Origin of the sequence: Corynebacterium hiratae, from assembly GCF_009708045.1 — a bacterium.
Taxonomy (GTDB): Bacteria; Actinomycetota; Actinomycetes; order Mycobacteriales; family Mycobacteriaceae; genus Corynebacterium; species Corynebacterium hiratae.
The window spans coordinates 1-230686 of the sequence record NZ_VIOG01000003.1; the positions used below are offsets into that span (position 1 = coordinate 1).

The 230686-nt window shown below is 61.9% G+C and carries 204 protein-coding genes, 2 tRNA genes, 1 other RNA gene, 4 pseudogenes and 1 riboswitch (1 of these 212 cut by a window edge); of the genes and pseudogenes, 142 read left to right on the top strand and 69 right to left on the bottom strand.

All coding sequences use genetic code 11. From position 1 onward, the window contains the following. Window positions 1-143: pseudogene (locus FME68_RS13500) on the bottom strand (ISL3 family transposase); the annotation flags it as partial. 133 nt (window positions 144-276) lie between these two features. Between FME68_RS13500 and FME68_RS02980 the strand changes: the two are divergent. Next, a complete protein-coding gene (locus FME68_RS02980) occupies window positions 277-2046 on the top strand; it encodes a DUF262 domain-containing protein (protein ID WP_070545543.1) in 1770 nt (589 codons plus the stop codon). Between the two features lie 345 nt (window positions 2047-2391). Here FME68_RS02980 and FME68_RS02985 read toward each other — a convergent pair whose 3' ends face one another. The 5 genes from FME68_RS02985 to FME68_RS03005 form a co-directional block, all read right to left on the bottom strand. Next, window positions 2392-3528 carry a DUF3322 domain-containing protein gene (locus FME68_RS02985; protein WP_158395933.1) on the bottom strand — a complete coding sequence of 379 codons (1137 nt, stop codon included), beginning with the start codon at window positions 3526-3528 and terminating at the stop codon, window positions 2392-2394. Then, window positions 3515-6913 (bottom strand): ATP-binding protein, encoded by a 3399-nt coding sequence (locus FME68_RS02990; RefSeq protein WP_158395935.1) that lies wholly within the window; start codon window positions 6911-6913, stop codon window positions 3515-3517. Before FME68_RS02990 ends, FME68_RS02985 begins: the two co-directional genes overlap by 14 nt. After that, window positions 6906-7571: a DUF4194 domain-containing protein gene (locus FME68_RS02995; protein ID WP_328287693.1), complete on the bottom strand. Its 666-nt coding sequence runs from the start codon at window positions 7569-7571 to the stop codon at window positions 6906-6908. The genes FME68_RS02990 and FME68_RS02995 overlap by 8 nt, the downstream gene beginning before the upstream one ends. After that, window positions 7568-9040 (bottom strand): DUF3375 domain-containing protein, encoded by a 1473-nt coding sequence (locus FME68_RS03000; protein ID WP_158395937.1) that lies wholly within the window; start codon window positions 9038-9040, stop codon window positions 7568-7570. Before FME68_RS03000 ends, FME68_RS02995 begins: the two co-directional genes overlap by 4 nt. Window positions 9041-9158: 118 nt before the next feature. After that, window positions 9159-11423: a DEAD/DEAH box helicase gene (locus tag FME68_RS03005; protein ID WP_158395939.1), complete on the bottom strand. Its 2265-nt coding sequence runs from the start codon at window positions 11421-11423 to the stop codon at window positions 9159-9161. A gap of 444 nt (window positions 11424-11867) precedes the next feature. Between FME68_RS03005 and FME68_RS03010 the strand changes: the two genes are divergently transcribed. Both FME68_RS03010 and FME68_RS03015 read left to right on the top strand, forming a co-directional pair. After that, window positions 11868-12020, top strand: a complete 153-nt coding sequence (locus tag FME68_RS03010; protein WP_158395941.1) for a hypothetical protein — start codon at window positions 11868-11870, stop codon at window positions 12018-12020. After that, window positions 12017-12700 carry a type II toxin-antitoxin system death-on-curing family toxin gene (locus FME68_RS03015; RefSeq protein ID WP_158395943.1) on the top strand — a complete coding sequence of 228 codons (684 nt, stop codon included), beginning with the start codon at window positions 12017-12019 and terminating at the stop codon, window positions 12698-12700. The genes FME68_RS03010 and FME68_RS03015 overlap by 4 nt, the downstream gene beginning before the upstream one ends. 44 nt (window positions 12701-12744) lie before the next feature. Here FME68_RS03015 and FME68_RS03020 read toward each other — a convergent pair whose 3' ends face one another. Next, window positions 12745-14079 (bottom strand): AAA family ATPase, encoded by a 1335-nt coding sequence (locus FME68_RS03020; RefSeq protein WP_158395945.1) that lies wholly within the window; start codon window positions 14077-14079, stop codon window positions 12745-12747. Window positions 14080-14284: 205 nt separating this feature from the next. Between FME68_RS03020 and FME68_RS03025 the strand changes: the two genes are divergently transcribed. From FME68_RS03025 to FME68_RS03060, 8 genes are all read left to right on the top strand, one after another. After that, window positions 14285-14659 (top strand): hypothetical protein, encoded by a 375-nt coding sequence (locus FME68_RS03025; RefSeq protein ID WP_230308877.1) that lies wholly within the window; start codon window positions 14285-14287, stop codon window positions 14657-14659. A 106-nt stretch (window positions 14660-14765) separates the two neighbouring features. After that, window positions 14766-15305: a hypothetical protein gene (locus tag FME68_RS03030; RefSeq protein ID WP_158395947.1), complete on the top strand. Its 540-nt coding sequence runs from the start codon at window positions 14766-14768 to the stop codon at window positions 15303-15305. 107 nt (window positions 15306-15412) lie between these two features. Continuing rightward, window positions 15413-15486: transfer RNA gene (locus FME68_RS03035), tRNA-Ile, on the top strand. A gap of 117 nt (window positions 15487-15603) precedes the next feature. After that, the gene (locus FME68_RS03040) at window positions 15604-16053 is read left to right on the top strand and encodes a Panacea domain-containing protein (RefSeq protein ID WP_158395949.1); all 450 of its coding nucleotides are present in this window, start codon (window positions 15604-15606) and stop codon (window positions 16051-16053) included. A gap of 74 nt (window positions 16054-16127) precedes the next feature. Then, window positions 16128-16484: a hypothetical protein gene (locus tag FME68_RS03045; RefSeq protein ID WP_158395952.1), complete on the top strand. Its 357-nt coding sequence runs from the start codon at window positions 16128-16130 to the stop codon at window positions 16482-16484. A 100-nt stretch (window positions 16485-16584) separates the two neighbouring features. Next, window positions 16585-17658, top strand: coding sequence for a trimeric intracellular cation channel family protein (locus FME68_RS03050; RefSeq protein WP_046647250.1), 1074 nt, complete (start codon window positions 16585-16587; stop codon window positions 17656-17658). Window positions 17659-17706: 48 nt separating this feature from the next. Next, window positions 17707-19305, top strand: coding sequence for a peptide ABC transporter substrate-binding protein (locus FME68_RS03055; RefSeq protein WP_328287694.1), 1599 nt, complete (start codon window positions 17707-17709; stop codon window positions 19303-19305). Between the two features lie 43 nt (window positions 19306-19348). Continuing rightward, window positions 19349-20914, top strand: a complete 1566-nt coding sequence (locus tag FME68_RS03060; RefSeq protein WP_158395954.1) for a mechanosensitive ion channel family protein — start codon at window positions 19349-19351, stop codon at window positions 20912-20914. Between the two features lie 153 nt (window positions 20915-21067). Here the strand turns inward: FME68_RS03060 and FME68_RS03065 are convergent, their stop codons facing one another. After that, window positions 21068-22717 carry an alkaline phosphatase D family protein gene (locus FME68_RS03065; RefSeq protein WP_158395956.1) on the bottom strand — a complete coding sequence of 550 codons (1650 nt, stop codon included), beginning with the start codon at window positions 22715-22717 and terminating at the stop codon, window positions 21068-21070. Between the two features lie 154 nt (window positions 22718-22871). On the opposite strand from FME68_RS03065, the gene FME68_RS03070 reads away from it, so the two are divergent. The 3 genes from FME68_RS03070 to FME68_RS03080 all read left to right on the top strand — a co-directional run bounded on the left by FME68_RS03070 (window position 22872) and on the right by FME68_RS03080 (window position 25201). Beyond that, complete coding sequence (locus FME68_RS03070; protein ID WP_158395958.1) at window positions 22872-23555, top strand: excalibur calcium-binding domain-containing protein; 684 nt, start codon at window positions 22872-22874, stop codon at window positions 23553-23555. A gap of 10 nt (window positions 23556-23565) precedes the next feature. Beyond that, the gene (locus FME68_RS03075) at window positions 23566-24369 is read left to right on the top strand and encodes a serine hydrolase domain-containing protein (protein ID WP_158395960.1); all 804 of its coding nucleotides are present in this window, start codon (window positions 23566-23568) and stop codon (window positions 24367-24369) included. Between the two features lie 400 nt (window positions 24370-24769). Then, a complete protein-coding gene (locus tag FME68_RS03080) occupies window positions 24770-25201 on the top strand; it encodes a hypothetical protein (protein WP_144013795.1) in 432 nt (143 codons plus the stop codon). Between the two features lie 12 nt (window positions 25202-25213). On the opposite strand, the gene FME68_RS03085 is transcribed toward FME68_RS03080, so the two are convergent. After that, entirely contained in the window at window positions 25214-25972 is a 759-nt protein-coding gene (locus FME68_RS03085; RefSeq protein ID WP_158396164.1) for an HAD-IIA family hydrolase, read from the bottom strand. Between the two features lie 17 nt (window positions 25973-25989). Next, a complete protein-coding gene (locus FME68_RS03090; protein ID WP_158395962.1) occupies window positions 25990-26292 on the bottom strand; it encodes an acyl carrier protein in 303 nt (100 codons plus the stop codon). Window positions 26293-26318: 26 nt separating this feature from the next. Between FME68_RS03090 and FME68_RS03095 the strand changes: the two genes are divergently transcribed. Further along, complete coding sequence (locus tag FME68_RS03095) at window positions 26319-27335, top strand: alpha/beta fold hydrolase (protein ID WP_158395964.1); 1017 nt, start codon at window positions 26319-26321, stop codon at window positions 27333-27335. A gap of 257 nt (window positions 27336-27592) precedes the next feature. On the opposite strand, the gene aceE is transcribed toward FME68_RS03095, so the two are convergent. After that, window positions 27593-30349 (bottom strand): pyruvate dehydrogenase (acetyl-transferring), homodimeric type, encoded by a 2757-nt coding sequence (gene aceE, locus FME68_RS03100; protein ID WP_144013798.1) that lies wholly within the window; start codon window positions 30347-30349, stop codon window positions 27593-27595. A gap of 173 nt (window positions 30350-30522) precedes the next feature. Between aceE and FME68_RS03105 the strand changes: the two genes are divergently transcribed. Together FME68_RS03105 and FME68_RS03110 are read left to right on the top strand one after the other, a co-directional pair. Continuing rightward, entirely contained in the window at window positions 30523-30960 is a 438-nt protein-coding gene (locus tag FME68_RS03105) for a DUF3052 domain-containing protein (RefSeq protein ID WP_046647091.1), read from the top strand. 113 nt (window positions 30961-31073) lie between these two features. Beyond that, window positions 31074-31149, top strand: a tRNA-Val gene (locus FME68_RS03110). Window positions 31150-32215: 1066 nt separating this feature from the next. Here FME68_RS03110 and FME68_RS03115 read toward each other — a convergent pair. After that, complete coding sequence (locus tag FME68_RS03115) at window positions 32216-33199, bottom strand: SURF1 family cytochrome oxidase biogenesis protein (protein ID WP_158395966.1); 984 nt, start codon at window positions 33197-33199, stop codon at window positions 32216-32218. 31 nt (window positions 33200-33230) lie between these two features. Next, window positions 33231-33722: a low molecular weight protein-tyrosine-phosphatase gene (locus FME68_RS03120; RefSeq protein ID WP_046647730.1), complete on the bottom strand. Its 492-nt coding sequence runs from the start codon at window positions 33720-33722 to the stop codon at window positions 33231-33233. A 102-nt stretch (window positions 33723-33824) separates the two neighbouring features. On the opposite strand from FME68_RS03120, the gene FME68_RS03125 reads away from it, so the two are divergent. The 5 genes from FME68_RS03125 to FME68_RS03145 all read left to right on the top strand — a co-directional run bounded on the left by FME68_RS03125 (window position 33825) and on the right by FME68_RS03145 (window position 38456). Then, window positions 33825-34673 (top strand): Nif3-like dinuclear metal center hexameric protein, encoded by an 849-nt coding sequence (locus FME68_RS03125; protein WP_070700668.1) that lies wholly within the window; start codon window positions 33825-33827, stop codon window positions 34671-34673. After that, entirely contained in the window at window positions 34674-35390 is a 717-nt protein-coding gene (locus tag FME68_RS03130; RefSeq protein WP_158395968.1) for a zinc ribbon domain-containing protein, read from the top strand. Further along, window positions 35387-36568 carry a bifunctional RNase H/acid phosphatase gene (locus tag FME68_RS03135; RefSeq protein ID WP_158395970.1) on the top strand — a complete coding sequence of 394 codons (1182 nt, stop codon included), beginning with the start codon at window positions 35387-35389 and terminating at the stop codon, window positions 36566-36568. The genes FME68_RS03130 and FME68_RS03135 overlap by 4 nt, the downstream gene beginning before the upstream one ends. 15 nt (window positions 36569-36583) lie before the next feature. After that, an RNA gene (gene rnpB / locus FME68_RS03140) (RNase P RNA component class A) lies at window positions 36584-37016 on the top strand. A 36-nt stretch (window positions 37017-37052) separates the two neighbouring features. Next, window positions 37053-38456: an RNB domain-containing ribonuclease gene (locus tag FME68_RS03145; RefSeq protein WP_158395972.1), complete on the top strand. Its 1404-nt coding sequence runs from the start codon at window positions 37053-37055 to the stop codon at window positions 38454-38456. Here FME68_RS03145 and FME68_RS03150 read toward each other — a convergent pair. Then, window positions 38453-39724: a galactokinase family protein gene (locus FME68_RS03150; protein WP_158395974.1), complete on the bottom strand. Its 1272-nt coding sequence runs from the start codon at window positions 39722-39724 to the stop codon at window positions 38453-38455. The two genes, FME68_RS03145 and FME68_RS03150, sit on opposite strands and share 4 nt — an antisense overlap. Before the next feature lie 146 nt (window positions 39725-39870). Here FME68_RS03150 and FME68_RS03155 point away from each other — a divergent pair, with 146 nt between their 5' ends. Then, window positions 39871-40059, top strand: a complete 189-nt coding sequence (locus tag FME68_RS03155; RefSeq protein ID WP_158395976.1) for a hypothetical protein — start codon at window positions 39871-39873, stop codon at window positions 40057-40059. 147 nt (window positions 40060-40206) lie between these two features. Here FME68_RS03155 and FME68_RS03160 read toward each other — a convergent pair whose 3' ends face one another. Further along, window positions 40207-41934 (bottom strand): CYTH and CHAD domain-containing protein, encoded by a 1728-nt coding sequence (locus FME68_RS03160; RefSeq protein WP_158395978.1) that lies wholly within the window; start codon window positions 41932-41934, stop codon window positions 40207-40209. A gap of 110 nt (window positions 41935-42044) precedes the next feature. Beyond that, window positions 42045-43121: a DUF2786 domain-containing protein gene (locus FME68_RS03165; protein ID WP_158395980.1), complete on the bottom strand. Its 1077-nt coding sequence runs from the start codon at window positions 43119-43121 to the stop codon at window positions 42045-42047. A 199-nt stretch (window positions 43122-43320) separates the two neighbouring features. Here FME68_RS03165 and FME68_RS03170 point away from each other — a divergent pair, with 199 nt between their 5' ends. From FME68_RS03170 to FME68_RS03185, 4 genes are all read left to right on the top strand, one after another. Beyond that, on the top strand, window positions 43321-44658 hold the full coding sequence (locus FME68_RS03170; protein ID WP_046647739.1) for a glutamine synthetase family protein: 1338 nt from the start codon (window positions 43321-43323) through the stop codon (window positions 44656-44658). A 7-nt stretch (window positions 44659-44665) separates the two neighbouring features. Then, a complete protein-coding gene (locus tag FME68_RS03175; protein ID WP_158395982.1) occupies window positions 44666-47725 on the top strand; it encodes a bifunctional [glutamine synthetase] adenylyltransferase/[glutamine synthetase]-adenylyl-L-tyrosine phosphorylase in 3060 nt (1019 codons plus the stop codon). A 140-nt stretch (window positions 47726-47865) separates the two neighbouring features. Further along, window positions 47866-48183 carry a Cgl2226 family protein gene (locus FME68_RS03180; RefSeq protein WP_158395985.1) on the top strand — a complete coding sequence of 106 codons (318 nt, stop codon included), beginning with the start codon at window positions 47866-47868 and terminating at the stop codon, window positions 48181-48183. 29 nt (window positions 48184-48212) lie between these two features. After that, window positions 48213-48650 (top strand): hypothetical protein, encoded by a 438-nt coding sequence (locus tag FME68_RS03185; protein ID WP_046647742.1) that lies wholly within the window; start codon window positions 48213-48215, stop codon window positions 48648-48650. Window positions 48651-48950: 300 nt separating this feature from the next. Here the strand turns inward: FME68_RS03185 and FME68_RS03195 are convergent, their stop codons facing one another. Beyond that, complete coding sequence (locus tag FME68_RS03195) at window positions 48951-50252, bottom strand: MFS transporter (protein ID WP_158395989.1); 1302 nt, start codon at window positions 50250-50252, stop codon at window positions 48951-48953. Between the two features lie 38 nt (window positions 50253-50290). Between FME68_RS03195 and thrC the strand changes: the two genes are divergently transcribed. From thrC to FME68_RS03230, 8 genes are all read left to right on the top strand, one after another. Then, window positions 50291-51736, top strand: a complete 1446-nt coding sequence (thrC, locus tag FME68_RS03200) for a threonine synthase (RefSeq protein WP_328287695.1) — start codon at window positions 50291-50293, stop codon at window positions 51734-51736. 4 nt (window positions 51737-51740) lie between these two features. Then, complete coding sequence (locus tag FME68_RS13010; protein WP_168162647.1) at window positions 51741-51893, top strand: hypothetical protein; 153 nt, start codon at window positions 51741-51743, stop codon at window positions 51891-51893. A 61-nt stretch (window positions 51894-51954) separates the two neighbouring features. After that, complete coding sequence (locus FME68_RS03205; protein WP_230308873.1) at window positions 51955-52734, top strand: trypsin-like serine protease; 780 nt, start codon at window positions 51955-51957, stop codon at window positions 52732-52734. 16 nt (window positions 52735-52750) lie between these two features. Further along, window positions 52751-53284, top strand: coding sequence for an NUDIX hydrolase (locus FME68_RS03210; protein WP_158395993.1), 534 nt, complete (start codon window positions 52751-52753; stop codon window positions 53282-53284). 127 nt (window positions 53285-53411) lie between these two features. Then, window positions 53412-53780, top strand: a complete 369-nt coding sequence (locus FME68_RS03215) for a hypothetical protein (RefSeq protein WP_158395995.1) — start codon at window positions 53412-53414, stop codon at window positions 53778-53780. Between the two features lie 21 nt (window positions 53781-53801). Continuing rightward, complete coding sequence (locus tag FME68_RS03220; protein ID WP_195914084.1) at window positions 53802-54497, top strand: YhaZ family DNA alkylation repair protein; 696 nt, start codon at window positions 53802-53804, stop codon at window positions 54495-54497. A 275-nt stretch (window positions 54498-54772) separates the two neighbouring features. Next, a complete protein-coding gene (locus tag FME68_RS03225) occupies window positions 54773-55384 on the top strand; it encodes an META domain-containing protein (protein ID WP_046647746.1) in 612 nt (203 codons plus the stop codon). Window positions 55385-55552: 168 nt separating this feature from the next. Then, window positions 55553-56131: an META domain-containing protein gene (locus FME68_RS03230; RefSeq protein ID WP_230308874.1), complete on the top strand. Its 579-nt coding sequence runs from the start codon at window positions 55553-55555 to the stop codon at window positions 56129-56131. A 35-nt stretch (window positions 56132-56166) separates the two neighbouring features. Here FME68_RS03230 and FME68_RS03235 read toward each other — a convergent pair whose 3' ends face one another. Beyond that, the gene (locus FME68_RS03235) at window positions 56167-57126 is read right to left on the bottom strand and encodes a TDT family transporter (RefSeq protein ID WP_328287696.1); all 960 of its coding nucleotides are present in this window, start codon (window positions 57124-57126) and stop codon (window positions 56167-56169) included. A 210-nt stretch (window positions 57127-57336) separates the two neighbouring features. Continuing rightward, window positions 57337-58770, bottom strand: coding sequence for a type I glutamate--ammonia ligase (glnA, locus tag FME68_RS03240; protein WP_328287697.1), 1434 nt, complete (start codon window positions 58768-58770; stop codon window positions 57337-57339). A 129-nt stretch (window positions 58771-58899) separates the two neighbouring features. Here glnA and FME68_RS03245 point away from each other — a divergent pair, with 129 nt between their 5' ends. Then, the gene (locus tag FME68_RS03245; protein ID WP_046647925.1) at window positions 58900-59334 is read left to right on the top strand and encodes an RDD family protein; all 435 of its coding nucleotides are present in this window, start codon (window positions 58900-58902) and stop codon (window positions 59332-59334) included. Between the two features lie 266 nt (window positions 59335-59600). Here FME68_RS03245 and FME68_RS03250 read toward each other — a convergent pair whose 3' ends face one another. From FME68_RS03250 to sucB, 8 genes are all read right to left on the bottom strand, one after another. Continuing rightward, window positions 59601-60386: a DUF4191 domain-containing protein gene (locus FME68_RS03250; RefSeq protein ID WP_158395999.1), complete on the bottom strand. Its 786-nt coding sequence runs from the start codon at window positions 60384-60386 to the stop codon at window positions 59601-59603. 42 nt (window positions 60387-60428) lie between these two features. After that, complete coding sequence (gene lipA / locus FME68_RS03255; protein WP_046647927.1) at window positions 60429-61493, bottom strand: lipoyl synthase; 1065 nt, start codon at window positions 61491-61493, stop codon at window positions 60429-60431. A 108-nt stretch (window positions 61494-61601) separates the two neighbouring features. Further along, window positions 61602-62408, bottom strand: coding sequence for a lipoyl(octanoyl) transferase LipB (gene lipB, locus FME68_RS03260; RefSeq protein WP_158396002.1), 807 nt, complete (start codon window positions 62406-62408; stop codon window positions 61602-61604). Between the two features lie 69 nt (window positions 62409-62477). Continuing rightward, on the bottom strand, window positions 62478-62870 hold the full coding sequence (gcvH, locus tag FME68_RS03265) for a glycine cleavage system protein GcvH (RefSeq protein ID WP_158396004.1): 393 nt from the start codon (window positions 62868-62870) through the stop codon (window positions 62478-62480). Window positions 62871-62912: 42 nt separating this feature from the next. Continuing rightward, window positions 62913-64025: a glycine cleavage system aminomethyltransferase GcvT gene (gcvT, locus tag FME68_RS03270; protein ID WP_158396006.1), complete on the bottom strand. Its 1113-nt coding sequence runs from the start codon at window positions 64023-64025 to the stop codon at window positions 62913-62915. A 3-nt stretch (window positions 64026-64028) separates the two neighbouring features. Continuing rightward, complete coding sequence (gene gcvP / locus FME68_RS03275) at window positions 64029-66896, bottom strand: aminomethyl-transferring glycine dehydrogenase (protein WP_158396008.1); 2868 nt, start codon at window positions 66894-66896, stop codon at window positions 64029-64031. Between the two features lie 72 nt (window positions 66897-66968). Then, window positions 66969-68123, bottom strand: coding sequence for an MFS transporter (locus FME68_RS03280; protein ID WP_158396010.1), 1155 nt, complete (start codon window positions 68121-68123; stop codon window positions 66969-66971). A gap of 255 nt (window positions 68124-68378) precedes the next feature. Beyond that, a complete protein-coding gene (gene sucB / locus FME68_RS03285; protein ID WP_158396012.1) occupies window positions 68379-70430 on the bottom strand; it encodes a 2-oxoglutarate dehydrogenase, E2 component, dihydrolipoamide succinyltransferase in 2052 nt (683 codons plus the stop codon). Window positions 70431-70578: 148 nt separating this feature from the next. Between sucB and FME68_RS03290 the strand changes: the two genes are divergently transcribed. Beyond that, window positions 70579-70986 carry an oxidoreductase gene (locus tag FME68_RS03290; RefSeq protein ID WP_158396014.1) on the top strand — a complete coding sequence of 136 codons (408 nt, stop codon included), beginning with the start codon at window positions 70579-70581 and terminating at the stop codon, window positions 70984-70986. A gap of 11 nt (window positions 70987-70997) precedes the next feature. Here FME68_RS03290 and FME68_RS03295 read toward each other — a convergent pair whose 3' ends face one another. Then, window positions 70998-71540, bottom strand: a complete 543-nt coding sequence (locus tag FME68_RS03295; protein WP_071409951.1) for an isochorismatase family protein — start codon at window positions 71538-71540, stop codon at window positions 70998-71000. Between the two features lie 28 nt (window positions 71541-71568). Between FME68_RS03295 and FME68_RS03300 the strand changes: the two genes are divergently transcribed. Beyond that, entirely contained in the window at window positions 71569-72843 is a 1275-nt protein-coding gene (locus FME68_RS03300) for a glutaminase (RefSeq protein WP_158396016.1), read from the top strand. 48 nt (window positions 72844-72891) lie between these two features. On the opposite strand, the gene FME68_RS03305 is transcribed toward FME68_RS03300, so the two are convergent. After that, complete coding sequence (locus FME68_RS03305) at window positions 72892-74391, bottom strand: leucyl aminopeptidase (RefSeq protein WP_070682171.1); 1500 nt, start codon at window positions 74389-74391, stop codon at window positions 72892-72894. Window positions 74392-74603: 212 nt separating this feature from the next. On the opposite strand from FME68_RS03305, the gene FME68_RS03310 reads away from it, so the two are divergent. Then, window positions 74604-75707 (top strand): branched-chain amino acid aminotransferase, encoded by a 1104-nt coding sequence (locus FME68_RS03310; protein ID WP_158396018.1) that lies wholly within the window; start codon window positions 74604-74606, stop codon window positions 75705-75707. 9 nt (window positions 75708-75716) lie between these two features. On the opposite strand, the gene FME68_RS03315 is transcribed toward FME68_RS03310, so the two are convergent. Together FME68_RS03315 and FME68_RS03320 are read right to left on the bottom strand one after the other, a co-directional pair. After that, the gene (locus tag FME68_RS03315) at window positions 75717-76631 is read right to left on the bottom strand and encodes a nicotinate-nucleotide--dimethylbenzimidazole phosphoribosyltransferase (protein ID WP_102233645.1); all 915 of its coding nucleotides are present in this window, start codon (window positions 76629-76631) and stop codon (window positions 75717-75719) included. A gap of 12 nt (window positions 76632-76643) precedes the next feature. Continuing rightward, window positions 76644-77336 carry a DUF3043 domain-containing protein gene (locus tag FME68_RS03320; RefSeq protein ID WP_046647938.1) on the bottom strand — a complete coding sequence of 231 codons (693 nt, stop codon included), beginning with the start codon at window positions 77334-77336 and terminating at the stop codon, window positions 76644-76646. A gap of 179 nt (window positions 77337-77515) precedes the next feature. Between FME68_RS03320 and FME68_RS03325 the strand changes: the two genes are divergently transcribed. Next, a complete protein-coding gene (locus FME68_RS03325; RefSeq protein WP_046647939.1) occupies window positions 77516-77860 on the top strand; it encodes a HesB/IscA family protein in 345 nt (114 codons plus the stop codon). An 83-nt stretch (window positions 77861-77943) separates the two neighbouring features. Here FME68_RS03325 and asnB read toward each other — a convergent pair whose 3' ends face one another. Next, the gene (asnB, locus tag FME68_RS03330) at window positions 77944-79866 is read right to left on the bottom strand and encodes an asparagine synthase (glutamine-hydrolyzing) (RefSeq protein ID WP_158396023.1); all 1923 of its coding nucleotides are present in this window, start codon (window positions 79864-79866) and stop codon (window positions 77944-77946) included. Window positions 79867-80220: 354 nt separating this feature from the next. Between asnB and ctaC the strand changes: the two genes are divergently transcribed. The 12 genes from ctaC (at window position 80221) to FME68_RS03390 (ending at window position 94162) form a co-directional block, all read left to right on the top strand. After that, a complete protein-coding gene (gene ctaC, locus FME68_RS03335; RefSeq protein ID WP_070515787.1) occupies window positions 80221-81300 on the top strand; it encodes an aa3-type cytochrome oxidase subunit II in 1080 nt (359 codons plus the stop codon). A gap of 19 nt (window positions 81301-81319) precedes the next feature. Beyond that, window positions 81320-81751, top strand: coding sequence for an aa3-type cytochrome oxidase subunit IV (ctaF, locus tag FME68_RS03340; protein WP_046647941.1), 432 nt, complete (start codon window positions 81320-81322; stop codon window positions 81749-81751). A gap of 558 nt (window positions 81752-82309) precedes the next feature. After that, window positions 82310-82921, top strand: a complete 612-nt coding sequence (gene ctaE / locus FME68_RS03345; RefSeq protein ID WP_232745219.1) for an aa3-type cytochrome oxidase subunit III — start codon at window positions 82310-82312, stop codon at window positions 82919-82921. A gap of 67 nt (window positions 82922-82988) precedes the next feature. Continuing rightward, window positions 82989-83876, top strand: coding sequence for a cytochrome bc1 complex diheme cytochrome c subunit (qcrC, locus tag FME68_RS03350; RefSeq protein WP_029159009.1), 888 nt, complete (start codon window positions 82989-82991; stop codon window positions 83874-83876). After that, window positions 83873-85093 carry a cytochrome bc1 complex Rieske iron-sulfur subunit gene (gene qcrA / locus FME68_RS03355; protein ID WP_144013687.1) on the top strand — a complete coding sequence of 407 codons (1221 nt, stop codon included), beginning with the start codon at window positions 83873-83875 and terminating at the stop codon, window positions 85091-85093. The genes qcrC and qcrA overlap by 4 nt, the downstream gene beginning before the upstream one ends. Beyond that, a complete protein-coding gene (gene qcrB, locus FME68_RS03360; RefSeq protein ID WP_046647943.1) occupies window positions 85093-86715 on the top strand; it encodes a cytochrome bc1 complex cytochrome b subunit in 1623 nt (540 codons plus the stop codon). The genes qcrA and qcrB overlap by 1 nt, the downstream gene beginning before the upstream one ends. Before the next feature lie 1456 nt (window positions 86716-88171). Then, window positions 88172-88807, top strand: a complete 636-nt coding sequence (locus FME68_RS03365) for a C40 family peptidase (protein WP_046648126.1) — start codon at window positions 88172-88174, stop codon at window positions 88805-88807. A gap of 158 nt (window positions 88808-88965) precedes the next feature. Further along, window positions 88966-90036: a C40 family peptidase gene (locus FME68_RS03370; protein WP_046647944.1), complete on the top strand. Its 1071-nt coding sequence runs from the start codon at window positions 88966-88968 to the stop codon at window positions 90034-90036. Window positions 90037-90039: 3 nt separating this feature from the next. After that, complete coding sequence (locus FME68_RS03375; protein WP_158396027.1) at window positions 90040-91203, top strand: glycosyltransferase family 4 protein; 1164 nt, start codon at window positions 90040-90042, stop codon at window positions 91201-91203. Beyond that, window positions 91196-92152 (top strand): ROK family protein, encoded by a 957-nt coding sequence (locus FME68_RS03380; RefSeq protein ID WP_158396029.1) that lies wholly within the window; start codon window positions 91196-91198, stop codon window positions 92150-92152. Before FME68_RS03375 ends, FME68_RS03380 begins: the two co-directional genes overlap by 8 nt. Before the next feature lie 66 nt (window positions 92153-92218). Next, the gene (locus FME68_RS03385) at window positions 92219-92965 is read left to right on the top strand and encodes a lysophospholipid acyltransferase family protein (RefSeq protein ID WP_158396031.1); all 747 of its coding nucleotides are present in this window, start codon (window positions 92219-92221) and stop codon (window positions 92963-92965) included. A 3-nt stretch (window positions 92966-92968) separates the two neighbouring features. Further along, window positions 92969-94162: an acyltransferase family protein gene (locus tag FME68_RS03390; RefSeq protein ID WP_328287698.1), complete on the top strand. Its 1194-nt coding sequence runs from the start codon at window positions 92969-92971 to the stop codon at window positions 94160-94162. Between the two features lie 194 nt (window positions 94163-94356). Here FME68_RS03390 and FME68_RS13165 read toward each other — a convergent pair. Next, window positions 94357-95163, bottom strand: a pseudogene (locus tag FME68_RS13165) (glycosyltransferase family 87 protein); the annotation flags it as partial. Between the two features lie 148 nt (window positions 95164-95311). Between FME68_RS13165 and FME68_RS03400 the strand changes: the two are divergent. Further along, window positions 95312-95818 carry a polyadenylate-specific 3'-exoribonuclease AS gene (locus tag FME68_RS03400; protein WP_144013691.1) on the top strand — a complete coding sequence of 169 codons (507 nt, stop codon included), beginning with the start codon at window positions 95312-95314 and terminating at the stop codon, window positions 95816-95818. Window positions 95819-95891: 73 nt separating this feature from the next. Continuing rightward, on the top strand, window positions 95892-97280 hold the full coding sequence (locus tag FME68_RS03405; protein ID WP_328287699.1) for a class II 3-deoxy-7-phosphoheptulonate synthase: 1389 nt from the start codon (window positions 95892-95894) through the stop codon (window positions 97278-97280). 27 nt (window positions 97281-97307) lie between these two features. Here FME68_RS03405 and FME68_RS03410 read toward each other — a convergent pair whose 3' ends face one another. Beyond that, window positions 97308-98546 carry a protein kinase domain-containing protein gene (locus FME68_RS03410; RefSeq protein ID WP_158396039.1) on the bottom strand — a complete coding sequence of 413 codons (1239 nt, stop codon included), beginning with the start codon at window positions 98544-98546 and terminating at the stop codon, window positions 97308-97310. A 50-nt stretch (window positions 98547-98596) separates the two neighbouring features. Between FME68_RS03410 and FME68_RS03415 the strand changes: the two genes are divergently transcribed. Continuing rightward, window positions 98597-98995 carry an Rv2175c family DNA-binding protein gene (locus tag FME68_RS03415; protein ID WP_046647954.1) on the top strand — a complete coding sequence of 133 codons (399 nt, stop codon included), beginning with the start codon at window positions 98597-98599 and terminating at the stop codon, window positions 98993-98995. On the opposite strand, the gene FME68_RS03420 is transcribed toward FME68_RS03415, so the two are convergent. From FME68_RS03420 to FME68_RS03430, 3 genes are read right to left on the bottom strand one after another with little or no spacing between them, the layout of a single operon-like run. After that, window positions 98964-100511: an alpha-(1->6)-mannopyranosyltransferase A gene (locus tag FME68_RS03420; RefSeq protein ID WP_158396041.1), complete on the bottom strand. Its 1548-nt coding sequence runs from the start codon at window positions 100509-100511 to the stop codon at window positions 98964-98966. The two genes, FME68_RS03415 and FME68_RS03420, sit on opposite strands and share 32 nt — an antisense overlap. 1 nt (window position 100512) lies before the next feature. Further along, complete coding sequence (locus tag FME68_RS03425; RefSeq protein WP_070512446.1) at window positions 100513-101604, bottom strand: polyprenyl synthetase family protein; 1092 nt, start codon at window positions 101602-101604, stop codon at window positions 100513-100515. Window positions 101605-101647: 43 nt separating this feature from the next. Further along, entirely contained in the window at window positions 101648-102220 is a 573-nt protein-coding gene (locus FME68_RS03430; RefSeq protein WP_046647957.1) for a GNAT family N-acetyltransferase, read from the bottom strand. A gap of 268 nt (window positions 102221-102488) precedes the next feature. Between FME68_RS03430 and FME68_RS03435 the strand changes: the two genes are divergently transcribed. Continuing rightward, window positions 102489-102932 carry an SAV_6107 family HEPN domain-containing protein gene (locus tag FME68_RS03435; protein WP_046647958.1) on the top strand — a complete coding sequence of 148 codons (444 nt, stop codon included), beginning with the start codon at window positions 102489-102491 and terminating at the stop codon, window positions 102930-102932. A gap of 154 nt (window positions 102933-103086) precedes the next feature. Further along, window positions 103087-103494: a DUF3040 domain-containing protein gene (locus tag FME68_RS03440; protein WP_046647959.1), complete on the top strand. Its 408-nt coding sequence runs from the start codon at window positions 103087-103089 to the stop codon at window positions 103492-103494. 30 nt (window positions 103495-103524) lie between these two features. On the opposite strand, the gene FME68_RS03445 is transcribed toward FME68_RS03440, so the two are convergent. Genes FME68_RS03445 through FME68_RS03455 form a run of 3 tightly spaced genes read right to left on the bottom strand, consistent with a single transcriptional unit; the run spans window position 103525 to window position 105978 of the window. Next, window positions 103525-104109, bottom strand: coding sequence for a TetR/AcrR family transcriptional regulator (locus FME68_RS03445; protein ID WP_070754212.1), 585 nt, complete (start codon window positions 104107-104109; stop codon window positions 103525-103527). A 46-nt stretch (window positions 104110-104155) separates the two neighbouring features. Continuing rightward, window positions 104156-104833, bottom strand: a complete 678-nt coding sequence (locus tag FME68_RS03450; protein WP_158396047.1) for an ABC transporter ATP-binding protein — start codon at window positions 104831-104833, stop codon at window positions 104156-104158. Further along, complete coding sequence (locus tag FME68_RS03455) at window positions 104830-105978, bottom strand: ABC transporter permease (RefSeq protein WP_158396049.1); 1149 nt, start codon at window positions 105976-105978, stop codon at window positions 104830-104832. The genes FME68_RS03450 and FME68_RS03455 overlap by 4 nt, the downstream gene beginning before the upstream one ends. Window positions 105979-106518: 540 nt before the next feature. On the opposite strand from FME68_RS03455, the gene mraZ reads away from it, so the two are divergent. The 19 genes from mraZ to FME68_RS13015 all read left to right on the top strand — a co-directional run bounded on the left by mraZ (window position 106519) and on the right by FME68_RS13015 (window position 127254). Then, window positions 106519-106953 (top strand): division/cell wall cluster transcriptional repressor MraZ, encoded by a 435-nt coding sequence (gene mraZ, locus FME68_RS03460; RefSeq protein WP_046647963.1) that lies wholly within the window; start codon window positions 106519-106521, stop codon window positions 106951-106953. A 172-nt stretch (window positions 106954-107125) separates the two neighbouring features. Beyond that, the gene (gene rsmH / locus FME68_RS03465; RefSeq protein WP_328287700.1) at window positions 107126-108169 is read left to right on the top strand and encodes a 16S rRNA (cytosine(1402)-N(4))-methyltransferase RsmH; all 1044 of its coding nucleotides are present in this window, start codon (window positions 107126-107128) and stop codon (window positions 108167-108169) included. Next, a complete protein-coding gene (gene ftsL, locus FME68_RS03470; RefSeq protein WP_158396053.1) occupies window positions 108166-109020 on the top strand; it encodes a cell division protein FtsL in 855 nt (284 codons plus the stop codon). Before rsmH ends, ftsL begins: the two co-directional genes overlap by 4 nt. A 289-nt stretch (window positions 109021-109309) precedes the next feature. Further along, window positions 109310-111178, top strand: coding sequence for a peptidoglycan D,D-transpeptidase FtsI family protein (locus FME68_RS03475; RefSeq protein WP_046648127.1), 1869 nt, complete (start codon window positions 109310-109312; stop codon window positions 111176-111178). A 48-nt stretch (window positions 111179-111226) separates the two neighbouring features. Further along, the gene (locus FME68_RS03480) at window positions 111227-112780 is read left to right on the top strand and encodes a UDP-N-acetylmuramoyl-L-alanyl-D-glutamate--2,6-diaminopimelate ligase (RefSeq protein WP_328287701.1); all 1554 of its coding nucleotides are present in this window, start codon (window positions 111227-111229) and stop codon (window positions 112778-112780) included. Then, window positions 112777-114312 (top strand): UDP-N-acetylmuramoyl-tripeptide--D-alanyl-D-alanine ligase, encoded by a 1536-nt coding sequence (locus FME68_RS03485; protein WP_158396056.1) that lies wholly within the window; start codon window positions 112777-112779, stop codon window positions 114310-114312. Before FME68_RS03480 ends, FME68_RS03485 begins: the two co-directional genes overlap by 4 nt. Window positions 114313-114335: 23 nt before the next feature. Next, window positions 114336-115448, top strand: coding sequence for a phospho-N-acetylmuramoyl-pentapeptide-transferase (mraY, locus tag FME68_RS03490; protein WP_046647967.1), 1113 nt, complete (start codon window positions 114336-114338; stop codon window positions 115446-115448). Beyond that, window positions 115445-116836: a UDP-N-acetylmuramoyl-L-alanine--D-glutamate ligase gene (gene murD / locus FME68_RS03495; RefSeq protein WP_158396060.1), complete on the top strand. Its 1392-nt coding sequence runs from the start codon at window positions 115445-115447 to the stop codon at window positions 116834-116836. Before mraY ends, murD begins: the two co-directional genes overlap by 4 nt. Window positions 116837-116855: 19 nt before the next feature. Further along, window positions 116856-118325, top strand: coding sequence for an FtsW/RodA/SpoVE family cell cycle protein (locus tag FME68_RS03500; RefSeq protein WP_070515752.1), 1470 nt, complete (start codon window positions 116856-116858; stop codon window positions 118323-118325). A gap of 29 nt (window positions 118326-118354) precedes the next feature. Further along, window positions 118355-119440 (top strand): undecaprenyldiphospho-muramoylpentapeptide beta-N-acetylglucosaminyltransferase, encoded by a 1086-nt coding sequence (gene murG, locus FME68_RS03505; protein WP_158396062.1) that lies wholly within the window; start codon window positions 118355-118357, stop codon window positions 119438-119440. A 39-nt stretch (window positions 119441-119479) separates the two neighbouring features. Continuing rightward, the gene (gene murC / locus FME68_RS03510) at window positions 119480-120970 is read left to right on the top strand and encodes a UDP-N-acetylmuramate--L-alanine ligase (RefSeq protein WP_158396064.1); all 1491 of its coding nucleotides are present in this window, start codon (window positions 119480-119482) and stop codon (window positions 120968-120970) included. After that, window positions 120963-121622, top strand: a complete 660-nt coding sequence (locus tag FME68_RS03515; RefSeq protein ID WP_158396066.1) for a cell division protein FtsQ/DivIB — start codon at window positions 120963-120965, stop codon at window positions 121620-121622. The genes murC and FME68_RS03515 overlap by 8 nt, the downstream gene beginning before the upstream one ends. A gap of 206 nt (window positions 121623-121828) precedes the next feature. Further along, a complete protein-coding gene (ftsZ, locus tag FME68_RS03520; protein WP_046647972.1) occupies window positions 121829-123193 on the top strand; it encodes a cell division protein FtsZ in 1365 nt (454 codons plus the stop codon). 24 nt (window positions 123194-123217) lie between these two features. After that, on the top strand, window positions 123218-123958 hold the full coding sequence (pgeF, locus tag FME68_RS03525; protein WP_049155266.1) for a peptidoglycan editing factor PgeF: 741 nt from the start codon (window positions 123218-123220) through the stop codon (window positions 123956-123958). Further along, the gene (locus FME68_RS03530; protein ID WP_070546851.1) at window positions 123958-124668 is read left to right on the top strand and encodes a YggS family pyridoxal phosphate-dependent enzyme; all 711 of its coding nucleotides are present in this window, start codon (window positions 123958-123960) and stop codon (window positions 124666-124668) included. The genes pgeF and FME68_RS03530 overlap by 1 nt, the downstream gene beginning before the upstream one ends. A gap of 69 nt (window positions 124669-124737) precedes the next feature. Beyond that, window positions 124738-125160, top strand: a complete 423-nt coding sequence (locus FME68_RS03535) for a cell division protein SepF (RefSeq protein WP_158396068.1) — start codon at window positions 124738-124740, stop codon at window positions 125158-125160. 220 nt (window positions 125161-125380) lie between these two features. After that, window positions 125381-125692 carry a YggT family protein gene (locus tag FME68_RS03540; RefSeq protein ID WP_046647976.1) on the top strand — a complete coding sequence of 104 codons (312 nt, stop codon included), beginning with the start codon at window positions 125381-125383 and terminating at the stop codon, window positions 125690-125692. A 168-nt stretch (window positions 125693-125860) separates the two neighbouring features. Further along, window positions 125861-126961: a DivIVA domain-containing protein gene (locus FME68_RS03545; RefSeq protein ID WP_158396072.1), complete on the top strand. Its 1101-nt coding sequence runs from the start codon at window positions 125861-125863 to the stop codon at window positions 126959-126961. A gap of 122 nt (window positions 126962-127083) precedes the next feature. After that, a complete protein-coding gene (locus tag FME68_RS13015) occupies window positions 127084-127254 on the top strand; it encodes a hypothetical protein (RefSeq protein WP_046647978.1) in 171 nt (56 codons plus the stop codon). A 100-nt stretch (window positions 127255-127354) separates the two neighbouring features. On the opposite strand, the gene FME68_RS03550 is transcribed toward FME68_RS13015, so the two are convergent. Then, window positions 127355-128431: an HNH endonuclease signature motif containing protein gene (locus FME68_RS03550; protein WP_070512462.1), complete on the bottom strand. Its 1077-nt coding sequence runs from the start codon at window positions 128429-128431 to the stop codon at window positions 127355-127357. A gap of 363 nt (window positions 128432-128794) precedes the next feature. On the opposite strand from FME68_RS03550, the gene ileS reads away from it, so the two are divergent. Next, a complete protein-coding gene (ileS, locus tag FME68_RS03555) occupies window positions 128795-131992 on the top strand; it encodes an isoleucine--tRNA ligase (protein ID WP_158396074.1) in 3198 nt (1065 codons plus the stop codon). A gap of 130 nt (window positions 131993-132122) precedes the next feature. Here the strand turns inward: ileS and FME68_RS03560 are convergent. Further along, a pseudogene (locus FME68_RS03560) lies at window positions 132123-133471 on the bottom strand (MFS transporter). Then, complete coding sequence (locus tag FME68_RS03565; RefSeq protein WP_144013035.1) at window positions 133468-134109, bottom strand: GntR family transcriptional regulator; 642 nt, start codon at window positions 134107-134109, stop codon at window positions 133468-133470. Before FME68_RS03565 ends, FME68_RS03560 begins: the two are co-directional and overlap by 4 nt. A 150-nt stretch (window positions 134110-134259) precedes the next feature. Here FME68_RS03565 and FME68_RS03570 point away from each other — a divergent pair, with 150 nt between their 5' ends. Next, window positions 134260-135714 carry a DNA polymerase IV gene (locus FME68_RS03570; protein ID WP_158396076.1) on the top strand — a complete coding sequence of 485 codons (1455 nt, stop codon included), beginning with the start codon at window positions 134260-134262 and terminating at the stop codon, window positions 135712-135714. Here FME68_RS03570 and FME68_RS03575 read toward each other — a convergent pair. Further along, on the bottom strand, window positions 135711-136646 hold the full coding sequence (locus tag FME68_RS03575; RefSeq protein ID WP_158396078.1) for an asparaginase: 936 nt from the start codon (window positions 136644-136646) through the stop codon (window positions 135711-135713). The genes FME68_RS03570 and FME68_RS03575 overlap by 4 nt on opposite strands. Window positions 136647-136752: 106 nt before the next feature. Between FME68_RS03575 and FME68_RS03580 the strand changes: the two genes are divergently transcribed. Beyond that, window positions 136753-137382, top strand: a complete 630-nt coding sequence (locus FME68_RS03580; RefSeq protein WP_328287702.1) for a WKL family lipoprotein — start codon at window positions 136753-136755, stop codon at window positions 137380-137382. 125 nt (window positions 137383-137507) lie between these two features. Here the strand turns inward: FME68_RS03580 and FME68_RS03585 are convergent, their stop codons facing one another. After that, complete coding sequence (locus FME68_RS03585) at window positions 137508-138455, bottom strand: DUF6263 family protein (protein ID WP_328287703.1); 948 nt, start codon at window positions 138453-138455, stop codon at window positions 137508-137510. Between the two features lie 32 nt (window positions 138456-138487). On the opposite strand from FME68_RS03585, the gene lspA reads away from it, so the two are divergent. The 4 genes from lspA to FME68_RS03605 are packed head-to-tail and all read left to right on the top strand — an operon-like array spanning window position 138488 to window position 140810. Next, complete coding sequence (lspA, locus tag FME68_RS03590) at window positions 138488-139003, top strand: signal peptidase II (protein ID WP_070512491.1); 516 nt, start codon at window positions 138488-138490, stop codon at window positions 139001-139003. Beyond that, window positions 139003-139926, top strand: coding sequence for an RluA family pseudouridine synthase (locus FME68_RS03595; protein WP_070512496.1), 924 nt, complete (start codon window positions 139003-139005; stop codon window positions 139924-139926). The genes lspA and FME68_RS03595 overlap by 1 nt, the downstream gene beginning before the upstream one ends. Beyond that, the gene (locus tag FME68_RS03600) at window positions 139923-140522 is read left to right on the top strand and encodes a hypothetical protein (RefSeq protein WP_070512499.1); all 600 of its coding nucleotides are present in this window, start codon (window positions 139923-139925) and stop codon (window positions 140520-140522) included. Before FME68_RS03595 ends, FME68_RS03600 begins: the two co-directional genes overlap by 4 nt. Before the next feature lie 18 nt (window positions 140523-140540). Continuing rightward, window positions 140541-140810 carry a type II secretion system protein gene (locus FME68_RS03605; protein WP_070512502.1) on the top strand — a complete coding sequence of 90 codons (270 nt, stop codon included), beginning with the start codon at window positions 140541-140543 and terminating at the stop codon, window positions 140808-140810. Here FME68_RS03605 and rarD read toward each other — a convergent pair. Further along, window positions 140807-141709 carry an EamA family transporter RarD gene (gene rarD / locus FME68_RS03610; protein WP_158396082.1) on the bottom strand — a complete coding sequence of 301 codons (903 nt, stop codon included), beginning with the start codon at window positions 141707-141709 and terminating at the stop codon, window positions 140807-140809. The two genes, FME68_RS03605 and rarD, sit on opposite strands and share 4 nt — an antisense overlap. 65 nt (window positions 141710-141774) lie before the next feature. Between rarD and dnaE the strand changes: the two genes are divergently transcribed. Both dnaE and FME68_RS03620 read left to right on the top strand, forming a co-directional pair. Continuing rightward, window positions 141775-145350: a DNA polymerase III subunit alpha gene (dnaE, locus tag FME68_RS03615; protein WP_158396084.1), complete on the top strand. Its 3576-nt coding sequence runs from the start codon at window positions 141775-141777 to the stop codon at window positions 145348-145350. 111 nt (window positions 145351-145461) lie between these two features. Beyond that, complete coding sequence (locus FME68_RS03620) at window positions 145462-146658, top strand: cobalamin-independent methionine synthase II family protein (protein ID WP_070515726.1); 1197 nt, start codon at window positions 145462-145464, stop codon at window positions 146656-146658. Between the two features lie 114 nt (window positions 146659-146772). On the opposite strand, the gene FME68_RS03625 is transcribed toward FME68_RS03620, so the two are convergent. Next, window positions 146773-147387 (bottom strand): hypothetical protein, encoded by a 615-nt coding sequence (locus FME68_RS03625; protein ID WP_158396086.1) that lies wholly within the window; start codon window positions 147385-147387, stop codon window positions 146773-146775. 108 nt (window positions 147388-147495) lie between these two features. Continuing rightward, window positions 147496-149457 carry a choice-of-anchor I family protein gene (locus FME68_RS03630; RefSeq protein WP_158396088.1) on the bottom strand — a complete coding sequence of 654 codons (1962 nt, stop codon included), beginning with the start codon at window positions 149455-149457 and terminating at the stop codon, window positions 147496-147498. Between the two features lie 176 nt (window positions 149458-149633). Between FME68_RS03630 and ilvA the strand changes: the two genes are divergently transcribed. Genes ilvA through FME68_RS03650 form a run of 4 tightly spaced genes read left to right on the top strand, consistent with a single transcriptional unit; the run spans window position 149634 to window position 152219 of the window. After that, window positions 149634-150917, top strand: a complete 1284-nt coding sequence (ilvA, locus tag FME68_RS03635) for a threonine ammonia-lyase IlvA (protein WP_070515721.1) — start codon at window positions 149634-149636, stop codon at window positions 150915-150917. Then, window positions 150917-151564 (top strand): YigZ family protein, encoded by a 648-nt coding sequence (locus FME68_RS03640; protein WP_070515719.1) that lies wholly within the window; start codon window positions 150917-150919, stop codon window positions 151562-151564. The genes ilvA and FME68_RS03640 overlap by 1 nt, the downstream gene beginning before the upstream one ends. Window positions 151565-151589: 25 nt before the next feature. Continuing rightward, window positions 151590-151826, top strand: a complete 237-nt coding sequence (locus tag FME68_RS03645; RefSeq protein ID WP_046647994.1) for a hypothetical protein — start codon at window positions 151590-151592, stop codon at window positions 151824-151826. Window positions 151827-151832: 6 nt separating this feature from the next. Then, on the top strand, window positions 151833-152219 hold the full coding sequence (locus tag FME68_RS03650) for an RNA-binding S4 domain-containing protein (protein WP_010190494.1): 387 nt from the start codon (window positions 151833-151835) through the stop codon (window positions 152217-152219). Here FME68_RS03650 and FME68_RS03655 read toward each other — a convergent pair. The 5 genes from FME68_RS03655 to FME68_RS03675 all read right to left on the bottom strand — a co-directional run bounded on the left by FME68_RS03655 (window position 152216) and on the right by FME68_RS03675 (window position 158258). After that, window positions 152216-153220, bottom strand: a complete 1005-nt coding sequence (locus FME68_RS03655; RefSeq protein ID WP_070546801.1) for a GTP pyrophosphokinase — start codon at window positions 153218-153220, stop codon at window positions 152216-152218. The genes FME68_RS03650 and FME68_RS03655 overlap by 4 nt on opposite strands. Before the next feature lie 51 nt (window positions 153221-153271). Next, complete coding sequence (locus FME68_RS03660) at window positions 153272-153880, bottom strand: hypothetical protein (RefSeq protein ID WP_049155309.1); 609 nt, start codon at window positions 153878-153880, stop codon at window positions 153272-153274. Window positions 153881-154025: 145 nt separating this feature from the next. Then, window positions 154026-155411, bottom strand: coding sequence for a 3'-5' exonuclease (locus tag FME68_RS03665; RefSeq protein WP_049155310.1), 1386 nt, complete (start codon window positions 155409-155411; stop codon window positions 154026-154028). 49 nt (window positions 155412-155460) lie between these two features. After that, the gene (glgX, locus tag FME68_RS03670; RefSeq protein WP_049155312.1) at window positions 155461-157671 is read right to left on the bottom strand and encodes a glycogen debranching protein GlgX; all 2211 of its coding nucleotides are present in this window, start codon (window positions 157669-157671) and stop codon (window positions 155461-155463) included. A 38-nt stretch (window positions 157672-157709) separates the two neighbouring features. Further along, window positions 157710-158258 carry a TetR family transcriptional regulator gene (locus FME68_RS03675; protein ID WP_046647998.1) on the bottom strand — a complete coding sequence of 183 codons (549 nt, stop codon included), beginning with the start codon at window positions 158256-158258 and terminating at the stop codon, window positions 157710-157712. Between the two features lie 177 nt (window positions 158259-158435). Here FME68_RS03675 and FME68_RS03680 point away from each other — a divergent pair, with 177 nt between their 5' ends. Beyond that, window positions 158436-159191, top strand: coding sequence for a hypothetical protein (locus FME68_RS03680; RefSeq protein ID WP_158396090.1), 756 nt, complete (start codon window positions 158436-158438; stop codon window positions 159189-159191). Window positions 159192-159199: 8 nt separating this feature from the next. Next, window positions 159200-159742, top strand: a complete 543-nt coding sequence (locus FME68_RS03685) for a hypothetical protein (protein WP_232745218.1) — start codon at window positions 159200-159202, stop codon at window positions 159740-159742. Here the strand turns inward: FME68_RS03685 and FME68_RS03690 are convergent. Next, window positions 159739-160662 carry a YbjN domain-containing protein gene (locus FME68_RS03690; protein WP_158396092.1) on the bottom strand — a complete coding sequence of 308 codons (924 nt, stop codon included), beginning with the start codon at window positions 160660-160662 and terminating at the stop codon, window positions 159739-159741. The two genes, FME68_RS03685 and FME68_RS03690, sit on opposite strands and share 4 nt — an antisense overlap. 166 nt (window positions 160663-160828) lie before the next feature. Between FME68_RS03690 and hisD the strand changes: the two genes are divergently transcribed. The 14 genes from hisD to pyk all read left to right on the top strand — a co-directional run bounded on the left by hisD (window position 160829) and on the right by pyk (window position 173321). Further along, entirely contained in the window at window positions 160829-162178 is a 1350-nt protein-coding gene (hisD, locus tag FME68_RS03695; RefSeq protein WP_158396094.1) for a histidinol dehydrogenase, read from the top strand. A gap of 3 nt (window positions 162179-162181) precedes the next feature. Next, window positions 162182-163285 (top strand): histidinol-phosphate transaminase, encoded by a 1104-nt coding sequence (locus FME68_RS03700; RefSeq protein ID WP_158396096.1) that lies wholly within the window; start codon window positions 162182-162184, stop codon window positions 163283-163285. A gap of 43 nt (window positions 163286-163328) precedes the next feature. Further along, entirely contained in the window at window positions 163329-163961 is a 633-nt protein-coding gene (gene hisB / locus FME68_RS03705; protein WP_158396098.1) for an imidazoleglycerol-phosphate dehydratase HisB, read from the top strand. Window positions 163962-163967: 6 nt separating this feature from the next. Continuing rightward, window positions 163968-164150, top strand: a complete 183-nt coding sequence (locus FME68_RS03710; RefSeq protein WP_158396100.1) for a CG2302 family histidine operon protein — start codon at window positions 163968-163970, stop codon at window positions 164148-164150. Next, entirely contained in the window at window positions 164147-165421 is a 1275-nt protein-coding gene (locus FME68_RS03715; RefSeq protein WP_500683223.1) for an MFS transporter, read from the top strand. Before FME68_RS03710 ends, FME68_RS03715 begins: the two co-directional genes overlap by 4 nt. Then, window positions 165418-166053, top strand: coding sequence for an imidazole glycerol phosphate synthase subunit HisH (gene hisH / locus FME68_RS03720; RefSeq protein ID WP_158396102.1), 636 nt, complete (start codon window positions 165418-165420; stop codon window positions 166051-166053). Before FME68_RS03715 ends, hisH begins: the two co-directional genes overlap by 4 nt. 30 nt (window positions 166054-166083) lie before the next feature. After that, window positions 166084-166866, top strand: coding sequence for a bifunctional 1-(5-phosphoribosyl)-5-((5-phosphoribosylamino)methylideneamino)imidazole-4-carboxamide isomerase/phosphoribosylanthranilate isomerase PriA (priA, locus tag FME68_RS03725; protein ID WP_158396104.1), 783 nt, complete (start codon window positions 166084-166086; stop codon window positions 166864-166866). A gap of 4 nt (window positions 166867-166870) precedes the next feature. After that, complete coding sequence (locus tag FME68_RS03730) at window positions 166871-167674, top strand: inositol monophosphatase family protein (RefSeq protein ID WP_158396106.1); 804 nt, start codon at window positions 166871-166873, stop codon at window positions 167672-167674. Between the two features lie 161 nt (window positions 167675-167835). After that, window positions 167836-168600 (top strand): imidazole glycerol phosphate synthase subunit HisF, encoded by a 765-nt coding sequence (hisF, locus tag FME68_RS03735; RefSeq protein WP_046648005.1) that lies wholly within the window; start codon window positions 167836-167838, stop codon window positions 168598-168600. Continuing rightward, window positions 168597-168995: a phosphoribosyl-AMP cyclohydrolase gene (hisI, locus tag FME68_RS03740; RefSeq protein ID WP_158396108.1), complete on the top strand. Its 399-nt coding sequence runs from the start codon at window positions 168597-168599 to the stop codon at window positions 168993-168995. The genes hisF and hisI overlap by 4 nt, the downstream gene beginning before the upstream one ends. Next, a complete protein-coding gene (locus FME68_RS03745) occupies window positions 168988-169617 on the top strand; it encodes a TIGR02234 family membrane protein (RefSeq protein ID WP_158396110.1) in 630 nt (209 codons plus the stop codon). The genes hisI and FME68_RS03745 overlap by 8 nt, the downstream gene beginning before the upstream one ends. 192 nt (window positions 169618-169809) lie before the next feature. Next, complete coding sequence (locus tag FME68_RS03750) at window positions 169810-170637, top strand: indole-3-glycerol phosphate synthase TrpC (RefSeq protein WP_046648008.1); 828 nt, start codon at window positions 169810-169812, stop codon at window positions 170635-170637. Between the two features lie 41 nt (window positions 170638-170678). Beyond that, window positions 170679-171599 carry a prolipoprotein diacylglyceryl transferase gene (gene lgt / locus FME68_RS03755; protein WP_328287704.1) on the top strand — a complete coding sequence of 307 codons (921 nt, stop codon included), beginning with the start codon at window positions 170679-170681 and terminating at the stop codon, window positions 171597-171599. Window positions 171600-171899: 300 nt separating this feature from the next. After that, window positions 171900-173321 carry a pyruvate kinase gene (gene pyk, locus FME68_RS03760; RefSeq protein ID WP_070512713.1) on the top strand — a complete coding sequence of 474 codons (1422 nt, stop codon included), beginning with the start codon at window positions 171900-171902 and terminating at the stop codon, window positions 173319-173321. 153 nt (window positions 173322-173474) lie between these two features. Here the strand turns inward: pyk and FME68_RS03765 are convergent, their stop codons facing one another. Together FME68_RS03765 and FME68_RS03770 are read right to left on the bottom strand one after the other, a co-directional pair. After that, window positions 173475-175865 (bottom strand): glycogen/starch/alpha-glucan phosphorylase, encoded by a 2391-nt coding sequence (locus FME68_RS03765; RefSeq protein ID WP_070512562.1) that lies wholly within the window; start codon window positions 175863-175865, stop codon window positions 173475-173477. A gap of 99 nt (window positions 175866-175964) precedes the next feature. Next, on the bottom strand, window positions 175965-177173 hold the full coding sequence (locus tag FME68_RS03770; RefSeq protein ID WP_158396114.1) for an amidohydrolase: 1209 nt from the start codon (window positions 177171-177173) through the stop codon (window positions 175965-175967). Between the two features lie 36 nt (window positions 177174-177209). On the opposite strand from FME68_RS03770, the gene FME68_RS03775 reads away from it, so the two are divergent. Further along, the gene (locus FME68_RS03775; RefSeq protein WP_046648013.1) at window positions 177210-177608 is read left to right on the top strand and encodes a hypothetical protein; all 399 of its coding nucleotides are present in this window, start codon (window positions 177210-177212) and stop codon (window positions 177606-177608) included. Window positions 177609-177621: 13 nt separating this feature from the next. Here FME68_RS03775 and FME68_RS03780 read toward each other — a convergent pair whose 3' ends face one another. Beyond that, window positions 177622-178740 (bottom strand): glycerate kinase, encoded by a 1119-nt coding sequence (locus FME68_RS03780; protein WP_158396117.1) that lies wholly within the window; start codon window positions 178738-178740, stop codon window positions 177622-177624. A 171-nt stretch (window positions 178741-178911) separates the two neighbouring features. Here FME68_RS03780 and gdhA point away from each other — a divergent pair, with 171 nt between their 5' ends. Continuing rightward, window positions 178912-180258, top strand: a complete 1347-nt coding sequence (gene gdhA, locus FME68_RS03785; protein ID WP_070512568.1) for an NADP-specific glutamate dehydrogenase — start codon at window positions 178912-178914, stop codon at window positions 180256-180258. 114 nt (window positions 180259-180372) lie between these two features. After that, window positions 180373-181119 (top strand): DivIVA domain-containing protein, encoded by a 747-nt coding sequence (locus FME68_RS03790; RefSeq protein WP_046648014.1) that lies wholly within the window; start codon window positions 180373-180375, stop codon window positions 181117-181119. Here the strand turns inward: FME68_RS03790 and FME68_RS03795 are convergent. After that, window positions 181058-181699 carry a hypothetical protein gene (locus FME68_RS03795; protein WP_230308876.1) on the bottom strand — a complete coding sequence of 214 codons (642 nt, stop codon included), beginning with the start codon at window positions 181697-181699 and terminating at the stop codon, window positions 181058-181060. The genes FME68_RS03790 and FME68_RS03795 overlap by 62 nt on opposite strands. Before the next feature lie 133 nt (window positions 181700-181832). Between FME68_RS03795 and FME68_RS03800 the strand changes: the two genes are divergently transcribed. From FME68_RS03800 to ffh, 17 genes and pseudogenes are all read left to right on the top strand, one after another. After that, window positions 181833-182372, top strand: a complete 540-nt coding sequence (locus FME68_RS03800) for a YceD family protein (protein ID WP_158396119.1) — start codon at window positions 181833-181835, stop codon at window positions 182370-182372. Beyond that, a complete protein-coding gene (rnc, locus tag FME68_RS03805) occupies window positions 182369-183139 on the top strand; it encodes a ribonuclease III (protein WP_046648016.1) in 771 nt (256 codons plus the stop codon). The genes FME68_RS03800 and rnc overlap by 4 nt, the downstream gene beginning before the upstream one ends. Before the next feature lie 14 nt (window positions 183140-183153). After that, window positions 183154-184002 carry a bifunctional DNA-formamidopyrimidine glycosylase/DNA-(apurinic or apyrimidinic site) lyase gene (gene mutM, locus FME68_RS03810; protein WP_070545725.1) on the top strand — a complete coding sequence of 283 codons (849 nt, stop codon included), beginning with the start codon at window positions 183154-183156 and terminating at the stop codon, window positions 184000-184002. 34 nt (window positions 184003-184036) lie between these two features. Further along, the gene (locus FME68_RS03815) at window positions 184037-185563 is read left to right on the top strand and encodes an alanine/glycine:cation symporter family protein (RefSeq protein ID WP_046648018.1); all 1527 of its coding nucleotides are present in this window, start codon (window positions 184037-184039) and stop codon (window positions 185561-185563) included. Beyond that, a complete protein-coding gene (locus FME68_RS03820) occupies window positions 185564-185869 on the top strand; it encodes an acylphosphatase (protein WP_046648019.1) in 306 nt (101 codons plus the stop codon). Between the two features lie 10 nt (window positions 185870-185879). Further along, window positions 185880-189383, top strand: coding sequence for a chromosome segregation protein SMC (gene smc, locus FME68_RS03825; protein ID WP_046648020.1), 3504 nt, complete (start codon window positions 185880-185882; stop codon window positions 189381-189383). Window positions 189384-189457: 74 nt separating this feature from the next. Continuing rightward, window positions 189458-191308, top strand: a complete 1851-nt coding sequence (gene ftsY, locus FME68_RS03830; RefSeq protein ID WP_158396121.1) for a signal recognition particle-docking protein FtsY — start codon at window positions 189458-189460, stop codon at window positions 191306-191308. 188 nt (window positions 191309-191496) lie between these two features. Next, window positions 191497-194478: a DUF4040 family protein gene (locus FME68_RS03835; RefSeq protein WP_328287705.1), complete on the top strand. Its 2982-nt coding sequence runs from the start codon at window positions 191497-191499 to the stop codon at window positions 194476-194478. After that, window positions 194475-194912 (top strand): cation:proton antiporter subunit C, encoded by a 438-nt coding sequence (locus tag FME68_RS03840; RefSeq protein WP_010190439.1) that lies wholly within the window; start codon window positions 194475-194477, stop codon window positions 194910-194912. The genes FME68_RS03835 and FME68_RS03840 overlap by 4 nt, the downstream gene beginning before the upstream one ends. After that, the gene (locus FME68_RS03845; RefSeq protein ID WP_158396123.1) at window positions 194913-196454 is read left to right on the top strand and encodes a monovalent cation/H+ antiporter subunit D family protein; all 1542 of its coding nucleotides are present in this window, start codon (window positions 194913-194915) and stop codon (window positions 196452-196454) included. Then, entirely contained in the window at window positions 196455-197006 is a 552-nt protein-coding gene (locus FME68_RS03850; RefSeq protein ID WP_158396125.1) for a monovalent cation/H+ antiporter subunit E, read from the top strand. Next, window positions 197006-197296, top strand: a complete 291-nt coding sequence (locus FME68_RS03855) for a cation:proton antiporter (protein WP_070701742.1) — start codon at window positions 197006-197008, stop codon at window positions 197294-197296. Before FME68_RS03850 ends, FME68_RS03855 begins: the two co-directional genes overlap by 1 nt. A gap of 4 nt (window positions 197297-197300) precedes the next feature. After that, window positions 197301-197669, top strand: a complete 369-nt coding sequence (locus FME68_RS03860) for a Na+/H+ antiporter subunit G (protein WP_158396127.1) — start codon at window positions 197301-197303, stop codon at window positions 197667-197669. A 157-nt stretch (window positions 197670-197826) separates the two neighbouring features. Next, window positions 197827-199208 (top strand): annotated as a pseudogene (locus FME68_RS03865) (ammonium transporter). Window positions 199209-199211: 3 nt separating this feature from the next. Further along, complete coding sequence (locus FME68_RS03870) at window positions 199212-199550, top strand: P-II family nitrogen regulator (RefSeq protein WP_046648027.1); 339 nt, start codon at window positions 199212-199214, stop codon at window positions 199548-199550. Between the two features lie 3 nt (window positions 199551-199553). Next, a complete protein-coding gene (locus FME68_RS03875) occupies window positions 199554-201653 on the top strand; it encodes a [protein-PII] uridylyltransferase (RefSeq protein ID WP_328287706.1) in 2100 nt (699 codons plus the stop codon). A 49-nt stretch (window positions 201654-201702) separates the two neighbouring features. Beyond that, entirely contained in the window at window positions 201703-203298 is a 1596-nt protein-coding gene (gene ffh, locus FME68_RS03880) for a signal recognition particle protein (RefSeq protein WP_049155367.1), read from the top strand. Between the two features lie 67 nt (window positions 203299-203365). Here ffh and FME68_RS03885 read toward each other — a convergent pair whose 3' ends face one another. Further along, window positions 203366-205618: an acyltransferase family protein gene (locus tag FME68_RS03885; protein WP_158396131.1), complete on the bottom strand. Its 2253-nt coding sequence runs from the start codon at window positions 205616-205618 to the stop codon at window positions 203366-203368. Window positions 205619-205912: 294 nt separating this feature from the next. Between FME68_RS03885 and rpsP the strand changes: the two genes are divergently transcribed. Further along, entirely contained in the window at window positions 205913-206437 is a 525-nt protein-coding gene (rpsP, locus tag FME68_RS03890; protein WP_046648030.1) for a 30S ribosomal protein S16, read from the top strand. A gap of 53 nt (window positions 206438-206490) precedes the next feature. Here rpsP and FME68_RS03895 read toward each other — a convergent pair whose 3' ends face one another. Together FME68_RS03895 and FME68_RS03900 are read right to left on the bottom strand one after the other, a co-directional pair. Continuing rightward, entirely contained in the window at window positions 206491-207159 is a 669-nt protein-coding gene (locus tag FME68_RS03895; RefSeq protein WP_046648031.1) for a TetR/AcrR family transcriptional regulator, read from the bottom strand. Window positions 207160-207182: 23 nt separating this feature from the next. Continuing rightward, window positions 207183-207581, bottom strand: a complete 399-nt coding sequence (locus FME68_RS03900) for a cupin domain-containing protein (RefSeq protein ID WP_070821703.1) — start codon at window positions 207579-207581, stop codon at window positions 207183-207185. Window positions 207582-207614: 33 nt separating this feature from the next. Between FME68_RS03900 and rimM the strand changes: the two genes are divergently transcribed. Genes rimM through FME68_RS03920 form a run of 4 tightly spaced genes read left to right on the top strand, consistent with a single transcriptional unit; the run spans window position 207615 to window position 211656 of the window. After that, window positions 207615-208115 carry a ribosome maturation factor RimM gene (gene rimM, locus FME68_RS03905; protein WP_046648033.1) on the top strand — a complete coding sequence of 167 codons (501 nt, stop codon included), beginning with the start codon at window positions 207615-207617 and terminating at the stop codon, window positions 208113-208115. After that, on the top strand, window positions 208112-208954 hold the full coding sequence (gene trmD / locus FME68_RS03910; RefSeq protein ID WP_158396133.1) for a tRNA (guanosine(37)-N1)-methyltransferase TrmD: 843 nt from the start codon (window positions 208112-208114) through the stop codon (window positions 208952-208954). The genes rimM and trmD overlap by 4 nt, the downstream gene beginning before the upstream one ends. A 1-nt stretch (window position 208955) precedes the next feature. After that, window positions 208956-209324: a hypothetical protein gene (locus tag FME68_RS03915; protein WP_046648035.1), complete on the top strand. Its 369-nt coding sequence runs from the start codon at window positions 208956-208958 to the stop codon at window positions 209322-209324. 40 nt (window positions 209325-209364) lie between these two features. Continuing rightward, window positions 209365-211656: a Tex family protein gene (locus FME68_RS03920; protein ID WP_328287707.1), complete on the top strand. Its 2292-nt coding sequence runs from the start codon at window positions 209365-209367 to the stop codon at window positions 211654-211656. A gap of 216 nt (window positions 211657-211872) precedes the next feature. Here the strand turns inward: FME68_RS03920 and FME68_RS03925 are convergent, their stop codons facing one another. Then, a complete protein-coding gene (locus tag FME68_RS03925) occupies window positions 211873-213009 on the bottom strand; it encodes an HNH endonuclease signature motif containing protein (protein ID WP_158396135.1) in 1137 nt (378 codons plus the stop codon). 318 nt (window positions 213010-213327) lie between these two features. Between FME68_RS03925 and FME68_RS03930 the strand changes: the two genes are divergently transcribed. Next, entirely contained in the window at window positions 213328-215493 is a 2166-nt protein-coding gene (locus FME68_RS03930; protein WP_158396137.1) for a YhgE/Pip domain-containing protein, read from the top strand. Here the strand turns inward: FME68_RS03930 and FME68_RS03935 are convergent. From FME68_RS03935 to thiC, 6 genes are all read right to left on the bottom strand, one after another. After that, window positions 215490-216548 carry a ThiF family adenylyltransferase gene (locus tag FME68_RS03935; RefSeq protein ID WP_046648039.1) on the bottom strand — a complete coding sequence of 353 codons (1059 nt, stop codon included), beginning with the start codon at window positions 216546-216548 and terminating at the stop codon, window positions 215490-215492. The two genes, FME68_RS03930 and FME68_RS03935, sit on opposite strands and share 4 nt — an antisense overlap. 25 nt (window positions 216549-216573) lie before the next feature. Continuing rightward, the gene (locus tag FME68_RS03940; RefSeq protein ID WP_158396139.1) at window positions 216574-217353 is read right to left on the bottom strand and encodes a thiazole synthase; all 780 of its coding nucleotides are present in this window, start codon (window positions 217351-217353) and stop codon (window positions 216574-216576) included. A gap of 7 nt (window positions 217354-217360) precedes the next feature. Beyond that, on the bottom strand, window positions 217361-217558 hold the full coding sequence (gene thiS, locus FME68_RS03945) for a sulfur carrier protein ThiS (RefSeq protein ID WP_158396141.1): 198 nt from the start codon (window positions 217556-217558) through the stop codon (window positions 217361-217363). After that, entirely contained in the window at window positions 217555-218700 is a 1146-nt protein-coding gene (gene thiO / locus FME68_RS03950; protein ID WP_158396143.1) for a glycine oxidase ThiO, read from the bottom strand. The genes thiS and thiO overlap by 4 nt, the downstream gene beginning before the upstream one ends. Continuing rightward, a complete protein-coding gene (locus FME68_RS03955; RefSeq protein ID WP_158396145.1) occupies window positions 218697-219347 on the bottom strand; it encodes a thiamine phosphate synthase in 651 nt (216 codons plus the stop codon). The genes thiO and FME68_RS03955 overlap by 4 nt, the downstream gene beginning before the upstream one ends. Then, window positions 219340-221142 carry a phosphomethylpyrimidine synthase ThiC gene (gene thiC, locus FME68_RS03960; protein WP_158396147.1) on the bottom strand — a complete coding sequence of 601 codons (1803 nt, stop codon included), beginning with the start codon at window positions 221140-221142 and terminating at the stop codon, window positions 219340-219342. Before thiC ends, FME68_RS03955 begins: the two co-directional genes overlap by 8 nt. Continuing rightward, a riboswitch (TPP riboswitch) is annotated at window positions 221138-221252 on the bottom strand. It overlaps the preceding gene by 5 nt. Before the next feature lie 173 nt (window positions 221253-221425). Between thiC and rplS the strand changes: the two genes are divergently transcribed. The 9 genes from rplS (at window position 221426) to FME68_RS04005 (ending at window position 228677) form a co-directional block, all read left to right on the top strand. Next, complete coding sequence (rplS, locus tag FME68_RS03965) at window positions 221426-221770, top strand: 50S ribosomal protein L19 (RefSeq protein WP_046648044.1); 345 nt, start codon at window positions 221426-221428, stop codon at window positions 221768-221770. Window positions 221771-222005: 235 nt separating this feature from the next. Next, window positions 222006-222701, top strand: coding sequence for a signal peptidase I (gene lepB, locus FME68_RS03970; protein ID WP_158396197.1), 696 nt, complete (start codon window positions 222006-222008; stop codon window positions 222699-222701). Then, window positions 222679-223380 (top strand): signal peptidase I, encoded by a 702-nt coding sequence (gene lepB, locus FME68_RS03975; protein WP_158396149.1) that lies wholly within the window; start codon window positions 222679-222681, stop codon window positions 223378-223380. The genes lepB (FME68_RS03970) and lepB (FME68_RS03975) overlap by 23 nt, the downstream gene beginning before the upstream one ends. 5 nt (window positions 223381-223385) lie before the next feature. Then, complete coding sequence (locus FME68_RS03980) at window positions 223386-224027, top strand: ribonuclease HII (RefSeq protein WP_046648047.1); 642 nt, start codon at window positions 223386-223388, stop codon at window positions 224025-224027. A gap of 87 nt (window positions 224028-224114) precedes the next feature. Next, window positions 224115-224420 carry a DUF2469 domain-containing protein gene (locus FME68_RS03985; RefSeq protein ID WP_005528899.1) on the top strand — a complete coding sequence of 102 codons (306 nt, stop codon included), beginning with the start codon at window positions 224115-224117 and terminating at the stop codon, window positions 224418-224420. A 207-nt stretch (window positions 224421-224627) separates the two neighbouring features. Beyond that, window positions 224628-225065 carry a YraN family protein gene (locus tag FME68_RS03990; protein ID WP_049155384.1) on the top strand — a complete coding sequence of 146 codons (438 nt, stop codon included), beginning with the start codon at window positions 224628-224630 and terminating at the stop codon, window positions 225063-225065. Then, the gene (locus FME68_RS03995; RefSeq protein WP_070701708.1) at window positions 225052-226575 is read left to right on the top strand and encodes a YifB family Mg chelatase-like AAA ATPase; all 1524 of its coding nucleotides are present in this window, start codon (window positions 225052-225054) and stop codon (window positions 226573-226575) included. The genes FME68_RS03990 and FME68_RS03995 overlap by 14 nt, the downstream gene beginning before the upstream one ends. After that, the gene (gene dprA / locus FME68_RS04000; protein ID WP_158396151.1) at window positions 226572-227750 is read left to right on the top strand and encodes a DNA-processing protein DprA; all 1179 of its coding nucleotides are present in this window, start codon (window positions 226572-226574) and stop codon (window positions 227748-227750) included. Before FME68_RS03995 ends, dprA begins: the two co-directional genes overlap by 4 nt. 15 nt (window positions 227751-227765) lie before the next feature. Further along, window positions 227766-228677 (top strand): tyrosine recombinase XerC, encoded by a 912-nt coding sequence (locus FME68_RS04005; RefSeq protein ID WP_049155390.1) that lies wholly within the window; start codon window positions 227766-227768, stop codon window positions 228675-228677. Here FME68_RS04005 and FME68_RS04010 read toward each other — a convergent pair. Further along, on the bottom strand, window positions 228640-229146 hold the full coding sequence (locus FME68_RS04010; RefSeq protein ID WP_070515659.1) for a M23 family metallopeptidase: 507 nt from the start codon (window positions 229144-229146) through the stop codon (window positions 228640-228642). The two genes, FME68_RS04005 and FME68_RS04010, sit on opposite strands and share 38 nt — an antisense overlap. Before the next feature lie 394 nt (window positions 229147-229540). On the opposite strand from FME68_RS04010, the gene rpsB reads away from it, so the two are divergent. Both rpsB and tsf read left to right on the top strand, forming a co-directional pair. Continuing rightward, window positions 229541-230368 (top strand): 30S ribosomal protein S2, encoded by an 828-nt coding sequence (gene rpsB, locus FME68_RS04015; RefSeq protein WP_046648052.1) that lies wholly within the window; start codon window positions 229541-229543, stop codon window positions 230366-230368. A 247-nt stretch (window positions 230369-230615) separates the two neighbouring features. Continuing rightward, window positions 230616-230686: the 5' portion of a translation elongation factor Ts gene (tsf, locus tag FME68_RS04020; RefSeq protein WP_046648053.1), read on the top strand. Its footprint extends 742 nt past the window's final position; only the first 71 of its 813 coding nucleotides appear in the window; it begins with the start codon at window positions 230616-230618; its stop codon lies beyond the right edge, outside the window.

Sequence of the window (230686 nt, forward strand, 5' to 3'; positions counted from 1 at the left end):
TGGTCGCGCAGCTTGCCTGGCTGGCCGCAGTCCGGGCACGCGCCGCTAACGGCTACGGGCGTGGCCTCAATGATGGTCAGTGGTCCGGCATCAGCGGCACCGGTGATGGCAAGTCCGATTTCCGCGGCACGGCAGTTGAAAATAGGGGAGCAAACTTGTAAGCGCTAGCGTGCGGGTTTGCTAATATGACGTGGAGCACTTTTGTGCGGAAATGTCATCGCGCTTCTTTGGGGGCTATAGAACCACAAAGGGGCACACTAATCCTAAAGGATAGTTATGCAATTTGAAGCAGTTTCCAGACCTTTGCAAGAGATACTTATAGTGGGTCAGCATGTGATACCTCGTTATCAACGCCGATATGCTTGGGACGAGCTTAATATTGAAGAATTCTGGAATGACCTTAGGAGCAACCAGCAGGGCCACTTCCTCGGAAGTATGGTCGTATGTGGGCCGCGGTCAGGCGAGATGGAGATTATCGACGGGCAACAGCGAATTACGACAGCACTAATCTTGCTCTCTGTATTGCGCGACGAATATATCCGACTCGAGGAAACAGCGCTTGTTGGTGGTATCGAACCACTAATAAAGTACGTTGACCTTAATGGTAAAGAACGATTCCGCCTCGAAAATCGGGACAGTTCTGCGAACGATAGGTTGGTAGAGTCGGTTCTCACTCCCGAAAAGAAACGTCAGTACCCAAATGGACAGTACCTTGACTCGCTTGAAGTTGCGGCTAGGAATAAGTTTGAGGCGCTCATTCATGCTCAACAGGAGAGGACGGGCGACTCGGTTTCAGTACTAAACGAAATGCGAGACTCTTTGGTGAAGGCAGAGGCTGTTTATGTGTGGGCTGATAGTAGGCGTGATGCCTTTGGGGTATTTGAGACTCTAAACGATCGCGGGCAAAGTCTAACGGTTGTTGACTTGGTTAAGAACACAATTTTATCACGGCTAGCTGAGCGAGCCGATCGGGGGGATGACAAAATGTGGGCGAAAGCGATTGACCTTGTTGAGCAGTCGGAGCTTGACAATATTGACTTAAATCAATTCTTGTATTATCACTGGAATTCAATTGCGCAGAATGGCGCTGTAGCGGGCGAGCCTGTGGAAGAAAAGAAAATCCGACGTTCGGTTGAGGAATTCTTGGAAGGGGGAACATGCTCGGAAGAGTCTGCGAAATTCTTCCTTGAAGAGTTTTTGCGATCCGCCTACATTTTTGAAGCCTTAGGTAAGACTTTGACCACCGGTGGGGCAGCGGAACCGTGGAAAGAGCTATCGGAAGGGGTGGGTTGGCACCAACAAAAATTCGATAAAATAGCGTGGGCGCTTTATGGGGTTCTGGTTTCTGGAGCCGCTCAACCATTTATGTTACTTCTGGCACTAATGCGAAAGTACCTCGAGAAAGATGGTTGGATGAAAAGCGCTGATTTGATTGCTTTTCTCCAAGAGATTAAGAATTACCAATTCCGATGGTCGATTGCGGGTAAAGGATCAACTTCGACGCACAGGCGCTTGTATCGCAAAGCTGCTACCATGGTTTACCTTGCTGAAAATGCTGGAGATCTACGCGCCGCGATGCAGGAGTTTCAAATTGGCGCCTCGAAGAAAGGGGCGACAGACCACCAGTTCAAAGCAGGTCTAGGGAAGTTAGTTTACTCTAATTCTCGTAGAAAAGATGTTCATAAGATCCGGTACATTCTTCGAGAAATTGAAACAAATAAGTCGGTAAGAACTCTTGATTTTTCAAAGCTGCAGACGATTGAGCACATTGAACCTCAAGCTAACAAATCCGAGAATACTCCTCGAAATAGTTGGGTATTCAAACTTGGCAACCTGATGCTATTGCCTGGTGAGGTGAACAGTACGCTTCCTAATGGTTTTGCAGATAAAGCGCCAATTCTGGCGAAATATACTGGTGCTCATGACAATGTTCTTCTTCAAGCAGTATCGGATGGCGCGTGGGGAAATGAGTTAGCTGGAAAGCGGCAAGAAGCTATTGAGGACTATGCATGCGTAATTTGGCCGAAGGCAAAAGAGATTGATTGATAGAGTTGAAACAAGATCGTTTCGCTCGCCAGTTACTAGGTTTTGATACCCGTTGACTCGGCAATCATGCTTGCATGTAGCTCACTGTCCAGCAATGTAGGTTTTCTTTTGCCGTTCGACTGCAGCCGTAGGTTTGAGATCACCAGAGTCTGACGAAATCCCACTTAATGTTGAGTATCGCAGGCAACGTTGGAAGTGATAGCGATGGATCTCTTGATGGAATCGGGCAAAATGGGACATGATTTGGCGTAGGAGCAGCTCTACGATATATATCGTCGCTCGGCCCTCACCAAGGCTACGGGCAGGTGAGGGCCATTTTTCTAGCGAGTTTGGGAACTGGTGCCGCTATGTTGGCCCGAGTCGCTTTTTAATAGCATCACTCACATACGCAAACGGAATCCGCTCCTGCTCAATGCGCAGCCGGCCCTCGGTGAACAGAAGGCGGTAGGCGCGCTGCTCTTCGGTGGTGAGGTGGGTGAGGGTGGCAGAGCCGTCGCCGGGGTCGGGGACGGCGAGGTGTTGAAATGCGGTGACGGTGGCGGTGTCCATGAGCAGTGATTTCGTGTGGGGGAAGTGGGCGCGCACGGCGTTGAGGATGGCAAAGCCGGCGGCGTCAAGGTCGCCCCAGTAGGTGATGTCGGCGTGGTGCAGCCAGCTCAGTGCGTGGAGTTGGTGGGCGGCGGTGCCGGAACCGAGGAGGGCGATGGTGGGAGGGGAGGCGTCGGCAAGCGTGGGCAGGGCTAAGAAAGTCTGCTTGTTTTCAACGATGAGTACCCGGGGTGGGGTGTCGGGGAAGAGCTCGGCAGCGTTGGCGAGGGGGATTTCGATATCGGAGAGTGCTGGTGCGTGGTTGAGGTAGCGCAGGCGTAGGCGGGTATCGCTGCGGCGCAGGCCCAAGTCCGTGATACCGAAGGGGGCGAGGAGCGTCAGCAGCAGGCGGCGATGGTTGCCAATCCACTTGCCGTCCACGCCTTCGACCGGCACGGCGCGCTCCCACTCACCGGAATGGGGGTTTGCGCGTAGCCAGGTTAGGCACGGCCCGAGACAGCGCAGGTCATAGGAGCTTAAGTCCTTCCACTGGTTGTAGGAGCGGTGGACGGTGCGGGTGAAGTCCGGGGAGTTCGGGAAGATGGCAGCGATGTCCTGGGCGCGCTGCTGGGCTGTGGAATACTCGCGTTCCAGGCCCGCGGCGGTGGCGATGCGCGCAGCGCCGGTGAGTGCAACGCGGGTGGGCACATCGTTGGCGCCCAGGCCCGCGCGGGACCAATTGCGTGTTTCATAGATGACTTCGTCCTGGTGCGGCCAGCGCTGCCAGGCGCGGATGAAATTTTGGGTGGTGCCGATATCGCGGGCGGCGGCAGTGGCTGTTGGCGGGTGCAGGGGCCACGCCAGGTGCAGTGAATCCGGTTCGGCGAGCGCTTCGGCGAAGTGGTTGTGCAGGTACTTTGCCGCATGCGCCTGCAGGTCTTTAGGCATCCGCATCGGCGGGCTCCTCGGGGTGGGGCTGGTCGGGGTTGGGGGAGGAGAGGGTGGAGGCGTCGATAAGCGAATAGCCCGTGCGCGCCTGCGGGCGGCCGTTGATGAGGGGCTCGTCGTAGTTGACCACGATGGTGCCATCCACGTAGGGCGAGAGCGTCTGGATGAGCTTGAAGGGCGTGGCCAGAATCATGTGGAAACCAAAAGAGGTGAAGACGGACATGGCCGTGCGGGTAAAGGTGGGATCGGCACGGTCAAAGGCCTCGTCCAAGATGATGGAGCCATAGGTGGGCACGTCCTGGTCCGGCTCCGCCAGGCGGAAGCGCAGGGCCGCTGCCAGGCAGAAGAAGACGAGCTTTTGTGCTTGGCCGCCAGAGAGCGACGCGGAGTCCTGATAGGTATTGGCCGTGGTGCCGTCGGGGTAGCACTCGCGGCCGATGAAGCTGACGTGGCGGCGGGTATCCAAGACCACGTTGCGCCAGCGGATATCCTCCGGGTGGCTAGAGCCCAGGCGGCTCAAAATCTTGTCCAGGGCGTGGTAGCGCTGCAGGGCGGCATCGTGCTCATCCTCGCTGATTTCGGCCAGGCTGTGGGAGGTGGCGGCATCGAGGTCCCGCTGGAAGTCTTGGACCACTTGGCCGCGGGCATCCTTGACGTCAATGCGCAGGGTGCGCTCACCGTTGAAGGGCGAGCGCTCCAGGGACTTGTTGATGAACTCCATGCGCGTTTCAATATCGCTGCGGGCATGGCGCAGGGAGGAGGCAAGGTGGGAGAGGTTCTGGACGGTCTGGCCGTTGAGCAGCTCCAGGAAGCGGGCGCGGAAATCCGCCAGGCGGTCAGCTCGTAGGTACTTCAGCTTCTCTATGCCTTCGCCGGCGAAGCTGGCCTGCGGTTCCAGGTCGGCGGCTTCTGCTGGCCACTGGGACAGGTAAGCGTGGAGGACGGAGACGATCTTGCCGTTGGCGTCCTCGATGCGGCGCGCGGCGGTGCGGGCGGCGTCCTGCAGGTCGGCCTGGACTTCATCGCGCCGGGCATCGATGTTATCGATGGTCAGCGTGCGCTTGCCCTTGTGTAAGGCCTCCTCGACGGCTTTCGCTATGTCCTTGTCGGCGATTTCCGGAACGGTACCGATGGCGTGGCGGCGCTCGGTGGAGCGCTTCAGCTCGCCTTCGACGTCGCCGAGGTGCTTCTGTGCCTGGTTGAGCCGGGCGCGGGCGGCGTTCAGCTTTTCCTTCGCGTGCTGATGGGCGGCGGCCAAGGCCTGTGCCTCCGGGGAGGATGCCAGGGAATCGTATTGCGCTTGCAGGTCCTGCTTGCGAGCCTTCGCGGAGGCGGTGTCAATGTCCTGGAACTTCGTCTCCAGCACCTGCTGAGCCTTATCGCGCTGGGTGCGCAAGATGTCCATCTTCCGGTTGAGGTTATGGACCTGCCTGGCTGTGGCGCTGGCGGTTGCTTTGGCCTGCGTCAACTGGGAACGTAGTAGCTCAATCTTGGCGGTGTTGGTGGAACCCACTCGGTACCACGCTGTGCCGGCAAAGCGCGTGCGGTCATCCTTGATGAAACGCGTGGAGCCGTCCTTGTCCTTGGGGCGGCTTTCCAGGCCATCGCGGGTAACGGCCGGAGTTTGGGTGACCTTGTCCAGTTCGGTTACCGACTCCACGCATTCATAGTTGAAGCGGCGGGAAATGTGTTGGCGTACCCACGCCGTCATGGGGTGATCCGGGAATTCCAGCTTGTGGATGAGCTGCCGCGGGCTGCGCGCGGAGGCTGGCGCCGACGTGAACTCCGGGATGGTGCGGTACTCCAGTCGCGTGCCCACGTTGCGGGAGTTGACCCACTGGTTAATGGCTTTCCGCGCTTCCTCAGGCACGAGTAGCGTGGCGGCGAAGGCGTGCAGTAGCTTTTGGATGACCGGCTCCCAGTCCGCCTGCTGCGGGCTGATATCGATGAGCTCGCCGGCGAAGGGAAGCTCGGATTCGGCATAGCCGGTATCGCGGGCAAGTTGGGAGCGCAGCTCCACCAGGGCCTTGTCGATGTTGGTGCGCCGCGAGCTAAAAGAGCGCAGCTCGCTATCGAGCCGGGCGCAGGCGGTGGCCGCATCGCGGGCGGCCACGCCGGCTTCCTGCTGCTGGTTCGTCAGATCGGCGGAGTCGGTCTCGAAGTCGGAGAGGCGCAGCTTAGCGTTGGCCTGAAGCTCGGCGAAACCTTGCGGGCTGAGCTCATAGTGTTCAGTCCACTCGCCCACGGCAGCCGCAAGGCGCTGGAATTCTTTGGAGCGGTGTTCGATCTCTATGTCGGCGGTCTCCATTTTGGCGCGCAGGGCATCGAGCTCTCCGGCGCTGAGTTGGGAGACGGCCATCGCGGCGCGGCGCTCCGCTTCATCGAGGTGGGCGACGTCAGCCTCGAGGGATTCCACTTCCGACTGGGCTTCTACCTGCTGGGCGCTCAGCGCACGGATGCGGGAGTCCAGTTCTTCAGCCACCAGGCGGGCGCGCACGGCCGGCAGCGCTTCGCTCATGGCCTCGGCTTTGTGCTTATCTGCCTCCGCGGTTGCGCGCTGGGCATGCAGCTGGGGTAGGGGAGCGAGCGTATCAATTTGGGCCTTGACGTCTTCGACCCGCAGGTACGCCTGGCGCAGATCCTCAAATTGCTCCACGGCCTCCTCCGCTCTGGAGAAGGTCGAGGGCTTGTCCAGCATGTAGTCCCGGAAGAGCTGATCCAGGCTGGAGAGCGACTTCGCGGACTGCGTGCGGTGAAGCAGCAGCTGCCCCTCCACGTTCTTGATGCCGAGGCGTTTACGGAAGCGATCCGCAAACGTGGCATAGGTAGGTGTAAAGGACGCGCCGGGGCCCTTGTATAGGGCTTTGATCTTGCGGGTGTCCAGGCTGCGGGTGAGCAAAGGGCTGAGCTTATCGACGTCCTCATCACCCGGCACCAGCCCATACAACTTCTTGATCTGGCCGACTGAGTTCTCACCGCCGTTGAGGCGGAAGATAGCTATGAGCGTGTGCTGCTTGCCCGCGCCATTGTCGTAGGTCAGGGCAACCACCGAGTTGGTAGCGCCCTCCCGCAGGTACTCAGGGGCGATCTCACCGGTCTGCGCGTTTTCTTGCTGCCGCCAGGCACCGCGCACGTAGGAGACCAGGCTGCGCCCGTTGTGCCGGCCTAGGTCCTGCTGCGACGCCGCGTTGAACTTCAGGTGGCTCTGTGGAACCAAGACCGCCGACATCGCGTCCAGCAGCGTGGACTTGCCGGAGCCCGAACCGCCGGTGATGAGGAAACCTTTGCGCGCCACCGGGATGGAGAAGTAGCCGTGGAAGGTGCCCCAGTTGATCAGCTGAATGCGGCTGATGCGGAATTGGCCGGGGTACAGGCTGGTGTGGCTAGTCATCGGAAGCCTCCTCCTTTTCCTCGTCTACCTGCTCTTCATCGGCCTGTGCCAGGCGGGCGTATTCATCGCGGATGGCGGTGACGGTGGAGGCGTCGAAAAGCTGGCGGAGCACCGGTGAGACCTCGAAGCGCCCTTCGGTCTCGGTAGCACTCAGCAGGGAGTAGTCGTTGTGAATGCGGTTGATGGCGGCGTTGAAGCGGCGGTTGAAACCGGCCTCATCGCGGTTGTCCACCGCACGGACGTAGCCGATTCCCTCCCGGAGATCCTCCACGTCCACGATGACCCGCTCGCCGGGCAGCGCAAGCCCCAGCTCCTGGCGCAGGTTCAGCAGGATGGCGGTGTCGATGTGCTTGAGCTTGTCCGTGCGCAGCACCTGCGGGATGCTCAAGGTTTCCTCCTCCACCATCCGGGTAAACGCGAAGCCCTCGGTCTCGTCCACGACGAGTTCCAGAAACACCTCATGCAGCCGGGCGCGGAGGTTCTCCTCATCCGAGATGATGGCGGCCCACAGCACCGGTTCCTTCTGCGCGCGAATGAGCGGGCCCTGTAGAAGCTGCACTAACGCGCGCCGCGAATGGTAGGTCAGCGAGCCTTTATCGTGCTCCCACAGCGGTGGCTCGTGGGCGGAATCGACGCGGGGAGTGTGTGCGGCGGTCACTGTAGCTCCTTAACGGTGGTGTGATCGAAATACAGGGTAGGGATGTTGGCGGAGCGAACGGTGCCGTCCTCCTCGGTCCACGTGACTTTCTCACGCGACGGGCGCAGCACGGGCACCGGGTGCTGGTCGGCGATGTGCACTAAGCCCACCACGCTGGCAAGGCCCTGGGTCGGTGGATGGGCTTGCAGCACCTGGCCTACCGTGCAGGGGCCGGACTGGGCGACGGCCGAGCGTACCGCCTCGTGCAATTCTTCGAAGTCAATCTCCGATTCGCGCACCAGCTCATACAAGGTTTGCGGGTCTTCTGCGTCCGGTTGGTATGCCACCGGGGTTTCCTCCACGACTTCCCGTCCCGGGTTGGCCAGGCGAATGCGGGAGACGGAGTGAATCGACATACCGATGCGCTGCAGCGGTGTCTCCATCCGGTGAAAGGCCTTGAGCTCGGAGTTCTGTGCGGCATCGATAGCCATGCCGCGGGCTTCCCGCAGCAGCTCAATCATGCGCCGGTCCTCCGCGAACTGCTCGGAGGAGACATAGTTGCGCAGGCTGCGTGCCAGCCCCGTCATGGTCTGGTTGACCTCGAAGCTGGTGTCTTCCATATCGCGGAAGAGCCTGCGTAGCTGCTGCCGCCTGTCCGGGGGCAGTGCCTGTCCGGCTTCGCTGTCGAGGACCTCCGTGATCCACTGGTCCAACCAGGCGCTGCGCTCCCTATCCATCAAGAGGGAATAGAAGCCGCGGAAACTGCGCCCAGCGTCGGACTCCGCGATGTGGTCCACGCCGTTGAAGATCTCCTCCAGCACCTCGCCGCGGTAGCCCTCTGGATCCAAAAGCTGGCGGCGCAGTTGGTGGTTGAGGGCTTCAAGCTCGTGGCGTACCCGGGCGAAATCGCTCGGCACGGCCATGGCCATGTTCAGCACGTCTTGGACGCGTTCTTCTGCCTCCGCAGCGGTGAGCCTTTCGAACTGCCCGCGGCGGGCTTTCTCGATCTCACGGTCGATGCGGTCGCGCTCTTCCTCCAAGCTGGCCACGCGGCTGGCGATGTCTTCGTTCGTATCCCGCGCTAGCCTTTGCAGCGCGGAGCTGATTGATTCCACGCGTGACGCCGTCACCGTGGTCACCGGTGCCTCCCAGCGCTCAATGGCTTCGAGCGCGGACAGGGCCTCCTCGCTGGGCTCGAGTGTTTCGCCGTGGGAGCTCTTTCCGGACTTTCTGATGAGCCACCCGGCCTTGACCCAGTCATTGCAGTAATTCTGTGGTGTGCGCGGCATGGAAAACTCACTGGCCAACACCTCGAAATCGGTGACCATGAGCTCGTATACCTCCGCCGCCGGGCGTGCCCTAGTGCCGCGCGGGAAGTACTCCGCAATCAACGCCAGAATCACGGGCGCGTTATCCGCGGCCAGGAGCCGGATCGCGGCGGAATCGCGCATCAAACGCCGCAGCGATAGGGCGCGTGCTTCAACAGACATGTCTTGATTCTGACAGGTGCGCCGGACATGCGCAGCGAAGACTGGCTCAAATATTCGAAGCCCGCTGAAATGTGCTCAGCCCCAAATCTAGTGGCATTCGGTCATGCACGGGGTGGCTCTAACTGTTGTTGCGAGTGAACCCCTGCTTGGCAATGGTGGAGCTTCTCTTTCTGAAAGCTGCGGCGAGGGCAGGGACGTTGGGATCAAGAAAGTCGTGGACGGTGGCAGAGATGCTCTCCTTGTCATCGGTATCGCGAGTGACTCGGCCCACCTGCTGAATGACAACGCCGCGGAAGCTAGCTGGGGCGGCCAGCACAAGAGTGTCCAGTGCTGGCAGATCAATGCCTTCGCCGGCCACCTGGGACATGGCTAAAAGGACGAAATGTGGTGTGGTGGCAAGCTGTTCACGCACAGTTTGCCGTTCTGTGGCCTTCTGTCCGCCGTGGAGTTGGAGGACGGGGAAGGGGGCGTCGGCAAGCAAGGCGTTGAGGGCTGCGAGGTGTTCGCGTCTTTTCACCAGGACGAGGACAGTGTGTTCGTCCTGCGCTGCTTGTGAGATGACATCGGCGATGAGTTGGTTGCGGTGCTCATCTGCCGCCAGGGCGGTGTCGAGGTCGGGCCAGAACAGGTAAGGAGCATCGTAGGTGAACTCCGTGTTGTGGACTACATACTTGCGTTGCCCAGGGCGTTCGAGTTCGACGGTATGGCGGATAGGGCCGCAAATGAGGGGAAGTAACTTATCAAGACCGTCGGATCGGTACGGTGTCGCGGTCATGCCGAGCATAAAACGGACGTTGAGGTGTGCGAGGACGTTGGTTAAACCCGCAGCCCCGACCCGGTGGCATTCGTCAACGATGATGTGGCCGTAGCCGGAGAGAAAGTCAGTCTTGGAATCGCTGCGGCTGATGGACTGAGCTGTGACAATGTCTACCACGCCGCTGAGCTTCTTCTTAGCGCCCGAGTATTGCCCAACGTGGACGTCTGGAAGAAACTGTTTGAGGGCTTTGTGCCATTGGGTAGCAAGCTCCCTCGATGGGACGATAACTGCCGTGGGCACTGAACGCTGGGCGATGATTGCACACGCCATGACGGTCTTACCAGTGCCGGGAGGAGCAATGAGCATTCCAGACTTGTGTTTGAGCATCTGTGTGACGGCGGAATGCTGGTAGGGGCGTAGTTCGCCGGCAAATGACGCATCGATGCGCAGGGGCTTGGGCGTATGGCCACGACGTGTGGCGGTATATCCTGCAGTCTTCAGGATATCGAGGACGTCATCGAGCGTGCCGCGGTCGAGCGTGAGGATCTGGTCCTTCTCATCAAAGCGCACGATGATCCGTGGAGTTCCGAAGGTGGAGAAACGCTGGGCCTGCTTGATATAGAACTGCGGGTTAGCAATAGCACCGAGGTGCCGCAGAGCCGAACGGGTGGTGGCGTCGACGCCCGATAAAACGACGTGGACGTGCGAATCGTGCGTGACGTGGACTTTCCCAGAAGCCTTGAGCCTCTTTAGTTCTGCGCGGGTTGGGGCCTGGGGAAGGGATGTCTCGGGATCGGGCTGAAGCTCAGCGTAGATTCTCTTGAGTTCGGCGAGCCTGGATTTCTTCGTCCTAGCCAGGGCATCGAATTGGTCAGGAAATGCTTGGAACTCACTGTCGACGAAGACCGTTGTGCCTTCGGATCGATGGTGGCCAGCCAATGGGAGGGCAATCAGATTGCCGAAACCGCGGCCTTTCGCCGGCAGCGTGTCTTGGGACGGGAAGAAACGGTCGAAACTGGAGAAGTAGGAATCCGGGCTAGCTTTGGCAAGAAGTCCGATGCCCACGGAACGGGCGAGGCTGGCGGGAATAGGTTCGTCGAAGAATACCCAGACGTGAGCGCCGTTCCCTGAGCGTGAAACTTCTATGAGCGGATCGAGTCCATGGTTCTTACATTCTTCGGCGTAGGCGCACGCAGCTTGCTTGAAGTCGTCATCGTCGAAATCGCAGACCAACAGCCGGCAGCTATCATCTGTGCACAGTGGATAAAGTCCAACGTGGAAGCGGTTGTCCCGGCGCAAATGCCCTTCGATCACCTTTGGTGTTAAGGGTTTCAGGTCTGGGTTTCTTCGGTCATAGTAGCCATTGCTGGCCGGGTACCAGGCCTTCTTCCCGGCAGTATTCTTGGCTACTGCGTAGACGTCTGTCCTTCCCGCGAAGTAATCCATGAAGAGCGCAATCTTCTCCTCCGGCGAGCGCCTTTCAGAACGAACGTTTGTCGGCGGCGGTGTGTCTGCGGAATTAGGGCGTGAGGGAGCATGACCGAGGGCCTGCAGCAGCTGGGCTACCTGGGACTCCAATTCGCTAACGCGAGTTTCAAGCGCTTGGAGGCGTTCCTGTTCAGTCATGGCGGGTGTTCCTTGTACGTCGGAACTAGTTTATATGACGGCATGCGGCTAAAAGCCTTGTCGGCGTGTCATTGTATTGCTTAGACTTAATCGCACGACGAGCCGGTCACCGGAACGTTGTCGCCTGGAGCCGCGCAGGCTCCAGAGCTTTTTCTAGAGGGCCTCTGGGGCCGCAGTTATAGGGCGCGTACTTCAACAGTCTTGTCTTGACTCTGACAGGTCCGCTAGATATACGCAGGAAGTGGAGTAATTGGGGTGGCCTCTAGCCATTCGTGCGCAACTCTGTTGTCCTTAAGAAGAGTCTCACTGACAGGTGAAAGGCGCTTCAGATGTAAGTGTCATGCTGGGAAAGGCGCTGATGGCTTCCTCTACGCAGATTCTCCATGAGTGCTAATCTCTGAGATAAGCAGGCACTGATTACTGAAGGACAAAGGAGGGATCAAATTGACAAAGTCAACCGTTTCAAAGCCTGACAACATTAATACTTCTGTAGCTCAGGTACAGAACATGGATGAGGAAGACCGCCGCCGCTACGTCGAGTACTTAGGGCGGGAGATTGCCAATTGGTCCGCGGATCTTAACCGCCGTCTAGCTTGACCGTTTATCCCGACGAAGAGGAAGTCCTTATCGTCGGGGAATTGGCTTGTGGATTCCCTCCCCAAATTCGTGATTCCAATCAGTTTAAAGCAAATGTAAACCGGCCGGCGACCACTGTTCTTGGGAGAGACGCGTTTCCAACCGCCTGGGAGAAAGCTGCAGCACTTTTGCATTCTTTTTGCACCACGCAAAGTCTTTTTGATGGTAACAAGCGGACTGGCTGGGCGGCTTGCTGGTTGTTTCTCAGGCTGAACTTGGCAGTAGGTCCCCTGCTTGGAAAAGTTGATGCAGATGCCTCTGAGCAACTTGTGGAAAGAATAGTTAGTGAAAAAGTTGGCGTTCCTGAAATCGCAGATGCTTTGCGGTCCCTGGTGGCGCCTTTTCTAGGGAACGCCGGTAATCTACCTTCAGGGTTTAGCGTAATTAAAATAACGGATGCAGGGGAAGACTATTTCGTAGGGGTTGGAAAGACTCCTGACGGAACTCGCTTTATTTACCTGTATCTCGCGCTGAGCCAGAGTACCCCTATTGAAATGGTGCTTACTCCCGATCAAGCCCGCGAAGCAGCTGAAGAATTGCTCCAATTTGCCGATAGCCCTCTAGAGAAAAAGAGAATAAAGTTTAAAGCTCGAGCAATTCAGGCGCACTTAGATGTGCATGACTGGTCTAGGTATATCTAGGCAGTTTTGAAGTACTAGAGGTACTAGAACAAGCGCAAGCTAGCTTATGTGCCAGTCGTGACCAGCTCCTTGAGGGCGTCGAGAGCCGCACGGGAGGCAGTGCCGTAGCGCTCGCGAAGGAAGCGGTGGGTGGCGTCGGGGTTGTCGAGTGACACGGATGTCTCGCTGAGGTTGTGCAGCTCCGATTCGCCGGCATCGGTCTTTTCCACCGACCAGAAGCTTTCCGGGCGCAGGCCCAGTTCGCTGGAGCGCTCAAGCACGCTGAAGGCGTGGGAGGCAAAGATGAGCTGCGCGCCGTTGACGTTGATGCTGGGCTCGCGGAAGGCGTGGATGATGAAGTCGAGCAGCGCTGGGCGCAGGGCGGAATCCAGCTCATCAGCCACTAGGATCCCACCGCGGCGCAGCGTATCCAGCACCAGGGGAGCGGTGGCCATCCAATTCTGCGTGCCGCCAGATTCATCGGTCAGCTTCAGCGCGTAGTAGGAGTCACCGGCTTTGTGCTCCACGATGATGGAGTGCAGCAGGGACTCGATCTCTGCATCGGAGTAAGCCTGGAACTCGTCTGGTCGGGGGATGCTGCCGGCGCTGCGGCTGAGCGCATCAATGACCGGGCGCATCTGGCGGAAGACGTGCTCGGGGATGTGGTCCTGGTTCAGCCGCACGGAGTGGATTCCCGAATCGGCCGCGCGCAGCAGCGCGGCAGCCTCATGCAGGTGCAGCTTGCCCTCACGGATAAGGGTGGTGATGCGGGAGGCAGTGCTCATGGAGGTATGGCCGTGCGGCAGGTAAGCCACGTCGTGCACCAGGGCGCTAGCCAGCGGGGCGAGGACGGGGTGCTCATCACGCAGTCCAGCGGACAGGAGCAGCTCGGTGTCATCGATGGGGCCGAGCTTGGCGACGTCCCCTTCATCCATAAAGGACTTAGTCCACTGCACCTCCTCGCCGCGGGTCCGCACGAAGCAGGGGCTCCAGCGGGTCGAGGGCACGCGGCTGAGCCACTCGGCATGCACGCCGGTAAAGCTCCACTGGAAGCCGTAGAGGTAGCGCACGCCGTCGAGTTCGAACTCCAGCTCAAAAGTGCTGGGCAGTCGCTGTGTGCGGGGGTTGAGGCGGTACGGGGCGTGGGGGAGTTGGTTAGGTGGGGCGTCGGCAAGCCAGGCGGTGGCGGAGGACTCGATGGCGAGCAGCGCGAAAGCGAGGGCGTTGAGGATGCTGCTCTTGCCGGAAGCGGTGGGGCCGATGAGTACGGAGATGGGATCGCTAACCTGCGCCCAACCCGTTTTCGGGGCGGTGGAGTGCTGCCAGTCGTGGTAGAGCGTGAGCGTTTGGGTGGCGCGGATGCTGCGGAAGTTGGACACGCTAAAGGAAAGGAGCCTCATGATCACGAGACTACAAGCTCACAGATTCTTCATCAGACAATTCTGTCCTAGGTTCGGGCGCTGAGATTTCGTTCTCGCCCCATGCCTTACCTCAGCCGGCGCTGGTAGCGTTTTATTGCATACCGCAGCAAGCAACCACAGGAGGTCACGTCCTATGGGTGGGGATACTACTGAGCTGCTCGTATGTTTCGGGTTAGTGATTGTCATGGCTCTTTATTGGACCTATTACATCCGGGGCGTGCGAAAAACTCCCAGGTCGGAAAGATGGTACGACTCAGCCGATGCGGAAGGCGCCGAAAGTGATGGTGTGCTCTTCATTTATCCCTACGGCACGCTCATCATGGGCGCTGCCGGTGCCACAGGGCTGGTCGCAAATATGAACCTCCCAGAGTCCGCCGAAACGGTGCTGCTTGCCCCGATCATGGCAGCTTTCGTCATCGGAGTCATTGGTTTTACAGGCGCGTTCGGGATTCCGCTTCCGTGGCCATTTGTTCCGCGTTGGGTCGTCGACATTCGCAAAGCAAAACGTGCTCGGAGACGCGAGCGCAGGCAAGCTAGGAAAATGAAAAAGAAAGAATAGGCCTGGTAACTGACGCAGAGGCCGAAGCCAGTATGTAGTGGGTCTAGGACTGAGTGGCGTCAGTTTTGTAGGTGAAAGTAGCGGCGATGCACGCTAGGCTTTTGGCATGAAGTATCGGAACGTTCAGATCAGCTCCGTCGCGGCGCTTGTCATGAGCCTGTTAGGCGCGGCGTTCTTTGCTTTGGGGCGGGTCATATTTGATGTCGGCGGCTGGCTCGCATTCTTTACCCTTCCGGCCGGCGGCATCGTGGTCCTTGCGCTGTTAGTTTTGTGGCTCATCCCCGTACGTACCCCGATGGAAGATGAAGAGGGCGGAACGTACAAGGCCTTCGGGTGGCGCGAGTCGTGGGCATTCATTGCTGTGACCGTGTTCCTCTTCCTGGCCGGCTTCTTTTTGGTCGATTACGGCGATACCGACGAGAGCGTGAAATCCGCCTTCACCCAGATTGTCGGTCGGTGGGCCTTAGACCTGTCCTCGATACTCTTTTGGCTCAGTGTTTTCGGGGTGATCGCCTCCTACGTTATCGGGGTCGTTGTTTCGGTGAAGGGGCAGAAGGCCGCTGACGAAGACCATGCGCAGAGTTCCGGCCCGGAAGACCTGGACGAGGCAAACCTAGGCGAGGATATCGGCCAGGACGAGCCCTAAATTGCCGTTTTCTGGGCCTGCCGATTAATGTTGCTGGGAGCGGATTCGCTGCCGTACGTGGCGCGCCGGCTGCGCGCTGGTGTGGGTCGCGTGGGTAGGGAATACGCGGGGCTATAGCTCAGTCGGTTAGAGCTACGGACTCATAATCCGTTGGTCCCGGGTTCGAGCCCCGGTGGCCCCACAATTTAGAGCTTCTATGCTCTCCTTTAAGCAGGTGTTTCGCGCTCGATCCAACATTGAGATGTTCACATGTCTTGGGCCTGTTGTACTCTTAGCGGGAAGTGGAAGGAGGGCAAGCATGGAGCAATTTACGGCGCGGCAAATAGCCGAATGGTTTGTAGCGTGGGCTGATGAAACTGATGATGCTGACATTACGCAGCTCAAACTTCAAAAGCTTCTCTACTACGCCAAAGGGATGCATATGCGCTCTTCCGATGGCTTGCCGCTTTTTCCTGAACGAATGGAAGCCTGGGCTCATGGTCCAGTAGTCGTGGACGTATACCATGACGTTAAGCACTACGGAAAGCTTCCTATAGACCCCGATGAGTTCGTCTCGGATGATTTCGACTGGGATGATTACCGCGACGTTGAGCAGGACTTGATTGAGGTATGGGATAAGTATGGCCCCTACTCTGCATGGGCTCTGCGGAATAAAACCCACACCGAGTCGCCGTGGAAAAAGAACTTCGTGGAGGGCAAACGCGGGTTAGAAATAACTGATGCCGATCTGAAGAACTACTTCTGCTAGCTGTGGGCACGAAAAGTAAACGACGGGGGAGTAGGCCAACCAGAGGGGTGAGGAGCGCTCCAGACTCAAGCGTCGTGGATGCTCTTCGTAGCTCGCGGGCTGACTATCCGCTCCTGTCAACGCGATTCCTGCAGCAGGGGTGGGGCTTCGAAGAACTAGATGATTCAATGCGCGCAGAGTTTCTGGAAAAGTGGCGCAAGCGGTCAGTGCTTTCATGGAAAGAGCTGGCACAGCACCCCAGGCACGGACTCGGCTCAGAGTTTATTCCGGCAAGCGCTATCAAGCCTCAGATTCCGCGGCAATTTCAGGATGTGGAGAAATTCCGGGTTTACCGTCACAAAGGGAATCTTCCTTTCGCGGGCTGGAAAGACGGGGAAGTGTTTTATGTCATTTGGATTGAGAAAGCCTACAACGAGCTCTACGTGCATTAGCTCATTTTCTGAGCCTTAGCGGTCCGCCAGCTAGGCGGCGCATTGCAAGGAATAGCTCCTCAATGCGAGAGATTGCTTAGCACCCGATACGATGACCACCATGAGCGTTGTCGAGATGGACCCCTTGATCGAGTCACTGTACTACTGGTCCGACATCATAGGTGTCCTCCTCATGGGCATCATCGGTGGCACCATGGCCCGGCAGCGCGGCTATGACATCGTGGGCTTCTTCTTCATCGCGATGTTCTCCTCCCTCGGCGGCGGCATGATCCGTGACGTGCTCATTAACCGCGGCACCGTCGCCGCGATGAGCCAGCCGGAGTATCTCTACCTCGCATTCACCGGCGCCATTATCGCCCGCTTCGTCTACTTCAAGGGCAAGACGTGGGACTACGTGCAGTCGCATGGTGATGCGGTGGTCTCGGCCCTATGGGCGTCGACAGGCGCGCTCAAAGCCATCGCCTATGGCCTGCCCCTGATTCCCTGCATCATGATGGGTGTGTTCACGGCTACGGGCGGATCCATGATCCGTGACATCGCCATGGGGCGCGAGCCCGCCGTCTTTGGAGATAACACCCCCACCGTGATCCCCGCGGTGGCCTGCGCGCTGGTGGTCTTGGGTGCAGACTCGGCCGGCTACTTGGCGTGGGGGGTTATTCTCGGGCCGGTGGTGTCCTTTGTCCTCACCATGCTGGGAATCTGGGCGGGCTGGCGCGTGCCTGCACGCCAGGAGTGGGCGCCGGTCAATGACACCGCGGCCTACGTCATGGTCATGGCGCGCAAGGCGGAAAGCAAGGGGCGTGCCGTGGGGCGTCGCCTAGAGCCCACGAAGCTTCGCTCCTGGCGTCACAACCAGATGGAAAAGGCCCTGCAACGCCGCATCGAGCGCGAAGTCCGAGCCGGTAAGCGCCGTGCGGAAGCCGCCATCGATGCCTCCGAGTTCCTCGACTCCTTCAACGAGGAAGTCGCAGAGATGTCGGAGATGATGGAGCCGGCCGTTGCGGAAGCGGAGTCCTCCGACTTTGGCGTGGACCTAAGCGGTGACTCCTACGAGGAACAGAGCGCTGAGGGGCCAACGCCGCGCGAGCTTTTGGATCGCATCTTGGCCGATGATCAGCTCACCGATGAATTGGTGGAAAGACTCATGCGCCGATATGAAAAAAGAGATGATTAGAACCTGAGAAATGCTTTAATCTAGTGATGAAAGTGAGGTGATGGACGCGTGACGTCGAGGCGTTCTTTTCTGGGCATGCTCGCGGCGCTGGCGGTGTCGGGCGTTGCGGCCCCCACGCTGGCGGGCTGCGGAACGGAACCGGAGCGCATGGATACCTCGGGAATGAATCTCATTACTACCGATATCTCGGAGCCACAGCGCTCCCTCATCCCGGCCGATTCCAACGACGTGCCAGGCCAAACCATCATCAACCTGGTGTACTCGGGGCTGATGTACCTGGATAAGGACGGCGGCGCCCATTACGACATGGCGGAATCCGTCACGCAGGTCGATGACACCACCTTTGACGTGCAGATTCGTGAAGACGCGGTGTTCTCCGATGGCTCGAAGGTCAGCGCGCAGGACTTCGTCGATACGTGGAATACCGCGGTGCGCCAGTCCCTGCTTTCCGCACATCACTTTGCGCCGATTCTCGGTTTCAATGAAGGCAGGAAGGAGATGCGCGGGCTGACGGTGACGGGGGAGAAGTCCTTCCGCATTGAGCTCTCTCGCCCCACGGCGGGCTTTATTGAGCGCTTGGGTTATTCCGTCTTTTTCCCCATGCGCTCTGCGGATCAGGACAAGCTGAGTGAGCGCGGCACGGACCCGATTGGCAGCGGGCCATACCTGTTGGCCTCGTGGGAACGTGAGAAGGCGTTGACCCTCGTGCCGAACCCGCGTTATAAAGGGCCGCGACACCCGCAGAATGAGGGCATTAAGTTCGTCGTGTATTCCTCGGAGGAGCAGGCCTACGAGGATCTTGTGGCGGGCCGGCTGGACGTGCTGACGCGCATCCCGTCAGAGAAACTCGGAAGTTTCGAAAAGGAACTAGGCGCGCGAGCTCTTACTAAGCCCGGCGGTTCGATAGTGGAGATCACCATCCCCGCCAACGATGCCAATTTCCGCGGCGAGGCTGGCCGCCTGCGCCGCCGGGCCCTGTCCATGGCGGTAGACCGAGAAAAGATTGCGCGGGACATCTTCGACGACAGGGTGACTCCTGCCAACGGTTTCGTAGCGCCGCTCTTCGGCACCCTGCCACCCACCCCGGAGGGCGCTGGCGTGCTGACCTACCAGCCGGATAGAGCCCGCGAGCTGTGGGCGCAGGCGGAGAAGCTCGATCCATTTGAGGGGACGTTCAGCATCGCGTTTAACGCCGATGGCGGCCACAAGACGTGGGTCGATGCGGTGGCTCAGCAGGTGACGGATACCCTCGGTGTGCTCGCCGAAAGCAAGGAATTTGGGACCTTGAAGGAATTGCGTCGAGAGGTCACAGCGCGGCACATTACCGGTGCTTTCAGGACGATTTGGCAGGCGGAATTTCCGGATGAGTCGACCTTCCTGGTGCCGCTGTTTGCCTCCTATTCCTCAGAAAACGAGTCAGGTTTTCGCAGCACCGAATACGACAAGTTGCTGAGGAAGGTAGGCCAGGCGAAGGACCGGGAGGAGGCCCAGGAGTACTACTTGCAGGCCCAGGAGCTGTTGCTGGAAAAGATGCCGGCGATTCCGCTGTGGACGACTAAGGCATTCAGCGCCTACGGCAAGGACATCATCCCTGCTGGCTACACGTGGAAGCCCACTCCGAACTACTATCTCATCCACCGCGCTTGAGATTCCAAGGGTTCTGTCAGGCTGTAGGACTAGGCTTGGCGCAATGCTGAAGTATTACTTTTTCGCCATTTGGCAGGCCTTCGTTGACCATGGTTTGCCACTGCTAGGAATGCTGTTGTTGGCGATTCTCATCCCGCGCATCGGCCGCTTGGCGGTGCGGGTCATTGAGTCCCGCCTCGATGAAAACCAAGAGTCCACCAAGGCGCGCTTGGCGCTGGCCGGCGCGCTGGTCTATGTGGCACAGGCGGTGGCGTACTTCCTGCTCGTGTTGGCGGCGCTGGCCAACGTTGGAGTGCCTCCCCTGGGCGCGGCCATCCCGGCAACCGTGGTCTCGGCTGCCGTCGGTTTCGGCGCACAGTCGATCATCGGTGATTTCCTCGCCGGTTTCTTTATCCTCTCGGAAAAGCAGTTCGGTGTGGGTGACTATGTCAGCTTCGACGGCGTGACCGGCGTGGAGGGCACCGTCGTATCGCTGACCTTGCGCACAACGACGGTGCGTACGCCGACCGGTGAAGTTGTCATGGTGCCGAACGGTTCGGCGGGCGTGGTCACAAATTACTCGCAAGAGTGGTCGCGCGCGGTGGTGGATATTGCCATCCCGGTCCATGAGGGCGATTCCGTGCAGGATCTGACCGAACAGGTAGAGAAGATTTCACAACGCGCCATCGATACCCCGGACATCCGCGCGGACGTGGCTGGTGAGCTCGACGTTCTGCCCGCTACTGGGTTGGTTGCTCCCACGGTGGCCGGCCAGCCATGGCAGGTGAAGTACCGCGTCTTGGTGCAGGTCAACCCCGCACGCCAGTGGGCGGTGGAGCGCGCGATCCGCTCGGCGCTGCTTTCTTCCTTCTGGGATCTGTACAAGCTGCCTAACGCCGAAAACGTCGCGGGTGAAGTCCTGGAGGTGCTGGGCGGCGCGGTGGATGCCGATGCCCCCACTACCGTCATGCCGGCGGCAGGCGCTAACACCGAGTCGAGACAAGAGAGCTCGGCGTCCGAGACGGAAGCTATCGCCGCTGACGCTGTCGCTGACGCGGCCGCCGAAGCGCAAGACAGCAAGGATGACGGTCCAGGGCGCCCGGCCTATTCGGCCGAACCCGACGACGAGGAAGAGGATGATTACGGCCGCGGTATCTGGCGCGCGGATAAACCGGAGAACAAGTGGGACTCCTTCTGGACGCTTGGCGGGCGCGTGCGCCGCTCCACCACAGGGCTTATCGCCGGGCTCGGCGCGATCAGTGTACTGCTGTTAGCGTCCGCCAACCCAGACGGCGTGGAGAATGCCGGGTGGCTATCACCCTCGCGCTGGATGGGACAATCAGAGACAACGTCCGAGTCCACTCAGCCCTCCGAACCTTCGCCAACGCCACAAACCGCGCCGCAGGACGAGCCTTCCTATGTCTCCACGCCCGAGGAGCCGGCGGAAAGCGTACAGGGCACAGTCACTGATAGCGCCCCGGACAGTGAGGCCACCTACGCACCTGCGAATCCAGGGGAACCGACAACCCAAACACCAGCGGAGGAAGGGGTCTCCGAAACTCCCGCGCCCACTGAGGGCGCACAGGCTACCGCTACTGAAGGGGCCTCGGAGCCTTCCGCCGAGATGTAGACCCGAAGGGGGCCGAGAGGCGCTGCACAGAGAGAGGTGAGAGAGACGCTTGGAGAGGGCGCACGAGAGATATGAGTGATAGGGAAGTGCAGCGGCGTAATGCGCTACACCTTATGTATCGGCCCATCGCCACCGATCGTTAACGCAAGCAAGCTAGCTCACAACTCCCGCGCCCGGCCTATAGGTCAGCGCATGTGCCTGCCTTACGGGCGAGCCCGGCCTGAGTACATCATCCACGCGCAGCCAGTGCATCTGCGCCTCCTCGCGGCTCAGCGTGACGAAGCAATAGCCGTGGCTATCCAGCTCGACGTGATGGCACTGCGGGTTGGCCTGGCGTAGCACCTGTTCGGCGAGGCGGGAGACAGTATTGCCCGCGCGCAGGTTGAGCGCCTCGTTGATATTGGGCGCCGATACGGACCCACACACCATCTCCGCGGCGACAACTTCCTCGCCCTTGCTAATCGTATGCGCCCATTCGGTGTGGATATCGCCGGTGAGAAACAGGGCGTGGGCAGGGGAGGCGCGGAGGGCGTCGATAAGCGCGCGGCGTTCTGCGGAGTAACCATCCCACTGGTCCCCGTTGACGGGAATCCCTGTGATGTTCTTCGTCAGGGCGGCGGCCACCTGCGCGGTCAGCGAATTCTCCTGCAGTGACACCAGATTCAGCGGGGCAAACATCACCGAATTCCCCAGCAGATTCCACGTGGCCTGCGAGGTTTCAATCTTTCCCAGCAGCCAGTCATACTGCTCCGAGCCCAGCATGCTCCGGCCCTCTTTCATAAACGCCACTGGGTTCCACGGCGTCTGCTGGTCGCGGTAGGTGCGCAGGTCCATCATGGTCAGCTCCGCCAAATCGCCGAAGGTCAGTGAGCGGTACAGATGCCCGGCGTCGGAAGGCGCGGTGGCGCGCACGGGCATCCACTCGAAGTAGGCGCGCATGGCCGCCGTTTGGCGTTCCTGCCAGCTTCCTTCCGTGGCGGGGTCGTGGTTCTCCGCGCCGCCGGCCCAGTTATCGTTGGCTGTTTCATGGTCATCCCACACGACGATCCACGGCAGAGCGGCATGCGCTGCCTGCAGGTCGGGGTCGGTGCGGTAGCGCCCGTAACGCGTGCGGTAATCCGCCAGCGTGGTGATCTCGTGCGCTGGGTGGTGCAGGCGCACCGGCCCAAACCCGGAGTACTCGCCGGTGGCGTACTCGTAGATGTAATCGCCTAAGAACACCATGTAATCCAGCTGCCCGGAGTGCGCGCGCTGGGCAATGTCCGCGTAAGCGCTGAAGAAGCCCGACTCCCAGTTCGCGCAGGAGGCGACCCCAAACGTGAGCTGCTCCGGCGAGGCAGTGGCCGCGGGTGCGGTCTTGGTCCGCCCGATGGGGGAGGAGACTCCATCGACGAGGAAGCGATAATAATACTCGGTGTCCGGCTGCAGGCCGTGCGGGTCCACGTGGACGGTATGGTCACGGCTTGCGGAGGCAACCACAGAGCCGCGCTTGACGACGTCCCTCATCTCCCCATCCGCTGCCACCTCCCACTCCACGGTGACCGAAGGGCCTACGCCGCTGCCCGGCAGTGCCTCCTCTGTGGGCGTGATGCGCGTCCAGAGGATGACCGAATCCGGAATCGGATCGCCGGATGCCACTCCGTGCACGAAGGGCAGCGTGCCCGCGGGCGGCTCTACTAGCCCGAGGGAGGAGGTGGACGTGGGATCGGCTGCCGAGGCTGAAGAGGCGACGAGGGAGGCGGCGGTGGCTGTGGCTAATCCAGAGGCATGGAGGAGGCGGCGACGAGTTAGAGAGCGGCGCATGGCTCTACGGTTTCTCCGCTTTGGCGGTGTCGCAACTCGGGGACAGAGAATTCGCCCGTCGGTCAGGTGTGGTTTTCCGTGGCTTCACGTGTGCTTTACCCCTTGGGGTGGAGCAATTTCTTGCGGGGTGAGTTACGGGCTATAACTTATGCTTATGAAGAAGTTCTCTCGTGCGGTTCTCGCCGCCTCTGTCTCTGTTTCTCTCTCCCTGTCCGTTGTCGTCCCCGCTCAGGCGGAGACCGGCGCATCCTACGAGGAGGCCCCCACCGCGGTTTCCTCTCCGTCTGATACCGGCGACCTCGAGTCCGGCCTGTCTTCGGAGCTGGATGTTGAATCCTCCAGCAAGGAGCTGGGCTCCTCCACCGAAGGCACTGGCTCCTCCAGCAAGGAGGAAGATGACGCCGAATTCGAGCAGTCTTCCCAGGGCGAGAGGCTTGCCTTGGGCCTGGGTGTTAGCGCAGCGCTTCTCGCGGCCATCGCCGGCGGCGTGTTCTGGGCCGTGCAGCAGGGCATCATCCCGAACCCGCTGCCGGGCGTAATTCCTTCGCCGAAGGCACAGGAGCCCGCACCGGCTCCTGCCCCGGCACCTGCACCTGCTCCGGCCCCTGCCCCTGCGCCCGCACCGCAGCCAGCTCCTGCGCCGGCTCCCGCACCTGCACCTGCCCCTGCCCCGGCACCTGCCCCCGCACCGAAGCCGGCACCGGCTCCGGCCTACTACTCTCGCTGCGCCGATGTGTGGAACGCGCTGGGCCGCCCCATCTACCCGAGTGACCCGGGCTTCCGTTCCAAGTTTGACCGCGATGGTGATGGCGTAGGCTGCGAGCGCGATCCTCGTTAAGCTGGAGCGCATGAGCGCTTTTTCTTCTCTTGAATCCTGGCCCGTCGATACCGTTGCCGGTGCCTTGCTGCGCCGCGGTGAGGTAGTAGAACAGGTCGGTGATGTCTCCCGCCGCTTCCCGGTGGCGTCTGTGACCAAGATGGTGGCCGCCTATGGGGTGATGGTGGCAGTAGAGGAGGGCGCTGTGGAGCTGGATCAGGCAGCCGGTCCTGAAGGCTCCACGCTGCGACACCTGTTGGCCCATGCCTCGGGGGTGGGCTTTGATACACGCGAGCCTCAAAAACCGGTGGGCGAGCGCCGTATCTACTCCTCGGCGGGCTATGAGTGGGCCGCCGAGGTAGTCGAGTCTGCTACCGAGATTCCTTTTGTTGACTACCTTGCGGAAGGCGTGTGCGCTCCGCTGGGCATGCAGGCCACCACCCTGGAAGGCTCGGCCGGGCACGGGCTGGTCTCTAGCGTGGAGGACCTCGCCGCCTTTGCCGCCGAGGTGTACGCGCCGCGTTTGCTGGATTCCTCCACCGTGGAAGACATGCGCAGCGTCCAGTTCCCGGGGCTGCGCGGGATTGTGCCGGGCTACGGCAGCTTCAAGGACTGCACGTGGGGGCTGGGCTTTGAAATCCACGGCGAAAAGAAGCAATGGATGGGCGGCTTGCCGGCCGATGCCGTGGGGCATTTCGGCATGAGCGGAACCTACCTGTGGGTGGCCGGTGAGTGGGCGATGGTTGCGCTCACGGACCGCGACTTCGGAGACTGGTGCAAGCCGCTGTGGGCGGAGACCAATACGGCGATCTGGGAGGAATGCCAGGCGCGCTAGTCGTAGCCGCGGTGAAGAAATCGAGCGTCGTAGCGGCGCACCGACAGGCGCCACAACGGGGGTAGTGGGGCACCTGTGGCGACCGCACGCAGATGATGCTCGTGAGTGTTTGTGTGACACATGTGATTAATGGGGTGAATTTTCGGGCGAAAGTCTCAACCTGATATTGAGGCAGCGGGGGCTTAAGTGCAGGTTGAGGGTTGTTGTGGCCTAAGTGGCAGGGGAAAATCGTGGGCACACAACGACGCACCGAGTGGCCACATACCGTGGCCACACCAATCGGTGTTCGCGCCTCGGCGCGAGTGGCGTGATGAAGACAAGTTCGTAGGGGAAGACGAAGCTCGTCTTGCGTCGGCGCATGCCGGCGTGCCATCACTCGCACGTCAAAGGAGTTTAAGGAGTGAATCAACGCGTTCACCCGCAGGTAGCCGGTGCAACCGCGCCGGCCCCTTCAGCCAGCCCACTTGGCAGCCCAGCGGATACGTGGCCCAACCGCGCCTGCGGTGAGGTCTGCACCGCCGTGCTGCAGATCTCGGGCATGCCGCGCAGCCTGCGCCCGGCCATTGAGCGCGCCATGGCTCGCTGTATTCGCAGCGAAAGCGAATTCATCGTCCCCGGCGATGACCCGCTGACCGCCCAATGGTGCACCCGCTGGCGCCGGGACCCGCTGTGGGACGTTGTCGGCATAAAAGCCGACAACGCAGGCTGCACCGGAATCGGTTGCCAGCAAGTGCTCACCGGAACGCCCAGCGAATTGGAAGCGCTGGGCCGCGCGGTGGAGATGCTGGCGGGGGAGTACGGTTTTCGGGGCGTCGTCAAGCGCGCCGTCTAAGTCGGTGAAGACCTAGTCCGCGAAGGGATCGAAGATGCGCTCCGGCAGGTCCGCCACGGAGTCAATGATTCGCGTCGGGCGGAAAGGATAGCGCTCGATGATGCGGTCATCGCTGATGCCGGAGCGCACCAGGATGCTGCGCATGCCCGCCTCGAGGCCTGACTTGACGTCGGTATCCATGCGGTCACCGATCATGACGGTGTTCTCCGAGTGTGCGCCGATGTTGTTTAAGGCGCTGCGCATCATGACCGGGTTCGGCTTGCCCACGTAGTAGGGCTCGCGGTTGGTCGCCGCGGTGATGAGTGCGGCAACAGCACCCGTGGCTGGAAGCACGCCCTGCGGGGCCGGGCCCGTGACGTCCGGGTTAGTGGCAATGAAGCGCGCGCCGTTGCGGATGAGATTGATGGCCGTGGTGATGGCTTCAAAAGAATAGGTGCGGGTCTCACCCAAGACCACGAAATCGGCTTCCCGGTCGTTGAGAATCCAGCCGGCCTCGTGCAGGGCGGTGGTCAGCCCAGACTCGCCCACGACGTAGGCCGTGGACAGCCCCGCCTGGTTGGAGAGGAAGGCCGCGGTGGCCGTCGCTGAGGTCCAGATGCGCTCGGCCGGGATATCCAGTCCTGTGTTCTGAAGGCGTGCTGACAGGTCCCGCGGAGTGGACATCGAGTTATTGGTCAGCACCATGTACTCGATGTTGTTGTCCTTCAGCGCCTGGATGAATTTATCTGCGCCGGGAATCATCTCCCCTTCCTTGATGAGGACGCCGTCCATGTCAGAGAGGTAAGAAATCACGAGTGTTCCTCCACGTAGTCAGCAAGTTCGCCCACCGTGGTTACGGAGAGCATGGTTTCTTCATTAAGGCGGACCCCGCAGGCTTCCTCGAGGCGCACGGCTAATTCGATGCGCTCGAGTGATTCAACCCCCAGGTCCTCCAGCTTTGCTTCGCGCTCTAGTCCTTCCTCCACGCCGGTCACCTTCGTGATGAGGCGGGTGAGCTCGCTATAGGCGTCGCCGGCGGGTGCAGAGTCTTGCTCTTGTGCCGGCGCGGAGCCGAAACGGGCTTGGAGTTGCGCTGAAAGGTCATTAGCCATGGGGCCCAGTCTAGTATTGAAATGTCATGGTTTTTCGAGCACGTTCCTCCGCCGTCGCGCGCAGCTGGTCGCGCCGGGTTCGCCCCCGCATGCGCGCCATCGAGCACGCCGTCCACAACGAGCTGCATGATCTCACGACTGAACCGGGCCTGACTGCGGTGAGCGGCTCGGGCTTCGTCGACAACGACGGCGTGCGCGTGGCGTGGTACGAGGTGGGCCCGGAGGACGCGGAGGTCACCGCGGTCTTCATCCACGGCTATTGCCTGTCTGCTGAGAGCTTCTATTCCCAGGTCAACGACGTGCGCCGCAACTATCCCACGGTGCGCTGCCTGCTTGTCGACGTTCGCGGCCACGGCCAATCCACCCACGTCGCCCCCGCGCAGTGCACGGTTCGGGGCGCTGCCGACGATGTGCTGGCCGTCATCGCTGAGCGTGCCGCCGAGGGGCCCTTGGTGCTGCTTGGGCACTCGATGGGCGGAATGATTGCGCTTAACCTGCTGCGCCGCGCACCGCGCCAGATCTTTGACCGCGTTGAGGGGATGGCGCTGGTAGCCACCTCGATGCAGCGCTTTGCGGCCGAAGGCGTGGCTCGCATCTTGGAATCGAAGACCCTCGGCGCGGTCTACCACGCGTGCTTGAAGCTGCCCCGTCGGCTCAACCGGGTGCGCTTTGAGGTAGCGGCTGTCATCGCCCCGGCTTTCGCGGCGCTGCTGCAGGGCTTTCCACAAATGGACAAGCTGCAATTCCACGTGGCGATGCTGCTGGATACGCCGATGTCGAGCTATGCGGGCTTCTTCGATGACTTGGTGGAGCACTCCGAGTTCGGCGCAACGGCCCGGCTGCGTAGCGTGCCGGGGGAAATCGTGGTGGGCCAGCATGACATCGTGACCCCGCACCGCCAATCGGAGGTGATTGCCCGCCACTGGCCGGGCTCCACCCTGACCGTCGTCGACGGTGCTGGCCACATGGTCATCTTGGAAGAACCGAGCGAGGTGTCCAAGGCTTTGGGGCGGGTGCTCGATCGCGTGCTCGATGGCGACTAAGCCGCGCTAATGCTGGCTAAGTCCTTTGTCGACGGCGGCAGGGCCTTTTGTTGGTGGTGGCTGAGCCTCCTGTGGTGGTCGAACTGCCCGTTCTGCCAAAGTTAGAGCCTCGGATTCAAGATCTGGCTCGAACTTTGGCAACAACGACGCCTGGCCCCTGGGTTTAGGCAAGAAGAATGCCCCTCCTACCCACAATGGGGCAGAAGGGGCCGGAGGGCTTGGGGCTGTTAAGCCCTAAGCCTTAATCCTCATCAGCCTTAGTCCTCGTCGGAGGACGTAGAGATGGTGGCGGTCGGGTCGTCGAGCTTCAGCTCGCGAGCTGCCTTCTCGACGGTGCTGCGCTCCACCTTACCCTCGCGGGCCAGGCCCTCGAGGACGGCGACGACGATGGACTCGGCGTCGATGTTGAAGTAGCGGCGAGCGCCTTCGCGGGTATCGGAGAATCCGAAGCCATCTGCGCCCAGGACGATGTAGTCGCCCGGGACGTAGGGGCGAATCTGCTCCTGCAGGTCCGTAGCGAAGTCGGAGACACCGACGAACGGTCCCTCGAAGCCCTTGAGCTGGGTGGTGGCGAAGGCCTCAGTCGGGGCTTCACCCTTGCGCAGGGCCTCCTGGTTGCGGGCAGCGCCATCGCGGGCCAGGTTGACCCAGGACGTGACGGAGAACAGCGAAGCCTTGACATCGAAGTCCTCAGCCAGGATCTCCTGGGCGCGCAGGGCCTCGTACATACCCACACCGGAGGCCAGGATGTTGGCCGGGATGGAGCCGGACTCGGCGGTGTTGTAGTGGTAGATGCCCTTGTGCAGGCCCTCGACGTCGAGGTTCTCCGGCTCAGCAGGCTGCTTGACCGGCTCGTTGTACACGGTGATGTAGTACATGATCGGCTCGTTGTCCTCGCCGTACATGCGCTCAATACCGCGCGGAACCAGGTGAGCGATCTCGTAGCCGAAGGCCGGGTCGTAGACCTCCACGGCCGGGTTGGTCGACGCCAAGATCGGGGAGTGGCCGTCCATGTGCTGCAGGCCCTCACCGGTCAGGGTGGTGCGGCCGGCGGTCGCACCGATGATGAAGCCGCGGCCCAGCTGGTCGGCAGCAGCCCAGAAGGCATCGCCGGTGCGCTGGAAACCGAACATCGAGTAGAAGATGTACAGCGGAATCATCGCCTCGCCCTGGGTGGCGTAGGAGGTAGCAGCCGCGGTGAAGGAGGCTGCGGCACCGGCCTCGGAAATGCCCTCGTGCAGAATCTGACCATCCGTGGCCTCGCGGTAGGAGAGCATGAGGTCGTGGTCCACCGGGACGTAATTCTGGCCACGCGGGTTCCAGATCTTGAGAGTCGGGAACCAAGAGTCCATACCGAAGGTGCGGGCCTCATCCGGAATGATCGGCACGACGCGCTTGCCTAGCTCCTTGTCGCGCATGAGCTCCTTGAAGGTACGCACCAGCGCCATGGTGGTGGCGACGTCCTGCTTGCCGGAACCCTTGCGCACCGAGCGCAGCTTGGACAGATCCGGGGTGGTCAGCGTCTCGAAGTTCTCGCGGCGCTCCGGCAGGAAGCCGCCCAGCTCTTTACGACGCTCCAGCATGTACTTGATCTCCGGGGCGTCCTTACCCGGGTGGTAGTACGGCGGCAGGTACGGATCTGCTTCGAGCTGCTCGTCGCTGATCGGGATGCCCTGCTTGTCGCGGAAGAGCTTCAGATCCTCCAGCGTCAGCTTCTTCATCTGGTGGGTAGCGTTGCGGCCCTCGAAGTTGTGGCCCAAGCCGTAGCCCTTAATGGTGTGGGCCAGGATGACCGTCGGGCGGCCGGTGCCCGCGTAGCTCAACGCCTTGTCGTATGCGGCGTAGATCTTGCGGTAGTCGTGGCCACCGCGGCGCAGTGCCCAAATCTCATCATCGGACATGTCCTCCACCAGCTTGAGCGTGCGCTCATCGCGGCCGAAGAAGTGCTCGCGCACGTAGGCGCCGTCGTTAGCCTTGAAGGTCTGGTAGTCACCATCAGACGTGGTGTTCATGATGTTGACCAGGGCGCCGTCCTTGTCGGCTTCCAGCAGCTTGTCCCAGCCGCGGCCCCAGACAATCTTGATGACGGACCAGCCGGCACCGCGGAAGAAGGACTCCAGCTCCTGAATGATCTGGGTGTTACCGCGCACCGGACCATCGAGACGCTGCAGGTTACAGTTCACCACGAAGGTCAGGTTATCCAGCTCATAGAGGGAAGCCATCTGCAGCAGACCACGGGACTCCGGCTCATCCATTTCGCCGTCGCCGAGGAAGGCCCAGACATGCTGCTTGGAGGTGTCCTTGATGCCGCGGGTCTCCAGGTACTTATTGAAGCGTGCCTGGTAGATGGCGTTGATGGGGCCCAGGCCCATGGACACGGTGGGGAACTCCCAGAAGTCCGGCATCAGGCGTGGGTGCGGGTAGGACGGAAGACCATTGCCCTCGCCGCGGGAGTGCTCCTGGCGGAAGCCATCGAGGTCTTCCTCGCTCAGGCGGCCCTCCATGAAGGCGCGGGCGTAGACACCCGGGGAGGCGTGGCCCTGGAAGAAGACCTGGTCGCCGCCGGAGGGATCATCCTTGCCCTTGAAGAAGTGGTTCAGGCCCACCTCATACAGCGGGGCAGCGCCTGCGTAGGTGGAGATGTGGCCACCGACGCCGATGCCCGGGCGCTGTGCGCGGTGCACCATGATGGCCGCGTTCCAGCGGATCCAGCGGCGGTAGCGCTTCTCCAACTCCTCATCGCCCGGGAACTCTGGCTCCAGGGAGGTGGGGATGGTGTTAACAAAATCCGAGGACGTCAGCGACGGCAACGGCACGCGCTTGGCGGTAGCGCGCTCAAGAAGGCGCAGCATGAGGTAGCGGGCGCGCTCCGGATCGGAAGAATCTAGAAGACCGTCGAGGGAGTCCATCCACTCGCGGGTCTCCTCGGGGTCGGAGTCATGCAGGTATGCTGCCACGCCATCGCGAACGATGGGAAAGTTGGAGTCGCCGTTGTGGGCGTCCAAGTCGGCCATTAAATCCTCCTGGGTCGTAGTACACAGATCTTGCTCTAGGATACGCGCCCCTTTCGCGGTGGGTCACTCGGAGGCCCCCACGGGTGGTTTTAAGGGGGAAAATGTCCACTTCTGGGGAGGAACGGGGGAGGTTTGACGCGAAAAAGTGCACCGTAGCCGTTAAAATACTCTGCATGACATCAACTACTTCATCGGAAGGAACTCAACGAGTGACGGGATTTGCAGCCAAGCTCGGCATCGAGGAGGGCCAGATTGCCCTAGAACTTGGTTGGGACGAAGACTGTGACTCCACGATTTCTGAGTCCATCGAGGACGTGTTGGGGGAGGACTTCCTCGAGGAAGAGACCGACGAGTTGTGCGACCTCGTGCTGCTGTGGTGGCGCGCGGAGGACGGCGACTTGGTCGATGGGCTGGTGGATGCCACCCGTCCCTTGGGCGATTCCGGCCGCATCTGGCTGCTGACCCCAGGAGCTGGAAAGCCAGGCAACTTGGAGCCAGGCGAGATCTCCGAATCTGCACAATTGGCCGGCCTCGTACAGACCAAGGCCGAGCGCCTCGGCGAGTGGCAGGGGTCCTGCCTCGTGGCCCGCGGCTACACCAAGAAGCCCTAAGGAATAATCGCAGGATGTACCTGCTCACGCGGGATTCGCAGCGGCGAATCACACCCCGATTTGTTGCTGCGGGTGCCTATGGGCTAATCTTGGTCGAGCACACCAAGTGCACTGCGGCTTTAGCTCAGCTGGAAGAGCAACTGGTTTACACCCAGTAGGTCGGGGGTTCGATCCCCTCAGGCCGCACCAAATGAAACCCCTTTCCGTTAAGTCGGAGAGGGGTTTGTCGTGCTCGGAGGGCGCCCGCGGGTGCCCTAGGGTGAAGGCCGCTTTGGTGGTCGGTGTAGATGTGGACTGCTCCGTCTGCTTTGAGTTGGGTGTGTTGGCGTTCGGGGTTTGGTCGGTAGTGCTGATGCGGGCGTAGCCGATGATTTGGCCGGCAATGCCCGTGGAGTGTTCGGTTGGGGTATACCTCAAAAGGGCACCACTCGCCCCAATCCGATATTCGCTCCCCTCTACGAATGAACGGATGCCTAACGGTGCTCCATGTACAAGTGGAACTAATACTTACGAAAATGACTTAGGCCACAAAAGCATGACCAGTGTTTATGCAGATGAATAATCATTGTTGGCAAATGGTTATTGACTGCATTTTTCATTAGTCATAGGTTTGAGGTAAGCCGGTGACGAGCCGGGCATCTTGGAAATCTGGAAAAGGGGTCATCATGTTCAAAAAAGGGCTGGCGTGCGTGAGCGCTACGGCATTGTTCGCGCTGAGTTCGACATTTTCAGTGCAAGCTGAAGGTGACATTGATGCGTAAACAGAAAAGCACAGCCTACTGGTGGAGCGTTACTGTCGTTGTAGTGCTGTTCATCGCAACGCTTGTAATCAATTATCTAGCAGGATTAAGTGCTGATGAATCATACTTTGGAGCACATTGGTGGCATCGTCTGGCATGGGTTACGCCACTGTTGTTCTTGGCTTCTTTGATTTGGGCCTGGTTCGAGCACAGGAAGGTGCATCGGTATCCGCATTGACCCATATTTAGTAGCGTCGGGCGTGAATGAGAAGGAAGCCTTTGCGCTTGGGCGAAAGATGCTTTTTGCTCTAGTAGGGAGTGTCGATCGGGCCTAACCCCCGACGCGTCTACTTTCCGGGGTCAGGCCTATGTCTTCGTCCCAGTTGGGAACGCAGTTCTCAGCGGTGCAGCCAGCGGCTTCAAGAATACTGTCGGAAATCTCGGAAATCTCGGTTTCGGTCGCTTCTCGCGTCCACGCAATCGCGTTCATGATCGGTCCCCTTTGGGGGCCGAGGCTAGAAGCGTTCCTGGCCGCGCTCACGGATCTTCTCGTAGAAGTCCGGCTTGGCGGAGCCATAGCGCGAGCGGGAGCGGCGGGAAGCCTGCGTGGCAGCCGTCGGCGTCGAAGTCGGGGCAGCAGACTCCGTAGCATCAGGGTGTTTGTTGGAGGTCTCCTCGTGGTCAAGCTCTAAGGCCTCAGTGGCCGCGGTCGTATCGGGGGAGCCGGCACTAGTGGCGGCCGCAGTGGCCTTAGCCATCAGAGCCTCTTCCTCACGGGCGCGGCGGCGCTCCCGAATCTCGGACCACACGAAATACGCAAAGCCCAGCGGCGCCATCACGCCGAAGGCAATCCACTGGTAGCCGTAGGAGAGGTGGTTGCCGCGGTCCAGCTTCGGCACCGGCAGCGCATGCAGCTCACCTGGCTGATCGGGGGAGAGTTGGAGGTAGTCGTGGGCGAGGGGGACGTCGACAAGCTCTGCGATCTGCCCCGTATTGATGGAGTAGACCTGTGTGTAGCCCTGCTCCTCAATGGGGGCGGAGGTGTGCTCGCGCTCGTTGTAGCGCGCCATGCCCACGATGGTCACCTTCTCCGAGGGGGCCGGATCGATGTGGGGAACGGAATTGCCCTCATCCGTGGGTACCCAACCGCGGTTGACCAGGAAAGTCTCGCCGGAGTCGGTCTCAAAGGGAACCAGCGACTGGAAGCCCGGAGCGGACTCCACCGGGCGCAGGCGCAGCAGCACCTCATCCTCGGGAAGATAGTGGCCGGTCAGCTCCGCGCGTTCCCACTCCTTGCGCAGGGAGCCATCGGCGGAAAAGACCTCGGTAACCGGCTGGGGGTCGGCCTCGTAGGCCTCCTCAATGAGGTGGTTGCGCTCCACAATCTGGTCGTCTTTATTCAGCTGCCACGGTGCGAGCACCGTGAAAGACAAATAGGAAAAGGCGACGATAAAGATGAGAAAGAGCACCCACCCAGGCTTGAGGAATGTCTTGAGCATGATGATCAGTCTAGTAGCCGCAAAAGATTATCTAGCCGTGGTTCGTCTTAATCCACTCGAGCAGACCTGGAACGGCGGCGTCGATCTCTTCGCGGGTGCGGGCGAAGTCCTCCTCCGTGCCGTAGAACGGATCCTCCACGATGGCGTCCTCCGGAGAATTCGGGTCGAAACTGCGCATGAGGCGCACCTTGTCCTTCGGGATGCCGCGCTCGATAAGGGCATCGCGGTGGCCGGTATCCATGGCCACGAACAGGTCCGCGTCCATGTGCTCCGGACCCAGCTGGGCGGCCTGGTGGCCAGCGCCATCGTGCCCGCCGCGGCGCAGCTCAGCCACAGCGCGCTCGTCTGCGCCCTGGCCCACGTGCCAGCCGCCGAGGCCGCAGGAGTCCACGCGGGCGAGGAGATCGAGCATGTCGGTCTCCATGGCATCACGGGTAATGATTTCCGCCATTGGTGAGCGGCAAATATTGCCCGTGCACACGAAGACGATGTGGAGCTGGTTGTCGTTCTCCGGAGGCGTCATGCAAAGGCTCCTTAAGCTAGAGGGGGCGCTGACGAACGAAAGCTAGGATATAGCAGCGACGCGACTGACGTGAAACCTGAAGCCGTATAAGGAGCAAACGAGATGGCAGAACACACGACCGTTGGCGAGATTCGCCGCGTTATCCACGAGGCCTACCCGCCGCAGCTCGCTGAGTCCTGGGATGCAGTCGGCCTGGTGTGCGGTGACCCCGCGGACGAGGTGCGCACCGTGGCCTTCGCGTTGGACTGCACCCAGGAGGTGGCAGACAAGGCCGTGGAGCTCGGCGCGCAGATGCTTGTGGTGCATCACCCGCTGCTGCTTCGCGGGGTGACCTCGGTGGCGGCGGATACCCCGAAGGGCAAGGTCATTCACACTCTTATCCGCAACGGTGTGGCCCTCCTGGCCGCGCACACCAACGCGGATAAAGCGCGCCCGGGTGTCAACGACAAGCTGGCCGAACTCGTCGGCATCACGCCCGGCCGCCCCATCGTCCCTGTCGAGCCCTATGAGAACCTCGACGAGGCGCTGGGCCTGGGGCGCGTGGGTGAGCTTGAGCAACCAATGACGCTGCGCGAATTCACCCAGCGCGTGGCCGATGCCCTCCCAGAAACCGAGTGGGGAGTGCGTGCGGCCGGTGATCCGGAGCGCGTGGTGAAGCGCGTGGCCGTCTCCAGTGGCTCGGGTGACTCCTTCCTGGACCAAGCAGCAGCGCTCGGCGTGGACGTCTACGTCACCTCCGATCTGCGCCACCACCCGGTAGATGAACATCTGCGCGCTGCGCACCTGGCCCAACCTGAAGGCCCAGCCGTGGTGGACACCGCTCACTGGGCCAGCGAGTTTCCCTGGACCACCCAGGCGCGCGATATTGTGGAGAACGCATTGCGCGTGAACACCGAGATCATCGATGTCCGCACCGACCCATGGACGATTTCTGCGCATAAGGAGAACTAAATGAAACTGTCACAGGATCTGCAGAGCATCTTGCTGGAGCTGGCGACCCTGGAGCGCTCCCAGGCGCACGGTGGAACCCCCACCATCCCGGAGCAAGAGGAATACGAGAAGGCACAGGCCGCACACGCCCGGCTTCTCGACGCCTCCGGCTCCGCCCAGCTCGCCGTCGACGATATGGAGATGGAGATCCTGCGCATCCAGGCCGACGAGCGCAAGCTGCGCCAGCGCGAGCGCGACGATAAGGCCCAGCTCGGTGCCGCGACCGACCCGGAGACCCGCAAGGACTTGGAACACGATCTCTATGCGGCTAAGTCCCGCATCGCGGATCTCATGAGCGAGCTGCAAGAAGCCCACAACGAAATTCACGCCCTGCGTGCCAACCTGGATGTCCACGGCGCGAAGGTCTCCGATTCCGAGCGCAAGCTCGAAGTGCTCAAGCGCGCGGCCGAAGCCGCCCAGGAGGCCGCGGCGAACCGACCGGATCCGCAGGTGCGCATCGGCGAGCTGCGCGAGCAGCTGCCCGCGGACATCGTGGCGGAGTACGAGACCGTGCGTGAAGAAAACGGTGTGGGTGCCGCTGCCTTCACCGGGCGCGGCTGCGGCGGTTGCTTCATCATTCTGCCGCCGGCCGAGCAGAACGCGGTGCGCAACGCGGCGGCCGACGAGGTCCCGCAGTGCAGTGACTGCGGCTCCTACCTGGTACGCCCGGCCTCATGAAGCTCGTCATCTTCGCTGACGGCGGCTCCCGCGGCAACCCCGGGATCGCCGGTTCTGGCACTGCAGTCTACAACGAGGACCGCTCGCAGCTGCTTAGGGAAATCGCCTACGTCGTGGGGCAGAAGTCCACTAATAACGTGGCCGAATACCACGGCCTGCTGCGCGGCCTCGAGGCCGCGGTGGAACTGGGCGCGGACGAGGTGGAGTTTTACATGGACTCCAAGCTCGTGGTGGAGCAGATGAACGGGCGCTGGAAGATCAAGCATCCGGACATGCAGAAGCTCGCCATCGAGGCGCGCCGCCTGCTCAACCAGATTCCGCGTTTTAGCCTCGAGTGGGTACCGCGCGCCAAGAACTCGGTGGCCGATGAGCTCTCCAACGTCGCTATGGACGCCGCCGCGAAGGGCGAGCCCGTGGGCATCCTCGATATGGGGGCCGGCGACGCCGCTGAAGCCGGCGCTGCGGTCGATGCGGCGGGCGGTGTAGAACCTGGCGGGGAGGCGGGGGAGGCGTCGCCAAGCGCGGCGTCATCGACCGCGGCCGACTGGCGCCCTGAGTGTGGCCCGGCCACCCGCTTCATCCTGCTGCGCCACGGGCAGACAGCGATGTCCGCCGCCAAGCAGTATTCCGGGCGGGCGAACCCCGAGCTCACCGAGCTGGGCAAGAAGCAGGCGCTCGCCGCCGCGCAAGCCCTGATGGATACCCACATCGATGCCGTGGTGTGCTCGCCACTGCGCCGCTGCCAGCAAACGGCCGCGGCCGTGGTGGAGGGCCGGGACCTGCGGGTGGAGACCGTTGAGGACCTCATCGAAGTGGACTTCGGGCGCTGGGAAGGCAAGACCTTTGCCGAGGCCGACGCCGCCGACCCCGAGCTCCACGCGCGTTGGCTGAATGATACGTCCGTGGCCTGCCCGGGTGGGGAGTCCCTGCGCGCCGTGCACCGTCGTGTCAGCGCCGCCCGCCGCGAGCTGCAGCAGCGCTATGCGGGGCAAACCGTGCTCGTAGTCTCCCACGTCAACCCCATCAAGTCCTTCGTGCGCCAAGCGCTCGACTCTGGACCGCAGACACCCAACCACCTGTTCCTGGAGCTGGCTTCGCTGAGCGAAGTTGAGTTCTTCGATGGCGGTAGCACCCTGCATCGATTTAACGATGTGGGGCATCTGGGGGCGCTGCGATAAACTAACAGGCGCGAATGAGCCGACCGGGTAAACGCGTTCCGTCGAACCGGCCCCTTTCTGGGGCTAGGCGCGGGCCGAGGAAAGTCCGGACTCCACAGAGCACGGTGGTTGCTAACAGCAACCCGGGGTGACCCGCGGGAAAGTGCAACAGAAAGTAGACCGCCGCGCCTTTCGCTTCGCTTCGGTGTGGCGATAGGCAAGCGGTAAGGGTGAAAGGGTGCGGTAAGAGCGCACCAGCACCGTCAGCGATGGCGGTGGCTGGGTAAACCCCACTGGGAGCAAGGCATCACGGCCCGCTGGAAAGCGGGCCCGATCAGGCGTTAGTAGGCTGCTCGTCGAAGCCTGAAGGTAGCTGCTTGAGCCAACTGGCAACGGTTGGCCTGGATGGATGTTTACCACCGCGCCTTGGTGCGCGGCACAGAATCCGGCTTATAGGTTGGCTCATTCGCGCCCATATCTTTATTTTTTGGAACAATGGGGCGGCATGAAGCTGTATGCCGCGCCCTTGGACTTTCGGCCCATCGCCGAGGAATTCTCCGTTCCCACCGACTTCCCAGGAGAAGTCACCGCGCAGGCCGCGTCCGCGCAGGATCGTTACGCCGAGCAGCGCCGCGATGCCCGCGACATCCCGCTGGTGACTATTGATCCGGCCGGCTCCATGGACTTGGACCAGGCCGTCTTCATCGAAGCCCGCGATGGTGGCTACCGCGTGCTGTACGCCATCGCGGATGTCGCCGCTTTCATCGAACCGGGCTCCGAGCTGGAGACCGAATCCCTCACGCGCGGGCAAACCATCTACCTGCCCGATGAGCCGGCGCGGCTGCATCCGGCGGAGCTGTCTGAGGATAGGGCCTCGCTGCTTGCCGACGTCGACCGCCCCGCCGTCCTCTGGACCTTCGACCTCGACACCGCGGGTGAGGTGGAGGACTTCTCGGTGGAGCGCGCACTCGTGCGCAGCCGCGCCCGGCTGGATTACGACCAGGCCCATGCGGACCTGGAGAATGGTACGCTGCATTCCTCTATCGCCCTGCTGCCGGAGGTGGGCAAGCTGCGCCAGGCTTCCTCGCTGCGCCGCGAGGCGATCAACCTGCGCCTTCCCTCGCAGCGCGTATCCGAGACGAATGATGCGGAGAAGGGGCACTACGAGCTGGTGATGGAGCCGCGCCATGAGGTGATGGACTATAACTCCGAAATCTCGTTGCTTACCGGCATGTGTGCCGGGCGCCTCATGGAAGAACACGGAATGGGGTTCCTGCGCACGCTGTCCGCGGCCACGCCGGAAGCTGAGGCAACGTTTCGCACCGAGGCTGAGGCTCTGGGCTTTGAGTTGGGGGAGAGCAGCATTTCGGAATTCCTCCATTCCGTGGACGCGGATTCACCGCGTGGCATGGCGGTGATGCGCGAGGCCCAGCGCCTTTTGCGCGGGGCGGACTACGTGTGGCTGGAGGACGGTGAGGCGGACGTGCACGCGGGAATCGGCGGATACTATGCGCACGTGACCGCCCCGCTGCGCCGCCTCATCGACCGATTTGCCACGGAGGTGTGCTTGGCGCTGAGCGGTGGCTATGAGGTGCCGGAGTGGGTACGCGAGCGCGCCGGGGATGTCATTTCCACGATGCGCTCGACCTCGCAGCTGGCCTCCCAAGTGGATAAGGCGTGTCTCAACCTGACAGAGGCTACGGTCTTGGCGCCGTGGGTCGGCACCAATTTTGAAGCCGTAGTTGTCGACGGCGGAGAAAAGCGCGAGAAAGCGCGCCTCGTCGTGTTGGATCCGCCGGTGATTGGAGTGGCCGTGGGGCAACCGCCCACCGGCAGCGAGACCACCGTCTCGCTGGTTAAGGCCGATGTTGCCGAGCGCGACGTGCTCTTTGCGTGGCCGGCGGATTAATCCTCGGTAATGGCGGGGGCACCGGCCGATAGGGGGACGACAAGCAGGCCGTCCTCGGCGAGGTCGGCCGCGAAATTCGGGGCCTTGGTGCTTGGCACGTAGGCGATGACCGCGGTTGAAGTCCCGGCGTGGGCGGAGCGCGCGGCGACGGCGCCGCGGGCGGTGGCCAGTTGTGCGAGTTTTTCCGCAGAGTTGAAGCCATAGACCGTGGCCAAGGCCGACTGCGATTGGGTCAGCAGCGGGAAGAGCTCGGTGCCGCGGCGTGAGCGCAAGGCGCGGGCAATTCCCTCGGCTCGCTCGGTTTCTTCCGAGTAGAAAGTCAGCCATGCTGTGGCTTGGTCGATGGTGGGCTGGTTTTCGGGGCCGTGCACCTTGTGGACGGCGGCGAGCCACTCGAGGACACGCTGGGGCGCATCCGGCAGGAGGCGCAGCGATGCAGTGCCGAAGGCGCGGCAGGCGGCGTCAATGAAACGCTCGCGGGCGCGGATTTCGGCAACAGCCTCAGCGGAATCGAAGTCACCGGGGACGGCGAGGGCAAAAGCAGCAATGTCCTTGTTGACCACGTGCGGTGCCTGGGTGACGGAACCGTCGGCGTAGTCGATGATGGTAATGGAGTCACCCGCGCCACGCAGTGCGGCGGAGTGGCGGGCGCGCAGCGCAGGGAAGCGGGCGAAGGTGCCGACAGCTTGGGAGCATACCTCTGCGATCCGGGCGCGAAGAGGAGCATCGTGCAGATCGTCCGCGCCGCCGAGCAAGGCCAAAGCGGTTGCGATATCAATGGCTGCGGCGGCGCCAAGCCCGGCCGAATCTGGGATGTCGTTGACCACGGTGATGTCGGCGCCGGCGGTCTCGCGGGTGAGGAGCTGGCGGTTGATCATGGTGTAGATGATGCCGCCGAGGCGCGCTGCGATGGCGCCCTCGGGCGCTGGGGGCTCGATGGGCTGGCCTTCGGAATCGACGCCGGGCTGCTGTTCCGCGGCGAGGGAGGAGACTTTCTCTAGCGAAATCTGGTCCTCAACGGTCTCGCCGTTGGTGTGCTCGAGGCGAACGTTGACGATGCCATCGGTGCGAGGGCTCACGGCTACTGCAGCGCGGAGATCAGCAAGGCCCATGATCGTGATGCCGCCGTAGTGGTCGATGTGCTCGCCGATGAGTGCCCAGGTGGCTGGGGCGCTGGCGACATGCGCCGGCTCGGCGCCGATGTTGTCGCTGTGCGCGGCGCGAACGCGGTCGACGGCCGGGGTCGAAGGGGCAGTCCACAGGGGCATCGGGAAGGTTCTCCTTTGCTGGTGGCGAGATCCTGCCTGTAAACGGGGCAGGAGTGAGGTGACCTATCTATTCTAACGGGCGTAGTCGATGGGCGGTCTGTAGTGTGGGGTGCACTGATCGAGTACCTGAAAGAATGGAGAAAACAATGGCCGAGGCTGATAACAAGTGGTTCTACGACCCGTCCACCGGTGAGGTGACCCAGGGCAAGGTGTCTGGTTGGGAGAACCGCATGGGCCCCTATGATTCCCGCGAGGAAGCCGAGCACGCCATCGAAATCGCGCAAGCCCGCACTGCTGCGGCTGATGCCGAGGACGCTGCTGAAGACGATTACTAAAGTCCTGCAGGACTCCTGCAGGACGCCCCATTGAGCGGCGGTAACTCAAAGCCAACGGCCCACCCCCTCGCGAGAAACGCGACGGAGTGGGCCGTTGAAAAGTTTGTTCCACCTGCCGGGCGTTGCAGCGCGCCCAGCGGGGAGGAATTAGCGCAGCTTCTTGCGCAGCGGCTTGAACGCAGACTTGATGGCCTTGAAGCTCTCCGAGTAGGCGTTGAGCGCTTCCAAACCGATGGCGCGCTCACGCTGGTAGAGCAGACCATAGCCAAAGGTGTCCTCGCCTCGGCGGCGCGCGGTCTCTGCCAGTTCGAGCAGCTTGTCGCGAGAGGTCACCGAATCCTGGAAGTCTCCCAAGACTGACTGCATCTGCTTGCAGGCCTTGTAGAGGCTCTTCGTCTTCAACGAGGTTGCGGAACCAGCTGCCTCCGCCGCATAGCGCAGTTTCTTTGCCGCCTTGCGCATATCGTGGAAGTACTCTTCACGTTCATGTAGCGTCAGCTCGGCATTATCCCAGTTGGAGACTGCCTTCTTGTGGCGCTTGACCAGCTTGTCATAAGCCTGCTTGAGGTGCAGGGCCATCACCGTATCAAGATCGTGGGGCTCTTCGTCCTCATCTGGCTTGGCGTGCTTCGGCTCGTAGTCCTTTGCTGACTCTTGTTCTTCAGTGGAGTCAGCGGACGCCGAATCGTCGACCGCAGAGTCTTCCGCCTCGCCGCTGGCAGAGATGCTGTCGGCGTCAGCGGGCGTGTCCTCACCGGCAACTGGCGGGTCGGAGAGGAAGGCATCCAAGGCATCGAGCAGAGCCAAGTATTGATCGGAATCAAGCGCGGCGATGACTCGACGGTGTGCTCGGCGGTAGGCGCGACCCATGTCGTGAGCAATGTGTTCGCGGGTAGCTTCATCGAGGACATCGGAATCCTCGGACGCGAGGAGGTTCTGCCAACGTTCCTCCACGACCTCGGCGTCACGGGCGACGCCCAACATGGCCGCAAGTTCCTTCAGATCTGACTCAATGCGCTCGATTTCGGGGCCCACCACAATGCCGTGGAAGGTCTGCAGGTGGCTGCGCAGTTCACGGGTAGCAACGCGCATTTGGTGAACCGAATCCCACTCATCGCGGCGAACCCGTGGATCATATTCGACGAGCTTGTCCCGGTTGGCTTTCAATGCGTCCACAACCGCTGCCGCGGGTGAGCCCGGCTCCACGTTGGACGTGGTAAGCGACGGGGGAAGCTCGACATTATTGATGGATTCACCCAATGCCGACTTCAACTTGGACGGCGAGGAAGAAACCCGAGCCCCAGAGCTAATGAGTAGGGAAGTGGCGTGCCGCAGTAGAGCGCTGCCTTCCTTGGATCCAGGGAGCTCCCCAGCGAGCTCGACTTCCCACTCACGCCAGGTGCTCTGTGAGCCACCCGGAAGGAAGGAGAAGGCGGTGACATGGTCATCACAGAACTCAGCGACCGGCTGGTCATCGGCGTTGACAAGGAGCAATTCGGTGCGGTTGTTGTCGACCTGCGCAATGGGCTCCAGCGGATGATTGCGGATCACTGAGCGAACCTGGTGGAGAAGCTCGGCGGGAACCTCGTACTTGCCATCAATTGGTTCGCCGAGTTCGGCACGAATTTCGGTGCGGCCTTCGGCACCGGGGATCTTGATGTGCCAACCGTCATCATTTCCACCGGTGCGACGGCGCAGCGTGATCTTGGCGTGGGTAAGGCGAAGGTCCTCCGTGTCGTAATAGATCGCCGACAATGATTGGTGGCGGGTTTCTGCTACTCGGGCAACCTCGTCGAGGTTGGTGAGATCAGGCGCCGGCGTGGCTTCATCCACGGCGAACTTGGCTTCGATTTCAAGGAACGTCTTCGGAGACATGTACACACCTTCGTCGGGGAGCGAAAATTTAAATAGGAGGCACAAAACCTCTACACATCCATCTAGTTTACCTAGTCATTAGAGCACTTGTGCCAGCCTTTGAGCCTGCCCTAACGAGTGAGTTGGGCCCGTCCTGCCAGCCCTGAGGAATCACCACTTAAATGAGACCTTTCCGCAGCGGAGGCCCCGGCGGACACGCCTGCTCGGCTCCCCATAGCTAAAGATATGGTGCGGGCGTTGGGAAAGAGCTGATCTACTACCGCTTCTGCGCTACGCCGACGATCTTCCACCGTTGATAAAGATTGGTGGGCAAGGACTACTGCATCATGCCTAGTTCCCGGATTGCGTGCTGTGGAAGCTGTCGCGTCTGTACTTTGTGGCCCCAGCGTGGTGTTTGCCTCATCTAAGAGCTGACCGATTCGGGTGGCAAAGGACAAAATGAAGCTTCGGCGGAAAGCTGCAACATTGCCGATCCGGCGTGCGCTTTTCGCGTGTTCTCCGTGGTGCATGTGCCACTCACACTGCCGAAGAAGTGAAGCGAAGAGGTCGGTGACATGGTGGACGTCCTCTTTAGCGCCGAAGACTGTGATGATCCCTTTGGGGTGAAGTTGCAGCACAGTGCATCCATTGCGATCCGCGATGACGCTAAGAAGTGTGGTCTTGTGCTTGATATAGGGGGCGCTGATATGAAGGCGCGTGGAAACTACGGAGCTGGGCGAAGCATCGAGAGCGCCATCGATCCGGTGTCGTTGCCGCAGACTTTGTGCCTTGGCAATGAGCGCACTGGCTTCTTCCTCGTAGGGAGTGGATTCGGCCTTCCGCAGAAGGTGGGAGATTTTGGTGCGGATTTTATCCTCCTTGCTGCCATGCGCTGACTGGGAGCTATTTCTCTCAGGCACGAGCACGTCAACGTCACGAAGTAAGGGAAGCAACATGGTTGCTTCGATGAGTCGCGTCAGTTCATCGGTGGACATGGTCATCGAAGCAGGCGGAGTGAGGCTCAACCACTCTTTGCGCAACGCAGTTGAACTAATCTGTGCGGGCACCTGGCCGGCGGCACGATAAATGAGTGGGTGGCAAAAGTTGCCCACGACGTGAAGAAGATCCTTAGGAGACCATCCTCGCTGGGCCGCTCGGATAATGAGGTCGAGTCCTCGCTCGCTCAGTGTTGCGTGGTTGGCGTTCATGGAAATCACATTCCTATCTTTGTTCGTACATCAGTTTGGATATGGGGTCATTCAAGCATGTGAAAGCGACAAGGGTTCGGAAGGTCGAAAAAATTTGCCCCCGAGATACTCTTGCCAACTGGGCCGATAGGTGACGCTGCGGGGGCAAAAGAGCAAACGCCCAGCCGCGGCTTCGGCGCGCGGCGGTAGGGTTTAAAACATGAACAGCCAACACGAATTCGTCCTTCGTACAGTTGAAGAACGCGATATCCGCTTCATTCGCCTCTGGTTCACTGACATCCTGGGGGCGTTGAAATCTGTGGTGATGAGCCCTTCCGAATTGGAATCTGCCTTCGAGGAAGGTGTTGGCTTCGATGGCTCCTCGGTGGAGGGATTCTCCCGTATTTCGGAGGCCGATACTATCGCCATGCCGGATCCCTCAACGTTTCAGATCATGCCCTTCGATAAGGAAGAGCCAGAGCTGCTGTCAGCGCGCATGTTCTGCGACATTACCCAGCCCGATGGGCACCCTTCCCTGGTGGATCCACGCCACATCCTGCGCCGGCAGGTCACAGAGGCGGCCAATGAAGGGTTCACGTGTAAGGCCTCACCGGAGATCGAGTTTTATCTCCTTGAGGATGCGCGCGATATCAACAACCTCATTGCCACCGACAACGGCGGTTACTTCGACCAAGCCACCCACGATAACGCCCCGAGTTTTCGCCGCCGGTCGATGTATGCGCTGGAATCCATGGGCATCGCTACGGAATTCAGCCACCATGAAACCTCACCCGGGCAGCAGGAGATCGACTTGCGTCATGCTGATGTGCTGTCCATGGCAGACCACATCATGACGTTCCGCTACCTCATCAAGGAGGTGGCTTCCCAGCAAGGCGTGCATGCCACATTCATGCCCAAGCCTTTCGAAGACCGCTCGGGATCGGGAATGCACACCCACCTCAGCCTGTTTGAAGGCGATTCCAACGCCTTCCACGACCCAGACGATGAGATTTCCCTCTCTAGTACGGGACGGCAGTTCATCGCCGGAATTCTTGAGCATGCAGTGGAAATGACGGCGATCACCAACCAGTGGACCAACTCTTACAAGCGCCTGATGTTCGGCAGCGAAGCCCCGGGGTCGGTGACCTGGGGCGTGTCTAACCGTTCGGCCCTCGTCCGAGTACCGACCTACCGCCTGTCCAAGGAAATGTCGCGGCGGGTAGAGATTCGCTCTCTAGATTCAGCGATGAACCCCTACCTGGGATATGCGGTTCTCCTGGCCGCCGGATTGCGCGGTATCAGGGAAGGGTATGAGCTCGGTGATCCGGCCGAGGACAATGTCCATCAGTTGACCCGCCGTGAGCGCCGTGCGATGGGGTACAAGGACCTGCCTAGCAGCTTGGACCAAGCACTCCGGGAGTTTGAACGCTCCGAATTCATGGCAGAGGTCCTTGGCGAGCACGTCTTTGAATACTTCCTGCGCGCAAAGTGGGACGAGTGGCATGAGTACCAGCAACAGATCACCGCATTCGAATTGCGTAACAACCTGAATTTCTAGGAGAAGCATGCGTCCTGTGTCAGTACCGTCCCCGGCGACTCTCGGCCTTACCCGGCCAACTGCTGCGGAGGATCTTTCCCGCCTCGAATGGGATAATCCGGAATCCCTGGAGCTGCTGTGGACACTGGCCGGAACCGGTGATCCCGACATGGCCCTCAACACCTTGATGAGGATCTTCGAGGGAGCGCCCGAGATTGGGCCGGCGATGCGCGAAGACGAAACTCTTCGGGTTCGGCTGCTTGCCCTATTGGGCGGCTCCTCGGCGTTCGGTGATCACCTCGCCGCCCACCCGGAAACCTGGCAAGAACTGCAGCGCCCGTTGCCTACCCCAACGGAGATGCTGAACACACTATTGGACGAGGTGGGGGCGGAACCGGCGACGTACGCAGAGCAACCAGACCGCCCAGACACGGCGAACCCCGAGCTGACATCGCCCGGCACCTACCGCGCATCCCCTGGTGACCACAAAGCATCGCTCAAGGTGGCATACCGGACGCTGATGATGCGCATCGCGGCCCATGACCTCGCCGGTACATTCCACTCTCGCAAGGGCCAGTCGCGCCCACAGCCGCGAGTGGGTTTCCGGGAGGTCACCAGGCTGACGACGGCTCTCGCAGATGCCGCCTTGACCGCCGCACTCGCGGGTGCGGTCCGTGTGGTCTATGGCGACGAGCCCCTCGATGCACAGCTGGCGGTTATTGCGATGGGCAAGTGTGGCGCGGGGGAGTTGAACTATATCTCCGATGTGGACGTTATCTTCGTGGGCTCAGAGGCGACGCCGAAGGTTACGCGCCTAGCATCGGAGTTCAATCGAATCGGCTCTGCCTGCTTCTTCGAGGTCGACGCCAACCTGCGTCCGGAAGGAAAATCCGGCGCACTCGTCCGAACTCTGGATTCGCACGTGGCCTACTACAAGCGGTGGGCGGAGACCTGGGAGTTTCAGGCACAACTGAAGGCGCGACCGCAGACCGGCTACCTGCCCCTAGGTAAGGACTACGTGAGCCAGATCGGGCCCATGGTGTGGACTGCCTCGCAACGGGAGTCCTTTGTTGAAGACGTACAGGCTATGCGCCGCCGCGTGCTCGAGAACGTCCCGGAAGAGATGCGCCTTCGAGAGCTCAAACTGGGGGAGGGCGGTCTGCGCGATGTAGAGTTCGCAGTCCAATTGCTGCAGTTGGTGCACGGTCGCTCGGATGAATCGTTGCGCACGCTCGCGACGGTCGATGCGCTCGCCGCACTCGTGCGCGCCGGGTATGTAGGGCGCGAGGATGGCACCCAGCTCATTGAGGCCTACGAGTTTCTGCGTCTGCTGGAGCACCGCCTCCAAATGGAGCGCTTCCGCCGGACACATACGTTGCCGGCGAAGGATGACAACACGGCGCTCGAGTGGCTGGCTATCAACTCGGGTTTCCACCCGCAGGGCCATCAGTCGGCGGCGGATCGGATGAACATCCATCTCCGGAAGATTCGCCTGCTTATCTCTGAGCTCCACTCGCGCTTGTTCTACCGCCCGCTGCTCAATTCCGTGGCATCGATGTCGGCGGATGAGCTCAAGCTGTCGCGCGAGGCGGCCCTCCTGCAGCTGGCGGCGTTGGGCTATCGCCATCCGGACAGAGCCTTCGAGCATCTGACTTCTTTGGCCGCGGGCCAGTCGCGCAAGGCCCGCATCCAGGCCATTTTGCTGCCCACGTTGATGGAGTGGCTCTCGAACACCGCGGATCCAGACATGGGCTTGTTGAACTACCGCAAGCTTTCGGAAGCAGCCTACGACCGTACCTGGTTCCTGCGCATGCTTCGCGACGAAGGCGTCGTCGGCCAGCGCCTCATGAAAATCCTGGGCACCTCGCCGTTTACGGCGGAGCTCATCATTCGGGCGCCAGACGTCGTCAAGCAGCTCTCCGACGGCGCGGCGGGGCCCAAGCTTCTGGAAACCAAACCCGAGCAAGTGTCCTCTGCTTTGGTCAATTCCACCAAGCGTCATGCGGATCCGGACAAGGCCGTCTCGGTCGCGCGGTCTCTTCGCCGCGCGGAGTTGGCACGAATTGCCGCAGCGGATCTTCTGGGATTCCTGCCGGTTCAGCAAGTCTGTTACGAGTTGTCCACCATCTGGAATGCGGTGTTGGAGGCAGCGCTCCGCGCCGAGGTCAGGGCGTGGCGGCTGGAGAACGACAATGACGAACCACCGGCTCGCATCGCCGTGATCGGCATGGGGCGGCTCGGTGGCATGGAGCTGGGTTTCGGTTCGGATGCCGATGTCATCGTGGTAGCGGAGCCAGTTGCAGGCAACCCCGAAGAGGAAGCGCTGCCCTGGGCCATCGGCATCATTGAGAAGCTGCGCCGCCGCCTGGCAAAACCGTCCGGAGATCCGCCCTTGGACGTTGACCTAGGTTTGCGGCCAGAGGGGCGCTCGGGAGCGGTCGCGCGCTCCATTGAGTCCTATGAGCGCTACTACTCACAGTGGGGCGAGCCGTGGGAGATGCAAGCGCTGCTCCGCGCTGCCTTTGTGGCGGGTGATGAGGACGTTGGCCAGCGTTTCCTCACCATGGTGGATGCTTTCCGTTACCCGCCGAAGGGCGTGAGCGAGAAGACCATTCGTGACATCCGCCGCATGAAGGCACGCGTTGACAATGAGCGCCTGCCGCGCGGCGCGGACCGCAATACCCACACCAAGCTGGGGCGCGGTGGGTTGACGGATATCGAATGGACAGTCCAACTGCTCCAAATGATGCATGCCCACGAGGTACCGGCGCTGCATGAGCCGTCGACGCTGCGCGTCCTCGATGCCCTCGAAGACAATGAAGTTATACCCGTGCACCAGGTACAGGAGCTGCGGGAGGCCTGGCTCTTGGCCACCGATGCCCGAAACGCTTTGGTACTGGTTCGCGGCAAGCGCGTGGACCAGCTGCCGGCACCGGGGCCGCAGCTGGCGCAGGTGGCTGGCGCTGCAGGGTGGGATCCCGAACATAACCAGGATTTTCTCGACCATTACCTCAAGATCACCCGCCACGCCCGCAAGGTGGTCGATGAGGTGTTCTGGGGGGAGGCGGAATCCTTCGAGCACGACTAAGAGCTGCTGGCCTACCCCCTTAGCCGGACCCTGAACTTACCCGGAGCTAACCCTGATCTTGGTGCCGTACCCTGTTCATACTGGTGCTAAGCCGATAGCCTGGGCAGCAGTTACCGTCCCAGCCTTCAAAGGAGCACACTATGAGCCTCAACCTATCCCTCGACCTGAGCGATGCCACCCTCGCGGACCTCGAAGCCTTCCTTGCTGCGGCCCGCGCTGCCGGGTGCGATCCCGCAGCCACACTGAGCGTGGAGGGGACGGTGATGCACGTGGACGTCGCCAAGCCCCGCGTCCGCCCCGACGTTTCGAAACCTGATACGCCACGCCGCACCAACCTTGACCGCTCCGCAGCGGAGTCCACCATCCGTTCCATCATCGATGCACTTTCCGAGCGCCTTGATCCACCGCATCCTCCGCACGGGGCCTCCTTTGGCACGTTTGGGCCGAGCGTGGATTAATCCGATGAGCTATAGGGAAGCCTAGAATTATGCCCGTGAAGTCCAAGCAGATCATCGCCGTATGGGTCCTCGTGGTGGCGGCCGTCATCACCGTCGTCGGCGCAGGCTGGTGGGTCACGGAGAGGAATCACGTACCGGAGGGAGCACTGACGGTGGAGCAGGTCGTCAATGGCGGCGTGCCGCAGGATCAGTCGGTGAATGTCCACCTCGACCCCACCGAAAATGACCGCATCGTGGCCCTGGCGGAGGCGCTGGGGATCCCGTCGGAATCGGTCCCTCGTGGCCTGCTTTCAGTGGCGTCGGATAGGTACAGGTCCCGCCAGGTCCTCGAAGCCGATCTGGACAAGGCCGTTGAGGCGGGCGCCATCACCAAGGAAGAGGCCAAGGGGGCGCTTTCTGCCTTCGACGCTGGCGTCGTCGCTCCGGTGGAGGGGCCGATCTTCGTGGAATCGACCCCTGCTGAATAGCCCCCGGCTGGCAACGCTGGCACTGAAGTCACAGGGACTGGCAGGAGATGCGCAGTCAACGAAGATCTGGCTAACAGTCGCAGAATTTAAGCTCACACGCACAGATAACGAAACGATAAAGGTTGGTGCGTTGAAGTGGAGAAACGACGAAAACTGCGCGAGCTTCTCAGGACCGCAGTGGGAGTGAGCATCGCCATCCTCGTTCCCATCGGCGGCGGGCTGGGCGTCTTCGAAGTGGCCAACGGGGTGCCCCTTGAGGCGTCGTTGAGCGCCCTGTCCCTCCAGTAGCCCAGCCTTGTACTAACTCACCTGGATGATTTTGGCGTGCGGGCCGTCCTCCTCGCCCCGGCTGCGCAGGACGTGCGTGATGAGGACACCTGCTATGCCGATGCACCACACGCCGAAGACTGCCCAGGCGGCGAGCTGGAAATCAGAGAACGGATAATTTGGCCCATTGCCCAAGTGGTCTAGTACTACGCCGACCAGCTGGGCGCCGATGACTGTGGCCAGGAAGCCGCCCATGTTGCCCAGGCCCGTTGCTGTGGCGACCACCTTACGGTCGAGGTTTTCGCGGACAATGTCGAATCCATAATTTGCCACCGGTGTGCACAAGGACACCACGCTGATGAGGATGATCAGTGAGAGGTAGCTGCCGCCGAAGAGGAAGAACAGGACCCACACCGCGCAGTGGATAGCCACAAACCCCAAGGCGAGCCAGGGGCGGAAACCTCGCGTCCTAGAAGATAGCCTGCCGTGTACAGGGCCCACCAGAATCATGCACACGGTAAACCACGTCAGGGCCCAACCGGCGCTGGTCTTGGAAAATCCCATGCCGGCCGTCATCATGGGCATGCCCCACAGCATGACAAACACGTTGGTGGCGGCAAGTCCGACCCAGTGAATGAAGAATGCCTGCCAGGCTACGGGTGAACGGAAAACCTGGGAGAGCAGCGCGCCCATGCTCTCTGGCTGCGCGTTCGGTTTTTCCTTCGGCTTCTTTACGATTCCGAGCGTTTCCGGGGAATCAGCAACTGCCACCGCGGCGGCGACAGCGATGAGAATGCCCACCGCGCCCAAGGTAACGAAGGCCAAGGTCCATCCGCCCCAGCCCAGGAGCATGGCAAAAGGTAGGGCAGAGATAAACTGACCCAGCTGTCCCAGGGAGGAGGTGACCTGCGTGAACATGGGGGTGCGGTGCAGTGGGAACCAGTAAGGCAGGATGCGCATCACCGACAAGAAGGCGGTGGCATCACCCGCGCCGATGAGCAGACGGGCGGCAATGGCTACCCAATAATTGCTGGTGAAACCGAGGATCACCTGGCCCACGCCCATGATGATGGAACCAATGACTAGCAGGCGCCGCGGGCCGAACTTATCGATGAGCATGCCCGTCGGGATCTGCGCCAGTGAATAAATGCCCAGTTGTACAGAGGTGAAAACAGCAATGCGCGAGGCATCGACCTCGAAGCGATCAATGGCCTCAAGCCCCGCTACGCCAAAAGATGTGCGGCCGGTAATTGCCACGATGTAGACCAACACCGCAGCTACCCACACGGAGAGAGCCTTAGTGGTAATTACATTGCGAGGATGAGGAACCGACATGGCTGATACTTTACGCGTCACCAACTAAGATGCAGGGGGTGAAGTACATTTCGACCCGCGATACCGACCGCCAGCCTGCCTCCTTTACGGATATCCTCCTTGGAGGCCTGGCCCCTGATGGCGGCCTTTACCTGCCGGAAACCTACCCCCGCATCGATGACGCCACCCTGACTAACTGGCGCCAGACGCTGGCGGAGGGCGGCTACGCGGCCCTGGCCGCGGAAGTGCTCAAGCTTTTTGTGGATGATATTCCCGCAGAAGACCTCGAAGGAATTGCCCAGCGCGCCTACACTTACCCCAAGTTTGACCACGAGGAGATCGTCCCCGTCAGCGAACTGGGGGAGGGCCTCTACATCGGCCACCTCTCTGAGGGGCCAACGGCCGCCTTCAAGGACATGGCCATGCAGATGTTGGGCGAACTCTTCGAATACGAGCTGGCCCGCCGCGGCGAAACCCTCAACATTCTGGGTGCTACCTCGGGTGACACCGGTTCCTCGGCGGAGTACGCCATGCGCGGGCGCAAGGGCATCCGCGTCTTCATGCTGACCCCGGCTGGGCGCATGACGCCATTCCAGCAGGCCCAGATGTTCGGCCTGGATGACCCGAATATCTGCAACATCGCTCTGGACGGCGTGTTTGATGATTGCCAGGACGTGGTCAAGGCGGTATCGGCCGACGCCAACTTCAAGGCCGAGAACCGCATCGGTGCGGTGAACTCCATTAACTGGGCCCGCCTCATGGCGCAGGTGGTCTATTACATCAACTGCTACCTCAAGGTCACTACGGAAAACACCGAAAAGGTCTCCTTCAGCGTGCCTACCGGCAACTTCGGCGATATCTGCGCCGGCCATATCGCTCGCCAGATGGGGCTGCCCATCGACCGCCTCATCGTCGCGACCAACGAAAACGACGTGCTCGATGAGTTCTTCCGTACCGGCAACTACCGTCCGCGCTCCTCGGAGCAAACCCACAAGACCTCGTCGCCGTCCATGGATATTTCCCGCGCCTCCAACTTCGAGCGCTTCGCCTTCGATTTGCTGGGCCGCGATGCCGCACAGATCAAGGAGCTGTTCGGGACGAAGGTGAAGGAAGGCGGATTTAACGTCGATAAGCAGGCACTTGACGCCGCCCACGCGGAGTACGGTTTCCTGTCCGGTTCCTCCACCCACGCGGATCGCCTCGCCACCATTAAGGATGTCCACGAGCGCTACGACGTGCTGGTGGATCCGCACACCGCGGACGGCATCAAGGTCGCCCGCGCGGTACAGGAAGAATATGGGGTCGACACCCCCATCATCTGCCTAGAGACCGCCCTGCCGGTGAAGTTTGCGGAGACCATCAAGGAGGCCATCGGCAGCGAGCCGGAGGTGCCGGAGCGTTTCGCCGGCATCCTGGAGGCCGAGCGTCACGTCACGGATCTGCCCAATGATGCAGCGGCGGTGAAGGACTACATCACGCAGTACATCAACAACACGGAGGTTTAAGACAATGGGACAGGAACAATTCTCGGGCCCGGAGTACTTCACCGAGTTTGATCCGGAGAAGTTCATCCGCGACATGAAGCAGGTCGCTGAGATGGAGAAAGAAAATAAGGAGAATAAGGCGGACTCGGGTGAGGCTGCATCCGCGACGGAAGACTAGCCGGCGCCTCCTTGGGATACTGAGCACAGCGGGGTTGGCGCTGGCCGGGTGCACCGTGCCGATGGGAGCCGGACCCGTACAGAAGGCAGCCTCCAGCTCAGCTGTCTACTCCACCGTGGCGCCAGCTGAGCCGCAGGTGCATTCGCCGGATGCCTCCCCGGTGCCACCGGGCGCGGCGTTGGATATTTCGACCACCCAGCCCGTGCCCGGCGAAGCCTTTGACTTTAACCTGTGCACGGTGGCGTGGAGCTTCGTGCTTGACGACGCCCGCACCATCGCCGTCACCGCTTCCCATTGCGGTGAGCCGGGGGACACCGTGTGGGCAGGCGCTGCCGACGGGGAATTTGTCTACCCGGCAGAGCCCGTCGGCACCATTATCTACTCCGATCTCAGCGCGCCGGAAACGCACCAGCTGGATTTCGCTTTGGTGGAAATCACCAGGGAGGCTGAGTTTTATGTCCCGCGGGACATGCCCACTACCGTCGTCGCGGCGGATGAACACATGTTGCCTGACAGCGTCTGCAAGCTGGGCCGCATCACCGGTGAGACCTGCGGCCCGCTGACGCACCGTGAGGGGCAGGGCAAACTCCAGTTTGATGACCGCACGGTGGAGACCGTCGCGGCGCGCGCCCAGGTGTGCTCCACACATGGCGATTCGGGAGCCCCGGTGTATGGCGCGCAGGGCAGCCCTTATGAGGACGTGATCGTAGGGGTTCTCTCGGGCACCACTGATGCGGCAGCCAGCAGTGAGGGGTGCGCGGATGGTTCGGAAGCACAGATGTCGTTCACACCTGCCTCCAAGATCGAGAAACTCCTGCCGGAGATTCTGGAGCGGGTTTAGGTGCTAGGCTTACCCCATGCCGACTCCTGATTTCATTGTGTCTCTGCGTGAGAAAATCGGTCACGAGCAGCTCTTTTTGCCCAGCGTGACCGCGGTTATTGTGCGGGCCGTGCCCACGGGTTCCGCTATCTGGGAGTTGCCCTCGGTGCTGCTTGCCCAGCGTGCCGATAATGGCACGTGGGCTCCCGTCTCCGGTATCTGTGAGCCGGGTGAGGAGGTCACGGCGACTGCACTGCGTGAGGTCAAGGAGGAAGTGGGCCTCGATGGTCGCATCGAAGCGCTCCTCGGCGTGGGCCAGGTGGGCCCAGTAGTCTGCCCCAATGGGGATAAGTGTCTCTACATGGATACCTCCATCCGGGTCTCCGTGCCGGACGATGCGGAGCCGGTTATCTCCGACGAAGAGAACCTGGCCGCGCAGTGGTTTTCGGTGGCGCAGATGCCGACGTCTGTCAGCGCCCGCCACCGCATGATCATCGGGGATGCCGTGGCGCAGATGAAGCACCCGCAGGGCTTCCGCCCGCGGATGGGCTACGTCAAGCGCACCACTTAAAAGGTTTTCTCCATAAGCATTGATGTGAGGGCACTGGATCTAATTGGTGTATCGAGGCGGCAATCCTTAATCCTGCCGCGAAAAAGTCTCTCCGCGCCGGGTAACATGCACAGCTATGGCTCCCAAAATGAAGGACTACTTCAACGCTGACACGGCACAAAAACTCGGTGCACAGCTTGGAATTGACGGCGAAGAGTACGCCGCGTGGGTCGCGCCGCGAGTCGAGGATTTAGAGATCCTGGACCGCGTGACCGTGTTTGCACAAGGGCTTCGGGAACAGCTCGGCGGGGATTATGTCGGGGTGATTGGCGGAATCGTCGATAAGCTTGGGCCCGAGCTTGCGGAGGGGGAAGGTTACTTCAACCACGCATTCCACCTGTGGCCGGTGAGCCGTTTCATCGAGCTGTACGGGATAGATGAGCCGGAGGTTTCTTTAGATGCAATTGAGGCGCTCACCAGGGTGTTCACCGGTGAGTTCGCGGTGCGTCCCTTCTGAGAGCGCTACCCAGAGCTGACCATGGCCCGGGTGAATGAGTGGGCTGGTTCGGACAGCCACAACGTGCGCCGCCTGGCTTCCGAGGGCATCCGTCCGCGCCTGCCGTGGGCAAAGGTGCACGCGCCGTTTGTGGCGGACCCCTCGCCGATCCTTCCGGTCCTGGGCCGGCTGTACGACGATGCGTCGCTGTTCGTGCGCAAGTCCGTAGCCAACAACCTCAACGACATTGGCCGTACGCACCCCGAGGTGGCTCTTGCAACCGCCTCGCGATGGGCAGACAGCGGATCGTCGCACGCAGCGTGGGTGGTGGAACAGGGGGTGCGCGGGCTGATCAAGCGCGGCAATAAGGAGGCCCTAGAGCTTGTTGGCTTTTCTCCGTCCACCGCCGTCACCGCCACCCGCCCCGAGTTCCCCCACACTGTGGCCATTGGTGAAAAGGCGACTCTTTCAACGACACTCACCAACACCGGCGATGCGCCCGCACATGTGCTTGCAGAGTATCGCGTGCACTTCCTTAAAAAGAACGGAACCCGGAAGCCCAGTGTGTTTCGCCTCGGCAAATACACGCTTGATCCGGGCGAAACCCGAGTGGTGACCAAGACGCACCCGTTTCGGGTCACCAGCACACGCACCTACTATCCGGGCACGCAGGCCTTAAGCTTGGTGATTAACGGCCGCGAAGGCGAGCAAGTGGAATTTGAGCTAACCCAGTTGTAACCGCGGCGCTAGATGACTGCACCAAAACCTGTGAGTGTGCCCGCCACCTTGTGGAGCTCGATCGCCCTTCTCATCATGTTCTGACTGCGGATGGGATACGTCAAGCGCGCCTCTTAATCTGGTTTTAGTGCTTCAAACAGGTGTTTTATGCTGCCAGCCTGGCTGCGGCAAGCGGGGAGAACTGGCCTCCGGCGACATTGGGAGAACGTGTCAATATCATGGGAAATGCATAAAAAACATTGCTATATGAAACTATCCCGCATAGCTTCAGGGTCATGTTGTCACTCAGATTCAAGAAAGTAACCATCGCCACAACCTTCGCCGCATTCGCCGGCACGGCACTCGGAACCGGGGTTGCCTCCGCGGCAGAGCCTTCTTCTGGAATCTCCTTCGGCTCCAGCTCCGGTGAGCTGGCACAGCTGAGCTCCACACTGTTTGGTAGCTCGAAGCCTGCTCCGGAAAACCCCGAAAACCCAGAAGCGCCGGAAGGTTCTGGCCTGATTGAAAAGGCAGAGGACGTGGAGGGCCTCACGGAACCGCTGACGGCAGAGCAAGCCAAGGAGGTTCTCAACGGCAGCTTCGTTGCGAAGAAGAACGATAAGATCGGGCTTTCCTTCCAACCGGATGGAACCGTAGGAGTTTCTGATGGTTGTAACCTCGGTAACGGTACATACTCTATCGCGGAGGACACCGGCGCCCTAGAGATCAAAGACGTCATAACCACTATGAAGGCTTGCGAGCCGGACGTGATGGTCGATGTTCACGATTTCAACGTCATCGTTCCGAAGAAGCCACAGGTCTATTCCATCGATGACACCACCATCGCATTGGTCAAAGATGGGCAGGCAATTCAGTTCGTCAAGGTCGATACCCCTGAAGAGAAGTAAGTGACCTTTCCTTATCAGTGGTCAACCCCCAGCAGGAGGTTGGCCACTTTCTGTGTTTTAGTCTGCGGCCTGTAAGGGGATGGGGGAGTTGTAGAGTTGCCTCAAAATATCATCGGAAACGCATGAAATGGGTTGATGTTGGAGGCCGCGGCCGATAGCTTCGGGGCCATGATTTCACGCACACTGAAGAAAGTAACCACAGCAACTGCGTTCGTCGCCCTCGCAGGCGGCGTCTTGGGCGCCGGTACTGCCGGTGCGCAAGAGCTGTCCTCCGTCGACTCCCCGCAGTCCAGCCAGATCCAGGAGCTGAGCTCCCGCCTCTTTGGCGGTCCGGGCACCCCGGAGGACTCTGAAGCACCGGAAGGCTCCGGGCTGATTGAGAAGTACGAGGACGTCGACGGTCTGCAAGACAAGCTGCCGGCCGATGAGGCCCAGAAGGTTCTCAACGGTACCTTCACCGCAAAGAAGAACCCAGAGATTTCCGTGACCTTCAATTCCGATGGAACCCTCGCTTACAACGATGGCTGCAACTCCGGTGGCGCTAGCTACAAGCTGGATCAGACCGATGCCATTGTGGTGGAGAACCTGAACTCTACGTTGCGCGCATGCTCCCCGGATGCCATGGCCGACGCCGATGCGCTCAAGGCTATCCTCTCGGCCAAGCCCGTTGTCTTCCCCCTAGAGGGAAACAACTACGCACTGGGTAGCCAGGGCCAGGTCATCCAGTTTGAGAAGGCCGAGAACTAAGGCTTCCTAAGCGTCCAGCATTTCACGTGGCGGGGCTAGTCCGAGATTGGGCTGGCCCCGCTTGTGCGTGCGCACCGGCCCTCGACGAGCCAGCCAATGAAGCGGCAGGAGCAAGCAGACCAGTGTGCGACAAGCAGCACCGGGATGCTGAGCGCGATGACGTCGAGAAGCTCCGAGCCATTCACCAGCGCTACCTGGTGACCACCCATGCTGACCGTTCCCGGTGGGAATGTGCAGGCCCACCACGCGGGCGAGTAATCCACCCAGCGAGCCACGTTGGGGTAGAAGGTGACCATGGCATAAAGCGCGAGGGGGATGGCAATCACCATGGCGGTGAGCCCGTAGTAGACAGAGAAACTACCGGGGTAGAGGATCTGCATGGCGGTAGTGGATTGGCCCACCACGCCTAACGGAACCCAGGCCGTCGCGGAGTTGGCGCCGGTGAGATTGACTTTGCCGTGCCAGGCAGCCCAATACACGCGGATGAAGATGGGGACCGCAGTGGAGATCGACATGACAAAAAGAACCGTGCCCATGACGTGGTAGGCGCGCCCGTAGTCGAGGGCGAGGAAGCCGGCTACGGAGGAGGAGATCATGGGGCCGACCAGCGGCAGGCCCCAGGTAAACCGCGGCTGACCGTCGAAGCGGGTGAGCTGAATAGCCCACGTGATGACGGTGACGGGGCCACCGATCCAGAAGCCGACTAGGCGGAAGGTTCCGATATCCGTCAACCCGGACAGCGCTGCGCCGAGCGCCAGGATGCCGATGAAATACATGGACCACTCGGCCATCGAGGTCCGCGCGAAGCTGGGCTGCCGATACACCGCGAAACCCACCGTCAGTACGAGAAGGATGACGCAGGATAGCGCTGCGAAGATGGCAGAGCCAGTGAGCATGCCTTCCTCAACGAGCAGCCGGGAGACGATGGACGTTCCCATGAGGCTGCCGCCCCATGCGGGGCCGGGCGGGGGCAATTGGCGGAATCTATCAGTCACAGAGGGGAATAGTAACCATTTACTGCGCACATGTCCCTTGTACTGTGCTTGTTCAGCACGTGAGATTGCGCCATCGTGAGCGCGTCAGTAGGGGAGAGCACAGTGTGGGTGTTGCATTAGGTGCTGACACGACGACAGGCTCCGACGAATCAAGCGAAACGTCGAAGCCTGTCATACCTGTCAAAGCAGTGCAGCTAAGGCAGCTTACCTCTAGCAGTCGTAGTACATCTCAAATTCCTGCGGAGTCGGGCGCAGGCGCACCGGCGCAATCTCGTTCTCGCGCTTGTAGTTGATGTAGGTCTCGATGAGGTCCTCGGAGAAGACATCGCCTTCGGTGAGGAAGTCATTGTCCTCCTCAAGTGCCGCGATGGACGCTTCCAGGGAGGTCGGTGCCTGCGGGATGGACGCAGCCTCTGCCGGCGGCAGCTCGTAGAGGTCCTTGTCCACCGGGGCGTGCGGCTCGATGCGGTTCTTGATGCCGTCGAGGCCTGCCATCATCATGGCGGCGAAACCGAAGTAGGGGTTGCCGGACGGATCCGGCGCGCGGAACTCGATGCGCTTTGCCTTCGGGTTGGAGCCGGTAATCGGGATGCGGATGGCAGCCGAGCGGTTGCGCTGCGAGTACACCAGGTTGATCGGTGCCTCAAAGCCCGGAACCAGGCGGTGGTAGGAGTTCAGGGTTGCGTTCGTGAACGCCAGAACCGCCGGTGCGTGGGCCAGGATGCCGCCGATGTAGTAGCGAGCAATGTCAGACAGGCCTGCATAGCCGGCCTCATCGTGGAAGAGCGGCTTGCCATCCTGCCACAGCGACATGTGGGCGTGCATGCCGGAGCCGTTATCGCCGGCCAGCGGCTTAGGCATGAAGGTCACGGTCTTGCCGAACTGCTCCGCGGTGTTCTTGATGATGTACTTGAAGGTCTGAATATCATCCGCCGCGTGCAGCAGGGAGTTGAAGCGGTAGTTGATCTCGTTCTGGCCGCTGCCCACCTCGTGGTGGAAACGCTCGATGACAAAGCCTGCCTTCTGCAGCTGCTCCACCATGGCGTCGCGAACTTCGCCGTGCTTGTCGACGGGCGCCGTAGGGAAGTAGCCGCCCTTCACGCGAGTCTTAAAACCGGTGTTCGGGGTGCCATCGAAGTTGGTCTCGGAACCGCGGTTCCACCAGCCTTCATCGGTATCAACCTCGTAGAAGCCGTGGTTAACGTCGGTGCTGTAGCGCACGGAGTCGAAAATATAGAACTCAGCTTCAGCGCCGAAGTTACAGGTATCCGCGATGCCGGTGGAAGCGAGGTACTCCTCAGCCTTGCGAGCGATGTTGCGCGGGTCGCGGCTAAAGGGCTCCAAGGTAAACGGGTCGTGGACGAAGAACTTGATGTTCAGGGTCCTCGCGGTGCGGAAAGGATCCACGAAGGCGGTCTTCGGATCCGGCAGCAGCGTCATATCGGACTCATCGATGGTGGTAAATCCGCGGATGGAAGAACCATCAAAGGCGAGGCCTTCGGCAGCTGCGTCTTCAGTAAATTCCTCGGCCGGAATAGAGAAGTGGTGCTCAGTGCCGGGGACGTCCGTAAATCGGATGTCAACGAACTTGACGTCCTCTTCCTTGATGAATGCGATGACGTCCTGGATTGTCTCAAAGGACACGGTGGTCTCCTGTTGGTTGACGTGTAGTACTCCCGACTAGTTTACAGGTATTGGCTTTGTCGCTGGGGTGTCTGGGGCACGTGGAGGCAAATTTTCTGCTTAGCAGAGACGACGGCTAGATTGGTGGGCATGGCTGATAACAACGATGGCTTTGAGAACGGGCAGTGGCCTGGGCAAACAATGGGCTTGCCCAAGGAAGGCTCAGGTTCCCTGGCTTCTGTAATGCGGCGCACTTTTGGCGTTCTCATTGACTGGCTCTTGGCAATGCTAATAGCCAATCTCCTCGAGCTCTTTACGAATTCGCTCGGTGGCCCGGCATTCTTGGGCTATGCAGTGTGGGTAGTCATGGGCATCGTGTGCGGTTGGCTCTTCGCCCGCACCCCGGGCATGGCGCTGCTGGGGATGGGAGTCGCACGTCTTGATGTGCCGGGCTCTTCCGTTGGCTTGTGGCGAGCTGCGGTCCGCACGCTGCTGACTGCTGTGCTGTTCCCCGCGGCGATGGTGGATGCCGACGGCCGCGGCCTCCACGACCGCGCCACCGGCACGGCCGTCATCATGGCTTAAGGCTTGTCCGGTGCCAACTGGGCCGTGTCCACCACAGATGCCCCACAAATGGTTCCCCTGAAAAGGTTTGTTTGGGGGCAAACAAACCTTCTTCATAACGCTAGATGGTTTACTTGGGGTCAAGTAAACCATCTGAGTAGAACCATCTGACGAAACCTGGTCACGAAGGCTAGGACGGTTCTAAAGCAACGAAGAATCGCAAGGTAAAGAAGGGGTCCCTTCCGAGAATCTCGGAAGGGACCCCTTCTTGTGTGGAGCGAGGTGGCTTACTTACCGCCCTTGCGCTCCTGCATGCGGCGCATGCGGCGGTTCATGCCCGCCATGTTTTGAGCCTGGCGGGGCATCGGGCCCTTGGGCAGGCCCGGAGTAGTGCCCGGCAGATCATCCATGGCCTCGATGCGGCGAATGTTCTCGTAGGTTTCGTTCTTGTTGTAGTTGCGCGGCAGCTTCATGATGTGGGTGCGCAGCTTGGACACCGGCACTTCGTCCTCACCGCTACCCACGAAGACCTCGTACACCGGCACACCGCCAGCCAGGCGGTCAACGCGCTTCTTCAAACGGTTGAGGGTAGGGGCGACGCGCTTGCGGTCACCTTCGACGACGAAAATGACGCCGGAGTTACCGATCACGCGGTGAACCAGATCCTGCTGGCGGGTCGCAGCCACGCCAGGCTTGACCTTCCACACCACGCCCACGGTGTTGCGCAGCTGCTGCTCCAAAGCCCAGCCGGCGACACCAGGCTGGTCCTCCACCTTCTTGTACATGTCGCGCTCAAGGCGGCGAGTGAACAGGAACATAGCGAGCATCGCGCCAAGGCCCAAGCCGATGATGAGCATGAACCACTCGCCGTTGAAGAGCAGGCCGATAAGGAAGAAGAGCAAGCCCACGCCCAAGAATGCGGCCAGCATGATGGGGATGAGAGCCTTGTCCTGCTTGCGCTGCATGTTGAACGCTTGCCACATCTGTGACCAGTTCTGCTTGCGCTTGGCACGCTTTGCCGCGCGCTCTTGCTTCTTCGCGTCCTTGAGCGACGCCTTATCGTCCTTAGCCATGTCTCCTACTTTAAGGGCAAGAGGAATAAAAAGAGAAACGCGTTAGCGGATGGTAGCTGCAACAGAGTTGGCCTGTGCGCGGGTCTTAGCCATGCGCGTGGTGACCGGAGTTTCCTCGGAGGGGCCGTACTTCTCCAGAAGGGTGGAAGCCTCCTGAGCGGTAGCGCCCTGGGAAGTCTCTGCCAAGTGCTTCAGGTTCTCCGGAAGCTCGAGGCCGCGTGCCTCCATGGCCTGCACGTAAAGACGACCAGCGCGGTAGGAGGAGCGGACCAGCGGGCCAGACATGACGCCACCAAAGCCGAGCTCCTTGGCCAGCTTGGAGTGCTCCACGAACTCCTCCGGGCGCACCCAGCGCTCGATCGGGTGGAAGCGCGGGCCGGGGCGCAGGTACTGGGTAATCGTGATGATGTCGCAGCCTGCCGAGCGCAGGTCGCGCAGCGCTTCCTCGATCTCCTCTGCGGTTTCGCCCATACCCAGGATGAGGTTGGACTTGGTAATCAGGCCAAAGTCGTGGGCCTGGCGGATGACGTCGAGGGAACGCTCATAGCGGAAGGCCGGGCGGATGCGCTTGAAGATGCGCGGTACCGTCTCCAAGTTGTGAGCGAAGACCTCCGGGCGGGCCTCAAAAACCTCCTGGAGCAGGTCCGGCTTACCGGAGAAGTCCGGGGTGAGGTTCTCTACGCCGGTGTTCGGGTTGAGTTCATGAATCTTGCGGACGACCTCGGCGTAGAGCCAGGCACCCTCATCCGGCAGATCATCGCGGGTAACGCCCGTAATGGTGGTGTAGTTGAGATCCATTTCCTGGATATTCTCTGCCACACGGCGCGGTTCGTCGCGGTCCAGCTCCGCTGGCTTGCCGGTAGCGATATCGCAGAAATCACAGCGACGAGTGCACTTGTCGCCGCCGATGAGGAACGTAGCCTCACGCGATTCCCAGCACTCGTGAATATTGGGGCAGCCGGCTTCCTGGCACACGGTGTGCAGGGAAGCACCAGTCACGCGAGATTTCATGTCCTCATACCCAGGGCCGGTGCGAACCTGGTTGCGGATCCAGCGCGGCTTCTGTTCGATGGGAGACTCTGCATTCTTCTTCTCAATGCGGAGCATCTTGCGTCCTTCAGGCTTAACAGTCACGGAACCTCACTTTAGGTGTTGAACTAGCTCTTTCTATTACAAGCCCTGCGGGTGGCTGCTTTATTCCACCGAGGGTAGCCGCTATTTTTCTTGCGCGGCTTTGCGGGCTTGGCGGGCCTTCTCGTTGGCCACTTTGATGGGATCTGGGGCCGAGGCAAAGGTGTGGTCGGCCACCGTCAGTTCGCCGGAGAGGGCTTTGCGGAGGGCGTCGAGAAGCGGGGCTTCTGCCTCCTCCATGGTCACCTTACGACCGAGCTCAAGCGACAGCGTTGACACGTCCGCATCGTCGATGCCGCAGGCCACGATGTGCTCGTAGTACTCCAAGGTGTTGGTGCAGTTGAGCGCTAGGCCGTGCATGGTCACGCCGCGGGTCACGCGAATGCCCAACGCACCTAGCTTGCGGTCGCGCTTCGGGGCGGCTGGGTCGGCAGCCTGAGTGGTGGAAGGAACCCACACCCCCGAGCGGCCATCGATGCGCCCAGCGGTGCTCACGCCGAGTTCACGGACGGCTTGGATGATGGCCTCCTCAAGGCGGCGGACGTAATCGACAACGTCAACCGGCTCGGCCAGCTTGATAATGGGGTAGACCACCAACTGGCCCTCGCCGTGCCAGGTGATGCGCCCGCCCCGGTCAACATCAATGACCGGTAGGCCATTATCGGGCATATCCTCCGGCTGCGTGCGCTTTCCGGCGGTGTAGACGTTGGGGTGCTCCACCACGAGGATGACATCCCCCTGCGTGCCCGCCGCCCGCGCCGCGGCGAGCTCGGCCTGCAGATCCCAGGCCTCTTGGTAGCCCATGCGGCCTAAGCGGCGGATCTCCAGTGGTTCGTCGGAAGCGCGGATGGAGCGATCAGCGGGAAAGAAAGGTTCGCGGGGAGCAGTCATGAACCCAATCCTAAACCCCGCGAAGATTCAGCCAGAAAGGGGCTGAGTGTGCGCTGCTCAAGCGTTGTTTTAATCGACGCCGTTGGCGGAAGCGTACTCATCGGCGGTCATCAGCTCGCCGACCTCGGTGACCTCGACCTCGAAGAGCCAGCCCTCACCGAAGGGATCGTTGTTGATGATTGCATAGTCATCGTGCACGTCCTCGTTGACGGCGGTCACGGTGCCGGTGACCGGGGAGTAGAGGTCAGACACGGACTTGGTGGACTCCACCTCGCCGCAGGTCTCGCCGTGCTCGACGGTATCGCCCACGGCGGGCAGCTCAGCGAAGACGACCTCACCCAGGCGGTCAGCGGCCACGGAGGTGATGCCGATACGGACGGTAGAACCAACGACGGAGTCAGCGGTGGCGTTGATCCACTCGTGGTCCTCGGAGTAGGAGAAATCGGAAGGAAGGTTAGCCATGAGAAGGGGTGTCCTTTCGGTAGTTGACTTCAGTAGTGGAGTTTACTTATCGCGCTTGTAGAAGGGCAGCGCGGACACTTCGAAGGGGTAGCGCTTGCCGCGGATGTCTACCTCCACGGCAGCACCCGGCTCGAGGCCAGCGGCGGTATCGATGAGCGCGAGTGCTACCGGGTGCCCCAGGGTGGGGGAGGGCTGACCGGAGGTCACCGTGCCCACCTTGTTCTCACCCACGTAGACCTCGGAGCCGGCACGGGCCGCGCGGCGCTGGGAGGAGACAAGTCCGGTGATGACGGCCTGCGGGCCCTCCTCGGCGCGCTGGCGCAGCACCTCAGCGCCCACAAAGTCCTGCTCCTTCTTGGCAAAGGCGCGGGACATCCCGGCTTCTACCGGAGTGATATCGCGGGTGAGCTCGTTGCCGTAGAGCGGCATGCCCGCCTCCAAGCGCAACGAGTCGCGCGCTGCCAAGCCGCAGGGCTTGATGCCGTATTCCTCGCCGGCCTTGAGCAGCTCTTCCCACAGCTCCGGGGCATCGGAGTTGTAGACGATGAGCTCGAAGCCGTCCTCGCCGGTGTAGCCGGTGCGGCAGATAAACGCGTACTTGCGGGCCACCTTGACGGTCATCGCTGCGTAGTAGGGCAGGTCCATGACGGCCTGCTGTTTGGTGTCCTCCACCAGCGGGACGAGGATTTCGAGTGCCTTCGGGCCCTGGACGGCAATCATCGCCACATCGCGGGACTCGTTCTTCAGGTCCACATCGAAGCCCTCGGCGCGCTCGTTGAGCGCTTCCCACACGGTGTCGGCGTTGCCGGCGTTGGGCACGACGAGGAACTTGGTCTCCTCCAAGCGGTAGGTGATGAGGTCATCGATGATGCCGCCATCCTCCGCGCAGATCATGGAGTACTTCGCCTTGCCCTCCTTAAGCGTGGTGAGGTTGGAGATGAAGCAGTAGGACAGGAACTCGGCGGCATCCGGGCCGTTGACCCAGATTTCACCCATGTGGGAGAGGTCGAAGAGGCCAGCGGCATTACGCACCGCGCGGTGCTCCTCCAGCTCGTTGTCATACTTCAGCGGCATCTCCCACGGCCCGAAGGGCGTGAAGGTAGCACCGAGTTTCTCGTGCTCAGCGTGCAGCGGGGAGTGCAGGTAGTCAGTCATTGATTAAACCTCCTGGTTGTCGTCGGAGTAGTCAAAAGCCTCTGGCGGCGGGCAGGTGCACACCAGGTTGCGGTCACCGTAAGCTTCGTCGATGCGGCGCACCGGCGGGAAGTACTTGTTAGCGCGCAGAGAGCTCACCGGGTAGGCGGCTTGCTGGCGGCTAAAGGCGTAGTTCCACTCGTCGGCGGCAACGGATTCGGCATTGAACGGTGCGTGGTGGATGACGGAGTTCTCGTAGGCCACCTTGCCGTCGATGATCTCCTGGATTTCAGCGCGGATGGAACGCATGGCTTCGATGAAGCGGTCCAGCTCACCCAGATCCTCGGACTCGGTCGGCTCCACCATGAGGGTGCCGGCCACCGGGAAGGACAAGGTCGGTGCGTGGAAGCCGTAGTCCACGAGGCGCTTGGCTACATCGGCGGCGGTGACACCGGAGGCGTCGGTCAGCTCGCGTAGGTCAAAGATGCATTCGTGCGCTACCAGGCCGGCATTGCCCGTGTAGAGAACCGGGAAGGAATCCTTCAGGTTCTGCGCCAGGTAGTTCGCGCCGAGGATGGCGTGGCTCGTGGCCTCCGTGAGCCCTTGCGCGCCCACCATGGCCAGGTAGGACCAGGAGATTGGCAGCACGCCGGCGGAGCCGTAGCGCGATGCGGTGGACGGCACACCGGTTCCCTCCACGGCCGGCTGTGCCGGGTCCAGCTGTGGGTCGTTGGCATCCGTTGGCAGGAAGGGCACCAAGTGCTTGGCGACGCCCACCGGGCCCACACCCGGGCCACCTCCGCCGTGCGGGATGGTGAAGGTCTTGTGCAGGTTCAGGTGAGACACATCGCCACCAAAAGCACCCGGGCGGGCCCAACCGGCCAGCGCGTTCATGTTCGCGCCATCGATGTAGACCTGGCCGCCGGCCGCGTGGACCTTGTCGCAGACCTCGCGTACCTCCGGGTCGAAGACGCCGTGGGTGGAGGGGTAGGTAATCATGATGCCGGCGATGTGCTCGCCGTGCTGCTCAATCTTGGCGTCGAGGTCGGCGACGTCGATGGAGCCATCCTCAGCGGTCTTGACCACGACAACTCGCAGGTTGGCCAGGGTGGCCGACGCCGCGTTGGTGCCGTGCGCGGAAGCCGGAATGAGGATGACATCGCGGCCGTGGTCACCGTTGGCCACGTGGTAGCGACGGATAGCCAGCAGGCCAGCCAGCTCACCCTGGGAACCGGCGTTGGGCTGGATCGAAACCTGGGCGTAGCCGGTGATATCGGCGAGCCAGGACTCGAGCTCGTCGATCAGCGCGCGCCAACCAGCGGTGGTCTCCTCCGGGGCATACGGGTGGATGCCCGCGAACTCCGGCCAGGAGATGGGCTCCATGGCAGAGGTGGGGTTGAGCTTCATCGTGCACGAGCCCAGCGGGATCATCGTGCGGTCGAGCGCCAGGTCCTTATCCGCCAGGGTGCGCAGGTAGCGCAGCATCTGGGTCTCGGAGTGAAGGGAGTTGAAGATCTCGTGCTGCAGCGGCTCCTCGGAACGCTGGACGGAGGACGGAATCTCGAAGGAGCCAGACGCGGCTGGCTCGGAGTTAGTGGAGGCCTCGGCGCCGAAGGCAGCGGCAAGGGTGTTGACGTCCTCGCTGGTAGCGGACTCGCCGAAGGAGACCGAGACCTTGTCGGAGCCGATGGCGCGCACCAGGTAGCCCTGCTCCTGCAGCTGGGCCTTGACGGCGGCCGCATCCACGCCGGTGACGGTCACGGTGTCAAAGAAGTCGCGGGAGACAATCTCCTTGCCCGCGCCGGTGACTGCTGCAGCAAAAGCAGAAGCGCGGTTATGCACGCGCTGCGCAATCTCCTTCAGCCCCTGCGGGCCGTGGTAGACCGCGTACATCGAGGCCACGTTGGCCAGGAGGGCCTGGGCAGTACAGATATTGGAGGTGGCGCGCTCGCGGCGGATGTGCTGCTCGCGGGTTTGCAGCGCCAGACGATAAGCGGGGCGGCCGGCGGCGTCCTTGGACACGCCCACGATGCGGCCCGGAAGCTGGCGCTTGAGCTTATCCGTGACGGACATGAAAGCCGCGTGCGGGCCGCCGAAGAAGAGCGGGACACCGAAGCGCTGCGAGGAGCCAAGGACGACGTCTGCGCCCATCGAACCAGGCGCTTCTAGAAGGAGCAGCGACAGCGGGTCGGCCACGACGGCGGCCAGGGCGCCGCGGGTGTGCAGCTCCTCGATGGCGGCGTGCGGGTCGACGATATCGCCCTCGGTTCCGGTGTAGGCCAGAACTGCACCGACGAGGTCTTCGCCGACGATGCCATCGCGGACATCAGCGATCTCGACCTCGAGCTCGATGGCGCGGGCGCGCTCGGCGGCCACGGTCAGGACCTGCGGGTGCAGGCGAGAGTCCAACAGCACACGGCGGCCCTTCTTCACAGCGCGGGCCATCAGGCCGACGGCTTCGGCGGTGGCAGAGGCTTCGTCGAGAAGCGAGGCGTTCGCGATGGGAAGGCCGGTCAGGGACTCGATCATGGTCTGGAAGTTCAGCAGTGCCTCGAGGCGGCCCTGCGAGATCTCCGGCTGGTAGGGCGTGTAGGCGGTGTACCATCCGGCATCCTCCAGCAGCCCGCGGCGAATGACCGCCGGGGTGAGGGTATCGGAGTAACCCTGGCCATAGAAGGACTTCAGCACGACGTTCTGGGAGGCGTACTCGCGCAGCTTCGCCTGCGCATCATCTTCGCTCAAAGCCTCCGGGAGGTTGAGCGCCTCGGTGGCGCGGATGGAGGCTGGCAAGGCGGCATCGACAAGCGCATCGACGCTGTCGTAGCCCAGGGCCTTGAGCATCGTTTCACGCTCGGCTGCATCCGGGCCGAGATGACGAGAGATGAAATCCATATAGTGAATCTCCTTCGTGGCGTTAGTTTGTGTGACCTAAACTGCTCCAAGTATAAAGCGTATGCCATGACATTAACCCCGGTTACCCCTGATTCGGAGATGTAGCGTCACGGCAGTCAGCGCCGCGACAGCGAACCCGATGATGAAGGCGGTGGAATACCCCGTGACAGGGCCCAAAAGCGAGAGGATGAACGGGGCAAAGAAGCCGAGGTAGGTCAGCGAATAAAACACCCCCGTTGCCGCGCCGAGTTCCGCTGGGTGGGCAATGGCTTGAGTTTCTGCGAGCCCGCTGAGCATGCCAATTCCATAGGAGCTGCCCATGATGATGGCCGCGAGGGGCAGGAGGAATACCGCCCAGCCGTGGTGTGCCGCCGCGACGACGATGAGACACAGGACCATGCCTATCGCGGCCAGCACCATGCCGTGGAACGCGGTTACGCGGATGCGGCCCGCTAGCTGCTGGATTACCACGCCGCTTCCCATGGTGAGTAGCGCACAGAGCCCGGCAATGAGAATGGGGTGGCGCAGGTGCTCACTGAGCTGTGAGGGGAGGAAGACGAAGGCAGTGGTGGCGGAGCCAAAGACCCACGGGGCATAGGCCACGACCGGTAGGTAGCGGGGAGTAAGCAAACTCGTGGGTATGAAAGTGCGGCGTTGCGTAGGCTTCGGCGCAGTGTGATTCTCCGGAACCGTCCACACGAGCGGCACGACGATGAGTGCCAACCCGATATGCAGAACATAAGGCACGACGGTGGGCCAAGGGAGGAACTCTGCGGCGATACCGGCAACGCCAGGTGCCAACGCGAAGCCAGCCGAAAGAGCAATGGAGGAACGCTTCGCACCAACGCTGAGGTGGGTGCTGAGTTCCTTAATCCAGGCAGCGCCGGAAGACATGGCCAGTCCCACCGCAGCCCCGGCACACAGGCGTCCGATCAGCAAGGGGAGGAAGGCGCCGCCTGCGCCACTGAGGAAGACCAGTGAACCCGCAGTGGTGGAGAGGACGGCTGGGCGCATGACAGCGCGGCGTCCCAGCGAATCCGAGAGCGGACCGCCTATGAAGAGAGCCACCATGATGCCGAGGGCGTAAATGCCAAAGAGGAAGGTCGTCTGCAGAACCCCCAAATCGGTGGTGACTTGGTAGACCACGACCATGGGGGCGAAAAGATTAGCGCCGCACGCGACGAGGAACATGCCGAGAGCGACGCGGAACCACTTCTGAGAAACCATGCTGCACAGTCTAGTGTGCTGAGTCACAGAGGTTAGGTCTTGGTGGCAAGACGGTTAAAGAAAACGCGCCTATCTGCCAAACTTAGCGCCGATCTCTGAAAACCGGGCAATAGTTTTGGCAGATAGGGCAGTTGCGGCGCCACTGAGCGATGTCACCGAGCTGTGTTTGCGGGGGTGGAGGAAAGCCGGGTGGAAAACGACGAAGCTCCCCCGCCGCGGTGGCGGGGGAGCAAGCCTAGGGCTTGGCTCTAGGGCTTAGAGGTCAAGGTCGGCTTCGAAATCTGCGGTTTCGAGGCGGTCCTTGATGGTGGTGATGAAGCGACCAGCGTCGGCACCATCGACCACCTGGTGGTCGTAGGTGAACGGCAGGTAGCACATCTGGCGGATGGCGATGGCGTCCTGGCCGTCCTCGGTCACGACGACCGCGCGCTTGGTAATTGCGGCGGTGCCCAGGATGCCAGCCTGCGGCGGAACCAGAATCGGGGTATCCAGCAGGGCGCCCTCGGAGCCGATGTTGGTCACGGTGAAGGTTGCACCGGTCAGATCGTTCGGCTTGAGCTTGTTGTTGCGAGCCTTATCAGCCAGCTCGGCGATCTTCTGGGCAATCTCCGGCAGCGTCAGCTCCTGGGCCTTGTGGATGACCGGGGTCAGCAGGCCACGCGGAGTATCCACGGCGATGGCCACGTTGACGTCAGCGTGGTAGGTCATCTCCTTGGTCTCCGGGTTGTAGGACGCGTTGACGTTCGGGTGGGAGACCAGCGCCTCAACGGTGGCCTTCACGATGAACGGCAGGAAGGAGAGGTTGGCCTCGTACTTGTCGATGAACGCCTGCTTGGACTGCTTGCGCATATCCCAGATGGCGGTCATATCGACTTCCTGGACGTGGGTCAGCTGAGCAGAAATCTGGAGGGCCTCAACCATCTTGGTCGCCGTGATCTCGCGGATACGGTTGACCTTCTGGGTGGTGCCGATGAGTTCCTGCTTCTCCGGATCCACAGACTTGGTGGACCAGCGAGCGCGCGGGTTGCTGGAGGAGGCGCTAGCGGAGGAGGCCGGTGCCTCACCTTCGCCGGCGGCGGCCAGGACGTCCTGCTTGCGGATGCGGCCGCCGACGCCAGTGCCGGAGACGGTGGAGAGGTCTACGCCGTGCTTCTCAGCCAGCTTGCGCACCAGCGGGGTGACATACGGGACGTTATCGCCGTTGTTGACCTTCGTGGAGGTCTCAGAAGTCTTCGGCTCGGAGGACTGGGAAGCAGCAGGCTTCTTCTCTTCTGCCTTCGGCTCCTCCTTCTTCTCCTCAGCCTTGGGCTCTTCCTTCTTTTCCTCTGCCTTTTCTTCCTTGGCGGCGGGCTTCTCGGAGGCTGCGGCGGAGCCGTCGCCGACGCGGGCGATGACGGCGCCGACGTCGACGGTGTCGTCTTCCTCGGCGAGGATTTCAACGAGGGTGCCGGCGACTGGGGAGGGGATTTCGGTGTCGACCTTGTCGGTGGAGACCTCGAGGAGTGGTTCGTCGACCTCGACGGTGTCGCCGACGGACTTCAGCCACTGGGTGATGGTGCCCTCGGTGACAGACTCACCCAGCTCCGGCATTTCCACGTCGGTGGCATCACCAGAAGCGGCCGGCTTGTCCTCTGCCTTCGGCTCTTCCTTCTTCTCTTCGGCCTTGGGCTCTTCCTTCTTTTCCTCTTCCTTGGCGGCAGGCTTTTCGGAGGCTGCGGCGGAGCCGTCGCCGACGCGGGCGATGACGGCGCCGACGTCGACGGTGTCGTCTTCCTCGGCGAGGATTTCAATGAGGGTGCCGGCGACCGGGGACGGGATTTCGGTGTCGACCTTGTCGGTGGAGACCTCGAGCAACGGCTCGTCGACCTCGACGGTGTCGCCGACGGACTTCAGCCACTGGGTGATGGTGCCCTCGGTGACGGACTCACCAAGCTCCGGCATTTCCACGTCGGTGGCATCACCAGAAGCGGCCGGCGCCTCGGACTCAGCGTCCTCAGCGGGCTTGTCTGGGGTCTCGGCAGCCTTCTCGGAGGAATCCGCGGACTCCTCAGCAGCCGGTGCGGATTCGCCTTCGTCACCGATGATGGCGATGACTGCGCCCACGTCTACGGTGTCATCTTCCTCAGCCTTGATTTCGAGGATGGTGCCGGCGACCGGGGAGGGGATTTCGGTGTCGACCTTGTCGGTGGAGACCTCGAGCAACGGCTCGTCGACCTCGACGGTGTCACCGACGGATTTCAGCCACTGGGTAATCGTGCCTTCGGTTACGGATTCGCCCAGTTCGGGCATCACAACAGAGTGTGCCATAAGTGTTAAGACTCCTCGAAAGTTGGAATTAGTGAAACGCTAGTGTTTGATTCTACAGCGTGTTTATAAAAGGTGCGCACGGGTGGGGTGAATTAGGGAATCCTCCGCACGAAGTGGCTGAAGGTGGCCTCCGGTAGGCTAAAGAGCCATGTTCAACCCCTTCCGCCGCAACAGCTCCAAGTCCCAACTGCGCCCGCCCCGCGCACCGGGGGAGACCATTCGCGCAGAAGACGCCCAAGAGCTTCAAGCCTGGGCTCAGGGACGTGCCTTTATTGAGGCCTTTATTGAACCGGAGACCGTGGTCAACGAGATGTCTGTCGTTGTGGTGGATGAAAACGGCGCCTTCATCCGCCGTCGCATTGGTGGGCCCAAAGGCATCGACGCGGTGGCTAAGCTTCTGCGCTGCGATGTCTATGACGTCGAAGAGACTGGTTACCCCCAGCGCATGCGCGAGCGCATCGAGCGAGAGCGCATTCTGCGCAAGCGGGAGGAACAACGCGAGCGCCGTCAGCGGTTTGAACAGCGACAGCAGCGGAATGGCCAGGACGGCAATTAGAGGGGTGCTGCCTAGCCAGTAATGATGGTGGCGCCTGCCTTCTCAAGCTCTTCCAGAGCGGCGGCGCCGCGGGCCTCGTCGACAGGCGCGCAGTAATCCGCCAGCACACGCACCGTGAATCCCTCCGCAAGGGCGTCGGCAGCGGTGGCGCGCACGCAGTGATCGGTAGCGATGCCTACGATGTCCACGGCGGTGATGTCGTGCTCGCGCAGCCACTCTGCCAGGGGAACGCCGTCGGCCGCGCCTTCGAAACCGGAATACGCAGCGGTATATTCACCCTTCTTGAAATAGGCCTGGGCGGGTCCGATCGCTTCGTGCATCGCGGCGCCGAAGGAATCGGCCACGCAGTGCGTGGGCCAGGTATCAACGAAGTCTGGATTCTCGGAGAAGTGGGTACCCGGATCGATGTGCCAGTCCTGCGTGGCAACGACAGTGTCGTAGGAAGGCTGGAGTGCACCGATGCGATCGGCCACCTCATTTCCGCGCTCGGTGGCGAGGGCTCCGCCGGGGCAGAAGTCATGTTGGACGTCGACAATGATGAGTGCAGGTGTCATACGCGGCAATTCTATACGCTGGGAAACGATGAAAACACCGATTCCTTTTTATCTACAGAAGATCCTTGATGGCGTTCACGATCACGATTCCGGAGAAGTCGCGGACTATATCCCGGAGCTGGCTGCCGCAAACCCCGAGCAGCTGGGGGCTGCGCTGTGCTCTGTGACGGGCCACCTCTACAGCGCCGGTGACGCAGAGACCCGCTTTACCATCCAGTCCATTTCCAAGCCCTTCGTCTATGCCCTCGCTCTGAGCGAGTTCGGCCCTGACGCGGTTCGTGAGGTGGTAGGACTCGAGCCCTCGGGGCAGGCCTTCAATGAGTTATCCCTAGCCAAGGACCACCGCCCCCTGAACCCGATGATCAATGCAGGTGCCATCGTGGTCAATCAGCTGATTAATGGGGTGGAGTCGACCGTGGAGGACCGCGTGGAAAAGATCCGCGCCTTCATATCCCAGTTGGCGGGGCGCGAGGTGGACGTCGATAAGCGCCTGTGCGACTCGGAACTTGAGCACGCTGAGCGCAACCTGTCCCTGGCACATATGCTGCGCTCCTACGGCATCATCCAGGACGATGCCCACGACGCCGTGCTGTCCTATACCTCGCAGTGTGCCCTGTCGGTGGACGTGCGCGACCTCGCCGTCATGACCGCGACCCTGGCTAATGGTGGCCGCCAGCCGGTAACGGGGGAGAAGATTTTGGACGCCGACGTCTGCCGCATGACGCTGGCGGTGATGAGTTCCTGCGGCATGTACGACGGTGCTGGGCGCTGGATGGCGGAGGTGGGAATCCCCGCTAAGTCCGGCGTATCCGGAGGACTCATTGGAACGCTGCCGGGGCAGATCGGCGTGGCGACGTTCTCGCCGCGTCTCGATGAGCAGGGAAATAGCGTGCGAGGAACCGAAATCTTCCGCGAGCTCTCCTCGGACATGGGCCTGCACTTGATGTCCACGGAAAACCGCTTTGGTGTGCACCCAGTGCGCAGCGTCGACGAGGATGACGACACCGCGATTATCCGCCTACAAGGTCATATCAACTTCACCGCCACCGAAGCCATCCTCCACGAGCTGGAGGAGCGCCAGTTCTCCGGCAAGCGCTTGGCCTTGGACTTCTCCCAGGTCTCTGGCCTGCACAAGGTGGGCCGGCGCATGCTCAAGGAAGGACTGCGCCGGCTGCGTGAGGAAGGCAACGAGGTCGCGCTTGTCGACGACGACGGGCTCGTCACCGACCGCGCCATGTCCGACGGTACGGTCCTCCCCTTGGCGGATAAGGAGGACTACGTCATCGCCGGCGACGAGGTGTGAGCGGCCTAAAGTCGCTCACACGAGGGGCCACATGGAAGCCGCTCTGATCTAGGCTTCTGCGATCTCGCGCAGCGCTGCCACCACGGTGCGCACCGGAACTCCGGTGGCGCGCTTCGGGGTGTAGCCGCGCGGGGCGGAACCGTTCCAAGAGGGGCCGGCGATATCGATGTGGGCCCACTCGATGCCCTCGCCCACGAACTGCTTGAGGTAGGTGCCGGCGAACTCCATGCCGCCCTCGCGCTTCGCGTTGATATTGCGGATGTCTGCGGCCTGGGACTTGATCTCCTCGTCGTGCTCTTCCAGCAGCGGCATGGCCCAGGCGTTCTCACCTACCTCGCGGCCGATTTCGGCGAGGCGATCGCGGAAGACCTCGGAGCCCATGATGCCGGAGGTGCGCGAACCCAGCGCCACGATCTGCGCGCCGGTCAGCGTCGCGGTCTCAATGAGGTAATCCGGCTTGTCCTCGCTGGCGCGGGCGATGGCATCGGAGAGAACGAGACGGCCCTCGGCATCGGTATTGAGAACCTCGGAGGTCAGGCCGCCGTAGTGGGTAATGACATCTCCCGGGCGGGTGGCGCCAGAGCCCGGCATGTTCTCAGCCAGCGGCAGGGTAGCGGTGATCTGAACCGGCAGCTTTAGCTTGGCCGCAGCGATGATGGTGGCCGCCATCGCAGCGGAGCCACCCATATCAGAGATCATGTCCCACATGCCATTGCCCGGTTTCAGGGAGATACCGCCGGTATCGAAGGTAATGCCCTTACCTACGAGAGCCACGTGTTTCTTGGCCTTCTTGGGCTTCCAGCTCAGTCGCACCAGACGCGGCGGGCGGGCAGAGCCCTTGCCTACCGCGAGGATGCCGCCGAAGCCCTGCTTCTCCAGCTGCTTTTCATCGAGCACCTCGACGTCAAGACCGGCTTCCTTTGCCTGGCCGGAAAGGAACGCGGCGTAGGACTCCGGGTAGAGCTCGTTGGCGGGGGCGTTCACGAGGTCGCGGGCAAGCAAGACAGACTCGGCCACGGTGCGGGCTGCCTCAAACTCCTCGGAGACAGACTTATCAGCCACCACCACGAAAGTGGCTGGTTGTTCCTTCTCCTCCAGTTCGGTGGAGCGAATGCCGCGATAAGCGTAGCCGCCGAGGATGAGACCCTCGACAGCAGCAGAAACACCGAAGTCCGCCAGGCTGGTCACGATGGTGCCCACGCCCGCGGTGGCGCGAGCGGCGCTGCCGGCGGCGCGGCGCAGGGCCTCGGCGTCGAGTTCCTCTACATCGCCCAAGCCCAGTGCAATGACCTGCGCAGCCCCTGCCTTCTGCGGGGCGGGAACCTTCACGATTTCCCCGGCCTTGCCCGTCGCGCCCACGGCCGCGAGAGCCTCGTACGTCGAGCGCAGTGCGGACGAGCTGAGAAGAGAGGTGCCCGGCACCTCGAGTCCCTCCTCGCCGGCGAAGGCGGCGATCAGCAGGGCATCTGCTTGCTTGGGGGCCTTCTTGGCCAGCTCAACAGTGGGGAAAGAGCCGCGTGCGGGCAGTTCGAACGTGGAAGAAGCCACGATGTCCTCCTTGAGAAAAGTGACAATGGGATACTCCTCACACACTACCCGTGTCTATGGTGTGGAACGTAGTGGGATTACAGTGGGATTACGGTGGGAGTGGGGTGGGGTGGCAGCGGGGCTTGTGGGCTCGCCGAGTGGACTCAAGGAGTGGTGATCTAGCTAGGGCATTTCTGCATCTCTATAGGGGGCTAAGGAGTACGCTGTAATCCATGTTGAATTACACCGTGACGCGAACTGAAACCCCCACCTCCCCGGAGCGCCTGCAGGAAATTCTGGCGAACCCGGGCTTTGGTAAGTACTTCACCGACCACATGGTGACGATTGACTGGACTGAGGACAAGGGATGGCACGACGCGCAGGTACGCCCCTACGCGCCGTTTAGCATGGATCCGGCGTCCACCGTCTTCCACTATGGCCAGGCCATCTTCGAGGGCATCAAGGCCTACCGCCAGCCAGATGGCAGCATCGCCACCTTCCGCCCGGAGCAAAACGCGCAGCGTCTGCAGGCTTCCGCTGAGCGCATGGCTATGCCGCAGCTGCCGGAAGAGGAGTTCATCGAGTCCCTGCGCCAGCTTGTCGACATCGACCAGGCCTGGGTCCCCGAAGCCGGTGGCGAGGCAGCGCTGTACTTCCGCCCCTTCATGATCGCTACTGATGTGTCCCTGGGCGTGCACCCGGCGCACTCCTACCGCTATGTCGTCATCGCCTCCCCGGCAGGCGCGTACTTCACCGGCGGCATCAAGCCGGTGTCCGTCTGGCTATCCACTGACTTTGTTCGCGCTGCTCCCGGTGGAACGGGTGCGGCCAAGTTCGCCGGCAACTATGCGGCCTCCCTGCTCGCCCAAGCGCAGGCCGCGGAAAAGGGCTGCGACCAGGTGGTGTGGCTGGACGCCATCGACCGCACCTACATCGAGGAGATGGGTGGCATGAACCTGGCTTTTGTCTACGGCGAGGAGGGCAACCAAACCCTGGTGACCCCGGCGCTGTCGGGTTCGCTGCTGCCGGGCATTACCCGCGCCTCGCTTCTGCAGGTTGCTGAGGATATGGGGCTGAAGGTCGAAGAGCGCCGCATCACCTACAAGGAGTGGGAGCAGGACGTTGCTTCCGGCGCCATGGTGGAGGCCTTTGCCTGCGGCACCGCAGCCGTTATTACCCCGGTGGGCCACGTCATGGGCGACGAGACCGACTTCCACATCAACAACGATGAGGCCGGTGCTACGACGATGGCCCTGCGCGAGCGCCTCACCGGCATCCAGCGCGGGTCCGTGGAGGATACCCACGGCTGGCTGCACACGCTGGTGGAAGCGAAATAAGCACGCCGTCTAGGCGAGCTCTGCGGCCAGCTGCACCAGCGGCAAGGCCGCGAGCGCGCCGAGGGGGAAACCTTCGCTCAGGTTTAAATCAAGCAGTGGGGTTAGTCCCAGCTCTTTGAGAGCAAGCGCATACGCCGGTTCGGGGGTGGTCGTCCCTGCGCGCAGCCAGCCCTTCACGCCGGGCGCGGTGCGCTCGGCCAGGACAGCGGCGGTGGCGGCCAGGGGGCCGTCGATAAGCACCGGCGTCCGCCGCGCCGTGGCCTGCGCGATGAAACCCGCCAGCGCTGCGAGATTCGGGGAGCCGATGGTCTGCACGACCTCCCAGCCCTCCAGGTTGCGGGCGCGGAACATCGAGTCACGCACAACGCTCACGCGGGCCTTCCACATCGCATCCGTAATACCGCTGGCCAGAGTATTCGTCCCCACAATCGCCACCGGTTCGGTATGGGTAATCCGGCCCATGACGCTGGCGGCGACTGTGCTTGCGCCGATACCAAAATCAGACGTGATGAGCAGATCAGTGCCCGAATCGATCTCCCGGTCTGCCGTAGCCATACCGAGTTCGATGTGTGACTCGCACTCTGCCGGGGACATAGCGGCAGAGGGGGCACCAGGCTCAGTGCTGGTGGACTCTGCGCTGCATTCGACGAAGTCGATGCCCGCTCCTGCCCGCTGCGCAGCGCTGAAGAGATTATCGCGCCACCGATCTGCATCGCTGAGGGAGTGCTCTGTGGCTTCTGCACCGTCGACAGTGGGTACAACGTTGGCATCAGCGCCCTCAAAGACGATGGCTCGGGGGCGCTGAAGGGGCTTCGCCTGCGGGGAATCCTGCGCTGCCGCCAACCACGCGGCAATTTCGGCTACGCGGTTTGGTTGAGCTGCGGTTGAAGGGCGCAGCTGGGGAACCGCGGTGAATTCAGGCATGTGTCCTCCGGTTTAGACGGTGGCTCCGCGCTCCACCTGCGGGCGCGGGGTGCGCCACTTACGCGGCTGGGAGGCGCGGGAGTACGCGTAGAAGCCTAGGCCAAAACCGGCCTCGGTGGTTCCGGGGAACTTCAGGCGCACGGCGTTGTTGCACTTGCGCGCGAGCCAGAAGCCCTCGACGGCAAAAACAACGATGATCGCCATTGCACCGATCGAGATGATCTGCGACAGGCGCGGGTCCCGGGTGCTGACAAACATGAGTACGAGCAGGACGATAGCAAAGGGCATGACCCACTCGTTGATAAAACGGCGGGAATCTACCCAATCGCGCACATAGCGGCGGACCTCGCCCTTATCGCGGGCGAGCAAGTAGCGCTCGTCGCCAGCGGCCATGCGCTCCTGTGCCACCTTGTTACGTTCGCGGGACTCAGCGCGCTCCTTACGCTTATATTCCTTCCATTCCGCCTTGGACATGGAAGCCTTAAGCTCCTTGCGATGCTGGTAGCGTTGCGCGTCCGACATCCCCCGGGGATCACGCTTGACGCCGCGGGCGATTTCCTGCGCATCACGCTTGGGCGTGGGGCGGCCCTTCGGCGGCGTGTAGCCCTTGCGGTGCGGTTTCTCGGCGGCGGGTTGCTCTTCCGGCGCCGGGGATTGCTCGGCGGGGGAAGAAGTCTTGTCATCTTTTTGCCACGGAAGTTTCACGCTGTTTAGCGTACAAGGTCTAGCAGACATAACGGGAATAGGCCCGCGGGAGAGAGCGTTGTGGTTAGGGAACAGGACACCTGTGAACCACTAGTGAACTGTGAGGCATCCTTTCTTCCTCACATGTGAGGGGGTAGGGTGGGCTCCAGAAAAATTCCGCATATATAAGAGGAGAAATCATGACCGCTCCCGCGTCTGCAACCGGAGTTATCCTGACCGAGGCCGCTGCCGCCAAGGCAAAGTCCCTGCTTGAGCAGGAAGGCCGCGACGATCTGTCACTGCGCATTGCTGTCCAGCCAGGCGGCTGCGCGGGTCTGCGCTACCAGCTCTACTTCGATGACCGCACCTTGGATGGTGACAAGGTGGACTCCATTGGCGGCGTTAACCTCGTCGTAGACAAGATGTCTATCCCGTACCTCACCGGCGCCAAGATTGACTTCTCCGACACCATTGAGGCCCAGGGCTTTACCATCGATAACCCCAACGCTGGTGGTTCCTGCGCTTGCGGTGATTCCTTCAATTAAATTCAAGTAAAGTCACGTTGACAAAACGATGAAGCCCTCGTCCGCAGTGTGCGGCGAGGGCTCCGTCAGTTTTGTTGTTTGAACTAGAGCTTCACGGGGTAGTCGCGCTGCTCGATCTTCGGGTCGATGCGGTCTTCGACGAAGATGCCGTGCCAAATCATGAAGGACAGCACCGTCCACAAACGGCGTGAGTGATCGGATACACCGTCGCGGTGCTCCTTGAGCATCTCCAGAACTTCCTTCTTGTTGAAGATGTCCTCGGTCTGGGACTCGGTAATCTGATCCTGGGCCCAGCCGTAGAGCCCATCGCCGGCCAGCCAGTGGCGCATCGGAACCGGGAATCCCAGCTTCTTGCGGTGCAGCACGTGCGGGGGAACGATCTGCTCCATAGCCTTGCGCAGCGCGTACTTGGTCGTGCCGTGCGAAATCTTGAGGTCGTAGGGGATAGTTTCCGCGACCTTAAACACTTCCTTGTCGAGGAAGGGAACGCGCAGCTCTAGGGAGTTGGCCATGTTCATCTTGTCGGCCTTGACCAAGATGTCGCCGCGCATCCACGTAAACAGGTCGAGGTGCTGCATGCGGGCTACCGGGTCGAAGTCCTGTGATTGCGCATAGATCGGTGCGGTGACCTCGCGGTGATCCCACTCCGGCTTGGCCCAGGGGAGCACCCGCTGGAGCTGCTCGAAGTTAAAGGAACGTGCATTGCCGTAATAGCGCTCCTCTATGGTCATCGAACCACGGTTGAGCAGGGACTTGCCCTTCATTCCTTCGGGGAGTACCTGTGAGAGCTTGCCCAAGCCGCGGCGCAGCGGGGAGGGGATCTTCTCGAACGGAGCTAGCGAGAGTGGCTCCTTATAGATGGTGTAGCCGCCGAAGAGTTCATCCGCACCTTCGCCGGAGAGCACCACCTTGACGTGCTTACGGGCTTCCTGGGCCACGAAGTACAAGGGGACAAGAGAAGGATCTGCTACGGGGTTGTCCAGGTACCACATGATCTTCGGGACAGCCTCGGCGTATTCCTCGGGGGAGACGATCTTGACGATGTGCTCCACACCGATCGCCGCGGCGGACTCGGCGGCGACATCCACCTCGGAGTAGCCCTCGCGCTCGAATCCCGTGGTGAAGGTGAGTAGGTCTGGGTTGTGGCGCTTGGCCAGAGCTGCGATGGCGGTGGAATCAATGCCACCGGAGAGGAAGGAGCCGACGGTGACGTCCGCACGCATGTGCTTCTCGACGCTATCCTCCAACGCCCGGGCGATCCTATCGAAGAGCTGCTGCTCCTCGCCCTGCTTGACGGGTTGGATGGGGAAGCGGGGCTTAAAGTAGCGCTCCGATACAACTTCTTCGCCAGGGCGAAGCGTCACGGTGCAGCCAGACTCGACGCGGCGAATATTGGCGTGGAGGGACTCTGGCTCAGGCACGTACTGCAAGTCTACGTAGTGCTCGATGGCGCGCCTATCAAGGCTGAGGTCTAGACCGAGCGAGTCGGCCATCGAAAGGATGCACTTCATCTCCGAGGCGAAGACCGTGCCCTCCTTGGTGGTGGCGTAGTAGAGCGGCTTGATGCCGAACTGGTCGCGGGCGGCAAACATCGTGCGCGTTTCGGTATCCCAGATAACGAAGCCAAACATGCCACGCAGGTGCTCTACGACGTCCTTACCCCAGTGGTGATAGCCCACGACGATGGGCTCGCCGTCACCCTCGGTGTTGAAGGTATAGCCGGCGGCACTGAGCTCTTCGCGGAGTTCTACGTAGTTATAGATTTCGCCGTTGAAGGTAAGGGCATAGCGCTCGGGGTTGTCCTCGGGGCCCCAGCGGAGCGGCTGATTGGAGTGTTCGAGGTCGATGATAGATAGGCGGTTAAAGCCAAAAGCCGCATCATCGTCGTGCCAGGTTCCGGCAGCGTCCGGGCCGCGGTGGCGCATGCACTGAAGAGACTGTTCAAGAGCTTCCAGGTGCTGGGCGGCGTTGCGATCGGCGCTCAGTAGCGCGCAGAGTCCGCACATAAGCTTGCTTCTCCTTATAGATCAAGGTTCATCTCCGGAACACTTTACGGCCGCGGCCAAACGATCTGCGAACCCCGCGCCGCGTTCCCCGTTAGGGTGCGAACTTTCGGATGATGCAGGGGTGTGCGGCTTGTGAATTGGGTCATAGCCGGGAGGGGGAGGCTGGGGGAGCTGGCGTGATCTTGTGCAGGTGGGCCGGTAACATTCCGTACGTTCACTACTTATAGGACAGGTCCAACGCCCAAACAGTCCAGCGAAAAGGCCTGAAAATCAGGCAGGATGCTCTATTCTGATTGGGTAGGAATGCTCTGTGAGTATTCGAGAAGTTTGTGTGCACAGAAAGGCAGAACACACGTGGGACAGCGTAAGCAGCGCAACCTCGGCCGTAAGGCAGGCCTAGCGGGCGTCATAGCTTTGGGCGGTCTAGCCCTTGCGGGTTGTGACGTCGCAGCGCCGACGGCAGTTGAGAACCTCCTAGGCATGGGTTGGCCGAAGGGTATTACCCCTGAAGCGACCTCGATGTACAACTTCTGGATCTGGGTCTGGGTTGCTGCATGGATCATCGGTTTCATCATGTGGGGCCTGTTCCTCACCGCTATCTTCCGCTGGAATGCGAAGAAGGCTGAGAAGGCCGGCAAGGGCGAGTTCCCGAAGCAGCTGCAGTACAACGTGCCGCTGGAGATGGCTCTGACCATTATCCCGATTCTGATCATCATGGGACTGTTCTTCTTCACTGTTCAGGCTCAGCAGAAGGTTACGGCGCTGGACAAGAACCCTGAGGTGACCGTGGACGTTACCGCCTTCCAGTGGAACTGGAAGTTCGGTTACGCCGAGAACAAGGTTGATGGCGAGAACTACGATGGCGCCGATGCTGAGCGTCAGAAGCTTGCCGAGGAATCCTCCCTCGACCCGGAGGGCACCCCGAACCCGAACCCGATTCACGGTAAGTCCACCGGTGACATCTCCTACCTCAACTTCAACAAGATTGAGACTGTTGGTACCACCGAAGAGGTTCCGGTTCTGGTTCTCCCGGTTGACACCCCGATCGAGTTCCGTCTCGCCTCCGGCGATGTTTCCCACTCCTTCTGGGTTCCGGAGTTCCTGTTTAAGCGCGATGCCTACGCGCACCCGGAGAACAACTCCCAGGAGCGTCGCTTCCAGGTAGAGAAGATTGAGGAAAAGGGCGCCTTCGTTGGTCGCTGTGCTGAGATGTGCGGTACCTACCACGCCATGATGAACTTTGAGATTCGCGTCGTTGACCGCGCAGACTTCAACGAGTACCTCAAGTTCCGTGAGGAGAACCCGCAGGCAACCAACGCCGAGGCTCTCGAGCACATCGGTGAAGAGCCCTACGCAGTTACCACCGCTCCGTTCAACTCTCTGCGCGACACCCGCGATGCCGACAACTTTGTCGACACCGCTGAAGCGGCATAAGAAAAGGAACTGATAGAAAATGCGTGCAACATCTAAGGTCTTTTATTCCATCGCGACCTACCTCTTCGTGTCGCTCATCGTCTACGTCATTGGCGTTAACTACGTCAAGGATGATGGCTACATGTACGGCACCGAGTGGGTCGGCATCGTGGGCTTGGTCCTCGCTATGCTGCTCTGCCTCATGCTGGGCGGCTACCTGCACTTCACCGATAACCGCTCCGACATCGCGCCGGAGGATTGGGAAGAGGCGGAGACTGAAGACGCAGCCGGTATCCTTGGCTTCTTCTCTCCGAGCTCCATCTGGCCGCTGTGCATGACCGGCTCCATCGCAGTGCTGGGTCTTGGCATCATCTTCCTCTACTTCTGGATGATCATCCTGGGCGCAGTCCTGCTCGTCACCTCCGTGACTGGCCTGTCCCTGCAGTATGGCCTTCCGAAGGAAAAGCACTAAGGCTTAACCTTTTCTGCCGCGCTTTCTAGCGTCACGACTTCTCACGCCTCCGCCACACCTAGTGGCGGAGGCTTTGTCGTTGAGAAGACTGCGTCGTAGTGCGTTGCGGAAAGTTCCCAAAAGGGAGAAAAAATTTCGATTTGGGTGGAGTGCTGGGGGAGCGGGTGGCTTGCCGAAAGTGTGTAACTCTAGGTCTGTGCTTAGAATTCCAGCACGTTAACGGCCATTTTTACGGGGGTCATCCGAAAGTTGCAGTCCTGCACTTTCGCCCGCGGTGGCGGGTGTGATTTATCTCATTAGCGTTGGTCCGACCGGTTTCGGATTGCGGGCAAAACGTACCTCTTCTTGACCTGTTGCTGGCTTCACAACTGGCGTTGCCAAGTCTCACTACCTGCAGGGATGGGGCGTCGTAAAGCGCGCTAAAAAGTTCCCGACTACCTCCTGGGAGCTCTATGGTTCCTGCCTGGGGTGAAAACTGTGAAGGTCTAGGTCGTGGCCTCAAAAAAATCGGGGGGAAATGAGATGACTTATGCGGTCAGACCAGCCATACTGTTATGCGTGACGAGCGTAGTTTCTAACCAAGGTATGGCAGCACCACGTGTTGCCGCGCTGAACCGACCCAACATGGTCAGCGTCGGCACCATCGTGTTCCTGTCTCAGGAATTGATGTTCTTTGCTGGACTGTTCGCGATGTGGTTCACCTCGCGTGCGAACGGCCAGGAGGGTGACTGGGCAGAGCACACGGCGCACATCAACGTGCCCATGGGCTTCCTCATTACGAGTGTCCTGGTCCTTTCCTCCGTGACCTCTCAGTTCGGCGTTTTCGCAGCAGAAAGGGGTGACGTTTACAAGCTCCGACTCTGGTACTCGGTGACCATCGCGTTGGGTGTTGTCTTCCTAGGCATCATGGCGTTCGAGTGGACAGAGTTGATCATGGCAGGTCTCACTGTTCAGTCCAGTGTCTTTGGTTCGGTCTTCTATATCCTGACCGGGTTCCACGCGGCACACGTGACTGCGGGTCTGATCGCCTTCGGAATTATCTTGGCGCGAATTGCCCGCTCCAAGTTCACGCCTGCACAGGCCACCGCGGCAATGGCAGTGTCTTACTACTGGCACTTCGTTGACGTTGTGTGGATCGGCGTGTTCGTAGTCATCTACCTAGTTCAGTAGGCCGTAGTCGCCGGAGAATAGCCGGCCTACAGTCATTCATCTCCATGTACGAGTTATCTAAAGGAAAATGATGGATAACATCCAGCAGCCCGCCGCAGTGGAAGACACCACTGCCGCGGCTAAGAAGACCCGCCGTCGCCGCAAGGCGAAGCGCACGCTTGCTGGCGTCTTTGCACTGAGCATCGGTCTTACCGGCGCAGGTGTCTTGGCTTCCGCCCTGACCCCTGATGCGCAGGTGGCCACCGCCGCAAAGGATGACCAGGCACTCGTTCAAGAGGGCAAGGACATCTACGAAGTCGCGTGTATCACCTGCCACGGTGCGAACCTGCAGGGTATCCAGGACCGTGGTCCTTCCCTCGTTGGTATCGGTGCCGGCTCTGTGTACTTCCAGGTGCACTCCGGTCGTATGCCGATGATGTCGAACGACGCACAGGCTGAGCGCAAGACCCCGCGTTACACCGAGCAGCAGACCCTTGCGCTGGCAGCCTATGTTGCTGCCAACGGTGGTGGCGCAGACATCGTCTACGACGAGGATGGCTCCGTTGCGCAGGAGTCCCTGCGTGGCGCTAACTACAACGGCCAGATCCAGGCAGAGGACGTCGCCAAGGGCTCGGAGCTCTTCCGCATGAACTGCGCGTCCTGCCACAACTTCACCGGTAGGGGCGGCGCTTTGTCCTCCGGTAAGTTCGCGCCGCCGCTCGACCCGGCTAACGAGCAGGAGATCTACCAGGCAATGCTGACCGGCCCGCAGAACATGCCGAAGTTCTCCGACCGTCAGCTGACCGCAGATGAGAAGAAGGACATCATCGCCTACCTCAAGTCTGCGAAGGAAACCCCGTCTCCGGCTGGTTGGTCGCTCGGCGGCCTCGGTCCGGTGGCTGAGGGCCTGGCAATGTGGATCATCGGCATCAGCCTTCTGTGCGTTGCCGCTATGTGGATTGGATCTCGCTCATGAGCAACGTAAAGAAGAATTACTCTCGCAAAGAGCTCGATGCTATGAGCAACGACGAGCTCGCAGCCCTCGGTACCGAGCTGGACGATGTTACCGTTGCGTTCCGTAAGGAGCGCTTCCCGGTAGAGGGCGATCCCGCCGAGAAGCGTGCCGCTGCAAACGTCACCTTCTGGCTCATCATTTCCGTCCTGATGGGCATTGCCTTCCTGGCCGTCTACCTCTTCTGGCCGTGGGAGTACAAGATGCTCGGCGAGGACGGCATGTGGTGGCACACCCTCTACACGCCGTTGCTCGGCTTGACCTCTGGTCTGTGCATCCTAGGCTTGGGCTTCGCCATTGTTCAGTACGTCAAGAAGATTCTCCCGGAGGAGATCTCGGTTCAGCGCCGCCACGACGGTCCTTCCGATGAAGTTGACCGCCGCACGCTGACCGCGCTGCTGAATGACTCGTGGAACACCTCGACTCTGGGTCGCCGTTCCACCATCAAGGGACTGCTTGGCGGTGCCAGCGTTCTGTTCGGCCTGACCGTGATTGCTCCGCTGGCTGGTGCCATCAACAACCCGTGGAAGAAGCGCCACGAGTTGAACTACATGGGTGACGGCACCCTGTGGACCTCCGGTTGGACTCTGCACGAGAAGGGCGTCAAGCTCTACCTCGCTCGCGACACCGGTACCATCGCCGAGAAGCACGAGGGTGAGTCCGGCTCGCACTACACCACCCGCGGTGTCACCCGCCTGGTGCGTGTGCGTCCGGAGGATCTGGCTGCAGGCGGTATGGAGACTGTCTTCCCGCTGGCTGCTGAGGATGTCAACGACGGTGCAGAGTACTCCGAGGACAAGGACGTCTACGAGAACCACATGCACTCCATCCACGGTAACCGTAACGCTGTGATGCTCATCCGCCTGCGCAACGATGACGCCAAGAAGGCTATCGAGCGCAAGGGTCAGGAAGACTTCCACTATGGCGATTACTACGCCTACTCCAAGATCTGTACCCACATTGGTTGCCCGACCTCGCTGTACGAGGCTCAGACCAACCGCATTCTCTGCCCGTGCCACCAGTCGCAGTTCGACGCGTTGCACTACGGTAAGCCGGTCTTCGGCCCGGCAGCCCGTGCACTGCCGCAGCTGCCGATTGATGTGGACGATGAGGGTTACCTCATTGCTAAGGGCAACTTCATCGAGCCCGTCGGACCTGCATTCTGGGAGCGTAAGTCATAATGAGTAACAAACTTGCACAGATGGGTAACAACATGGACGAGCGGTATTCCGCTGCCGGCGTCCTGCGTACCCAGCTCAACAAAGTCTTTCCCACTCACTGGTCCTTCATGCTCGGTGAGATGGCACTGTACAGCTTCATCATCCTGTTGCTGACCGGTATCTACCTCGCGCTGTTCTTCGATCCTTCAATTACGAAGGTCATCTACGACGGCGGATACACCCCGCTGAACGGCGTGGAGATGTCTCGCGCCTACGCAACGGCACTCGATATCTCCTTTGAGGTCCGCGGCGGCCTGTTTGTGCGCCAGATGCACCACTGGGCAGCACTCATGTTCATGATGTCCATGATTGCCCACATGCTGCGTATTTTCTTCACCGGCGCGTTCCGTCGCCCGCGTGAGGCTAACTGGATTATCGGTTGCGCGCTTATCCTGCTGGGCATGGTCGAGGGCTTCCTTGGCTACTCCCTTCCGGATGACCTGCTCTCCGGTGTTGGTCTGCGAATCATGTCCGCCATCATCCTGGGTCTGCCGATCATCGGTACCTGGCTGCACTGGGCCATCTTCGGTGGCGACTTCCCGTCCGACCTCATGCTGGACCGTTTCTACATCCTGCACGTGCTGGTTATCCCGGGCATCATCCTGGGCCTTATCGCAGCTCACCTCATCATGGTCTGGTTCCAGAAGCACACCCAGTTCCCTGGACCGGGTCGCGCTGAGAACAACGTTGTTGGTGTTCGCATTATGCCGGTCTTCGCTACGAAGGCCATCGGCATGGGCATGATGGTTGCCGGTGTCCTGGCGCTCATCTCCGGTCTGATGACGATTAACGCCATCTGGAACCTTGGCCCGTACAACCCGTCCCAGGTCTCCGCTGGTTCCCAGCCGGATATCTACATGCTGTGGACTGACGGTGTTGCTCGTGTCATGCCGGCATGGGAGCTCTACATCGGCAACTACACCATTCCGTCTGCGTTCTGGGTTGCACTGCTCTGTGGCCTCATGGTCGTTCTGCTCTTCGCCTACCCCTTCATTGAGAAGAAGCTGACGGGCGACGACGCTCACCACAACCTCCTGCAGCGCCCGCGTGACGTTCCGGTCCGTTCCGCTATCGGTGCAGCTGCCATCGTCTTCTTCCTGCTGGTAACGCTGTCTGGTGGTAATGACCACGTGGCACACTTCTTCCAGATCTCGCTGAATGCGATGACCTGGGTTGGCCGTATCGGTCTGATTGTCCTGCCGCCGATTGCATACTTCATGACCTACCGCATCTGCGTTGGTCTGCAGCGCTCCGACCGTGAGGTGCTAGAGCACGGTATCGAGACCGGTGTCATTAAGCAGCTGCCGAACGGTGCCTTCATCGAGGTTCACCAGCCGCTTGGTCCGGTGGACGAGCACGGCCACCCGGTCCCGCTCGAGTACGCCGGCGCTCCGGTTCCGAAGCAGCTCAACCAGCTTGGTCTGGCCGACTCCGAGACACAGGGCATCTTCTCTTCCGATGACTCCGCTATCGTCTCCCGAGTCAATGAAATTCGCCACGAGAACCACGCTGAGGAGGCGGAGATGTTCCGTCAGCTCAACGAGGCTAACCGCCGCGAAGACGAGGAGAATGGCCGCATCTAGCGCCATCACTCGCTGAAACACGCTCACAGAGCCCGTTCCTTTCTCCATCCCACAGGAGAATAGGAACGGGCTTTTGCGTTCTCATTTCCTTTTGTCGCGGGGCTTCGAACTGGGCCCTTGGAGCCGGCCTGGTTCATTTGTTCATTTTGGAAGCTGAGCTAAGTCAGGAGGGCGTACTTGCACAAGGCATCTGACAAAAGGCATTTTTGGGTCTGAAGACGCCATCTGCCATGAGTAAATGGCGTTTTTAGCCGTCAAAACGCCTTATGACTGATGCCTTTTGTCAGATGCCTCAGGCGTGTCAATAAAGGCTCCCAGACGTTGGGCGTTGGAGGAGATCAAAGAAGGTAATCCGTTTCGCGAAGAGATGTGCAGTGCACTACGGAAAGGTCGTCGTGAACCGACCTGGGTCATGGGTGGGTGAGTAAACCTTGACGTCACTCTTGGCAGTATTGCCTAGTGTTGTTTGGCGGTGGGGCGGGGCTTCTTCGCACTTAATTGGCCTACGTCAGGTTGGAGCTGTCTTGGTTGAAGAAGCATTAGACCCGCCGCGAGCACGCTAGGTGACCGCGAAGGGCGTCCCAGGGGAGTTCGTCAGGTACAGCGTTCTTTCATGCCTAGGCCTCTAGAGTGTGTGCTTTAGGGTAGTTGTAAGGCCGTCTACGTACCCGCTGTCAGAGGAGCGGTCTGCGGGCGCCGAGCTGGGTGGGAGAGCGGGCTCCTAAGTTTTGCGTTGCTTGCCTGTCAAGGTGTTAACCCACAGTTAACCTCCTTGTAGTTTGTCTGATTTCTGGGAATCGAGGAGCGATACGGCGATGCGGAGGTCTCTCATTTGATCGGGAGAGTGACGCGGTCGACATAAAAACCGCAGGAGAGAACCACTTTGTTGCATGGTTTCAGGAGAGGGTAGTGGGTCAAATGGGGTCGATGTGACGCCGAGTTACACGAGTGTGATGAAGGTTACATCGTATATTTTTGGACGCTCTTTGGGGCTTTAGGTCGGTGCTAAGGTCTAGCGGTGTGAAGTGAAAACCCCTCTGGGTTATTGCAGGTGAGGGCAAGTATCTGCCTGTCGCGCTTGTGTAATGAACTGAGATCGTTGGGCGCCGTGTCGTTTAGGTTTCCATTTGATAACGGGACGGTAACGAAGCCGGTTTTGCGTTTCTGACTCGACATCGCTCGTGATGATTTCGTAACCTATTCGAGACATTGAGTTACCGCCACGGTGTACACATCACCGGTGCTCAATACGAACTGAAGAATTAAGCGCCGCGTCTGGCCCCTCCTAAACACCGGGGGCCGAGCGGAGATGGCCCTACAGGAACGGGTCATCGTCGAACGCTAGGCCCGCCCTTGGGTCAGAGCTTTTGTTCGCGTCATGTGGAGAGTGGTCATATGGATTGCCTTCTCCTAGCGAGCGAAAGTAGGCGCGCAGGAAGATTTGGAGTTTAAATTCGTGGCTAAGCACCGTCGTCAGGGCAACCTGAACACCCGTCGCATCGCATCCACTGCTGCTGTTGCTGCAACCGCAGCTGTTACCGTCCCGGCTGCTGCTAATGCAGCTGAGGTTGTCGTCCCGGAGACCGATATCCGCTTCGAGGTTGCTGGTCTGGAGAACGTCCCGAATATCAAGCAGCTGCCGAACATTGATCGTTATATCCCGGCCTTCAAGGCTGACCAGGGCGCTGGCTACGCCGCTGCTGTGGAGGCTCCGGTAGCTGAGGCTCCGGCGCCGGCACCGGTTCAGTCCGTGGGCGAGAAGGTTCTCGAGGCTGCTCGCTCCGCCGTCGGTTCCCCGTACGTCTATGGCGCCAACGGCCCGAGCGCTTTTGACTGCTCTGGTCTGACCTCGTGGGCTTACCGCCAGGCTGGCGTGTCCATTCCGCGCACTTCCCAGGCGCAGGCTTCTGCGGGTACCCCGGTGTCCCTCGATGCCCTGCAGCCGGGCGACATCATCGTCTACTACTCCGGTGCATCCCACGTTGGTATCTACACCGGCCACGGCACCATCATTGACGCGCTGAACTCCGGCACCCCGGTCGGCGAGCGCTCCCTGAACTACATGCCGATTCACTCCGCTGTTCGCTTCTAAGCGAACCTGGCGGTTTGGCTAACCCCTTCCGCTGCTCTTGCCATGTTGATGGCGAGGGTGGGGAAGGGGTTCGGCTATTCTAGAAGCCGTTATGCTTTTCCTTGACTGAGGGTATAATTCAGTCATCTATTAACCTTCTCTTAGTTTCGGGGGTATTCATGTCGCGTCGTGGCATTGCGTGTGCCGTCGCTGCAATCGTTGTGGGTGCGGCTCCGGTGGTCGTCCTGTCGCCATCTGCAGTGGCTCAAGAGTTCCTCCAGGAGCAACCGCAAGAAGCGGCAGGGGAGCAGGCACCCGAGGATCTGAGCGATCTCATTGAGCGCATGGCGGACGTCGCCCAGCGGGTTTCTGCCAAGGGTGAGGAAGTCAAGGGGCTTGAGGATGAGCTCGCAGAATCGGAGAAGGAGATCGGCGAGCTGGAACGCAAGGCTGAGGAGGCACAGCGCAATTCCGAAGATGCTTCCGTGGTTGTCGCTGAGCAACAGCAGCGGATCGATTCTCTGGCGCAGTCGCGCTACCGCCGAAGCGCGGCAACGCCAGTGTCGGCAGCCCTTGATGCCAACGACGTAGCCAGTGCGGTCGAGCGCATGGGGTACCTGGGGGCTTTGACGAGGGCTGCCAAGCGTGAAGAGGAAGCCATGGTGGCTGCCGCCGCCGCGGCCGACGAGGCGCATCAGCAGGCAGTCGATGCTACTGAGGAAGCGCGCCTCAAGCGCGACGAGCTGCAGGCACAGCGCGATGCGGTTCTCAAGGAGCAGGCTGACCTGGAAGAGCAGCAGAAGGAGCTCGAAACCAAGGTTGATGGCTTGAGCCCTGAGGCGCGCCAGGCATGGGTTGAGCACTTTGGCGGCTCTGCCGACCTTGACTTAGCTGCGTTGGCCGATGGTTCGGGATCCGCCGCTGTCCAAGCAGCACTCACCCGAATTGGCGCCCCGTATGGCTGGGGTGCCACAGGCCCTGATGTGTTCGATTGTTCCGGCCTGATGGTGTGGAGCTATCAGCAGATGGGGAAGAGTATCCCGCGCACCTCGCAGGCGCAGATTGCCGGCGGCACTCCAGTACCGATCGATGAACTACAGCCCGGAGACATTGTGGGCTATTACGCCGGCATTACCCACGTGGGAATGTATATCGGTGACGGTCAGGTGGTTCACGCCTCCACCTATGGCGTTCCCGTGGCGGTGGTGCCGCTTCATTCCATGCCCGTTCAAGGCGCCGTCCGCTACTAGGCCATGGCGCGCACACTCCTAGTAACGAATGATTTCCCGCCCACCATCGGCGGGATTCAGTCTTATCTTCGAGATTTTCTGGCAACCCTCAACCCGGAGGACGTCGTCGTCTTCGCCTCGACCCAAGATGGTGACGCCGCTGCCGAGTATGATTCGACGCTGCCGTATACCGTGGTTCGCTGGCCACGCACCATCATGCTTCCGACACCAGCGACCGCACGCCGGATGCAGAGTCTGATTCGTGAATACGATATCGAGACCGTGTGGTTTGGGGCGGCAGCCCCGCTTGCCCTTATGGCGCCGGAGGCCCGGGCGGCGGGCGCTCGCCGGATCGTTGCCACGACGCACGGTCACGAGGTGGGCTGGTCCATGCTTCCTATAGCCCGGCAGGCCCTGCGTCGCATTGGTCAGCATGCCGATGTCATCACGTATATCTCGGACTACACGCGTACCAGGTTGGAACCCGCGTTTGGTACCCATGCGCGCTGGGTGCACTTGCCTTCCGCGGTTAATCTGGAAGACTTCACTCCGGCCACGGCGGGAGAAAAGCAGAGCGCGCGGGAGCACTTTGGACTCGGCCCGGGGCCCGTCATCGTGTGTATCTCCCGCTTGGTTCCCCGCAAAGGCCAGGACCAGCTCTTGCGGGCGATGCCGGCGGTACGGGCACGCTTCCCGGACGCCCAGGTACTCATCATTGGTCGCGGACGTTATGAGCAGACACTGCGCGAGCTAGCGCGTCTGTACTGCCCCGGCGCGATGTTGCAGGAGGCGCGGGACACCGAAGAATTGCAGTTGGCGCTTCATGCTGCCGATGTGTTTGCCATGCCGGCGCGCACGCGGGGTGGGGGACTCGACGTCGAGGGCCTTGGCATCGTTTACCTAGAAGCACAAGCGGCGGGGTTGCCGGTCATTGCGGGTGACTCCGGTGGTGCACCGGAAACAGTAACGTCCGAGACTGGCATCGTTGTGCGCGGCTCCTCGGTTCCGGAGCTTGAGCAGGCCTTGTGCACGCTGCTTGGCGACGTCCCCAGGGCCCACCGCATGGGGGCGGCAGGGCGCCGTCACGTGGAGGAGCACTGGACGTGGGAAATCATGGGCGCACGATTGCGTGAGGTTCTGGAATGTGATCGTGGGCAGGCCGGGGTATATCCTACTAGTCATGCTTGAACACACTTCCTCCGCTGACGGTGGCCACAGCGGCCTCACCATCGGGTTCGATATTGGTGGAACCAACTTGCGGGCCGCGGTGATTAATCCCGCCGGAGAGATTGTGGATTCGACAAGCGTCCCCACGGCCAGGGAAGCGCAGACACTCGAAGATGACATCGTACGCTGCGTGGACAACTTGGCCGCATCCCATGACATCGAGGCCGTGGGCCTTGCCCTCGCGGGCTTTTTGGATCCCGAGTGTGAAGTCGTTCGTTTCGCCCCGCATTTGCCGTGGCGTAACGCCCCAGTACGCGAGATCCTCAGCAGGCGTTTGGACGTGCCGGTCCGCCTTGAGCATGACGCCAATTCAGCCGCGTGGGGCGAATGGCGCTTTGGCGCTGGGCGCGGTGCGAAAGAATGGGTTTTCTTTGCTGTGGGAACGGGCATTGGCGCCACGCTTTTTACTGAGGGAAAAATCTACCGTGGAGCTTTCGGCACCGCCCCGGAGTTCGGGCACCTTGTTGTGTCGCCGGGCGGGCGCCTCTGCCCCTGCGGCAAGCGTGGGTGCTTAGAGCGCTACGCTTCCGGAACCGCTTTGCCGGACACCTGCGCAGAGCTGCGCGGCGAGTATGACACCACCTTGCCGGAGAATCCCTCCGGCGAGGAGATCACTGCAGCAGCTCGGCGCGGGGATCCGCTGGGGATAGCTGTCATGGAGAACTTCGGTCAGTGGCTCGGGCAAGGGTTGTCCATGGTGGCAGATGTGCTCGACCCAGAGCTCATCGTGATTGGCGGCGGGGTGTCCAAGGACGCGGATTTGTACCTCGATCAGGCGCGGGATGCCATGGCTCGGCAGATCGTCGGAGCCGGTCACAGGCCTTTGGCCCGAGTGGCAACCGCGAAGTTGGGTTCGGCGGCAGGTATGATCGGAGTCGCTGATCTCGCCCGCCAGGAGCACCGAGGTTAACACCGCACATTTTTCTTTCACCGAGCAGCACCGCCTGCTCGGCACACACAGATAGGACTATAAGCGATGCGAAACAAGTGGTACTGGGCCTTTAAGCACATCTTTTTCGGCCCGGCCCTTCGAGTGTGGAACCGCCCATGGTCCGAAGGCATGGATCGCATCCCGGAGTCTGGTCCGGCAATCTTGGCATCCTCCCATCAAGCGGTGATGGACTCCTTCTACTTCCCGCTGTTGTGCCCGCGGCAGATCACCTTCTTGGCAAAGAGCGAGTATTTCACTACCCCCGGTTTCGTTGGCCGCCTGCAAAAGTGGTTCTTTAGCTCCGTGGGGCAGGTGCCGATCGATCGCGTCAACAAGGATGCCGGGGACGCGATGCTGGTGAGCGCACAAAAAATTCTGGGCCGCGGGGATCTCTTCGGTATTTACCCGGAGGGGACTCGTTCGCCCGATGGGCGCATCTACAAGGGGCGCACCGGTATGGCCCGCATCGCGCTAACCACCGGTGAGACAGTAATACCCATTGCCATGATCAATACCCGGAAGGCTAATCCAATCGGTTCGTGGGTTCCGCGTCCGGTGCGCGTCGGCATGCGCGTTGGCGAACCCATTGATCCCCACGCATGGGCCGCTGAGCGCAACCTTGATCCGCAGGATCACGCCACCGTGCGTGCTTTCACGGACTACGTGATGAAGCAGTTGTCTGAGCTGTCCGGTGAGCCGTACGTCGACGTCTATGCCTCCGACGTGAAGGCGTCCCTGCAAGCTGGGCACGGCTACCCGGAAGGGGCCGAGCCCAGTTCGGAGGCGCGGTAGTCAGTGACTTCCTCCCCGTCTCAACGCTTAGCGTGGCCTGATGTAGCAAAAGGAATTTCCATCCTGGGCGTCGTGCTGTTGCACATCACGCTTACGGTTCCAGAATCGAAGGACACGTGGTTGGCCGCTTTCAACGTGTGGCTCGACCCACTGCGCCTGCCCCTGTTCTTTTTGGTGAGTGGGTTCTTCGCGCAAAAGGTTTTTCGCTTTAGCTTCGCAGAACTCTTTACTCGCCGCCTGTGGTACTTCCTTGTTCCTTATGTGGTGTGGATGCTGGTTGAACAGCAGACCAAGCGCGTGGAGTACCACTGGGTATTCGGGGATCCCGTTTTCGATTTCAGCCAGATGACGGCCAGCCTGCTCGTGGGCCATTCCATGGCGTGGTTTCTGCATTCGCTGATTCTGTTCAATATCTTCCTCTGGTGCGTGCGCAAGCTGCCCGGGTGGGCGGCGCTAGCGCTGAGTTTTAGCCCTATTCTGTTCATCGCATGGCAGGCGCAGTTCACCTCGATCGCGAAGGCCATCATGTTCCTTCCTGTCTTTGTCGCCGCTGCTTATTTCCGGGACGCAATCTCCGCCTTCGCTTCCGCTATCGAGGCTCCCTTCAAAGGCGAGTGGGATTACCGGAGCTTTTGGGCGTATTCCGGCATGGTTGGGGCCTACGCCATCGGGTTCTTTATCCGCCGCGCGTGGGATAACTACGCTGGGGCCGTCGAGGTTACGTGGTTGTTGCCAGGCACGGAGGCGTTGGTGAGGGATGACGTCCATATCCTCGTGCGCATGGTAGAGCAGTTCTTCGAGGTTCCGGTGGGAATTGCGGTGGCGGTGGCCGTGTCCTATATACCGGTCCTATCCACCGGACTGCGGTTCATCGGTTCCCACACGCTGCCCATCTACCTTGGCCACCCCATTGGCCTTACCGTCCTCTATGGCTACCCCATGGCGCTCAACCCGCGCGAGGTAAGCCTGGCAGGCCAGTGGCCGTTGGAAAATACCTGGTTCTGGCTCAGCATGTGCTTTGTTTATTGCGCGATTGCGTCGTTGGTCCTGTGGGCCTTGGGCAAGGTGCCCGTTGTGGGCTGGACGCTGAAGCCGCCGCCGATCGGTGCGAGTAGGCGAACCACGGAACCGCCCTCGGCGGGCTTGAGCTTGAGCCAGAAACTCACTGCGACAAGGAACGCCACGACAAAGAAATAGTCGTTACCTGGAGCCTGCTGCCACCAGGACCACTCCAGTTCCAGCTGCTCGCCGTGGGGGACAAGCCAGTGGCCGCGGGCTAGCAGCACGAACCACGTGAGGCCTGCGAGGAACCAGTAGCGGCGCGCGGTGAGGTAGACCGCGGCTAGGCACAGCCACGTGAAATGGTGGGACCACGAGACCGGGGAGCACAGCAGCGCCGCCGTGGAGGCCAGTAACACGAGTTCTATCTCTGAGGACGTGTGCTTCATGACCCACCACAAGACTGCGACGATGAGAGCGCAGCCAACCAACCACAGGCCCGATGCTTCCTCAGGACTAACGCGGCTGAGCAAGCCCCGAAGGGATTGGTTGCTGGAATAGGACAGCGTACCGATTCGGGAGGAGTCCCAGAGGGTGTCAGTCCAGTACGCCGCAGAGCTTGCAGGGGAGGCGAGGTAGCCCACCACACCGCAGGCGATGAAGGCGCCTATCGCCGTGGCAAGGGCACGCCAGTCGCGGCGAACGAAAAAGACCGCGAGGAAGACCGCCGGGGTGAGCTTGATCGCCATAGCAACGCCGGTCAGCACACCCCGCCACGGGGAGCGTGGTCTGAGCAGCAGGCAGTCGACAACAACGGCCGCGGTCAGCAGGAGATTCACTTGGCCGAAGCTGAGAGTCTCAGTAATCGGTTCGGTGAGTGCGCAGGCGAGCAGCGCCCACGTGACCCACCAGTCGGGGCGGTCAACGTCGCAGCACCGTGAGATAACGGCGTAGAGACATGCCCAGAGCGCACCGAGCGACGCCGCAGTAAGAAGGAGAGACAGCGGCCACAGCGGCATCCACGACACCAAGGCAAAGAGCGCTGCAGCAAAAGGCGGGTAAGTAAAAGGCAGCGACACTCCGTTGCCGAGAATGTAGCTTTGCGCGTAGAGATTCTCCCCGCGGAGCAGGGCCTGCCCTCCCTCTCGGTAGACATCGAGGTCAACGTGGTAAAACGGCACAATTCCGCCGCTGTTCATCGACGCCGCAAGATGGATAGTCCACGGCACCGTTGCCAGCCCCACCAGAAGGAGAGGAAGGAGGGACGAGGAGAGAGCTTTCTTCACGCAGCTGAGTATAGGCCCCCAGTGGCACGGCTCCTCTAGGCAGCAGACTAGGATACGGGGCGTGCGCTACTTCTACGACACCGAGTTTATCGAGGACGGATCGACCATCGAGCTGGTCTCCATCGGCATTGTCGGAGAAGACGGCAGCGAGTATTACGCGGTATCCACCGATTTCGATCCGGGCAAGGCCAATGCGTGGGTGCGCGACAATGTACTGGATAAACTCCCGAGCCCGGCGGATCCGGTCTGGAAATCGCGTGAGACCATCCGCGAGGATCTCCTGGAATTCTTGGGCCGCCACTCTACCCCCATCGAACTGTGGGCCTGGGTCGGGGCTTATGACCACGTGGTTCTTGCGCAGCTGTGGGGAGACATGGCGAGTCTGCCCAAGGGGATGCCACGCTACACCCGGGAGCTCAAGCAGTACTGGGAGTTCGCCGGCCGTCCCAAGCTACCTCCCGTGCCTAACGGTAACCACGACGCGTTGGTCGACGCCCGCCATAACCTGGCCAAGTTTCGCATCTGTGAGCAGCACTTGCCGCTGACTCGGGGCAACCGCGTGAGCTGATCGTGAATTAATACCGTGACCTAAAAGTCCATTAACTAACGCGCGACAGGCCCGAGATGGTTAAATACTGGGTGTGAGTTGGACAGTAGATATTCCCAAAGAAGTGCTCCCTGATCTGCCGCCGCTGCCGGAGGGGATCAATGAGAAGTTCCAGGACGCCATTTCCCGCGAGGCGAAGCAGCAGCCCAGCTGGGATCAGCTGCAGGCTGATAACGTGCGAAAGATCCTGGAATCCGTCCCGCCTATCGTCGTGGCCCCAGAGATTGAGGAACTCAAGCGCAAGCTTGCCGACGTCGCCTTGGGCAAAGCCTTCCTCCTCCAGGGAGGCGACTGCGCGGAGACTTTCGAGTCCAACACGGAACCGCACATCCGCGGCAACATCAAGACGCTGCTGCAGATGGCCGTCGTCTTGACGTACGGCGCTTCCACTCCGGTGGTGAAGTTGGGCCGTATTGCCGGCCAGTACGCCAAGCCGCGTTCTGCCGATCTGGATGCCAACGGTCTGTACAACTACCGCGGTGACATCGTCAACGGCGTGGAGGCCAACGAGGAATCCCGCCGTCACGATCCCGCCCGCATGATTCGCGCCTACGCAAACTCCTCGGCGGCAATGAACCTGGTTCGCGCGCTGACGCACTCCGGAACCGCGGACCTGTACCGCCTCCACGAATGGAACCGAGAGTTCGTGGCCAACTCCCCGGCGGGTGCTCGCTACCAGGCCTTGGCTGATGAGATTGAAAACGGCCTGGCCTTCATGAACGCCTGTGGGGTGTCGGATGAGACCCTGCGTTCGGCGGAGATTTACTGCTCCCACGAGGCCTTGCTGAAGGATTACGAGCGTTCCATGCTGCGCTTGGGTACGGACTCTAACGGCGAGACCAAGCTTTATGACCTGTCCGCGCACCAGCTGTGGATTGGTGAGCGTACCCGTGGTCTCGACGACTTCCACGTAGCGTTTGCTTCCATCATCGGCAACCCCGTGGGCATCAAGCTCGGCCCCGGCGTGACGCCGGAGCAGGCAGTGGAGTACGCGGAGAAGCTTGACCCGAACCGTGAGCCGGGCCGCCTCACCATGATTGCCCGTATGGGACACGACAAGGTGCGTTCCGTCCTGCCTCCGATCATCAAGGCAGTGGAGGACTCCGGCCACAAGGTGGTGTGGCAGTCCGATCCGATGCACGGAAACACCTTCACGGCGTCGAACGGTTACAAGACCCGCCACTTCGACAAGATCGTCGACGAGGTCCAAGGCTTCTTCGAGGTGCACCGCGAGCTGGGCACTCACCCGGGCGGCGTGCACCTGGAGTTCACCGGTGAGGACGTCACCGAGTGCCTCGGCGGCGCTGAGGACATCACGGACGTGGACCTGCCGGGCCGCTACGAGTCCGCCGTGGATCCTCGCCTGAACACCCAGCAATCGCTGGAGCTGTCCTTCCTCATCGCGGAGATGCTGCGCAACTAGAGTCTGCGCAGCTAGACGCTGCGCAGACTAATACGGTCTCCAGAGAATCGGCCAGGTGCCGTATTCTCCGGATCCAAACCACCAGGCGGCCACGGCGACAGCCAAGGTGGCGAGGCCGACGAGGACGAGGAACCCGATGAGCCCGACCGTGCTGCGGTTGCTCAACGGACGTTCCTCCGGCTCCTCTTCGGCCCCGGCCGCATATGGTTCTGCCACGGCGGGGGAGGGCGCTGGGGTGTCTACCGGTGCGGCAGGCAGGGGGAAAGCGTCCTCGCGGGTTTCCGCCCGTGTTTCACGCGTGGGGGAATCGGGCGAGGGGATTGCAGAGGTTGCTTCGAAGACACGCGTATTGTCTGTTCCCGAAAAGTCTGTAGGTACTGCAGCGGTACGTGCGGCGGCCGAGTTTCGCGGGACGGGGACCGTGAACTGTGGCAGTTGCAGCTCCCGGGAAACGTCATCCAAAGCATCGAGGAATTCACCCGCGTCTGCAAAGCGTTCGGCTGGGTTACGTGCGGTGGCGGTGGCCACGAGGGCGTCGAAAAGCATCGGCACCCCCTCAATGCGTGAAGATGGTGCCACCACATCCGCGTGCACGCGCGCGGTGGCGTGCGCAAGCGGGGTATCACCGTGGAAGGGGACTGTGCCCGTCAGCAACTCGAACAGGACGATTCCAGCCGAGTAGACATCGGAAGCCGGCGTGATATCCGCGCCAGTGACTTGCTCGGGGGAGAGGTAGCTTACGGTACCGACGATCTGGCCGGAGCTATCATGCTCCGCCTTTGCGGAGCGCACCAAGCCGAAGTCACCCACCTTGACTCGGTGGTTATCGGTGATGAGAACGTTATCCGGTTTGATATCGCGGTGTACGAGGCCTGCGCGGTGGACCTCGCTGAGCCCCGCCAAGACCGAGTGCATGACGCCGGCCGCAGCGTGCGGCGGCATGGGTCCGCGTTCCGCAAGGAGCTCGCGCAACGTGCCGCCGGTGATGAGCTCCATGATGAGATAGATGGGCAAACCATCCGCGGAAAAGTCATGCACGGCGACGAGATTGGGGTGGCTCAGCTGCGCCATCGCGCGGGCCTCGCGCTTAAAGCGGGTGACGAAGACGGGGTCGTCGTGATAGCGCTCATCCATCACCTTGGCAGCTACTGCGCGGCCCAAACGCATGTCCACGCAGCGATACACAGTGGACATGCCGCCGCGAGCGATCGGCTGATCAATGCGGTAGCGTCCTTCAAGAATGTCGCCCACGTTCAGCCTTGTCATGGATTCCAGTATGGCTGATCGGCGCCCGAAAGTGTGATCCGGCTACAGTTGTGTCCGTGACTAATTCTGAGAACACCGTTGAGAATTCCCACCCTGAGCTTCCGCAACTTCTCGCCGGAGAGAAGTTGCTGACGCTTAAAGAGGTAGCTGAAAAACTCGATCTGCCCATTACTCGCGTCTTCGATCTGCTCAATGCCCGGAAGTTCATCGCGTGGCGGGACGCCGAAGGACAGCGCCTCGTCCCGGAAGCGTTTTTCAATGCCAAGGGCGTCATTTCCAAGCACGTGTCCGGCGTCATCACTGTTCTTTCGGACAACGGCTGGGGTGACAACGAGATCCTGGCGCATCTTTTTACCGAGGACGAGTCCCTACCGGGCCGCCCCATCGACGCGCTGCACGGCCACCTCGCGCGGGAGGTTATTCGGCGCGCGCAGGCTTCGGCGTTTTAGGCGCTGTCGTCGCACCTGCCGCATTCGGTTCAGCGGTGGTGCGTGGAACACCGTCGAAAATCCATTGCGTGGCCAACCATGCCACGACCACCATCGCAATCACCCAGAACCAGTTGTAGAGCTGGTGATTGCCGTCGCCGGCGAAGGCCACACCAATAAAGAGAGCTGCGCCGGTGGTGAGCTTGATGAGCGGTAGTGGTGGGCGGAAGGTTCCCATGAGCGTGAGCACCGAGGCGTAGTACCACGGCAGCGTCACGGAGTTGAAGACGAACGCCACCTGGTAGGCCGCGGCCGTGGCGGCAATGGCACGGCGCACGCCCGTGCGCCCCCACCACCACACAAGGACAAGGCCCAGGAGCATCAGAAGCATCGCGGCCGAGCGCAGTACGGTGAGCACGCCGTTATAGGTGGTGTCGGGGGAGAAGACCTGGATGAGCGGAACGAGAATATCGGCAAGCAAGGTGGGGCCGGCCAGGGGGTTGATGACCTTCGAGTTGCCACTGATCTGCGACAGCCAACCCCACGAGCTTCCCGACGCCCACGTGATCGCCGCCACCGCCAACGCGACCTCCGCCACGGCGATAACGCCGGATAGTAGAAAGAACCCGACGCGCTTGAGCGGCTTCGTTCCCTTCGGCGCCCAATGGTGCAGCATGAGCCACACGATGAAGGGCGCGGCGAAGACGGCGGTGGCCTTGAGGGACACTGCCACGCCAACGAGTATGAGGCTGAGGTGGAACTTGTGGTGCACAGCAGCGAGAAGGCCCAGCGATACCAGCCCCACCATGACTGATTCGTTGTGCATGCCGCCGATGAGGTGCAAAATCATCACCGGATTCGCCACTCCCAACCAGAGCGCTAGGGCGGGATCACCGCCAATGCTTCGGGCTAGGCGTGGAATTGACCAGGCGATGGCTGCAAAACCAAGGACGGAAATTGCCTTGTAGACGATGATGCCCGCAGCAACGTTATCGCCCACCAGGTGGGTTACCCCGTTGCCCATCCACAGGTGTAGCGGCCCGTAGGGCGTAGTGGTGTTGCGCCAGTCATGAGAGACCTCGAGCAGGAAGGGGCCGGGGTTAACGGCTGCGCCCTCGACGTAGGGGTCGAAACCATCGCGTACCATCGCGCCTTGCATGAGGTAGGAGTACACGTCCCGGGAAGCCAGCGGTGCGGCGCACAGCAGCGGGGTGACCCAGCAGATCAACATCCGGCGGATGTCTGCCAATGCGCCGTCTGGTTGCGGGTTCTTGAGCTGTGGGGCGATGAAGTGGCGGCCCGCCAACACCCATGCGGCGACGAGGCCAAACAGGCCAATCCAGTAGAGGACCATGCCAATGTTGCGGCCGTGGCCATAGGCAAGGAAGCTGATGTTGAGCGCCTCAAGAAAACCTCCGCGATTCCGGGTCGCGCCGCCGGAGAAGGAGGCGAGCGCCAGGACGATCGCAGAGACGATGCCCAGTGGCAGGGGATGGGGAATGCGCAGGGGCACGCGCGTGGATGCGGAGCGGGCCATGCTACATCCGGCGGGCCGTGGACTTGTGGGCAAGTTCTTCCAAGACCGCCGTGACCTCGGGGTCAACCTGTGCGTTGTGCAGATGGTCGAGGCCGGAACGCGTGAGATCGCTGATGCGCTGCTCGACGACGTCCGGCGCACCGGAATCAGCAATGATCTGCGCCATGCGGGCAATGTCTGCGGGGTCCTCCGTCTGCCCGATGAGGCGGCGAAGCTCAGCGGCGGCTGCGGGATCGGTGGCGTCCGCGCGCTGTAGGGCCAGCGACAACAGAACCGTGCGCTTGCCTTCGCGCAGGTCGTCTCCGGCGGGCTTGCCGGTGATAGCCGGGTCACCGAAGACGCCGAGCAAATCATCGCGCAGCTGGAAGGCGACGCCGATGTCCTGGCCGTAACCGCGGAAGGCAGCAACGAGTTTCTCGGGTGCGCCCGCTATAACGGCGCCCAGATGGAGGGGGCGCTCGATGGTGTACGCGGCAGTCTTGAACCGGTTCACCGAGTCCGCCAACGTGGCGTCCTCGGAGCCGGCGGCTTCCAGGGAGATGTCCAGAATCTGGCCGCCGATGACTTCGCGGCGCATTGCCCGCCATGGTGCGCGGGCGCGCGCCAGTGCCTCGGGGCTCAGGCCGGAATCTTGAAGCATGTCTTCCGCCCAGACCAGGGCCATGTCACCGATGAGGATGGCCAGCGATTGCCCGAAGAAATCAGCGTCGCCGCTGAGCCCGAGCTCGCGGTGGCGAGCAGCAACGCCGCGATGGACAGTGGGGTTGCCGCGCCGGGTATCGGAAGCATCCACGATGTCGTCGTGGATAAGTGCACAGGCCTGAATGAACTCCAAGGACGAGGCAGCGCGGAGCATTGCCTGCGGGGACTCAGTGCCGTCGAGCCCGTGCGCACCGACAAAACCTGCCCACGCGTAGAGGGGGCGAATGCGCTTGCCGCCGTCCAGGACGAAGGAATCCAAATAGGAGATCGCGTCGGCCACCGGAGAGCCGATGGCCGCGATGGCGTCGCGCTGACTGTCCAAGAAAAGCTTAAGCTCCTCGCGCACGGCTGCGGGGATGTCGTTCAAGGAAGGTATCTGCGGTGTAGTCACGCCTGCTACTTTACCTGGGTAGCTATGCCGGATTGCCGCCAGGTTAAGCGGTGTCGGCTGGTGTCAGCGGCACCGTCGATTGCAGGATGGCGAAGGGGCGTGCATCGGCGGGGTAGTAGAGCTGGCGAAGGAAATCACTAAATCCCATCTTGCGGTAGAGGCCGAAGGCGGAGTTTGCCTCGTTGGGAACTTCCGGAGTGGAAAGCAGGATGTAGCGCGCGGGAAGGTTCCACGCCAAGGCTTCGAGCAGTGCGCGCCCTAAGCCGCGGCCCTGTTCTCCAGGCAGCACGTGAATCTCCGCCAGTTCGAAATAGTTGTGGAGAATGTCTTCTTGTTCCGGGGTTGGTCCGCCACTGGCGGTGAGCGCTCGGCGAAGCTGTTTGTCCCACCAAGTGTCCGGAGAGCCAAGGAAGCCGTAGGCAAAGCCTGCAATTCCGTAGTCGGTGGTGGCCACGACGCAGGAAAACCCTGGGCGTATGAGATCTGCGCGCCACCGCGAGATGGAGACGTCGCGCACTGACTGGCTGTAGCCCATTGCCGCGATGTAGATATCCACCAAGCGCGGGACAGCAATGGCGAACTCTTGGGGGCTTAGGCGGCGCAGCGTGTAACTCACATCTCTAATAACAGCAGATTCTTCAGGCATGTGAAAGCGCACAGAGAAACTATCTTCTGCACATCCAACCGCCGAGGAGTCGGAGTACGTGTTCGAAAAGAGAAGAAATATCGCCCATCCCTATTGCTTAAATCGAACACATGAACTAAAATTAGAGGTGGATGTACGAAGGTGGTTTTACGGTGAGTCTCATCAGCGAACAGCAGTAGAAAGTCAACAGCACAGTCTTCATTGACAAGCTCAGGAAGCAGCCCAAGGAGGAGAGGTCATGGCACAGGTAATTTCAGCAACGGCAGCGGCTCGGGGCCGGAACAGGGAGGCGATGCAGCGTGTGCGCCGTGACCGCTTCCTCGGTCAAGCGTTGGATCTGTTGGTGGATGCGCGCCGTAGCGCTGCGGAGGGGCGGTTCGAGGACGCTCTTGAAATGGCGTACCGCGCCTCGCTGCGTGCTGCGGGCGCGCGTGTGGCGGCGTCTGCGGTGTCGCGCCGTCGGCGCTTGCCTACCTCTGCATGGGAGCAGGTAGCTCTTATCGGTCCGGCGGATGCTCAATGGGCCGCAGAATTCACAGACTATTCCCGCGTGCGCTCGCGCGTGGCCTCCGGAATGGATCCGGTGCCCGCTGCGGATACGGTCTACCAGTACTTGGCGCTTGCCACACGTTACGTGGACGCGACCGAATCTGAGCTGGGCTTCGGTGGGCTGGCCGCCTAGTGAGGGCGTGATTGCTCCGGTAGCAGGGGCGCAAGGATGCCCAAAAACTATGGACTGTCTTTGTGGGAACTATCTCGCTATCCTTGACGTTATAGAGGTAGTAAACATAGTTCCCAGTTCCACTACCTAAACCCAAATCATTACGGAGGACGCTGTGGCCCTTTCTGAGCACGAACAGCAAGCGCTGCGTGAAATTGAACAATCGTTGCTGGCCAACGATCCTGATTTTGGCGCGTCTGTGTCCGGTGAAACTTCTTTCGGCGGCAACTCGGGTGCCATCACCCTCCGTGGGGTGGCCTTAATCGTTGTCGGTCTGTGCATGATGGTGGGCGGAATCGCGTTGGCCCAGCAGTCCCTGTGGTTCGTTATCCTCTCCGTACTTGGCTTTTTGGTCATGTTTGGATCCGGGGTGTGGATGCTGCGCGGAAATTCGGAAGATTCTCTGGTTGCCGCCGGCGCACCAGCATCCGCTAAGCGGCGCAACAAGCAGTCCAAGAAGGCTGGCAGTGACGTTGGAAACCGCCTTGAAGATAACTTCCGCCGCCGTTTCGAAGGAAACTAAGCGCTAGAAACCCACCAGCAGCCCTTCGCTCTATTGTGAGTCGGAGGGCTGTGGCACGATGACATTGGCCATGGCGTACAGGGTTTGCGTTATGCCCGGGAGCTGCTCGGGCGAGCGGTCTGCCAATTCTGATGCGCGAACGATGGCGGCGTTGAGCAGCGAGATATCCGCTTTGGAAACACCAGGGCAGAACTCGTTAACGATCGATGCAAAGCCACCATGTGACTGCTGCACCGCCTCATCCGCAAAAGCCTGGGGGAAGTGCTGCGCGGCGGTCATGAGGGGGCCGTGCGTGCCATGGAGGAAAAGTTCGAGAGTGGCGTCCACGTAAGCATGGATGCGTTCTGTCGGCTCTGGAGGGGCCACCTGCATGGCAGCTTCGAGCTGTTCATTCCACGTTTGTGTGGCCTGGATAAGCAGCTGCACCAACAAATCGTGTTGGGATGAGACGTAGCGATAAACGCTGGGGCGGGCAAGGCCTACTTCCGCAGCGACCTCCGCCAAGGTAGGAACTGCCCCGTGGTTGTTGACGATCAACCTTTCGGCAGCCTCGAGCACCGCGCGGTGCTGGACGGCGCGGTGCTCGGCTACTGTCGTTTCAGTGATCTTCGGCATGCGCTAAGTCTACGTTAAGCTGCGCATTCTTTTTCCATTCTGGTGCCTACTTGGCGGACGGGGTCAAGCGGCCATCGACCATTTCATAGACCTTGTCGCAGTGACCAAGAACGTCGTAGTCGTGGGTGACCATGACACCCGCGACGTTGAAATCGTGGCATTCTTTGGCTAGCAGCGCCACGATCTCTTGGGACCGTGCGCGATCGAGGGCAGCAGTGGGTTCGTCGACGAGCAGCACCTGTGGATCGCCCACAAGTGCGCGCGCGATACCGACGCGCTGGCGCTCACCGCCGGAAAGACTGCCGGGCCGGTGCTTCGCGCGATGCGCCATGCCGACCTTCTCCAGCAGCTCGGCGCTGGAGTAGCGCCCAGTCTTGCCGATGACCTTGCTGGCCAATTCGATCTGCTCCTCCGCCGTCAGTGCAGACGGGAGATTGCCAGAGGACTGGAAGACGAAGCCGATGTGGTTGCGGCGGATCTGCGCCAGTTCGGAGTCGCCCAGCGGCACGATGTCCTCGCCCGCGACGAGGACTTGGCCGGAATCGGGCGTTGTCAAAGCGCCCGCGACCGCGAGCAGTGTGGACTTTCCGGAGCCGGAGGGGCCAACCACGGCAACGAATTCGCCTGCCTCGACGGTGAGATCGACGGAATTCAGTGCCTTAACGTGTGAATCGCCGTCGCTGTAGCTGACGGTGACGTCTTTCAGTTCCAAAGCGTGGCTCATCGGTTTTCTCCTAGGGCTGCGAGGGGGTTGGTTCGGGTAACGCGGACGACGGCAACGAAGGCGCCGAGCAGTCCGGCGACGAAGAGAATGAGACCGCCATTGATGACAGCGCTGAATTCGGTGGCGTAGGGCATAGCCGTTTTCTCTAGGAGGCTGCCCAGGCCAACGGCGATGAGTGCGCCGGCGAGGATTGATACGAGGAGGATGACCACCGCTTGGCCGAGGCTATCGCGCAGCAGGAAGCTCTTGGTGGCGCCCATTGCGCGAAGGGTGGCGATATTGCCGGCGCGCTGGATGGTCCACACGAGGAAGAAGGCGCCGGTAACGAGCGCGGCAATGACATAGAGGAACCAGGTGATCATGGAAAGGGTCATCATTTCGGCGGTGTAGCCGGGGGAGGAGTCGAAGCTCTCTTTGAGAGTTCGAACGTCGAGGCCGGAGCGCTCGGTGAGAGCATCGGTATCGGGCTTATCCGCCGTGCGAGCGACGATGACAGATGCTTCCTCATAGGCCTCTGGGGTGACAGCTTCGCCGTGGCGCCCGCCGGCGTGAACCTCTTGCCAGATATCGAGCGGCAGGTAGGCCACGTCGACGTGGCCGAAGGTTCGCTGGTTGTCGGTGAACCCGATGACGCTGAGGGGGATATCCAAGCGGTCGAGGGTGATGGTGTCGCCCACCTCGATCCCCTCGTCCTGCAGGGTGGAGGACAGGATGATGTCGTGTTTCGTGTTGCTGGGCTTGCCGTCTGTCCGGGCGGTGTCGATTGGGGGCAAGCCTGCCGGTGCGATGAAGGAGTCAGGTTCTACTCCGAAGAGCGTGAGGTCCACCGCCGTGCCGTCCTGGTTGTGGGCGTTAGCAATGGTCAGGCCCAAGGGGGTGGTTTGGTCCACGCCCTCTAGTTGAGAGAAGGACTCGGCATCGGAGGCATCGACAACGGAGCGGGTGAATGCAGAGTCTTTCTGCGTGCCATCGGCGAAAGCGATGACGTTGCTCTCCATCGCCTTGAGGCTGGAGACGCCGTCGTTGACCAAGCCTGCTGTGAGACCGGAGATGATAACGACGAGCATGGACATGAGTGCGAGGACGACGCCCATGAGGAGGAATCGGGTACGCGCGAAGAGCATCTCGCGCCAAGCTAGATACATGAAGGAACTTCCTAGTGTGTGGGGTGAAAGTAGGTTGGCGTGTCACCCTGAGTGCCGCAAGATGGCAACATGATGTTGCTATCATGGCGACGCAATGTTTCTAAAAACTTGTGCGGGCATTTTGCGCGGGGAGGGGAGACTTTTCGTGCGATTTCCGGATTTCCCCCACTTTGCCCCACCTGTACTACGTGCCGGTCGGGGAATGTCGGTCTAGAGGCCCTTTGGAGCGTGGTGGGAAGGCGAAAACGTCAGGAATATGGGGGTGGTGGGGAAAATTGCATGCTAAGGGGTCAAAGTTGCGTGAGTGAATACGTGGAAATGGGCCTGTTTGAGGGGGTGTGTCAAGGGGAGTCTGGGAAAACTTCCCACTGGAAAAACTGCCTTTTATCTGCAATGTTATTGCGACACGCAGATTGTTGCGGTGATAAAGGTGTGGGAGGTGGGGGAAAGTGGGGTAGAGTGGGGCGTAGCGGAGGAGAGTTGCTCTCTTGTCGCGAGAGGAATCCGGAGTTTTCGAGTGACAGGAAGGTGGACCCGGGGATGTTTCTCGGCACCTACACTCCCAAGCTCGATGACAAAGGACGGCTCACGCTTCCGGCAAAGTTTCGCGAAGAACTGGCTGGCGGCCTCATGGTCACCAAAGGTCAGGATCATTCGCTCGCGGTATACCCGCGGGAGGAGTTCGCGGCGCGAGCTAGGAAAGCAGCGGCCGTGTCACGCACCAACCCAGAAGCGCGTGCGTTCATCCGTAACTTGGCAGCGAGTGCGGACGAGCAGCGCCCCGATGGGCACGGACGTATCACGCTGTCCGCAGGGCACCGTGAGTACGCAAACCTGACGAAGGAATGCGTAGTTGTGGGCTCGGTTGACTTCCTCGAAATCTGGGACGCAGCCGCGTGGGCTGAATACCAGGCGCAAACTGAAGACGCTTATTCGGCGGCAGACGCCGATGACGTACTTGCCGGGCTGCTGTAGAGCTTCCTGGCACACAGAGAGTGCGTGTATGGACTCTGCCCGAGGAGGATGAGCTGGTGTACTTCCCCGACATCAGAACCCTTCCTCGGACAGGGCCCTATACGCACTCGATTTTTATCGAACAGATCTGATAGCGGCCTCAGGCGCCTGAATGGAAAGGGGGACAGCAACTGTGGACCACAACGGCACCATTACCTATGACGTGAATGACAACCACGGCCATGTCCCTGTTATGCGTGCGCGTATGGCTCAGCTGCTTGCTCCGGCCGTCGAAGCAGCGGGGGAGCACGCCGTCATCGTGGACGGCACTCTGGGGGCTGGTGGCCACAGCGAATACTTCCTCAACAGCTTTCCTAACGCGCGGATTATCGGTGTGGACCGTGACTCCGCCTCGTTGAGCAGTGCTTCTCGACGTCTCACCCCCTTCGCCGACCGCTTCGTCGGCGTCAACGCTCGCTTCGATGAGGTCGGTCGTGCCATTGCGCAGGGTGACCATGAGATTTTTTCTATCGCGCGAGAACACGGCATTGCAGGGGCATTGTTTGATCTGGGTGTGTCCTCCATGCAGCTTGACCAGGTGGAGCGTGGGTTTGCGTACAAGACCGACGCCCCGCTGGATATGCGCATGGACCCGCGCCAGGGAATGACTGCCGCCGACGTACTCAACACCTATAGCCACGGTGACCTCGCCCGCATCCTCAAAACCTATGGCGATGAGCGCTTTGCCGGCAAGATTGCTTCGGCAGTAATAAAGGAAAGGGAAAAGGAACCTTTTACTACCTCAGCCCGCTTGGTTGAGCTGTTGTACGCCACGATTCCCGCAGCGACGCGTCGCACCGGTGGCCACCCCGCGAAGCGCACCTTCCAGGCGCTGCGCGTTGAGGTCAACCGCGAGCTTGAGGCGGTCGAACAGGTCATTCCCGTGATTACGGATGCCCTGTCCGTCGGCGGCCGCGCGGTGTTCATGAGCTACCAGTCGCTCGAAGATCGCATCGTCAAGCATGCCTTCACCAAGCTCAGCACCTCGACGACTCCGCCGGGGCTTCCCATGGACCTTCCGGGCACGGCGGCACACTATTCTATCGTGACGCGTGGCGCGGAGAAGGCGAGCGAGGAGGAGATTGCAGAGAACCCGCGGGCAGCGTCCGTCCGGGTACGCGCACTCGAGCGCCTCGAGGGCAGTCCGTCTTTTCATGAACCGGGAGGTAGGCCATGACGCTGAGAGACCGAACCGCACAGGCAACGTACCACCGCGACCACGAGAGGACCCACACCATGGGAGCTAGCCGCGATTTCACCACCGGATCTGATTTCTCCGGTCAGGGAACCGCGCTGCTGGAGCGGGGACGCCGCACCACCCCGTTGCCCAGTCGCACGCCGCATCGCGGTACTGTGCCCGCCCGCCGGGTCGGAACGGGTCTGCGAGGAAACCGTCTTGGTTCGAAGCAGATAGTGAGTAATCGTGGGCGCCGCGTCGTGCAGCCCACTCGGGTTACTGGCCTGTTCGCTCGCCTTTCTTTCATCGCCATTGGCCTGCTCATCACTGGTGTGGCAGCGGCGATGTGGCTCTCTGGCCTGTCGACGTCCCAGACCTTTAAGATTCAGGAGCTTACTGCCCACGAATCCACGCTGGATAACCAGCTGGAAACTCTTAACCGAGACTTGGAGAATGTGCGTTCGGCGTCGGACGTCGCCCGCCGCGCCCACGAGGCCAAGATGGGCGTCCCAGTTCAGCCTGGCGTAGTGGAAGTCGATGCAGACGGAAATGTGGAACAGAAGCGCGAAGCCACCCCGGATATGGAATCGGTCATCGACGTAAACGGCGAACCGGTCCGCCCGGGTCAGGCCTCGAGTGACCCGCACGCGACGGCGAACGTGTCCGACAACTTGAACGCCCGTCCGACGCTGAGCGAGAGGAACCGCGAGCGCGAAGGCGCCGAGTCGGGTGCGTCTCGTTCGGACAACCACCCAGACGGCGGTGAATCCACCAATGACGGACAGCCGGCCGAAGGGAACGTAGAACTGCCGGACATCCCGGCCCAGGCTCCCTACGCCGCCCGCGGGTAGATTCCATCCCCGCTCCGCGCGTGCCTGCGTGGGCGGGCGGCGATTATAGGGCACAATTCGGGATGTACCACTGATTATTGACCCATCTTCGCTGCAGACAGAAAGGTGACGTGTGACCCCACCACACTCCGGTGGCCCGCGCCCGAGGCGCGCTTCCGCCGCCCGTGCCGCCCAACCGCGCGGTACCTCTCACCAACCACGGCAGCGTTACGACGCCGACCGCGTCGTTCCCGCGACCCGTTCACGGAACCCGCGCACCGGCAAGCCCTTCATGAGCCAGCAGAAAACGATGCGCCGTCGCGTGCACGTCATCGCGGCTTTGCTGCTCGTAGTGATGCTGGCGTGGATGGGGCGCCTCGCGTGGGTCCAGATCGTGTGGGGACCTGACTTGGCGGCGAAGGCCGCTGCGCAGAGAACCCGCGTCTATGTCGACACGGCCGGGCGCGGCGAGATCCTCGCGCGCGACGGCCAGCGGTTGGCCTACACGATGCGCGCCCGATCCTTGACCGTGTCACCTACGCGCCTGCGAGATGAGCTCCGTGAACAGGAGGAGCAAAAGGCCGCCGGCGAGGCTCACTTTGAGTCGTTGGCACCCGATGCCAAAGAGGCTTTCCTCGACGACAAGGTGACAGAGCGGCTCACTGACATGTCGGAGGGCATCCCGAACAAGCTGAAGGAAGCCGGCATCGATGCCGGGGACGTGGATTCGGAGCAAATCATGGACAAGCTCCGTGCCGATACTCAATATGAGGTACTCGTGCGCAACGTCGATCCGGATGTCGCGGTGGCCATCTCCGAGGACTACCACGGTCTCGCCGCTGATGAGCAGCAGATCCGCCAGTACCCCAATGGTGCTATCGCAGAGAACGTCATCGGCAAGGTGTCCATGGACGGCCAAGGCCAGTTCGGCTTTGAGGCCTCCGGCGATACCACACTGACGGGTATTGACGGCAGCTCCACCGAAGACGTTTCAGCCAGCGGTCAGGTCATTCCCGGTACCCTTCGCGATCAGGTGCCCACCACCGACGGCAAGAACGTCACGTTGACGCTCGATCTGGATCTGCAGACCTACGTTCAGCAGAAGCTGGAAAAGGCCAAGGCTAATTCGAAGGCAAAGAGCGCCGAGGCAGTCGTTCTGGACGCCGCCACGGGTCAGGTTCTGGCTATGGCGAATACCGGCACCATCGACCCGAACAAGGACATCGAAAAGCAGCTGGAGAAGGATAAGACCTTCGACAACCTCGCCGTCTCCCACCCCTTTGAGCCGGGTTCGGTGGCAAAGATCATCACCGCCGCGGCAACCATTGAGGAGGGCCTCACCAACCCCGACGAGGTCCTGCAGGTTCCCGGCTCCATCGACATGGCTGGCGTGAGCGTCAGCGATGCCTGGCAGCACGGCGTCGAGCCTTATACCACGACGGGTATTTTTGGTAAGTCGTCGAATGTGGGAACGCTGATGTTGGCCGACCGCCTCGGCCAAGACAAATACGCCGACTACCTCAAGAAGTTCGGTCTCGGCCAGACCTCCGGAATCGAGCTGCCCAACGAGTCACCGGGCCTGGTGCCCGATCGTTCGCAGTGGTCCGGTGGCACCTTTGCCAACCTGCCCATCGGCCAAGGCCAGGCATGGACAGCACTGCAGTTGGCCTCCATCTATCAGACCCTGGCCAACGACGGTGAGCGCATTGAGCCGCGCATCATTGATTCGATCACCGCGCCTGACGGGACTAAGGAAGAACTAGAGAAGCCCGAGACCACCCGCGTGGTCAGTCCCGAAACAGCGCGCACTGTCGTGGACATGTTCCGTGCGGTCTTCCAGGAGGATCCGCAGGGGCTGAACAACGGTACAGCCGGCAACGCGCAGATCGAGGGCTATCAGCTCTCCGGCAAGACTGGTACCGCGCAAAAGGTCGACGAGGAGACGGGGGCATACTCGAACTCCAAGTACTGGATCACGTTCGCGGGCATCGCGCCTGCCGACGATCCTCGCTTTGTCGTCGCCGTCATGCTGGACGAGCCCGAATCCGGTGTCAACGACGATGGCTCCGGCGGCCAGTCTGCAGCGCCTGTGTTCAGTGATATCGCATCCTGGCTGCTTGATCGTGACAATATTCCGCCTTCGCCGCCAGCACCGCACCTGACCTTGCGTGCCGAATAGATAGCTCCGGCCGCGAATAACCTACAGAAATAGAGAAGAGGACGCACCGTGACCAGCAGCATCAGCCTTGAGCGCTTAGCAGAAATTTCTTCGGGCACCGTGATCGGGGATGCCTCGACCACCGTGGGCTCCTGCGGACTAAACTCTGCGACCCTGCCACCTGGCGGTCTCTTCGCTGCGCTTCCGGGAACGCGCGTTCATGGCGCACGGTATGCCGCAGACACCGCAGCAGCCGCGATTCTGACCGACCCGGAAGGCCAACGCATCCTTGCCGAAGCGGGAGAAACACGCCCACTTCTCGTGGTCGAGGATATCCGCGCCATCCTCGGACACGTTTCCGCGGAGATCTATGGGCACCCCACTGAAAAGCTCACCATTCTCGGCGTGACGGGTACGTCCGGTAAAACTACGACGAGCTACCTGCTGGAAGCGGGGCTTTTGCACGCGGGCTTGTCGGTGGGACTTATCGGTACCACGGGCACTCGCATTAACCGAGAGCCGGTGCCTACCTCGCTGACGACCCCCGAGGCCCCGACGTTGCAAGAGCTCTTCGCCCGCATGGTGGACGAAGGGGTAACGCACGTGGTCATGGAGGTGTCCTCCCACGCGCTTTCCCTGGGCCGCGTTCAGGGAACGCGCTTTGCCGTCGGCGGATTCACTAACTTGAGCCAGGACCACCTCGACTTCCACCCAACGATGGAGGATTACTTCGAGGCGAAGGCCATGCTTTTCGACGGTCCCCAGGCCGCCGACCGCTCCGTTGTCTGCATCGACGACGAGTGGGGGCGACGCATGGCGCAGCGCGCCGCGGCGCGTCCGGTCATGACAGTGTCCACGAGCGCGGAGGCGACCGAGACGGACATCACCGCCCGCCAACTCAGCACCGAGGCCACCGGCGCACAGCAGGTGGAGCTGATGGTGTCCACCGGAGAGCACGCTGGTTCCTATGAATTCCGGCTGCCCATGCCGGGCACTTTCAACATCGCCAATGCGGCCTTGGCCACCGGCATGGCCGCAGCCAGTGGCATCGAGCCGCGCGTCTTCTTGGAAGGCGTAGAAAAGGTAGCGGTCCCGGGCCGCATGGAACGCATCGACCGCGGCCAGCAGTTTGTCGCCGTGGTCGATTATGCGCACAAGCCAGCTGCGGTCGCCGCGGTCCTCGATACCCTGCGTGCGCAGCTCGAAGGCAGCAGCGGCCGGATCGGCATTGTCGTCGGCGCGGGAGGTGACCGCGACTCTTCCAAGCGCCCGCTCATGGGGGCGGCCGCCGCGAAGGGCGCCGATATGGTCGTGATCACCGATGACAACCCCCGCACCGAGGACCCAGCAGCTATCCGCGCGGCAGTGCTCGCGGGAGCGCGCGAAGCGAACCCGGAGGCCGATATCCGGGAGGTCGGCTCCCGTGCCAAAGCCATCGACGAGGTCGTGGCGTGGGCACAGCCGGGCGATGCCGTCATCGTCGTCGGCAAGGGCCACGAAGTAGGACAGCTGATTGGTGATACCGTCCACCACTTCGACGACCGCGAGGAGATGGCGCGTGCACTTGATGCCGCGATGACAGCGACTACCCTGAGTACCGAAGAATCCAAGGAGCAAGCATGATTGCGTTAAGCCTCGCTGAGATAGCTCAGATCACGGGCGGCCGCCTGGATAGCGTCGACGAGCCAGAGACCCCAGTGACCGGCTTTGTTGAGTTCGATTCTCGCAAGGTCACTCCGGGTGGACTCTTTGTGGCACTGCCCGGAGCCCGCGTCGATGGCCACGATTACGCCCACACCGCGGTGGAGAAGGGAGCCGTCGCCGTCTTGGCTGCCCGGCCGATGGGTGTACCCGCCATCGTCGTGGAGCCGCGCGGACGCGTAGAAGGTGACGGAGCCAACGCCGATATCTATGCCAACGATGTCGATGGCTCCGCCGCCGCTGTCGTCGAGGCGTTGTCCGCGCTGGCCCGCGCAGTAACGCAGCGGCTGGCGACAGAGCAGGATTTGACCATCGTGGGAGTGACGGGATCGGCGGGCAAGACCTCGACCAAGGACCTCATCGCCACCATCTTCCGCGAGGTGGGGGAGACCGTCGCCCCGCCCGGCTCCTTCAACAATGAAATTGGGCTTCCGTATACGGCTCTGCGCTGTGATGAGCACTCGCGCTACCTCGTGGCGGAGATGTCGGCCCGCGGTATCGGACACATCCGCCACCTCACCCAAATCACCGCGCCGCGCGTCGGCGTGGTCCTCAACGTCGGCTCCGCGCACCTCGGCGAATTTGGCTCGCGCGAGAATATCGCGCAGGCCAAGGGAGAGTTGGTGGAAGCACTGCCGAGCGCGGAAGCGGGCGGTGTGGCCGTCCTCAACGCCGACGATCCTTTCGTCGCCGCAATGGCGACACGCACGGGGGCCAAGGTGGTGTACTACTCCACGGATAACCGCCGCGGCGGCGCACCGGCGGCACAGTACTATGCCACCAACATCGAGCTCGATGACGTGGCCCGCCCCTCCTTTGTCCTCCACAGCCCCAACGCTGAGCCAGTCGAAGTGAAGCTGCAGGTATTTGGTTCCCACCAGGTGTCTAATGCACTGGCCGCGGCAGCGGCAGCCATCGAGCTGGGGGTATCGGTAGCCACGGTAGCGGCTGCGCTGTCTGGGCACCGCCTAGCCTCCGAGCACCGCATGGACGTGCGCACGCGCCGCGATGGCGTCACCATCATTGATGATTCCTACAACGCCAACCCGGATTCGATGCGCGCGGCGATTGCCGCCTTGGCCTATACCGCAGCAGCACGCCCCGATGCCCGCTCCATCGCGGTGCTTGGTGAGATGGGAGAGCTTGGCAGCGATGCCGAACAATCGCACCGCCAGCTCGGGGAAATATTGGCCAAATACCACGTCGAGCACCTCGTCGCGGTGGGGGAGAACCCCAACTGCCGGGCAATGACTGAGGCGGCTGCACAGCAAGGTATAAATACAATGGTGTGCGCCGATGCCGCGGCTGCCGCTCGGGCGGTCGACGGCATTCTGCGCGCGGCCCCGGCAGGGGTCGATGATTGGGCTAGCCGTAGCGTTAAGGACGTGGTCTTGATTAAGGCCTCCAATGCCCAGCGCCTCTGGTTGGTCGCGGAACAGCTGAACCACAGCTAGCCGCTAGAAAGGACTTCAAGCTCGTGACTCAGATCATCATCGCTGGTGCGGTTAGCTTCCTCGTGGCGATCTTTACCACCCCGGTTCTCATCCGATACTTTTCCGACTCCGGTCGCGGTCAAGAGATCCGCGAGGACGGACCCAAGTCCCACCTGCGGAAGCGGGGTACGCCGACGATGGGCGGCCTGGCTATTCTGGCCGGTATCTTGGTGGCTTATCTCGTGGTTGGTTTTTATGGCATGCTGACGGGCCACGGGGGGTTTACTGCTTCGGGTCTGCTCGTCCTCGGACTGACGCTGGGCTTGGGCGCGGTGGGCTTTGCGGATGACTTCATCAAACTCTTCCGGAAGCGCAACCTAGGTCTCAACAAGACCGCGAAGCTAGTCAGCCAGCTGGTACTGGCCCTCCTCTTTGGCTTTCTTGTGCTGCGTTTCCCCAATGATGCGGGCCTGACTCCTGGCTCCACCAAGCTATCGTTCATCCGCGATTTGAAAACTTTCGACTTTGCGGTTGGCGGCGCTGTGATCGGAACCATCGTGTTCTTAATCTTCATGTACTTCCTCATTGCGGCGTGGTCGAACGCGGTCAACCTCACCGACGGCCTCGACGGCCTTGCCGCAGGAGTGACGGCGATTGTCATGGGCTCCTACTCGTTGATGACTTTCTGGCAGTTCCGCTATTCTTGCGCCACCAACTTTGCGGCCGGCTGCTACCAGGTGCGCGATCCCCTCGATCTCGCCGTGCTCGCGGCGGCGGGCCTCGGTGCCTGCCTCGGCTTTTTATGGTGGAATGCCGCGCCCGCCAAGATCTTCATGGGAGACACCGGCTCCCTGGCGCTCGGCGGATTGGTTGCCGGCATTTCGGTCACCAGCCGTACCGAGCTTCTCATGGTGATTATCGGCGCCCTGTTCGTTATCGAGACGGTGTCCGTTGTCATTCAGATCGTGGTCTTCCATTCCACCGGCAAGCGCTTCTTCCGTATGGCCCCGATCCATCACCACTTTGAAAACGGCGGTTGGGCGGAGACTGCTGTGGTTGTCCGTTTCTGGTTGCTGGCCGCGATGGCGGCGATGGCCGGCGTGGCCATCTTCTACGGTGAATGGCTGACCTCCACAGGCATAGGTGTCGGCGCATGACGCGCCCCGACTTCCTCTCTGGCAGGGTCCTCATCGCCGGTGCCGGCGTTTCCGGCCGCGGCTGTGCTGCGGTCCTGGACCACCTAGGCGTGGACGTCACGGTGGCTGATGGAAACCAGGAATCCCGCGCTCGCCTCGCCGCCGAGCTCGACGTTGCCACCGTGGATACAGCAGCGGTAGACCTGTCGGAATACTCCCTCGTCGTGACCTCGCCGGGGTGGCGCCCGGATTCGCCGTTGCTCGCCGCCGCAGCTTCCCGCGGCCTTGAGGTCATCGGTGACGTGGAGCTGGCCTACCGCCTTGACCAGGCAGAGGTATTTGGGCCCTCCCGCCGCTGGCTCGCGATCACAGGTACCAACGGCAAGACCACAACGACGGGGATGCTCGCTGCCATCATGGCCGCTGACGAGCAGCGATCCGGCCAGCGCGCGCAGGCCGTAGGAAATATCGGGGTCTCGTCTTTTGATGCCTTGGCCGCCGATCCCCGCGTGGATATCCTCGTCGCGGAACTGTCCTCGTTCCAGCTGCACTGGTCCTCCCAGCTGCGCCCGGATGTGGGAGCGCTGCTCAACCTCGCCGATGACCACCTCGATTGGCACGGCTCCTTCGAGGCTTACGCGGCGGATAAGGCGAAGATCTTGCGCGGCACGCACGCCGTTTATGGAAAGGACGACGAGCACGTTCGAGCGCTTGCCGCCTCTCTATCCAGCGCCACCGCCTTTACCCACGCCGAGCCCGCCCCGGGCGAAGTCGGCGTGAGCGCCGGCAGCCTCGTGGTCAATGAGGTCGCCGGACTGCACGCGGCCGTGGTGGAGGATGTCACCACCATCCAGCCCGCAGGTCTTGCCGGGGTGCTGGATGCCGCTGCCGCCACAGCGGTTGCCGCGCTTGCCGGCGCTCAGCCTGAGTCCATCGCAGAGGGCCTCGACGCCTACGTGGTGGCCGGGCACCGCGGTGAGGTTGTCCACCGTCATGGTGGCGTGACCTACATCGACAATTCCAAGGCGACGAATCCGCACGCCGCGGAGGTGGCCATGCGTGGTCTTGACTCCGTGGTGTGGGTCGCCGGCGGTCAGCTCAAAGGCGCAGATGTCTCGGACCTCCTGCGTACCCACGCGGCGCGTCTGAAGGCGGCGGTTCTGGTGGGCGTCGACAAGCACGTGCTGGCCCAGGCCCTCGTCAAGGTGGCACCCCACGTGCCTCTCGTCATCGTGGACAGTCATGACCCGCAAATCGCTATGGACCAAGCCGTGAGCGCCGCCGTGCAACACGCCGAAGCCGGCGATACCGTACTTTTGGCGCCCGCTGCGGCATCGTTGGACATGTACACCGGAATGAGCCAACGCGGCGACATGTTTGCCGCCGCTGCCCGCCGCCTCGCCCGCTAGCTAGGAGCACCCAGAAGCCGTGACTGCCACCAGCACCCAGAAGCCACACCGCACGCTGGGCCACCGCCTGCGTGATCTCCGCGAGCGCCTGCGCGCCTACCCGGGGTTTGACTACCTGATGCTGCGCATCGCGATCTTCTCCCTCATCGGCATCGGCGTGCTCATGGCCTTCTCTTCGTCGATGGCGACGTCCCTGTCGGAGACCGATAGCCCGTGGTCGGCAGCCTTGCGCCAGTGCGTATTGGTCGCCGCCGGCCTCATCGTGTTCTGGATCGGCCTGCGCATATCGCCGCGCACGTTGCGGGCGCTCGTACCGTGGTTCTTGGGGCTATCCATCCTGCTGCTTATCCTCGTGCTTGTGCCCGGTATCGGTACCGGCCGCGCGGAGGTCGGTTCACAGTCGTGGATCATGTTGCCAGGCGGTGTGGCCTTCCAGCCCTCTGAGTTCGCTCGTGTCGCCGTGGGGATGTATGGCGCCTCGGCGCTGGCGGATAAAACACACCGTTCGATGCGCTTGACTGATCCGTTCATGATGTATTCCATCATCGCCGGCATCATGTTCGTGCTCATCGTGGCCCAAGGTGACTTGGGCATGGGCGTATCCTTCGCCCTTATCGTGGTCTTCACCCTGGTATTCGCCGGCGTGAACTGGCGTGTGCCCGTCGTCGTCGGCGTCTTTGGTGCCATCGGCATGATCACCGTTTTCCTGGCCGGTGGTTTCCGTTCGCACCGTTTCCACACCTACTTCGATGCGCTGCGCGGCAATATTGAGGACACACAAGGTACCGGTTTCCAGGCTTACCAGGGCTTTCTTTCGCTTGCCGACGGCGGCTTCTGGGGCGTTGGCCTCGGCCAATCACGCGCCAAGTGGTTTTACCTCCCAGAGGCGAAGAACGACTTCGTCTTCGCCATCATCGGTGAGGAGCTAGGCCTCTGGGGCGGTGCGCTCGTCATCGTGCTTTTCGCCGTGCTGGGCTACTTTGGGTTGCGTACCGCAACCCGCGCGCAGGACCAGTTCCAGTCCTTGCTGGCCGCCACGCTGTCGGTGGGTGTTGTCGTGCAGGCCTTCATCAACATCGGCTACGTCATCGGTGTGCTGCCGGTGACGGGTATTCAGCTCCCGATGATTTCTGCGGGTGGTACGGCTGCGGTCATCACCATTGGCTCGATGGGCCTGTTGTGCAATGTGGCGCGCCATGAGCCGCTGCAGGTGTCCGCGATGCAGAACTTTGGACGCCCGCTCTTCGACCGTATCTTCTTCATTCCAGAGCCGACCCCGCCCAATGAGCGGCGCGGCGGGGCGCACCGTGCCCCGCGCGAGCGCGCAGATGCTCGGCGTTCCCAGCGCCCACACCGCGAGCGCTCCCAACGCCACGTGGAGCGCAGCCGTGAGGAACGTTTCGGGCGCGCGGTGACGGGGCGCTCTCAGCGGTCGCAGGCGCCGCGCGCGGAGGGGCGGCGGGAGTATCGGCGCGGCGAGCGCCGGTAGCGCAGTGCGGCGCTGGTAGCGTGTAGTGCATGAATGACACGCCGATTTCCGTCGTCATCGCAGGTGGCGGCACCGCCGGACACATTGAGCCCGCGCTTGCGGTAGGGGAGGAGCTACGCCAACGCCACGGGGCGCGGGTCACCGCCTTGGGTACGCCGCGGGGTCTGGAAAGCGACATCGTGCCGGCGCGCGGTGTCGATCTCCGCATGATCACTCCGGTCCCTGTTCCGCGAAAGATCAACATTGACGCGGTGAAGCTGCCTTGGCGGATTTTCAAGTCCGTTCGGGAAACTCGCGCGGTGCTTAAGGACGTCGGGGCCAACGCTGTGTTTGGCACCGGTGGTTACGTTGCGGCGCCGGCTTACCTGGCGGCGAAGTCCTTGGGCATTCCGTTCTTCGTTCTCGAGACGAATGCTTTGGCCGGTATGGCTAATAAGCTGGGCGTGCGTCTTGGCGGCACGGGAATCAATGCCCAAGAGGGATCTGGCATGCCGGGCGAGGTCCTGGGCATTCCGGTACGCCTGGGCTTGGGCGAGGACCCAGATGGTACGAAGGCCGCTGCTGCGCGCCAGAACTGGAACCTGGATGAAGGCCGCCCGACCATCGTGGTTACCGGCGGTTCGCAGGGAGCGGTGAGCATTAACACCGCCGTCGCCGGAGCGCTCGAGGACCTGTGCCGAGACTTCCAGGTGCTGCATGCCTACGGCAAAAAGAACACGGTGCCGACTGAGCACGAGCACTACACGGCCGTGCCCTATATCGATGACATGGCCGGCGCGCTTGCCGTTGCTGATGTGATGGTCTGCCGCTCCGGCGCGATGACCGTGGCTGAGGTGTCTGCGGCCGGCCTGCCCGCTATCTATGTGCCACTGCCGCACGGCAACGGCGAGCAAGCGTTGAACTCCCGGGCTCTGGTGGAAGCGGGAGCCGCGGTCCAGATACCGGACGCGGAGCTTACTCCGGGGCGCCTTGTCGCCGAAGTTCGCGCTATCCTTGACCATCCCGACGCCCTTTCGGCCATGCGTGCCGCTGCCGATGCCAGCACCGCCGGCGATGCCGCCGCGGTGATCGCTGACCGAATCGCGCACCGCGTCGCCGCCGATACCCGCGGCTAGGCGCACAGTACAGGTTTATTAAAGAAGGAAATTTTCACCATGACTGATATCCCCGCCACCACGGACCTGTCCCGCGTCCACTTCGTCGGCATCGGCGGTTCCGGAATGTCCGGCCTCGCGCGCATCCTGGTTAGCCGTGGCGCGGTCGTCACCGGCTCGGACGTTAAGAAGTCGACGGCCGTTGACGTCCTCCGCGCGATGGGTGCGCACGTCGCCGTCGGCCACACGGCTGAGAACCTCGATCTGGCTGGGGACAAGCCGACGGTGGTCGTCACCTCCTTCGCCGCCATCCCGCAGGACAACCCGGAGCTGGTGGCGGCACGGGAAGCCGGGATTCCGGTGATCCGTCGCTCGGACCTGCTGGCTGAGCTCATGGAAGACCACCGTCAGGTGCTGTTCGCCGGCACGCACGGAAAGACTTCGACGACCTCTATGGCGGTCACCGCGCTCCAGCAAGCGGGGATGGATCCTTCCTTCGCCATCGGCGGGCAACTCAACCGAGCTGGGACCAACGCGCACGGCGGCACTGGCGACGCCTTCGTGGCAGAAGCCGACGAATCCGATGCCTCTCTCCTGCGCTACAGCCCCTTCGTGGCAGTCATCACCAACATCGAGCCTGATCACCTCGACTATTTCGGCACGGCAGAGAGCTACTATCAGGTCTTTGATGATTTCGCCGACCGCGTGGTTGAGGGCGGCTACCTCGTCGTGTGCCTCGAGGATGAGCATGCGGCCGCCACGGGTGAGCGGGCGGCTCAGCGCGGGATCCAGGTGCTGGGCTACGGCACGCGCAGCGAGGTAGCCGCGGATTCTTCCGTGCCGCTGGCAGCGGAGATCCTTGAAGAAACCGTCTCCGCCGCCGGCGCGCACGTCCGCGTTCGCCTGACCTTGCCGGGTCAGGCGCCACAGGAGCTGTCCTATGACCTGCATGTCCCGGGTCATCACATGGTGCTCAACTCGGCGGCGGCCCTGCTGGCCGGTGCGCTGGCTGGCGGGGACCCGGCGGAACTGGCCGCGGGTTTGACCGACTTTACGGGCGTGCGCCGGCGCTTCGAGTACCGCGGCAGCGCCCAGGGGATCCGCGTCTTCGATGACTATGCCCACCATCCCACGGAGGTGTCTGCGGTGCTCACCGCGGCGCGCGCGAAGGCGGACGCCGAGGGCGAGGGTGCGCGCGTGATCGCCTGCTTCCAGCCGCACCTGTACTCCCGGACCATGGAGTTTGACGCCGAGTTTGCTCAGGCCTTGGCGCTTGCCGACGCCGCCGTCGTCCTCGACATCTACGGCGCCCGCGAGAAGCCGGTAGAAGGAATTACCTCCCGCATTATCACCGACAAGATGCCCGAAGACATGCCGGTCATTTTCGAGCCGGATTTCTCTGAGGCTGCCGGTGACGTCATTTCCCTGGCGCAGCCCGGAGATATCGTCCTCACTATCGGCGCGGGAACGATTACCTACGTGGCGGGTGAAATTTTGTCGGCGCTAGAGAATGCGAGCGGCGCGGAGGAACCGAAGGAACCGAATGTCTAAAAAGACTGGGGCGCTCGCGCTAGGCGCGGTGCTTCTCGTAGTGGCGGTTGCTGCCGCGGCGGTGTGGCTTTTTCCCATCCTGAAGGTGACATCCTTCGAGGTCGTGGGAAATGATCACGTCGCGGCAGAGGAGGTCGAGCAGGCCAGTGGCGTCGTGAAGGGCTCTAATTTGGCGCGGTTGGATGCGCGCGAAGCCGCGCACGGCGTGGCCTCCCTGCCGTGGGTAGAGAGCGCGACGGTGTCACGGGCCTTCCCGTCAACCGTCCACATCGAGCTCGTCGAGCACGAGGCGGTAGCTTATGTGCGACAGGGCGATAGGACGATTTTGGTGGACAACCACGGTAAGGAATTCGTGGAGGACGAAGCGCCACCCGAAGCCGTGGAGCTGACAGGGCACACCGACTCCGGTTCGCCTGAGATGCAGGGGGCTGTCGACGCCGTCGCTGCGCTCCCCGCGCCGATTCGGGAGAAGGTCTCGACCCTCGAGATCAAGGACCGGTATTCGCTGACCTTCCGAACGGAGGATGACAAAACCATCTTTTGGGGTGCGTCGGAGGACAACGCGAACAAGGCCATTGCTTTCGAAGATGTGCTCAAGCTCGAGGGCGAATCCTGGAACATTTCTAACCCGTCGCTGGTGACTCGCCGCTAAGCGCGTCGCGAGTGGGGCGGGTGGGACGCCTGTTAAGAAAACCGCATGTCAGCAACCCTAAAGTAGAGGTTGAGGGTACCGACACGCGGCAAAATGTGCGCCGAAATTACCCCGTTGTCGTTAAAGATGGATGTAACCGCCTCTCAGAAAAAGGGGCGCCTCCTCGTTTACATTAAAACCTTATTCGAAAGGCAAGAGACCCTCGTATGATCTCATCTAGCAACAACCTCGCGGACATCAAGGTCGTCGGCGTCGGCGGCGGCGGTGTCAACGCTGTCAACCGCATGATCGAAGAAGGGCTCAAGGGAGTCCAGTTCGTGGCGATCAACACCGATTCCCAGGCGCTGATTTTCTCCGATGCGGATACCAAGCTCGACATCGGCCGCGAGGCCACCCGCGGCCTCGGCGCCGGCGCTAACCCTGAGGTAGGCAAGACCTCCGCGGAGGATCACAAGACCGAAATTGAAGACGCCCTCCAGGGCTCCGACATGGTCTTTGTTACGGCTGGCGAGGGCGGCGGCACCGGTACCGGCGCCGCTCCGGTGGTCGCCTCCATCGCGAAGAAGATGGGTGCCCTGACCGTCGGTGTTGTTACCCGCCCGTTCAAGTTCGAGGGCGCGCGCCGCACCCGCCAGGCCATGGCCGGCATTGAGGAGCTGCGCGAGGTCTGCGATACCCTCATCGTTATCCCGAATGATCGCCTCATGCAGCTGGGCGGCGAGGAGCTGTCCATCGTCGAAGCCTTCCGCGCCGCCGATGAAGTCCTGCACAACGGTGTGCAGGGTATTACCAACCTGATCACCATCCCGGGCATGATCAACGTCGACTTTGCGGACGTTCGCTCCGTCATGTCCGACGCCGGCTCCGCCCTCATGGGCATCGGCTTCGCCCGCGGCGATAACCGCGCGCTCAACGCCGCCGAGCAGGCCATTAACTCCCCGCTGCTGGAGTCGACCATGGAGGGTGCCAAGGGCGTTCTGCTGTCTATCGCCGGTGGCTCCGATTTGGGCCTCCACGAGGTCAATGCCGCTGCCTCCATGGTGGAGGAGCGCGCCGACGAGGACGCCAACATCATCTTCGGCACCATCATCGATGACAACCTCGGTGACGAAGTCCGCGTCACCATCATTGCGACCGGCTTCGATGCCCAGGCCAACATGACCTCCCAGCCGGCACAGCCTGGCCAGACGCAGCAGCACGGTGCGGAGGCTACCCCGGCTGCACGCCCGGGTTCCCTCTTCGAGAACCGCGCTGAGGCACAGCCTGAGAGCCCCGCCGCGCCCCGCACCGAGGCCCCGCGCGAGGAGTACACCCGCGCCGAACCGCAGCGCGCTGACTCCCAGCGCATTGAGCGTGAAGAGTACGCCCCGCGTCACTCCTACGAGCGCGAGCAGCCGGCAGAGCCGGCCCCGTCGAGCGGACTATTTACCACCTCGGATCGCTTCCGCGGTGAGGACTACCGCCGCGGCGGCGATGATGAGTACCGTCTCTCGCGCCCCACGGAGCGTCGTGGCCGTGACTTCGACGATGACGGCGATGACGATCTCGACGTGCCATCCTTCATGCGCTAGTTCCAGCCAGCTACTCTGGAGTGCATGCCAGTAAACGAGGAAGCACACGCAGCACGACGCCCCGTCCGCATGGTTTTCACAAGCCGTGCCGGCGGGGCGTCGTCGTCGCCTTATGACTCTTTTAACCTCGGCGATCACGTTGGCGATGACCCCGCCGCCGTGGCCGCCAATCGCGAGCGGCTCCGCCGAGCCACGGGCTTAGAGGACATCGTGTGGATGGAACAGCTCCACACCAACACCGTGACGGTGGTGGGGGCCGAGCGCCGCGGCGTCGAGGAGCCCGTGCCGGCCACCGATGCCGTGGTAACCACCGAAAAGCGCTTGGGCCTGGGCGTTCTCGTGGCGGACTGCACGCCGGTGCTGCTTGTCGACGTCTCCGCGGGCGTCATCGGCGCCGCCCACGCCGGGCGCCTTGGCGCGCGCAACGGAATCGTCCGCAATACCGTCGATACCATGGTTGAGTTAGGGGCCCGCCCCGCCTCGATTCAGGTGCTCATGGGGCCGGCCGCTTCTGGGCGGAACTATGAGGTGCCGGAGGCGATGGCGGATGACGTCGAGAAGCATCTGCCCGGCTCCAAGACCCGCACGGCGTCGGGTACCTGGGGCGTCGACGTGCGCGCTGGGCTGATTCGTCAATTGATGGAGATGGGGGTTACGGCTATCGAATCGGACCCGCGCTGCACGATTGAGGACACAGATTTCTTTTCTTATCGCCGCGAGGGCGTCACCGGACGCCAAGCCGGCGTGATTTGGTTGGAGGATTAATGACGAACAACGATACTGCGCGCCGTGAAGAGCTGAGGGCTGGTTTGGAGAGCACTCGCGCTGCTATTCACCGTTTCGCTGAGGCCGCTGGCCGCCCCGCCCCGCAGCTGCTGCCGGTGACGAAGTTTCACCCGGCCGAGGACATCGCGCTGCTAGCTGAGCTGGGAATCACGGATGTGGCGGAAAACCGTGAGCAGGAAGCGCGCGCCAAGGCGGAGGCTTTGCCCGAGATGCGGTTCCACATGATCGGCCAGGTACAGACCAAGAAAGCGAACCACGTGGCCCGGTGGGCGCATAGTGTTCACTCGCTCGACTCAGAAAAACTCGCCAGAGCACTCGACCGCGGCGTGGCTCTTGCCCAGGAACGCGGCCAGCGAGAGGACACGCTTCCGGTCTATATTCAGGTATCCGCCGACGGTGATACCGCGCGTGGCGGCTGCCCGCTAGAGAACGTACCTGCTCTGGTGGATCTGGTCGAAGATCTGGAGAACCTACAGCTGTGTGGGTTCATGGTGGTTCCACCGCTGGAAAGCGAACCGGCGGAGGTTTTCACCCAGGTGAGAGCATTGACGGATGAGGTGGCGGCCAAGCTTGGGCGAGACCTGAAAATGTCCGCCGGCATGAGCGCCGACATGGAGGCAGCGATTGCATCTGGAACGGATATCGTGCGTGTCGGAACCGGAATCATGGGAGCCCGCCCGCTAGGTTAATTGTCATTGTAAAACTGCATTACAAGACAGCAAATGAACAGAACACACTAGGTCAGAGGGAGACCCAGAATGTCACTGATTGATAGGACTAAAGAGTTCTTCGGGCTGGGCCCGATGGACATGGACGCCGACGATGCCTACTACGCCGACGAGCGCAGCTACAACGCTCCGACCTACGCGCCTTCCTACGAGAAGCAGGAAGAGGAGTTTGTCCCGACCATCGTGGCTCTCTCCCTCGTCTCCTTTGATGATGCAGCAAAGGTTGGCGGCCCCTTCCGTGACGGTGACGCAGTGGTCTTTGAACTCACCGATGCCGACCGCGGCTCTGCCAAGCGCTTCGTGGACTTTGCCGCTGGCCTCTGCTTCGCGTTGGAAGGCCGCATGAAGAACCTGACCAAGGGCATGGACACCAGCCGCAAGGTTTTTGCCATCGTGCCGAAGGGTGCTGATATCTCCACCGTGGAGCTGGAGCGAGCAGCACACCTGCGTTAGAGACGTCAGGCTTTAACCGCTTCATCGTTATTCTCCTCCGTGTTGGCTTAAGGGAGGCGGAAGGCGATGGGGCGGTTTCGTCGTTTTCATCGTGGGGCCTTATCGGAGAGTCATTCTCGGCGGCGGTATGGCTGCCGCGGTGCCGTCTCTGTACGCCGAGGGCGAACCTTAGGGCAGGGGAGTACCGCTGGCGGGGGTGATTCCGATAGGCTCGGGCATTGTGAGTGCTTTAGGTTCAATTCTCCTCGTCGCCGTGAGTCTTTACTCGTGGGTTTTGTTGGCGCGCATCGTCATTGAAATGATCCAGTCTTTTTCGCGCCAATTCAACCCGCCCCGCTGGTTCATGATGGTTGCCGAGGTGCTTTTTGTGGTTACTGATCCGCCGGTCAAGGCGCTGCGAAAGGTGATTCCGCCGCTGCAATTGGGCGGCATCGCGCTCGATGTTTCCATCATTGTTTTGTTCCTGCTTTTGTCCGTTCTTTCGCAACTTATTGCGTGGCTATTTTTCGGTACCAACGGACTTGCGGTGTAACTAACGGGTGTATTAAACCCTCCTGTTAACGTTGAGACTCGTGCCCGCGTTAGATAATGTGTTGATTCGGATACAATGAGTTACCACAATCCGTATTATTAACCGCATATGTACCCGGCCTCTGGACCCTCTAGAGGTTTGACCGATTCGTAAGGGGAAGAGAAGTCAATGCCACTGTCACCAGCTGATGTACACAACGTCGCTTTCAGCAAGCCGCCAATTGGCAAGCGTGGCTACAACGAGGACGAGGTCGATCAGTTCCTCGATCTCGTTGAGGATGCTCTTGCTCAGCTGCAGGATGAGAACGATGATCTCCACGCCCAGGTTGAGGAGCTGAAGTCTCAGGCTCCGGCCGGCGCTGCCGGCGGTGCCGCTGCCGCTAAGGTCGACGAGGCCGCTGTGCGCAAGGACGTCGAATCCAAGCTTCGCGCTGAGTACGAGGCAAAGCTGGCTGACTCCAAGAACGAGATTGCCAAGGCCAAGGAAGAAACCAAGCGCGCCCAGGAACAGGCGAAGGCCGCTCAGGCGCAGGACAATTCCGCAGAGCTCAAGGCCGCACGCGAGGAAGCTGCTGCTGCCAAGCGTGAGCTCGAGGCCTCCAAGAAGGAACTGGAGAGCACCAAGAAGGAGCTGGAGTCCGCAAAGAAGAACTCCGCAACCTCCACCACCGCATCTTCCGCTGCTGCCGTGGCTGGTGCAGGTGCTGCACAGTCCAACGCACAGGGCCTCGCCACCCCGGACACGCATATGCAGGCAGCCCGCGTTCTGGGCCTGGCGCAGGAGATGGCAGACCGCCTTACCAACGAGGCCAAGGCCGATTCCGAGTCCATGCTGGCGGAGGCCCGCACGGCTGCAGAGAAGCAGCTTGCCGACGCTGACTCTCACTCCAAGGCTCAGCTTGCTGACGCCCAGAAGCGCTACGACGCGCAGCTGCAGGAAGCCGATACCCGCTCCAAGAAGCTGGTGGCTGACGCCGAAAACAAGGCAAAGCAGACTGAGGCCGACGCTACGTCCCGCGCGGAGGCACAGATTCGCCAGGCTGAGGAGAAGGCAGCTGCCCTGCAGGCAGATGCTGAGAAGAAGCACACCGAGGTCATGAACACGGTCAAGCAGCAGCAGACCGCTCTGGAGGCCCGCATCTCCGAGCTGCGCACCTTCGAGCGCGAGTACCGTACCCGCCTCAAGACGCTGCTGCAGTCCCAGCTTGAGGAGTTGGAGTCCCGCGGCACCGCTGCCCCCAACGGTGAGGCCGGAAAGTCCAACGATTAATCTCTGAATGAGCGGCGTCCCTGCGGGGGCGCCGTTATTCTTTTCTGTAGGTATACGTCCGTAGGTATACATTCTTTGTAAGCACAGAGCCCTTAGTCATTGGTGGGGAAAGGAGAGCGCACATGCTCATCGGCGCATTGCTTCTGGCCTTTGTTGCTTTCTTGGCGTTCGTGAACTACATCCTCACCGCTGCTGAGTGGTCCTTGTACGTGCTCTTCGCTTCGGCTGGGGTGGGTATCGTCCTGTTCATCGCAGACACCGTGATCAAGCTGCGCCGCAAGCACGACGAGTAGCTCGGTCTCGCCGAAAATCTGTAACGCGCGCAGCTAAGGCACGACGAGTAGCCCTCGACCCAGTGGTAATTCTGGGTGGAGGGCTACTTCTGTGAAGTCGCTAGTCGTCTCGCTCCCCGGAGTTTGGGAATAACCCGGGTGGCGCTTGCAGCGGCGTGGGTGGCGGGGGAGGGCCGTACGTTCTCTTCGCTTTTCCCCTGACCCGAGCCATGCGGCCGCGACCCGGCGGCGCATTCGGATCGTCCTGGTTCACCCCATTGTGATACGGACAGAGCATCACCAAGTTTTCCTGGTTGGTGTACCCGCCGTTCTTCCACGCGATGAGGTGATGAACTTGACATTCATCGGCCGGCTTCAGGCAGTCATCCCAAGCACAGACTGGGAACTCGGCCATAGCCATGATGCGCTGCTTGATGCTGGCCGAGCGCTCCTCGTAGTAGAGGTTGACCGGCCCGTGATAGGGATGAAAAAGAGTCGCGAGCGCGCCGTCTTTATCGATTTCACCGGCGATGACCTTGTTGAGGTACTCTGCCCCGGTCATCGTGGCGCCATTGGTCATCTGGAGGGTGATTTCTTCGCCGTCACCGTCGAGAATTTTCGTCATTGCATCCAGCGGCACAAGGATATTGGTCTGCAAGCCGCGGCGCGGTGCAGCGCCTTTGAAGAAGGCCTCGCGGATGGACTCGAGGGGGCGTGCCGGGTCGACGGCGTCGTTAAGCTCTGCAATCAGTTGCGAGGGGCCCGTGATCGCCATCGTCCACGGTGCATTGCGGCGGCGGTAGACAGTCACGCCCTCCTTCGGCGTGGGCGGTGCTGAGTGTTCCTTGAGCTTCTTCTTCGCCAGCGCCTCCATGGCGAGGGTGTCAGCGCTCGTTCGGCAGAGTTCTAGACGCAGCTTCCAGCCCAACGCTTGTGTTTTGGCTTTGCGGGCGTAGCGGTCGATGACCTCCAAGGTAGGCAAAGAATGCTTGCGTTGGCGCGCTGCCTTCACTGCGTCGCGTTGCATCCGCGTCATGGCGGTCTTGCCAAAGAAGCTCGTATACAGCCGTGCCAACTCCGCGGCGGTTTTGTCTGGGGATCCGGCGGCGATGAGGTCTGCTTCAGACATGCCTTCGCACTCGGCGACGACATCGATGCCGGCCCCGAGTGCGTTAAGGAAAGTCTGCAGTGCGCTCATGACAGTGGAGCTTAAAACACCTTATGGCCTGCGCGCATTAGAAAAAATGTTCCTGTGGAAAACCTTATCCCAGGTGCCTCTTTCGTGTACTGGCGTTTCTATTTTGGGGCTTTCGGGAACCTGCGCCTGTGAAAACTTGACCGGCTCGCTATACTTTTAGGCGTATGCAGTGAGCCGGCTATCACCGGGGAGCATTCCGGAAGAACGTGCTTTGCGCTTAGCGGAGCATTATTAGAACTGGGCGGGTAGGGACCGTCATCTCCTTCACATCAACGAAGCGGGGCGCCTCGGCGCCCAAGCGGGGTGGTACCGCGAGCCGTAAGGCGCGTCCCCGCCACAGCGAACGAGTGAAGGAATTTTTAGATGAGTAATAACCCCGCGAACGTCGGCAGCGTTTATCCCAAAGTCGATATGACTACTGGGTCTTCCCGTTTCCCCGATATGGAGCAGGAGGTCCAGAAGTACTGGAGGGCCGACGACACCTTTAAAGCCAGCCTCGAGCAAACCGAGGGCTGCCCCGAATACGTCTTTTATGATGGCCCTCCCTTTGCCAACGGCCTGCCACACTACGGCCACCTGTTGACCGGTTACGTCAAGGACATCGTCCCGCGCTACCGCACCATGGCCGGCAACCACGTCCCGCGCGTCTTCGGCTGGGACACCCACGGCCTGCCGGCGGAGCTGGAAGCAGAAAAGCAGCTCGGCATCACCGACAAGGCCCAGATCGAGGAGATGGGCCTGGAGAAGTTCAACGAGTACTGCGCCAAGTCCGTCCTCGAGTACACCGATGAGTGGGAAGAGTACGTCAACCGCCAGGCTCGCTGGGTGGACTTTGAAAACGGTTACAAGACCATGGACTTGAACTACATGGAGTCCGTGATGTGGGCGTTTAAGGAGCTCTACGACAAGGGCCTGATCTACCAGGGCTTCAGGGTTCTGCCGTACTCCTGGGCTGAGCACACCTCGCTGTCGAACCAGGAGACGCGCCTGGATGATTCTTACAAGATGCGTCAGGATCCGACCCTGACGGTGACCTTCCCGGTAGCGGGCGCTGTGGAGGGAAGCGCGGCGGAGAAGACGTTGGCGGATAACGCCGAGCTTGCCGACGCCTCCTTCCTCGCCTGGACCACCACCCCGTGGACCCTGCCGTCCAACCTGGCTTTGGCGGTCCACCCGGAGGTCGACTACGTCCTGTTCAAGGCCACCGAGGGCGACTTTGCTGGCCGCACCTTCATCATGGCCGAAGCGCTCACCGGCACCCTGGCCAAGGAGCTGGGTGAGGCGGAAGTTCTCAAAACGTTCAAGGGCGCTGAGCTCGAGGGCTTTAAGTACCAGCCCATCTTCGATTTCTTCCCGGATGTCGAGAATGCCTACCAGCTGCTGCTCGCAGATTACGTCACCACTGAGGACGGTACCGGTGTGGTCCACCAGGCTCCGGCCTTCGGTGAGGACGATATGCTCACCTGCCAGAAGTACGGTGTGGGCCTGGTCATTCCGGTGGATGAGGATGGCAAGTTCACCTCGCAGGTGCCACCTTACGAGGGCCAGCTGGTCTTCGACGCTAACAAGGGCATCATCAAGGACCTGAAGGAAGCTGGCCGCGTGGTGCGCCACGTGACCATCGAGCACTCCTACCCGCACTCCTGGCGCTCCGGCGAACCGCTCATCTACATGGCGCTGCCTGCATGGTTCGTCAAGGTGACCGAGTTCCGCGACCGCATGGTGGAGCTCAACCACAACGAGATCGAGTGGCTGCCGGAGCACATCCGTGACGGCCAGTTCGGCAAGTGGCTGGAGGGCGCTCGCGATTGGAACATCTCTCGTACCCGCTACTGGGGCGCTCCGATCCCGGCGTGGATCTCCGATGACCCGGAGTACCCGCGCGTGGATGTCTACGGCTCCCTGGATGAGCTGGAGCGTGACTTTGGCGTGCGCCCGACCAGCCTGCACCGCCCGCACATCGATGAACTGACTCGCCCGAACCCGGATGATCCGACGGGCAAGTCCACGATGCGCCGCGTGCCGGACGTGTTGGACTGCTGGTTTGAGTCCGGCTCGATGCCGTTTGCGCAGAAGCATTACCCGTTTGAGAACAAGGAGTGGTTTGAGACCCACTCGCCGTCTGATTTCATCGTGGAGTACTCCGGTCAGACCCGCGGCTGGTTCTACGTCATGCATGCGCTGTCCACCGCGCTCTTTGACCGCCCGGCCTACAAGAAGGTTGTGGCCCACGGCATCGTTCTGGGCAATGACGGACTGAAGATGTCCAAGTCCAAGGGCAATTACCCGAACGTCAACGAGGTCTTCGACCGCGATGGCTCGGATGCGATGCGCTGGTTCCTCATGTCCTCGCCGATCTTGCGCGGTGGCAACCTCATCGTCACCGAACAGGGCATCCGTGAGGGCGTGCGCCAGGCCATCCTGCCGATCTGGAATGCCTACACCTTCCTGCAGCTCTACGCTTCCCAGGACGCGACGTTCGATGTCAGCTCCACCAACGTTCTGGACCGCTACATCTTGGCCAAGACGCATGACTTGGTAAAGAACACGAATGATGCGTTGGCGAATACCGATATTGCTACGGCAACCGAGGAGGTTCGCCTCTTCGCGGATGCCTTGACTAACTGGTACGTGCGCCGCTCCCGCGACCGTTTCTGGGAGGGCGAGGAAACCCACGCAGAGGCTTTCAACACCCTCTACACGGTGCTGGAGACTGTGTCCCGCGTGGTGGCTCCGCTACTGCCGCACGTGGCTGAGGTCATCTACCGCGGCCTGACCGGTGAGCGCTCTGTGCACTTGGCTTCCTACCCGAAGGCTGAGGACTACCCGGCTGACGCGAACCTGGTGGCCGCTATGGATGCCACCCGCGCGGTGGCTTCGGCGGCGTCGTCTGTGCGCAAGTCCAATAAGCTGCGTAACCGCCTGCCGCTGCCGAAGCTGACCGTCGCGATGCCGGATTCGGCTCGCTTGGCCGACTTCAAGGACATCATCCGCGATGAGGTCAACGTCAAGGACGTTGAGCTGACCGATGACGTCGATGAGGTCGGCACCTTCGAGGTTGTCTGCAACGCCAAGGTGGCGGGCCCGCGCTTGGGCAAGGACGTACAGCGCGCCATCAAGAACTTGAAGGCGGGCAACTACGAGCGCGACGGCGAGGAGGTTATCGTTGACGGCGATATCCGCCTGACCCCGGATGAGTACACGGAACGTCTCAAGGCTGCGAACCCGGAGTCCACGGCGCGTGTGGACGGCGTGGATGGCCTAGTGGTATTGGATACCAACGTCAACGAAGAGCTGGAGGCTGAGGGCTGGGCGGCGGATGTCATCCGCGGCCTGCAGGATGCTCGCAAGGCCGAGGACTTCGTGGTCACCGACCGCATCACCGTGGTCCTGTCTGTCCCCGCGGAGAAGGAAGAGTGGGCCAACCGCCACCGCGAGCACATCGCGGCAGAGGTGCTCGCCGTCGACTTCACCGTGACGACCGAGGCCCTCGAGGCTAGAGCTGGCCAGCATGTCCACGACGTTCTTAAGGGCGTAACCGCCACGGTGGCTAAGGCCTAAGACGGCAACAGCGACGTTAACGGTCGCAGAAAAGCTCCGCTTCCCGGATGTGGGAGGCGGAGCTTTTAGCATCTGTGCACAGGTAGCGCAGTGCGGCCCAGAGGAGGGCGCCCGACTGGTGGGGCCGGTGTTAGCGGCGGGTGCCGGGTAGGTGTGCGCGCCAAGCAAGGATGACATTGATGAGGCAGACCAGTGCCAAGAAGCTACCGATGCTGAACAACGCGGTGAAACCAAGGTAAGGTGCGAGGGCGCTGAAAGCCATCGGGATGAAGAAACCGGTGTAGGAAATGGAGTAGTACACGGCGGTCAGGCCGGCGAGCTCACGCTCGCCCGCGATGCGTTGGACCTCCGACAAGCCGGCGACGAGTGCCAGGCCGTATCCTGCGCCCATGGTCGCGGCGGCGGCGATGCCGAGCGGCAGGGAGAGCGAGTGGGCGGCGAAGGCTCCGAGGATGGCGCCGACGGTGATGACGAACATGGCCAGCGCCGAGGCGCGCGCAGACTTATGGGTATCCACCAGTCGGCCCAACATCTGGACAGCGACACCGCACCCCAGGGTGATAACGGTCATCAGGCCGGAGAAAGCGATGGGGGCATCGCCTGCCGAGTCGGACAACAGCTGTGGCAGGAGCGCATAGGCCGCTCCCGCGCAACCGAATACCCACGGGGCCACAGGGACGACGACGCGTAGGAAACGCTTGTGAGCAACGGCGGGAATGTGCAGCATCTCCAGCATGTCGCGCACCCGAAGCTCCAAGATGGTGGTCTTGACGTCGCCCCGGGTGGGCTGGCGGGTCTCCGGAGTATGCAGGATCCACACGGCGGTCAGCAACGTAAGCAGCATGTGGAGGATATAAGCCGTGTGCGTCGGCCACGGACCCCACTGGGCGAGCACCGAAGCGATGCCCGCGCCGACGAGGAAACCGGCAGTCAAACACAAGGAAGCCTTGCGGGCGCCGCCGCCGGGTCACCGCCAGCCCTCGTGATGAGCTCCGTAATCCACGTTGAGCCCACGGCCATGACCAATCCCAAGGCCATGCCGCATAGGACACGTCCCAGTGCGATGATGAGTGGCTCGTTGGGCGCGATGGACAGCAAGAAAGACCCCGCCAAAGACAGCGGCGCTGCAGGGAGCAGCAGGGGGCGGCGGCCCAGCAGATCGGACAGTGGGCCGCCGATCAGAAGGGCGGGGATGATGCCCACGACGTAGGCGGCCAAGAGCCCGTTGACCGTCACCTGGGAAAAGTTGGAGCTCTCGCGGTACATCACCAGCAGCGGGGTGAACTCGTTTCCGCCCCACGCCACGGCGATCATGGAACCGGCGACGGGGAACCACGCGCGCGGCGACAGCGGTGTTCCGTCCGAGTGGATAGACGAGCGCGAGGAGGTGGGGCTTTCGGCAGCGTCGGTGTCCAGAATGGCGTCGTGCTCGGTGGTGGGCGCCTCGACAGCAGGGTTCGAATGCGCAGAGACAGTCACAGTTGCTTCCTTGAGGAGTTGAGGTGGGAGTGGAGTTCGGTGAGGTAGGAGTCGATGTCGCCGGAGCGGAGGGCGTCGGCAAGCAAGGCGTGTTGAGCTACGAAGGCGCGTGCCTTCTCGACGCTGCGGCCAATGGCGGTGGCAGTGAAGCGTTGTTGACGCTCGCGCAGCGTGTGGCCAAGGTGCGCCAAGAGGCGGTTGCCGCCGTTGTCCATGATGGTCTGGTGGAACTTTGCGTCCAGTTGGGTGTAAGTGCGCAGATCAGAGTTGTCGAGGGCGGCTTTCTGTTCCTCGATCGTGGCATCGAGGACATCAGCGATAAGGCCACGCTCTTCGGCGGGGAGCTCGCAGATGTGGCGGGCAGAATTCTCGTCCACGAGGAGGCGGGCTTCGTAGACCTCACGGATCTCGCGGGGGCTGATGGGGACGACCAACGCGCCGCGTTTGGGGTAGAGCTTCAAAAACCCCTCTACCTCCAAGCGGAGAAACGCCTCACGCACCGGGGTGCGACTCATTCCTAGCTCGGCGGCAAGGGCGGCTTCGGAGAGCATGTCCGAGTCATCGACCTCGTCATCGATGATGCGGCGCTTGAGGTGCTCATAGGCCCTTTCTGCGGCAGGTACCTTGTCTTTCTGCATGCATACATGATGCATGCATGCGGGTCTTAGTGTCTAGTACTACACGCCAATCGTGGGGCATAGATCACTCATGCCGCGCGTGAGAGCTAGTTCTCTTTGCCTGCCGAGGGCTTCCTTGTGGATGCGAATATATGTTTTAGACTTGTAGCTATGCAGCGCTGGGTTCTTCACATCGACATGGATGCGTTCTTTGCCTCGGTGGAACAGCTCACCCGCCCCACCCTGCGCGGCCGGCCGGTGTTGGTGGGAGGGACATCCGGCCGCGGGGTCGTCGCGGGTGCGTCCTACGAAGCGCGCGCTTATGGTGCGCATTCCGCCATGCCCATGTTCCGCGCGCAGCAGCTTGTGGGTTATCGAGCCGTGGTGGTGCAACCGCGCCGGGCGGTCTATTCGGCAGCCTCGCGCCGGGTGTTTGGGATTATTGCGCAGCACGCCGGGGTAATCGAACAACTATCTATCGATGAGGCCTTTATGGAGCCTGAGGCACTCGTCGGTGCCTCACCAGCCGAGGTCTGCGAGTGGGCAGAGAACCTCCGCCGCGTGATTCGAACGGAGACGGGCCTGCCCAGCTCTATTGGAGCGGGTGCGGGAAAGCAGAGCGCGAAGATCGCCTCTGGGGAAGCTAAACCGGATGGCACCTTCGTGGTCCCGCAGGAGCGCTTCGACGAGCTCATTCACCCGCTGCCGGTGGGCAAGCTCTGGGGAGCGGGCCCAGTTACGCAGCAGAAATTGGCCGCCATCGGAGTGGAGACCATCGGCCAGTTGGCGGCGATGAGCCGCAAGGAAGTCGAGATTTCACTCGGCGGCGTGGTGGGGGTGCAGCTGTGGGAGCTTGCCCAGGGAATTGATGAGCGCCCCGTCGCCCCGCGCGCGATTGCCAAACAGATCTCCACCGAATTCACCTACCCAACGGATCTGCGCACGGCAGCCGAGGTAGACGCGGCGCTGATCCGCGCGGCACACGGTGCTCATTCTCGGTTGCTCAAGGATGGGCGCGGCGCGCGCACGGTGACGGTGAAGCTGCGGATGGCAGATTTTCACATCGAGTCACGCTCAGCCACCTTGCCCTACGCCACCGATGACCTGAAGGTGCTCGAAGCCAAAGCGTTGAGCTTGGCCCGCTACCCGGAGGAGCTCGGACCGATCAGGCTGGTGGGCGTGAGCTACTCAGGGCTGGAAGAGGCCCGCCAAGACGTGCTCTTTCCGGAACTGGACCGTGAGATTGTGCGCCGGGCGCCGGACACGGACTACGAAACCGGGGTCAGTGATTATCTGCCTGGGACGCCATCTGTCCCCGAGAGTGTTTCCCCGGCGGGTGGAGCTGCGGATTCCGAAGAATCGCTGAGTCACCGGTGGCGCGCGACCCAAGACGTCTACCACCCCGACTTCGGCCACGGCTGGATCCAGGGCGCGGGCCACGGGGTGGTCAGCGTGCGTTTTGAAACCCGCGCTACGGGCCCGGGGTTCGTGCGCTCCTTCGCGGCTGAGGATGAAGACCTCCGCCCCGCCGACCCGCTGGAATCACTGGCGTGGGAGGACATCCCGCCGGATGAAGACGCCGACCCCGAGGACGCGGTAGAGGCCCCACCACGAGAGGACAGCTAGCCCGCGGTATAGGTCGTGGCAGGCGGGGTCGAGCTAAACATCTCGCCCACCGGGGTACCCGTGGCGAGGGCAGCGGCGAGCATGATGCGGGCTTGGCCTGCGCGGAATCCGCCGGAAGCCACCGCGCCCATTTCGCCCAAGGTGGCTCCACCGCCTGCACCGCCATAGGCCAGCTTTGTCACTCCATAAGGCGTGCGGGTGCTAATCACCACGGGCACACCCGCCTGCAGCGCGCGGGTTACCCCAGCACCCATCTCCGCGCCCATGTTGCCGGAGCCCATCGCCTCGATGACGAGGCCGGAGGTGTGGGGGAGGGAGGCGTCGACAAGCGTGGCGCCGGCGCCCGGGTAGGCCGCGATGATCTCAACGGGGTGATTGGCCAAGGGCGCCAGGGGGAGGGGCTCTAAGGAGGTTTCTCCCACCGGCAGCTCCTCAAAGCCGTTGAGCTGCGATGTGTGCCACTTGCGCGCACCGCGCCCAGGGATGGTGCGGCCGCCAAACTGCACCCACACACCCGGCTTCCCAGCGCGCAGAAGCTCATAGGCCTCGCGCAGGTTGCGCGGCCCATCACCATCCGGGTGGTCAAAGGCGCGCTGCGCGCCCGTGAGCACGATGGGGCCCGCACCGAGATCGAAGAGAGACAACGCTAGGGCGGTCTCTTCCAAGGAATCGGTGCCATGCGTGATGAGTACGCCGTCGATGTCCGGGCGGGCCAGCTGGTCACGTACGCACAGCAGCAGCTCATCGAGGTCTGCCAAAGTAATCGAGCTGGAGTCCAGGGCGCGGAACTCCACCACCTCGATATCGTGAGGGCTGCCCGCAGTACCTAGGGATGCGGCCAGCTGCTGGCCGCTGACGGTGGGGACGAGGGAGCCGTCACGGACCGTCGTGCAGGCGATGGTGCCACCGGTGGCGATGAGTGCAAAAGTCATGCCAGCAGGCTACTACAGGCGCGCACCTGCGCGGGAAACCCAGGGTGAAGCTCGCGGGCGCTAGAGTAAAAGGGATGAACCACGATCCCCAACGTGAGGAGTATTTGTGAAATCCTTCAAGCTGAGCGCCGCCGTCCTGGCTTTGGGCGCCGCGACTGCCCTGTCCGCCTGCTCGTCTTCCGACGACGGCGCGGCCGAGAACAGCACCGCCGCTAAGCCCTCGGGCGAAACCTCCGCCTCGCAGGTTGTCTCCACCGAGATGCCCTCCGTGGAGGAACTCAACGAGATCCTGGCCAAGGCCGCCGACCCGAACCTGCCGCAGGAAGAGAAGGTGCAGCTGGTCCAGGGCAGCGAGACGGCGCCGGAGCTTTTCGACGTCATGTCGCAGTCCCAGGCCGAATCCGGTGCCACCTTCGAGGTCGTGGCCCCGGTCATCCCTGGCCTCGTGCCGGATTCCGCGCTCGCTACCGTCCACATCAATACCCCTGATGGCCAGCAGCAGACCGCTGACCAGGTGGAGTTCATCAACGAGGGTGGTACGTGGAAGCTGTCCAAGACGTGGGCCTGTGTCCTGGTCACCAACATCGTCCCGCCGGAAGAGGTGCCGGAGATGTGTGCTGATTCCGTACCGGAAGGCGCAGAGGCGCCTGCCGACGCCCCGGCAGAAGGTGCCGAAGCTCCTGCCGACGCTCCGGCAGAAGGCGCAGAGGCCCCGGCCGACGCCCCGGCTCAGTAAGACTGGGATTCAAGCTTCAGCGCCCGCCACCACACTGGATTGAGAGCCAGTGGGTGGCGGGCGCTGTGCTGTCCGAAGGTCGGCGCGCGGTTGCCTGATGCGGGGCAGGCGCGGCGCGCAGCGGACTAGTCGGTGGTGAACGTCATATCGGTGGCGCTGGTTTGCACCACGCGAAGATCGGAGCTGTCCGCACCATAAGAAATGGCGGTAGTCACGGAGACGTCGCCGGCGGTGGGAAGCGGTTTGGTCAGATCAACGGTAACGGAGCCCTCCGAGGTCGATGTGTGGTCCGTAACCTTCAGCTCCTTGCCACGTAGCTCTTCGGGGGCGTCGGCGCCGTCGAAGGACAGTGCGCCCAGGGAAGGCCGCTGCTCAATCTTCACGCTGAGCTCAGCGATATCCCCGTCCAGCTTGTCCAAGGTATAGGTCGTGGTTTGCAACAGCGTGGATTCGCCAGTGACGCGCGATTCCACCACCCACGTCGCACCCGGGCCGATTTCCTCATCAGGGAAGACGATGGGCAGTGAGGTCAGGCTGGTGATGGCGCGCTCGACGGTGCTGCGGGCCTGATCGGTCGCCGCCTGCGGGGCGGCCAGGCGCAGCGAGTTCATCTGGCCCGTATCCGTGCCGCGCCATCCAAACTGGAAGCCCTCGGCGGAGGAGACATCCGCGCCGTCAGCCTCCGGCTTTCCGACGGTGACGAACGCGTTGCGGCTGGCTGGAAGTTGGCCTTCGACATTCTCGGTGGCAGCCTCCACCGAGGCCTGGAGCGGAAGAGTGACCTTGTCCTGAGCTTCCGGTGAAGGGGCGGCGCTGCCGTCCTTGCGTAGCTGCTGGTCGAAGCCCGTGGCGACCTCATAGGTGAGTTCCTGCGTGGCATCGAGGTCCTTAAAAGCCAGGACCTGACCGGCGCCGTCACCTGGTTCTAGGAGGGTCACGCGCGGGGCATCGAGGGCCAGCCCCACTGGCTCCTCGACGGGCTTGGCCGGCTGGGAATAGGAACAGCCGGCGAGCGCGCCGGCGACTCCCAGGACGGTGGCGGACAGGACTGCTAGGGCTCTCACACGAAACACGCATTCCAAATTACCGGATGAGCCTGTTTAGAATGGAACGGGTGAAAGCAAGGAGTTATATCGGAGTGATGGTCGCGGTGGTGCTCGGTGTGGCTGCCGTCGACCAAGCCGTGAAGGCGCTGATGCTGTCCATCCTCACTGAAGGTGAAGCCCTACCGGTCTTTGGTGATTGGTTCCGCTTCTACCTTCTGTTTAACCCCGGCGCTGCCTTCTCTATGGGCGGGGAGGGCTCGACGTGGCTGTTTACCACGATCCAATTGGTCTTCATCATTGGTGTGGCCATCGCCGCCCCGCGCATTCACGATAAGTGGCAGGCGATAGGCCTGGCCATGATCGCCGGAGGTGCCCTGGGCAACTTCATCGACCGCCTCGTGCGTGAGCCGGGGTTTTGGTTTGGGCACGTGGTGGATTACATCTCCGTGGGCAGCTTCGCTGTTTTCAATATTGCAGATGCGGCCATTACCTGTGGCGTCGTGGTCTTTATCAGCGCGATGTTCTGGGCAGAGATGAAAGAAAAGCCACAAGAGCAGGAAGCGGGGGAAGCTTGATGCGCGAAAGTCGTAGGTTGCCGGTGCCCGAGGGCCTCGATGGCATGCGCGCGGATGCCGCCCTGGCCAAGCTCTTGGGTATTTCGCGGGCCCGGGTGGCCCAGTTGTGCGCGGCGGGAGACGTGGAAATCGATGGTGCCGCCGTGGGCAAGTCCGAGCGCTTAAGTGCTGGCGGCTGGATCGATGTCATGATGCCAGCGCCGGAGGAACCGCTCATCCCCAAAGAAGAGCTGGTGGAGGGCATGGATGTTCTCTACGCGGACGAGGACATCATCTGCGTGTGCAAGCCCGTGGGTGTGGCTGCGCACCCCACGTTGGGTTGGGATGGGCCCACCGTCATCGGCGGGCTGCGGGCAGCAGGCTATGCGCTTGCCGACGCCGGCCCGACCGAACGCAAGGGTATTGTCCACCGTCTCGACGTGGGGACCTCGGGCGTCATGGTGGTGGCCGCCAGCGAGCGCGCCTACTCCCAACTCAAGAACGCCTTCCGCGAGCGCACCGTGCAGAAGACCTATCACGCCGTGGTCCAAGGCCTGCCGGATCCCATCGTGGGGACCATTGATGCGCCCATTGGCCGCCATCCTTCGGCGGGCTGGAAATTTGGGGTCGTCGATGATGGCAAACCGGCGGTGACACATTACAAGCTGCTGGAGGCCTTCCGCGAGGCCAGCCTCCTCGAAGTCCATTTGGAGACCGGCCGCACCCACCAGATCCGTGTCCACATGTCCGCCACCGGGCATCCCTGCGTAGGCGATCCGATGTATGGCTGTGACCCGAACCTGGCCAAGCGTGTGGGGCTTAACCGCCAGTGGCTGCACGCGGTCGAACTCGGCTTTACCCACCCGGGAACCGGCAAGTGGTTCGAGTGCACTGCACCCTACCCGGACGATCTCAAGCACGCCGTGGAGGTTTTGCGCGGATGAGCCCGCAGCGAAGCACCAGCCAACGCATTTACCGGCGCCGCCGTGCCGCGGCGCTGGTGCTGTTGGCCGTGCTCGCTTTGGCCGTGGTGGTCGCCTTCGGGCTTTTCGGAACGCAGCCCAGCACGGCGGTGCAGGGAGACCAGCTTGGCCCTGATGGCTCGGAGAGCGCGGCCGATTATCGGGAGCGCGCGGAGACCTCATTAGCGCACGCAACCGATCCGGCCTACGCGCTGGTGGGCTTTCGCGAGCCGCTGAGTCCGCAGGACGTGAGCGACGCCCTGCAGCCCGTCGAGCGCATGGATGCCATCGTGATCGGGCTGGCCGCGCCCATCGCGGTCCCCGAGCCTGTCGCCGGCGCCACGCGCGCCGACGTTATCGATACCGTCTTGGCCCGCGTGGCCGACCATGCCCGTGACATGGCGGAGGATGCACCAGCGAAGGTCGATGCCGTCGTGGTCTATTCCGGGGGGAGTCAACTGCGCGCCCTCGCTAACGATCCGCGGGTCGATACCGTGGAGGTCGCGCCCGCTGACGCCGCGTGGGGCTCCTTCGGCGTGCGCCCGCCCGCCAACGTCGGACAGAATGAGAACCGCTAGAACAGCCGAGGAGAAGACATGCGCCTGTTTCCCAACACATCCGAGTGGCCGCCGAACTACCGCTTTGCCTACCTCTTGATGTGGGCGGGCGCGTTCATCGCCTCTGGGGCCGCCATCGCGCAAGGAATCTGGGGAGCGGACAAGCTCACCTTCGGCATTCTCATCGTGGTGGCCATCTACTGCATCGCCATGGCCATCCTCATGCCGCGGTGGGCGCTTAATGCACGCGAGGAATCCGCCCGGCGCGCCGAGGCTAAGCAGGCGCGCGAGGAGCTGAAGCGCCGTTAGCCCTCTGCGGTGGGTGACGCGTCGGCGGGGTGGAGGCGGGCGCGGCGTCGAGAAGCGCGGCCCATGCGCACCAAGTCTGCAAGGTAGATGATCACCGCAACCCAGATGATGGCAAAGCCAATCCAGCGTTCGGTGGACATGTGCTCCTGGGTCACGAACAGCGCCCACAGCATCTGCATGATGGGGGTCATGTACTGCAGCATGCCGAGCGTAGACAGGCGCAGGTGCTTAGCGCCCTGGGCGAAACACAACAGCGGCAGAGCGGTGACGAGGCCGGAGGTGACCAGCAGTGCGACGTGCTCGGGGCCTTCGGTCGTGAAGGTGGATTCGCCCTGTGCCTGGAGGTAGCCCAGGTAGACCAGCGCGAAGGGGAGCATGACCAAGGTTTCCGCGGCCACTGAGCCCATCGAAGAGACCGTGATGCGTTTCTTGAGCAGGCCGTATATTCCGAAGCTGAAGGCCAAGGCCAGCGAATAATAGGGGGCCTGGCCGGTCATGAAGGTCAGCCACAACACCGCGATGAAGGCGATGCTGACCGACGCCACCTGCGCCTTCGTCAGCTTCTCCTTGAGGAAGATAATGCCGAGGGCCACGGAGACGAGCGGGTTAATGAAATAGCCCAGTGCGGCATCGGCCACGTGATCGCTGTTGATGGCGATGACATAGGTACCCCAGTTGATGGTGATGGCCACGCCGCAGGCGAACATCCACCCCCAGGTGCGCAAGCTGAACGCTTTCAGCTCGCGCCAGCCACCGGTCACCAGCAGCATTGCGGTGACGAGAACCGCAGTCCACACGATGCGGTGGGCCAAGATCTCAAACGGGCTCGCGGGGCGCAGCAGCGGGAAGAACGCTGGGAAGAAGCCCCACATGAGATAGGCGGCAATAGTGTAGAACATTTAAGAAAATGTACCTTAACGAGGACCTACGGGCGAAGTTTGACGGCCCCGCTAAGATGAGCCGCATGGCCAAAAACTCCTCCTTCGTCCATCTGCACAACCACACCGAATTCTCCATGCTGGATGGCATGGCCAAGGTGGACATGTTGGCGGATGAGGTTCTCCGCCAAGGCATGCCGGCAGTCGGTATGACCGACCACGGCAACATGTATGGAACCAATGCCTTCTATCAAAGGATGACCAGCGCCGGCATTAAACCAATCATCGGCATCGAGGCCTACCTGGCTCCTGAGTCACGTTTCAACAAGAAGCGCGTGCTGTGGGGAACCCCGGACCAGAAGCGCGATGACGTCTCCGCCTCCGGTGCTTACCTGCACCAGACCATGCTGGCGGAGAATGAAACCGGCCTACGGAACCTGTTCAAGCTTTCCTCCTTGGCTTCTTACGAGGGCCAGTTAGGAAAGTGGCCGCGCATGGACGCGGAGCTTATTGCCGAGCACGCCGAAGGCATCATCGCGACCACCGGCTGCCCCTCCGGCGACGTGCAGACCCGCCTGCGCTTGGGCCAGTTCAACGAGGCTCTCGAGGCTGCCGCGATGTGGCAAGACATCTACGGTAAGGACAACTTCTTCCTGGAGCTCATGGACCATGGGCTGGACATCGAGAAGCGCACGCGCGACGGCCTGCTGGAGATCGGCCGCAAGCTGGACTTGCCGCCGTTGGTGACCAATGACTGCCACTACGTGCTGGAGTCCCAAGCCCCGGCGCATGAGGCTATGCTTTGTGTGCAGACGGGCAAGACCTTTATGGACCCGGACCGCTTCAAGTTCGACGGCACCGGCTACTATATCAAGACCGCCCAACAGATGCGTGAGCTGTGGGATCACATGGTGCCGGAGGCGTGCGATAACACCCTGTGGATTGCGGAGCGCGTGCAGGACTACGGTGCGATTTGGGAGGAGCACACCCACGATCGCATGCCGATTGCCGACGTCCCCGAGGGCCACACCCCAACCTCCTGGCTGACCCACGAGGTGATGGAAGGACTGAAGGATCGCTTCAACGGTGGGGATGTGCCGCAGGAGTACATCGATCGCGCTGAGTACGAGATCAGCGTCATCGACATGAAGGGCTACCCCTCTTACTTCCTCATCGTGGCCGAGCTCATCAAACACGCGCGGTCCATCGGAATTCGCGTTGGTCCGGGCCGTGGTTCGGCGGCCGGTGCACTCGTGGCCTACGCGCTGACCATTACCAACATTGACCCCATCGAGCACGGCCTGCTCTTCGAGCGATTCTTGAACCCGGAGCGTCCGTCTGCACCGGATATCGATATCGACTTCGATGATCGCCGCCGCGGCGAGATGATTACCTACGCTGCCGAACGCTGGGGCGAGGACAAAGTTGCCCAGGTGATCACCTTCGGCACCGTGAAGACCAAGCAGGCCATTAAGGACTCCGCCAAGGTGCACTTTGGCCAGCCGGGCTTCCAGATGGCGGACCGCATTAACGGTGCACTGCCGCCTGCCATCATGGCCAAGGACATCCCGCTCGCCGGCATCATGGACCCCGAGCACGAGCGCTACTCGGAGGCGACCGAGGTCCGGCAGATGATTGAGACCGACCCGGACGTCAAGAAGATTTATGAGACCGCACGCGGCCTCGAGGGTGTGGTCCGCCAGGCCGGTGTGCACGCCTGTGCGGTGATTATGGCCTCGGTCCGCCTCATGGACCACATCCCGATGTGGAAGCGCCCCGCCGACGGCGCCTACATCACCGGCTGGGACTACCCGGCCTGTGAGGCCATCGGCCTGCTGAAGATGGACTTCCTGGGCCTGCGCAACCTCACCGTGATTGGTGACTGCCTGGAAAACATCAAGAAGAACCGTGGCGAGGAAGTCCACCTAGAAGACCTCCATGCCGATGACCCGAATGCCTCAAAGGTCTATGACCTGCTCTCGCGCGGCGATACCCTGGGCGTGTTCCAGCTCGACTCGGGCGGCATGCAGGAGCTGCTCAAGCGTATGAAACCAACGGGCTTTAAGGACATCGTGGCGTCGCTGGCGCTCTACCGTCCGGGCCCGATGGGTGTGAACGCGCACTGGGATTACGCGGACCGCAAAAACGGCCGCAAAGAAATCACCCCGATTCACCCCGAGCTGGAGGAGCCGCTTAAGGAGATCCTCGATGAGACCTACGGTCTTATCGTGTACCAGGAGCAGATCATGCGTATCTCGCAGAAGGTGGCGAACTACACCGCCGGCGAGGCAGATGGCTTCCGTAAGGCCATGGGTAAGAAGAAGCCGGAAGTCCTGGCCCAGCAGTATGACAAATTCTGGGGCGGCATGAAGGACAATGGCTACTCCAAGGAAGCCATGGACGCTCTGTGGGGCACCATTGAGCCCTTCGCCTCCTACGCGTTTAACAAGTCCCACGCCGCCGGTTACGGGTTGGTGTCCTTCTGGACGGCTTACCTGAAGGCCTATTACGCGCCGGAGTACATGGCCGCGCTGCTGACCTCGGTGGGTGACAAGAAGGATAAGTCCGCTATCTACCTGGCCGACTGCCGCCACCTGGGCATCCGCGTGCTCTCCCCGGACGTCAATGAGTCCCAAGAAACCTTCCAGGCCGTGGGCGAGGATATCCGCTTCGGCATGGGCGCTATCCGCAACGTCGGTGGGGAAGTGGTGGATTCCATCGTGAAGACCCGCCGTGAGAAAGGCGCCTTTACGTCCTTCTCCGATTACCTGGAGAAGATCGAGCTGGCGGCCTGTTCGAAGCGCGTGACCGAATCCCTCATCAAGGCCGGAGCCTTCGATTCCCTGGAACACCCGCGCAAGGGCCTCATGCTCATCCACGAGGATGCCGTGGATTCGGTGCAGACTACCAAAAAAGCAGCCGACAAGGGCCAATTTGACCTCTTCGCTGGCTTTGGCGGTGGTGATGAACAGGGCGACTCTGTCTCCGCCTTCGCCATCGATATCCCAGATGAGAACTGGGATCGCAAGCACGAGCTGGCCTTGGAGAGGGAGATGCTCGGCCTGTATGTGTCCGGCCACCCACTCGATGGCTTCGAGGAAGCCCTCAACGCGCAGACCGACACCCCGATTACGAAGATCCTCAACGGTGAAGTCGGCAACGGGCAGGAGCTGGTGATCGGCGGCATTATCTCGGGCGTCGACAGGCGCTTTTCCAAGCGCGATGGCTCGCCCTGGGCCATCGTCAGCATCGAGGACCATAACGGCGCCCAAGTGGATATCCTCGTGTTCAACCAGGTGTACTCGCTGGTGGCCCCGCAGATTGCGGAAGACAACATCATCCTGGCCAAGGTTCAGGTGAAGATTCGCGATGAGCGCATGTCCCTGTTCTGCTCCGATATCCGCGTTCCCGATTTGGGGCCGGGCAACGGTGCTGGGCTGCCGCTGCGACTGACCATGCGCACGGATCAGTGCACGATGGACAACATTGCGCGGCTCAAGCAGGTCTTGGTCAACAACAAGGGTGAGTCCGACGTGTACCTCACGCTTGTCGACGGCGAAGAGTCCACCATGATGGTCCTCGGCGAACATCTGCGTGTGGAGCGCTCCAGCAACCTCATGGGTGATCTCAAGGCGACGATGGGCGCCGGCATCCTTGGGTGAGCCCACGTGTTGGGGCCGCATGCTGAATAAAAGTACAGAATGAAGCGGGCCGTGCTTCGTACGTGGGTTACGCTAGACAGCACAGTCTAGTTGAAAGGGAATGTACCTCCTATGGTCAATAAGATCCGCACCACCCACGTCGGCTCACTGCCACGCACCAAGGAGCTGCTGGAGGCTAACCTCGAGCGTTCTGCCGGCACCATCTCCGATGAGAAGTTCCACGAGATTCTTCAGCGCTCGGTCGCTGACGTGGTCAAGCGCCAGGTTGATCTCGGCATCGACATCATCAACGAGGGCGAGTACGGCCACATCACCTCCGGCGCTGTGGACTATGGCGCTTGGTGGAACTACTCCTTTACCCGCCTGGGTGGATTGACCATGACGGACAAGGACCGCTGGGAAGACGCGGAAATTGTTCGCTCTGAACCGGGTAAGCCGCGGTTGACATCTTTTATTGACCGCCGCGACCGTGCGCTCTTTTCTGAGGCGTACAACGACCCAGAGTCAGGGATTTTTTCTGGGCGTAAAAAAGTAGCCAATCCGGAGTTCACCGGCCCAGTTACGTACATCGGCCAGGACCAGGTTGAAGCAGACGTAAAGCTGCTTTCTGACGCCCTCCCCGAAGGTACCGAAGGCTTCGTCGCCGCCTTGTCCCCGGGATCAGCTGCTCGGTTGACGAATCGCTATTACGATGATGAGCACCAGTTGCTGCACGATGTCGGACAAGCGCTGCGCACCGAGTACAAGGCTATTGCCGATGCCGGTCTGACCGTTCAGTTCGATGCTCCGGACCTGGCCGAGGCATGGGATCAAATTAATCCGGAGCCGTCGGTGGAGGATTTCCGTGGTTTCCTGCGCGAGCGCATTGATATCCTCAACGAGTCCATCAAGGACATCCCGCGCGAGCAGACCCGTCTGCACATCTGCTGGGGTTCCTGGCACGGCCCGCACGTGACGGATATTCCGTTCGCGGACATCATTGAAGAGATCCTGCAGGCCAAGGTCGGCGGCTTCTCCTTCGAGGGTGCCTCGCCGCGCCACGCGCACGAGTGGCGTGTGTGGCAGGACCACAAGCTGCCGGAGGGCACCGTCATCTACCCGGGCGTGATTTCGCACTCCACGAACGCCGTGGAGCACCCGCGCCTGGTGGCGGATCGCATCATCCGTTTCGCCGAGCTGGTGGGCCCCGAGAACGTCATCGCGTCGACGGACTGCGGTCTCGGTGGACGCCTGCATCACCAGATCGCGTGGGCAAAGCTGGAGTCCCTCGTCGAAGGCGCACAGATCGCCACGGAGGAACTGTTCTAACCCGTCGCCCGGGCTGGGGCGCGCAAATGCTCTAGCGCGCGGTCCCGTCCGAGGACGAAATAAATAGGCGCGAACCAAGTGTGGTTCGCGCCTTCGAGATCGTACGGTAGAGAATTATTCCTCAGCCGCGTCGGCCTCTTCCTTCTTCTTGGTGTTATCCCAGTAGAAACCGTGGCTCTTGAGGAAGGCACGCAGGTCGTTGAGGACAGCCGGGTTGGACTGCGCGACCGCGGCCAGCAGGTTGATGCCGACGGAAAGTAACGCAGCCGCGCCACCGATCCACGCAAAGACCTCCTCGGCCGTGTCATTGGGGCGTGCAGACTGTACCCAATCCGGCATCTCGTCCCATTCCTTCTCCAGCTCAGCGTCCTTTTCTTCCTGGACGCAGTCTGGCTCTGCCGGCATACCGGAGGAACCATAACCGTTAAGGATGCCGAGTCCGAGCTCCTTCGGCCCCATGAAGGACGAGCCCGCAGTGTCATCGGCCACCGCGTTTTCGTGCTCCTCGCGCGCCTTGCGCACCGCATCCGCGCACTCCTCGGAGAGGCCGGAGGTGTTGGTGTGACCGATGTTCATCGAGCTTCCGCCAGCGGAGCTCTGACCGTTCTGTCCGCTCTGGCTCTGCGCGGCGGGCTGAGCGCTACCAGAAGCGTCGTCGGCTGCAGCCAGCGGAGTTACCAGGGCCATGGTCGTGGTGCACACTGCGATCAGGGAGGTTGAAAGGCGCATAATCAGAGGGTTCTCCTTGGGAAGGGATGCGAGGGGATGAGAAAAAGGGGGAGGGCTTGGTGCAAGCCCATTTCAATGTAGCAGCCCTCCCCAGGAGCGCGGTAGGGGCTAGAGGAACTTCTCCAGCTGCTCGCGCAGCGGTGCAGGGGCCAGGCTGAGAACCGTTTCACGGATACCCGGGGCACGCAGCAGGCCTACGACAGCGGCTAGGGCGGCGATGGCACCGATGACAGAACCAGCGATGGTGGCCGCGGTGGACGGGCGGGAGCTCTGGCCGTCCTTGTTCTGGTCGTCCTGGTCCTGCGAGTCATCACCAGGGTTCTCATCCGGATTCTCGTCCGGCTTCTCCTCGGCGTCCTTGTCGCCGGCGAGGAGATCCTTCACGGAGTAGACGGTCGTGGTTCCGGATACCTCGTTGCCGACGATGAGCAGGTACTCGCCGTTGGGGGAGTCCGCCTTGTCGACGAAGGCAAAGCCCTCCGGGCCTAGGTCGCCGGCAGCAGCGGACTCGTCGGTGGAGAAGTCGCGGTTGTTGACGTAGGTAACGAAGGAAGAGTTGGCAGGGTCGGTGACGTCGTAGACAAAGATGCCGCCGACGCGCTCCGCGCCGATGAAGGCGTAGGTGCGGTCTCCCACGGTGCCGATAGTGAGAGCCTCGGGCTCGGGGCCCTTGTTGTCGGAGCGGTCATCAAACTCGGCGCTCTCATTATCGGCGTTGTGGTGGAACACGCCCGGCTCGTTGAGCTCGGCGGTGATCTTTTCGAACTCGGCACCGGAGTCGAAGACAACGTTGCCCTCCGCGTCGTAGATGCTAAAGGAACGGGAGCCGTAAGCATAAAGCTCGTCGAAGCAGCCCTTCTCTTCGTTCCAGCCAGAGGCGTTGCTCAGCTTCAGGTTGCCGGCTTCCTTCTTGTCGGCGAGCTTGTCCAGGTCGACGTCGCCAAGCGCGCCCTCGCACACCTTGCCATCCTCGACCACGTCCTTGAGCTCCACCTCATCGGTGTAAACGCCGGAACCGCCGTCCTTCTCCTCCATGCCCCATTCGCGGGCGTCGCCCTCGTTCGCGGTGGCGAAGTAGGTCTGGCCGCCAGCGGTGAAGGCACCGATGGAATCGGGCATGGACAGACCCTTAACCGGGATGGTGCGCAGCTCCGCCTTGTCATCCTTGTTCGAGGGGTCCAGCGGGACTGTCGAGTGATCCGCAATGTGTGCAGGCAGAATCTTTTCCACGGTGGCGGACTCGATGTCAATGACACCGATGGCGTTGGCCTCCTGCAGCGTTACAAAGGCCTTGCTGTCCTGGGAGGTGATGTACTCCGGCTCGAAGTCGATAGAGGGCTTGGAATCGTGGCCGGAGGGGCCGAAGACGCGCACGCCCTCCGGCAAAGGCTGACCGTCGAAGGCAGAGAAGTCGGCGATACGGGCGTCCGCTTGGGTTGGAGCCTCAACACCCTCCGGCAGCTTAATGACGGAGACGGAACCTTCCGGGTCCGTGACGTAATCGGTGCCCTCGGCGTTGAGCTCGTTCGAGGGCTCGCCCTCATTGGCGAGGAGAGCGTAGCCACCATCGGCGGTGATGTGGACGTTATCCGGCAAAGCGCCCACCATCACGCGCCCTAATTCGGCGGTCGTCAGGTCTTCGGCTGCGGCGTTGAAGAACAGTGCTTCGCCCTCCTCGGTCTTGACCGCTTGCTGGACGGCGGCCACAGCCAGGCCATCGGGGCGCACGGCCACGGAGTTGATTTCCTTGCCCTCGCCAGCAGAAATGGAACCGATGAGCGTGAGCTTGGTCGGATCCGAAGCATCGAGGACATCAATCTGGCCCGCATGCGCGTTGACGGTGAGAATGCGCTTGGAGGCCGGGTGGAAGGCCACGATCTCTGCGGCGGACTCTTCGTAGACCCCAGACTCATAGGTGCCAATCGGGGTGACCTTGAGGTTAGCGTCGGCAGCAGAGTGCTCGATGACATTCTCTACGATCGCAGCCGAGGAAGTCGGTACAGCCAGGCTAAGGCACGTGGCGGTCGCAGCGCACAGGGTGAGGGAGCGGCGGGAGATAGAACGAGACATGCAGAAAGACTCCTTGTTGCGAGACGAAAAGATTCCGCACCACCGTACGTTTGCCCCTAGTGCTTTTGGGGAACAGTAAGTTGCGGCCAAACGAGATCTGGGTAAACGTTCGGTGAACCGGTCGAATGCTAGGTAATGTGCGACGCGTGGAGGGCGGGGCGCTAAAATAAGCCACCATGACAACCATCCCGCAAGACTTCGAGCCTATCCACGCCTCTGATATCCAACTGGCCCAATCGCGAATTAGCTCGGAGATTGCCCCGACTCCGCTGCAGTACTGCCCGCGCCTGTCCCAAGAGACAGGTTATGAGGTGTACCTGAAGCGCGAAGATCTGCAGGATGTGCGCTCCTACAAGATCCGCGGGGCTATTTACGGCATGTCAAATCTCAGCGAAGAGCAGCGCACGCAGGGGATAGTTACCGCCTCGGCGGGAAATCACGCCCAGGGCGTCGCCTACGCCTGCCGCACCATGGGAATCCACGGCAAGATCTACGTGCCGGAACCGACCCCGAAGCAAAAACGCGACCGCATCCTGGTTCACGGTGGTGATTTCGTGGAGTTGGTGGTCACCGGCGCCAACTTCGACGAGGCGGCTGCGGCCGCGCACGCGGATGCCGCCGAGCGCGGCGCCTTCTTCATCGAGCCTTTCGACTCGCGCGATACCGTCACCGGTCAGGGAACTGTGGCCGCGGAAATCGTGTCCCAGCTGTCCTCGATGGGCAAGTCCTTGGATACCGTGGTGGTCCCCGTGGGCGGCGGCGGACTCATTTCCGGCATCACCTCTTACCTCGCCGATATGGCCCCGCGCACCGCGGTGGTGGGCATTGAGCCGGCCGGGGCGGCGTCGCTGAGCGCTGCGTTTGCGGCCGGTGAGCCGGTGACCCTGGAGACCGTCGATCCCTTCGTCGACGGTGCTGCCGTCAAGCGCATCGGCGAGCTGCCTTTCAAGATTCTGGAAGCCAACCAGGGCCGCCTGCACCATGACATCGTCTCGGAAGGCGCCGTGTGCACGGAACAGCTCGCGCTGTACCAAAACGAGGGCATCATCGCCGAACCTGCCGGCGCGCTGAGCGTGACCGGTCTGCGCACGCTCAACCTGCAGCCGGGCTCAACGGTGGTCTGCGTGATTTCCGGCGGCAATAATGACGTGCTTCGCTATGCCGAAATCATGGAGCGCTCCCTGGTGCACCGCGGACTCAAGCACTACTTCCTGGTGAACTTCCCGCAGGAGCCAGGCCAGCTGCGCCACTTCCTGCAGGATGTTCTCGGCCCTGAAGATGACATCACGTTGTTCGAGTACCTCAAGCGCAACAACCGCGAGACCGGCGCCGCGCTGGTGGGTATCGAGTTGGGGAGTGCCGCAGGTATCGACGGACTGCTGGAGCGAATGGAGAAATCGAAGCTCAACTGCCAGCAGCTTCAGCCCGGCACGCCTGAGTACGACTTCCTCGTCGCATAATGCTGGAGAGCTATCAGCGCCCCGCCGCCGGTGAGATTGTCGAGCACGAGATTGAGATCAAGCGCTCGCGGTTTATCACCCTCATAGGCCGCGCCACGACGGAAGCGGAAGCACGCACGCTTATCGACGGCGCCCGCGACCGCTTCCCTGACGCCCGCCACCACTGCTCGGCCTACATCTACCACGTTGACGGCTCGAATCCAGTGGAGCGCTCCTCCGATGATGGCGAGCCCTCCGGCACGGCGGGCAAGCCGATGCTCGATGTTCTGAAGGGCTCCGGACTGCTCGATATCTGTGCGGTCGTGGTGCGCTACTTCGGCGGTATCAAGCTGGGCGCGGGCGGGCTCGTGCACGCCTATGGAGGTGCCGTCAGCGAGACGATGGAGCAGGTTGAGCCCGTCACGCGTGCCTTGCGCGAGCTCTATACCGTCGAAGTGTCCCATGCGGAGGCCGGGCGGCTGGAAGCGGAGCTGCGCAACCGCGGCGTCGACATGGTGGATACCGCTTATGGCCAGGCGGTGACCTTCACCGTGTCTGTGGAGCCCGGCGGCAAGGAGGAACTCGCGGCGACGCTCGCGGCGCTGACCCAGGGCGAGGCAGAACCGAAGGAAGCTGGAACTGCCTGGGTCGAGCTTTCAGGCCGCTAGCTTCTGTCCATGTAGAATAAGCCCCATGACTATGCAGCGACGCCCCAACAACCCCATCGAGCAACGCAAGCAAGCCGTGCGCACCCACGCCCGCAATGGAGCTATCTGCGTCGTGGGCGGCGTCGCCGGCGGTGTCCTCTTGGGCTGGGCGCTCACCGCTTTCTGGACTTGGATGGCGATTGGCCTCGTCGTCGCCGTGGTCGGCGGCGTCTACAACTGGGTCAAGATCCAGAAGATCGTGAACGAGAACCACAACTTTTAAGAACCTATGGTGAATCAGCCCGACGGGCGGCCCGTGCGCATCGATGCCTGGGTCTGGTCCGTGCGCATGTTCAAGACGCGCTCGGAAGCCGCCACTGCCGTGCGCGCTGGGCACGTCAAACTCAACGGCAACGCCACCAAGCCCGCGCAGCAGGTTGTGCCCGGCGACCGCGTGCGCGTGTGGCGCAACCATCACGAGCATGACCTTGAGGTGCTTGCTACCGTGTCCAAGCGCGTCGGCGCCCCGATTGCGCGCACCTGTTACATCGACCATGCCCCGCCGCCACCGCCGAAGGAGTTCATGCCCTCCGTCCCGGTCCGCCCGCGCGGTGCCGGCCGCCCCACGAAGAAGGAGCGCCGGCAGATGGAGAAGTTCCGCGGCGGATTCCGCTAATTATTCCGGAAGTTCTTTAAGGCCTTCAGGCGCGCGTTCAAGCGGCGCTTGCGGTCCCTGCGGTCGCCGGCATCGGCGGTGGCCTCGATGTGCTGGGCGCCGAATTTGTTGAGCAGCAGGTCGTCGATAAGCCTGACCTGGCCCGGGCGGAAGCGGTAGCGCATGGCGTCGTGAACGTGGGCGATGTCGTCATCATCGAGTAGCTGCCTGAGCTGGCTCAAGTGTGTGATGCCGTTGTTTTCTAAAAGCTCCGCCAGGAAGCGGTAGTGCTCCGAGCGTGAACGCGGAAAGCGGTTACCCAGAATGATGGCGAGGACGCCGGGGAGGGTCTCTGCCGTGATTTCCACGTCATCGTCCGTCTCAGAGCTGGGAGCCTTGAGCGCGGCGATTTCATCGAATTGCTGATCCGCCAGCTCAATGAGGCCTGCGGCGAGCGTAAAGAGCCGATCGACCTGTGGGGAGGGAGGATTCGGACCCTGTTTGTAGCGGATATCGTGTTCGAACTCGGCCCACGCGTGCTGGAGTACGGTGCGAATCTGAATCTCGAAGGTCCAGCCGATATAAGGCTCAAGTTCCTCCAGCGTGGCGGCGCTATCCTCCGATACCGTCAGTACCAAGTGATGGGAGCCATAACCAAACCCACCGGAAATTCGCGTCTCCGCTGCCTTATCCACTGAGCGAAGCACGGTAAAGGTCTCTCCTAAAACCTCCAGGGCCTCTGGGATAATCGTGGAGTGGAAGACAGTAATCCGCACGCCCAAAACATCGTGAATATCCTCCCACGGGTTCGGATACATGAGCTCGCCGTTCTCTCGACGCTTCTTCGCCTTGGCCTTGAGCGACGGCCATTGTTTTACACGGGTGGCCACGCGGTCGAAGATAATTCCGGCGTCGTTCAGCAAGTCCTCGATGGCGTCGCGGAAGTCTTGCGCCGCGGTGGGGTGCGCGCGTACCCAGGAGTGGTACTGGTTGCCCAGGCGGGACATGGATGATTCAGGCATTGTGAAGAACGTGACTCCTTTCGGCCACGGCAAGAATGACGTGAGGCGTATCTACACCTCGAGAGGGAAGCCGTTAGCCAATACTAGTGGTTGCAGGCTCAGAGGGGGACGATGGCGCGGGCGCAACTCGGCCGCGCGGCAGGCCAGTTCCGTCGCTCGCTGTGGGGAAACGTTCAGCAGCGCGTAGAGGGTGTGCGCATCAGGAACGAGGTAGGTAATACTCGTGGCTTGGCTCAAGCGTTTCAGATGATTATCCAGGATAACGAAGGCCTGCGGATGCGCCAACCACGACGATACGGTGCAGCGATGCACGCGCACCTCGAGGCTGCCTTCAGCGCCGCTGAGACTCTGCTCCGCTGGCCGGGTAAAGAAACGCAGTCCCTGCTGTGTTAACGCGCGGCGTTGAAGATTGAGCGCTGCGGTATCCCACGCTTGGCGCGTAGTCAGGCCCAGATCGTCCAACGCACGCTGGCTCACGCGCTTGGTTTCGGCACCCGTGCCGTGCACCATGGACATCGATAGCGTCCGCGAGAGCTGGATGCACGCGGGCGAGTCGCCGAAGCCATCATCGCACAGCTTAATTCCGTTGAGCTCTTCGCTCGGGCAGAGTGAAGGGAGCAGGTGATCGACGTGAAGCGAGGTGGGCAGCGCGATGGTCATGTGTTCGTCTCCGTGAAAGGTAGGCTCGTGCAGATTCCTTGCCTTTATTGGACTGTGTCTTGCGCCCGCAGGTTCCCACCGGAGAAGAGAAATTTCACCGCGCGCTAGAGCCTGGATGCCCTAGCGCCCTAGCGCCTTTTACTGCCTAGAACGGTGGGGCTTCGTCGAGCTGCAGTTCCTCTAAGAGCTTGTCGGACTGCCAGATGGCGATGTCCTGGCCGTTGCTTTGCAGCTCTTCGGCACGCTTTTCCTTCGACGTCTTGGTGGCCCACTGGCCCACGACGAGGATGGTGGTCTTCTTCGTGACGTTTTTGCCTACCTGGCCGCCGCGCTCAGCGATCTTGGACCACAACAAGCCCTTGTCGAAAGGCTCAAAGTCACCGGTGAGGGTGACATTCTGGCCAAACAACGCGCCTTCCGGGTCGGCATCGGGGTTCGGATCCGGGATGGTGTCCGGGGTGGACACGGACTGCCACGGGGCCGGCCCGCGGCGCTCCTGCGAGGAGGAGCGCTTCTTCTGAGCACCTGAGGTAGCACCCGCCATGCGGGTGTTGTCGCGGAAATCTGTTCCCGCGCCTAGGTCTGCTGCGGAAAGCGGCGCGGTGTTGGCGCGGAGGACAGGGATAACCGCCTCCTTGCTTAAGGTTCCCAGTGCAAACTCGCGGGTAGAGAACAATTCCTCGATGGAACCGGAGTGGCCAAAACGTTGAGCCAAGGCGCTGACAATTTCCCCAGCGGCGCGGGCATCCGCCGTGGCCTCGTGGTGCTGAAAATCTTCGGCGCCAATGTAGGAGGCAACGGTGGGAAGCTTATGGTTGGCCACGTCGATAACGCCGGCGCGGGAGGCGTCGCGAGCCAGCGCTAGCGAACATGCTAGGCGCACTTCTGGGACTGGAGCCGCCGCCTTCTGGAGGCCACTGCGCAAAGCGGTGGAATCGAATTGCGCGTTGTGGGCGACCAACGTGTCGGAACCGAGGAACTCGAAGAGCTCGGCAGCGGCGTCCGCGAAGGGGGAAGCGCCGGCGACGTCGTCTGCTGTGATGCCGTGGATACTGATGTTGACATCGTCGAAGTGCTCCAGACCCGGCGGGGGAGTACACAGCCACGTGCGGGACTCAGTTTCTTCACCATCGCGGAAGCGGACCGCGCCGATTTGGCAGACCGAACCCCAGTTGTCGTTAGCGGTTTCCACATCGACAGCGGTGAAATTCAGTCCGTCGACTCGGCTGCTGGTCGCCGGCGCTTCGCCGCGGAGGGCGGCCTTGACCGCCTGAGCGAAGGCCTCCGCGTCCTGGCCTGGGGCGAAGCGGATGACCGTGTCCCCAGCATTCCCCGCAGCATCGACCGTGCCGCGCACCACGACCTGCCCGAAGCCCGTGGCCGTTGGCGCCGTGCACTCCACGCTCGTGGCATCGGCCATCGAGAGAGCCTCGTGGGCCGGTGCGCCGAGGGACGCAGCAAGCTGGGAGCGGCGGAACGTGAGGGCATCGGCGGTGACATCAATGACAGCGCCATGGGCGGTATAGGACACAGATTCCTTTCAGGACAGGGGAGCAGAGCGTAGGTGGTAAAGGAGCAGTCTAGTTCTCGTCTGCTCCGGCGGACTCATCGCTGTCATCGAAAACCGGCGGCTCGGTCTGGCGGAGGATGAGCGACGTGCGCGGTTGCACCACGATGGATCCCTCAGCCGCGATGAGCTTTTCTTCATCTGGGTAGCCACCGGAGTCAGACGTATCCACGATGAGGCGCCAGCTAGCACCCAAGTCCTTCTTCGGCAGAGTGAACTCGATCTCCTCGTGGTGAGCGTTGAAGATCATGATGAAGGAATCATCCGTGATGCGCTCACCCCGGGCAGTCGTCTCCGTAATCGCATTGCCGTTGAGGTAGACCATAAGCGCCTTACCGAACTCAAAGTCCCAGTCTTCAGGGGTCATCAGCTTGCCGGAGGGAACCAGCCACGCAATATCTCGGTCTTTCACCTCAGAACCGAAGGGGCCGCCGGCCAAGAAACGCTGGCGACGGAACACCGGGTGGTTCTTGCGGATATTAATCAGGCGCTTGGTAAAGCCGTGCATGGCGATGTTCTTCTCTTGCTCCAACATCGACCAATCGATCCACGAAATCTCGTTGTCTTGGCAGTACACATTGTTGTTGCCGCCCTGGGTGCGGCCCAGCTCATCGCCGTGGCACAGCATCGGGGTGCCCTGGGACAGCAGAAGGGTGGTGAGGAAGTTACGCACCTGGCGGCGGCGAAGCTTCTTAATCTCTTCGTCGTCAGTGGGGCCCTCCACACCGTGGTTCCAGGAGCGGTTGTGGGATTCACCGTCGCGGTTGTCTTCCCCGTTGTCGGCATTGTGCTTTTCGTTGTAGGAGACCAAATCACGCAGCGTGAAGCCATCGTGCGCGGTGATGAAATTGATGGACGCGGTGGGGCGGCGGCCGTTGTTGGCGTAGAGGTCGGAAGATCCGGTAAGGCGCGAGGCAAACTCGCCCATCGTCGACGGCTCGCCGCGCCAAAAGTCACGGACGGTATCGCGGTACTTGCCGTTCCACTCGCTCCAAATGGGCGGGAAGTTACCAACCTGGTAGCCGTTATGGCCCACGTCCCAGGGCTCGGCGATGAGCTTGACCTTGGAAACCACCGGATCTTGCTGGACTAGATCGAAGAAGGTAGCCAGCTTGTCGACGTCATCAAGCTCGCGCGCCAGGGTGGAAGCCAGGTCGAAGCGGAAGCCGTCGACGCGCATTTCCGTTACCCAGTAGCGCAGCGAATCCATGATCAACTGGAGGGAGTGCGGGTGGCGGACATTAAGAGAGTTACCGGTGCCGGTGTAGTCCATGTAGTGCTCGGGGTTGTCATCAACCAACCGGTAATAGGCGTGGTTATCAATGCCGCGGAAAGCAATGGTCGGACCCATGTGGTTGCCCTCGGCGGTGTGGTTGTAGACAACGTCGAGGATGATTTCGATGCCGGCCTCGTGGTAGGCGCGAACCATGGCCTTGAACTCGGCGACCACCTCGCCGGGCTTCTTGGCGTAGGCATAGTCCGCATGGGGCGCGAAGAAACCGAAGGTGTTATAGCCCCAGTAGTTGCGCAGCCCCAGCTGGCGCAGGCGATCATCCTGCAGGAACTGGTGGACTGGCAGCAGCTCGACGGCTGTCACACCCAGGTCCTTGAAGTAGTTGATGATGGCCGGGTGTGCCATGCCGGCATAGGTTCCGCGCAGCTCCTCCGGAACATCCGGGTGCGTCATCGTCATGCCCTTGACGTGGGCTTCGTAGATGATGGTCTCGTTATCCGGCGTGTGGGGGCGGTTGTCGCCGTGCCACTCGAAGAAGGGATTAATCACCACCGACAGCATTGTGTGGCCTAGGGAATCATCGTCGTTGCGTCCGGTGCCGGGCTCGTCCGCGAAGATATCGTAGGAGTACAGAGAGGCATCGCCATCAAAGTCACCGTCGAAGGCGCGAGCATAAGGATCGACAAGAAGTTTTGAGGGATCGCAGCGCAGGCCATGTTCTGGTTCATAAGGGCCATGGATGCGGTAGCCATAGCGCTGCCCCGGGCTGACGTTGGGAAGGTAGGCATGCCAGACGTGGGCGGTGATCTCGGTCAGTTCAATGCGTTCTTCGTTGCCGTTGTGATCGATGAGGCAGAGCTCGACCTTCTCGGCGATCTCGGAAAAGATAGCAAAATTAGTACCGGCCCCATCGAAGGTGGAGCCGAGTGGGGAGGGGGAACCAGGCCACACCTGGCGAGATGGCGTTATATCAGCACGGGTCTCAGTCATGAGGCTTAGTTTAGTCAATTCCGCTGCATGCGATCGGTTCACAGCGTGCGTAAACCCGCGACCATGAGTTCTGCGGCGCGCACCAAGGTGTCAACGCCTGACACAGCATTCGACGCTGAGGGAGCTGCGCTTGGCGACGCCCCACTGAGCTGTTCGCGGGATTGCTCCATGAAGGTCGCTCCCAGGACGTAATGGATGAGAGCACGGGCTGCGACACCTCTATCCTCCGGTGATGCCCCGGGGGCTTCCCGCTTTAACGCGGAGGTGAAAAGCTTCTCCAAGTCAGAACTTGCTGAGGATTCGGGGAAGGCGGCACCTGCTATGGCGACTTCGGCGCCGTCGCGCCAGCGCGTGAGTTCCCCATGAAGGGAGCTGACCAGCTCCGTTGTGGTCTCTCCTGTAACGGGGGAGAGGATCTCGGAGGTCATTGCGGCGATGAGCGATTGCTTATTGGCCACATGCCAGTACAGCGCGCCGGGAGCAACGCCGAGGTTGGTGGCAACACGGCGCATGGTGACATCGGCGAGCCCGTAGCGTGTCAAGAGCTCGAGGGCGGTGGAAACGATAGCGTCGCGAGAAAGGTGCACAACAACCCACTCTACGCGGCGCGGAAAAACACCAAGCGTGGCTCACAGGAAGCTTCAAGGTGAAGTGTAGGGTTTATACAATCATGCCTTGTTAGGGTTATGTGAAGTGCCCAAGAGCAACTGCCACGCCCAGCGTGGTTTTTACTATCGCTCTCTATAGATATTAGGAGTTATCCCTTGTCTTTTCTGACACCTGCCAAGAAGTCCCTCGTCGCTGTTGCGCTCGTCGCGCCGCTCTCCTTGGCTGCTTGCGGTTCCGATGATGAGAACGCTACCGATACCGCTTCCTCCGCGGTGAAGACCACCACCACGACGGAGTCCAAGGACAAGACCTCCGAGGAGCAGTCGAAGGAGAAGGATTCTGAAAAGAAGGAGGGAGACGAAAAGAAGGAAGGCGAAAAGAATAAGGGCGGCGAGAACGCCGATCCGAAGCCGGAAGGGGAGAACCCCGAGGGCGGCGAAAACCAGGCCATGGCTAACCCCTTCGAGAACGGTGTGGATCCGTTCCAGAGCATGCCGAAGGTTGAGCCGGTCCAGGGTGAGGCTGCAAGCCAGGAAGACATTGACGGCATCAATGGTCTGGTCCGTGGCATGTACGAGCAGCAGACCATGCGTTCCTTCGTGAAGTACCTCCCGGAGCACACCTGCGCTGAAGTGCGCAACGACCCGAACTCCGGCCTTGACCAGGTGGACTACAACCAGGTTCCGGATGTTCCGATGGACCAGCTCAAGGACATGATGGCGGCAGCTGGCCAGGACACCTCGCAGATGGAAGGCTTCGACTGGTCCAAGACCGGTGTTGAGTCCATCAACGATGTCGTGGTCAACGGTGACGATGCATCCGCAACCGTGAACGTCAACACCAGCAAGGGCATGGACAGCTCCACCATGCGCTTCAAGCGTGAGAACGGCAACTGGACCTTCTGCGGCTAGAACATATCGTGCCTGCACTGCGTGCACCTAGCTTTCGCATACCCCGCGCCATCGGATTTGGTGCGGGGTTGCTCGCGTTAGCGCTCCTCGGGTTTTCTGTGGCCGGCGCCGCGTGGGGGCTGTGGCGTCCTGCCCTCAAGGGGCACCGGGTTGATGATGGCGGCTACGCCCTGCGCAACGTCGCTAACGTTCAGTTTGATTCCTACATTACTTTTGTACTCATTACCGGTGCCCTGGGTATGGCGTTGGGGCTTATTGCCTATCGGCGCGGCGAGCGCTACCGCGGCGTCGGGGTATTGCTGTGGGTAGCCCTGGCTTCGTTGGCTGGCGCGGCGTCGTTCTACGTCTTTGGTGGAGCTACCGCAACGAGTATCCCGGACGATCCCGGGGAAATTGTGGAGTTCGTGCCGAAATTCTCGCCCGGCATCGCCTGGCTCGTGGGGCCGTTCATGGCCATGTTTACGTACTGGTCCGCAGTATTTGTCAATCCTCCTCGTGCCGTGGACGACGAAGAAGCGGAGGCAATGGCGGCTGAGGCAGAGGCTCCTTAGGGCCACGCGACGGGGGAGGAGCCCACGGCATCGCGTGAAATGTCATCGATGCCGTGGAGGACGTGTTTGATGCCGCGGCCTAGGGCGGTGATCAGTTGGGCGTCGGAAAGCCCAGCGCCCGTCATAACGGCGTAGTCAATGCGCACCTGCAAGCCATCGACGTTGGAGTGGCAGAAGGCAGAAGCCGAGTGATTGGTGCGGTTCCAGTCATTGCAGATGAGGAAAATTTTGGAGAACTCGCTTCCTGGGAGGTTGGGATCCCAATGGCCTTTAATGATGAGGCTCGGCCCAGAGTCGATGGCGAAGGCAAAGAGGACGTCGTTAATCCACGCGTAGACGGCCTCTTCCGCATCTGCTTGGAAACGCGTAATGCCGAGAGCGGGTAAAAGCTCCCCGAGACGAGCGGTATCGACTGTGCCGACGGGGCCGTCGAGCTCTATCTGTTCTTCCGGAGCCGCCGGGCGGGGAAGCGTCAAGACGGGGAAATAATCCGCTAATTCCTCAAGGCAGGCCGCCGCGTTGTGCAGCGCAGGGATGACAGAGGCGGAAAGCTGGGCCGCCGTGGGTTTCTGGTGCACGACGAGGAAGGAATGGCCCCACACCTCGACCTCGGTCGGGGAGGAATAATTGAGCACGAGCTGCGGCGAAAGACAATCGTGGTTCCAGTCGTTGACGAACTCGCTGAGTGCGGGGATATCGCCGAAGCCCAAGACACCGTGGTGGGTGGTGCAGAAGCGCAAAATAGGCTCGCCCTCGGTATCCATAAAGGCACGGGTCTCCCCGAGCGGCGGATGGGGGAAGAGGAGTTCGTGCGCGCTGACCCGGATGCAGTGGAGGTTTTCGCGGTGCGCGAGGTGCTCCACACGGGCAAGCAGATCCGAGGTGGAGTGGCTGTCATTACCTTCGGCGCCGTTGCTCATCTCGCCGCCTCCCTTCGCCGAGTCGGGGTGCCGGAACGTGTTAGTAGTGACACATTCTATAACCTGCACCTGCCAGCTCGCTGGCTTTTTGGCACGGGTATAGTAATGGGAAGGTATAGAAACCGCTGCATATTATGCGGCTGTATATTATGAAAAGGGCTTGAGCATGCTACGAACCATTGACCTGCGCGGAGAGACTCTCACCACCTCCCGCCTGCGCCGAGTATTGCCGCGAGGCGGAACCGATGTTTCCTCAGTCATGGACACTGTTATCCCCATGGTGAACAAGGTGCGAGAAGGTGGTGTTGCGGCGGCCCTCGACTTCGGTGAGAAATTCGATGGCATCCGCCCCGCCGCGGTGCGGGTCCCGCATGAGGAGCTCGAGAAGGCGGCCCAAGAACTGGACCCACAGGTCCGGGCAGCTATCGAAGAATCTATCGCCCGCGTGCGCGCCGTTCACGCGGACCAGAAGCCGGCCTCACACACGACAACGCTGGCGCCGGGTGCAACGGTTACCGAGGTCTTTCAACCCATCGAACGGGTAGGGCTTTACGTCCCAGGCGGCAAGGCGGTATATCCGTCTTCCGTCATCATGAATGCCGTCCCGGCCCAAGAAGCGGGTGCCGAAGCGATGGTCGTGGCTTCCCCGCCGCAAAAGGAATTCGGTGGCCTGCCGCACCCGACGGTGCTGGCTACGTGCCACATGCTCGGCGTGGACGATGTCTGGGCAGTCGGTGGTGGACAAGCCATCGCCTTGCTGGCCTACGGCGACGATGAACCCGCCACGGGGGAGGATGCTCTTGAGCCCGTGGACATCATTACCGGTCCCGGCAATGTCTTTGTTGCTGCTGCTAAGCGCGCGGTGCAGGGAGTGGTGGGCATCGATGCGGAAGCCGGCCCCACCGAGATCGCTATCCTAGCCGACGAGACCGCCAACCCCGTTTACGTGGCCTATGACCTCATTTCCCAGGCGGAGCATGATCCGATGGCTGCCTCCGTGCTCATCACCGACTCGGAGGAGCTGGCCGCCGCCGTGAATACGGAAGTAGCTCAGCGCTACACCGCCACCGCGAACGCCGAGCGCGCAGCCGAGGCTTTGCGCGGCGAACAGTCCGGCATCGTGTTGGTCGATGACCTCGAAGCGGGCATTGCTGTCGCGGACGCCTATGCCGCTGAGCACTTGGAGGTTCACACAAAGAATGCCCGGGCAGTAGCGGAGCGTATCCGCCACGCCGGTGCCATTTTCGTGGGTGATTATTCGCCGGTGCCGCTCGGTGATTACTCCGCTGGCTCCAACCACGTCTTGCCCACCTCGGGAACCGCGCGGTTTAGCGCCGGGCTGTCGACGCACACCTTCCTGCGCCCAGTCAACCTCATCGAATATGACCGCGCAGCGCTCGGGGAGGTGGCGGAGAATGTGATTGCCTTTGCCACCGCGGAGGCACTGCCTGCCCACGGTGAAGCAATTGCTGCACGATTCGCCGATGCCCCAGATACCCAGAAAGTAGAGGCTTAAGTAATGGCTGAGTTGAAGGATCTTCCCCTGCGCGAAGAATTGCGCGGTTCCAGCGCCTACGGAGCCCCGCAGTTGACGGTGACCAACCAGCTCAACACCAACGAGAACCCCTACCCGCCGTCGGAGGCGCTGGTCAAGGACATCGTGGCAGCCGTCGAAAAGCACGCCCGAGAGCTCAACCGCTATCCAGAGCGCGACGCCGTCGAACTGCGCACGGCGCTGGCGGGGTATGTCAGTGAGCAGACCGGCGTGAATGTCAGCGTGGACAACGTGTGGGCGGCCAATGGTTCCAACGAGGTGCTGCAGCAGCTGCTCCAAGCCTTCGGAGGGCCGGGGCGCAGCGCGCTGGGATTTACACCGAGCTATTCGATGCACCCCATCCTGTGCGCGGGCACCCAAACCGAATTCATCTCCTGCCCGCGGAACGAGGATTTCCGCATTGCGGAAAACGAGGCGCTGGAGGCCGTCGCCAAGCACCGCCCCGACGTCGTCTTTATCACCACCCCGAACAATCCCACCGGTGACGTCACCCCGATCGACCTAGTGGAGAAGATCGTGCAGGCCGCGCCGGGCATCGTCATCGTGGACGAGGCCTACATGGAGTTCTCGCCTTCACCTTCTGCCACCACGCTGCTGGAGAAGTATCCCACCAAGCTCGTGGTCTCGCGCACGATGTCCAAGGCCTTCGATTTCGCCGGCGGACGCTTGGGCTACTTCGTGGCCGATCCGGCTTTCGTGGAAGCCGTCATGCTAGTCCGCCTGCCGTATCACCTCTCTGTCCTCTCCCAGATCGCGGCCACCGTGGCTCTGGCGCACAAGGAGGAGACCTTGGGCACCGTTGCGAAGCTGTCGGCGGAGCGGGACCGGGTTGTCGCACGGCTCCAGGAGCTCGGGTACTACGTGGTGCCGAGCGAATCCAACTTCGTGTCCTTCGGACGCTTTGCCGATCAGCACGCGGTGTGGCAGGGGTTCCTGGACCGCGATGTCCTGATCCGAGATAACGGCGTACCGGGACTCCTGCGCGCCACGATAGGCCTGCCTGAAGAGAATGATGCTTTCCTTTCGGCCGCAGAGGACTTGGCAGATACAGTAGAGATGATTAACTGAGCCCTTCCTATGGGGCACGACTTGAAGGAGGAGCGTGGGGACGATGAGCGCTGATGAAGCTGCACGCCGCGATGGCGGCGACCGCATTGGCCGCGCCGAGCGCGTTACTGGGGAGACAAAGATCTCTGTAGAAATCAACCTCGATGGCACCGGCCAAGCGGATATTTCGACGGGGCTGCCGTTCTTTGATCACATGCTGAATGCTGTGTGCACCCACGGCTCCTTCGACCTTCGCGTCCACGCCGACGGCGATATCGACATCGATGCCCACCACACCGTCGAAGACACCGCGATTGTTCTCGGCCGTGCCTTCCTGGAAGCACTGGGGGACAAGTCCGGTATCCGCCGTTTCGGGTCCCAGCTGCTGCCCATGGATGAGGCGCTGGTGGAGGCTGTTGTCGACATTTCTGGGCGCCCCTACTTCGTGATGAATGGCGAACCGGAAAACATGGAGTGGCAGGTCATCGGCGGGCACTACGCCACGGTGATCAACCGTCACTTCTTCGAAACCTTTGCCACGCACTCGGCGACGACTCTGCATGTCAACGTGTGGTACGGCCGCGATCCGCACCACATCACGGAGGCTGAGTACAAGGCGGTGGCCCGCGCCCTGCGTCAGGCTACTGAGCGGGATCCGCGCGTGACCGGAGTTCCTTCGACGAAGGGAGCCCTCTAAGCCGTTATGAACTTGTTGGTTCTCATTCTCTTTCTGGTCACCGGTTTGCTCGTCGGCGGCGCGTGGTCGGCGTATCAGAATGGCTCGGTGCTGATGACCGTGGTCGCGGGTGCGCTCGCGGCGGTCTCCGCGATCGCGGCGCTGGCCTGGATGCTTGACATCTTCTCAGCGGGGGTGGCAGCGAAGTGACAGAAAAGACCCCTCAGAGCGTATGGAAGGTCGCCGGCTTTAAGGAAACCATGATCGCGGTGGTTTCCGCCTTCGGTGCCTGGTCGGTCCTGCTTCCAGTGGTGCCCCTGGCCGTGCTGGACTCCGGTGGCTCCGCCACGTTGGCTGGCGCCACCACCGGCGTGTTCATGTTAGCGACGGTGCTTACCCAGATGGCGACTCCGATGCTGCTGCGCATCTTTGGGTACCGTCCGATCATGGCGGCCTCGGCACTGTTGCTGGGGCTGCCGGCATTGGGGCACATGCTGGGCGATGCCGCCCCGATCGCCCTGGGATTCTCCGCCCTGCGCGGCATCGGTTTCGGCGCTCTCACAGTGTCGGAGAACGCTCTCATCGCAGAAATTACGCCGCGGCGTTTGCTGGGCAAGGCCACCGGTATCTTCGGTTTGTTCATCGGTGCAGCCCAGATGGCGTTCTTGCCTTTGGGTCTCGCAGTGGCTTCAGCCTTTAACTACAACACGGTGTATCTCCTAGCCGCTGGCCTTGGCCTGCTGGGATTCTTTACCTGCATTTTGGTACCGCAAATCAAGGCAGCTCCAGTGGGGTTGCCGGACCCAACGGATACCACTCCGCGGGCACCAATGTGGAAGCTTGTGCTCGTCCCAGCGCTCGCTCTGACCAGTTTCTCCGTGAGCTACGGCGTCGCCTCCAATTTCATTTCCCCGGCGGTGCGCGAGCTGGATCCTGAGCGTGGCGCTGTCCTGGGTGGCCTCATGCTGTCCGTGATCGGTGGCGCGGCCATGATTTCACGCTATGTCGCCGGTGTCGTGGCGGACCGCGTGGGCCAGCCAGGCACGTTGATGATTCCAGCCCAGGCTTTCTCAGTCTTTGGTGTGGGTCTAATCGCCGCCGTGCTGTGGCAAGAATGGTCAGTATGGCTGCTCGTCTTCGGCACGGTCATCTATGGTGCGGGTTTCGGCATCGTCCAGAACGAGGCCTTGTTGTCGATGTTCGACCGTCTCCCTCGCGAGCGCCTGTCCGAAGGTTCTGCGGTGTGGAATATCTTCTACGACGGTGGAACTGGACTTGGTTCGACGGTTCTCGGCGCCGTCGTGGCTATGTCCGGATACGATGGCGCCTTCGCGGCTGGTGCCGCCATCATCGCGGTTGGCCTGCTCATGTCTGTGGCTGACCGCGCTTTGGGCAAGACCCGTGTGAGCGAGCTGAATGATATTCAGACTCGTCTGCGCATGATTAGAAGGCCGAGGAGGCCCGGAAAGGAGCCACGATGAGCTCATACGACGTAGTAGTCCTGGATTATGGTGCTGGCAATGTCCGGTCGGCAGTGCGCGCGCTGGAGCGGGTCGGCGCTACCGTGACGGTCACCGCGGACCCGAAACTGGCTGTAGAAGCCGATGGCCTCCTCGTCCCCGGCGTGGGGGCCTTTGCCGCCTGCATGGAGGGGTTGCGCGCCGCGCAGGGACCGAGGATTATCGGCCAACGCTTGGCTGGCGGACGCCCCGTCCTGGGAATCTGTGTGGGTATGCAGATTCTTTTTGAGTCCGGTACCGAACACGGCGTGCACACCGAAGGTTGCGGCGAGTGGCCCGGGGAGGTCACCCGCTTACAGGCTCCCGTCCTCCCCCACATGGGATGGAACACCGTGGAGCTTCCCAGCGGAAGCCACATGTTTGAAGGCGTGAGCGCGGATGACCGCTTCTATTTCGTGCACTCCTATGCCGCGCGCAGCTGGGAGCTCGAGACCGAGATTACTGAGCCACCGAAGGTGGCGTGGTCTGAGTATGGCGGTGACCGCTTTGTCGCCGCGGTAGAAAACGGTGCGTTGTGGGCCACTCAGTTCCATCCGGAGAAATCGGGTGATGTGGGCTCGCAGCTGCTAAAGAACTGGATTGGAACGCTTTAAAGAGCCCGCGTGAAAGGTAGACTACCCACCATGAGCTTTACACTGTTGCCCGCGGTTGACGTCGTTGATGGTCAGGCAGTACGCCTCGACCAAGGAGAAGCAGGAACCGAAAAGTCCTATGGATCGCCGCGGGAGGCCGCCCTCAAATGGCAGGCCCAAGGCGCGCAGTGGTTGCACGCGGTGGATTTGGACGCCGCCTTCGGTCGTGGCTCCAATCACGAGCTGCTCGCTGAAATTACGACGAGCGTGGACCTAGACGTGGAATTGACCGGAGGCATCCGGGACGACGATTCCTTGGAGCGCGCACTGGCCACTGGTGCCCGCCGCGTCAATATTGGAACCGCGGCGCTGGAAAACCCAGAATGGATTGCCAAGGTCCTCGCAGAGCATGGCGATCGCATCGCAGTGGACCTCGCCGTCCGGATGGTGGATGGTGAGTGGCGCACACTCGGTCACGGCTGGGTATCCGATGGCGGAGACCTCTGGGAGGTGCTCGAGCGCCTTGACGCAGCTGGCTGCACCCGTTTCGTGGTGACGGATGTGTCGAAGGATGGCACGCTCCAGGGCCCCAACATCGAGCTCCTGCGTGAGGTGGCGGCCGCCACGGACGCCAAGGTGACTGCTTCCGGCGGCATTTCCACTCTCGACGATCTGCGCGAGTTGGCTCTTTACGAGAACGAGGGGATCGATTCCGCCATCATCGGTAAAGCACTCTACGAAGAGCGCTTTACCTTGGAGGAGGCTCTTGCAGCCGTTGCGGAGGTTACCCCGCTGCCGGGAGAGGAATACATCGACCCGATCGAGGAGAAGTAGGCCTATGGCCCCGATGACAGGAGCTTCAGCGTCGGATCCGCGCGAACTTGTTGCCTTTGCGGAAGCCGCAGTGGACCAGGTTGATGATCTCTTCCGCAGGGGCCTCGGCGCGGCACCCGCGCGTTTCAAAGGCGAAGGAGACTTTGCTACCGAGGTGGATCTGCTCATCGAACAGCAGTTGCGCCAGACACTGGGCCAGCTCACTGGCATTCCGGTGTTCGGCGAAGAATCCGGTGGCAACTTGGAGGAGACGGTGTGGGTTGTGGACCCGGTAGACGGAACCGCGAACTACTCGGCTGGGAATCCGTGCTGCGGCATCCTTGTTTCGCTCCTGCACGATGCAAAGCCGGTCGTTGCCGTCGCCGACTTTCCATTGTTGAACCGCCGTGTTGTTGCGGCGCAAGGGATGCCGCTGCGTACGACCGGCGGCCCGGCGACCGGGTTCGGAGGAGGCGAGGAGGCCCTAGGATTCGACGAAGCGCGCGGACACGTGGGTTGCTCCTCGCACCTGCCCACGAGCCTATTTAACGACCTGCGCGAGACCGGGTTGCGGCCCCGCATGACTGGGTCGGTGGGGCTGGACAACGCTTTTGTCGCTCAGGGCGTGTTCGACGGTGCAGTGAATTTCTCGCCGCACCCATGGGACAACGCGGCGGGCGCGCTCATCATTAAGGCTGCCGGTGGCCGTGTGAGCGACCCCGAGGGCAATGAGTGGACTGCACACTCGAAGGGCTTCGTGGGCGGGACCCCGCAGGTGCATGCCACGATTTTGGAGGCCATTGCTCGAAATCCCCGTGGGGACCGCTAAATAGGCCCCGTCCCGGGGCTGAAACCGGTGCTCAGCACTGGCGCTGAATCCCGGACTTATTCTTTAACGTTTTACCGTTTTCCTACTATGTTCATCACCGTTCGGTGGTCCCAAGTGGACTGCTGTTCATCTCACCTTTAGCTATGAGGAGGATTGTCACCATGGCGCTTGCCGTGCGCGTGATCCCGTGTCTGGACGTTGATAATGGCCGCGTGGTCAAAGGCGTCAACTTTGAAAACCTGCGTGATGCCGGCGACCCAGTGGAGCTGGCCGCTCGCTATGGTCAGCTGGGCGCTGATGAGCTGACATTCTTGGATGTCTCCGCGTCCAAGGACGGCCGCGGCACCATGCTCGACGTCGTTCGCCGCACGGCGGATCAGGTGTTCATCCCACTAACCGTCGGCGGCGGCGTGCGGTCGGTGGAGGACGTTCGTGAGCTGTTGCGTGCTGGTGCCGATAAGGTGTCCGTTAATTCTTCCGCCATTGCGCGCCCCGAGTTGTTGCGAGAGCTCGCGGATGTGTTTGGTTCTCAGTGCATCGTGTTGTCCGTCGATGCTCGCCGTGCGGCGGGCTTTCCCAGCGGATTTGAGGTCACCACGCATGGCGGCACACGCTCCGCGGGGATCGACGCTGTGGAATGGGCCAAGCGCGGCGAGGAATTGGGGGTCGGCGAGATTCTGCTGAACTCCATGGATGGTGACGGAACCAAGGCAGGCTTCGACCTCGAATTGATTGAGGCCGTGCGTGCAGCGGTTTCGGTGCCGATCATCGCCTCGGGTGGGGCCGGGAAGGCCGAGCACTTTCCACCGGCTATCGACGCTGGAGCGGATGCCGTGCTCGCGGCTAGTATCTTCCACTTCGGCGAGGTGGAGATTTCCGAGGTCAAGCAGGCATTAGCTGCTGCAGGAAAGGAGGTCCGTCAATGACAGAGGACAGCACCAACTCCGCCAGCACCACGAACGTCGCGGACTATGAGCTGAGCGACGACATTGCCCTGCAGCTCAAGCGCAATGAGGCGGGCCTAGTCCCGGCCATCGTGCAGTCGGAACGCGGTGAGGTACTCATGCTGGCGTGGATGGATGACCACGCGCTGGCTTACACGCTGGCGACGCGTCGCGGGACCTACTACTCACGCTCGCGTCAAGAGTATTGGATTAAAGGGCTGACGTCCGGCAATACCCAAGAGTTAGTGGGGGCGCGCCTAGATTGCGATGGTGACACCATTTTGCTCACCGTCCGTCAGCGCGGCGGGGCATGCCATACCGGCGACCGGACCTGTTTCGACGCTCGAAACCTCTTTGGGGAGGAAGATCATGGCTAAGCGCGGCGGACCCATACTGATGTTGGTCGGCGCCATCTTGTTGTGGCTATCCTCCCGCATGACGTGGGTGAAGGCGGCGGTCGAAGACGATAAGGCCGGATCGAGCGTGGTGGAGCTATCCGGCTCCTTATGGTCCCTTGAGCTCATTGCGCTGAGCGTGGTGGTCTTGGCCGGTGGCGTGGCTGCCTTCGCTCTCCGGCGGACTGGCCGGCGCATCGTCTCCGTCATCACCGCCCTCGCTGCTGCGGCTGCGGGATGGCGTCCGGTGGCGCTGTTGACCGCCGGCCCCGAGGCGGAGCGTGCCCAGGAGCTTCTGCAAGGCGGGACCAACGATACCTCTGTGGATACGACGACTATTTCCGATTGGGCCGTCGTCCTCACCGCGGACGCGTCGATCGCGGGCCCAGTTCTCGCGCTCGTCGGCGCCGCCCTGGCGCTCTTTGGGGCGGTGCTGGTGGCGAGCAACCCGGGTGCCGATAAACCCCGCACAGCCAAATACGAAACCCCGGCGGTACGGCAGGAGCGCCTGCAGGAAGAACTCGAAACCTCCCAAGATTCCGGCCGCGTGATGTGGGACGCGCTGGATGCTGATATTGATCCCACAGATCCCCGCTCCTCCTAAACTCCCCGTTCCGTCTAAACACACGCGCCGCGACGGCGAGCATAGTGACGGAGAGCCTGGTGAGAAAGGCCCTGTTGCGGGGAACGGGTGCCCCGGATTTCTAGTTAGAGGTGGGGGCGCGCTAGCCTAAATGTGATCTCGAACGCCCCTGTTTCTTTCTTTGAGTCTCCTTCGGGGAAGGGAGGTGGAATCATGCCTACCCCGATCGCCGTCGATCACCTCGTGGCCGGAGTGCTGGCTGATGTAGCCGCGCGGGAGGCCCGTGTCCCGTTCAAGGAAATTAAAGCAAGGTCCCGCGACATGGACGCTCCGCGCGATGCCGCGAAAGCTCTGCTGCGCCCGGGATGCTCTATCATCACCGAAATCAAGCGCGCCGTGCCCTATGGCGGTGAAATTGCCCACTTGGATAGCCCGAAGTCGGTGGCAGAACTGGCACATAGCCTGGAGGAAGCAGGGGTTCATGTGATGGCCTGCCAGACAGATCGTCGCCGCTTCCACGGGTCACTCGAGGACATGCGGGTCGCCCGTGCGGCCGTCGACATACCGATGCTGTGCCGCGACACCATCGTTGATCCCTATCAGATTCATGAGGCGCGGTGCTATGGGGCAGACGCGATTCCCTTGCAGGTGGAGCTGCTCAGCCAAGCTCGCCTCGAGTCACTTCTCGATCGCGTGGAATCCCTCGGGATGACCGCCATCCTGGAAGTCCGCACCTGTGCCGAGGTGGATCGCGTTATCAAGGCAGGGGGAACTGTCGTGGCGATCAACGCGTGGTCATTGGCCTCCGATGCTATTAATCGGGAGGCCTTTTCTGCTATTTCGCCCGGTCTTCCTGAGAGCATCACTCGTATCGCGGTGGGCGGTGTTAATAGCCCGCGCAACGTGCTGTCTTATGCCTCGCAAGGTGCTGATGCCATCCTCGTTGGTGAGTCCATCATGGCTGCCCAGGACCCGATGACCTTGGCCCGTTCCTTGGTGGCCGCAGGCCAACATCCTGCGTGCCCTTCGCGTAGAAGCTAAGCGCGTTGTAGCGGCCGTCATTTTCAGGCACACTGTTTCCCGTGCAGATTTACAACCTCGCCAATATTCCTTCCCCGCCACAAGGCGTGTGGCATCTCGGCCCGGTCCCGATTCGTGCTTATGCCATGTGCATCATCGTCGGCATTCTCGTCGCGATGTGGATGACGCTGCGCCGTTATACCGCTCGCGGAGGCAACCCTGACGTGGTGTGGGATGCTGCCCTAGTGGTGATCCCGGCCGGCATCATTGGCGGGCGCCTCTATCACGTGATTACGGATTACGATAAGTACTTTTGCTCCACGTGTGATCCCATCGATGCAGTGAAAATCACCAACGGGGGGCTCGGTATCTGGGGAGCAGTCGCGCTGGGCGCGGTGGCACTGTGGATCATGTTCAAGATTAAGGGTATTCCGTTGGGGCCCTTTGCTGATGCCGTCGCCCCAGGGCTTATCCTGGCCCAGGCCATCGGCCGCTTGGGCAATTGGTTTAACCAGGAACTGTATGGCCGTGAGACCACTGTCCCGTGGGCCCTCGACATCTACTACCGAGTTAATGAAAGCGGCGAGTATGCGCCCATCAGCGGCCGCTCGACTGGGGAAGTAGTGGCCTCTGTGCATCCGACCTTTCTCTATGAGCTTGTGTGGAACGTGGCGGTATGCGTGTTCCTGCTTTGGGCGCACAAGGCGTTCAAGCTTGGCCATGGTCGTGTCTTCGCGCTGTATGTTGCCGGGTACACCGCGGGCCGCTTCGTCGTGGAAAACATGCGTGCGGACGATGCCACGCACATCTTCGGCCTCCGGGTCAACGTCATCGTTTCCGTGGTCTGCTTTGTCGTGGCGTTTATCGTGTATTTCCGGTTGCCGCGCGGGCAGGAATCGCCGGAGGAAGTCGATCCCACCCGCACCACCGAGACTGCGGTGGGCACTGCTGCCGAGGGTAGCGCCGGTGAGTCTAAATGGTGACGGTGTGCGTAGTGCCCACCGGATATAGGCCCTGAGATTCTGTGGAGTAGCCGGGATCACACGTGGGGTTTGCGGCTCCTTACATAGCAATCTAGAGACCGGTGAAGCGGGGCCGAAATGCCCGGATGTGCCCGGTTATTACCGTTTGTAGCTGCAATGCGGGCGTCGCGTTTTCCGCTTGGAATACCGGCGTTACGGGTCGAAAACCCGGCATGAGCTTCGTTCGTGGTGGCCGAGACCAGTAAACGGGGGTAGTTTAGGAACCGTTAGAAACTCCCGATGTGAATAAGGCACTCCATGTTGGATAGAAGAACCAAAATCGTTTGTACGTTGGGTCCTGCAGTCGCAAGCAAGGAAGGAATCCTTGGGCTTGTTGAAGCAGGCATGAACGTGGCGCGTCTGAACATGTCCCACGGCGAGCATGCGGACCACGAGGCGAACTACCGCTGGGTCCGCGAGGCCACCGATGAGACCGGCCACGCAGTCGGCGTCTTGGCGGACCTGCAAGGCCCGAAGATTCGCCTAGGCCGTTTCGTCAACGGTGAAGAGATGTGGAAGGACGGCGAAATCGTCCGCATCACCGTTGATGACGTCGAAGGCACACACGACCGCGTGTCCACCACCTACAAGAACCTGGCACAGGACGCAAAGCCCGGTGACCGCCTGCTGATCGACGACGGCAAGGTCGCCGTCGTGTGCAAGGAAGTCGACGGCAACGACGTTGTCTGCGAGGTTACCGAGGGCGGACCGGTCTCGAATAACAAGGGCGTGTCCCTGCCGGGAATGGACATTTCTGTTCCGGCGCTGTCGGAAAAGGACATCGCAGATCTTCGCTTTGCGTTGAAACTCGGCGTAGACATGGTTGCCTTGTCCTTTGTGCGCTCCCCGGCTGACGTGGACAAGGTCCACGAGATCATGGATGAGGAAGGCCGCCGCGTTCCGGTCATCGCCAAGCTCGAGAAGCCGGAGGCAGTCGACGCCCTCGAGTCCATCGTCCTAGCCTTCGATGCGATCATGATCGCCCGCGGTGACCTCGGCGTCGAGGTTCCGCTGGAACAGGTTCCGCTGTTCCAGAAGCGCGCTATCCAGATCGCTCGTGAGAATGCCAAGCCGGTGATCGTGGCAACGCAGATGCTCGATTCTATGATCTCCAACCTGCGCCCGACTCGTGCGGAGGCCTCTGACGTTGCCAACGCAGTGCTCGATGGCGCCGATGCGGTCATGCTCTCCGGCGAGACCTCCGTCGGCATCGACCCTCACAATGTTGTGCGCACGATGTCCCGGATCGTGATGAATGCTGAGCAGGGCGGCCAGGTTCCTCCGCTGACGCACGTCCCGCGCACCAAGCGCGGTGTTGTGTCTTACTCCGCACGTGATATTGCTGAGCGCCTTAACGCGAAGGCTATCGTGGCCTTTACGACGTCCGGTGATACCGCTAAGCGCGTGGCTCGTCTGCACTCCCCGTTGCCGCTCTTGGCCTTTACCCCGCACCCGGCGGTGCGCTCGCAGCTGGCCTTGACGTGGGGCGCGGAGACCTTCTTGAGTGACGCAGTTGAGTCCACCGATGACATGATGGCCGCCATCGATGGGGCGCTGCTGGGGATGGATAAGTACAAGGAGGGCGATATGATCATCGTCATCGCCGGTACCCCTCCTGGAATCTCCGGTAACACGAATATGATTCAGGTCCACGAACTGGGCCAGACCCTGCGCGATAAGTAATACTGTCGCAGATAAGCAGACAGCGCCGCCTCACCCCGGTTGCCTCCTTACCCACTAAGTGGGAGGAGGAACGGTGGTGAGGCGGCGCTTTGTCTGTGAGGAAAACCCGTCGGGGGTTAATAGGCAACAGTGCGTCTATTAACCCCTGTCTATCTAGACGTTGGAAATGGGGGTCGGGGCCAGCTTCCACACCTCGTTGGCATAGTCAGCGATGGTGCGGTCGGAAGAGAAGCGCCCGGAGTAGCAGATGTTGAGCCAAGCCTTCTTGGCCCATGCCATCTCGTCGGCGTCATAGTCGGCAGCCATGCGGTCACGGGTCTCGCGGTAGTCTGCGAAATCTCCGAGGACGTAGTAAGTGTCCTGAGCGTGCTCACCAAAGCCGTCGAGCAGCGAGGAGCGCAGATCCCCAAACATCCCGGCGTTCTCAGAGCCCAACGTGCCATCGGTAAAGGCATCGAGGACGCGGGACAGGCCCGGAACCGTGTTGTAGAGCTCGCCCGGGTTGTACTCGGCGCGAAGCTGCGGGATCTCCTCGTTGCGGGCGCCGAAGATGTAAGCATTCTCTTCGCCCACTGCCTCGACGATCTCGACGTTGGCGCCATCCATCGTGCCCAGGGTCAGTGCACCGTTCATCATGAACTTCATGTTGGAGGTGCCGGAGGCCTCCTTGCCGGCCACGGAGATCTGCTCGGAGACATCGGCGGCAGGGATGATGTGCTCGGCAGGGGAGACGTTGTAGTTCTCCACAAAGACCACGTTGAGCACGTCCTTGGTGGCCGGGTCGTTGTTGACCAAGTCACCGATGGTGTTGATGAGCTTGATGATGGCCTTTGCGCGAACGTAGCCCGGGGCGGCCTTCGCGCCGAAAATGAAGGTGCGCTTCGGAACGGTTTCGCCGTCGACCTTGATACGGAAGTACAGGTCCAGAATGTACAGAGCGTTCATCAGCTGGCGCTTGTACTCGTGCAGGCGCTTGATCTGGACGTCGAAGATCGAATCCGGATCCACCGTGGCGCCTTGGTGTGCCTCAATCCATGCGGCAAAGTCCTGCTTGTTGGCGCGCTTGATGTTGATGAGCTGGCGCAGCACCTTCTCGTCCTCGGCCAAGGAATCCAGTTTGGCCAGCTCAGTCAGATCGGTGACCCAGGCATCGGAACCAGCCTGCTCAGTGAGCAGGTCGGACAGGCGCGGGTTGCACATGCGCAGCCAGCGGCGCGGGGTGACGCCGTTGGTCTTGTTGTTGAACTTCTCCGGCCACAGTTCGTACCACTCAGACAGCGTGTCTGCCTTGATGATCTCGGTGTGCAGCGCCGCCACGCCGTTGATGGAATAAGCGGCGTAGCAAGCAATCCACGCCATGTGGACGTGACCGTCGGACACCGGGGCCATGTAATCGATGCGACCCTGGTCGAGGCCGCGCTGGGCCATGTCCTCGCGGAAACGGCGGTCAATCTCTTCCACGAGCTCCCAGATGCGCCAGAAGAGCTTCTGGAAGATGGAGATCTCCCAGCTTTCCAGGGCCTCTGCCAGCACCGTGTGGTTGGTGTAGGCAAAGGTCTCGGTGACGACCTTCCATGCCTCGTCCCAGCCCATTCCGTGTTCGTCGAGAAGCAGGCGGAGCAACTCTGGGATGGCCAGTACGGGGTGGGTGTCATTGAGCTGGATGCAGTTGTACTCGGCGAAGCCGGTGAGGTCCTCGCCGTGGTGCTCGATGTAGTTATCGATCATCTGCTGCAGCGAGGCGGACACGAAGAAGTACTGCTGGCGAACGCGCAGAACCTTGCCCTCGTAGGTGGTGTCGTTGGGGTAGAGCACGCGGCAGATGTCCATGACGCGCTCGCGTTCCACGATGGCCTCGGTGAAGCGCTGCGAGTTGAAGGCATCGTAATCGAATTCATCGATGGGTTCGGACTTCCACAAGCGCAGCGTGCCCACGTTGTCGGTTCCATAGCCGGTAATCGGCATGTCATAGGGGATAGCGCGGACATCCATGTCATCGAAATGGACCAAGCGCTGCTCGGAGGCGCGGCGAATGATGAAGTCATAGCCATTCTCCATCCACGCATCCGGCTCTTCGCGCTGGAAGCCGTTGTCAAAGGACTGACGGAACAGGCCGTAGCGGTAGAGCAGACCGTAGCCGGTGACGGGGAAGTCTTGGGTGACAGCGGAGTCGAGGAAGCAGGCAGCCAGGCGGCCCAAACCGCCGTTTCCTAGCGCGGCATCGTGCTCGGCCTCGAGGACATCGACCAACTCGTGCCCGGTGGCCTGGGTGGCGGCGCGGGCCTCGTCGACGAGGCCGATGTTGGTGAGGTTGTTGAGCAGGGCTCGACCCTGCAGGAATTCAGCCGAGAAGTAGTGCTGCTGGCGGGTGGCGGCGTAGGCGCTGCGGGTGGCTTCCCAGTTGTCCGCAATCTGCTCCATTACCGAGGAGGACAGGCCGGACCAGAACTTGCGGTTGGTGGCAGCGGTGGGGGAGACGCCGGCGGCGGCGCGGACGTGTCCGGGAACTGCGGTCTGAAAATCGGAGTGCTGGGGTTGACTCATGAGAATCCTTCACCTTAGGCATAAAAAATGCGGAAAAATACCAACTCCCAAGCTTAACCAGTTCCGTACTCACTCGCAGACCGCGCTGAGTACGGAAAACTAGTTCCCAAGGAAAGACAGCACGGCGGCAGTCCCAGCGCGGGTGGCCGAGCTCATGGTGGGCTCATAGTCCGGGAGGAACGTGGACTGATGGTTGACCGGCGGGTTGTCTAGGAGGTCCTCCGGTGTGGAGCCGATGAACCAGAAGTAGTACGGCACGCCCCAGGCCTGCGGGAGGTAGCAGAAATCCTCTGACACGGTGGAGGGCGTGGCAGTGACGGAGAGATCACCGAAGACCGCGTCGAAGGCCGAGCGAACGGTTTCATGTGCGGTGGCGTCGTTGTCGGTGACTTCGCCGTGGGCGAAATACTCGAAGGTGGGCTCTGCTGGGCATCCCGACGCTTCACATTCAGCGCGCACCATGCGCTCGAGGGAGGCGTAGACTCGCTTGGCCAACTCCGGCTTGTAGTAACGGGTGTTGAGCACCAGCTCGGCGCTGCCCGGAATGATGTTGTTCTTATCGCCCGAGTGCAGCTCGCCTACCGAGATGACGAAGAAGTCATGGGGAGGTACTTCGCGGCCGACGATGGCTTGCAGGCGGGTCACCACCATGGCGGCCACGTAGGACGGATCGATGGCCTCATGCGGCATGGAGGCGTGCGCGGAGCGCCCCGTGATGCGGATGCGGAGGGAGTCGCAACCGGCCAGGATGGGGCCGGCGGTGGACTGCACTTGGCCGGCGGGGCCGGGCATGACGTGTTGTCCTAGGCAGACATCCGGGGTGGGGACTCGGTCGGTGAGTCCGTCAGCAATCATGTACTTGGCGCCCATGGATGATTCCTCCGCCGGCTGGAATAGTGCTAGGAAGGTGCCGCGCCAGGCCGCACGGTGGGCGTCGAGAATCGCGCACGCACCGAGCAGTGCGGTGGCGTGTACGTCGTGCCCGCACGCGTGCATTGCCCCGTTGGTGGCGGCGAAGGGCACGCCGGTTTCCTCGGCCACGGGGAGGGCATCAAAGTCTGCGCGCATCAGGGCGGTAGGGCCGTCGCCATTGCGGAAAATCGCGACGATGCCGTGGCCGCCGATGCCGGTGACGAGCTCGCAGTCGTAGTTCTCTAGTTGTTCGAGGATGCGCCCGGCGGTGCGTTCCTCTTCGTGGGACAGCTCCGGGTGGGCATGCAGATCTTCGTAGAAGGCGCGTTGCCAGCTGAGATCAACGGCGTCCTCCGAAAGGAGTGCGGTCAGCGTGGAAAGTGTGGGATCTGCCATAGTTACCGTCCTTGAAGTTTGGGTAGGGTTACCTACATGCCAATGATTCACTTTGATGTTCTGGTGCCGGATGCCCAAGCGGAGCGTGTGGCCGAAATCTTTAGCACTGCCACCCGTAAGTTGGTGGAAAACAACTCGCTGGCCTCTGCAGAGGTTACTCGTGTGCCTGAACCTGTATTCCCAGAGGGGTTGGAAGAACAGCTGCGCCAGACTTACCGTGAGGAACACGAAGAGCGGGACCTGGAGGGGGCAAACGTGTATCGCTACGCCATCGCCGTCGATGGCGTGACGGGGTCCGTTAACCAGCTGACGATGGTCCTCGCGCGCCTGCTGACCCCGCATGCGGTGCTACCGAAAGATCATGTGTTGCTGGAAGATGAGCTCGCCCACGAGCGCCCGGCTATCTTCCCGTGGGCGGTGCAGGTAGCCCCTTAGTCCCAAGAAAGCTCTAATTCTGCAGGAAGTTCAGCACAAGACGCTCGGCCGCGGCGCTAAGTTGCTCGGCCACGCTAGCGTGCGCGTCGCCGTCGAGCTCTTCGAGTAGCGCGCCCTGCGGTGCCGGGGCGGTAGCGGAGCCGGCGATGATGCCGAGAGTGGGAGGTTCAGTGAGCTCGGCCAGCGTGCCTACCACCTTTCCGGTGAGTGATTGTTCGTCGAAGCGGCCTTCGCCGGTCAGGACGAGGTCCGCCTCGGCGATGCGGGCGGGAAGATCGAGGGCCTCAGCTACATAGCGGCCGCCCGGCACGATGCGGCAGTGCTCCGAGGTGCCCCAGAGTGTGCGCGAAAGCCAGCTCAGGGCGATGGGGATACCGCCGGCGGCACCAAAGAACTCGGCCTCCGGATCGGTGTCCGTGACCTCACACAGCCGCAGCATCGCGCCGGCCAGGAGCGCGACCTGGTCGCCCTTGGCCCCCTTCTGCGGCCCATACATTGTTGCGGCCTGGATGGGCACGGCGCGGGTATCGGTGACCAAAGTGTAGTCCAACATGGCCGCCTTCATGTTTAGTTGCGCCGTGTCGATGTGGTCGAGGTTGACCAGCGGAGCACCCCCTTTGGGGAGGGCATAGCCGCGGGCATCGTGTGCGGCGGCGCCGAGTGCGGCGAGGATGCCGAGCCCGCCGTCGATGCTGGCGCTACCGCCGAGGCCGAGAACGATGTGCTTGGCGCCGCGCGATTCGGCATCGGCCACCAGCACGCCCGTGCCATAGGAGTCCGCATGCAGCGGGTCGAGGGCATCGGAGACAGCAGGCAGCCCAGTGGCGGCGGCGACGTCGATGAAGGCTGTATCGCCGACGAGCTGATAGCTGGCCTCGGTGAGGCGTCCAACAGCATCGGTAGTTGGCAGCGTAATGGTCTGGCCCGCAGTGCCGTGGCGAGCCACGGCGGCACTAGCGAGAACCTCCGCGGTTCCCTCGCCACCATCGGCCGTGGGAAGGGCATGTACCTTCGCCGTGTCGGCATACGGGGAGGAGCTCAGCGCGCGGCGCGCGCCGAGTGCAATGGCAGCAGCGGCTTCGGCGGCGGTGGCGGTGCCTTTAAAGGAATCGGGGGCAACAAGAATGCGCATGTTCACGAGTATATGGCAGAGATGTGAGAAAAAATTTTCGCGCTCTGACCAGCCTTTAAGGCGCGCCACAGTACGGACGTCTTGCAATTTAGGTCGATTGATAGAAAACTATCGTTTGTTCAATGGATGACGCACCGACCGTGAGGCACGGTGTCGAATGAAAGGATAGCCATGTCCATCGACCAGCAAATCTCCGACTATTACAGCAAGCTCCTCAAGCGTAATGCGGGCGAACCGGAATTCCACCAGGCGCTCGCTGAGGTTCTTGACTCCCTGAAGATCGTCCTCAACAAGGACCCGCACTACGCTGATTACGGCCTGGTCGAGCGCCTATGCGAACCCGAGCGCCAGCTCATCTTCCGCGTTCCATGGGTAGATGACAGCGGCCAGATTCAGGTCAACCGTGGCTTCCGCGTGCAGTTTAACTCCGCCCTCGGCCCCTACAAGGGTGGCTTGCGCTTCCACCCGAGCGTGAACTTGGGCATCATCAAGTTCCTCGGCTTCGAGCAGATTTTTAAGAACTCCCTGACCGGCCTGCCTATCGGTGGTGGCAAGGGCGGTTCCGACTTCGACCCGAAGGGTAAGTCCGATGCTGAGGTCATGCGCTTCTGCCAGTCCTTCATGACGGAGCTGCACAACCACATCGGCGAATACCGCGATGTCCCGGCCGGCGATATCGGCGTGGGCGGCCGCGAAATCGGTTTCCTGTTCGGGCAGTACCGCCGGCTGGAAGGCAAGCATGAGTCTGGCGTTCTTACCGGCAAGGGTCTGTCCTGGGGTGGCTCCCTCGTGCGCACCGAGGCTACCGGCTACGGCCTGGTGTATCTGACCTCGGAGATGATGAAGACCCATGGTGAGTCCTTCGACGGCGCCAAGGTTATTGTCTCCGGCTCCGGCAACGTCGCCATCTACGCCGCTGAAAAGGTGCAGCAGCTCGGCGGTACCGTCGTCGCGATGTCTGACTCCTCTGGCTACATCACCACCCCGAACGGTGTGGATCTGGAGCTGCTCAAGGAGATTAAGGAAGTACGCCGCGAGCGCATTTCCACCTACGCCGGCGAAGCGGGTGCGGGCGTGGAGTACCACGAAGGCGGCAATGTATGGGAGGTGAGCGCCGACGTTGCCCTGCCGTGTGCTACCCAAAACGAACTTGACGGCGACGATGCCAAGCTGCTGGTGAAGAATCAGGTCCGCTATGTTGCCGAAGGCGCGAACATGCCGTGTACCCCGGAGGCAGCGCACTACTTTGTGGAAAGTGGCATCGCCTTCGCGCCGGGTAAGGCCGCGAATGCGGGCGGCGTGGCGACCTCCGCGCTAGAGATGCAGCAGAATGCGTCCCGTGACTCCTGGTCCTTCGAATACACCGACCAACGCCTGCACGAGATCATGTCCAACATCTTCCGCAACATTGACAAGACCTCCAAGGAATATGGCTTGGAGGGTGACTACGTTGCCGGCGCCAACATCGCAGGCTTCAAGAAGGTGGCCGACGCCATGCTGGCACAGGGCGTTATCTAGCCCGCTCCTGTCCTCTATTGCCAGGTTGAGCCTCCCCGCCTAGCGGGGAGGTTTTCGCCGTTTTGCCCGCGTGGGATACGTGGTGGTGCGCTCTTGCTTGGATAGTCTGGTGCCATGTACCGCGTATTTGAGTCCCTCGATGAACTTGTTCGCAACCTGGAACAGGCCTATGCCGTTCCCATGACCTCCAATTGCATGGTTCCGCGCCACGAGATGCTGGCGCTTCTCGACGATCTCCGCAACGCCCTCCCCGTTGAAATGGATGATGCCCAGGACGTCCTGGATAAGCAGGATGAGATCCTGCAGGGTGCCGAGGAACGCGCGAACCAAATCATTTCCGATGCCAACGCAGAAGCCGATGACACCGTTACCCGTGCGCGCGAGGACTCCGACGCCATGCTGGCCGACGCCCAGCACCGCGCCACCACCATGGTGGCCCAGGCAGAAGATGAGGCCACCAACCTCGTAGAAAACGCGCGCTCTGATGCCGAGCGCACCCGCGCCCAGGCAGATGAGGAGTACCAGCGCACCGTTGCTGCGGGCCAAGCTGAGCAGGACCGTTTGGTCTCTGAATCCGAAGTTGTGCGCCGCGCCGACGACGAAGCGCACCGCATCGTGGAATCCGCCCACTCCGAATCCAACCGACTGCGCACCGAGTGCGATGAATTCGTCGACGCCAAGCTGGCGGAATTCGAAACCACCTTGTCGGATCTCCTGCGCACCGTCAACAACGATCGCTCTGCCCTGCGGCGAGGCGCCGGTGTGCGCTCCCGCGGGGAGTCCCGCGGCGAGGGGCGCACTAGTGCGCGCGAACACCGCGAGCCGGGGCGCCGTGCACCCCGCGCGCCGCGCGACTACTAACGTGAACTAACGCGCGTGCCTCCTCCGCGCGGCGGATACGGGCGGCTTCCTTAGCTGACATGGTGCTCAGTGCTGCGGCAAGTCCGGCGGAGATGAGGCCTGGGAGTGCATAGAGCAGCCACATGATGCCGAAATTCGTGTCTACGGCGTGGGGTTCTGAGAGAGGGCCCCAGGCGGCGTCGGCAAGCATCAGCAACACATCCACCGCCCCGACGGTGAGCATCATCAATCCAATCCCCATGCTGGCGGCCGAAAAGGACTCCCGCGCGCCCCAGGCGATGAGCGCAGCAAAAAGCGAGAACAGCGCTGAAGAAATAATGACAATTGGCCCAAAGTGCAGGGGGAGAAGAGACACGGCGCCGACGATCACACCTGCGAGGGCACTGGCGAGAGCCACGCGGTGCAAGGAAAGGCCGGCATCGCCAAAGATGCTGGGGCGGTGTCGAGTGATGACGTGGCGGCATGCCACCCCGGCAACGGCCAGTGCTACGGCGGGGACAAGGCACTGCAGCGGAAAGCTGAGTGCGAGGTCGCGTGCCGTGGCGGCCAGAGGCGCCGTGCCCGTAGCGGTGTAGCTCATGGGCCTTTAGGCTAAAAGCCTGAAGCGGAAGAATCGAGGCTTTTGTGCAAGTGCTTAAGTGGCTATGACCCTGCGTTCAGGTCCTTGCCAGTCTAGGGCGCAGGGGGCAGCACAGGGTAAGCTGGTGGGCGCTATGAAATCACCATTGAAGTTCGACGTGACGGAATTGCTCCGCAGCCAAGGAACCGAGGCGCTGCCTGAGCACCGCGTGCAGACCGGACCCGCGCCAGAGCGCATCGGCGTGGAAATGATCGGCGTCCCGGAAGGCGCTGAAGTCACGGTGGAAGCCACCTTGACCCCGTTGGGCTCCGGCGTGTTGGTGGACGCTGATGTCACCGGCACCCTCAGCGGCGAATGCGCACGCTGCTTGGCTGAGCTACACCCAGAGATGGATCTCCACGTGTCCCAGGTGTTTTCCGCAGACGAATCCTTCGTCGGCGGGGATGAGATCGAGGAAGAGGATCGCGGTTCGGGCGATGAGGTACCCGAGATTCAGGACGGGATTCTTGACCTCCTGCAGACCGTGATCGATGAGGCAGGGTTGTCCTTTCCGTTTGCCCCAACGTGCGAAGGCGGCTGCGAGGTGGACGTGCCCGAAGGTGTGACCACGGGGGTATCCGGGGAAGAAGAACGCGTTGATCCGCGGTGGTCCGGGCTGGAGAAATTCCTATGAGCAAGAAGAAGAAACTGACCGGTGAGCAGGCCCTTGCCGCAGCATTCGCGGAGGTAGACCACGCCCCGTTGCTGAAAGCACTCGGCGTGGAGCTCAGCGATGAGCTGCTGTGTTTGGCGCTGACACACCGCTCCTTTGCTAATGAGAACGGGCACCTTCCCAACAATGAGCGCTTGGAGTTCCTGGGGGACGCGGTCTTGGGCTTGTCCGTCGCGGCCAAGCTCTACGACAAGTACCCCTCGCGCCCCGAGTCGGATATTTCCAAGATGCGCGCGTCCATCGTGTCGCGCTACGGGTTGTCTGACGTGGCCCGTGAGATTGGCGTGGGCGACCACGTCTTGTTAGGCAAAGGCGAGCAAGCCACTGGAGGACGCGACAAGGATTCCATCTTGGCCGATACCACCGAGGCCATCCTGGGCGCTATTTACCGTCAACATGGCTTCGAGGTCGCCCGCGGGGTGGTGCTGAAGCTGTTCGCCGCCAAGATCGACAACGCCGTGGTGTCCGGTCGGCACATGGACTGGAAGACGACCTTGCAGGAGCTGTGCGCTGAGTTGAAGGCCGCGATGCCGGTCTATTCAGCCACGTCGACGGGTCCTGAGCACGATCAAACCTTCAACGCCGTGGCCACCGTGGCCGGTTTGACCGTCGGCCGGGGGACGGGCCACAACAAGAAGCTCGCTGAGCAGCAGGCGGCGGAGGAAGCGTGCCAAACCTTGCGTGAGACGCCGTTGCTGGTGCAGGGCACCGCCGGCAAAGAAAGCTAAAACACGAGGACTCGATGCCAGAACTTCCCGAAGTTGAGTCCGTCCGCCGCGGGCTCGAGCCCTATGTTGTGGGGCGCTCCTTCGCAGCAGTAGAGGTTCACCACCCGCGCGCTAACCGGGGCCAGGAAGTGCCGCTGTCCGCGCTGCTGGTGGGCAGGAAGATTGCCGCGGTGGCGCGCCGCGGCAAGTTCATGTGGCTGGAGTTCGCCGACGAGGACCACACTGACCCGGCACGCGATGTGCTCTTCATCCACCTCGGTATGTCGGGGCAGGTGCGGATCGGTGAGGTAGATTCGCCGCATGTGCGTATCGCCGCCGTGCTTGACGACGCCACCCGCCTCAGCTTCGTGGACCAGCGCACCTTCGGCTATTGGCGTCTCGGGCCGTGGCTGACCATGGCGCATATCGCTCCCGATCCTCTCGAAACAGACTTCGATCTCACAGCGGCAGGGCGGCGCCTGCGCGCGAAACGCACCGCGGTCAAGGTAGCTCTGCTCGACCAAACGGTGCTCAGCGGGGTGGGCAATATCTATGCCGATGAGGCGTTGTGGGCGGCCCAGATTTCTCCGCTCAAGAAGGCTAGCGCCCTGCGGCAGCGCGATGCCGTCGCGGTGATATCCGCGGCCGGTGATGTCATGCGCGCGGCGCTCGCCGTTGGCGGAACTAGCTTTGACGCGTTGTACGTCAACGTCAACGGTGAATCCGGATATTTTGACCGTTCCTTACATGCCTATGGCAGGGGTGGCCAGCCCTGCGATCGCTGCGGTGAGGAAATCGTGAAAACCGTGCTTGGTGGGCGTGGGACCCACTACTGCCCGTCCTGTCAGCGCCGCGGAGAGGGGAGGCTGCCCGCGGCCAACTAGGACGATTCTGGTGTGAGTTATTAATGTGTAACGCATGCAAGAAATCTTCAGCACCGTGATCGGTGTCATTAACGACAGCCTGTGGTCTTATGTCCTGCCATGGCTGCTCATTGCCGCGGGCCTCTTCTTCGGCATCCGCACCGTCTTGGTGCAGATCCGTATGGTGCCGGACATGTTCAAGGCGGTCGTCGAAAAGCCCAAGGGCGTCGGCGCCGATGAGGATGCCGACTATGGCGGAATCTCCGCCTTCAAGGCATTCACCATTTCGGCAGCCTCCCGCGTGGGCACCGGCAACGTCGCGGGCGTGGCCGTGGCCATCTCCGTGGGCGGGCCCGGTGCGGTGTTCTGGATGTGGCTCATCGCCATCCTTGGTGGTGCGACCGCATTCGTCGAGTCCACTTTGGCGCAGCTATGGAAGGTGCGTGAAGGGGATACCTACCGTGGTGGCCCCGCCTACTACATGTCCCGCGGCTTGGGCTGGAAGCCTCTGGCGACCATCTTCTCCGTCGCCATCGCCATTACTTTTGGCTGGTTCTACAACGCTTTCCAGACCAACGCTATCTCCGATTCCTTGGCGGCCTCCTTCGGGCAGGATTCCAGTGCTTTCAAGGCAGGCGTGGGCATCGCCGTCGTCGCAGTGTCCGGTCTCATCATCATCGGTGGCGTGCAGCGCATCGCCTCGATGACTCAGTTCATCGTGCCTTTCATGGCCGGTGCTTACCTCATCATGGGCATCATCGTGGTGGTCCTGAACTTTGACAAGGTGCCGGACATGCTTGCCTCCATCATTGGCTCTGCGTTCGGCTTCCGCGAGGCCGCCGGTGCGACCGTGGGCATGGCGATGCTCAAGGGTATCCAGCGTGGTTTGTTCTCCAACGAAGCGGGTGAAGGTTCTGCTCCAAACGCAGCAGCTACCGCGACGGTGTCCCACCCAGTCAAGCAGGGCCTCGTGCAGACCCTCGGCGTGTACTTCGACACCCTGGTGGTGTGTACGATTACCGCCTTCATCATCCTGCTGGGTACTGATTTCGAGCGTTTCGGTTCCGATGCGATTGAGGGTGTAACCCTGACCCAGAATGCGCTCTCCGGTGTGGTGGGTGAGTGGGGCATCCACTTTGTCACCTTCATCCTCTTCTTCCTCGCCTTCTCCTCGATTCTGGGCAACTACTACCTTGCCGAGTCCAACGTGGAGTACCTCTCTGAGAAGAAGTCGGTGCTGTGGATCTTCCGTCTCATCGTGTTGGCCTTCGTCTTCTACGGTGCAGTGGCCCCGCTGGGCACCGTGTTCGACCTGGCCGATACCGGCGCTGCCATCATGGTTCTGCTCAACGTGTGCGCCATCGTGCCGCTGTCGGGCGTGGCCATCAAGCTGTTGAAGAACTACAACGAACAGCGCCGCAAGGGCCTGGATCCCGTCTTCCACCGTGATATGCTGCCGGAACTGCAGAACGTCGAGTGCTGGGATGGCACGGATCCGGTAACCCGCCGCAGCGCGGAGGACCGCCGCCGTCTCAAGCACGAGCATGACTTGGGTGACCGCACGAACTTGAGGGAGTACTAGATGACGCAGCAGGCAGCGGCCACAGGGAATGAGCGGCTCACGGCTTTCGTCCATGGCCACGTCCAAGGCGTGGGCTTTCGCTGGTGGACGCGTTCCCGGGCACTCGAACTAGGGCTGGCAGGACACGCGACGAACCTGCAGGATGGCCGCGTCCAAGTGGTTGCTGAAGGGCCGCGTGCTGATTGCGAGAAGCTGCTGGCCTTGCTGCGTGAAGAACCGTCGACCACCCACCGCCCAGGCGTAGTGAACGCCGTGGTGGAGCAGTGGGCCGCACCGCGCGGTGAGTCGGGCTTCATCGAGCGCTAAACTAAACCGAATGCACCTCAAATCGCTCACGCTCAAAGGATTCAAGTCCTTCGCGTCCGCGACGAACCTGAAATTCGAGCCCGGCATCTGCGCCGTGGTGGGCCCAAATGGCTCGGGTAAATCGAACGTCGTCGATGCGCTCGCGTGGGTCATGGGTGAAGGCAGCGCCAAGACGCTGCGCGGCGGCAAGATGCAGGACGTCATCTTTGCCGGCGCCGGGGACCGCAAGGCCCTCGGCCGCGCCGAGGTTACGCTGACGATTGACAATTCCGATGGCGCCTTGCCCATCGAGTATTCGGAGGTCTCCGTCACCCGCCGCATGTTCCGGGATGGCGCGAGCGAATATGAGATCAATGGGGCGAAGGCGCGCCTCATGGATATTCAAGAGCTGCTGTCTGATTCCGGCATTGGCCGCGAGATGCACATCATCGTGGGCCAGGGAAAGCTGGCAGAGATTCTGGAATCCCGCCCGGAGGATCGCCGCGCCTATATCGAAGAAGCCGCGGGCGTGCTGAAACACCGCCGCCGCAAGGAAAAAGCGCAGCGCAAGCTGACCGGCATGCAGGCCAACCTGGATCGCCTGCAGGACTTGACCGATGAGCTGGGCAAACAACTCAAGCCCTTGGCGCGCCAAGCGGAGGCCGCCCAGCGCGCAGCAACCGTGCAGGCGGATTTGCGGGATGCCCGCCTGCGTCTTGCCGGCGACCGCGTGGTGCGGTTGCGCGCGACATTCGACGACGCTGAAAAGCGCGCGGCGGTGCTCGCCGAGCAGGTCGAGGAAGTGACAGCCCAGCTGGAAGAAGCGACCGAAATCCAGCTCGAGGTAGAAGCCGAGCTGGGGGATGTCACTCCGCGCGCGGAGGCCGCGCAGAAGCTGTGGTTCGAGCTCTCGACGCTGTCGGAGCGTATCTCCGCCACGCAGCGCATCGCGGCCGAGCGCGCCAGCAACGTTGGCTCACAGGTGGCCTACGCGGGCCAGGATCCGGATGAGTTGGAGGCACGCGCCCAGCGGGCCGACGAGGAGCATGATGAGTTGCTGGCCGCGGCCGAGGAGGCGGCGGAGCGTCTGGAATCGATCCGGGAGGAAGTGGCTGAGCGCCGGGAAGCCTTCGAGGCCGCCGATAAGGAACACATGGCGCAGCTGCGCGCCATTGCGGATCGCCGCGAAGGCGTGGTTCGCCTCATCGCCGCTGAGGAGAACTTAGCCGGTCAAGTAAGTTCCGCGGAGTCCGAGTTGGCGCGGCAGGAAGAGACGCTGGCGAACACGAAAGCCCGTACCAGGGGAGCACAGGCGGAAGCTGATGAGGTGGCGGACAAGCTGGAGCACCTGGCCGCCGAGCGTGAGCCACTGGAGGAAGCGCATGTGCGCGCGGCCAGCGAATCCGCAGCGGCCGATAAACGCTTGGAACAGCTGCGTGACGCACAGCGGCAACACGAGCGCAGCGTGTACAGTTTGCGCGCGCGCATCGATACCCTGGGCCAGACCGTTCCAGAAGCACTGGATCTCGGTGAGGGCTTTAAACCTCTCGCGGAGTTCATCTCCACGCGTTATGAGACGGCCGTTGCGGCAGCACTCGGCTCCTTCGCCGAAGCCCAAGCCGGCGCGGTGAGCGGGGACATCGTGCGCGATCTCGCTGCGGCGAGCCGCACGCCGCTGATCGACGTCGCCGCGGAGCCCACCGGTTCAGCCTGGCGCCTTGACGCGGACTTGCCCTCCGGGGCGAGCTGGCTGCTGGACCAGATGGTCTTGGTTCCAGAAGTCTCAGCGGCGGTGACGCGCTTGCTCTCCGACGTGGTCCTCGTCGATGACTATGCCGCAGCCCGCGAGCTCATCGCGGAGGATCCGCGCCTGCGAGCTGTGACCCCTGAGGGGCTGCTCGTCGGCGAAGGTTGGGTAGAGGCCGGAACTGGAGCTGCCTCGACGGTGGAGGTGAGCGGCCAGATTGCGGAGGCCGAGCAACAGCTGGAGACCGCCACCCATGAGCTGGAAGAACTATCCGGCACGCTGGAAGGCGCGAAGCTGGCGGCGGACGATGCGCGCGTGGGTGCGGCGAGCGCCAAGGCCGCGCTACGGGAACACGATCACGAGTTAGAGGCGTGGAAGCGCGATCACCAGCGCTTGCTCAAGCAGTACGAAGCAAACAAGGCTGAGCACGAAAAGGCCGCCGCCCGCGCCACGGATATCGAGGTGCAGTTGGCCCGCCTACGCGAGGAACTGGCGGAGGCGCGTGACCGCTTGTCGCGCGTGGACGCTGAAGAGCAGGCTGATGAACCCTCCTCGGTGGAACGCGATGCTGCCTCGACGGCCCTGGAACAGGTCAAGGCCATGGAGGTAGAGGCCCAGCTGGCGGCCCGCAGCGCCGAAGAGAAGGTCGGCCAGGCAGCGGGTAGGGGAGAGGCCCTTCGGCGCCAAGCCCAGCACGAGCGCCAGGCCAAAGCCCGCCACGATCAGGCCATGGCCCGCCGGCAAGCACAGGCGAGGTTGGCGGGGGCCGTCGACAAGCATGCCCAAGATTTGGCCGCCCGGACCGCGCAGGCACTCGAGCGGGCCGCCGAGGAACGCGATGAGCTGGTCACCCAGCGCGGCGTGCTGCAAGGCCGTGCACAATCGGCGAAGCAAGCGGTTTCCTCGACCCGCCAGCAGCTGGATCGCTTGACCGACTCCGCGCATAACTCCGAGATCGCCCGCAGCCAAGCGCAGGTGCGCGTGGATGAGGCCGAGGAAAAAATCGTGGAGCAGCTCGGCATTGCGATCCCCGACCTGCTCAAGGACTACACCCCGGGTGAGGATTTCGATCGTTCCGCCGAAACTAAGCGGTTGAAGCAAGCCGAGAAGGACCTCAATTCCTTGGGTAAGGTCAACCCGCTGGCCTTGGAGGAGTACAAGGCGCTGGAGGAGCGCTATAGCTTCCTGTCCACGCAGCTGGACGATGTCATCCAAGCGCGCAAGGATCTGACTGGCGTTATCGAAGATGTGGACGCGCAGATCCTGCAGCTGTTCACGGATGCCTGGCACGACGTGGAAGCGGAGTTTCCCAAGGTCTTCCAGACGCTGTTCCCCGGAGGCGAGGGTCGCCTCATCCTCACGGAGCCGGATGACATGCTGGCCACCGGCATCGAGGTGGAGGCCCGCCCGCCGGGTAAGAAGGTGAAGCGCTTGTCGCTGTTGTCTGGCGGCGAGAAGTCCTTGACAGCCCTGGCTATGCTCGTGGCGATTTTCCGCGCGCGCCCCTCACCGTTCTACGTCATGGACGAGGTGGAAGCCGCGCTTGACGACGTCAACCTGCGCCGTCTCATCGCCCTTTTCGAGGAGCTGCGTAAGGATTCCCAGCTCATCGTCATCACCCACCAGAAGCCGACGATGGACGTGGCCAACGTGCTCTATGGCGTCACGATGCGCGGCGATGGCGTGACGCGCGTGATTTCGCAGCGCATGTCCCGCGCCGGTGAGGCGCCGGGCACAGCACAGGCGGCGGAGGATGCCACGCGCCTCGGCGTCGACGCCCCGCGCTAGGGCGGGGCTTGCGCCCAGCACTTTTCACCCTCCTTGTCGTGCCGTACGTGGACAACCCTGGCACTATGGAAGGCATGAATACTACTTTTATGTGGATTGCGATAGCAGTCATCGTCCTGATTCTGCTCGTGGTCTTGTTCGTTGTCCTAGGCAAGAAGCGCGGCGAATCAAAGAAGGTCTCCTTTGAAAAGCCCGTGGAGGAGCCGAAGGAGCTGACCCAGCAGCAGAAGTCCGGCAACTACCAAGCCAAGTCTGGCTTTAACTTTGCCCCTGCAGGCGGCGGTGCAACTAAGGAGCCTGTCACCGCCTCGAAGCCCGAGCAGCCGGCGCCACAGCCGCCAGTTGCCGAGCAGCCCGCGCAGGCCCCGGCTGAGCCCAAGCCTGAGCCGCAGGCGGAGCAGCGTGATGCCACTGATCTGGCGAATGCTCAGCTCAAGGGTGAAGAGGAGACCCCGAAGGCAGCGAAGCCTGCGGCGGAACCGACGCCTGAGGCAGAGTCGAAGCCTCAGGTCGAACCGAAGCCTCAGGCAGAGCCCAAGCCGGAACCCGTCGCAGACGCGAAGCCGGTGAGCGAGCCGGAACCGGCTGCGCAGAACGAACCGGCAAAGGAAGACGAGGATAAGGATTCTTCCGCTGGTGTAGCCGCTGCAGGAGCTGCGGGCGCTGCCGCCGCTGGTGCTGCCGTATCCGGCGCCGCTGCTGTTGACAAGGATGACGAGGACACGGAAGAGGATGTCCCGGCCACCGAACAAGAGATTGCCGAACCGGAAATTGCTGAACCGGAGCCGGTAGTTGAAACTCCGAAGGTAGAGGAGGAACCGGAGGTACCTGAGGCTCCGGCCGAGTCTGAGGAAGCCGAAGCAGAGGAGGCCGCCGCGGCAGCGGGGGCGCAGGCGGCGTCGGCAAGCGCGGCACTCGAGGCTGAGCCCGAGGAGCTAGAAGTATCCGACGACGCTGAGGTGGTTGAGGCCCCAGCAGCCCAGCCGCAGGAGGACATTGCGCCGGCTGCAGGCCGCTTGGGCAAGCTGCGCGGGCGTCTGTCGCGCTCGCAGAACGCCATTGGCCAAGGCCTCATGGGCATTCTTTCTGCTGGTGACCTTGATGATGATGCCTGGGAGGAAATCGAAGACACCCTCATCATGGCGGATCTGGGTACGAAGTCCACCATGCAAGTTACCGACTCCCTGCGTGACAAGATTGCAGAGCGCGGAGTCAGTTCTGAGGCCGAAGCGCGTGCGATGCTGCGCGAGGCCCTCATCGAGGTGGGCCACCCAGAGATGGATCGCTCCATCAAGGCCATGCCGAACGACGGCAAGCCGGCCGTCATCATGGTCGTCGGCGTCAACGGCACCGGCAAGACCACCACGACGGGCAAGCTGGCCCGCGTGCTCGTGTCCATGGGGCACAACGTCTTGCTCGGCGCGGCGGATACTTTCCGTGCAGCGGCTGCGGACCAGCTGGAGACCTGGGGCCGCCGCGTGGGCGCTACCACCGTGCGTGGCAAGGAAGGCGCGGACCCTGCCTCCGTGGCCTTTGATGCCGTGGCCGCTGGCGTTGACCAGGGCGTCGACGTTGTTCTCGTTGACACCGCTGGCCGTCTGCACACCTCCGTGGATCTCATGGACCAGCTGGGCAAGGTCAAGCGCGTGGTGGAGAAGAAGACCGAGGTTGATGAGGTCCTGCTTGTACTGGATGCGACGGTGGGGCAGAACGGCCTGACCCAGGCCCGTATCTTCCGTGATGTTGTTGATATCACCGGCGTTGTCCTCACGAAGCTGGATGGCACCGCCAAGGGCGGCATCGTCTTCCAGGTGCAGGAGGAACTGGGCGTGCCGGTCAAGCTCGTGGGCCTCGGCGAGGGTGCAGATGACCTCGCGCCGTTTGAGGTTGAAGGATTTGTTGATGCCTTGCTGGGGGAGAAGTAAGTCCTTATAGATCCCTGGGCTAGACCTAAGTTCTTTCGAGACGCAGCGCCTCCTTTGTGGGGCGCTTTCGTCGTCTTCATCCCATTAAAGATGTGCTTTGGGGGAGGTCACAATGATACTCTGGGAAAGTCCTGTCTATGTGAGGCTGATTAAACAGCCCTAACAACGGTTCGTGAGGCTACTCTTCCGTGACACTCCTGTATGTTGTCTTCCTCGCAGCTGTCGCAGTGGCGCTTGCACCAGTAGCCGTCAAGGTTGCTGATCGCGCAGCCGGCTACCCGCTAGCCGGCATTTTTATTGTCGCCGCGGCACTGTTGGCTAAAGAATTTCCGGCGCTTGCCCGTGGCGAAGAACTGACCTATTCCGTAACGTGGGTGCGCGATGTGATCGCGCCCGGTGTTGATGTCAACCTCGCCTTCCGCGGCGATGCACTCGGCATCTTCTTCGCCATGCTGGCTCTCGTCATCGGTGCGGTGGTGTTTACTTATTCTGCGGCTTACTTGCCTAAAGGAAAAGGAAACGTCAGTTTTTATGTCCTGATGACCGCGTTTACGCTGTCGATTCTCCTGCTCGTGCTCGCTAACGATGTCGTGGTGCTCTTCCTTGCCTGGGAGCTGGTATCGCTGGCGTCGTTCATGCTCATTGCGCGCAGCGGTAAGTCAGGTGAGGCGGGTTCGCAGCGCACGTTGATCCTTACCTTCGTTGGCGGCCTCACCTTGCTATCGGGCGTGGCGATTGCTGCAACCGCAGCGGGGACGACGAACCTTGAGGGCATCTTGGCCTCCGACGTGTGGGCGGAGCGCCCAGGCCTGACCGCCGGGGTTGCCGTGCTCATTGCGGTATCGGCATTTACCAAGTCTGCACAGTTCCCCTTCCACTTCTGGCTGCCGGAAGCCATGGCGGCCGCGACGCCGGTCTCGGCCTTCCTGCACGCGGCAGCAGTGGTTAAGGCCGGTGTCTACCTCTTGATTCGCTTCTCCACCATCTTCCACGATGTTGCCGTGTGGAACTGGCTGCTCATTATCGCCGGTATGGGTACCGCCGTGATGTCGGCGGTCTTCGCGGTGCAGAAGACGGACCTGAAGAAGCTGACCGCGTACTCCACCGTGTCCCACCTGGGATGGATCGTGGCCACGATTGGTGTGGGCACGCCTTTCGCCATCGCGGCGGCGCTCGTGCACACGCTGGCGCACGCGCTGTTTAAGTCCTCCATCTTCATGCTCATTGGTGTCATTGACCACGAGGCCGGTTCCCGCGATATCCGCCGCCTCGGCGTGCTGTGGAACAAGATGCCGTGGACCTTCGGCTCCATGCTTATCGGTGCTGCCTCGATGGCGGCGGTCCCGCCGCTGTTCGGATTCGTGTCGAAGGAAGGAATGCTCACCGCCTTCGAGGAGGCACCAATTGGTTCTACCGGCCAGGTGCTGTTGCTCATTGTCGCCGGCGTGGGTGCGTTCTTCACGTTTACCTACTCCGCCAAGATCATCTTCGGCGCCTTCTTTGATGGCCCGCGCAACATGTCGCATGTCCATGAGGCACCGGTTCGGCTGTGGCTGCCCGCGGCTCTGCCGGGTGTGATGTCGGTGCCGATCATTTTCGTGATGGGAGCGCTTGATAAGCCGCTCGATAACATCGTGGCGGCCATCGGCATGGAGGGCCATTCCCACCTCGCGCTGTGGCACGGGCTGAACGTCCCGCTGCTTATTTCTGTGGTGGTGCTGATCGCTGGCATCATCGCGTTGTTCTTCCGCGGGCCGCTGTGGACCGCGATGGAGGAGCGCCAGCTCCTGCCGCGCACCGGTAACCAAATCCTGAAGTGGATCCAGGATGTGTGCGCAGCCTTCGGCCGTTTCGTTGGCCGCATGTCCGATACCCACAACCCGTCGAAGCTGATCCTGCCGATCATTCTCCTAGTCATCATCCTTGCGGGCTCCACTCTGGTGTCCACGGGTGTCGACGGTGTGGCTCTCAACCCGCGCGTGGATGGCCTTGATAATCCGTGGGACCTGTTGCCGCTGGGCATCGTGGCGCTGTCCATGTTTGGTCTGGTGCGTACACGCAACCGCCTCACCGGTGCGGTCATGATTGGTACCGCGGGAACCGGCGTGACTTTGCAGATGTTCTTGCTCGGCGCACCCGACGTGGCCCTGACGCAGTTCACGGTGGAGGCGCTGTCCGTCATCGTCATGATGATGGTCCTGCGCTATCTGCCGGAGAAATTCCACCCAGTACAAAACAACAACCGCAAGGTGGGTTCCATCGTGGTGGCCGTGCTCGCTGGGCTCACCGCATTCCTGGGCGTGTGGGCGCTGATGGGGCGTCACGAGCGCTCGGACCTGGCCATGTGGTACCTCAACAACGCTCCGGATATTACTGGTGGCGACAACGTGGTGGCCACCATCATCGTGGAGTTCCGTGCACTCGATACCCTGGGTGAGCTGTCGGTGCTGGGCATGGCCGCCGTGGTTATCGCTGCGGTCACCTCGACGCTGCCGCGCTTCCCGTTCACCTCCGGTACGCGTCCGGCGCCCTTCGGCCAGTCGCAGCTCAACTCGGTGCCGCTGCGCAAGGGCATTGCCGTGGCCATCCCAATCCTGGTGGTCATGTCCTTCATTGTCTTCTACCGCGGTCACCAGGCTTCCGGCGGCGGCTTCCCGGCGGCGCTCATCATGGGTGCGGCCATCGGCCTGACCTACCTGTCCCGCGGTACCGATGAGATTGTCTTCGGGCGCATGACTCCGATTCACCTCACCGGCGTGGGCATTATCGTGGCGCTGGTGGCTGGCTTCATTGGCTACATCCCGACGTCGCATAGCTCCGGTGGTTTCCTCACCGCCATCCATGGCCACGCCCTGGGGCAGCACTGGACGACGTCGCTCATCTTCGACCTCGGCATTTACCTCGCGGTGTTGGGCATGCTCACCATGGCCATCAACGCCTTGGGCGGCTACCTGCGCCCGGGCACCGAGCGGGACTACTTGCCGTGGGTTCATGACGATGATTCCGCGTTGCCGAACACCCCGCGCGTGGTCATGGAGGATGTCGACGACCCGTACCCCGAGTCCATCAACCCGTCTTCGGACCCAACGGCGTTGCTCAATGACTCCGAGGCACGCCACCGTGCGTCCTCGTCCCACCGAATCTCGGCTCAAGAGGAGAAGAACTCATGATCCTCGCACTGACCATTGCTTTGCTCATCGGTAGCGCCGTCTACCTCATCCAGCAGCGCGGCCTTGTGCACATCGTGCTGGGCATGATGGCCTTCGGCCACGGTGCCAACCTCATGCTCCTGGCTACCGGCGTGTACTCCTACCGCGGGGAGTCCTTTCCATCGCAGGTGGGCATGGACCAGATGGCGGACCCGCTGCCGCAGGCCTTTGTGCTGACCGCCGTGGTGATTTCCATGGCTACCTCGACCATCCTGCTGACCATGGCGGCGATGGGCGCGAACGACGACACGGATGTTGTTGAGCCGGTGGATGACAACACCATTGACCACGCTTTCTCCACGCTGGGACGAGACACCCAGAACCGGGAGATTCTGGAGCGCTCGGCTAACAAGATGGATCGTTTGAAAGAACTCGAACAAGAGGAGGACAATTAGATGTATGACACCGTAAGCGCCCTCCTCCCGCTCTTCCCAGCGGTTCCCCTCGTATCGGCGGCGCTGGCGCTCCTCGCGCCATGGAGCCGCGTGCGCGATGCCATCATGCTCATCGTTCCGGGCGTGGGTATTTTCGCCTCCTTTGCGCTGTTGCTCTACACCATGAGCAACGGAGTGGTGGCGCACAGCGTGGGTAACTACCTGGGCAACGCGGGTATTGCCTTCGCCGCCGATACCTTCTCGGCACTCATGCTCATCACGACGATGATCGTGGCCTTCGGTGCCAACTGGTTTGCCATCGTGGGCGGTGAGACCAAGTCTCGCTACTACCCGTCGCTGACACTAATCCTTATCACTGGTGTGTGCGGCGCCCTGCTGACCGCTGACCTCTTTAACTTCTTCGTGTTCATCGAGGTCATGCTGCTGCCGTCCTATGGCCTCATCACGATGTCCGGTACCTGGTCGCGCTTGGCTGCCGGCCGCGCCTTCGTGCTGGTGAACTTGTTCGCATCTACGCTTTTGGTGGTCGGCGTGGGCTATATCTACTCGGTGACCGGCGTGGTCAACCTGGCGGCGCTCACGGGCGCTGCCGCCGGCAACGGCCCGGTGACGGTGGCCTCGGGCATCATCGTTATCGCCATCGCTGCGAAGGCCGGCGTGTTCCCCGTGCAGTCCTGGCTGCCACGGACCTACCCGGGAACATCGGCTGCGGTCATGGGCTTGTTCTCCGGCCTGCACACCAAGGTGGCGGTGTACATGCTCTACCGCCTGTGGGTGCAGCTGTTCGATATGGACCAGCGCTGGGGAACGCTCATCATCGTCATCATGATCATCTCCATGATGGTGGGCTCCTTCGGTGGCTTGGCTGAGAACTCCATCCGTCGTGTGCTGGGCTACCAGATGCTCAACGGTATGCCCTTCATCCTGGTGATGATGGCCTTTACCACCCACGATGCACAACGCGCACTGGCCGCCGGAATCCTATACACCATCCACCACATGCTCACGGTGGGCTCCCTCATCTTGGCCTCCGGTGCCATTGAGGAGACCTACGGCACGGGCGGTCTTAATAAGCTTTCCGGTCTCGCGCGCCGCGACCCCATCATCGCGTGGATCTTCGCCGCCGGTGCCTTCTCTGTTGTGGGCTTCCCGCCCTTCTCCGGCATGTGGGGCAAGGTTCTCATCGTCGCGGAAGTCGCCCGCACCGGCGGGGGATGGGCATGGACCGTCATCGCGGTGATTATCATCGCCTCCTTCGCCGCGTTCCTGGCCATGCTGCGGGTGTGGCGTCGCGTCTTCTGGGGCAAGGATTTGCCCAAGGAGAAGGTGCCCGATGAGCTGGTGATCCGCAAGAAGCTGATGGCGCCCTCGGCCGCGCTCATCTTGGGCTCGCTGACCATGTTTATCCTCTCCGGGCCGGTCATTAGCATCACCATGGAAGCTTCTGCAGACTTGTTGGATACGGAGGCCTACGCACACGCTGTGCTTGGCGACGACCCCGTAGCCCTACCCGATATCGACTCCCTTCAGGAGGGCCGTTAAATGAAGACTGCGTTGCATGCTGTTGGCTACGCGCTGTGGCTGATCAAGGAAATCTTCGTCGCGGGCTTTTCATTGGCCGCAGAATCCTTCAAACCGCAGAACAATTACCGCCCCGTGGTGCTGCGATATCCCTTGCGCGTGACGAACGCGTGGGAGATCTTCTGGTTCACCTCGTCCATTACCGCAACCCCTGGCACCTTGTCGCTGGGCCTGCGCGAGCCGATCGCGGAAGGCCTGCCGCGTATCGTGCTGGTTCAAGCGGTCATGGGGGACGACCCCGCCAGTGTCATGGCGGATCTCGCGGACATGGAGGAGCGCCTCGCGCCACGGGTGAAGGGCATTGACTATGGCGTGCCTGGCCAGGGCCCGACGGAGGAACTAGCTCCGACCTTCTACGAGTACACGCTTGATACGCTGGGCCGTCACATGCGAGCACCGGACATCGCGAAGGCCGACGATACCCCGCTGGCCGCTCACGATGTGGAGAAGTATTCCGTGTGGCCCCTGCGCCAGGTCGCGCAGAACAAGGATGCCCGAAAGGATGATAAGTAATGATTGATTTTTCCTCGATGAGCGCCTTTCAATGGGTAGTTTTTGTCTGCATTTTCCTGATCGGCGCGTCGGTGTGCGCGGCCCTGGTGTTGGCGTTGCGCTCCCGCGATGAGCTCACCCGCACCGTGATGAGTGACATGGTCTTCTATGGCATGTTGTGCATGTACATTTCGTGGGCCATGACTAATCACGCGTCCATCGTCTATGACATCGCCATGCTCGCGGCTATCGCGGCCGGCGTGCTGCCGACGTTGTCGATGGCCCGTATCATCTCGAAGGGCAGGAGGTAAGACCATGACTATCGCGGAGATTATCGCCTCGATTCTGTTGGTTGTGGCCACGATTTTGGTCATCGCGACGGCCATCGCCTTGTGGCGAGCGCCCGATGCCCTGACCCGCGTCAACCTGCTGGGGCCGACGGTCGGTTTGGCCGTTCCGCTGCTGCTTGTGGCGAAGTTGGTCGTGGATTTTGCTGAGAACGGGTTTTCCCTGTGGTCGCTGATCAAGGTCATGATCGCGTGTTTCGGCGTGTGGATCATCGCGTCGGTGGGCTCCTTCTACATGGGCCGTTCCATCTACGGCGTGACCGTCACCGACGTGAAGTATGCCAAGCGTATGCGCGAGCGTGAGCAAACGGTAAAGGCTTCCGAGGACGAGCTCTAAGGCGCGTGCCGGGGCAAGCGGCGAGGAGAGTGCTTCCCTCGCCGCTTTTTCGATCTCAAGTGTGATCTGCAGCTCACTTTCCTTCCTAATTCTATAGTGCGATAGGTATATTAAGTCCCGTTACCTATCAATCTATAGAAAAGAGGTTAGTTGACGTATGACTCCTGAAGCATTTTCTTCCGGCGACGCAGCATGGATGCTCATCAGCGCATCCTTGGTGCTGCTCATGACCCCCGGATTGGCGTTGTTCTACGGTGGGATGGCGGGCAACCGTCACGTCCTCAACATGATGATGTCCTTCGGCGCACTAGCGCTGGTCCCAGTGCTCTACGTCTTGTGGGGATGGTCAATGTCCTATGCGGGAAGCTCGCTGGCGGGCATCGTGGGTAACCCGTTCGAAGCCTGGGGGCTACGCGGCCAAATCACCGGGCCCTCCGCCGAGTACCTTGCCGGCAGTGCTGGTTACCCCAACATCATCGACATCGGTTTTCAAACAACCTTCGCCATTATTTCGACAGCCATCATCTCCGGTGCCCTCGCCGGCCGCGTGAAGTTCTCCGCGTGGCTCACCTTTGCGGGCGCCTGGGTAACCTTCGCCTACTTTCCACTCGCCCACATGGTGTGGGGCGGGGGAGTGCTCTCCCATGCCCCGCGTTCCCTCGCAGCGTGGCTCTTCGGTGTATCAAACGGTGAGGCCCTCATTGCTCCCATCGACTTCGCGGGCGGTACCGTCGTGCACATTTCCGCCGGCGCGGCTGCCCTGGTTCTGGCTATCGTCGTGGGCCGCGCGCGGGCTTCCCGAAGCACATCGATAGGCCCCACAACCTTCCGATGGTGATGCTGGGCGCTGCGCTTCTGTGGTTCGGCTGGTTCGGCTTTAACGGCGGTTCCGCTTTCGCTGCGGACGGTCTTGCTGGCCTGGCATGGCTCAACACCACTGTTGCAGCGGCCGCAGCGATGCTCGGCTGGATGCTCGTGGAAAGAATCCGGGACCACGCCGCGACTTCTCTCGGCGCTGCATCCGGCGCGATTGCAGGTCTTGTCGCCATCACCCCGGCCGCAGGAGCACTCAGCCCGCTCGGTTCCATCGCCCTCGGGTTCCTCGGCGGCATTATCGCCTGCCTGTGCATCAGCCTGAAGTACCGCTGGGGCTTCGATGACTCCCTGGATGTCGTTGGCGTCCACTTGTGCGCTGGTCTGTGGGGAACCATCGGGTTGGCCTTCTTCGCCACGGATAACGGCATCCTTACGGGTCACCTCTCGGAAGGCTTCAAGCTGCTCGTCGTCCAGGCGCTCATCGCGCTCGTCGCAATGCTGTTCTCTGCTGCCGTTACGCTGGTTGTGGCGCTCCTCATCCGCGCCACCCTGGGGTGGAGGGCCGATGATGAAGACCAAGGCATCGACCTGAGCGAGCACCGCGAGTCCGCCTATGACTTCCGTGAGTCCGTGGCGTCTCACCGTCGCCACACCCACGACGCTAGGATTAACCCTGCACCTACCGTCCAGCCGCGGGTCGACACCGCCGGAGCTAAGGAGTAACAGATGAAGCTCATCACTGCCATCGTCAAACCGTTCACGCTGCCGGACATCCGTGAAGCCCTCGAACAGCACGACGTGCACGGCCTGACCGTGACCGAGACCCAGGGTTTTGGTCAGCAGCGCGGCCACAGCGAGGTCTACCGCGGCGCCGAGTACGCCACCGATTTCGTACCCAAGGTCAAGCTTGAGGTGGTGACGGCCGACGAGCAGGTGGAGGACATCCTCTCCGCTATCGTCGACGCCGCCTACACCGGCAAGATCGGTGACGGCAAGATTTGGATCACGCACGTCGAGGACGTCATCCGCGTACGCACCGGTGAACGCGGCGAGGCCGCTCTCTAAAAGGTGTCTACGGCCGCCCAACTGCGTGAGGACGCCTACGCTTCGGCGCTGCGCCTCACGCAGTCCCTGCAGCTTCCGCCCGGCTGTGCGCTTGCCGCCACGGGTTCTTTTGCCCGGCGGGCGATGACCCCTTTTTCGGATCTCGACCTGATTCTCCTCCACCCGGATGACACCGAGCTTCCCGAGGACGTCGTCTCCGAAATCTGGTACCCCATCTGGGACGCCAAATACCGGCTTGACTACGCCGTGCGCACCCCGCGCGAGTTCGGCGCCATCGCCGGATCTGATCCCGCTGCCGGCTTCGCGCAGCTGGATCTGGCTTTCGTCGCCGGCGACAAGCAGCTCGTGGACTCCACCCGCGCCCAGGTCTATGCCTCGTGGCGCCGCCTACTGCAGAGCAACTTCGATGCCTTCGTCGACCTAGCAATCACCCGCTGGCGCCGCTCCGGCACCCTGGCCACGATGACCCACCCAGATATCAAGAATGGGCGGGGCGGCCTGCGCGACATCCAATTCTTGCGGGCCCTCGCCCTGGGCAACCTCGCCGACGCCCCAGCGCTCGAGGAAGAGCAGGCCCTGCTTCTCGACGTCCGCACGCTCCTCCACGTCACCGCCTGCCGACACCGCGACGTCCTCGATCCCGAATTCGCTGAGGAGATAGCCCACGAGCTGGGCTTTGCCGACCGCTATGACCTCTCCGCAGCCGTCGTGACTGCCGCCGCAGCGGTGGACAAGGCCGTGGAGCGGGCATTGGCAACGGCGCGGGGCGTGGTGGCCAGGCGCAGCCACAACCGCACGCGTAAGCCCCTCGATATCGGGGTGGTTGATGTCGGGGGCGAGATCCGCCTCGCTCGCACCGCCGATCTCGACGAGCCGTGGCTGCTCCTGCGCGTGGCCGCCGCTGCGGCGCGCTCGGGCAGAACAGTGCCCTCCCACGTCTGGGAGCAATTGCGCGAGTTGCCGGAACTGCCCGAACGCTGGCCCGCCGCCGCGACGGATGCCTTCTTCAGCCTGTTGTCCTCGCCGCTCAACACTCCGCGCCTCATCCAGGAGATGGACGCTCACGGCTTGTGGGAGCGGCTCGTCCCAGAGTGGGAGCACATCCGGGGGCTGTTGCCGCGCGAGCGCACGCACGCTCACACCGTGGACTACCACTCCATCCTTACCGTCGCGCGCTGTGCGGAAGCGCGCACCTCCGTGGCCCGGCCGGACCTGCTGCTCCTGGTGGGGCTCTATCACGACATCGGGAAAGGCTATGGGCGCCCGCACGAGATGGTGGGGGCGGAGATGGTGGCGCGAGCCGCAGCCAAGTTGGGACTCGACCTGGCGGACCGCTCCCGCGTCCAAACCGTGGTCGCTGAGCACACCACGCTGGCGCGCATCGTCTCCCGCACGGACCCTTCATCCGATGAAGCCCGTGACGAGCTCCTCGAAGCTGTGCGCTATGACTACCTCACCTTGGCTCTCCTCGTCGTGCTCGCCCGCGCCGATGCCGAATCCACCGGGCCCGGTGTGTGGAACCGCAGGCTAAATCAGGGCATTGAAGCGGTCAGCGGGCGTGCTTTTGCGCAGTTGGAGGCACTGCGCCCAGTTCGTCCTCTGGTTGCCGCCGACCGCGACATCGGTCTGCGCCACAACCCGGAGGATGACAGCTTTACCGTCCTGTGGCGTGGCAACTACCAAAGGGAGGCCGTGCGCCCCCTGGCCCTGATTGCCGCGTTGGGCTGGAACATTCTTTCCTCGCGCCTCGTGCGCACCGAGGAGGGCTATGCCGGCGAGTTCGACATCCGCGCTCTCCACGGTGCTATCGATCTCGCCACGGTGGAGGAGCGCCTCGTTCAGTCCTATAAATCCGGCACCTATACCGTGCTGCCCGATTTTGTGCCGGGGCCCGCGACCGCGATGTGGAGCAGTGGAGTCTTCGAGGTTCGGATCGATGACTACCCGGGTACCCTCGGCCACGTGCTGGCGCTGCTTCCCGAGTGCGAGTGGGTATCCACCGCCGCGCCGGGCGCCACGATGGTGCTCCACGCCGTGCCGCTTGGCGACGTCCCCCGCGCCGCCCTCGTCCGGAATGTGACCCAAGCACTGGTCAACGGCTAAGCTGGGGAAGTTATAAATTTATCCACGATAGTTGAGGGAGCACTGCACCGTGTTTGAGTCTTTGTCTGACCGCTTGCAATCAGCCCTGTCCGGTCTGCGCGGCAAGGGCAAGCTGACCGAGGCGGACATCAACGCCACAGCGCGCGAAATCCGCCTTGCGTTGTTGGAGGCGGACGTCTCTCTCAACGTCGTGCGCGGCTTTATCAAGCGCATCAAGGAGCGTGCGGCCGGTGCCGAGGTCTCCGAGGCCCTCAACCCGGCGCAGCAGGTAGTCAAAATCGTCAACGAGGAGCTCATCGAGATTCTCGGCGGCGAGACCCGCCGCCTCAACCTAGCCAAGAATCCGCCGACGGTCATCATGCTCGCCGGCCTCCAAGGTGCTGGTAAGACCACTTTGGCGGGCAAGCTTTCCAAGCACCTTGCCTCCAAGGGACATACCCCGATGCTGGTGGCCTGTGACCTCCAGCGCCCGGGCGCGGTGCAGCAGCTCCAAATCGTTGGCGAGCGCGCCGGGGTCGACGTCTACGCGCCGGATCCTGGCACCTCCCTGGACTCCCACGAGCATGAGATGGGTACCTCGCATGGGGATCCGGTGGACGTCGCCAAGCGCGGCATCGAAGAGGCCAAGCGTACGCAGCACGACATCGTCATCATCGATACCGCTGGTCGCCTCGGCATCGATGAGACCCTGATGACGCAGGCGCGCAACATCCGCGATGCCGTCAACCCGGACGAAGTGCTCTTCGTCATTGACTCCATGATCGGCCAAGACGCCGTGCAGACCGCTGAAGCTTTCCGCGATGGCGTGGACTTTACCGGTGTCGTCCTGACCAAGCTGGATGGTGATGCCCGCGGTGGTGCAGCCCTGTCCATCCGTGAGGTCACGGGTAAGCCCATCATGTTCGCCTCCACAGGTGAGAAGCTCGAGGACTTCGACGTCTTCCACCCGGAGCGCATGTCCTCGCGCATCTTGGGCATGGGTGACCTGCTGACACTTATCGAGCAGGCGGAGTCCAAGCTGGATCAGTCCAAGGCGGAGGAAGCCGCCAAGAAGATGGGCTCCGGCGAGATGACGCTCAATGACTTCTTGGACATGATGCTCATGGTGCGCAACCTGGGGCCGATGGGCAACCTGCTCAAGATGATGCCGGGCGGCAACAAGATGAACCAGATCGCCGACATGGTCGACGAGAAGCAGCTCGACCGCATCCAGGCCATCATCCGCGGTATGACCCCGGAGGAGCGCGAGAACCCGAAGATTCTCAACGCTTCGCGCCGCAAGCGTATTGCCCTTGGTTCCGGTGTGAGCGTTTCTGACGTCAACCAGCTCATCGAGCGCTTCACCGAAGCCAAGAAGATGATGTCGCAGATGGCCGGTCGTTTTGGTATGCCGGGCATGGGCGGTGGGCGTTCCGCTACCAAGAAGAAGCCGAAGGGCCGCAAGGGCAAGAACGGCAAGCGCAAGCCGCCGAAGCGTCGTGGTGGCGGCGGTATGCCGGGTGGCATGCCGTCGATGCAGGAGCTGCAAAAGATGCAGGAGCAAATGGGCGGCGGCATGCCCGGACTAGGCGATATCAAGATGCCTAAGGGCATGGAAAATATCGACCTCAGCAACCTGGACTTTGGGCAGGGCAAGAAGAAATAACCGAAGAAGAACATAGCCTTCTTCGGTGAGACAAGGGCCGGCGCTGTGGCGCCGGCCCTTCTGCGTACTAGATGGCTTCTCCTGCGGGGTAGGCCGGATAGGGGATGGGCTCCGCGGGTGTGGCCGGAGGCGTCTCAGCGGACTGGGGGATCACGGGGCTATCGGCGGGAATCTGCGGGGGCTGCTGTTTGACCTGCTCGCCGTTGAGGATAGGCGCGATTGCTTCACGGATGAGCGGGATGGCGGAGTCGGCGAAGGCCTTGGTGAAGTGGTGCATATCGCGATAGACCATGATATTGCCGATGATGACCGGGCAATCGCCGTCGGCGTTGCAGAACCACTTCGAGGTGTCCACGGCGAGCATGTTGTCGTACTGCGAGAGGACTTCAGCGCCGGGATCATAGGGCGCGTAGACCTCCTCGAAACGCATGCCACACCCGAGAGAATCCTTGGTGGCCACGTAGCACTCATCAAACTGGCGGCCATTGCCGTGTTCATCGAAGCCCCACGGGTTGTCGCGGAAGCCTACGAAGGGGATATCGTGCTTGGCCAGCTCGTCCCAAAAGGCTATGTAGCCTGGTGGGACAGCATCGGGGCCATGGCCAAACGGCTGTCCTGGCCGCGTGGAATTGGACACAACCAACGCTGGGTCCGCGTCGATGATGCGCTTGACCACTTCCTTGCTCCATTCGGCGCAAGAGGGCTTCACACTCAGTTCATCGCCCAACTCGATGGGGCATCCCACGCGGGTGAGCGGGACGAGCTTAAAGCCCATCTCGCGGCCCAGATAATCCAGTGCCGAGGAGAACTGCTCCGCATGCGAGCCACCCACCAAGTAGACCTCGACGTCGGAATCAACGTCACCAAAGATGCACGGCGTCACGCCGTCTTTCTGCGTCTCGATGAAGTAGTCTGTTGGTTCCTGCTCCGGAATGAAGCACCAATTATCAGCGACCGGCGGCTGGATGCCGCGCGCGAGAATCGGGTCAGGCTTGATCTCCACGTTCTCAGGCGGCGTGATGTTCTCGACGAAGGTCGTTGCTCCTGGGTAGAGCTTCGGATCTAGGATTTCGCGGTTGGCCTCCTGCAGGCTGCGCAGCCACAGCGGCTGAACGGCCACGAGTGCAATGGTGCAGGCGGCAACGACGACGCCACCGACCCCGCGGAGAGCGCCGGTGCGGGTGCGGAGGTCGGCAAGGCCGCGGTGGACGGGGAGGTCGTCGGCAAGCGGGCGTTTGCGATGCTGGCGCAGGGGCTTCTCGACGAAACGATGCGTCACATCCGCCAAGCCCAGCGACACCACGATGATGATGGCACCGAGCCACCACGGAGGGGTGTCCAGGCCGAGGGCGGCGATGGAAATGATGAGCAGAGGCCAGTGCCACAGGTAGAGCGGATAGGCGATATCGCCGAGCCACCGTGACGGCCGGCTCGTCAGAACACGAGAGAAGGACCCGCCGGAACCGATAATGATGAGCACCGCGCCGCCGATCGGCAACAGGGACAGCGGCCCAGGGAATGCCAAGGTATCGGAGATAACCAGACCGGTGCAGGCGAGCGCGGCCAGACCGACGGCGGTGGCGAGGTTGGACAAGTGCTGCGGCATGCGCAGGTGCGAACCATAGATGACGAGCACCGCGCCCAAAGTCAGCTCCCACGCGCGCGACCACGTCGAGTAGTAGTTCTCGGGGGTGCCCAAGAGTCCATCGCGGGAGGCATACGCGAAAGAGGCGACGGTAACTACGAGGAGAATCGGTCCAGCGATGGAATTAATGGAAGAGAAGCGCTGTTCTCGCAGGCCCGTGTTCTTGGGGCGCAGGCGCATGAAAGCGGCCAGGCCGAGAGCGAAGAAGATGCCCAGCAGATAGAACTGGCCCTGGACCGCCATGGACCACATGTGTTGCAGTGGTGATGTGCTTGCGGAGGCAGCGGCGTAGTCAGCGTTCTGCCGCGCCAATTCCCAGTTTTGGTAGTAGAAGACCGTGGCCGTGATCTGCTTGGTGAGCTCCGTGTTCATGAGCTTCGGCGCGAAAAGCCGGACGAGCAGATAGCTCACGCCGATGACGAGCACGAGGGAAGGAACAAGCCGGCGGAGCGTGCGCCAGATGGGCCACCACGGGTTCAGGGAGGCATTCGGCCGTGCGGCATAGCGCAACTGCGAGCCCAAGAAGAAGTACCCGGAAAGCAGGAGGAAGACATCGACGCCACCTGAGACACGACCAACGAAGACGTGGTACAGAACAACCAAGGCGATCGCGATGCCGCGGAGGCCGTCAAGATCGTAACGGTAGCGGAATGTGGAGGGGGCTTGTTTATTCATAAAAAGAGGATTGTGTGGCGTCGAAATAACCGCATTACAGACTACCCCCTTCGCGGGGTAAGGCCTAACTCTGCAAGAGCTAAAGGGAATTTCCTATCTCGTGTGGGTTCCGCTAAAGTTGTTGAGGTTGTTCACGCACCGCGTGGAGGACACGCAAAACTTCATCTCTGCGTAACGCCGGTACCGCCTACGGACGGCCGGCACGTCACGCGCAGGATAAATCCAAGGGTTGAACCGGCGCGCCAGAAAGCGGCGCGTGTCTGAACTGCCCGGTGACTAGAAAAGGAGCCAATCATGGCCGTCAAGATCAAGCTGCAGCGTATGGGTAAGATCCGCAACGCTGAGTACCGCGTCATCGTCGCTGATGCACGCACCCGCCGCTCCGGCAAGGCTATCGAGAACATCGGTATCTACCAGCCGAAGCAGGAGCCGTCCCTGATCCAGATCGATTCCGAGCGCGCTCAGTACTGGCTGGGTGTCGGCGCACAGCCGACCGAGCCGGTTCTCGCACTGCTCAAGGTGACCGGTGACTGGCAGAAGTTCAAGGGTCTGCCGGGCGCAGAGGGCACCTTGAAGGTTGCTGAGCCGAAGCCGTCCAAGCTGGATCTCTTCAACGCTGCTCTGGCTGAGGCCAACAACGGCCCGACCATCGAGGCCATCACCGAGAAGAAGCGCAAGGCCAAGGAAGAGGCTGAGGCTAAGGCTGCCGCCGAGAAGGCTGCTGAGGAAGCCGCTGCCGCTGAGGCTGCTAAGGCTGAGGAAGAGGCCGCTAAGGCTGAAGAGGCCGACTCCGCTGAGGCTGAGGAGTCCGCAGAGTAATTTCTGCACTCCAAACGTAATATCCCCGCTGACCAGTAGGTCGCGGGGATTATCTAGTTTTTCGGCCGTGGGAGGCGGACCTCCAGAGGGTTTTCGAAGTCCAAGCCGCGGACAGCGGAGGCAATAACTGACTGCGCCATAGCTTCCACCTTTTCCTCCGGTAGCGATCCCAAATGGCCGCTGAGGCACAAGACTGTGAAACCGTGCACCGTTGACCAGCCGGCCAGGCAATTCTGCATCATGTGCTGCCTCTTGGGTTGCTGGCCGATGGATCGCGCGTACTGCTCCATGTAGCCGTAGAAATTGAACATTGCCTGCACGCGTGGATCTTCGCCGGGCCCCTCAGCCGCGGCTACGAGCCCGGCCGGAATATCAAAGCTGCTCGCGGCCATCATGCACATAAAGAAGTGCGGCTCTTCCAAGGCGTGGTGGAAGTAGGTGAAACCGGCCGCCATCATCTTGTCAATGATGGTGCCCTCTGTCGTTTCGAAGGTATCGCTGAGCTTGTTGATGAGTTCGTAGGTGGCGACGGCCCCGACGGCATCGAGAAGCGCAGCTTGGTCCTTGAAGTGACGGTAGGCGGCGGTGGGGGAGACGCCCACCGCGCGCGTTGCGGCGCGAATCGTCACAGCCTCCGGTCCGCCCTCCCGGCCGAGCTTAATGGCCTCCCGGAGGATCTCTTCATGCAAATTTCCATGGTGATACGGCTTCGAACTACTCACGATCTTAGAATCGTACTAAAAGTCTAGACATTCGCGCCAGTGTTCGGTGTCAACATGGTGAGCAGCATGAGTGCAGGTTCCTCGCTACATGTCACCGCATGCGGCACGTACGCCGGAAGGTGCACTATGCGTCCGGGAGCGAGCACCTCATCTTGTTCCCCGCAACTAAAAATCACCGATCCCTGGAGCACCTGGACGGTGATGGGGTGCGCGGCCTTGTGATCAGGTAGGTCTTGTCCAGGCAGGAAGGAGAAGAGGATGAGGTTTGCGCCGTCGGCACTGAGGACCCTCTTAACGGCTGGTCTGGGGCGTGTGGGGTGTGGCTCGGGGGCCTCATCGAGCAGATTCAGTGTTGTGAGGGCGGCACTGTTGTGGGAGGCGTCGCCAAAGGCGGTTGCATCATTGATGGGAAGCTCAGTCATACCGCCCCAGCGTAGCCCGTTAAGCTAGCAGGCATGGAACTACTCATTGGTCGCGTGGTGAAATCCCACGGCATTAAAGGCGAGGTCTCCGTCGAGGTGACCACCGATTCCCCTGAGACCCGATTCGCCGTCGGCGAGGTTCTCCACGGCACACAAGGCAAGAAGGAACACGAACTCACCATCGCGGCGGTGCGCGCCCACAAGGGGCGCCTGCTCATCACCTTTAAGGAAATCCCGGACCGCACGGCCGCGGACTCGCTGCGTGGCACCCAGTTCTTTGCCGAACCCCTGGATGATCCCGAGGATGACGGCTTCTATGACCACGAGTTGGAAGGCCTGCGCGTCCTCCTCGACGGTGTAGAGGTGGGCGAGGTGACCGGCGTGACGCACGGCCCCACGCAGTCCCTCCTGGAAGTCACGCTCACCGATGGCAAAGAAGCGCTCGTCCCCTTTGTGGAGGAGATCGTGCCGGAGGTCGATCTGGAGGAAGGAACCTGCACGATTACTCCACCGGAAGGGCTGCTCGACCTATGAGAATCGACGTTGTCACCATCTTTCCGGAGTATCTCGACCCGCTGCGCCACGCATTGCTGGGCAAGGCCATCGAGCAGGGGAAGCTCGCGGTGGGCGTGCATGACCTGCGCCAGTGGGCCACCGACGTGCATAAATCCGTCGATGATTCCCCCTATGGCGGTGGTCCCGGCATGGTGATGAAGCCTGAGGTGTGGGGGCCCGCGCTTGACGACGTCTCCTCCGGCACCGCCTCCACCCGGGACCTGCAGAGCGCTCTGCCGCACCTGAGCAAGCCGCGCCACGACGATATCCATGGCGTTGAGGCGCGCGCCTATGGCGAGAGCGAGAATTCGGATAAGCCGTTGCTTATCGTGCCGACTCCCGCGGGAGAGCCTTTTACTCAGGCTGATGCGCAAGCGTGGTCTGCGGAGGAGCACATTGTCTTTGCGTGCGGGCGCTACGAGGGCATCGACCAGCGCGTCGTCGACGATGCGCAGCACCGCTACCGTGTACGTGAGGTCTCCATCGGCGACTACGTGCTCATCGGCGGCGAGGTAGCTGTGCTCGTCATCGCCGAAGCCGTGGTGCGCCTCATACCTGGCGTGTTGGGGAACCGGCGCTCGCACGAAGAAGATTCCTTCTCCGATGGCCTGCTGGAGGGGCCCAGCTACACCAAGCCGCGCGAGTGGCGCGGCCTCAAGGTTCCGGACGTGCTGACCTCCGGTGACCACGCCCGTGTGGACCGGTGGCGCCGCGAGCAGTCGCTGGCGCGAACGTGGCAACGCCGCCCAGAGCTGCTCGATGCAGCGGAGTTAAGTGAGGCCGATCGCGCCTACCTGGAAACCTTAAAGGAGGATTGAGATGGACGTCAGCACTGACTTGTCAATACTTATGACTGAGGCTGAATGGAACAAGGTCCTCAAGGCCATGCCGCAGCGCCTGCGCGAAGGAGGCGTCGAACCGCTCGACATCAACGCAGAGATCATCTCCTTTACCTGCGAGCCCGACAATATCTTGGTCAACGAGTACATGGATAAACACGGCCAGCCGCCGGTGAGTGAGCACGTGTGGAGGGTCATCGTCAACGGCACCTCTGACCTGCCGCTGACCAAGGTCACCGCTGCCGTCGCGGAGTGCTTGCCGCCGCACACGCTCTGGTACGGAACCTCAGAGATTGGTCACACCGAGTTTGGCCTGGGCACTTCCTGCGCGTGGCAGGGCGGGGTATAGGGTGAGAAGGTCTTAAGTCCCCGACCCAAAAAGAGGTTTTGTGAATATCGCAGCCACCATCGCTGGAGAGCTGGGCGTCAAAGAGCAGTTTGTCGAAGCCGCCCTCAAGCTCATGGCGGAGGGTAACACCGTTCCGTTCATCGCCCGATACCGCAAGGAAGCCACCGGCGGGCTGGATGACTCGCAGCTGCGTATCATCGAGGAACGCTCGACCTACCTTCGGGAACTGGAGGAGCGCAAGGAAACGGTGCTCGCCGCGATTGAGGAGCAGGGCAAGCTGACCGACGAGCTGCGTGCCCTCATCCAGGGCTGCGAGACCAAGGCTCGCCTGGAGGACCTGTACCTGCCGTATAAGAAGCGCCGCAAGACCAAGGCGGATATCGCGCGTGAGGCAGGCTTGGAGCCGCTGACCGATAAGCTCATCGAGAACCCTTCGGCGGACCCGGCCGAGCTGGCAGGGGAGTACCTCACCGAAGGTTTCGAGGAAGCGAAGAAGGCCCTCGATGGCGCCCGCGCCATTCTGGTGGACCGCTTCGCACTGGATGCGGATCTCGTCGGCGAGGTGCGCGAGCGTATGTACACCAGCGGTTCCATGAACGCCGGTGTGGTGGAAGGCAAGGAAACCGAGGGGGCGAAGTTCAAGGACTACTTCGAGTTCTCCGAGCCTTTCGAGAAGCTTCCCTCGCACCGCATCTTGGCGCTGCTGCGCGGTGAGAACGAAGGCGTGCTGCAGCTCAACCTCGATGCCGGCGATGACGCCATCTACGAGGGCATGATCGCAGATCGCTTCGACCTAGACGTTGACACCTCCCGCTGGCTTGCCGACGCCGTCCACTGGGGCTGGCGCACCAAACTCTCCATCTCCTCGGGCCTCGACGTGCGCATGCGCCTCAAAGAGAAGGCGGAGGAAGGCGCGCTCAAGGTCTTCGCCACCAACCTGCGCGATGTTCTGCTGGCGGCCCCGGCGGGCCAGCGCGCGACGCTGGGCTTAGACCCGGGCTACCGCAACGGCGTCAAGTGTGCGGTTGTCGACCCGACGGGCAAGGTCCTAGCCACCACCATCGTCTACCCGCACCAGCCGCAGCAGAAGTGGGCTGAGGCGGTGAGAGAGTTGGCGTCGTTAAGCGCGGCTCATTCGGTGGACCTCATGGCAATTGGCAATGGCACCGCGTCGCGGGAGACGGAGAAGCTTGCCGGTGAAGTCGCGGACCTCATCGCGCAGGCGGGTGGGAAGCGGCCGAGCCCGGTCGTGGTGTCGGAGGCGGGCGCGTCGGTGTATTCGGCTTCGCAGCTGGCGGCCGATGAGTTCCCCGACATGGACGTCTCACTGCGCGGCGCGGTCTCGATCGCGCGCCGCCTGCAGGACCCGCTGGCGGAGCTGGTGAAGATTGACCCGAAGGCCATTGGCGTGGGGCAGTACCAGCACGACGTCAACCAGGTCGCGCTCGCGCGCACGCTCGATGGCGTGGTGGAAGACGCGGTGAATGGCGTCGGCGTGGACCTCAATACCGCTTCGGCCCCCCTGCTGGAGCGCGTGGCTGGTGTGAACTCCACGATTGCGGCCAACATCGTGGCCTACCGCGATGAGAATGGCACGTTTGCCTCGCGCAAGGAGCTGAAGAAGGTGCCGCGCTTGGGGCCGAAGGCTTTCGAACAGGCGGCGGGCTTCCTGCGCATCAATGGCGGTAAGGATCCGCTCGATGCCTCGGCCGTGCACCCGGAGGCTTACCCGGTGGTGGCGCGCATCGCGGAGAAGACTGGTTTGGGGGTCTCGGAGCTCATCGGCAATTCGCGGGTGTTGACGAAGCTGTCGCCGGCGGACTTCGCCGACGACACCTTCGGTGTGCCGACGGTGACGGATATCATCGCGGAGCTGGACAAGCCGGGCCGCGACCCGCGCCCGGAGTTTAAGACCGCGACGTTCAAGGAGGGCGTGGATAAGGTCTCGGACTTGAAACCGGGCATGATTCTGGAGGGCACCGTGACCAACGTTGCGGCCTTCGGTGCGTTCGTCGACGTCGGAGTGCACCAAGACGGCCTTGTGCACGTCTCTGCGATGAGCCACAAGTTCGTCTCTGACCCGCATGATGTGGTCCGTTCTGGCCAGGTGGTGAAGGTCAAGGTCATGGAGGTCGACGTGGAGCGCCAGCGCATTGGTTTGTCGCTGCGGCTGGATGACGAACCCGGCCAGCCCGCCCCCAAGCGCCGCAACGGCGGCGGCCGTTCCGAGGGGCGAGGCGGCCGTTCCGGCCGGCGCAACGGTGGGCGTGGCCGCGCGGACCGCGGCGGCGGTGGCTCGATGGCCGATGCTCTCAAGAAGGCCGGCTTCTAAAGTTCACCTAGTTGCGCGCTACAAACCCCTGACTGTTCAAACGGTTGGGGGTTTGTGAGTTTTCCGGCGGACTGTTCTGCACGGACGGTGCGTTGGACAAGCCCGTGGGATTAAGCGATCGCCGAAGGCGCGGAGGACCTCATAAACGTTGAGGTTTCCGCGTGGCGCCGGGCTAAGTCCGGCGTGTGGACGTGCACGGCTAAGCTGCCGCGAAGACTATCCGGGCGGCGCAGTGCTGGGTGGCGATGGGCGTGTGTCCGGCGGATCGGGTGGTTGGCCTGGGGAAGTGCGCGTCGGGCTCGTGACCTGCCGGTTTATGGCTTCTTGGTAGGCAGGCTGCCCGGTAATCGGTGTTCCCCAGGGCGGGATATAGTCAACGGGTCCTCTCAACCGAAAGACATAGCCTCTGCCGGTCGGGCTGGTGGGGTCATCGTCGTTGATGCCGTTGTGGTAGGCGCACAGCATGGTCAGGTTGGGCGGGTTGGTCTCCCCGCCTGCCTGCCAGGGAATGATGTGGTGGACTTGGCAGTAGTCCGCCGGTTTATTGCAGTCTTCGATAGCGCAGGTGGGGTGCTCCGCGCTGGCCATGATGCGCTGCTCGAGGCTGGCAAAGCGCGAAAGTCGGTGCAACCACACCGGCCCGATGGTGGGGTGGACCAATGTGGCGTAGCCAGTTTCGGCGAACTTGTAGGTGAGAAACTCCGCGCCACTCATGCGCCCGCCGTTGGTGAGCTCGAGTTCGATGTCGTCGCCGTCATGGCGGACGATTTTGTCGAGCACGTCGAGCGTTATCACGACGTTGGTTCCCACCGCCGGCCGCGAGCCCACGCCTTCTTTGAAGAAAACCTGGTGGGTGGCATCGAGCAGATCGGCGGGGTTGATGGACTCGAGCGTGCTGCGAATGGTGGATATGTTCAGTGCGGTATCGGTAACAGTGAGCGAGTGCGGGCCATTCTTGCGGTAGGTCAGCCGCACACCTGGTGAAGGCACGCGCTTGGGTCTGAGTTCCTTCAAGCGCTCCGCCGCTACTGAAGGAACCCGTTCTGAAGGCGTGGATGCCAGCGCGACGCGCAAATTCCAGACATCGAGCTGTTTCTTCAGCTTGGCGGTGTAGGACTCAATCAGGTTCAACGTGGCAAGGTCGTGGCCTTGGCGTTGGGCCGCCTGACGCGCTGCGCGCTGCTTTCCGGTAAAGCGGGTATCGCCGAAATAAATGGCATGAAGAGAGGCCAGCTCCGCGGCATCACCGGCCGAGGCGCCGAGCGCACGTAAGCCTTCGGGTGTACTGGTTGCTGCTTCCACCAACGCAATCCCCGAATTGCGAAGGCGGATGTAGGTTTCGATATCCCCCATGGGCACAGAGACTAAAACAGGCCTTAATGCCTCGCAACCGGAGGAGAAAACGCCCTGTTCATGTGCCTCATAACTTGGATCTCACGCGGGAATAGCCAGCACCCACACGGCCGAACGCAGCCCCAGGTCGTAACTCACGCGAGAATTACTGAACTGGGAGCAATGACACGAATGGCTATAAGTTCACAGGGCCAACATATCAAGTGGTATGTTTGGTGAAACAAATGAACTAGCGTCCCGCTCATCTTTGTTCTGCCGCTGAAAGTCCTGGGCAGAAGGTTAAGAGCGGACCTGAGCTATCACTATAAGGAGGCGGGAATGAGCCGTGAGACTGAAGAAGACCGGAAGAATGGTTCTTCGCCTGGTCGGGCGAATGAGGGGAGTGCTGCGACCCGCGACAGCGAAGCCATGGGCTGGCACCGCGTCCTGGATTGGCGCCCCACGAGTACCGTGTCGCGCGTGCTCATCGTTTTTCTTCTCGTTGCACCGCTGATCGTCGCCGGCACCATGATGTGGGCCATGTGGGACCCGTCAAAGTACATGCGCAACATTGACCTGGCGGTGGTGAATGAGGATGCGGGCGTCGAGAAGCAGGGCAAATACACCAATTACGGTGATCAGGTCGTCGAAGGCCTGTTGGAGACGGGGTACCTGAACTTCGCCGAGGTCAGCAAAGACGATGGGGACGAGGGGTTGCTCAAGGGCAAGTACCTCATGGTGGTGACCATCCCGGAGAACTTTTCCGAGCAGGCCGTCACCATCATCAGCGATAAACCAGTCAAACCGGAGATTCATTTCGCCACCAATGATTATTACGGCACGAATGGCTCGGTGATTTCCTCCAGCCTCATCCCGCAGGTCCAGACCAGCGTGGAAAATGCGATTTCCAAGAAGTACGCCGACCAGGTCATCGAAGGTCTCAACAAACTCAGCGACGGCCTGGGCACCGCGGCGGAAGGCGCCGGCCGTCTCGATGAGGGTGCGGGCAAATTGCAGGAAGGCGGCGGGCGCGCGGTCGAGGGAATCGCCAAGCTGGACGCCGGCGCGGGCGATCTCAACAACGGTACGGGCCAGCTGCTGGACGGCACGAACCGCCTGAATGACGGAGTAGGACGCCTCAGCGATGGCGCCGCGCAGCTCGATGATGGCGCCGCCCAGCTTGCCGACGGCTCCGACAAGCTCCTTGCCGGCACCGGCCGCCTAGCGGATGGCGCGGGTCAGATCGACGGCGGTGTTAACCAGCTCACGGGCATGCTCATCCCGGTGCTCAAGCATGCGCAGGCTGTGGCCCCGGCACTCCTGCAGCTTGTCGACGTCCTCCGCGGCCTCGGCATGCACCAACAAGCTGAGCAGCTTTATTCACTGGTCTCCAAGCTGGACCCGGCCGCCAGCGGCAACATGGTGGCGCAGTTGGAGAAGCTTTCTGCCGGCACCGGCCAGCTCTACTACAACCTGGCTGATCCCAATTCGGAGTACCTGGGCGGCATGATGGCTCTTAATGACGGTGCGCACCGCTTGTCCGATGGTTCCCAGCAGCTGCGTGCGGGTGTTGGCGAACTGAGCGACGGTGCCGCCCAGCTGAAGGACGGTGCTTCCCGCTTGCACGAGGGCACCGGCACGTTGAAGGATGGCACGAGCCAGCTCGCCGCCGGTGGCACGGAGTTGAAGGATGGCATGGACCAGCTCAAGGCGGGCTCGAACGAATTGGCCACCAAGCTTGCCGACGGCGCCGCCAAGGCCCCCTCCATTACCCAGCCGGATACGTCTGCGCAGAACATGGCCGTGCCCATCAACTTCACCTCCTCCAACCTTCACCCAGTGCAGACGGTGGTCGACCCGGTCGATCCGACCCAGAAGAACATCACTGGTGGCGTATCGATGCTCTTCGTGCTCGTCTTCGGATTCCTCGTCATGCTGCTGGTAGCAATGACGCTGCCTTATTACCTGGGGCGCCGGGGCGAGTCGGCCACGAGCCCGGTGCGCGGTATCCTCGCAGCCTTTGGAGTCGTGGCGGGATTGAATTTCCTCGTCCTAGCCTTCATGGCCTTCATGTCCTCCATGATGGGATGGTCACCGGCGAGCTGGCCGATGATGCTGCTAGTTATCGCCGCCATCGCCGCCGTGGGGGCGGCGACCTACCAGTTCTTCCTGGTCACCTTTGGGCGCAAGATCGGCGCCATCTTCGCCGTAGGTGCGTTCGCTCTGGGCATCATGGTCTTCGGCGGTGTATGGCCGGTGGCGGCGATTCCGCGCCCGTTGAGCATGCTGCATCCTTTCCATCCGATGTCCTATGCGAAGAATGCCTTTACCCGCGCCACCGACGGCATCCACGACGGAACTTTCTGGGCCGGTATTGCAGTGTTGTTTATTGTGACTGCCCTCGCACTGGTGGCTTCCTGCGTGGTCTTCCGGGCTCGCCACCATGGCACCGCCCGAATTGTGGACGAGCACCTCTTCCGCGCTCCGGCGGTGGTCGACGCCTAGTAATCGCGAGACGCGAGCCCACCCGGAAGGTTACGCAGCTCGATGCCCATATCCGCTGCCAGATCGGCGTAGCGTAGGACGAAGCCAGCGCTGCGCCCACCGGAGGGGCAGGCAACGTAGACCAGTTCGGAAGAGCACGAAGCGAGCGCACGGCGCACGGCATCATCATCGGTGACGGTATGCCAGGGCAGTGACACCGTGGCATCAGGAAAGCCGGTGTTCTCGGAGATATCGAGGAGGGCGGCGTGGCCGTCGCGAAGCTCAGGCGGAAAGCTGCGCTCTCCGGGCAAGGTGCTGACCAGCGGGCGCGCAGGATCCGGGCCGACTGTGAGCGTGCGGAAACTACCGGGCAGCGCCTCATAGGACGTAACACGGCCACGCAGCTCCTCATGGTGCGGAAGCTTCCCCAACCAGCCCAGCGTCGCGGTGGCCATGAGCCCCGCGATGACGGACGTCGTAGCACCCAGGACCCCAGCCGTGGAGCACTCGAGCGCCTCGCCCTCCGGCGGGGCGGGGAAGAGATCACGCAAGCCCACCCCGCGCCCGTCAGCGCAGTCCTTACCGGAATGCCACAGCGCGGCCTGCCCGCCGTAGCGCAGCACGGTTCCCCAAGCCAGCGGGGTAGAGGTGAGCTCGCAGGCGTCTGCGACGAGGTACTTCGTGTCGAAGGTATCTGAGCCATCGAGGACGAGGTCGGCCTCGGCGCAGAGGTCAAGAACAGTAGAGGAAGTCAGCCGCGCGTTGAGCGCGGTGATTTGCAGCTCGGGGGCAAGCTCGCGGGCGCGCGCGGCGGCTACCTCGGCCTTGGGCTTGCCGACGTCCCCCGCACCAAACAGCACCTGCCTGTGCAGGTTGCTGATATCGACGGTATCGGAATCGATGAGCGTGATGCGCCCGATGCCTGCCGCCGCGAGCTGCTGGAGAGCCGGGCAGCCCAGCCCGCCGGCGCCCACGACGAGCAGGTGCGCCGCGTGGAGCCGCTCCTGCGCCGCGTCACCGAAGCCTGGTAGAAGGCGCTGGCGCGAGGTGCGGGCGAGTTCATCTTTGCTGAGCATGGATCCAGTCAACTGCGTCACGGGCCTAGAGAACTTGGTCGGCCCAGGAGGCTAGGCCCTCGAAGGTGGAGGATGCCTGGGCATGTTCGCGCTGCGGGATACGACCGGCGCTGCGCGCGAGTCGTCCCGCTTCGACGGCGTGGCGCATGGCGGTGGCCATGGCTTCCGGATCTTGGCAGCGGTTGACTGCGCTGGCGAGCAGCACGCCGGAGCAGCCGAGCTCCATGGCGAGGGTGGCATCGGAGGCGGTGCCGATGCCGGCGTCGACAAGCACGGGCACCGAGGCACGTGAGCAGATGAGCTCGAGGTTGTGCGGGTTGAGGATGCCCAGCCCGGTGCCGATGGGGGCGCCCAGCGGCATGACGGCCGCAGCGCCCGCATCCTCGAGGCGCTGGGCGGCCACGGGATCGTCGCTGGTGTAGGCCAGCACGGTGAAACCTTCGGCGCTGAGCAGTTCGGTGGCGTCGAGGGTCTCCACGACATCGGGCAGGAGCGTGTGCTCGTCGGCGATGACTTCTACCTTGACCCAGGATGTCCCCAGCGCCTCGCGGGCCATGCGGGCGGTGAGCACAGCCTCGCGGGCCGTGCGGCACCCGGCGGTGTTGGGCAACGGAGCGATGCCCAGCCGGCGCAACAGGTCGAAGATGCTCTCACCGTCACGGGTACCAGCGTGGCGGCGCATGGACACGGTGGTCAGCTCGGTTCCAGAGGCGACGAGCGCGCGCTCCAAGGCCTCATGGCTTGTGGCCCCACCGGTGCCCATGATGAGGTGGGAGGAAAAAGTGGTATCGGCGATGGTGAGCATGTAGTTTCTAGCCTCCCTGAACAGCGGTGAGGACTTCCACGGCCGCGCCTTCGGTGAGCGGGGTGGACTCCCACTGCGAGCGGGGGACGACCTGCTCGGACAGTGCCACGGCGGTGCCGTCGGCGTTGATGCCTTTTTCTTCCAGCAGTTGGGCGACGGTGTCTGCTGCCGTGTCATAGGGCTGGCCGTTGAGGATGAGGATCATGGTTGCTCCTTGAGGTGTCGTAGGGGGCTGCAGGCCGCGAGATCAATGCTCGGTGCGGTGCCTTCGATGAGCTCGCGGGTGCAGCGCGCGGCTAGGGCCGTGAGCAGAATGCCGTGGCGGAAATAGCCGGTGGAGATGATGAGCTTGTCGCTGACGCGGCCGAGATACGGCAAGTCATCCGGAGTGCCAGGGCGGGCACCCGCGCTGGCCTCGAGGAATTCGCATTCTTCGATGGCGGGGAGGATGCGGATGGCGTCGCGAAGCAGCGCGTAGACACCGCCGGCCTGGGCCGTGGCAAGCGTGTCCTCGCGGGTTGTAGCGCCAACCGCCAAGGTGCCATCGCCGCGGGGGATGAGGTAGATGGGGCGGTCCTCCACGAAGCCGCGCACCACGCGGGTCAGCAGCGGCTGCAGGTGATCCGGAACCCGAAGGCGCAGGATATCTCCGTATACCGGGCGCAGGTGCAGCGGGGAATCTGTGAGCCCAGCCGAGGCTGCCCAATCGATATCGCGTGCCCCCAAGCCTGCTGCGAGCACCACATCGTCGGCGTGGAATTGGCCTGCGGGAGTGCTCACGACGCCAGTGGCGGCGTCAATAGACTGCGCTGCCGTGCGGAAGAAGCGCACCCCAAGACCCTGGGCAGCGCTGATGAGGGCAGCCGTCCATTGACGGGGGAAGACTTGCGTGTCGCCCGGGATACTCACTGCAGCGGCCAAGCGTGGTGACAGCAACGGTTCGACGCGCCGGGCTTCGCGCACGGTGATGCGCTCGACCTCCATGCCGTGGAGGGACTGATAATCCGCCAGCTCGGTGAGGTGCTGAGCATCCGCGCGGTCGGCGGCGATGACAAGGGTGCCCTCGGCGCGGTAGCCAGTGGGGACCTCCGTGTGGGCGGCAACCAGATCGATAAGCTCTGGGTACCACGCGCCGGAGGTACGCATCAGCGGGAAGAGAGGATCCTGCTGGTAGACCACCTCGGCGGCAGGGGCGAGCATACCGCCGGCATAGTGCGAAGCCCCAGAGGACGGTGCCGGGTCCAGCACCGTGACCTCATAGCCTTGGGCGGCCAACTCCACTGCTGTGGCCAGGCCGATGACGCCCGCGCCGACGACGATGACCGAAGGTTCAGAGCTAGTACTCATCGCGCACCTTCATCAAAACCGGCAAGCAGCTCGCGGCAGTAGGCTTCCGGGTCGGCGGCATGCATGATGCCGCGCACCACAGCGAGGCCCGCAACGCCCGTCGCGGCAAGGTCGGCGGCATCCTCAGCAGTGACATCACCGATAGCCACGAGTGGCACACGGGAGAGCTTCACCAACTCCGGGTAGGCGTGAAGCCCCAGCGGCGAGCGGCCGGAGTCCTTCGTTGGGGTCGCGCGGAACGGGCCGCAGCCGATGTAGTCAATGACATCTGCGGCGTCGTTGGCGGACTCAACCAACTCGCGGGTGCCGGTAGTCAGACCGATAATCGCGTCCGGACCCAACAACGCGCGGGCAGCGGCCACGGGTAGATCGTCCTGGCCGACGTGTACGCCGTGCACCGGCTCGCCGGCGTGGCGTAGGGCGGCGGCGACGTCGACGCGGTCGTCGATAAGCACACGCGTTTCTGGGTTGGCCTGTGCCACCGCGCGGGCTACCTCTCGACCCAGATGGTAGAGGTCGCGGGCGGAAATCGGCTTGGAGCGTACCTGTACCACCCCGGCACCGCCCCGGGCCGCTGCGGCAGCGATGCGCACGATCTCCGCAGGCGTGCCCTTGCCCGTGACGAAGTAGCAGCGAAGATCAGGCATGCGTGGTTTCTTCCTCCTGATAGAGCTGGGATCCCTGAGCCTTAAACTCTTCCGACATCTGCTTCTCACCGGCACGGGCAGCGGCCACAACCTCGGGATCGATGGCGCCCTTACCCGGGAAACTTGGCATACCAAGGGAATCGGAGAAGGTATCCCGGATGTCCTGGCTGATGCGCATAGAGCAGAACTTCGGGCCGCACATGGAACAGAAGTGCGCGGTCTTCGCTGGCTCTGCGGGCAGGGTCTCGTCGTGGTAGGCCTGCGCGGTGTCTGGGTCGAGGGAGAGCGCGAACTGGTCGTGCCAACGGAACTCAAAGCGAGCCTTACTCATCGCGTCATCCCAGGCGCGCGCACCTGGGTGGCCCTTGGCCACGTCGGCCGCATGGGCCGCAAGCTTATAGGTGATGACGCCGGTCTTGACGTCATCGCGGTTGGGCAGCCCCAAGTGCTCCTTCGGGGTGACGTAGCACAGCATGGCCGTACCACCCATGGCGATGTGCGCCGCGCCAATGGCGGAGGTGATGTGGTCATAGCCCGGGGCGATATCCGTAACCAGCGGGCCCAGCGTGTAGAAGGGAGCGTCCGAAGCCCAGTCCTGCTCGAGCTCGTTGTTTTCCTGAATCATGTTGAGCGGCACGTGCCCCGGGCCTTCCACCATGACCTGGACGTCGTACTCCCAGGCGCGCCGGGTGAGCTCACCGATGGTCTTGAGCTCAGCGAACTGGGCGGTGTCGTTGGCATCCGCTAGGGAGCCGGGGCGCAAGCCATCGCCGAGCGAGAAAGCGACGTCGTAGCGCGCAAAAATCTCACAGAGTTCGTCGAAGTTTTCATAGAGGAAGGACTCCTTATGGTGCGCCAGGCACCAGCCCGCCATGATGGAGCCGCCGCGGGACACAATGCCGGTAACACGGTTCGTGGTCAACGGCACATAGGGCAGCAGCACGCCGGCGTGCACGGTCATGTAATCCACGCCCTGCTCGCACTGTTCGATGACGGTATCGCGGAAAATCTCCCACGTCAGGTCCTCTGCGACGCCATTAACCTTCTCCAGCGCCTGGTAGATGGGCACGGTGCCGATGGGGACCGGTGAGTTGCGCAGGATCCACTCGCGCGTGGTGTGGATGTCATCACCGGTGGAGAGGTCCATCACGGTATCCGCGCCCCAGCGGGTGGCCCAGCGCAGCTTCGACACCTCTTCCTCAATAGAGGAGGTCACCGCGGAGTTGCCGATATTGGCGTTGATCTTGGTCAGGAACTTGCGGCCGATAATCATCGGCTCCGACTCGGGGTGGTTGACGTTGTTAGGCAGGATGGCGCGGCCACGGGCGATTTCGGAACGCACGAACTCTGGGTCGCAGTGCTCGCGCAGAGCCACGAACTCCATCTCCTTGGTGATGATCCCCTGGCGTGCGTAGTGCATCTGGGTAACGCGCTTGCCTTCCTTCGCACGCAGCGGCTGGCGACGCTCCCCCTTCCACTCCAAGGAAGCCGCACCGCGGCGCTCGGCCGAGCGGCCATCGTCAGCAAGGTTGCGTGCGCGGCCCTCATACTCTTCAACGTCTCCGCGCTCCGCAATCCACTCGGCGCGTAGGGCCGGCAGGCCTACTTCAGGCTCACACTCCGGGCCGCGCGTGCGGTAGATGCGGAAGGGTTCGTTGGGCCCTGTGGGGGAATCATCCAGCTGGATCTCGGTCTCGGGCACCTCCAGACCTTTCTCCCGGATGGGGGAGTAGGAGTGCTTGGGGTGGATCTCGCCGGAGTCGGTGGACTGGATGGGGTTATGGGTAGCCGTCATGGCTGCTCCTCTCTTCCTTCGCTGGTGCTAACCAGACAGGTTCGAACGGTGCAGGCGCGGTATCAGCGCCACTCTCAGCCCACTTCCCGTGGGCACCCGTGGGGTATCAGTGCGTCACCCACCTTAGAGCCCCCGGTGGGCAGGTGTCAGGCGTTTGGGGCAATTTGTTCTGCGGGGGTGGGGTGTGGAAAGATAGCGATGTTCTGTGTAATAGGCACGAACCGGTCAGCCGCCTCGCGGTGGCGCCAGGGTCCTCTGTCTTAAACTGAAAAGGAAAACACCAATGGCAAACCTCATTGATAAGGTTGATGCAGCTTCGCTGCGCGACGATATCCCGTCCTTCCGCCCGGGCGATACCCTTGACGTCAACGTCAAGGTCATCGAGGGCAGCACCGAGCGTACCCAGCTCTTCAAGGGTGTCTGCATCCGCCGTCAGGGCGACGGCATCCGCGAGACCTTCACCGTGCGTAAGGTTTCCTTCGGCATCGGCGTTGAGCGTACCTTCCCGGTTCACTCCCCGAACATTGCCTCCATCGAGGTAGTCCGCCGCGGCCGTGTCCGCCGCGCCAAGCTGTACTACCTGCGCGACCTGCGTGGCAAGAAGGCCCGCATCAAGGAGCGCCGCTAATTTACAGCGCGTCACAGCCCTTCGCCTTATCCTCATCGCGAGGAAAGGTGAAGGGCTTTCTTTTTGGCTTCATCCTTCTAGCGCGCGCCGCGCGGGGCCCACAAGGCCCGTGAGGATAAGACACATTGCTAGGATTTAGTCCGTGGAAAAAGAAAACGACTTTACTGAAGGTTCCCAGGGCGCTGGGGGAGAGGCGTCGGAAAGCGCGGCATCCCCAACTGAGGACAAGAAGCAGATGCCTTGGTTGCTGGAGACTGTCATCGTGGTGGTCTGTGTGCTCGCGGTCGTTGGAGTTTTCCAGAACTTCGTGGGCCGGCAGTATGTCATCCCGTCCGGCTCCATGGAGCCGACACTGCACGGCTGCGAAGGGTGTAACAACGACCGTATCTTCACCGAGAAGGTTTCTTATTACGGCGACAAGAGCCCGGAGCCTGGTGATGTCGTGGTCTTTAAGGGGACCCCGGACTGGGACAGCAATTGGGTGTCGCCACGCTCCGATAACCCGGTGATCCACCGTATCCAGGATGCCCTGAGCTACGTGTCGCTCACCCCGCCCGACGAGAACACCTTGGTAAAGCGCGTCATTGCCACCGGTGGCCAGACGGTGTCCTGCCAGGAGGGGGATCCGGCAGTCATGGTGGATGGCAAGCCTATTGAGCAGGATTATGTGCAGGATCCGCCAACCTATCGCGTTGATGAGACCACCGGTTCCTACGCCTGCGGCGGCGCGTATTTTGGCCCCGTGACCGTGCCTGAGGGCAATATCTGGGTAATGGGAGATAACCGCACGGCCTCCGCGGACTCGCGTTATCACATGCAGGATGAGTACCAAGGAACTATCCCGCTGGAAAACGTTCGCGGCAAGGTGATGTTCATCTTCTTCCCCTTCAACCGCATCGGTGGAGTCGATGACCCGGACATCCAGTCCTAGAGTTCGCGATGTCCTGTGGGCGCTGGCAGTTACCTTCGTGGCGCTGGCGCTGATTCAGGCCTTCGTGGGCAGGATGTACCTCATCCCGTCCTCCTCCATGGAACCCACACTGCATGGCTGCCCGGGATGTACGAATGACCGCATCGCCGTGCAGAAGGTGAGCTATTACTTCAACGACCCGCGTCCTGGGGAGGTCGTGGTCTTTTCCGGGCCAGACTCGTGGAACACGTCTTTTGAGGTAAAGCGTTCCCGCAACGTGCTCCTGCGCGGCATACAAAACCTTGGTGCCGCCGTGGGGCTCGTTCCCAACGGCGACAACATCTTGGTCAAGCGAGTCATCGCCACCGGCGGGCAGACCGTGTCATGCCAGGAGGGGGATCCAGCCGTGATGGTGGATGGCAAGCCCACCAACCAGGACTTCGTTCTGAATCCGCCGGAGATACCTGTTGATGAACGCGTGGGCTCGCAGGCCTGCGGTGGCGCCTACTTTGGTCCCGTCACGGTCCCGGAGGGTCACCTGTGGGTCATGGGAGACAATCGTACAAACTCGCTGGATTCGCGCGCTCACCTCGGAGACATACTGCAGGGCACCGTACCCGTGGAGAACGTTCGCGGGAAGGTCGCCGCCGTGGTGATGCCGTTCAGCCGCGCCCAGACTATCGATGCTCAACCGGTGTAAACGCTATGCGCCGTCTCAAACAGAAGAGAACCTATGAGGTTGCGCTCTCCAAGGCGGGGCTGGGGCCTGTCGCGGGGGTGGATGAAGCCGGGCGTGGGGCCTGCTGCGGGCCGGTGACGATTGCCGCGTGCATTTTGCCCGATCGCATCATTCCCGGTTTGGAGCGGCTCGATGACTCGAAGAAGCTCACGCCGGCGGCCAGGGAGAAGCTGGAGCCGCTGATCAAACGTCGCGCGCTGGCGTGGTCGGTGGTGCACGTGGGAGCAAAGGACATCGATGCCTTTGGCATCCAGCACGCCAACCTGTCGGGGATGCGCCGCGCGGTGGCACAGCTTAAGGTCCGACCGGGCTATGTGCTGAGCGACGCCCTCTTTGTCCCCGGCCTGCCTACCCCGCAACTGCCGATCATCGGCGGCGATACTGCCGCACGCTGCATCGCTGCGGCAAGCGTTGTGGCCAAGGTGTCTCGTGATCGCTTGATGGATGAGCTCGCGCAGCGCTACCCGGGCTATGCCTTGGAATCGCATAAGGGGTATGGCACCGCCGCACACCAAGAGGCCATCGTGCAGTTGGGAGCGACGCCGGAGCACCGCATGAGTTATCGCAACGTTGCTGGGGCTCATGCGCAATTCCTCGCGCGCGCCTGAAGCCTGAGGCGGGGTGCGGGAACTAAGCTGGTGCTCAATCTGTGACACCGTGATCCCGGTTGATTGTGAGCGAAGGAGAAGCACACCGTGAGCGCTGAGGAACTCGATAACTACGAGGCTGAAGTCGAGCTGTCGCTGTACCGCGAATACCGCGATGTAGTCAGCCAATTCTCCTATGTGGTGGAAACCGAACGCAGGTTTTACCTGGCCAATGCGGTCGAGCTCATTCCGCATACGTCTGGACCGGACGTCTATTACGAGGTCCGCATGTCCGATGCATGGGTATGGGATATGTACCGCTCGGCGCGCTTTGTGCGCTACGTCCGTGTGATCACTTACAAGGACGTCAACATTGAAGAGCTGGACAAGCCGGACTTTGTCCTCCCAGAGTAAAGCTCATGTGCGGGGTGCGGGTGCCAATAAAGTGGTGAGCCCGGACTAGTTATCCACAGATTTGGTGTGGCGAGACTCGAAGCTCTCGCCAGAGGGATGCCGAGTGAGGTGTTCTGGAAGTGCCGTAAGGGGGTGTGCGGCACAGGAATTGTCTTGTGTCGTGCTTGCGGCGTGTTGTCTACACGTTCAATTCCAAGGAGCACCATAATGACAAAAAATCTAGCGACTTCCGTGCATTCACCGAGCGTGGGGCAGACCATCCGCCCTGCGGATGCACTGGGGAAAGCGGGGGAGAAGTTCGCCGCTGACTTTTACCGAGCGCGCGGGGCTCAGGTGATAGCCGCGAACGTCCACTACCGCGTGGGCGAACTCGACCTCGTTGTGCGCGAGCCTGATGGAACCATCGTCTTCTGTGAAGTTAAAACCCGGGCAACCCGCAACTTTGGCGTGGCTGAAGCGGTAACACCGCGCAAGCTAAAGCGCCTTCGCAAGGCTGCCGCGCAGTGGCTGAGCGCAAGGCGGAGTACTACCCAGCCCTTAAGCAAGGTTCGCTTTGATGTACTCGGGCTCGTGTCCACAGGGGCTGAGAAGGGGGAAACCTTCGACGTGGAGTATTTCCAGGGAGTTGACCATGGCTCTCGGTAGGTGCGACACGATTGCGCTAGATGGCGTGCTGGCCAGGGTGGTCACCGTGGAAGCCAACGTGGGTCCCGGGCTTCCCGGTGTCCATGTGGTGGGACTGGGTGATGCCGCGATTTCGGAGTCGCGGGATCGCATCCGGACCGCGGTGAGCAACTCGCACCTACCGTGGCCGAAAACAAAGGTCGTGGTGTCCATGTCACCAGCATCGTTGCCCAAGGCCGGCGCACATTTCGATCTCCCCATGGCGCTGGCTATCTTAGCGGCAGGTCAGAGCGAGAAAAGTCGGCTCAGCGGGGCGCTCGTGCTCGGCGAGTTGGGACTGGACGGGCAGGTTCGCCCGGTCTCCGGCATCATCCCGGCGATTCTGGCGGCGCGCTCGCAAGGCTATGACACGCTGATCATTCCGGTTGGTAATGCGGCGGAAGCAGCATTGGTTCCCGGCATGCGAGTGCTGGTTGCCGAAACCCTCTGGGATGCTTTCGCTTGGGTATGCGGGAGTGATTGCCTGCCGGACGCGCAGCTGATCACGCACGCTGCGGCGCCCGCGCGCGAACAAGTTGCAGACTTCAGCGAGGTAGCCGGACAGCGGGAAGCCAAGTGGGCAGCAGAGGTTGCCGCGGCTGGCGGCCATCACGTGATGATGGTGGGGCCACCCGGTTCCGGCAAATCGATGATTGCTTCGCGTTTGCCGGGCATCCTTCCGCGCTTGACCACGGAAGAAGCGGTGGAGGCTACCGCGATCCACTCGGTGGCGGGAGCCGTTGGCACGGCGATTTCCCGGGCGCCCTTCATCGCGCCGCACGCTTCGGTCACGAGGGCCGCGCTGATCGGCGGTGGATCGGGGCGCCCGCGGCCAGGTGCGGTGAGTTTGGCACACCATGGCGTGCTTTTTCTCGACGAGGTCAGCGAGGTTCCGGCGCAAGTACTGGATAGCTTGCGCGCACCGCTGGAAGAAGGACAGGTGCGCCTGACTCGGGCTAGCCGCGAGGTAATCTTTCCCGCCCGCTTTCAACTGGTGTTGGCTGCGAACCCGTGCCGCTGTGGCGCTGAGGAACCGTCACGCTGCGAATGCCGGGCAGCAGACAGGATGAACTACCTATCCAACCTTTCGGGCCCATTGCGCGACCGCCTCGACATCATTGTGTCTTTGTCGGGGCAATCCGCGGTACTGCACCCAGAAGGGGAGGAAACCTCCGCAGACATTGCTCAACGCGTGGCCGCCGCCAGGGAACGAATGAAGGCGCGTTGGGAGGCCGATGGGCTGGGAAGCGTAGTCAATGGCGCCGTGTCTGCTTCCTATTTGCGGCGTCATCGCCCAGCAGCGGAGTCGGCCATGATTATGCTTGCTGCCTACTTGGCTGAAGGGGAGCTCAGCCAGCGTGGGGTGGATCGTGTGCTGCGCTTGGCGTGGACGTTGGCGGACCTCGATGGAACCGCCCGTCCTGAGCTTGACCACGTCAGCCGCGCACTCGATCTCCGTGGCGCTGACACGATCGAAAGGCTGGCCGCATGAGCGAACTCAACGTGTCGACCAGCCGTCACACCTGGGCCTACCTCAACCGCGTGGTGGAAGGACCCTCACCAACCCTCCACGGTCTGCTGACCCAATACCCGGCTGAGGAGATAGCGCGAGGAATCTATAAGGGAGAGGACTGGATCGGACCCCTGCGGCAGGCTACGGCATCGCGGCGGGACTGGCTACGACAAGACGAAGACCTCGCCGCCGCAGAGGCGGTCGGAGCCCGGCTCATCACACTCGATGACGCGGAGTGGCCCGGGGAGGAATTTGCCCGTGCCTTTGGGTTCTACCACCAGGGGCTCGTCGATGCCCCGGCGACGTTTGATGACCAAGCAGTCCCGCCCCACAGCCTCTGGGTTCGCGGCGGGAACCTGCGCGAAGCGGTAGCCCAATCCGTTGCCCTGGTGGGCACGCGCGCCGTGAGCCGGTACGGCTGGGAGGCGGGCTCACTTCTGGCTGGTGGCCTCGCAGCGCACCAATGGACCGTGGTGTCCGGTGGGGCAGTGGGGGTTGATACAGCGGTGCACGAGGCAGCTCTCGACGCAGGTGGGCAGACCGTCGCGGTGGCGGCCTGCGGTATTGACATTTCCTACCCGGCGCGCAATGCACGTCTCTTTGACAGGATTGCCGGGAATGGGTGCATCGTGTCCGAGTTCGCGCCGGGCACACGGCCACAGCGCTTCCGCTTCTTGTCCCGCAACCGCCTCGTGGCGGCGATGACCAGCGGCACCGTGGTGGTGGAAGCCGGGTTTCGTTCTGGCGCGTTGAACACGCTGAACTGGGCGGAGGCTCTGGGCCGGGTTGCCATGGCGGTGCCGGGCCCAGTCACGACGTCTGGGTCCTTGGGGTGCCACCAACGCATCCAGGATGGGCGAGCGCAACTGGTGGCCTCAGTCGACGAAATACGTGGACTCGTGGGCAAAGTCGGGGAAGTGGACGCTGCGGGTCAGTATGAACTTGAGTTCCAGCCAACCCCGGTACAACGCTTGTCCCGCAACGAGCTCAAAGTGTATGACTCCACTCCGCCGGAAAGTGCGGAGGAGGGAGCGAGTGCGGAGGATATCGCGGCTGCTGCGGGAATGCGGGTGGCGCTGACCATCCACCTGCTCGTGGCGATGCAAAAGATGGGGGTGATAACGCGCTCGGGCGCGATGTGGCAGCGCACCTGAGTACACTCATGTGACATGAGTGGAGCATGTGGTAACAGTGAGCGGCGCGTGGGTGGCCAGCTGGAGGAAGCGATCGAGGACTTTGCGGATTATCAGCGCATTGTCCGCGGTCGCTCCGAGGCGACCGTCCGTGGCTACTGTTCAGACCTGCGCCTGCTGGCTGCCGACGTCCCGAGTTTCTCGTCATTTACTCTCAACGCCCTCCGTGCATGGCTGGCGGGTGCCGTCGATGAGGGAAAGTCTCGCTCCACGCTGGCGCGGCGTACCGCAGCGGTGCGCGCCTTTTCCACGTGGGCCGCGCGTGAGGGGCACCTCGAGACTGATGTCGCCCAGCGCCTGGCTACGCCCAAGGTGGGCAAGCATCTGCCCACTGTGATGTCGCCCGCCGCCGCCGGGGAACTGATGGGCAATGCCGTTTCCGCCGATGAGATCCATTTCCTGCGTGATAGCGCCATGCTCGAGTTTCTCTATGCCACCGGTGCGCGTGTAGCCGAATTGGTGAGCCTGGACATCGGGGATGTGGATCTTTCCCGCCGCACCGCGCGCGTGACCGGTAAGGGCAATAAGCAGCGCGTCGTTCCCTTCGGGGACGCGGCCCATGACGCGCTGCGCGCCTGGCTGAAGACGGGGCGCCCCGAGCTCGCCGGTGAAACGGAAGCGGTCTTCGTGGGCACGCGCGGACGCCGAATCGATGCGCGCCAGGTCCGCCGCGTCGTCGAACGCGCCGCACAAGTCACGGGCGCGCCGGGGCTCACCCCGCACGGCCTACGCCACTCCGCGGCTACGCATCTGCTCGAGGGCGGGGCCGATTTACGCATCGTGCAAGAGTTGCTCGGCCATTCTTCTCTGCAGACCACGCAGGTCTATACGCACGTTTCTGCCCAGCGCCTTAAGGACGTCTACGCTCGCTCCCACCCGCGGGCTTGAGCCGAATGACGGGTTCGCCGAGGAGATCCAGCGGGTTGATGTAGTCCTCGCGACCTTTAATTGCGCCCCAATGGAGTCCCGGATAGCCATCCACGGACGGCGCGAGCGTGCCGATCACGTCTCCTTCCTGCACTCGGTCACCTTTCTTAACCCGCGCGAACACTGGTTGATAAGTGGTGCGTAGGCCGTTGCCATGAGCAATCGAAAGGGCTGGCTTACCCGCTATGGAGCCTGCGAAGTACACAACGCCGTCGCCAGCGGCACGCACCTTACCGCCGACAGGTAGATCCAGATCGACACCGCGGTGCCCGGCCATCCACCGCTTCTCAGGAGGTTCGAAGCCGCGCAAGACACGCGAAGCAACCGGCTCCCCAGTGGTGGGGTCGACGAAGGCGGCGGCGAGGGGGACGTCGGCAAGCGCAGCCCAAACGCATAGCAGGGCAGATAAACAAAGTAGACGGTGACGCATGGCCTCAAGCCTGCGCGTGAGCGCGGCTCGAGGGAAGAGCGTGCGGTCGACCTGTGGATAACTCGTTACAGAAGTAACCCATGGTGCGCTAGGGAAAAGTTCGTTAAGCCTGTCAACAATCCAGCGGAGGTGATTCGGTCGCGTCGTTTGGAATCACCGTGTGTGCAGTACTAAGCTAGCCCACAGCAGTCTGTGCTCGGCACCGAATGGTTACCACATGGACTGACTACGCGCGGCGAAGTAGTCGCTTCCTGGGTTAAGGAAGAGACAGTCCGTGGTTGACGTGGTCCCCAGGATAATGGGGTGTTAACCAGGGCCTTCGTTGCTAGGGTGCGGGATAAAACACCGCACAATCTTTGCAAAACCGAAACAACATATAGAAAGCGAGCGAAACATGGCAGTCGTAACCATGCGCGAGCTCCTCGACGCTGGTGTCCACTTCGGTCACCAGACCCGTCGCTGGAACCCGAAGATGAAGCGCTTCATCTTCACCGACCGTAACGGCATCTACATCATCGACCTGCAGCAGACGCTGACCTACATCGATGAGGCCTTCGAGTTCGTTAAGGAAACCGTCGCACACGGCGGCACCATCCTCTTCGTTGGTACCAAGAAGCAGGCTCAGGAAGCCGTTGCTGAAGAGGCAACCCGCGTTGGTATGCCGTACGTGAACCACCGCTGGCTCGGTGGCATGCTCACCAACTTCCAGACCGTCTCCAAGCGCCTGAAGCGCATGAAGGAGCTGCAGGCTATGGATGCGGCTGAGGACGGCTACAAGGGCCGCACCAAGAAGGAAGTTCTGATGCTGACCCGCGAGCGCACCAAGCTGGAGCGCGTCCTGGGCGGTATCTCCGATATGACCAAGGCTCCGTCCGCACTGTGGATCGTTGACACCAACAAGGAGCACATCGCGGTCAAGGAAGCTCAGAAGCTTAACATCCCGGTTGTTGCCATCCTGGACACCAACTGCGACCCGGATGAGGTCGACTTCCCGATTCCGGGTAACGACGACGCTATCCGCGCCACCAAGCTGCTCTCCGGCATCATCGCCACCGCTGTGGATGAGGGCAAGAAGGCTCGCGAGGAGCGCCAGCTTGCACAGGCCAAGGAGGCCGCCGGCGACACCGCTGAGAAGGACGCCCGCGACGCCGCTGAGGCTGCCGCTGCGTCTGACCCGGCTTCCGCTGAGAAGTCCGAGGACGCCGAGAAGTCCGCAGAGTAATCTGCATACCTGAAGCCCCCGTACCGCGCGGCGCCTACTGTCCGCGGAGATGGGGGCTTTTTCTCACGTGTTTTCCGAAGCTTGCGAAGGCGCGTGACACACCACAGGGGTGAAACACCACGCAGAGGGTTTCCTCCGTTGGGGGAGTGGGAGAAAGCTAACACCCCCTCAACGCGACGTGGTGGTAGCGATTCAGCTACGCTGTTTCAACGAATACCGTTTAAATCCAAGGAGGATCGCTCCAACTATGGCGAACTACACTGCTGCAGACGTAAAGGCATTGCGTGAGGCCACCGGCGCCGGCATGCTCGATTGCAA

What these genes read in the sequence shown, in the direction of transcription:
- FME68_RS02980 (WP_070545543.1), top strand. Translation starts at nt 277, where the DNA reads ATGCAATTTGAAGCAGTTTCCAGACCTTTGCAAGAGATACTTATAGTG.
- FME68_RS02985 (WP_158395933.1), bottom strand. Translation starts at nt 3,528, where the DNA reads ATGCGGATGCCTAAAGACCTGCAGGCGCATGCGGCAAAGTACCTGCAC.
- FME68_RS02990 (WP_158395935.1), bottom strand. Translation starts at nt 6,913, where the DNA reads ATGACTAGCCACACCAGCCTGTACCCCGGCCAATTCCGCATCAGCCGC.
- FME68_RS03000 (WP_158395937.1), bottom strand. Translation starts at nt 9,040, where the DNA reads ATGTCTGTTGAAGCACGCGCCCTATCGCTGCGGCGTTTGATGCGCGAT.
- FME68_RS03005 (WP_158395939.1), bottom strand. Translation starts at nt 11,423, where the DNA reads ATGACTGAACAGGAACGCCTCCAAGCGCTTGAAACTCGCGTTAGCGAA.
- FME68_RS03020 (WP_158395945.1), bottom strand. Translation starts at nt 14,079, where the DNA reads ATGAGGCTCCTTTCCTTTAGCGTGTCCAACTTCCGCAGCATCCGCGCC.
- FME68_RS03025 (WP_230308877.1), top strand. Translation starts at nt 14,285, where the DNA reads ATGGCTCTTTATTGGACCTATTACATCCGGGGCGTGCGAAAAACTCCC.
- FME68_RS03030 (WP_158395947.1), top strand. Translation starts at nt 14,766, where the DNA reads ATGAAGTATCGGAACGTTCAGATCAGCTCCGTCGCGGCGCTTGTCATG.
- FME68_RS03040 (WP_158395949.1), top strand. Translation starts at nt 15,604, where the DNA reads ATGGAGCAATTTACGGCGCGGCAAATAGCCGAATGGTTTGTAGCGTGG.
- FME68_RS03050 (WP_046647250.1), top strand. Translation starts at nt 16,585, where the DNA reads ATGAGCGTTGTCGAGATGGACCCCTTGATCGAGTCACTGTACTACTGG.
- FME68_RS03060 (WP_158395954.1), top strand. Translation starts at nt 19,349, where the DNA reads ATGCTGAAGTATTACTTTTTCGCCATTTGGCAGGCCTTCGTTGACCAT.
- FME68_RS03065 (WP_158395956.1), bottom strand. Translation starts at nt 22,717, where the DNA reads ATGCGCCGCTCTCTAACTCGTCGCCGCCTCCTCCATGCCTCTGGATTA.
- FME68_RS03070 (WP_158395958.1), top strand. Translation starts at nt 22,872, where the DNA reads ATGAAGAAGTTCTCTCGTGCGGTTCTCGCCGCCTCTGTCTCTGTTTCT.
- FME68_RS03075 (WP_158395960.1), top strand. Translation starts at nt 23,566, where the DNA reads ATGAGCGCTTTTTCTTCTCTTGAATCCTGGCCCGTCGATACCGTTGCC.
- FME68_RS03085 (WP_158396164.1), bottom strand. Translation starts at nt 25,972, where the DNA reads ATGGACGGCGTCCTCATCAAGGAAGGGGAGATGATTCCCGGCGCAGAT.
- FME68_RS03090 (WP_158395962.1), bottom strand. Translation starts at nt 26,292, where the DNA reads ATGGCTAATGACCTTTCAGCGCAACTCCAAGCCCGTTTCGGCTCCGCG.
- FME68_RS03095 (WP_158395964.1), top strand. Translation starts at nt 26,319, where the DNA reads ATGGTTTTTCGAGCACGTTCCTCCGCCGTCGCGCGCAGCTGGTCGCGC.
- aceE (WP_144013798.1), bottom strand. Translation starts at nt 30,349, where the DNA reads ATGGCCGACTTGGACGCCCACAACGGCGACTCCAACTTTCCCATCGTT.
- FME68_RS03105 (WP_046647091.1), top strand. Translation starts at nt 30,523, where the DNA reads ATGACATCAACTACTTCATCGGAAGGAACTCAACGAGTGACGGGATTT.
- FME68_RS03115 (WP_158395966.1), bottom strand. Translation starts at nt 33,199, where the DNA reads ATGCTCAAGACATTCCTCAAGCCTGGGTGGGTGCTCTTTCTCATCTTT.
- FME68_RS03120 (WP_046647730.1), bottom strand. Translation starts at nt 33,722, where the DNA reads ATGACGCCTCCGGAGAACGACAACCAGCTCCACATCGTCTTCGTGTGC.
- FME68_RS03125 (WP_070700668.1), top strand. Translation starts at nt 33,825, where the DNA reads ATGGCAGAACACACGACCGTTGGCGAGATTCGCCGCGTTATCCACGAG.
- FME68_RS03130 (WP_158395968.1), top strand. Translation starts at nt 34,674, where the DNA reads ATGAAACTGTCACAGGATCTGCAGAGCATCTTGCTGGAGCTGGCGACC.
- FME68_RS03135 (WP_158395970.1), top strand. Translation starts at nt 35,387, where the DNA reads ATGAAGCTCGTCATCTTCGCTGACGGCGGCTCCCGCGGCAACCCCGGG.
- FME68_RS03145 (WP_158395972.1), top strand. Translation starts at nt 37,053, where the DNA reads ATGAAGCTGTATGCCGCGCCCTTGGACTTTCGGCCCATCGCCGAGGAA.
- FME68_RS03150 (WP_158395974.1), bottom strand. Translation starts at nt 39,724, where the DNA reads ATGCCCCTGTGGACTGCCCCTTCGACCCCGGCCGTCGACCGCGTTCGC.
- FME68_RS03155 (WP_158395976.1), top strand. Translation starts at nt 39,871, where the DNA reads ATGGCCGAGGCTGATAACAAGTGGTTCTACGACCCGTCCACCGGTGAG.
- FME68_RS03160 (WP_158395978.1), bottom strand. Translation starts at nt 41,934, where the DNA reads ATGTCTCCGAAGACGTTCCTTGAAATCGAAGCCAAGTTCGCCGTGGAT.
- FME68_RS03165 (WP_158395980.1), bottom strand. Translation starts at nt 43,121, where the DNA reads ATGAACGCCAACCACGCAACACTGAGCGAGCGAGGACTCGACCTCATT.
- FME68_RS03170 (WP_046647739.1), top strand. Translation starts at nt 43,321, where the DNA reads ATGAACAGCCAACACGAATTCGTCCTTCGTACAGTTGAAGAACGCGAT.
- FME68_RS03175 (WP_158395982.1), top strand. Translation starts at nt 44,666, where the DNA reads ATGCGTCCTGTGTCAGTACCGTCCCCGGCGACTCTCGGCCTTACCCGG.
- FME68_RS03180 (WP_158395985.1), top strand. Translation starts at nt 47,866, where the DNA reads ATGAGCCTCAACCTATCCCTCGACCTGAGCGATGCCACCCTCGCGGAC.
- FME68_RS03185 (WP_046647742.1), top strand. Translation starts at nt 48,213, where the DNA reads ATGCCCGTGAAGTCCAAGCAGATCATCGCCGTATGGGTCCTCGTGGTG.
- FME68_RS03195 (WP_158395989.1), bottom strand. Translation starts at nt 50,252, where the DNA reads ATGTCGGTTCCTCATCCTCGCAATGTAATTACCACTAAGGCTCTCTCC.
- FME68_RS13010 (WP_168162647.1), top strand. Translation starts at nt 51,741, where the DNA reads ATGGGACAGGAACAATTCTCGGGCCCGGAGTACTTCACCGAGTTTGAT.
- FME68_RS03205 (WP_230308873.1), top strand. Translation starts at nt 51,955, where the DNA reads ATGGGAGCCGGACCCGTACAGAAGGCAGCCTCCAGCTCAGCTGTCTAC.
- FME68_RS03210 (WP_158395993.1), top strand. Translation starts at nt 52,751, where the DNA reads ATGCCGACTCCTGATTTCATTGTGTCTCTGCGTGAGAAAATCGGTCAC.
- FME68_RS03215 (WP_158395995.1), top strand. Translation starts at nt 53,412, where the DNA reads ATGAAGGACTACTTCAACGCTGACACGGCACAAAAACTCGGTGCACAG.
- FME68_RS03220 (WP_195914084.1), top strand. Translation starts at nt 53,802, where the DNA reads ATGGCCCGGGTGAATGAGTGGGCTGGTTCGGACAGCCACAACGTGCGC.
- FME68_RS03225 (WP_046647746.1), top strand. Translation starts at nt 54,773, where the DNA reads ATGTTGTCACTCAGATTCAAGAAAGTAACCATCGCCACAACCTTCGCC.
- FME68_RS03230 (WP_230308874.1), top strand. Translation starts at nt 55,553, where the DNA reads ATGATTTCACGCACACTGAAGAAAGTAACCACAGCAACTGCGTTCGTC.
- FME68_RS03245 (WP_046647925.1), top strand. Translation starts at nt 58,900, where the DNA reads ATGGCTGATAACAACGATGGCTTTGAGAACGGGCAGTGGCCTGGGCAA.
- FME68_RS03250 (WP_158395999.1), bottom strand. Translation starts at nt 60,386, where the DNA reads ATGGCTAAGGACGATAAGGCGTCGCTCAAGGACGCGAAGAAGCAAGAG.
- lipA (WP_046647927.1), bottom strand. Translation starts at nt 61,493, where the DNA reads ATGCTCCGCATTGAGAAGAAGAATGCAGAGTCTCCCATCGAACAGAAG.
- lipB (WP_158396002.1), bottom strand. Translation starts at nt 62,408, where the DNA reads ATGACTGCTCCCCGCGAACCTTTCTTTCCCGCTGATCGCTCCATCCGC.
- gcvH (WP_158396004.1), bottom strand. Translation starts at nt 62,870, where the DNA reads ATGGCTAACCTTCCTTCCGATTTCTCCTACTCCGAGGACCACGAGTGG.
- gcvT (WP_158396006.1), bottom strand. Translation starts at nt 64,025, where the DNA reads ATGACTGACTACCTGCACTCCCCGCTGCACGCTGAGCACGAGAAACTC.
- gcvP (WP_158396008.1), bottom strand. Translation starts at nt 66,896, where the DNA reads ATGGATTTCATCTCTCGTCATCTCGGCCCGGATGCAGCCGAGCGTGAA.
- FME68_RS03280 (WP_158396010.1), bottom strand. Translation starts at nt 68,123, where the DNA reads ATGGTTTCTCAGAAGTGGTTCCGCGTCGCTCTCGGCATGTTCCTCGTC.
- sucB (WP_158396012.1), bottom strand. Translation starts at nt 70,430, where the DNA reads ATGGCACACTCTGTTGTGATGCCCGAACTGGGCGAATCCGTAACCGAA.
- FME68_RS03290 (WP_158396014.1), top strand. Translation starts at nt 70,579, where the DNA reads ATGTTCAACCCCTTCCGCCGCAACAGCTCCAAGTCCCAACTGCGCCCG.
- FME68_RS03295 (WP_071409951.1), bottom strand. Translation starts at nt 71,540, where the DNA reads ATGACACCTGCACTCATCATTGTCGACGTCCAACATGACTTCTGCCCC.
- FME68_RS03300 (WP_158396016.1), top strand. Translation starts at nt 71,569, where the DNA reads ATGAAAACACCGATTCCTTTTTATCTACAGAAGATCCTTGATGGCGTT.
- FME68_RS03310 (WP_158396018.1), top strand. Translation starts at nt 74,604, where the DNA reads ATGTTGAATTACACCGTGACGCGAACTGAAACCCCCACCTCCCCGGAG.
- FME68_RS03315 (WP_102233645.1), bottom strand. Translation starts at nt 76,631, where the DNA reads ATGCCTGAATTCACCGCGGTTCCCCAGCTGCGCCCTTCAACCGCAGCT.
- FME68_RS03325 (WP_046647939.1), top strand. Translation starts at nt 77,516, where the DNA reads ATGACCGCTCCCGCGTCTGCAACCGGAGTTATCCTGACCGAGGCCGCT.
- asnB (WP_158396023.1), bottom strand. Translation starts at nt 79,866, where the DNA reads ATGTGCGGACTCTGCGCGCTACTGAGCGCCGATCGCAACGCCGCCCAG.
- ctaF (WP_046647941.1), top strand. Translation starts at nt 81,320, where the DNA reads ATGCGTGCAACATCTAAGGTCTTTTATTCCATCGCGACCTACCTCTTC.
- qcrC (WP_029159009.1), top strand. Translation starts at nt 82,989, where the DNA reads ATGATGGATAACATCCAGCAGCCCGCCGCAGTGGAAGACACCACTGCC.
- qcrA (WP_144013687.1), top strand. Translation starts at nt 83,873, where the DNA reads ATGAGCAACGTAAAGAAGAATTACTCTCGCAAAGAGCTCGATGCTATG.
- qcrB (WP_046647943.1), top strand. Translation starts at nt 85,093, where the DNA reads ATGAGTAACAAACTTGCACAGATGGGTAACAACATGGACGAGCGGTAT.
- FME68_RS03370 (WP_046647944.1), top strand. Translation starts at nt 88,966, where the DNA reads ATGTCGCGTCGTGGCATTGCGTGTGCCGTCGCTGCAATCGTTGTGGGT.
- FME68_RS03375 (WP_158396027.1), top strand. Translation starts at nt 90,040, where the DNA reads ATGGCGCGCACACTCCTAGTAACGAATGATTTCCCGCCCACCATCGGC.
- FME68_RS03380 (WP_158396029.1), top strand. Translation starts at nt 91,196, where the DNA reads ATGCTTGAACACACTTCCTCCGCTGACGGTGGCCACAGCGGCCTCACC.
- FME68_RS03385 (WP_158396031.1), top strand. Translation starts at nt 92,219, where the DNA reads ATGCGAAACAAGTGGTACTGGGCCTTTAAGCACATCTTTTTCGGCCCG.
- FME68_RS03410 (WP_158396039.1), bottom strand. Translation starts at nt 98,546, where the DNA reads ATGACAAGGCTGAACGTGGGCGACATTCTTGAAGGACGCTACCGCATT.
- FME68_RS03420 (WP_158396041.1), bottom strand. Translation starts at nt 100,511, where the DNA reads ATGGCCCGCTCCGCATCCACGCGCGTGCCCCTGCGCATTCCCCATCCC.
- FME68_RS03435 (WP_046647958.1), top strand. Translation starts at nt 102,489, where the DNA reads ATGGCACAGGTAATTTCAGCAACGGCAGCGGCTCGGGGCCGGAACAGG.
- FME68_RS03445 (WP_070754212.1), bottom strand. Translation starts at nt 104,109, where the DNA reads ATGCCGAAGATCACTGAAACGACAGTAGCCGAGCACCGCGCCGTCCAG.
- FME68_RS03450 (WP_158396047.1), bottom strand. Translation starts at nt 104,833, where the DNA reads ATGAGCCACGCTTTGGAACTGAAAGACGTCACCGTCAGCTACAGCGAC.
- FME68_RS03455 (WP_158396049.1), bottom strand. Translation starts at nt 105,978, where the DNA reads ATGTATCTAGCTTGGCGCGAGATGCTCTTCGCGCGTACCCGATTCCTC.
- mraZ (WP_046647963.1), top strand. Translation starts at nt 106,519, where the DNA reads ATGTTTCTCGGCACCTACACTCCCAAGCTCGATGACAAAGGACGGCTC.
- ftsL (WP_158396053.1), top strand. Translation starts at nt 108,166, where the DNA reads ATGACGCTGAGAGACCGAACCGCACAGGCAACGTACCACCGCGACCAC.
- FME68_RS03475 (WP_046648127.1), top strand. Translation starts at nt 109,310, where the DNA reads ATGCGCCGTCGCGTGCACGTCATCGCGGCTTTGCTGCTCGTAGTGATG.
- FME68_RS03485 (WP_158396056.1), top strand. Translation starts at nt 112,777, where the DNA reads ATGATTGCGTTAAGCCTCGCTGAGATAGCTCAGATCACGGGCGGCCGC.
- murD (WP_158396060.1), top strand. Translation starts at nt 115,445, where the DNA reads ATGACGCGCCCCGACTTCCTCTCTGGCAGGGTCCTCATCGCCGGTGCC.
- murG (WP_158396062.1), top strand. Translation starts at nt 118,355, where the DNA reads ATGAATGACACGCCGATTTCCGTCGTCATCGCAGGTGGCGGCACCGCC.
- murC (WP_158396064.1), top strand. Translation starts at nt 119,480, where the DNA reads ATGACTGATATCCCCGCCACCACGGACCTGTCCCGCGTCCACTTCGTC.
- FME68_RS03515 (WP_158396066.1), top strand. Translation starts at nt 120,963, where the DNA reads ATGTCTAAAAAGACTGGGGCGCTCGCGCTAGGCGCGGTGCTTCTCGTA.
- ftsZ (WP_046647972.1), top strand. Translation starts at nt 121,829, where the DNA reads ATGATCTCATCTAGCAACAACCTCGCGGACATCAAGGTCGTCGGCGTC.
- pgeF (WP_049155266.1), top strand. Translation starts at nt 123,218, where the DNA reads ATGCCAGTAAACGAGGAAGCACACGCAGCACGACGCCCCGTCCGCATG.
- FME68_RS03530 (WP_070546851.1), top strand. Translation starts at nt 123,958, where the DNA reads ATGACGAACAACGATACTGCGCGCCGTGAAGAGCTGAGGGCTGGTTTG.
- FME68_RS03535 (WP_158396068.1), top strand. Translation starts at nt 124,738, where the DNA reads ATGTCACTGATTGATAGGACTAAAGAGTTCTTCGGGCTGGGCCCGATG.
- FME68_RS03545 (WP_158396072.1), top strand. Translation starts at nt 125,861, where the DNA reads ATGCCACTGTCACCAGCTGATGTACACAACGTCGCTTTCAGCAAGCCG.
- FME68_RS13015 (WP_046647978.1), top strand. Translation starts at nt 127,084, where the DNA reads ATGCTCATCGGCGCATTGCTTCTGGCCTTTGTTGCTTTCTTGGCGTTC.
- FME68_RS03550 (WP_070512462.1), bottom strand. Translation starts at nt 128,431, where the DNA reads ATGAGCGCACTGCAGACTTTCCTTAACGCACTCGGGGCCGGCATCGAT.
- ileS (WP_158396074.1), top strand. Translation starts at nt 128,795, where the DNA reads ATGAGTAATAACCCCGCGAACGTCGGCAGCGTTTATCCCAAAGTCGAT.
- FME68_RS03565 (WP_144013035.1), bottom strand. Translation starts at nt 134,109, where the DNA reads ATGCAGAAAGACAAGGTACCTGCCGCAGAAAGGGCCTATGAGCACCTC.
- FME68_RS03570 (WP_158396076.1), top strand. Translation starts at nt 134,260, where the DNA reads ATGCAGCGCTGGGTTCTTCACATCGACATGGATGCGTTCTTTGCCTCG.
- FME68_RS03575 (WP_158396078.1), bottom strand. Translation starts at nt 136,646, where the DNA reads ATGACTTTTGCACTCATCGCCACCGGTGGCACCATCGCCTGCACGACG.
- lspA (WP_070512491.1), top strand. Translation starts at nt 138,488, where the DNA reads ATGGAACGGGTGAAAGCAAGGAGTTATATCGGAGTGATGGTCGCGGTG.
- FME68_RS03595 (WP_070512496.1), top strand. Translation starts at nt 139,003, where the DNA reads ATGCGCGAAAGTCGTAGGTTGCCGGTGCCCGAGGGCCTCGATGGCATG.
- FME68_RS03600 (WP_070512499.1), top strand. Translation starts at nt 139,923, where the DNA reads ATGAGCCCGCAGCGAAGCACCAGCCAACGCATTTACCGGCGCCGCCGT.
- FME68_RS03605 (WP_070512502.1), top strand. Translation starts at nt 140,541, where the DNA reads ATGCGCCTGTTTCCCAACACATCCGAGTGGCCGCCGAACTACCGCTTT.
- rarD (WP_158396082.1), bottom strand. Translation starts at nt 141,709, where the DNA reads ATGTTCTACACTATTGCCGCCTATCTCATGTGGGGCTTCTTCCCAGCG.
- dnaE (WP_158396084.1), top strand. Translation starts at nt 141,775, where the DNA reads ATGGCCAAAAACTCCTCCTTCGTCCATCTGCACAACCACACCGAATTC.
- FME68_RS03620 (WP_070515726.1), top strand. Translation starts at nt 145,462, where the DNA reads ATGGTCAATAAGATCCGCACCACCCACGTCGGCTCACTGCCACGCACC.
- FME68_RS03625 (WP_158396086.1), bottom strand. Translation starts at nt 147,387, where the DNA reads ATGCGCCTTTCAACCTCCCTGATCGCAGTGTGCACCACGACCATGGCC.
- FME68_RS03630 (WP_158396088.1), bottom strand. Translation starts at nt 149,457, where the DNA reads ATGTCTCGTTCTATCTCCCGCCGCTCCCTCACCCTGTGCGCTGCGACC.
- ilvA (WP_070515721.1), top strand. Translation starts at nt 149,634, where the DNA reads ATGACAACCATCCCGCAAGACTTCGAGCCTATCCACGCCTCTGATATC.
- FME68_RS03640 (WP_070515719.1), top strand. Translation starts at nt 150,917, where the DNA reads ATGCTGGAGAGCTATCAGCGCCCCGCCGCCGGTGAGATTGTCGAGCAC.
- FME68_RS03645 (WP_046647994.1), top strand. Translation starts at nt 151,590, where the DNA reads ATGACTATGCAGCGACGCCCCAACAACCCCATCGAGCAACGCAAGCAA.
- FME68_RS03650 (WP_010190494.1), top strand. Translation starts at nt 151,833, where the DNA reads ATGGTGAATCAGCCCGACGGGCGGCCCGTGCGCATCGATGCCTGGGTC.
- FME68_RS03655 (WP_070546801.1), bottom strand. Translation starts at nt 153,220, where the DNA reads ATGCCTGAATCATCCATGTCCCGCCTGGGCAACCAGTACCACTCCTGG.
- FME68_RS03660 (WP_049155309.1), bottom strand. Translation starts at nt 153,880, where the DNA reads ATGACCATCGCGCTGCCCACCTCGCTTCACGTCGATCACCTGCTCCCT.
- glgX (WP_049155312.1), bottom strand. Translation starts at nt 157,671, where the DNA reads ATGACTGAGACCCGTGCTGATATAACGCCATCTCGCCAGGTGTGGCCT.
- FME68_RS03690 (WP_158396092.1), bottom strand. Translation starts at nt 160,662, where the DNA reads ATGAGCAACGGCGCCGAAGGTAATGACAGCCACTCCACCTCGGATCTG.
- hisD (WP_158396094.1), top strand. Translation starts at nt 160,829, where the DNA reads ATGCTACGAACCATTGACCTGCGCGGAGAGACTCTCACCACCTCCCGC.
- FME68_RS03700 (WP_158396096.1), top strand. Translation starts at nt 162,182, where the DNA reads ATGGCTGAGTTGAAGGATCTTCCCCTGCGCGAAGAATTGCGCGGTTCC.
- hisB (WP_158396098.1), top strand. Translation starts at nt 163,329, where the DNA reads ATGAGCGCTGATGAAGCTGCACGCCGCGATGGCGGCGACCGCATTGGC.
- FME68_RS03710 (WP_158396100.1), top strand. Translation starts at nt 163,968, where the DNA reads ATGAACTTGTTGGTTCTCATTCTCTTTCTGGTCACCGGTTTGCTCGTC.
- hisH (WP_158396102.1), top strand. Translation starts at nt 165,418, where the DNA reads ATGAGCTCATACGACGTAGTAGTCCTGGATTATGGTGCTGGCAATGTC.
- priA (WP_158396104.1), top strand. Translation starts at nt 166,084, where the DNA reads ATGAGCTTTACACTGTTGCCCGCGGTTGACGTCGTTGATGGTCAGGCA.
- FME68_RS03730 (WP_158396106.1), top strand. Translation starts at nt 166,871, where the DNA reads ATGGCCCCGATGACAGGAGCTTCAGCGTCGGATCCGCGCGAACTTGTT.
- hisF (WP_046648005.1), top strand. Translation starts at nt 167,836, where the DNA reads ATGGCGCTTGCCGTGCGCGTGATCCCGTGTCTGGACGTTGATAATGGC.
- hisI (WP_158396108.1), top strand. Translation starts at nt 168,597, where the DNA reads ATGACAGAGGACAGCACCAACTCCGCCAGCACCACGAACGTCGCGGAC.
- FME68_RS03745 (WP_158396110.1), top strand. Translation starts at nt 168,988, where the DNA reads ATGGCTAAGCGCGGCGGACCCATACTGATGTTGGTCGGCGCCATCTTG.
- FME68_RS03750 (WP_046648008.1), top strand. Translation starts at nt 169,810, where the DNA reads ATGCCTACCCCGATCGCCGTCGATCACCTCGTGGCCGGAGTGCTGGCT.
- FME68_RS03765 (WP_070512562.1), bottom strand. Translation starts at nt 175,865, where the DNA reads ATGAGTCAACCCCAGCACTCCGATTTTCAGACCGCAGTTCCCGGACAC.
- FME68_RS03770 (WP_158396114.1), bottom strand. Translation starts at nt 177,173, where the DNA reads ATGGCAGATCCCACACTTTCCACGCTGACCGCACTCCTTTCGGAGGAC.
- FME68_RS03775 (WP_046648013.1), top strand. Translation starts at nt 177,210, where the DNA reads ATGCCAATGATTCACTTTGATGTTCTGGTGCCGGATGCCCAAGCGGAG.
- FME68_RS03780 (WP_158396117.1), bottom strand. Translation starts at nt 178,740, where the DNA reads ATGCGCATTCTTGTTGCCCCCGATTCCTTTAAAGGCACCGCCACCGCC.
- gdhA (WP_070512568.1), top strand. Translation starts at nt 178,912, where the DNA reads ATGTCCATCGACCAGCAAATCTCCGACTATTACAGCAAGCTCCTCAAG.
- FME68_RS03790 (WP_046648014.1), top strand. Translation starts at nt 180,373, where the DNA reads ATGTACCGCGTATTTGAGTCCCTCGATGAACTTGTTCGCAACCTGGAA.
- FME68_RS03795 (WP_230308876.1), bottom strand. Translation starts at nt 181,699, where the DNA reads ATGAGCTACACCGCTACGGGCACGGCGCCTCTGGCCGCCACGGCACGC.
- FME68_RS03800 (WP_158396119.1), top strand. Translation starts at nt 181,833, where the DNA reads ATGAAATCACCATTGAAGTTCGACGTGACGGAATTGCTCCGCAGCCAA.
- rnc (WP_046648016.1), top strand. Translation starts at nt 182,369, where the DNA reads ATGAGCAAGAAGAAGAAACTGACCGGTGAGCAGGCCCTTGCCGCAGCA.
- mutM (WP_070545725.1), top strand. Translation starts at nt 183,154, where the DNA reads ATGCCAGAACTTCCCGAAGTTGAGTCCGTCCGCCGCGGGCTCGAGCCC.
- FME68_RS03815 (WP_046648018.1), top strand. Translation starts at nt 184,037, where the DNA reads ATGCAAGAAATCTTCAGCACCGTGATCGGTGTCATTAACGACAGCCTG.
- FME68_RS03820 (WP_046648019.1), top strand. Translation starts at nt 185,564, where the DNA reads ATGACGCAGCAGGCAGCGGCCACAGGGAATGAGCGGCTCACGGCTTTC.
- smc (WP_046648020.1), top strand. Translation starts at nt 185,880, where the DNA reads ATGCACCTCAAATCGCTCACGCTCAAAGGATTCAAGTCCTTCGCGTCC.
- ftsY (WP_158396121.1), top strand. Translation starts at nt 189,458, where the DNA reads ATGAATACTACTTTTATGTGGATTGCGATAGCAGTCATCGTCCTGATT.
- FME68_RS03840 (WP_010190439.1), top strand. Translation starts at nt 194,475, where the DNA reads ATGATCCTCGCACTGACCATTGCTTTGCTCATCGGTAGCGCCGTCTAC.
- FME68_RS03845 (WP_158396123.1), top strand. Translation starts at nt 194,913, where the DNA reads ATGTATGACACCGTAAGCGCCCTCCTCCCGCTCTTCCCAGCGGTTCCC.
- FME68_RS03850 (WP_158396125.1), top strand. Translation starts at nt 196,455, where the DNA reads ATGAAGACTGCGTTGCATGCTGTTGGCTACGCGCTGTGGCTGATCAAG.
- FME68_RS03855 (WP_070701742.1), top strand. Translation starts at nt 197,006, where the DNA reads ATGATTGATTTTTCCTCGATGAGCGCCTTTCAATGGGTAGTTTTTGTC.
- FME68_RS03860 (WP_158396127.1), top strand. Translation starts at nt 197,301, where the DNA reads ATGACTATCGCGGAGATTATCGCCTCGATTCTGTTGGTTGTGGCCACG.
- FME68_RS03870 (WP_046648027.1), top strand. Translation starts at nt 199,212, where the DNA reads ATGAAGCTCATCACTGCCATCGTCAAACCGTTCACGCTGCCGGACATC.
- FME68_RS03885 (WP_158396131.1), bottom strand. Translation starts at nt 205,618, where the DNA reads ATGAATAAACAAGCCCCCTCCACATTCCGCTACCGTTACGATCTTGAC.
- rpsP (WP_046648030.1), top strand. Translation starts at nt 205,913, where the DNA reads ATGGCCGTCAAGATCAAGCTGCAGCGTATGGGTAAGATCCGCAACGCT.
- FME68_RS03900 (WP_070821703.1), bottom strand. Translation starts at nt 207,581, where the DNA reads ATGACTGAGCTTCCCATCAATGATGCAACCGCCTTTGGCGACGCCTCC.
- rimM (WP_046648033.1), top strand. Translation starts at nt 207,615, where the DNA reads ATGGAACTACTCATTGGTCGCGTGGTGAAATCCCACGGCATTAAAGGC.
- trmD (WP_158396133.1), top strand. Translation starts at nt 208,112, where the DNA reads ATGAGAATCGACGTTGTCACCATCTTTCCGGAGTATCTCGACCCGCTG.
- FME68_RS03915 (WP_046648035.1), top strand. Translation starts at nt 208,956, where the DNA reads ATGGACGTCAGCACTGACTTGTCAATACTTATGACTGAGGCTGAATGG.
- FME68_RS03925 (WP_158396135.1), bottom strand. Translation starts at nt 213,009, where the DNA reads ATGGGGGATATCGAAACCTACATCCGCCTTCGCAATTCGGGGATTGCG.
- FME68_RS03930 (WP_158396137.1), top strand. Translation starts at nt 213,328, where the DNA reads ATGAGCCGTGAGACTGAAGAAGACCGGAAGAATGGTTCTTCGCCTGGT.
- FME68_RS03935 (WP_046648039.1), bottom strand. Translation starts at nt 216,548, where the DNA reads ATGCTCAGCAAAGATGAACTCGCCCGCACCTCGCGCCAGCGCCTTCTA.
- FME68_RS03940 (WP_158396139.1), bottom strand. Translation starts at nt 217,353, where the DNA reads ATGCTCACCATCGCCGATACCACTTTTTCCTCCCACCTCATCATGGGC.
- thiS (WP_158396141.1), bottom strand. Translation starts at nt 217,558, where the DNA reads ATGATCCTCATCCTCAACGGCCAGCCCTATGACACGGCAGCAGACACC.
- thiO (WP_158396143.1), bottom strand. Translation starts at nt 218,700, where the DNA reads ATGAGTACTAGCTCTGAACCTTCGGTCATCGTCGTCGGCGCGGGCGTC.
- FME68_RS03955 (WP_158396145.1), bottom strand. Translation starts at nt 219,347, where the DNA reads ATGCCTGATCTTCGCTGCTACTTCGTCACGGGCAAGGGCACGCCTGCG.
- thiC (WP_158396147.1), bottom strand. Translation starts at nt 221,142, where the DNA reads ATGACGGCTACCCATAACCCCATCCAGTCCACCGACTCCGGCGAGATC.
- rplS (WP_046648044.1), top strand. Translation starts at nt 221,426, where the DNA reads ATGGCAAACCTCATTGATAAGGTTGATGCAGCTTCGCTGCGCGACGAT.
- lepB (WP_158396197.1), top strand. Translation starts at nt 222,006, where the DNA reads ATGCCTTGGTTGCTGGAGACTGTCATCGTGGTGGTCTGTGTGCTCGCG.
- lepB (WP_158396149.1), top strand. Translation starts at nt 222,679, where the DNA reads ATGACCCGGACATCCAGTCCTAGAGTTCGCGATGTCCTGTGGGCGCTG.
- FME68_RS03980 (WP_046648047.1), top strand. Translation starts at nt 223,386, where the DNA reads ATGCGCCGTCTCAAACAGAAGAGAACCTATGAGGTTGCGCTCTCCAAG.
- FME68_RS03990 (WP_049155384.1), top strand. Translation starts at nt 224,628, where the DNA reads ATGACAAAAAATCTAGCGACTTCCGTGCATTCACCGAGCGTGGGGCAG.
- FME68_RS03995 (WP_070701708.1), top strand. Translation starts at nt 225,052, where the DNA reads ATGGCTCTCGGTAGGTGCGACACGATTGCGCTAGATGGCGTGCTGGCC.
- dprA (WP_158396151.1), top strand. Translation starts at nt 226,572, where the DNA reads ATGAGCGAACTCAACGTGTCGACCAGCCGTCACACCTGGGCCTACCTC.
- FME68_RS04005 (WP_049155390.1), top strand. Translation starts at nt 227,766, where the DNA reads ATGAGTGGAGCATGTGGTAACAGTGAGCGGCGCGTGGGTGGCCAGCTG.
- FME68_RS04010 (WP_070515659.1), bottom strand. Translation starts at nt 229,146, where the DNA reads ATGCGTCACCGTCTACTTTGTTTATCTGCCCTGCTATGCGTTTGGGCT.
- rpsB (WP_046648052.1), top strand. Translation starts at nt 229,541, where the DNA reads ATGGCAGTCGTAACCATGCGCGAGCTCCTCGACGCTGGTGTCCACTTC.